The 212,108-nt window shown below is 68.1% G+C and carries 214 protein-coding genes and 1 riboswitch (1 of these 215 only partly in view); of the genes, 93 read left to right on the top strand and 121 right to left on the bottom strand.

Features of this window, described 5'->3' with window-relative positions:
• On the bottom strand, positions 1–127 hold a 127-nt coding region (locus GVY41_RS02535; protein WP_249041114.1), incomplete at its 3' end, for a GTP-binding protein.
• A 120-nt stretch (positions 128–247) separates the two neighbouring features.
• A complete protein-coding gene (locus tag GVY41_RS02530) occupies positions 248–1,084 on the bottom strand; it encodes a hypothetical protein (protein WP_161656853.1) in 837 nt (278 codons plus the stop codon).
• A 118-nt stretch (positions 1,085–1,202) separates the two neighbouring features.
• Between GVY41_RS02530 and GVY41_RS02525 the strand changes: the two genes are divergently transcribed.
• Together GVY41_RS02525 and GVY41_RS02520 are read left to right on the top strand one after the other, a co-directional pair.
• Positions 1,203–2,582, top strand: a complete 1,380-nt coding sequence (locus tag GVY41_RS02525; RefSeq protein ID WP_161343058.1) for a cytochrome P450 — start codon at positions 1,203–1,205, stop codon at positions 2,580–2,582.
• A gap of 41 nt (positions 2,583–2,623) precedes the next feature.
• Positions 2,624–3,370 carry a DUF533 domain-containing protein gene (locus GVY41_RS02520; protein WP_161343057.1) on the top strand — a complete coding sequence of 249 codons (747 nt, stop codon included), beginning with the start codon at positions 2,624–2,626 and terminating at the stop codon, positions 3,368–3,370.
• Here GVY41_RS02520 and parC read toward each other — a convergent pair whose 3' ends face one another.
• Positions 3,371–5,680, bottom strand: coding sequence for a DNA topoisomerase IV subunit A (parC, locus tag GVY41_RS02515; RefSeq protein ID WP_161343055.1), 2,310 nt, complete (start codon positions 5,678–5,680; stop codon positions 3,371–3,373).
• A gap of 53 nt (positions 5,681–5,733) precedes the next feature.
• On the opposite strand from parC, the gene GVY41_RS02510 reads away from it, so the two are divergent.
• The 5 genes from GVY41_RS02510 (at position 5,734) to GVY41_RS02490 (ending at position 9,246) form a co-directional block, all read left to right on the top strand.
• Complete coding sequence (locus GVY41_RS02510; protein ID WP_161343053.1) at positions 5,734–6,564, top strand: SDR family NAD(P)-dependent oxidoreductase; 831 nt, start codon at positions 5,734–5,736, stop codon at positions 6,562–6,564.
• A gap of 77 nt (positions 6,565–6,641) precedes the next feature.
• Entirely contained in the window at positions 6,642–6,851 is a 210-nt protein-coding gene (locus GVY41_RS02505) for a twin transmembrane helix small protein (RefSeq protein WP_161343051.1), read from the top strand.
• Positions 6,851–7,423, top strand: coding sequence for a cob(I)yrinic acid a,c-diamide adenosyltransferase (locus GVY41_RS02500; protein WP_161343048.1), 573 nt, complete (start codon positions 6,851–6,853; stop codon positions 7,421–7,423). Before GVY41_RS02505 ends, GVY41_RS02500 begins: the two co-directional genes overlap by 1 nt.
• Positions 7,424–7,558: 135 nt before the next feature.
• Complete coding sequence (locus GVY41_RS02495) at positions 7,559–8,320, top strand: electron transfer flavoprotein subunit beta/FixA family protein (protein ID WP_161343046.1); 762 nt, start codon at positions 7,559–7,561, stop codon at positions 8,318–8,320.
• Complete coding sequence (locus GVY41_RS02490) at positions 8,320–9,246, top strand: electron transfer flavoprotein subunit alpha/FixB family protein (RefSeq protein ID WP_161343044.1); 927 nt, start codon at positions 8,320–8,322, stop codon at positions 9,244–9,246. Before GVY41_RS02495 ends, GVY41_RS02490 begins: the two co-directional genes overlap by 1 nt.
• Positions 9,247–9,303: 57 nt before the next feature.
• On the opposite strand, the gene GVY41_RS02485 is transcribed toward GVY41_RS02490, so the two are convergent.
• Entirely contained in the window at positions 9,304–9,816 is a 513-nt protein-coding gene (locus tag GVY41_RS02485) for a YybH family protein (protein WP_161343042.1), read from the bottom strand.
• Between the two features lie 67 nt (positions 9,817–9,883).
• Positions 9,884–10,702, bottom strand: coding sequence for a DUF6473 family protein (locus GVY41_RS02480; RefSeq protein ID WP_161343040.1), 819 nt, complete (start codon positions 10,700–10,702; stop codon positions 9,884–9,886).
• Positions 10,703–10,852: 150 nt separating this feature from the next.
• On the opposite strand from GVY41_RS02480, the gene GVY41_RS02475 reads away from it, so the two are divergent.
• On the top strand, positions 10,853–11,728 hold the full coding sequence (locus tag GVY41_RS02475; RefSeq protein ID WP_161343038.1) for a 3-hydroxybutyryl-CoA dehydrogenase: 876 nt from the start codon (positions 10,853–10,855) through the stop codon (positions 11,726–11,728).
• Here the strand turns inward: GVY41_RS02475 and GVY41_RS02470 are convergent.
• From GVY41_RS02470 to GVY41_RS02440, 7 genes are all read right to left on the bottom strand, one after another.
• Entirely contained in the window at positions 11,725–12,555 is an 831-nt protein-coding gene (locus tag GVY41_RS02470; protein ID WP_229725882.1) for a lysophospholipid acyltransferase family protein, read from the bottom strand. The two genes, GVY41_RS02475 and GVY41_RS02470, sit on opposite strands and share 4 nt — an antisense overlap.
• A gap of 88 nt (positions 12,556–12,643) precedes the next feature.
• Positions 12,644–12,910, bottom strand: coding sequence for an HPr family phosphocarrier protein (locus tag GVY41_RS02465; RefSeq protein WP_161343034.1), 267 nt, complete (start codon positions 12,908–12,910; stop codon positions 12,644–12,646).
• 51 nt (positions 12,911–12,961) lie between these two features.
• Positions 12,962–13,369, bottom strand: coding sequence for a PTS sugar transporter subunit IIA (locus GVY41_RS02460; protein ID WP_161343032.1), 408 nt, complete (start codon positions 13,367–13,369; stop codon positions 12,962–12,964).
• Positions 13,366–14,289: an RNase adapter RapZ gene (gene rapZ / locus GVY41_RS02455; RefSeq protein WP_161343030.1), complete on the bottom strand. Its 924-nt coding sequence runs from the start codon at positions 14,287–14,289 to the stop codon at positions 13,366–13,368. The genes GVY41_RS02460 and rapZ overlap by 4 nt, the downstream gene beginning before the upstream one ends.
• Before the next feature lie 60 nt (positions 14,290–14,349).
• Complete coding sequence (locus GVY41_RS02450) at positions 14,350–14,781, bottom strand: HPr kinase/phosphorylase (protein WP_161343028.1); 432 nt, start codon at positions 14,779–14,781, stop codon at positions 14,350–14,352.
• On the bottom strand, positions 14,778–16,481 hold the full coding sequence (locus tag GVY41_RS02445; RefSeq protein WP_229725883.1) for a sensor histidine kinase: 1,704 nt from the start codon (positions 16,479–16,481) through the stop codon (positions 14,778–14,780). Before GVY41_RS02445 ends, GVY41_RS02450 begins: the two co-directional genes overlap by 4 nt.
• Positions 16,482–16,501: 20 nt before the next feature.
• Positions 16,502–17,203, bottom strand: a complete 702-nt coding sequence (locus tag GVY41_RS02440; protein WP_161343024.1) for a response regulator transcription factor — start codon at positions 17,201–17,203, stop codon at positions 16,502–16,504.
• A gap of 332 nt (positions 17,204–17,535) precedes the next feature.
• Here GVY41_RS02440 and GVY41_RS02435 point away from each other — a divergent pair, with 332 nt between their 5' ends.
• Positions 17,536–19,134 carry a phosphoenolpyruvate carboxykinase gene (locus tag GVY41_RS02435; RefSeq protein WP_161343022.1) on the top strand — a complete coding sequence of 533 codons (1,599 nt, stop codon included), beginning with the start codon at positions 17,536–17,538 and terminating at the stop codon, positions 19,132–19,134.
• Positions 19,135–19,200: 66 nt separating this feature from the next.
• Here GVY41_RS02435 and GVY41_RS02430 read toward each other — a convergent pair whose 3' ends face one another.
• Entirely contained in the window at positions 19,201–19,959 is a 759-nt protein-coding gene (locus GVY41_RS02430) for a sulfite exporter TauE/SafE family protein (RefSeq protein WP_229725884.1), read from the bottom strand.
• Positions 19,960–20,134: 175 nt separating this feature from the next.
• Between GVY41_RS02430 and GVY41_RS02425 the strand changes: the two genes are divergently transcribed.
• Positions 20,135–21,805, top strand: coding sequence for an acyl-CoA dehydrogenase family protein (locus tag GVY41_RS02425; protein WP_161343020.1), 1,671 nt, complete (start codon positions 20,135–20,137; stop codon positions 21,803–21,805).
• A gap of 55 nt (positions 21,806–21,860) precedes the next feature.
• Here the strand turns inward: GVY41_RS02425 and GVY41_RS02420 are convergent, their stop codons facing one another.
• The 8 genes from GVY41_RS02420 to GVY41_RS02385 all read right to left on the bottom strand — a co-directional run bounded on the left by GVY41_RS02420 (position 21,861) and on the right by GVY41_RS02385 (position 27,384).
• A complete protein-coding gene (locus GVY41_RS02420) occupies positions 21,861–23,060 on the bottom strand; it encodes an MFS transporter (RefSeq protein ID WP_161343018.1) in 1,200 nt (399 codons plus the stop codon).
• A gap of 85 nt (positions 23,061–23,145) precedes the next feature.
• On the bottom strand, positions 23,146–23,874 hold the full coding sequence (recO, locus tag GVY41_RS02415) for a DNA repair protein RecO (RefSeq protein WP_161343016.1): 729 nt from the start codon (positions 23,872–23,874) through the stop codon (positions 23,146–23,148).
• A 62-nt stretch (positions 23,875–23,936) separates the two neighbouring features.
• Positions 23,937–24,278 carry a DUF1491 family protein gene (locus tag GVY41_RS02410; RefSeq protein ID WP_161343014.1) on the bottom strand — a complete coding sequence of 114 codons (342 nt, stop codon included), beginning with the start codon at positions 24,276–24,278 and terminating at the stop codon, positions 23,937–23,939.
• Positions 24,268–25,212 (bottom strand): GTPase Era, encoded by a 945-nt coding sequence (gene era, locus GVY41_RS02405; RefSeq protein ID WP_161343012.1) that lies wholly within the window; start codon positions 25,210–25,212, stop codon positions 24,268–24,270. Before era ends, GVY41_RS02410 begins: the two co-directional genes overlap by 11 nt.
• On the bottom strand, positions 25,205–25,894 hold the full coding sequence (gene rnc, locus GVY41_RS02400; protein ID WP_161343010.1) for a ribonuclease III: 690 nt from the start codon (positions 25,892–25,894) through the stop codon (positions 25,205–25,207). Before rnc ends, era begins: the two co-directional genes overlap by 8 nt.
• Positions 25,891–26,679, bottom strand: a complete 789-nt coding sequence (gene lepB, locus GVY41_RS02395; protein WP_161343008.1) for a signal peptidase I — start codon at positions 26,677–26,679, stop codon at positions 25,891–25,893. The genes rnc and lepB overlap by 4 nt, the downstream gene beginning before the upstream one ends.
• A gap of 55 nt (positions 26,680–26,734) precedes the next feature.
• A complete protein-coding gene (gene acpS / locus GVY41_RS02390) occupies positions 26,735–27,166 on the bottom strand; it encodes a holo-ACP synthase (protein ID WP_161343006.1) in 432 nt (143 codons plus the stop codon).
• A gap of 77 nt (positions 27,167–27,243) precedes the next feature.
• Positions 27,244–27,384: a hypothetical protein gene (locus GVY41_RS02385; RefSeq protein ID WP_161343004.1), complete on the bottom strand. Its 141-nt coding sequence runs from the start codon at positions 27,382–27,384 to the stop codon at positions 27,244–27,246.
• Positions 27,385–27,474: 90 nt separating this feature from the next.
• Between GVY41_RS02385 and GVY41_RS02380 the strand changes: the two genes are divergently transcribed.
• Positions 27,475–28,368: a LysR substrate-binding domain-containing protein gene (locus GVY41_RS02380; protein ID WP_161343002.1), complete on the top strand. Its 894-nt coding sequence runs from the start codon at positions 27,475–27,477 to the stop codon at positions 28,366–28,368.
• Positions 28,369–28,385: 17 nt separating this feature from the next.
• On the opposite strand, the gene GVY41_RS02375 is transcribed toward GVY41_RS02380, so the two are convergent.
• The 5 genes from GVY41_RS02375 to folK form a co-directional block, all read right to left on the bottom strand.
• Positions 28,386–29,144 (bottom strand): pyridoxine 5'-phosphate synthase, encoded by a 759-nt coding sequence (locus GVY41_RS02375; protein ID WP_161343000.1) that lies wholly within the window; start codon positions 29,142–29,144, stop codon positions 28,386–28,388.
• 79 nt (positions 29,145–29,223) lie between these two features.
• Positions 29,224–29,928 (bottom strand): DUF2062 domain-containing protein, encoded by a 705-nt coding sequence (locus tag GVY41_RS02370; protein ID WP_161342998.1) that lies wholly within the window; start codon positions 29,926–29,928, stop codon positions 29,224–29,226.
• A 52-nt stretch (positions 29,929–29,980) separates the two neighbouring features.
• Positions 29,981–32,098 carry a RelA/SpoT family protein gene (locus tag GVY41_RS02365; protein ID WP_161342996.1) on the bottom strand — a complete coding sequence of 706 codons (2,118 nt, stop codon included), beginning with the start codon at positions 32,096–32,098 and terminating at the stop codon, positions 29,981–29,983.
• Positions 32,099–32,128: 30 nt separating this feature from the next.
• Positions 32,129–32,488 carry a DNA-directed RNA polymerase subunit omega gene (gene rpoZ, locus GVY41_RS02360; RefSeq protein WP_161342994.1) on the bottom strand — a complete coding sequence of 120 codons (360 nt, stop codon included), beginning with the start codon at positions 32,486–32,488 and terminating at the stop codon, positions 32,129–32,131.
• A gap of 77 nt (positions 32,489–32,565) precedes the next feature.
• A complete protein-coding gene (gene folK / locus GVY41_RS02355) occupies positions 32,566–33,195 on the bottom strand; it encodes a 2-amino-4-hydroxy-6-hydroxymethyldihydropteridine diphosphokinase (RefSeq protein WP_161342992.1) in 630 nt (209 codons plus the stop codon).
• 70 nt (positions 33,196–33,265) lie between these two features.
• Between folK and GVY41_RS02350 the strand changes: the two genes are divergently transcribed.
• The 6 genes from GVY41_RS02350 (at position 33,266) to GVY41_RS02325 (ending at position 37,324) form a co-directional block, all read left to right on the top strand.
• Positions 33,266–33,844: a LabA-like NYN domain-containing protein gene (locus GVY41_RS02350; protein WP_161342990.1), complete on the top strand. Its 579-nt coding sequence runs from the start codon at positions 33,266–33,268 to the stop codon at positions 33,842–33,844.
• A gap of 101 nt (positions 33,845–33,945) precedes the next feature.
• A complete protein-coding gene (gene ispH / locus GVY41_RS02345) occupies positions 33,946–34,896 on the top strand; it encodes a 4-hydroxy-3-methylbut-2-enyl diphosphate reductase (RefSeq protein ID WP_161342988.1) in 951 nt (316 codons plus the stop codon).
• The gene (locus tag GVY41_RS02340; protein WP_161342986.1) at positions 34,893–35,540 is read left to right on the top strand and encodes a class I SAM-dependent methyltransferase; all 648 of its coding nucleotides are present in this window, start codon (positions 34,893–34,895) and stop codon (positions 35,538–35,540) included. Before ispH ends, GVY41_RS02340 begins: the two co-directional genes overlap by 4 nt.
• A gap of 33 nt (positions 35,541–35,573) precedes the next feature.
• On the top strand, positions 35,574–36,176 hold the full coding sequence (locus GVY41_RS02335; protein WP_161342984.1) for a LysE family translocator: 603 nt from the start codon (positions 35,574–35,576) through the stop codon (positions 36,174–36,176).
• Between the two features lie 60 nt (positions 36,177–36,236).
• Positions 36,237–36,704, top strand: a complete 468-nt coding sequence (gene rnhA / locus GVY41_RS02330; protein WP_161342982.1) for a ribonuclease HI — start codon at positions 36,237–36,239, stop codon at positions 36,702–36,704.
• Positions 36,701–37,324, top strand: a complete 624-nt coding sequence (locus tag GVY41_RS02325) for a trimeric intracellular cation channel family protein (RefSeq protein ID WP_161342980.1) — start codon at positions 36,701–36,703, stop codon at positions 37,322–37,324. Before rnhA ends, GVY41_RS02325 begins: the two co-directional genes overlap by 4 nt.
• Here GVY41_RS02325 and GVY41_RS02320 read toward each other — a convergent pair whose 3' ends face one another.
• The 5 genes from GVY41_RS02320 to def (GVY41_RS02300) form a co-directional block, all read right to left on the bottom strand.
• Positions 37,325–37,510, bottom strand: a complete 186-nt coding sequence (locus GVY41_RS02320) for a hypothetical protein (protein WP_161342978.1) — start codon at positions 37,508–37,510, stop codon at positions 37,325–37,327. It lies immediately after the preceding gene.
• Positions 37,511–37,955: 445 nt separating this feature from the next.
• Positions 37,956–38,855, bottom strand: a complete 900-nt coding sequence (gene fmt / locus GVY41_RS02315; protein ID WP_161342976.1) for a methionyl-tRNA formyltransferase — start codon at positions 38,853–38,855, stop codon at positions 37,956–37,958.
• Positions 38,856–38,857: 2 nt separating this feature from the next.
• Positions 38,858–39,358, bottom strand: a complete 501-nt coding sequence (gene def, locus GVY41_RS02310) for a peptide deformylase (protein WP_161342974.1) — start codon at positions 39,356–39,358, stop codon at positions 38,858–38,860.
• The gene (def, locus tag GVY41_RS02305) at positions 39,355–39,861 is read right to left on the bottom strand and encodes a peptide deformylase (RefSeq protein WP_161342972.1); all 507 of its coding nucleotides are present in this window, start codon (positions 39,859–39,861) and stop codon (positions 39,355–39,357) included. Before def (GVY41_RS02305) ends, def (GVY41_RS02310) begins: the two co-directional genes overlap by 4 nt.
• 10 nt (positions 39,862–39,871) lie before the next feature.
• Positions 39,872–40,393: a peptide deformylase gene (def, locus tag GVY41_RS02300; RefSeq protein WP_161342970.1), complete on the bottom strand. Its 522-nt coding sequence runs from the start codon at positions 40,391–40,393 to the stop codon at positions 39,872–39,874.
• Between the two features lie 193 nt (positions 40,394–40,586).
• On the opposite strand from def (GVY41_RS02300), the gene GVY41_RS02295 reads away from it, so the two are divergent.
• On the top strand, positions 40,587–41,759 hold the full coding sequence (locus tag GVY41_RS02295; protein WP_161342968.1) for a MalY/PatB family protein: 1,173 nt from the start codon (positions 40,587–40,589) through the stop codon (positions 41,757–41,759).
• Positions 41,760–41,780: 21 nt separating this feature from the next.
• Here the strand turns inward: GVY41_RS02295 and GVY41_RS02290 are convergent, their stop codons facing one another.
• Complete coding sequence (locus tag GVY41_RS02290) at positions 41,781–42,131, bottom strand: hypothetical protein (protein ID WP_161342966.1); 351 nt, start codon at positions 42,129–42,131, stop codon at positions 41,781–41,783.
• A gap of 217 nt (positions 42,132–42,348) precedes the next feature.
• Between GVY41_RS02290 and GVY41_RS02285 the strand changes: the two genes are divergently transcribed.
• Positions 42,349–43,332: a glutathione S-transferase family protein gene (locus GVY41_RS02285; RefSeq protein WP_161342964.1), complete on the top strand. Its 984-nt coding sequence runs from the start codon at positions 42,349–42,351 to the stop codon at positions 43,330–43,332.
• A gap of 14 nt (positions 43,333–43,346) precedes the next feature.
• On the opposite strand, the gene GVY41_RS02280 is transcribed toward GVY41_RS02285, so the two are convergent.
• Positions 43,347–43,709 (bottom strand): helix-turn-helix domain-containing protein, encoded by a 363-nt coding sequence (locus GVY41_RS02280; RefSeq protein ID WP_161342962.1) that lies wholly within the window; start codon positions 43,707–43,709, stop codon positions 43,347–43,349.
• A gap of 199 nt (positions 43,710–43,908) precedes the next feature.
• Here GVY41_RS02280 and GVY41_RS02275 point away from each other — a divergent pair, with 199 nt between their 5' ends.
• Entirely contained in the window at positions 43,909–45,078 is a 1,170-nt protein-coding gene (locus GVY41_RS02275; RefSeq protein WP_161342960.1) for a lytic murein transglycosylase, read from the top strand.
• Positions 45,075–45,638 (top strand): MOSC domain-containing protein, encoded by a 564-nt coding sequence (locus GVY41_RS02270; RefSeq protein WP_229725885.1) that lies wholly within the window; start codon positions 45,075–45,077, stop codon positions 45,636–45,638. The genes GVY41_RS02275 and GVY41_RS02270 overlap by 4 nt, the downstream gene beginning before the upstream one ends.
• Here GVY41_RS02270 and smc read toward each other — a convergent pair whose 3' ends face one another.
• A complete protein-coding gene (gene smc / locus GVY41_RS02265) occupies positions 45,639–49,094 on the bottom strand; it encodes a chromosome segregation protein SMC (protein ID WP_161342958.1) in 3,456 nt (1,151 codons plus the stop codon).
• 123 nt (positions 49,095–49,217) lie between these two features.
• Here smc and GVY41_RS02260 point away from each other — a divergent pair, with 123 nt between their 5' ends.
• From GVY41_RS02260 to GVY41_RS02250, 3 genes are all read left to right on the top strand, one after another.
• A complete protein-coding gene (locus GVY41_RS02260; protein ID WP_161342956.1) occupies positions 49,218–49,670 on the top strand; it encodes a GNAT family N-acetyltransferase in 453 nt (150 codons plus the stop codon).
• A 68-nt stretch (positions 49,671–49,738) separates the two neighbouring features.
• Positions 49,739–50,098: a CidA/LrgA family protein gene (locus GVY41_RS02255; RefSeq protein ID WP_161342954.1), complete on the top strand. Its 360-nt coding sequence runs from the start codon at positions 49,739–49,741 to the stop codon at positions 50,096–50,098.
• The gene (locus tag GVY41_RS02250; RefSeq protein ID WP_161342952.1) at positions 50,095–50,811 is read left to right on the top strand and encodes an LrgB family protein; all 717 of its coding nucleotides are present in this window, start codon (positions 50,095–50,097) and stop codon (positions 50,809–50,811) included. The genes GVY41_RS02255 and GVY41_RS02250 overlap by 4 nt, the downstream gene beginning before the upstream one ends.
• On the opposite strand, the gene GVY41_RS02245 is transcribed toward GVY41_RS02250, so the two are convergent.
• Together GVY41_RS02245 and GVY41_RS02240 are read right to left on the bottom strand one after the other, a co-directional pair.
• Positions 50,808–52,493, bottom strand: a complete 1,686-nt coding sequence (locus GVY41_RS02245; RefSeq protein WP_161343132.1) for a thiamine pyrophosphate-binding protein — start codon at positions 52,491–52,493, stop codon at positions 50,808–50,810. The genes GVY41_RS02250 and GVY41_RS02245 overlap by 4 nt on opposite strands.
• 270 nt (positions 52,494–52,763) lie before the next feature.
• Positions 52,764–53,816 (bottom strand): NAD(P)/FAD-dependent oxidoreductase, encoded by a 1,053-nt coding sequence (locus GVY41_RS02240; RefSeq protein WP_161342950.1) that lies wholly within the window; start codon positions 53,814–53,816, stop codon positions 52,764–52,766.
• Between the two features lie 51 nt (positions 53,817–53,867).
• On the opposite strand from GVY41_RS02240, the gene mnmC2 reads away from it, so the two are divergent.
• Both mnmC2 and GVY41_RS02230 read left to right on the top strand, forming a co-directional pair.
• The gene (gene mnmC2, locus GVY41_RS02235) at positions 53,868–54,581 is read left to right on the top strand and encodes a tRNA (5-methylaminomethyl-2-thiouridine)(34)-methyltransferase MnmC2 (protein WP_161342948.1); all 714 of its coding nucleotides are present in this window, start codon (positions 53,868–53,870) and stop codon (positions 54,579–54,581) included.
• Positions 54,578–55,453 carry a DMT family transporter gene (locus GVY41_RS02230; RefSeq protein ID WP_161342946.1) on the top strand — a complete coding sequence of 292 codons (876 nt, stop codon included), beginning with the start codon at positions 54,578–54,580 and terminating at the stop codon, positions 55,451–55,453. The genes mnmC2 and GVY41_RS02230 overlap by 4 nt, the downstream gene beginning before the upstream one ends.
• Before the next feature lie 3 nt (positions 55,454–55,456).
• Here GVY41_RS02230 and GVY41_RS02225 read toward each other — a convergent pair whose 3' ends face one another.
• On the bottom strand, positions 55,457–57,547 hold the full coding sequence (locus GVY41_RS02225; RefSeq protein WP_229725886.1) for a lytic transglycosylase domain-containing protein: 2,091 nt from the start codon (positions 57,545–57,547) through the stop codon (positions 55,457–55,459).
• Positions 57,548–57,706: 159 nt separating this feature from the next.
• Between GVY41_RS02225 and dapA the strand changes: the two genes are divergently transcribed.
• The 5 genes from dapA to GVY41_RS02200 all read left to right on the top strand — a co-directional run bounded on the left by dapA (position 57,707) and on the right by GVY41_RS02200 (position 61,949).
• The gene (dapA, locus tag GVY41_RS02220; RefSeq protein ID WP_161342944.1) at positions 57,707–58,579 is read left to right on the top strand and encodes a 4-hydroxy-tetrahydrodipicolinate synthase; all 873 of its coding nucleotides are present in this window, start codon (positions 57,707–57,709) and stop codon (positions 58,577–58,579) included.
• A 150-nt stretch (positions 58,580–58,729) separates the two neighbouring features.
• Complete coding sequence (gene smpB, locus GVY41_RS02215; RefSeq protein ID WP_161342942.1) at positions 58,730–59,206, top strand: SsrA-binding protein SmpB; 477 nt, start codon at positions 58,730–58,732, stop codon at positions 59,204–59,206.
• Complete coding sequence (locus GVY41_RS02210; protein ID WP_161342940.1) at positions 59,203–59,832, top strand: glutathione S-transferase family protein; 630 nt, start codon at positions 59,203–59,205, stop codon at positions 59,830–59,832. The genes smpB and GVY41_RS02210 overlap by 4 nt, the downstream gene beginning before the upstream one ends.
• 82 nt (positions 59,833–59,914) lie before the next feature.
• Entirely contained in the window at positions 59,915–60,760 is an 846-nt protein-coding gene (gene sseA, locus GVY41_RS02205) for a 3-mercaptopyruvate sulfurtransferase (protein ID WP_161342938.1), read from the top strand.
• A gap of 4 nt (positions 60,761–60,764) precedes the next feature.
• Entirely contained in the window at positions 60,765–61,949 is a 1,185-nt protein-coding gene (locus tag GVY41_RS02200; RefSeq protein ID WP_161342936.1) for an amino acid aminotransferase, read from the top strand.
• A 301-nt stretch (positions 61,950–62,250) separates the two neighbouring features.
• Here the strand turns inward: GVY41_RS02200 and GVY41_RS02195 are convergent, their stop codons facing one another.
• Positions 62,251–63,621 (bottom strand): ammonium transporter, encoded by a 1,371-nt coding sequence (locus tag GVY41_RS02195; RefSeq protein ID WP_161342934.1) that lies wholly within the window; start codon positions 63,619–63,621, stop codon positions 62,251–62,253.
• 27 nt (positions 63,622–63,648) lie between these two features.
• A complete protein-coding gene (locus GVY41_RS02190; protein ID WP_161342932.1) occupies positions 63,649–63,987 on the bottom strand; it encodes a P-II family nitrogen regulator in 339 nt (112 codons plus the stop codon).
• Positions 63,988–64,325: 338 nt separating this feature from the next.
• Between GVY41_RS02190 and GVY41_RS02185 the strand changes: the two genes are divergently transcribed.
• On the top strand, positions 64,326–66,587 hold the full coding sequence (locus tag GVY41_RS02185) for a transglycosylase domain-containing protein (protein WP_161342923.1): 2,262 nt from the start codon (positions 64,326–64,328) through the stop codon (positions 66,585–66,587).
• 13 nt (positions 66,588–66,600) lie between these two features.
• Here GVY41_RS02185 and GVY41_RS02180 read toward each other — a convergent pair whose 3' ends face one another.
• Positions 66,601–67,380, bottom strand: coding sequence for a GNAT family N-acetyltransferase (locus GVY41_RS02180; protein ID WP_161342921.1), 780 nt, complete (start codon positions 67,378–67,380; stop codon positions 66,601–66,603).
• Positions 67,381–67,516: 136 nt separating this feature from the next.
• Between GVY41_RS02180 and GVY41_RS02175 the strand changes: the two genes are divergently transcribed.
• Entirely contained in the window at positions 67,517–69,094 is a 1,578-nt protein-coding gene (locus tag GVY41_RS02175; protein ID WP_161342919.1) for an FAD-NAD(P)-binding protein, read from the top strand.
• Between the two features lie 21 nt (positions 69,095–69,115).
• Positions 69,116–69,328: a hypothetical protein gene (locus GVY41_RS02170; RefSeq protein ID WP_161342917.1), complete on the top strand. Its 213-nt coding sequence runs from the start codon at positions 69,116–69,118 to the stop codon at positions 69,326–69,328.
• 50 nt (positions 69,329–69,378) lie between these two features.
• Here GVY41_RS02170 and GVY41_RS02165 read toward each other — a convergent pair whose 3' ends face one another.
• Positions 69,379–70,017 (bottom strand): MlaC/ttg2D family ABC transporter substrate-binding protein, encoded by a 639-nt coding sequence (locus GVY41_RS02165; protein ID WP_161342914.1) that lies wholly within the window; start codon positions 70,015–70,017, stop codon positions 69,379–69,381.
• Complete coding sequence (locus GVY41_RS02160) at positions 70,007–70,807, bottom strand: MlaA family lipoprotein (RefSeq protein ID WP_229725908.1); 801 nt, start codon at positions 70,805–70,807, stop codon at positions 70,007–70,009. The genes GVY41_RS02165 and GVY41_RS02160 overlap by 11 nt, the downstream gene beginning before the upstream one ends.
• A 177-nt stretch (positions 70,808–70,984) precedes the next feature.
• On the opposite strand from GVY41_RS02160, the gene GVY41_RS02155 reads away from it, so the two are divergent.
• The 8 genes from GVY41_RS02155 to GVY41_RS02120 all read left to right on the top strand — a co-directional run bounded on the left by GVY41_RS02155 (position 70,985) and on the right by GVY41_RS02120 (position 78,526).
• Positions 70,985–72,694 carry a type I secretion system permease/ATPase gene (locus GVY41_RS02155; protein ID WP_161342911.1) on the top strand — a complete coding sequence of 570 codons (1,710 nt, stop codon included), beginning with the start codon at positions 70,985–70,987 and terminating at the stop codon, positions 72,692–72,694.
• Between the two features lie 28 nt (positions 72,695–72,722).
• Positions 72,723–74,009: an HlyD family type I secretion periplasmic adaptor subunit gene (locus GVY41_RS02150; protein WP_161342909.1), complete on the top strand. Its 1,287-nt coding sequence runs from the start codon at positions 72,723–72,725 to the stop codon at positions 74,007–74,009.
• Between the two features lie 71 nt (positions 74,010–74,080).
• Complete coding sequence (locus GVY41_RS02145) at positions 74,081–74,545, top strand: RidA family protein (RefSeq protein ID WP_161342907.1); 465 nt, start codon at positions 74,081–74,083, stop codon at positions 74,543–74,545.
• Positions 74,545–75,315 carry a glycerophosphodiester phosphodiesterase family protein gene (locus tag GVY41_RS02140; protein ID WP_161342905.1) on the top strand — a complete coding sequence of 257 codons (771 nt, stop codon included), beginning with the start codon at positions 74,545–74,547 and terminating at the stop codon, positions 75,313–75,315. Before GVY41_RS02145 ends, GVY41_RS02140 begins: the two co-directional genes overlap by 1 nt.
• Positions 75,316–75,346: 31 nt before the next feature.
• Positions 75,347–76,537: a GNAT family N-acetyltransferase gene (locus GVY41_RS02135; protein ID WP_161342903.1), complete on the top strand. Its 1,191-nt coding sequence runs from the start codon at positions 75,347–75,349 to the stop codon at positions 76,535–76,537.
• A 60-nt stretch (positions 76,538–76,597) separates the two neighbouring features.
• Positions 76,598–77,224: a glutathione S-transferase family protein gene (locus GVY41_RS02130; protein ID WP_161342901.1), complete on the top strand. Its 627-nt coding sequence runs from the start codon at positions 76,598–76,600 to the stop codon at positions 77,222–77,224.
• Complete coding sequence (locus tag GVY41_RS02125; protein ID WP_161342899.1) at positions 77,221–77,595, top strand: 4a-hydroxytetrahydrobiopterin dehydratase; 375 nt, start codon at positions 77,221–77,223, stop codon at positions 77,593–77,595. Before GVY41_RS02130 ends, GVY41_RS02125 begins: the two co-directional genes overlap by 4 nt.
• A 67-nt stretch (positions 77,596–77,662) precedes the next feature.
• On the top strand, positions 77,663–78,526 hold the full coding sequence (locus GVY41_RS02120; RefSeq protein WP_161342897.1) for a mechanosensitive ion channel family protein: 864 nt from the start codon (positions 77,663–77,665) through the stop codon (positions 78,524–78,526).
• 27 nt (positions 78,527–78,553) lie between these two features.
• Here GVY41_RS02120 and GVY41_RS02115 read toward each other — a convergent pair whose 3' ends face one another.
• Complete coding sequence (locus GVY41_RS02115; RefSeq protein ID WP_161342895.1) at positions 78,554–79,042, bottom strand: peroxiredoxin; 489 nt, start codon at positions 79,040–79,042, stop codon at positions 78,554–78,556.
• Positions 79,043–79,126: 84 nt separating this feature from the next.
• Between GVY41_RS02115 and GVY41_RS02110 the strand changes: the two genes are divergently transcribed.
• Genes GVY41_RS02110 through GVY41_RS02100 form a run of 3 tightly spaced genes read left to right on the top strand, consistent with a single transcriptional unit; the run spans position 79,127 to position 81,575 of the window.
• Positions 79,127–80,341, top strand: a complete 1,215-nt coding sequence (locus GVY41_RS02110) for an NAD(P)/FAD-dependent oxidoreductase (RefSeq protein WP_161342893.1) — start codon at positions 79,127–79,129, stop codon at positions 80,339–80,341.
• Positions 80,338–80,916: a 16S rRNA (guanine(966)-N(2))-methyltransferase RsmD gene (gene rsmD, locus GVY41_RS02105; protein WP_161342891.1), complete on the top strand. Its 579-nt coding sequence runs from the start codon at positions 80,338–80,340 to the stop codon at positions 80,914–80,916. Before GVY41_RS02110 ends, rsmD begins: the two co-directional genes overlap by 4 nt.
• Positions 80,913–81,575 (top strand): HAD family hydrolase, encoded by a 663-nt coding sequence (locus GVY41_RS02100; protein WP_229725887.1) that lies wholly within the window; start codon positions 80,913–80,915, stop codon positions 81,573–81,575. The genes rsmD and GVY41_RS02100 overlap by 4 nt, the downstream gene beginning before the upstream one ends.
• Positions 81,576–81,828: 253 nt before the next feature.
• On the opposite strand, the gene GVY41_RS02095 is transcribed toward GVY41_RS02100, so the two are convergent.
• Positions 81,829–82,287: an Lrp/AsnC family transcriptional regulator gene (locus tag GVY41_RS02095; RefSeq protein WP_161342889.1), complete on the bottom strand. Its 459-nt coding sequence runs from the start codon at positions 82,285–82,287 to the stop codon at positions 81,829–81,831.
• Positions 82,288–82,438: 151 nt separating this feature from the next.
• Here GVY41_RS02095 and ald point away from each other — a divergent pair, with 151 nt between their 5' ends.
• Complete coding sequence (gene ald, locus GVY41_RS02090) at positions 82,439–83,557, top strand: alanine dehydrogenase (protein WP_161342887.1); 1,119 nt, start codon at positions 82,439–82,441, stop codon at positions 83,555–83,557.
• A 32-nt stretch (positions 83,558–83,589) separates the two neighbouring features.
• Here the strand turns inward: ald and mscL are convergent, their stop codons facing one another.
• Positions 83,590–84,027: a large conductance mechanosensitive channel protein MscL gene (mscL, locus tag GVY41_RS02085; RefSeq protein ID WP_161342885.1), complete on the bottom strand. Its 438-nt coding sequence runs from the start codon at positions 84,025–84,027 to the stop codon at positions 83,590–83,592.
• Between the two features lie 167 nt (positions 84,028–84,194).
• On the opposite strand from mscL, the gene GVY41_RS02080 reads away from it, so the two are divergent.
• On the top strand, positions 84,195–84,890 hold the full coding sequence (locus GVY41_RS02080; protein WP_161342883.1) for a glutathione S-transferase N-terminal domain-containing protein: 696 nt from the start codon (positions 84,195–84,197) through the stop codon (positions 84,888–84,890).
• 154 nt (positions 84,891–85,044) lie between these two features.
• Here GVY41_RS02080 and pheT read toward each other — a convergent pair whose 3' ends face one another.
• The 8 genes from pheT to pyk all read right to left on the bottom strand — a co-directional run bounded on the left by pheT (position 85,045) and on the right by pyk (position 93,114).
• Positions 85,045–87,441: a phenylalanine--tRNA ligase subunit beta gene (gene pheT / locus GVY41_RS02075; protein ID WP_161342881.1), complete on the bottom strand. Its 2,397-nt coding sequence runs from the start codon at positions 87,439–87,441 to the stop codon at positions 85,045–85,047.
• Positions 87,438–87,887: a hypothetical protein gene (locus GVY41_RS02070; RefSeq protein ID WP_161342879.1), complete on the bottom strand. Its 450-nt coding sequence runs from the start codon at positions 87,885–87,887 to the stop codon at positions 87,438–87,440. The genes pheT and GVY41_RS02070 overlap by 4 nt, the downstream gene beginning before the upstream one ends.
• Positions 87,888–88,970, bottom strand: coding sequence for a phenylalanine--tRNA ligase subunit alpha (gene pheS, locus GVY41_RS02065; RefSeq protein WP_161342877.1), 1,083 nt, complete (start codon positions 88,968–88,970; stop codon positions 87,888–87,890).
• Between the two features lie 105 nt (positions 88,971–89,075).
• Complete coding sequence (locus GVY41_RS02060) at positions 89,076–90,488, bottom strand: alanine/glycine:cation symporter family protein (RefSeq protein WP_161342875.1); 1,413 nt, start codon at positions 90,486–90,488, stop codon at positions 89,076–89,078.
• A 186-nt stretch (positions 90,489–90,674) separates the two neighbouring features.
• On the bottom strand, positions 90,675–91,040 hold the full coding sequence (rplT, locus tag GVY41_RS02055) for a 50S ribosomal protein L20 (protein WP_066815426.1): 366 nt from the start codon (positions 91,038–91,040) through the stop codon (positions 90,675–90,677).
• 12 nt (positions 91,041–91,052) lie between these two features.
• Complete coding sequence (gene rpmI, locus GVY41_RS02050; protein WP_161342873.1) at positions 91,053–91,253, bottom strand: 50S ribosomal protein L35; 201 nt, start codon at positions 91,251–91,253, stop codon at positions 91,053–91,055.
• A gap of 139 nt (positions 91,254–91,392) precedes the next feature.
• Complete coding sequence (locus GVY41_RS02045; RefSeq protein WP_161342871.1) at positions 91,393–91,617, bottom strand: hypothetical protein; 225 nt, start codon at positions 91,615–91,617, stop codon at positions 91,393–91,395.
• A 51-nt stretch (positions 91,618–91,668) separates the two neighbouring features.
• Complete coding sequence (gene pyk / locus GVY41_RS02040) at positions 91,669–93,114, bottom strand: pyruvate kinase (RefSeq protein WP_161342869.1); 1,446 nt, start codon at positions 93,112–93,114, stop codon at positions 91,669–91,671.
• A gap of 130 nt (positions 93,115–93,244) precedes the next feature.
• Between pyk and GVY41_RS02035 the strand changes: the two genes are divergently transcribed.
• The 3 genes from GVY41_RS02035 (at position 93,245) to GVY41_RS02025 (ending at position 95,548) form a co-directional block, all read left to right on the top strand.
• Positions 93,245–93,985, top strand: a complete 741-nt coding sequence (locus tag GVY41_RS02035; RefSeq protein WP_161342867.1) for an N-formylglutamate amidohydrolase — start codon at positions 93,245–93,247, stop codon at positions 93,983–93,985.
• 26 nt (positions 93,986–94,011) lie between these two features.
• A complete protein-coding gene (locus tag GVY41_RS02030) occupies positions 94,012–94,317 on the top strand; it encodes a DUF1244 domain-containing protein (RefSeq protein ID WP_161342865.1) in 306 nt (101 codons plus the stop codon).
• Between the two features lie 211 nt (positions 94,318–94,528).
• On the top strand, positions 94,529–95,548 hold the full coding sequence (locus tag GVY41_RS02025) for a hypothetical protein (RefSeq protein ID WP_161342863.1): 1,020 nt from the start codon (positions 94,529–94,531) through the stop codon (positions 95,546–95,548).
• A gap of 33 nt (positions 95,549–95,581) precedes the next feature.
• Here GVY41_RS02025 and GVY41_RS02020 read toward each other — a convergent pair whose 3' ends face one another.
• The 3 genes from GVY41_RS02020 to dgcN form a co-directional block, all read right to left on the bottom strand.
• Positions 95,582–96,445, bottom strand: coding sequence for a D-amino-acid transaminase (locus GVY41_RS02020; RefSeq protein WP_161342861.1), 864 nt, complete (start codon positions 96,443–96,445; stop codon positions 95,582–95,584).
• Positions 96,446–96,483: 38 nt separating this feature from the next.
• The gene (dgcA, locus tag GVY41_RS02015; RefSeq protein WP_161342859.1) at positions 96,484–97,449 is read right to left on the bottom strand and encodes an N-acetyl-D-Glu racemase DgcA; all 966 of its coding nucleotides are present in this window, start codon (positions 97,447–97,449) and stop codon (positions 96,484–96,486) included.
• 335 nt (positions 97,450–97,784) lie between these two features.
• On the bottom strand, positions 97,785–98,786 hold the full coding sequence (dgcN, locus tag GVY41_RS02010; RefSeq protein WP_161343126.1) for an N-acetyltransferase DgcN: 1,002 nt from the start codon (positions 98,784–98,786) through the stop codon (positions 97,785–97,787).
• Positions 98,787–99,051: 265 nt separating this feature from the next.
• Here dgcN and GVY41_RS02005 point away from each other — a divergent pair, with 265 nt between their 5' ends.
• The gene (locus tag GVY41_RS02005; RefSeq protein WP_161342857.1) at positions 99,052–100,008 is read left to right on the top strand and encodes an L-malyl-CoA/beta-methylmalyl-CoA lyase; all 957 of its coding nucleotides are present in this window, start codon (positions 99,052–99,054) and stop codon (positions 100,006–100,008) included.
• Positions 100,009–100,051: 43 nt separating this feature from the next.
• Here GVY41_RS02005 and GVY41_RS02000 read toward each other — a convergent pair whose 3' ends face one another.
• Positions 100,052–101,062, bottom strand: a complete 1,011-nt coding sequence (locus tag GVY41_RS02000; protein ID WP_161342855.1) for a hypothetical protein — start codon at positions 101,060–101,062, stop codon at positions 100,052–100,054.
• A gap of 158 nt (positions 101,063–101,220) precedes the next feature.
• On the opposite strand from GVY41_RS02000, the gene GVY41_RS01995 reads away from it, so the two are divergent.
• Together GVY41_RS01995 and GVY41_RS01990 are read left to right on the top strand one after the other, a co-directional pair.
• Positions 101,221–102,180 (top strand): acetyl-CoA carboxylase carboxyltransferase subunit alpha, encoded by a 960-nt coding sequence (locus GVY41_RS01995; RefSeq protein ID WP_161342853.1) that lies wholly within the window; start codon positions 101,221–101,223, stop codon positions 102,178–102,180.
• Positions 102,180–102,500, top strand: a complete 321-nt coding sequence (locus GVY41_RS01990) for a DMT family transporter (RefSeq protein WP_161342851.1) — start codon at positions 102,180–102,182, stop codon at positions 102,498–102,500. The genes GVY41_RS01995 and GVY41_RS01990 overlap by 1 nt, the downstream gene beginning before the upstream one ends.
• Here GVY41_RS01990 and GVY41_RS01985 read toward each other — a convergent pair.
• From GVY41_RS01985 to GVY41_RS20480, 6 genes are all read right to left on the bottom strand, one after another.
• Positions 102,478–102,870, bottom strand: coding sequence for a DUF4112 domain-containing protein (locus tag GVY41_RS01985; protein WP_161342849.1), 393 nt, complete (start codon positions 102,868–102,870; stop codon positions 102,478–102,480). The two genes, GVY41_RS01990 and GVY41_RS01985, sit on opposite strands and share 23 nt — an antisense overlap.
• Before the next feature lie 36 nt (positions 102,871–102,906).
• Positions 102,907–103,512, bottom strand: a complete 606-nt coding sequence (locus GVY41_RS01980; RefSeq protein WP_161342847.1) for a pyridoxamine 5'-phosphate oxidase family protein — start codon at positions 103,510–103,512, stop codon at positions 102,907–102,909.
• 12 nt (positions 103,513–103,524) lie between these two features.
• Positions 103,525–104,253, bottom strand: coding sequence for a lysophospholipid acyltransferase family protein (locus GVY41_RS01975; protein WP_170301077.1), 729 nt, complete (start codon positions 104,251–104,253; stop codon positions 103,525–103,527).
• Positions 104,253–105,158: a cell division protein FtsX gene (locus GVY41_RS01970; RefSeq protein WP_161342843.1), complete on the bottom strand. Its 906-nt coding sequence runs from the start codon at positions 105,156–105,158 to the stop codon at positions 104,253–104,255. Before GVY41_RS01970 ends, GVY41_RS01975 begins: the two co-directional genes overlap by 1 nt.
• Complete coding sequence (locus GVY41_RS01965) at positions 105,155–105,826, bottom strand: cell division ATP-binding protein FtsE (RefSeq protein ID WP_161342841.1); 672 nt, start codon at positions 105,824–105,826, stop codon at positions 105,155–105,157. The genes GVY41_RS01970 and GVY41_RS01965 overlap by 4 nt, the downstream gene beginning before the upstream one ends.
• A 69-nt stretch (positions 105,827–105,895) precedes the next feature.
• A complete protein-coding gene (locus GVY41_RS20480; RefSeq protein ID WP_268234482.1) occupies positions 105,896–106,018 on the bottom strand; it encodes a hypothetical protein in 123 nt (40 codons plus the stop codon).
• 2 nt (positions 106,019–106,020) lie between these two features.
• Here GVY41_RS20480 and GVY41_RS01960 point away from each other — a divergent pair, with 2 nt between their 5' ends.
• On the top strand, positions 106,021–107,115 hold the full coding sequence (locus tag GVY41_RS01960) for a zinc-ribbon domain-containing protein (RefSeq protein ID WP_161342839.1): 1,095 nt from the start codon (positions 106,021–106,023) through the stop codon (positions 107,113–107,115).
• Between the two features lie 8 nt (positions 107,116–107,123).
• Here the strand turns inward: GVY41_RS01960 and GVY41_RS01955 are convergent, their stop codons facing one another.
• The 5 genes from GVY41_RS01955 to argH all read right to left on the bottom strand — a co-directional run bounded on the left by GVY41_RS01955 (position 107,124) and on the right by argH (position 113,137).
• Positions 107,124–109,676 carry a TIGR02302 family protein gene (locus tag GVY41_RS01955; RefSeq protein WP_161342837.1) on the bottom strand — a complete coding sequence of 851 codons (2,553 nt, stop codon included), beginning with the start codon at positions 109,674–109,676 and terminating at the stop codon, positions 107,124–107,126.
• 46 nt (positions 109,677–109,722) lie between these two features.
• Positions 109,723–110,988 carry a diaminopimelate decarboxylase gene (gene lysA / locus GVY41_RS01950; RefSeq protein WP_161342835.1) on the bottom strand — a complete coding sequence of 422 codons (1,266 nt, stop codon included), beginning with the start codon at positions 110,986–110,988 and terminating at the stop codon, positions 109,723–109,725.
• Complete coding sequence (locus tag GVY41_RS01945; protein ID WP_161342833.1) at positions 110,988–111,305, bottom strand: DUF2834 domain-containing protein; 318 nt, start codon at positions 111,303–111,305, stop codon at positions 110,988–110,990. The genes lysA and GVY41_RS01945 overlap by 1 nt, the downstream gene beginning before the upstream one ends.
• A gap of 282 nt (positions 111,306–111,587) precedes the next feature.
• Positions 111,588–111,725 carry a hypothetical protein gene (locus GVY41_RS20065; RefSeq protein WP_163535468.1) on the bottom strand — a complete coding sequence of 46 codons (138 nt, stop codon included), beginning with the start codon at positions 111,723–111,725 and terminating at the stop codon, positions 111,588–111,590.
• On the bottom strand, positions 111,722–113,137 hold the full coding sequence (gene argH, locus GVY41_RS01940; protein WP_161342831.1) for an argininosuccinate lyase: 1,416 nt from the start codon (positions 113,135–113,137) through the stop codon (positions 111,722–111,724). Before argH ends, GVY41_RS20065 begins: the two co-directional genes overlap by 4 nt.
• A 34-nt stretch (positions 113,138–113,171) precedes the next feature.
• On the opposite strand from argH, the gene GVY41_RS01935 reads away from it, so the two are divergent.
• Positions 113,172–113,756, top strand: a complete 585-nt coding sequence (locus GVY41_RS01935; protein ID WP_161342829.1) for a TlpA disulfide reductase family protein — start codon at positions 113,172–113,174, stop codon at positions 113,754–113,756.
• Positions 113,757–113,820: 64 nt separating this feature from the next.
• Here GVY41_RS01935 and GVY41_RS01930 read toward each other — a convergent pair whose 3' ends face one another.
• Positions 113,821–114,411, bottom strand: a complete 591-nt coding sequence (locus GVY41_RS01930; protein ID WP_161342827.1) for a DNA-3-methyladenine glycosylase I — start codon at positions 114,409–114,411, stop codon at positions 113,821–113,823.
• A 72-nt stretch (positions 114,412–114,483) separates the two neighbouring features.
• On the opposite strand from GVY41_RS01930, the gene GVY41_RS01925 reads away from it, so the two are divergent.
• From GVY41_RS01925 to yddG, 4 genes are all read left to right on the top strand, one after another.
• Positions 114,484–115,332, top strand: coding sequence for an EAL domain-containing protein (locus GVY41_RS01925; protein WP_229725888.1), 849 nt, complete (start codon positions 114,484–114,486; stop codon positions 115,330–115,332).
• Between the two features lie 168 nt (positions 115,333–115,500).
• Complete coding sequence (locus tag GVY41_RS01920; protein ID WP_161342826.1) at positions 115,501–116,676, top strand: acetyl-CoA C-acetyltransferase; 1,176 nt, start codon at positions 115,501–115,503, stop codon at positions 116,674–116,676.
• Positions 116,677–116,764: 88 nt separating this feature from the next.
• Positions 116,765–117,487, top strand: coding sequence for a beta-ketoacyl-ACP reductase (gene phbB, locus GVY41_RS01915; protein ID WP_161342824.1), 723 nt, complete (start codon positions 116,765–116,767; stop codon positions 117,485–117,487).
• A gap of 110 nt (positions 117,488–117,597) precedes the next feature.
• A complete protein-coding gene (yddG, locus tag GVY41_RS01910; RefSeq protein WP_161342822.1) occupies positions 117,598–118,476 on the top strand; it encodes an aromatic amino acid exporter YddG in 879 nt (292 codons plus the stop codon).
• Between the two features lie 15 nt (positions 118,477–118,491).
• Here the strand turns inward: yddG and GVY41_RS01905 are convergent, their stop codons facing one another.
• From GVY41_RS01905 to GVY41_RS01895, 3 genes are all read right to left on the bottom strand, one after another.
• Positions 118,492–118,659 (bottom strand): YdcH family protein, encoded by a 168-nt coding sequence (locus GVY41_RS01905; protein ID WP_161342820.1) that lies wholly within the window; start codon positions 118,657–118,659, stop codon positions 118,492–118,494.
• A 119-nt stretch (positions 118,660–118,778) separates the two neighbouring features.
• On the bottom strand, positions 118,779–119,567 hold the full coding sequence (locus GVY41_RS01900; RefSeq protein ID WP_161342818.1) for a tRNA1(Val) (adenine(37)-N6)-methyltransferase: 789 nt from the start codon (positions 119,565–119,567) through the stop codon (positions 118,779–118,781).
• A gap of 1 nt (position 119,568) precedes the next feature.
• The gene (locus GVY41_RS01895) at positions 119,569–119,784 is read right to left on the bottom strand and encodes a putative signal transducing protein (RefSeq protein ID WP_161342817.1); all 216 of its coding nucleotides are present in this window, start codon (positions 119,782–119,784) and stop codon (positions 119,569–119,571) included.
• A gap of 54 nt (positions 119,785–119,838) precedes the next feature.
• Here GVY41_RS01895 and GVY41_RS01890 point away from each other — a divergent pair, with 54 nt between their 5' ends.
• Positions 119,839–120,840, top strand: a complete 1,002-nt coding sequence (locus GVY41_RS01890) for a polyprenyl synthetase family protein (protein ID WP_161342815.1) — start codon at positions 119,839–119,841, stop codon at positions 120,838–120,840.
• Here the strand turns inward: GVY41_RS01890 and GVY41_RS01885 are convergent.
• From GVY41_RS01885 to GVY41_RS01875, 3 genes are all read right to left on the bottom strand, one after another.
• Positions 120,816–121,682 (bottom strand): 4-(cytidine 5'-diphospho)-2-C-methyl-D-erythritol kinase, encoded by an 867-nt coding sequence (locus GVY41_RS01885; RefSeq protein ID WP_161342813.1) that lies wholly within the window; start codon positions 121,680–121,682, stop codon positions 120,816–120,818. The two genes, GVY41_RS01890 and GVY41_RS01885, sit on opposite strands and share 25 nt — an antisense overlap.
• Positions 121,672–123,390: a tetratricopeptide repeat protein gene (locus GVY41_RS01880; protein WP_229725889.1), complete on the bottom strand. Its 1,719-nt coding sequence runs from the start codon at positions 123,388–123,390 to the stop codon at positions 121,672–121,674. Before GVY41_RS01880 ends, GVY41_RS01885 begins: the two co-directional genes overlap by 11 nt.
• Positions 123,391–123,496: 106 nt before the next feature.
• Complete coding sequence (locus GVY41_RS01875) at positions 123,497–125,149, bottom strand: electron transfer flavoprotein-ubiquinone oxidoreductase (RefSeq protein WP_161342811.1); 1,653 nt, start codon at positions 125,147–125,149, stop codon at positions 123,497–123,499.
• A gap of 257 nt (positions 125,150–125,406) precedes the next feature.
• On the opposite strand from GVY41_RS01875, the gene greA reads away from it, so the two are divergent.
• Both greA and GVY41_RS01865 read left to right on the top strand, forming a co-directional pair.
• Positions 125,407–125,877: a transcription elongation factor GreA gene (greA, locus tag GVY41_RS01870; RefSeq protein WP_161342809.1), complete on the top strand. Its 471-nt coding sequence runs from the start codon at positions 125,407–125,409 to the stop codon at positions 125,875–125,877.
• Positions 125,878–125,895: 18 nt separating this feature from the next.
• Positions 125,896–126,924 (top strand): hypothetical protein, encoded by a 1,029-nt coding sequence (locus GVY41_RS01865; protein WP_161342807.1) that lies wholly within the window; start codon positions 125,896–125,898, stop codon positions 126,922–126,924.
• Between the two features lies 1 nt (position 126,925).
• Here the strand turns inward: GVY41_RS01865 and GVY41_RS01860 are convergent, their stop codons facing one another.
• Entirely contained in the window at positions 126,926–127,510 is a 585-nt protein-coding gene (locus tag GVY41_RS01860; protein WP_161342805.1) for a GNAT family N-acetyltransferase, read from the bottom strand.
• Positions 127,507–128,127 carry a molybdenum cofactor guanylyltransferase MobA gene (gene mobA, locus GVY41_RS01855; RefSeq protein ID WP_161343120.1) on the bottom strand — a complete coding sequence of 207 codons (621 nt, stop codon included), beginning with the start codon at positions 128,125–128,127 and terminating at the stop codon, positions 127,507–127,509. The genes GVY41_RS01860 and mobA overlap by 4 nt, the downstream gene beginning before the upstream one ends.
• A gap of 124 nt (positions 128,128–128,251) precedes the next feature.
• Here mobA and GVY41_RS01850 point away from each other — a divergent pair, with 124 nt between their 5' ends.
• Together GVY41_RS01850 and GVY41_RS01845 are read left to right on the top strand one after the other, a co-directional pair.
• Positions 128,252–128,968 carry an AzlC family ABC transporter permease gene (locus tag GVY41_RS01850; protein ID WP_161342803.1) on the top strand — a complete coding sequence of 239 codons (717 nt, stop codon included), beginning with the start codon at positions 128,252–128,254 and terminating at the stop codon, positions 128,966–128,968.
• A complete protein-coding gene (locus GVY41_RS01845) occupies positions 128,965–129,288 on the top strand; it encodes an AzlD domain-containing protein (protein ID WP_161342801.1) in 324 nt (107 codons plus the stop codon). Before GVY41_RS01850 ends, GVY41_RS01845 begins: the two co-directional genes overlap by 4 nt.
• 2 nt (positions 129,289–129,290) lie before the next feature.
• Here GVY41_RS01845 and GVY41_RS01840 read toward each other — a convergent pair whose 3' ends face one another.
• The 4 genes from GVY41_RS01840 to GVY41_RS01825 all read right to left on the bottom strand — a co-directional run bounded on the left by GVY41_RS01840 (position 129,291) and on the right by GVY41_RS01825 (position 132,938).
• Positions 129,291–129,908, bottom strand: a complete 618-nt coding sequence (locus GVY41_RS01840) for a hypothetical protein (protein ID WP_161342799.1) — start codon at positions 129,906–129,908, stop codon at positions 129,291–129,293.
• A 34-nt stretch (positions 129,909–129,942) separates the two neighbouring features.
• Positions 129,943–130,077, bottom strand: a complete 135-nt coding sequence (locus GVY41_RS01835) for an aa3-type cytochrome c oxidase subunit IV (RefSeq protein ID WP_161342797.1) — start codon at positions 130,075–130,077, stop codon at positions 129,943–129,945.
• 123 nt (positions 130,078–130,200) lie between these two features.
• Positions 130,201–131,241: an MBL fold metallo-hydrolase gene (locus GVY41_RS01830; RefSeq protein WP_229725890.1), complete on the bottom strand. Its 1,041-nt coding sequence runs from the start codon at positions 131,239–131,241 to the stop codon at positions 130,201–130,203.
• Entirely contained in the window at positions 131,238–132,938 is a 1,701-nt protein-coding gene (locus GVY41_RS01825; RefSeq protein ID WP_161342795.1) for an acyl-CoA dehydrogenase family protein, read from the bottom strand. The genes GVY41_RS01830 and GVY41_RS01825 overlap by 4 nt, the downstream gene beginning before the upstream one ends.
• Before the next feature lie 128 nt (positions 132,939–133,066).
• Between GVY41_RS01825 and GVY41_RS01820 the strand changes: the two genes are divergently transcribed.
• Positions 133,067–134,023: an L-threonylcarbamoyladenylate synthase gene (locus GVY41_RS01820; RefSeq protein ID WP_161342794.1), complete on the top strand. Its 957-nt coding sequence runs from the start codon at positions 133,067–133,069 to the stop codon at positions 134,021–134,023.
• On the opposite strand, the gene GVY41_RS01815 is transcribed toward GVY41_RS01820, so the two are convergent.
• The 4 genes from GVY41_RS01815 to leuC form a co-directional block, all read right to left on the bottom strand.
• Positions 134,020–135,045 carry an endonuclease/exonuclease/phosphatase family protein gene (locus GVY41_RS01815; protein ID WP_331250888.1) on the bottom strand — a complete coding sequence of 342 codons (1,026 nt, stop codon included), beginning with the start codon at positions 135,043–135,045 and terminating at the stop codon, positions 134,020–134,022. The two genes, GVY41_RS01820 and GVY41_RS01815, sit on opposite strands and share 4 nt — an antisense overlap.
• Positions 135,046–135,095: 50 nt before the next feature.
• Positions 135,096–135,929, bottom strand: a complete 834-nt coding sequence (locus GVY41_RS20255; protein ID WP_161342790.1) for a hypothetical protein — start codon at positions 135,927–135,929, stop codon at positions 135,096–135,098.
• Between the two features lie 266 nt (positions 135,930–136,195).
• On the bottom strand, positions 136,196–136,801 hold the full coding sequence (gene leuD / locus GVY41_RS01805) for a 3-isopropylmalate dehydratase small subunit (protein WP_161342788.1): 606 nt from the start codon (positions 136,799–136,801) through the stop codon (positions 136,196–136,198).
• A gap of 105 nt (positions 136,802–136,906) precedes the next feature.
• The gene (gene leuC / locus GVY41_RS01800; RefSeq protein WP_161342786.1) at positions 136,907–138,346 is read right to left on the bottom strand and encodes a 3-isopropylmalate dehydratase large subunit; all 1,440 of its coding nucleotides are present in this window, start codon (positions 138,344–138,346) and stop codon (positions 136,907–136,909) included.
• A gap of 485 nt (positions 138,347–138,831) precedes the next feature.
• Between leuC and rsfS the strand changes: the two genes are divergently transcribed.
• The 6 genes from rsfS (at position 138,832) to GVY41_RS01765 (ending at position 144,560) form a co-directional block, all read left to right on the top strand.
• Positions 138,832–139,206 carry a ribosome silencing factor gene (rsfS, locus tag GVY41_RS01790; RefSeq protein ID WP_161342784.1) on the top strand — a complete coding sequence of 125 codons (375 nt, stop codon included), beginning with the start codon at positions 138,832–138,834 and terminating at the stop codon, positions 139,204–139,206.
• Position 139,207: 1 nt separating this feature from the next.
• Positions 139,208–139,678, top strand: coding sequence for a 23S rRNA (pseudouridine(1915)-N(3))-methyltransferase RlmH (rlmH, locus tag GVY41_RS01785; RefSeq protein ID WP_161342776.1), 471 nt, complete (start codon positions 139,208–139,210; stop codon positions 139,676–139,678).
• A 283-nt stretch (positions 139,679–139,961) separates the two neighbouring features.
• Positions 139,962–141,482, top strand: a complete 1,521-nt coding sequence (gpmI, locus tag GVY41_RS01780) for a 2,3-bisphosphoglycerate-independent phosphoglycerate mutase (protein ID WP_161342774.1) — start codon at positions 139,962–139,964, stop codon at positions 141,480–141,482.
• 44 nt (positions 141,483–141,526) lie between these two features.
• The gene (locus GVY41_RS01775; protein ID WP_373283231.1) at positions 141,527–142,663 is read left to right on the top strand and encodes a murein hydrolase activator EnvC family protein; all 1,137 of its coding nucleotides are present in this window, start codon (positions 141,527–141,529) and stop codon (positions 142,661–142,663) included.
• Between the two features lie 3 nt (positions 142,664–142,666).
• Entirely contained in the window at positions 142,667–144,010 is a 1,344-nt protein-coding gene (locus GVY41_RS01770; protein WP_161342770.1) for a S41 family peptidase, read from the top strand.
• A gap of 49 nt (positions 144,011–144,059) precedes the next feature.
• Positions 144,060–144,560, top strand: coding sequence for an RNA pyrophosphohydrolase (locus GVY41_RS01765; protein WP_161342768.1), 501 nt, complete (start codon positions 144,060–144,062; stop codon positions 144,558–144,560).
• A gap of 13 nt (positions 144,561–144,573) precedes the next feature.
• Here GVY41_RS01765 and GVY41_RS01760 read toward each other — a convergent pair whose 3' ends face one another.
• From GVY41_RS01760 to GVY41_RS01735, 6 genes are all read right to left on the bottom strand, one after another.
• Complete coding sequence (locus tag GVY41_RS01760) at positions 144,574–145,659, bottom strand: FAD-binding oxidoreductase (RefSeq protein WP_161342766.1); 1,086 nt, start codon at positions 145,657–145,659, stop codon at positions 144,574–144,576.
• Positions 145,656–146,894 (bottom strand): aromatic ring-hydroxylating oxygenase subunit alpha, encoded by a 1,239-nt coding sequence (locus GVY41_RS01755; protein WP_161342764.1) that lies wholly within the window; start codon positions 146,892–146,894, stop codon positions 145,656–145,658. Before GVY41_RS01755 ends, GVY41_RS01760 begins: the two co-directional genes overlap by 4 nt.
• Positions 146,895–147,000: 106 nt before the next feature.
• A riboswitch (cobalamin riboswitch) is annotated at positions 147,001–147,217 on the bottom strand.
• A gap of 64 nt (positions 147,218–147,281) precedes the next feature.
• Positions 147,282–148,457 (bottom strand): acetyl-CoA C-acyltransferase family protein, encoded by a 1,176-nt coding sequence (locus GVY41_RS01750; RefSeq protein ID WP_161342762.1) that lies wholly within the window; start codon positions 148,455–148,457, stop codon positions 147,282–147,284.
• Positions 148,458–148,549: 92 nt separating this feature from the next.
• Positions 148,550–149,014, bottom strand: coding sequence for a CreA family protein (locus GVY41_RS01745; protein ID WP_161342760.1), 465 nt, complete (start codon positions 149,012–149,014; stop codon positions 148,550–148,552).
• The gene (locus tag GVY41_RS01740) at positions 148,996–149,811 is read right to left on the bottom strand and encodes a metallophosphoesterase family protein (protein WP_161342758.1); all 816 of its coding nucleotides are present in this window, start codon (positions 149,809–149,811) and stop codon (positions 148,996–148,998) included. Before GVY41_RS01740 ends, GVY41_RS01745 begins: the two co-directional genes overlap by 19 nt.
• Complete coding sequence (locus tag GVY41_RS01735) at positions 149,811–150,782, bottom strand: diacylglycerol/lipid kinase family protein (protein ID WP_161342756.1); 972 nt, start codon at positions 150,780–150,782, stop codon at positions 149,811–149,813. The genes GVY41_RS01740 and GVY41_RS01735 overlap by 1 nt, the downstream gene beginning before the upstream one ends.
• 159 nt (positions 150,783–150,941) lie before the next feature.
• On the opposite strand from GVY41_RS01735, the gene GVY41_RS01730 reads away from it, so the two are divergent.
• On the top strand, positions 150,942–151,841 hold the full coding sequence (locus GVY41_RS01730) for an MBL fold metallo-hydrolase (RefSeq protein ID WP_161342754.1): 900 nt from the start codon (positions 150,942–150,944) through the stop codon (positions 151,839–151,841).
• A gap of 3 nt (positions 151,842–151,844) precedes the next feature.
• Here GVY41_RS01730 and GVY41_RS01725 read toward each other — a convergent pair whose 3' ends face one another.
• The 4 genes from GVY41_RS01725 to GVY41_RS01710 form a co-directional block, all read right to left on the bottom strand.
• Positions 151,845–152,603 carry a metallophosphoesterase family protein gene (locus tag GVY41_RS01725; RefSeq protein ID WP_161342752.1) on the bottom strand — a complete coding sequence of 253 codons (759 nt, stop codon included), beginning with the start codon at positions 152,601–152,603 and terminating at the stop codon, positions 151,845–151,847.
• A 137-nt stretch (positions 152,604–152,740) separates the two neighbouring features.
• On the bottom strand, positions 152,741–154,336 hold the full coding sequence (gene serA / locus GVY41_RS01720; RefSeq protein ID WP_161342750.1) for a phosphoglycerate dehydrogenase: 1,596 nt from the start codon (positions 154,334–154,336) through the stop codon (positions 152,741–152,743).
• 101 nt (positions 154,337–154,437) lie between these two features.
• On the bottom strand, positions 154,438–155,592 hold the full coding sequence (locus GVY41_RS01715; RefSeq protein WP_161342748.1) for a phosphoserine transaminase: 1,155 nt from the start codon (positions 155,590–155,592) through the stop codon (positions 154,438–154,440).
• Positions 155,593–155,741: 149 nt separating this feature from the next.
• The gene (locus GVY41_RS01710) at positions 155,742–157,463 is read right to left on the bottom strand and encodes a cation:proton antiporter (RefSeq protein WP_202456064.1); all 1,722 of its coding nucleotides are present in this window, start codon (positions 157,461–157,463) and stop codon (positions 155,742–155,744) included.
• Positions 157,464–157,675: 212 nt separating this feature from the next.
• Here GVY41_RS01710 and GVY41_RS01705 point away from each other — a divergent pair, with 212 nt between their 5' ends.
• From GVY41_RS01705 to GVY41_RS01690, 4 genes are all read left to right on the top strand, one after another.
• Positions 157,676–158,539 carry a universal stress protein gene (locus tag GVY41_RS01705; protein WP_161342746.1) on the top strand — a complete coding sequence of 288 codons (864 nt, stop codon included), beginning with the start codon at positions 157,676–157,678 and terminating at the stop codon, positions 158,537–158,539.
• 116 nt (positions 158,540–158,655) lie between these two features.
• The gene (gene serB, locus GVY41_RS01700; RefSeq protein WP_161342744.1) at positions 158,656–159,549 is read left to right on the top strand and encodes a phosphoserine phosphatase SerB; all 894 of its coding nucleotides are present in this window, start codon (positions 158,656–158,658) and stop codon (positions 159,547–159,549) included.
• 27 nt (positions 159,550–159,576) lie between these two features.
• Complete coding sequence (locus GVY41_RS01695; protein WP_161342742.1) at positions 159,577–160,074, top strand: acyl-CoA thioesterase; 498 nt, start codon at positions 159,577–159,579, stop codon at positions 160,072–160,074.
• Positions 160,075–160,468: 394 nt separating this feature from the next.
• Entirely contained in the window at positions 160,469–161,227 is a 759-nt protein-coding gene (locus GVY41_RS01690; protein ID WP_161342740.1) for a TSUP family transporter, read from the top strand.
• 3 nt (positions 161,228–161,230) lie between these two features.
• Here GVY41_RS01690 and GVY41_RS01685 read toward each other — a convergent pair whose 3' ends face one another.
• Positions 161,231–162,220, bottom strand: coding sequence for an asparaginase (locus GVY41_RS01685; RefSeq protein ID WP_161342738.1), 990 nt, complete (start codon positions 162,218–162,220; stop codon positions 161,231–161,233).
• A 194-nt stretch (positions 162,221–162,414) separates the two neighbouring features.
• Here GVY41_RS01685 and GVY41_RS01680 point away from each other — a divergent pair, with 194 nt between their 5' ends.
• Positions 162,415–162,966 (top strand): invasion associated locus B family protein, encoded by a 552-nt coding sequence (locus GVY41_RS01680; protein WP_161342736.1) that lies wholly within the window; start codon positions 162,415–162,417, stop codon positions 162,964–162,966.
• Between the two features lie 121 nt (positions 162,967–163,087).
• Positions 163,088–164,311: a dual-specificity RNA methyltransferase RlmN gene (rlmN, locus tag GVY41_RS01675; protein ID WP_161342734.1), complete on the top strand. Its 1,224-nt coding sequence runs from the start codon at positions 163,088–163,090 to the stop codon at positions 164,309–164,311.
• Here the strand turns inward: rlmN and pbpC are convergent.
• Together pbpC and GVY41_RS01665 are read right to left on the bottom strand one after the other, a co-directional pair.
• Positions 164,308–166,356: a penicillin-binding protein 1C gene (gene pbpC, locus GVY41_RS01670; protein WP_161343114.1), complete on the bottom strand. Its 2,049-nt coding sequence runs from the start codon at positions 166,354–166,356 to the stop codon at positions 164,308–164,310. The genes rlmN and pbpC overlap by 4 nt on opposite strands.
• A 1-nt stretch (position 166,357) precedes the next feature.
• Entirely contained in the window at positions 166,358–171,826 is a 5,469-nt protein-coding gene (locus GVY41_RS01665) for an alpha-2-macroglobulin family protein (protein ID WP_161343112.1), read from the bottom strand.
• 175 nt (positions 171,827–172,001) lie between these two features.
• Between GVY41_RS01665 and GVY41_RS01660 the strand changes: the two genes are divergently transcribed.
• Positions 172,002–174,215, top strand: a complete 2,214-nt coding sequence (locus GVY41_RS01660; protein ID WP_161342732.1) for a response regulator — start codon at positions 172,002–172,004, stop codon at positions 174,213–174,215.
• Between the two features lie 128 nt (positions 174,216–174,343).
• Here GVY41_RS01660 and GVY41_RS01655 read toward each other — a convergent pair whose 3' ends face one another.
• The 11 genes from GVY41_RS01655 to GVY41_RS01610 form a co-directional block, all read right to left on the bottom strand.
• Positions 174,344–175,924 carry a GMC family oxidoreductase gene (locus tag GVY41_RS01655; protein ID WP_161342730.1) on the bottom strand — a complete coding sequence of 527 codons (1,581 nt, stop codon included), beginning with the start codon at positions 175,922–175,924 and terminating at the stop codon, positions 174,344–174,346.
• A gap of 4 nt (positions 175,925–175,928) precedes the next feature.
• Entirely contained in the window at positions 175,929–176,462 is a 534-nt protein-coding gene (locus GVY41_RS20475; RefSeq protein ID WP_268234484.1) for an aldehyde dehydrogenase family protein, read from the bottom strand.
• Positions 176,459–177,340 (bottom strand): aldehyde dehydrogenase family protein, encoded by an 882-nt coding sequence (locus GVY41_RS20470; RefSeq protein ID WP_268234486.1) that lies wholly within the window; start codon positions 177,338–177,340, stop codon positions 176,459–176,461. The genes GVY41_RS20475 and GVY41_RS20470 overlap by 4 nt, the downstream gene beginning before the upstream one ends.
• Positions 177,341–177,581: 241 nt before the next feature.
• Positions 177,582–178,334 carry a Ni/Fe-hydrogenase, b-type cytochrome subunit gene (cybH, locus tag GVY41_RS01645; protein WP_161342728.1) on the bottom strand — a complete coding sequence of 251 codons (753 nt, stop codon included), beginning with the start codon at positions 178,332–178,334 and terminating at the stop codon, positions 177,582–177,584.
• A 4-nt stretch (positions 178,335–178,338) separates the two neighbouring features.
• Positions 178,339–178,911 (bottom strand): HupE/UreJ family protein, encoded by a 573-nt coding sequence (locus GVY41_RS01640; protein WP_161342726.1) that lies wholly within the window; start codon positions 178,909–178,911, stop codon positions 178,339–178,341.
• Positions 178,912–178,924: 13 nt separating this feature from the next.
• Positions 178,925–180,718 (bottom strand): nickel-dependent hydrogenase large subunit, encoded by a 1,794-nt coding sequence (locus GVY41_RS01635; RefSeq protein WP_161342724.1) that lies wholly within the window; start codon positions 180,716–180,718, stop codon positions 178,925–178,927.
• A 3-nt stretch (positions 180,719–180,721) separates the two neighbouring features.
• Positions 180,722–181,807 carry a hydrogenase small subunit gene (locus GVY41_RS01630; protein ID WP_161342722.1) on the bottom strand — a complete coding sequence of 362 codons (1,086 nt, stop codon included), beginning with the start codon at positions 181,805–181,807 and terminating at the stop codon, positions 180,722–180,724.
• A gap of 203 nt (positions 181,808–182,010) precedes the next feature.
• Complete coding sequence (gene hypF, locus GVY41_RS01625; RefSeq protein WP_161342720.1) at positions 182,011–184,248, bottom strand: carbamoyltransferase HypF; 2,238 nt, start codon at positions 184,246–184,248, stop codon at positions 182,011–182,013.
• Between the two features lie 7 nt (positions 184,249–184,255).
• Complete coding sequence (locus tag GVY41_RS01620; protein WP_161342718.1) at positions 184,256–185,680, bottom strand: nickel-dependent hydrogenase large subunit; 1,425 nt, start codon at positions 185,678–185,680, stop codon at positions 184,256–184,258.
• Positions 185,677–186,663, bottom strand: a complete 987-nt coding sequence (locus GVY41_RS01615) for an NADH-quinone oxidoreductase subunit B family protein (RefSeq protein ID WP_161342716.1) — start codon at positions 186,661–186,663, stop codon at positions 185,677–185,679. The genes GVY41_RS01620 and GVY41_RS01615 overlap by 4 nt, the downstream gene beginning before the upstream one ends.
• Entirely contained in the window at positions 186,660–187,988 is a 1,329-nt protein-coding gene (locus GVY41_RS01610) for a sensor histidine kinase (RefSeq protein WP_161342714.1), read from the bottom strand. The genes GVY41_RS01615 and GVY41_RS01610 overlap by 4 nt, the downstream gene beginning before the upstream one ends.
• Before the next feature lie 298 nt (positions 187,989–188,286).
• Between GVY41_RS01610 and GVY41_RS01605 the strand changes: the two genes are divergently transcribed.
• Genes GVY41_RS01605 through hypE form a run of 12 tightly spaced genes read left to right on the top strand, consistent with a single transcriptional unit; the run spans position 188,287 to position 197,212 of the window.
• Positions 188,287–188,895: a HyaD/HybD family hydrogenase maturation endopeptidase gene (locus GVY41_RS01605; protein ID WP_161342712.1), complete on the top strand. Its 609-nt coding sequence runs from the start codon at positions 188,287–188,289 to the stop codon at positions 188,893–188,895.
• On the top strand, positions 188,895–189,215 hold the full coding sequence (locus tag GVY41_RS01600; protein ID WP_161342710.1) for a HypC/HybG/HupF family hydrogenase formation chaperone: 321 nt from the start codon (positions 188,895–188,897) through the stop codon (positions 189,213–189,215). The genes GVY41_RS01605 and GVY41_RS01600 overlap by 1 nt, the downstream gene beginning before the upstream one ends.
• 3 nt (positions 189,216–189,218) lie before the next feature.
• Entirely contained in the window at positions 189,219–189,638 is a 420-nt protein-coding gene (locus tag GVY41_RS01595) for a thioredoxin domain-containing protein (RefSeq protein ID WP_161342708.1), read from the top strand.
• Between the two features lie 9 nt (positions 189,639–189,647).
• Positions 189,648–190,481 (top strand): hydrogenase expression/formation protein, encoded by an 834-nt coding sequence (locus tag GVY41_RS01590; protein ID WP_161342706.1) that lies wholly within the window; start codon positions 189,648–189,650, stop codon positions 190,479–190,481.
• Positions 190,478–191,236 carry a [NiFe]-hydrogenase assembly chaperone HybE gene (gene hybE, locus GVY41_RS01585; RefSeq protein WP_161342704.1) on the top strand — a complete coding sequence of 253 codons (759 nt, stop codon included), beginning with the start codon at positions 190,478–190,480 and terminating at the stop codon, positions 191,234–191,236. Before GVY41_RS01590 ends, hybE begins: the two co-directional genes overlap by 4 nt.
• The gene (locus tag GVY41_RS01580; protein WP_161342702.1) at positions 191,233–192,093 is read left to right on the top strand and encodes a hydrogenase expression/formation protein HupK; all 861 of its coding nucleotides are present in this window, start codon (positions 191,233–191,235) and stop codon (positions 192,091–192,093) included. Before hybE ends, GVY41_RS01580 begins: the two co-directional genes overlap by 4 nt.
• Positions 192,086–192,427: a hydrogenase maturation nickel metallochaperone HypA gene (hypA, locus tag GVY41_RS01575; protein WP_161342700.1), complete on the top strand. Its 342-nt coding sequence runs from the start codon at positions 192,086–192,088 to the stop codon at positions 192,425–192,427. Before GVY41_RS01580 ends, hypA begins: the two co-directional genes overlap by 8 nt.
• Positions 192,427–193,284 (top strand): hydrogenase nickel incorporation protein HypB, encoded by an 858-nt coding sequence (hypB, locus tag GVY41_RS01570; RefSeq protein WP_161342698.1) that lies wholly within the window; start codon positions 192,427–192,429, stop codon positions 193,282–193,284. Before hypA ends, hypB begins: the two co-directional genes overlap by 1 nt.
• Positions 193,281–194,756: a sigma-54-dependent transcriptional regulator gene (locus tag GVY41_RS01565; protein ID WP_161342696.1), complete on the top strand. Its 1,476-nt coding sequence runs from the start codon at positions 193,281–193,283 to the stop codon at positions 194,754–194,756. The genes hypB and GVY41_RS01565 overlap by 4 nt, the downstream gene beginning before the upstream one ends.
• Positions 194,757–194,759: 3 nt before the next feature.
• Complete coding sequence (locus GVY41_RS01560) at positions 194,760–195,041, top strand: HypC/HybG/HupF family hydrogenase formation chaperone (RefSeq protein WP_161342694.1); 282 nt, start codon at positions 194,760–194,762, stop codon at positions 195,039–195,041.
• An 11-nt stretch (positions 195,042–195,052) separates the two neighbouring features.
• The gene (gene hypD / locus GVY41_RS01555; protein ID WP_161343110.1) at positions 195,053–196,189 is read left to right on the top strand and encodes a hydrogenase formation protein HypD; all 1,137 of its coding nucleotides are present in this window, start codon (positions 195,053–195,055) and stop codon (positions 196,187–196,189) included.
• Positions 196,190–197,212: a hydrogenase expression/formation protein HypE gene (gene hypE / locus GVY41_RS01550; RefSeq protein ID WP_161342692.1), complete on the top strand. Its 1,023-nt coding sequence runs from the start codon at positions 196,190–196,192 to the stop codon at positions 197,210–197,212.
• A 4-nt stretch (positions 197,213–197,216) separates the two neighbouring features.
• Here the strand turns inward: hypE and GVY41_RS01545 are convergent, their stop codons facing one another.
• The 6 genes from GVY41_RS01545 to GVY41_RS01520 form a co-directional block, all read right to left on the bottom strand.
• Positions 197,217–198,500 (bottom strand): TRAP transporter large permease, encoded by a 1,284-nt coding sequence (locus GVY41_RS01545; RefSeq protein WP_161342690.1) that lies wholly within the window; start codon positions 198,498–198,500, stop codon positions 197,217–197,219.
• Entirely contained in the window at positions 198,493–199,017 is a 525-nt protein-coding gene (locus GVY41_RS01540) for a TRAP transporter small permease (protein ID WP_161342687.1), read from the bottom strand. Before GVY41_RS01540 ends, GVY41_RS01545 begins: the two co-directional genes overlap by 8 nt.
• 62 nt (positions 199,018–199,079) lie before the next feature.
• The gene (locus GVY41_RS01535) at positions 199,080–200,060 is read right to left on the bottom strand and encodes a TRAP transporter substrate-binding protein (protein WP_161342685.1); all 981 of its coding nucleotides are present in this window, start codon (positions 200,058–200,060) and stop codon (positions 199,080–199,082) included.
• Between the two features lie 75 nt (positions 200,061–200,135).
• Entirely contained in the window at positions 200,136–201,011 is an 876-nt protein-coding gene (locus tag GVY41_RS01530) for an NAD(P)-dependent oxidoreductase (protein WP_161342683.1), read from the bottom strand.
• Positions 201,012–201,052: 41 nt separating this feature from the next.
• Positions 201,053–202,540 carry an aldehyde dehydrogenase family protein gene (locus GVY41_RS01525; protein ID WP_161342682.1) on the bottom strand — a complete coding sequence of 496 codons (1,488 nt, stop codon included), beginning with the start codon at positions 202,538–202,540 and terminating at the stop codon, positions 201,053–201,055.
• An 83-nt stretch (positions 202,541–202,623) separates the two neighbouring features.
• Entirely contained in the window at positions 202,624–203,253 is a 630-nt protein-coding gene (locus GVY41_RS01520; RefSeq protein WP_161342680.1) for a LysE family translocator, read from the bottom strand.
• A gap of 245 nt (positions 203,254–203,498) precedes the next feature.
• Between GVY41_RS01520 and GVY41_RS01515 the strand changes: the two genes are divergently transcribed.
• Both GVY41_RS01515 and GVY41_RS01510 read left to right on the top strand, forming a co-directional pair.
• A complete protein-coding gene (locus GVY41_RS01515; protein ID WP_161342678.1) occupies positions 203,499–204,509 on the top strand; it encodes a TAXI family TRAP transporter solute-binding subunit in 1,011 nt (336 codons plus the stop codon).
• An 86-nt stretch (positions 204,510–204,595) separates the two neighbouring features.
• Positions 204,596–206,656, top strand: a complete 2,061-nt coding sequence (locus GVY41_RS01510; RefSeq protein WP_161342676.1) for a TRAP transporter permease — start codon at positions 204,596–204,598, stop codon at positions 206,654–206,656.
• Between the two features lie 15 nt (positions 206,657–206,671).
• Here GVY41_RS01510 and GVY41_RS01505 read toward each other — a convergent pair whose 3' ends face one another.
• From GVY41_RS01505 to GVY41_RS01480, 6 genes are all read right to left on the bottom strand, one after another.
• Entirely contained in the window at positions 206,672–207,280 is a 609-nt protein-coding gene (locus tag GVY41_RS01505) for an ABC-type transport auxiliary lipoprotein family protein (RefSeq protein WP_229725892.1), read from the bottom strand.
• A 5-nt stretch (positions 207,281–207,285) separates the two neighbouring features.
• Complete coding sequence (locus GVY41_RS01500; protein WP_161342674.1) at positions 207,286–208,191, bottom strand: MlaD family protein; 906 nt, start codon at positions 208,189–208,191, stop codon at positions 207,286–207,288.
• A complete protein-coding gene (locus GVY41_RS01495; RefSeq protein WP_161656850.1) occupies positions 208,191–208,964 on the bottom strand; it encodes an ABC transporter ATP-binding protein in 774 nt (257 codons plus the stop codon). The genes GVY41_RS01500 and GVY41_RS01495 overlap by 1 nt, the downstream gene beginning before the upstream one ends.
• Positions 208,964–210,055, bottom strand: a complete 1,092-nt coding sequence (locus GVY41_RS01490) for an MlaE family ABC transporter permease (protein WP_161342672.1) — start codon at positions 210,053–210,055, stop codon at positions 208,964–208,966. Before GVY41_RS01490 ends, GVY41_RS01495 begins: the two co-directional genes overlap by 1 nt.
• Positions 210,052–210,243 carry a Thivi_2564 family membrane protein gene (locus GVY41_RS01485; RefSeq protein ID WP_161342670.1) on the bottom strand — a complete coding sequence of 64 codons (192 nt, stop codon included), beginning with the start codon at positions 210,241–210,243 and terminating at the stop codon, positions 210,052–210,054. Before GVY41_RS01485 ends, GVY41_RS01490 begins: the two co-directional genes overlap by 4 nt.
• 120 nt (positions 210,244–210,363) lie before the next feature.
• Positions 210,364–212,108 carry the end of a glycoside hydrolase family 94 protein gene (locus GVY41_RS01480; RefSeq protein WP_229725893.1) on the bottom strand. Its footprint extends 6,562 nt past the window's final position, so only the last 1,745 of its 8,307 coding nucleotides appear in the window; its start codon lies beyond the right edge, outside the window — the gene reads right to left on this strand; the stop codon is at positions 210,364–210,366.

Here is a 212,108-nt window from a genome sequence, read left to right as displayed (position 1 = left end):
CATAGGCCTTGAAATCGCCGAAATACTTCGTGATCGCAGCCGTCAGAGTCGTCTTGCCGTGGTCAACGTGGCCGATCGTGCCGATGTTGATATGCGGTTTGTTCCGTTCAAACTTTGCCTTAGCCATCTCGCGGGCGCCTCATGGATTTAGGGGGCCGCATCCGGGCCCGATTCAACACCGCGGGCTGCCTATCTGGCGGCCCGGAAAAAATCAAGCACCACTTGTCTCTGGCCCGTTACGCCGCCGTTACGGCAGTGTCAGCCCGGGCACCGAGGTCGCGGAGTTGCGCACGCCGGTGTCGATGCCCTGGCAGGGCTGGCCAGCGGTGCAGGGCACCGGGGCGGGGCGCGCCTGCACGGCAGGTGCAGGGGGAGCCGCTGCGGCCGGCCGGGCCACCACCACCGGGGCGGGCGGGGCGGCAGGCGCTCCGGCAGGGGCCGGCGCAGCCGTCGCGGTCCGTGCCGCCGCCGGAACCTGCCCGGGCGGCGGAACGCTGGCTGCCGCGCCGCCAGCCGCCGCCGGCAGCAAGGCCCGCGCCGCCGCCGCCTCGGGCGTGAACCAGGCCTTGTTCTCGACCAGCCAGTCGTTGATCTGCCGCGCTGCCGCTTCCGACAGGTTGGTCATCTGGGCTTGCTTGTCCTGCATCAGCCCCGACCCCAGCAGCGTTTCGCCCGAGAAGGGTTCGAACACGGTGATCTGCTTGGGCTCGGCATTGATCCGCCGCTGTGCCGAGTCGTCCCAGACGTTCGCCGAAACCACCAGGATCGACTTCGGGCTGATCACCAGCGGGATGCCCGGATAGGCCAGCGCATAGGCATCGATGTTGATGCCGAGGTGATAGAGCTTGTCGCCTTCATAGCGCCCGGTGCGCTTGAGGATCTCGCCCTGCAGCGCCGCCTGCCACTCTTCATCCGTCACCGTGCGCGACGGGCCGGCGACCTGCGCGTTCTTTGCCACGATGATCGTGTGGCCCAGCTGGAAGTTGCCCAGGGCCTCGGGCGGCGCGCTCAGGTCTTCGCGGGCGCAGGCCGAAACGAGGACGATGGCGGCGATGGCAAGCAGGCGGCGGGGCAATGACGTCATGCGCGGAAACTCTCCCATGTTGCGCCCAGCCATAGCCGCTTGGGGCCCTCGCTGCAATCGCCGGGCTTGGCCATGGGCGCCGCCCCGCTATATCGTGATCAAGCAAGGAGGCTCATGAATGGATGCCCGCACCACCCCCGACACGCCTGTCAAGGTGCCTTTGGCGACGGTTCCGCTGGGGATACTCGGCTCGCTCCGCGTCGCGCAGCGCAACCTGCTGGAGCTGATCCCCGAGATCGCCCTGCATCAACCGATGGTGTCGGGTCGCACCGGCAAGCGCTGGCATATGGTGATGGATCCGGCCGCCCTGCGCCGGGTGCTCAAGGACAAGGTCGAGGATTACCCCAAGTCCGACGTGACCAAGCTGATCCTCGGCCCCGCCATCGGTGACAGCCTGTTCGTGGCCGAGGGCGCGCATTGGCGCTGGCAGCGCCGCGCAGCCGCCCCCGCCTTCTCGGTCCGCAACGTCGAGGCGCTGGCCCCGGTGATGAGCCATGCCGCCGAACGCTCCAGCGCGCGTATCGCCGCCGCCCATGGCCGCGCCGCCAACCTGTTCGACGAGATGGTGACGGCGACCTTCGAGGTGATCGCCGATGTCACCTTCTCGGCCGACGGAGGCAATGGCGGGCTGGAGCGGGATGCCGTCCACCAAGCCATCGACAGCTACATGGCGCAGACGGCCAAGCTGTCGGTGCTGGACATCATCGGTGCGCCGATGTGGGTGCCTCGGCCGTCGCGGATGCGGTCGGGCCCAGTGATGCGCCAGATGAAGCAGATCGCCGACGGCGCCATCGACCGGCGCCGCAGCGATGGCCCGCGCCCGGTGCCGGACCTCCTGGACCTGCTGCTGTCGGGGATGGACCCCGAAACCAGGCGCACGATGGACACTGCCGAACTGCGCGACAACCTGCTGACCTTCATCGTCGCCGGGCATGAGACGACGGCGCTGACCCTGGCCTGGGCGCTTTACCTCTGCGCCTTCGATCAGGGCGTGCAGGAACAGGCGCAGGCCGAAGCACAGGCGGCCTTGGGCAACCGCGCGGCCACCGCCGCCGACCTGCCGCAGCTGCCGCTGATCCGCCGGATCGTCGAGGAAACGCTGCGGCTCTATCCCCCCGCCGCCTTCCTGTCGCGCACCGCTCTTGCGCAGGACGAGCTGTGCGGGCGCGAGATCCGGCCCGGCGATACCGTGATGCTGCCGATCTACGCGCTGCACCGCAATCACGCGCTGTGGAAGGACCCGCACCGCTTCGACCCCTCGCGCTTCGAGGATCGCACCTTCGACCGCTATGCCTTCCTGCCCTTCGGCGACGGACCGCGCATCTGCATCGGCGCCAGCTTTGCCATGCAGGAGGCGGTGATCATTCTGGCCACCCTTCTGGCCCGGCACCGCTTCTCGCTGGTGCCGCACCGCGCGCCAAAGCCGGTGCTGATCCTGACGCTGCGGCCCGAAGGCGGGGTCTGGCTGACGGTGGAACCCGCCGGGAACCAGCCCTGAAGGCCAGCGTTGGGCAGGGCAGCAAATAGGGGAGACCTGTCATGAGCCTTGTGAAGACGCTGGCCCGCGTGGCCTTGGGCGTGGTGGCCTACAAGGGCATCAAGAACGCGATGAAGCCGGGGCCCGATGGCAACCAGAGCGGCTTTGGCGGGATGCTGGACCGCGTCAGCCGGCCGCGCGAAGGCTCGGTGCTCGACAAGGTGATCGGCAATTTCGGCGGTGGCCAGTCCGGTGGCCAGTCGGGCGGCCAGGGCGGTGGCCTCGGCGGGATGCTGGCAGGCGGCGGCATTGGCGGGATGCTCGGCGGGATCCTCAGCGGCGCAGGCCTCGGCAATGCCGATGAACCCCAGCACTCCCCTGCCCCCGGCCAGCCCGGCTTTGTCGACAAGCTGCGCGAGGCGGAAAGCCGGAACGGCGAGCCGGTCGTGCCGCCGACGCCTCAGGAAGAGGCTGCCGCCGCGCTGATGCTGCGCTCGATGATCCAGGCGGCGAAGGCCGATGGCGAGATGGATCCCGAAGAGCGGCGCAAGATCCTTGGCAACATGGAAAACGCCACGCCCTCGGACCTCGACTTCCTGATCGCCGAGATGGCCGCGCCCGTGAACCCCGAGGCGCTGGCCGCCGAAACCCCCGACGGGATGCAGCGCGAGGTCTATGCCGCGGCGCTGATGGCCATCGACCTCGACCATCCGGCACAGCGGGCGCATCTGGCCCGCCTCGGCGCGGCGCTGAACCTGACCGCGGCCGACATGGCCGAGATCGAAGGTCAGGCCCTGCCCATGGCCTGATCAGGTAAAGCGGTTCTCGCGCGGGAAACCGTGCGGCGGCGCCTTGCCTATGGTGCCCCGGCGGCCGATCCACGGGGACATGTCCTTCTCGGTCCGGGTCGAGCCGCCACCCTGCTTCCAGCTCAGCCCCTCGGCCAGCGTGAAGGTCGCGGCATCGGCCAGCCCGCCATCCAGCTCCAGCCCGCCCTGCCGGCCCCGCGCCATGCCGTATTTCTGCAGGCGCACGCCCTTGCCGCGGGCCATTTCCGGTACCTCGGTCAGCGGGAAGGCCAGGAACTTGCGGTTCTGTGAGACGACGGCCAGATGGTCGCCGGTCACCTTGCGGCACAGCTTCGCCTTCACGCCCTCGGCTACGTTCAGCACCTGCTTGCCGGCGCGGGTCTGCGCCACCATCTCGTCCGCCGATACGACAAACCCGTCGCCCTCGGTCGAGGCGACAAGGAACTTCTCGCCCGGCCGGAAGATCAGCATGTCCACCACATCCGCCTCGTTGGGCAGATCCACCATCAGCCGCAGTGGCTCGCCCATGCCGCGCCCGCCCGGCAGGTTGGCGCCGATCAGCGTGTAGAAGCGGCCGTTGCTGCCGAATATCAGGATGCGGTCAGTCGTCTCGGCGTGGAAGACAAAGCGGCCCTCGTCGCCATCCTTGAATTTCGCCTCGGCCTCCAGCGGCTGGTGGCCCTTCAGCGCGCGGATCCAGCCCATCTTGGAGCAGATCACCGTGATCGGCTCGCGCTCGATCATCGCCTCGATCGGCACTTCCTCGACCACGCCCGCCTCGCCAAAACTGGTGCGCCGTGCGCCGCCGGGGGCATCGCGGCCGAAATTCTTCTGCACGGCCTTCAGCTCTGACGAGATGGTCTTCCACTGCAGCCTGTCGCTGGCCAGCAGGTCGATCAGCCCGGCGCGCTCCTTGGTCAGCGCCTCATGCTCACGCTTCAGCTCCATCTCTTCCAGCCGCCGCAAGGACCGCAGCCGCATGTTCAGGATCGCCTCGGCCTGCACATCGGTCAGGTACACACCCACCGGGTCAGACGGCGCCCAGTTCTCGGCCATCATCACGGCCTTGGCCTCATCCTCGGTGCGGATAATCTGGATCACCCGGTCGAGGTTCAGAAAGGCGATGATATAGCCTTCCAGCACCTCCAGCCGCGCGTCGATCTTTTCCACCCGGTGCTGGCTGCGCCGCTGCAGCACGTCGCGCCGGTGGTCCAGGAACGCCCGCAGCACCTCGCGCAGGCTGCATACGCGCGGCACCTTGCCGTCGATCAGCACGTTCATGTTCAGGCTGAAGCGGATTTCCAGGTCGGAGTTGCGGAACAGCATCCCCATCAGCATTTCCGGGTCCACCGTCCGTGCCCGCGGCTCCAGCACGATGCGCACATCCTCGGCGGATTCGTCGCGCACATCGGCCAGCGCCGGCACCTTGCGGGTCTGGATCACCTCGGCCAGCCGCTCGATCAGGCGGGATTTCTGCACCTGATAGGGGATTTCCGTCACCACGATCTGCCAGGTGCCGCGGCCCAGATCCTCGACATGCCAGCGCGCCCGCAGGCGGAAGCTGCCGCGGCCGGTGCGATAAGCCTCCATCACATTGCCCGCAGGCTCCACCAGCACGCCGCCGGTCGGGAAGTCCGGCCCCGGCACCAGATCGACGATATCCTCGTCGGATGCCTCGGGCTTCTGGATCATCAGCTGGCAGGCGTCGATCAGCTCATGCAGGTTGTGCGGCGGGATGTTGGTGGCCATGCCGACCGCGATGCCGCTCGACCCGTTCGCCAGCAGGTTCGGGAAGGCCGCCGGCATCACGATGGGCTCTTCTAGCGTGCCATCGTAATTGGGGCGGAAGTCCACGGCGTTTTCGGCCAGGCCCTCCATCAGCGTTTCCGCAATGGCGGTCAGCCGAGCCTCGGTGTAGCGGCTGGCAGCCGGGTTGTCGCCGTCGATATTGCCGAAGTTGCCCTGCCCGTCGACCAGCGGATAGCGAACGTTGAAATCCTGCGCCAGCCGCGCCATCGCATCATAGATCGCGGCATCGCCATGCGGGTGATAGTTGCCCATCACGTCGCCGGCGATCTTGGCCGACTTGCGGAAGCCCCCCGTTGCCGTCAGCCGCAATTCCCGCATCGCATAGAGGATGCGGCGATGCACCGGCTTCAGCCCGTCGCGCGCATCGGGCAGGGCCCGGTGCATGATCGTCGACAGTGCATAGGTCAGATACCGCTCGCTGATCGCCCGGCTGAGCGGTTCGGACGAGGTGGCGCCTCCGGGCGCTTCGGCGGGGATGTCGTCATCGGTGGTATCGGTCATGCTCCCCGTGTAGATCGGGGCGCAACGCAGGTCCAGATGCAACGAGGGCACAGATGCCAAGGACGATCCTGATTACCGGCTGCTCCTCGGGCATAGGATACGACGCAGCCCACGGGCTGGCCCGCGCCGGCTGGCGCGTCTTCGCCACCTGCCGCCAGCAGAAGGATTGCGAGCGACTCTTGGCTGAAGGGCTGGAGAGCTTCGTGCTCGACTATGCCGATGAGGACAGCATCGCCGCAGGGCTGGCCGAGGCGCTGTCGCGCAGCGGCGGCACGCTCGACGCGCTTTACAACAACGGCGCCTTCGCCTGCCCCGGCGCGGTGGAAGACCTGCCGCGCGGCGCGCTGCGCGAGATCTTCGAGACCAACCTCTTTGGCGTGCACGACCTGACCCGCCGGGTGATCCCGGTGATGCGGGCGCAGGGGCATGGCCGGATCATCAACTGCTCCTCGGTGCTGGGGCTGGTCGGCATCCGCTGGCGCGGCGCCTATGTGGCGACCAAGTTTGCGATGGAAGGGCTGACCGACGTGCTGCGGCTGGAGATGGCGGACACGCCGATCAAGGTGATCCTGATCGAGCCGGGGCCGGTGACATCCGACATCCGCCAGAACTCCGTCCCCCATTTCGAACGCTGGATCGACTGGCGGGGCTCCGCCCGCCGCGGGCAATACGAATCCGGTCTGCTGCAACGGCTGTATAAAGACCGCGGCAAGCCTGACCGGTTCGAGCTGCCGCCCTCCGCCGTCACCGCCAAGCTGCTGCGCGCGCTGACCGCGCCCAACCCGGCCCCGCGCTATTATGTCACGACCCCGACCTTTATGATGGGGCTGGCCCGGCGCATCCTGCCCACAAGGGCGCTGGACTGGGTGGCTGGCAAGGGCTGACGCCGCGCCCCAACGGGTTTTCGGTTCGCTTTTTCCCGAGACACCGCTAGATGCGGGGAAACCCGAAAGGATGCATCATGCTTGCCAAAGACCCGCTGTTCCTTGTCGTCGCTTTCTCTGCGCTGGTGGTTCTGGCGATCCTGATGGTCGGGATCGGCGGCTTCGCCAAGGGCGGCGAGTTCAACCGCAAGCACGCCAACCGCATCATGCGCTACCGCATCGGGGCGCAGGCGGTGGCCATCGCGCTGATCCTGCTGTTCGTCTGGTTCCGGCAGGGGAGCATCTGATGGTCGTCCTCAACCGCATCTACACCCGCACCGGCGATGCCGGCGACACCGCGCTTGGCAATGGCGCCCGCGTCGCCAAGCATTCGATGCGCGTCACCGCCTACGGCACGGTGGACGAGGCAAATTCCACGCTCGGCCTTGCACGGCTGCACGCCGACGGCGAGTTGGACCGGCTGCTGGCGCTGATCCAGAATGACCTCTTCGACCTTGGCGCCGACCTTTGCCGCCCGGAAATGGAGCGCGATGCCGAAGCCCCCTACCCTGTGCTGCGGATGGTCGAGGCCCAGGTGGACCGGCTGGAGCGCGAGATCGACGCGATGAACGCCCGCCTGCAACCGCTGCGCAGCTTCATCCTGCCGGGCGGCAGCCCGCTCGCCGCACACCTGCACCTCTGCCGCACCATCACCCGCCGCGCCGAACGCTGTGTGGTCGAACTCGCCACGATGGAATCGGTGAATGACTCGGCAGTGAAATACCTCAACCGCCTGTCCGACTGGTTCTTCGTCGCCGCCCGGATCGCCAATGACGAGGGCCGCGCCGACGTGCTTTGGGTCCCCGGCGCCAACCGCTGAGCCAAACGTGACGTTGCGGTGCTGCAGCGCGTCGATTTTATTCTGTCCTTGCACAGGCCGGCGGGATAACAAAACTGCGACATGGATGAAGGCTCCCCTTTCCCGGGGGCCGCAGACCTAGGGAGATACACGCCGATGAAGGTATTGGTGCCTGTCAAACGGGTGATCGACTACAACGTGAAGGTTCGCGTCAAGGCGGACGGATCCGGTGTCGATCTGGCCAACGTGAAGATGTCGATGAACCCTTTCGACGAGATCGCTGTCGAAGAGGCGATCCGCCTGAAGGAAAAGGGCGCGGCGACCGAGGTTGTCGTGGTCTCCATCGGCGTCAAGCAGGCGTCGGAAACGCTGCGCACCGCGCTGGCGATGGGCGCGGACCGCGCGATCCTGATCGTGGCCTCCGAGGATGTGAACCAGGATATCGAGCCGCTGGCGGTTGCCAAGCTGCTGGCCGCTGTTGTGGCCGAAGAGCAGCCGGGCCTCGTGCTGGCCGGCAAGCAGGCCATCGACAATGACATGAACGCCACCGGGCAGATGCTGTCGGCCCTGCTGGGCTGGAGCCAGGCGACCTTTGCCAGCGCGCTGGCCATCGAGGGCGACACGGCGACCGTCACCCGCGAGGTCGATGGCGGGTTGCAGACCATCACCGTCAAGCTGCCGACGATTGTCACCGTGGACCTGCGCCTGAACGAGCCGCGCTATGCCAGCCTTCCAAACATCATGAAGGCCAAGAAGAAGCCGCTCGAGGAAAAGACCGCCGCCGATTACGGGGTCGACGTGACCCCGCGCCTGACCGTGCTGAAAACGGTGGAGCCTGCGGGTCGCAAGGCCGGCGTCAAGCTGGGTTCGGTCGATGAGCTGGTGTCGAAGCTGAAGAACGAAGCGGGGGTGATCTGATGGCGGTTCTTCTTCTGGGTGAGGTCACGGATGGCGCGCTGGCGCTGGACGCGACCGCGAAAGCCGTGACGGCCGCGCAGGCACTTGGCGAAGTGACGGTGCTCTGCGCCGGTGCCTCCGCTGCTGCAGCCGGTGCCGAGGCGGCGCAGATCGCCGGCGTGGCGAAGGTGCTGGTCGCCGAGGATGCGACGCTTGGCCATCGCCTGGCCGAACCGACCGCGGCGCTGATCGTCTCGCTGGCCCCCGGCTACAGCCACATCGTTGCCCCGGCGACGACCGATGCCAAGAACATCCTGCCGCGCGTCGCTGCGCTGCTGGACGTGATGGTAATGTCAGACGTGACCGCCGTGATCGATGAGGGCACGTTCGAGCGCCCGGTCTATGCCGGCAACGCGGTGCAGACGGTGAAATCGACCGATGCGACCAAGGTGATGACCGTCCGCACCTCGACCTTCGAGGCTGCCGGCATGGGCAACTCTGCCCCGGTTGAAAGCATCTCGGCCGCGGCCGATCCGGGCCTGTCGTCCTGGGTCGAGGACAAGGTGGCAGCCAGCGATCGGCCGGACCTGACCTCGGCAAAGATCGTCGTCTCGGGCGGGCGCGGGCTTGGGTCGGAAGAGAACTTCAAGATCATCGCCGATCTTGCCGACAAGCTGGGAGCTGCCGTGGGCGCGTCGCGCGCTGCGGTGGACAGTGGCTATGCCCCGAACGACTGGCAGGTCGGCCAGACCGGCAAGGTCGTGGCACCGGATCTGTACATCGCCGTCGGCATCTCGGGTGCGATCCAGCACCTTGCCGGGATGAAAGACAGCAAGATCATCGTCGCCATCAACAAGGACGAAGAGGCGCCGATCTTCCAGGTCGCCGATTACGGCCTGGTGGGCGACCTGTTCACGCTGGTGCCGGAACTGACCGGCAAGCTGTAAGGCCTGCCGCAGAATTGGAAAGGCCCGCCGGTTTGGCGGGCCTTTTCGTTTGCAGCGTCAGTCGAGCGTCATCTGCGCCGCGCCGGTGCCCGGGTCAATCGCGGCCGAGCAATGCTCATGCGTGATCCGCCACTGGCTGTCGCGCCGCCGCAGCCCCAGCGTCCAACGGGCCCAAAGCGCGTGATCCGCATCCTGCCGCGTGCCGGTGAACCGGACCAGCGCGTGGCAATACCCGATGTTTCCGGCGGCATTGACGGTCAGGTCGCGCGTGTCAAAGGTGAAAGGGCCGGTCCAGCCGGCGAACCACTCCGCCAAACCGGCCTCATCCAGCGCATCGCGGCCGGTGGTGACAAGCGGCGCGGCAATGTCGAACCGCACCAAGGCCGGGTCATAGAAGGCGACCACCGCCGGGGCGTCCTGCGCCCGCATCGCATTGGCATAGGCGGCGACGAGGCTGCGGATCTCGTTCTCGGGATCGCGCGGCATATCCTCGCCGTCATCCTCCGCCGTCAGGTCGACGGCGAGTTCGGCAATCTCGTCTTTGTCGGGGGATGTCTCGGTACTGGGCATGGGGTGTCTCCTTTCCGAGCCCCAACGCCGCAATGGCACAATCGTTCACTCTCCGCCGCCACTTCCCTCAGATCAATCGTTGCAGCGCCGGCAGCAGCTCTGCAGCCACCTGCGAATGCACCATCGGCCCCGCCATCTGCCGCGCGGCGGGCTCGTCCAGCGGCGCGAACACCATGCCCGCGGTTCCGGCATTCCGCGCCTCTGGGCCCGGATCGACGCGCACCAGATCGGTGGCGAAGGGCCGGATCGTCATCACCATTTCCTCATCCACCAGATGCGGCAGCGGTCCAAGCAGATCGGGGCCGCCCGCGCGATGGTCCGTCAGCCACAGCAGCACCGTCTTGCCCTCGATCCGGTCCAGCAGCAGCTTCATGCGCGCGACCCAGGCCGCCTTCAGCTCTTGCTCGATCATGTCGAACTTGTCCGGCGACACCGCCTTCAGCGCGGTCAGCATATGGCCGGTGAAGTGGAACTCGGCAAAGTCCACCTCGCGGAACAGGGTCTTCATCAGCGACGAGCCGCGCAGGAATCGGTCATTGCGGCGCGGATGCACGGCATAGAAGCGGTTCGACAGGTTCTGCGCACTGGTCAGTTGCACCACCGTGGCGCGGGCCCGGCCGGCCGCCTCGATCAGCACAGGCTCGTTGATGAAGACATCCGGCCCTGCGTTCAGGTAGCCGAAATTCACCACCGGCAGTCCCAGTTGCGCCTCAAGCTGGGCCGGCCACGGATGCGGGACAAACTTGCCATAGGTTTCCGTCCCGCCAAGCGCCGCAATAAAGCTGCCCTCCAGCTTGCGGCGCGGGCCGCGGAACAGCAGCTTGGACTTGCCATAGCGACACGGTCCATAGTCGAGCGCCCCTGCGCCCGGATTTTCAAAGCTCATGATGCCCACCCAAAGAAACGACTCACCCATCGCCACCTTGCCGCGGTCGCCTTTCGAAATGCCTAAGGCGCGTCGGCTGCGACGGCTTCACCCTTGCCCGGCAGCGGTGCGCCGCCTAAGGTTCGGCCGTGCAGCAAACGAGGGCAGGCGATGGAAATCCAGAGCGTAGGAATTGTCGGTGCGGGGCAGATGGGCAACGGCATTGCCCATGTCTTTGCGCTGGCCGGCTTCGACGTGCTGATGACCGACATCTCGCGCGAAAGCCTGGATGCCGCCGTCGCGCTGATCGACCGCAACCTGGAACGGCAGGTCAGCCGCGGCAAGATCACCGCCGAGACCAAGGCCGCCGCGATGGCGCGGATCGCCACCACGATGACGCTGACCGATCTGGGCCAGACCGACCTGGTGATCGAGGCCGCGACCGAGCGCGAGACGGTCAAGCAGGCGATCTTCGAGGATCTGCAGCCGCATCTGAAGCCGACGACGATCCTGACCTCGAACACCTCCTCGATCTCGATCACGCGGCTGGCGAGCCGCACCGACCGGCCGGAAAAGTTCATGGGCTTCCACTTCATGAACCCGGTGCCGGTGATGCAACTGGTCGAGCTGATCCGCGGCATTGCCACCGATGAGCCGACCTATCGCACCATGCTCGCCGTGGTCGAACGGCTGGGCAAGACCGCCGCCAGCGCCGAGGATTTTCCGGCCTTCATCGTCAACCGCATCCTGATGCCGATGATCAACGAGGCAGTCTATACGCTCTATGAAGGCGTCGGGAACGTCCGGTCCATCGACGAGTCGCTGAAGCTGGGCGCGAACCATCCGATGGGGCCGCTGGAGCTGGCGGATTTCATCGGGCTCGACACCTGCCTTGCGATCATGAACGTGCTGCATGACGGGCTGGCCGATACCAAGTACCGCCCCTGCCCGCTGCTGACCAAATATGTCGAGGCGGGTTGGCTGGGCCGGAAGACCGGGCGCGGCTTCTACGACTACCGCGGCGAGGTGCCAGTTCCGACCCGTTAAGGCTGCAGCGTCAGCGTCCGCTCGCGCAGCCAGGCGAGGAAGCCGCGCGGGTTGCCCGACCAGCCTTCGATCTCGGCCGGCAGGATCGGCGCGCCGATCACCGGACGTTGCGGCTTGTTCAGTGCCGCCCGGATCTCATGCAGCAGCAGCCCCTGGCGCAGTGTCGCCGACAGCTTGTTGGCGATCTGGTAGGTGCGGGTGTTCTGGCCCAGAAACCGGATCGGCAGCACCGTCGCGCCCGACCGCATCACCATCTTGGCGGTGAACGGGTTCCACTCCGCCTCGACAGCCGGCCCGAACCAGGTTTCCGACGAGGCGACCTTGCCGGCCGGGAACAGCACGATCACCCCGCCCGCCTTCAGATGCGCCATCGATTCCGACCGCATCTGCAGCCCCAGTTCGCGCGAGTTGTCTTCATGCGGGAAGGGCACCGGGATCAGGAATTCCGCGATCTCGGGAATGCCTGTCAGCAAGGAGCGGGTCAGGATCTTGTAATCGGTACGCACCCGGCCGATCAGCTCGGCCATGATCATGCCATCGACGAGGCCATGCGGATGGTTCGCCACCACCACCAGCGGCCCGGTCGGCGGGATCTGTGCCACCTCGGCATGGGGCGTGGAAATCTCGATCCCCATCGCCTCCAGCGCCTTGGGCCAGAACGGCTGGCCGACGGGCGCGCCCGCCTGCTCGAAATCACGGATCTTGCGCAGCAGGGTCAGTTTGCCGGTCGCCCATTCGATGGCGCGGATGGTGTTGACCTTGACGGGGTTGCGGAAGGTGCCGGCATAGGACAGGCGGCGCTTGTCATAGGGCTTGGCGGCCGGCACCGGGGCGCTCCTGTCGTCTGTCTCCACCAAGTTCCGGCATTCCTTTGTTGGGCGGGGGTCCCGAACCGGGCCCGGGACCGGGCAGGTGTCAGTAATCTTCGCCAAAGCGATCCGCCACAAGGGCTTCCAGCGCAAGCGCAAGGCCTTCGGCCGCGGCCCCGCTGGTTTCGACTTCAATAGTGGTTCCCTTGGAGGCTGCCAACATCAAAAGCCCCATGATCGAGTCCCCCGAGACGCGCATTCCGTCGCGGGTTACCTCGGCGCGGGCATCGAAGCGTTCGACGACTTCCACGAACTTTGCCGAGGCGCGGGCATGAAGGCCCTTCTCGTTCACGATCTTCAAGGTTTTCTGCACTGATACCGCTGCCCCTGTCTGCCATCCGCCTGCCGCCGCCGGGTTGCGGGCTTACTTGCCGGTCTGTCCGGCTTCGCCGCCATGATAGCAATTTATGTATTTGCGGCCAGCGTCGAGCGCAGAGGCGACGGCCTCCCCGACGGCAAGCTGCCGCGACTTGGCCAGCTTGATCAGCATTGGCAGGTTGGCACCATAGAGGATCTGCCGGTCCTGCGGCGCGCAGGCCAGCAGGCTGAGGTTCGACGGCGAGCCGCCGAACATGTCCGTCACCACCACCACACCGGCGCCATCATCCACCGCATCGGCGGCAGCCGAAATCTCGGCCTGCTTGGCCGCGCGGTCGTGATCTTCCTCGATGGCGATTGCCCGAATGCCGGTCTGTTTGCCCACGACATGCTCGACCGCCGCGAGATACTCGCGCGCCAATCCACCATGTGCGACGATCACGATCCCGATCACGCCCTGCCTACCTCGACGGTTGGTTGTCCCGCGCCGCTAGCTGCGCGGCGCTCCAGTTCCCTGTGACGTTTAGACACCTGCCACCCCGACTGTGCAAGCGCGGCGCTGAGTTTTTCGGCCATGGCCACGGACCTGTGTTGTCCGCCGGTGCAGCCGAGCCCGATGGTCAGATGCGCCTTGCCCTCTTCGACATGCGCCGGAAGCACCAACAGCAGCAGGTCCAGCACCTTCTCGAAGAAGGGCGCAAAGCGCGGGTCGGCGGCAACGAAGGCCTCGACCTCGGGCGCGCGGCCATCCAGCGGGCGCAAGGCCGGCTCCCAATGCGGGTTGTTCAGGAACCGGCAGTCGAACATGATATCGAGCCCGCGCGGCACCCCGCGCTTGTAGCTGAAGGAATGCACACCCACCGTCAGCCGCGCCTGCTGGCCGGTCTCGAACCAGCGGGCAAGCTCGGCCTTCAGGTCATGCGGCGACAGGTCCGAGGTGTCGATCAACACATCGGCCCGGGCGCGGACCGGGGCCAGCAGGTCCACCTCGCGGGCGATACCGGCGCCCGGCTCATCGACCGGGGCCAGCGGGTGGCGACGGCGCGTCTCGCCATAGCGGCGCAGCAATTCCTCGGCCCGGCAGTCGAGATACAGCACCTCGCAGTCGACCTCGGGCATCCGCGTCATCCGGTCGATGCCCTCGATCAGGCTGCCAGCGGTGAAGTCGCGGTTGCGCACGTCGATGCCAAGCGCGATGGGGCGGCCAAGCGCCGGGCCATCCAGCAGCCGCGGCACAAGGCTCAGCGGCAGGTTGTCGATGGCCTCATAGCCCAGATCCTCAAGCACATGGATCGCGGTGGACCGGCCGGCCCCTGACGGGCCGGTGACCAGCACCACGCGCTGTACATCCTGATGGTCTGTCTCGTCGGTCATCCCGATCGTCGTCCCCGCAGCACGCGCGCCCTTGCCGGGGCGCTGGGCCTTCACCTTCGGTCATGCGACCCTGCCATTGGCCAGATAGTGCAGGACCGCAGCAGGAAAATGGGGACTCTGCAGATGGTGAACAAGCGCAATCGGCACACCCAGCCATTCGATGTGGCGGAGGGGGGGCAGGCGTTCGGTTTCGGCAACACCCAGATCAACCGCAAGGCGCACTTCTGCTCCGCCAGTCGCCTCGGCGGCGAGTATGCCGACCCCCCGCGCCTCGATCCGGCCGCGGATCGACGGGGGGCAGGACGCGAACAGCCGGTCTTCGCGGCGGTGCAGAATCGTCTGGTCATCCGCAACCAGCGCCGCTCCCATCGCCATCAGTTGCAAAGCGAGCCCCGACTTGCCCGAGCCCGAGGGCCCAAGGATCACCAGACCGCGCCCTGCGCGCGCCACCGTCGTCGCGTGGATCGTCAGGCTGCCCGGCGCCGCCGTCACACCGGCAGGCCCACCACGAAGCGCGCGCCAAGCGGGTCCGAGGTGATGTCGGCATCTGTGGGGCGGATGTTCTCGGCCCAGATCACACCGCCATGCGCCTCGACGATCTGCTTCGAGATGGCCAGGCCAAGCCCCGAATGCTCGCCGAACTGGCCGGGCGGGCGTTCGGAGTAGAAGCGCTTGAAGATATTGGTCAGCGCCTGCTCCGGGATGCCGGGGCCGGTATCTTCCACCACGATCAGCACCCGGTTCTCGCGCCGCCGGGCCCAGACCCGAACCGCATCACCCTCTTCGCAGAACGAGATGGCGTTGGTGATCAGGTTCACGAACACCTGCGCCAGCCGCGCCTCGAGCCCGTGGATCAGGATCGGCTCTGCCGGAAGGTCGGTGATATAGTCCACACCCTTCTTGCCGGCCTGCTCGCCCAGATACTCGTTGATGTTGCCGAGGGTCTTGAGAAGGTTGAACTCTTCCTCCTCCTCGCGCACCAGCTCGCTGTCCAGCCGGCTGGCATTGGAGATGTCGCTGACCAGCCGGTCCAGCCGGCGCACATCATGCTCGATCACGTCCAGCAGCTTTTCCCGATGATCCTCGCGCTTGACCTCGCGCAGCGTGCCCACGGCCGAGCGCAGGCTGGCCAGCGGGTTCTTGATCTCATGCGCGACATCGGCCGCGAACTGTTCGTTGGCGTCGATCCGGTCATAGAGCGCCGCGACCATGCCGCGCATCGCGCCCGACAGGCGGCCGATCTCATCTGGGCGGCCGGTCAGGTCGGGGATGCGCACCCGCGCCGGGCTCATCTTGCGGGCATGGCGGTCGCGCCCCAGCTCCGCCGCAATGGCAAGGTCGGACAACGGATTGGCAATGGTCGAGGCCAGCACGAGGCTGAGGCCGATCGACACCAGAATGGCGATCACGAACATCTGCAGCACCTGCTCGCGCTCGGCGCGCACCAGCTGGTCGATCTCTCCGGCGACCGAGGTCAGCGCCGCAGCGCCCACGACGACGCCATCGTGGCGGATCGGCGTCACCACGGCAAAGACCGCGCCGCCGCCCGCATCATGGGCGGTCTCAAACCGGGTGGTGCCGGCCAGCGCCTCGGCCAGCAGGGCGCGCACCATCGCCTCGGCATCCTGCCCCGGCATGTCGCGCCCGCGCGGCGCCAGAAGCGACGATATGCCTTCCCAGACCGAGGCAAGAAAATCGGTAATCGCCGTTGACCGCGGATCCGCTTCCAGCCCGGCCACCGGCGCCGCGGGCGGGCGGTCCGCCGCGCGAGTCTCGGCCACCAGCGCCTGCGCCTGATCGAAGACGAACAGATCGACGTCGGCCGGCACATCCAGCCCCTGCAGCGTGCGCGGAATGTCGATCTCGTCTCCGCTGGCCAGATCCACCGGCGCGCCCTGCGGCAGTTGCGCTTCGAACACATTGGCGACCAGCTGCGCCTCGGCCACAAGCCCGCGTTCGCGCTGCGCCACAAGGCTGTCGCGGAACGGGTTCAGGAACAGGACGCCAGCCACCATGACCAGCATCGCCAGCAGGTTGAAGGTGATGATCTTGCGGGCCAGCGGCGAGCGGTTGACCGAGATGAAGCCACGCTTCGCCCGCCCCGCCCGCACCTCGCTGTCGGCGCTGTCGGGGGAAACCCAGTCTTCACCTAGCACGACGCCGGCACCCCGGGCCGGTCTGGCAGCGCGCATGTCGTGTCCTTCGGCGATGGTCATTCTTCGTTGTAACGATAGCCGATGCCGTACAGCGTTTCGATCGCGGTAAACTCGTCATCCGCGGTGCGCATCTTCTTGCGCAGCCGCTTGATGTGGCTATCGATGGTGCGGTCATCGACATAGACCTGATCGTCATAGGCGACATCCATCAGCTGATCGCGGCTTTTCACGAAGCCCGGGCGCTGTGCCAGCGCCTGCAGCAGCAGGAACTCGGTCACCGTCAGGGACACATCCTTGCCCTTCCAGCTGACCGAATGGCGCAGCGGGTCCATCGTCAGCTGGCCGCGCACCATCACCTTGGTCTCTTCGGTCACCGCAACCTCGCCGGTGGCGACAGCCTCCTGCCGGCGCAGCAGCGCCCGGATCCGCTCCACCAGAAGCCGTTGCGAGAAGGGCTTTTTCACGTAATCGTCGGCGCCCATCCGCAGGCCCAGGACCTCGTCGATCTCATCATCCTTGGAGGTGAGGAAGATCACCGGCATCTGGGTTTTCAGGCGCAAACGCTGCAGCAGGTCCATCCCGTCCATGCGGGGCATCTTGATGTCGAGCACTGCCATGTCGGGCAGGCGCTTGGTGAAGGCATCCAGCGCGGATTGGCCGTCATTATAGGTCTCGACCTCGAAGCCCTCGGCCTCGAGCGTCATCGACACCGATGTCAGGATGTTCCTGTCATCGTCCACCAGCGCGATCCTAGACATCGGGGTACCCTCAATTACTGCTCTGTTTGCCTGATTTTTGCCATATTGTCCCTTGTCCGGCTTTGGGAATCAATCTCTAACTGCGAATCGGGCCTTGCGCCGGACTCAGTTCAGGCGAAAAAAACGAAGGTTCGACTAATTTGCCTCACCCCATCGGCGTGGTTGCGCTAAACCCGGACTGGTTGCGCTAACTGATACAAAGTTTCCATTTCTTCACCGGGACGTCATGTTATAGCGGCCAAGTCGGGCATTTTCGGCCCGTCGGCGCCCTTTTGGCCCAGGGCGCCACCTTTGAGGATGGAAAGCCGCTGGACGGCTACGGGAGCTTGCACATGACCATCGGACGCGTGAATCCGGCGCATCGCCTGGAAGATCAGGGTATCATCGGTCTAGGGACCGTCCATTACAACCAGATCGAACCGGCGCTGGTCGAAGCGGCCGTGCAGCGTGGCGAGGGCCGTCTGGGCAAGGGCGGCGCGTTCCTTGTTTCTACCGGCGCCCGCACCGGCCGTTCACCCAAGGACAAGTTCGTCGTGCGCACCCCGGCTGTCGAAGACAGCATCTGGTGGGAAAACAACGCCCCGATGACGCCCGAAGCCTTCGATCTGCTGCATGCCGACATGCTGGCCCACATGAAGGGCGGCGACTATTTCGTGCAGGACCTCTACGCCGGCGCCGATCCCGAGCTGCGGCTTGACGTGCGGGTGGTGACCGAGCTGGCCTGGCATGGCCTGTTCATCCGCCATCTGCTGCGCCGCCCCGCCGCCGATGAGCTGCCGGGCTTCGTGCCGGAATTCACTATCATCAACTGCCCGACCTTCAAGGCCGACCCGGCCCGCCACGGCTGCCGCAGCGACACCGTCATCGCGCTAAACTTCGAAAAGAAGCTGATCCTGATCGGCAACACCGCCTATGCCGGCGAGAACAAGAAGTCGGTCTTCACCCTGCTGAACTACATCCTGCCGGGCAAGGGCGTGATGGCGATGCACTGCTCTGCCAACCACGCCATCGACAATCCCGAAGACACCGCCGTGTTCTTCGGCCTGTCGGGCACCGGCAAGACCACGCTGTCTGCCGACCCGTCGCGCACGCTGATCGGCGATGACGAGCATGGCTGGTCCGACCGCGGCACCTTCAACTTCGAAGGCGGCTGCTATGCCAAGACCATCAACCTGTCGGCCGAGGCCGAGCCGGAAATCTACGCGACCACGTCGAAATTCGGCACCGTCGTCGAGAACATGGTCTTCGATCCCGACACGCTGGAGCTGGACTTCGAGGACAACTCGCTGACCGACAACATGCGCTGCGCCTACCCGCTGGAGTATATCTCCAACGCCTCGCCGAACTCCCTTGGCGGGCATCCCAAGAACATCATCATGCTGACCTGCGACGCGTTCGGCGTGCTGCCCCCCATCGCCCGGCTGACCCCGGCGCAGGCGATGTATCACTTCCTGTCGGGCTTCACGTCGAAGACCCCGGGCACCGAACAGGGCGTGACCGAGCCGACCCCCACCTTCTCCACCTGTTTCGGCGCGCCGTTCATGCCGCGCCGCCCCGAGGCCTATGGCAAGCTGCTGCAGGCCAAGATCGCCGAGCATGGCGCCGATTGCTGGCTGGTGAACACCGGCTGGACCGGCGGCGCCTTCGGCGTGGGCAAGCGGATGCCGATCAAGGCCACCCGTGCCCTGCTGACCGCGGCGCTGGATGGCTCGCTGAACGGCGCCACCTTCCGCAAGGACCCGAATTTCGGCTTCGAAGTGCCGGTCTCGGTGCCGGGTGTCGATGACAAGCTGCTCGACCCGCGCCAGACCTGGGCGGACGGCGCAGCCTATGACTCGCAGGCCCGCAAGCTGGTCGAGATGTTCTCGAAGAACTTCGCGCAATATGTGCCGCATATCGACGATGACGTGAAGGCCGCCGCCATCGGCTGAGGCGCGCTGGACATGTGACGACAAGGGCGCCCCTCGGGCGCCCTTTTTCGTGCGGGCCCCTTTGGCTCAGACCAGCGCCTCGCGCACAAGGTTCAACCCGGTCAGCACCAGCAAGCCCTGGGTGCAGCGGCGGAAGGCCTGCCCAGGCAGCCGGTCATGCACCGCATAGCCAAGCGCCATGCCCGCCACCGCCGGCACCACCAGCGCGCTGGAAAAGACCAGCAGCGGCGGCGTCAGCAGGCCCGAGACAAGGTGCCCCGCCAGCAGCACGATCGAGCCAAGGAAGAAGAACACCCCCTGCACCCGCATCGCCTCGCGCTTCTCGGCATGGATCGACAGCAGATAGACGATCAGCGGCGGCCCCCAGATCCCGGCGATCCCCCCGTAGAAGCCACCGATGACCCCCAGCACCACCTCGGCCCGTCCCCGATGTTCCAGCCGCAGCGCCAGGGGGATCCCCAGCAGTTGCACCAGCGCGAACAGGGTGATCGGCACCCCCAGCAGCAAGGTCATCAGCCGCTGCGGGATCGCATCGACGAACTGGGCCGAGATCAGGATGAACACCAGCATCACCCCGATCATCCTCCGATATTGCCACGCCGTCTCTGCAGCCGCACGCCAGCCGTCGCGAAGGCATTGCGACAGGTTGGTTACCAGCACCGGCAGCATCACCGCGGCCAGCACCATGTCATGCGCCAGGAACGAACTGAGCACCGACACCATGATCAGCGGCATGGCGAACCCCACCGCGCCCTTCACGAAGCCGCCAAAGAACGTCACCCCGAGGGCAAGCACGAATGCCCATGTCTCCAACCCGCCCATCATCCGGTCGCCCTTCCGTTCCTGCGCCGTGCTTGCTTAGCGCAGGGCGCGGCACAGGGGCCATGACAAATCCGTCGCGCAACTTTGTGAAAGATAGCGGCGCAGTTTCCGAATTTTACTTGCTCAACAAACTTGCCCGACCTATGTGATGATGCAACTGCAGAAACGGAGTCGCCCGATGCCTGATGGTGCCGAAATGCCCGCAACCGATCTGTCCGCCAACCTGCTGCCACTGACGGCGGAGACCCTGCCAGAGGTGGAAGCCCTGCTGGCCGAGGCGATGTCGGGCCTGCGCGCCGCCGTCACCCAGAATGGCCGCGTCTCGGGCGCCGCGCTGGAGGCCGAACAGTTTGCGGCCCATTCGCTGTCCTGGCTGGCAACCTATGTGGAAGCGCTGCGCCAGATGAATGCCTGGGCCGCCCGGCTTCAGGCCGAGGGCCGCTTTGGCGAGATGGAACGGCTGCTGCTGCAGATCGGCTTTGGTGAATACCTCTGCCAGATCGCCGGCGGCATCCCGATGAGCCAGGGTGAAACCGCCCGCCTGCAGGATCTGGGCCTCACCTGGACCCCCGGCCCCGCCGCGGCGCAACTGATGGCCGCAGGCAACACCCCCGCCGCCCGCACTCGGCTGGTCGCACTGATGCGCGAGAACCACGGCCGCGCGACCTTCGGCGCGACCGGGCTGGATGATGAGCTGGAGATGATCCGCGACCAGTTCCGCCGCTACGCCGATGAGCGGGTGGTGCCGAACGCCCATGGTTGGCACCTGCGCGATGAGCTGATCCCGATGGAGATCATCGAGGAACTGGCCGAGCTTGGCGTTTTCGGCCTGACCATCCCCGAGGAGTTCGGCGGGCTTGGCCTGTCGAAAGCATCAATGGTGGTGGTGTCCGAGGAGCTGAGCCGCGGCTATATCGGCGTTGGCTCGCTCGCCACCCGGTCCGAGATTGCCGCAGAACTGATCCTCTGCGGCGGCACGCCCGAGCAGAAGGCGCAGTGGCTGCCGAAGCTCGCCAGCGGAGAGATCCTGCCGACAGCGGTCTTCACCGAACCCAACACCGGATCCGACCTTGGCAACCTGCGCACCCGCGCCGTGCGCGAGGGCGAGGGCTGGACCGTCACCGGCAACAAGACCTGGATCACCCATGCCGCGCGCACCCATGTGATGACGCTGCTGGCCCGGACTGATCCCGAGACGACCGATTATCGCGGGTTGTCGATGTTCCTGGCTGAAAAGACCCCCGGCACCGATGCCGACCCCTTCCCCACGCCCGGCATGACCGGCGGCGAGATCGAGGTTCTGGGCTACCGGGGCATGAAGGAATACGAGCTTGGCTTCGACGGCTTCAAGGTCAAGGCCGAGAACCTTCTGGGCGGGGTAGAGGGGCAAGGCTTCAAGCAGCTGATGCAGACCTTCGAATCCGCCCGCATCCAGACCGCCGCCCGTGCCGTGGGCGTGGCGCAGGCGGCGCTCGAGGTCGGGATGCAATATGCGCTGGACCGCAAGCAGTTCGGCAAGGCGCTGATCGAGTTTCCGCGCGTGTCAGGCAAGCTGGCGATGATGGCGGTCGAGATCATGGTGGCGCGGCAGCTGACCTACCACTCGGCCTGGCAGAAGGACCACGACAAGCGCTGCGACCTTGAGGCGGGGATGGCCAAGCTTCTGGGCGCCCGCGTCGCCTGGGCCGCCGCCGACAATGCGCTGCAGATCCACGGGGGCAACGGCTTTGCGCTGGAATACACCATCAGCCGCATCCTCTGTGATGCGCGCATCCTCAACATCTTCGAGGGCGCGGCAGAGATCCAGGCGCAGGTGATCGCCCGCCGCCTGCTTGACGGCGGCAACTGATCAGCCCCGCGCGGGGCCACTGGCGCCGCGGACCAAATCCATATGCGGCGGCGCCTCAGCGCCGCGCACCCAGGCGTGGGTGCAGCCGCCCCGCCAAGGCCGCCGCCCCCAGCAGCCCGGCCCCGCAGGCGGCGAAGACGCCGGCCAGCGGGGCCACCAGCAGCACCGCCCAGGCGATGCCCGGCGTTACGATGCCGGATACATCGCGGAAGCTGGAATAGACTGCCGCCATCTCTGCCCGTTCCGACGGCTTCACCGCCATCAGGAACGGCAGCCCGCCGCACATGTCGAGGAACACCAGGAAGAACGACGCCGCCCACAGTGCCCCCACCGCCAGCGGCGGCCAGCCCTGCCCGAACGTCGCCAGCAGGAACAGCAGCCCCGCGCCGACAAAGCCTGTCTGCACCGCCCGCCGCACGCTGCGCCGTTGCAGCCACCGCAGCATGAGCGGCGAGAGCAGCATCAGCGCGTTCGATGCCGACAGCGCAATGCCCCCCGTCTGCTCCCCCAGCCCCGCCTCGATGCAGAAGATCGGCAGATAGACGACATAGACCCACCAGCCGCAGGACCGGATCACCGCGAACAGCCAGCCCGCGATCAGCCGCGGCTGGCGGGCAAAGCGGCGCAGGTAGGACAGCGGGTTGGGTGCCGGCGCCCGGGCCCGGGCGATCTGCTTGCCATTGCCAAGCCGCATCGTCCAGAACACCGCGCCAAGCGCCAGTGCGAAGGTGGCGGCAAGGATGAAGGGCAGCGGCGCCCACAGATGCATCAGGGTGACGCCCAGCATCGGCCCGATCGTCCAGCTGAGCGCGGAATAGAAGATCTTCAGCGACTCGCCGCGGCCAAGGTCGGCGCGGGCGATGTAATCCATCACATAGGCGTTGAGGCAGATGAAGATCGTCACCGTGCCCGCGCAGGTCAGCAGATAGGCGAAGGGCACCAGCGCCGCCTGCCCGCTCATCGCCAGCGCCGGCCCGATCAGGTAGAGCGTTACGCCGCCGGTATAAAGCCAGCGCCGGGGGATGAAGCGCCCCGCCCAGGGCACCATCAGCCCGGTCAGCAGCGCCGCGATGCCGACCATGAAATACACCTGGCTGACCACCGCGGCATCGCCAAGCGCGCGGTACATCACCAGCGGCCAGACCGACACCAGGATGCCGCGCACGGCAGAATCCATCGCCGCAAGCACGGCGAAGCTAGACACGCCCGGCATCGGGACGTGGCGCAGGACGACGGGGATGTATCGGTTGGCCATGGCGCTCCTTGCCCCGCACAAGACGCGGGGGCGAAGGGAAAGGCTTGGCGATAAGCGACGCTGGGGTGTCGGTTTGGGCGGGCGTCTAGTCGCGGCCGGCGCGGGCCAGCGCCTCCACCAGCCGGCGCCGCGCCTCGGGCAGCGGGCGGTTGCCAAGCGCGGGGGCGACGCGGTGTTCGAGGAAATGGCCGGTGGTGCAGAGCCCGTCAGCCAGCTCCGAGGGGGAGCCACCCCCCTGCCCCATCAGCACCCCCGGAAGCGGCAGCAGCCGCGCCGCCCACTCGCCCGCGCCCTCCCGGCTTACCGCGCGGCCGGTCTTGGGGCTGACGAAGGCCAGATCCTCGCGCCCGCCGGTCACCGCGCAGCGCCCGAGGTCGAGCCCGAAGCCGAGCTCCTCCAGCAGCGCCATTTCCCACCGCAGGTAGCGCGGCACCCAGTCGTCCCCCGCTGCCAGCGCATCCATCAGCGCGAGGCTGCCCACATACAGCGCCGGATGCGGCTCGCGCTCCGGCAGCACGAAATGCAGCAGCGCGCAGACCGCGTTCAGCCCCAGCAGCGCCAGACGGTCGGACAGAACGCCGGTGCGCGATTGCAGGGGCTCCACCGTGAAGGCACCGATATGATCCTCCAGCCGGGCGCGCCATGCGACGTCAAGCTGCGCGCCGGGTTGCAGGATCGGCGCGATCTTGCGCGACACGCCGCCGCGGACCACGCCGGCATGGCGGCCATGCTGCGCCGTGAACACCTCGATGATCGCCGAAGTCTCGCCATGGGTGCGGACCGACAGCAGCATTCCCTGATCGCGCCAGTCCATCCCCGCGCCCTTCGCTAGCCTTGCAATGCAGCCTATGGGCGCGCGCCCGAAACGGCCAGAGGTCAGTCCGCCAGCCCGGGCTGGTCCAGCAGGGTGCGCCCCTCACGGTCCTCGACCTCCAGCACCCACAGGTCGGGATCGCGCGAGCGCTGGCGGGCCAGCGTGGCATCCACCTCCGCCTCTGGCCCCTCGGCCAGCAGCATCCAGGCGCGGGCGCCGGTGGCAAGGTCGTAGCTGCGCTGATACGCGGCCGCGCGCCCGTCTAGCGTGGCGCATTTCACCAGCACCGTGCCCGCCGTCGGGTCGCCCTTGGCGGTGACATAGACGGGGATATCCGCCAGCCGCAGCCGGGTCAGATAGGCGCCGACCCAGACATGGGTGGCAAGGCGGGCGTCAGTTGCCATCCTTGAAGTCGAGCCCCATTTCCGAATAGCGCTCGGATTCCTCCAGCCAGTTCGGCCGCACCTTGACCTGCAGGAACAGATGCACCGGCCGGCCCATGAACTCGGCCAGCTCAACACGTGCCGCGGTAGAGATGCCCTTGATCGTCTCGCCGCCCTTGCCCAGCAAGATGCCCTTGTGGCCCTCGCGCGCGACATAGATGATCTGGTCGATCCGGGCGGACCCGTCCTCACGTTCCGTCCACTGCTCGGTTTCCACCGTCAGCTGGTAGGGGATTTCCTCATGCATCCGCAGCGTCAGCTTCTCGCGGGTGATCTCGGCGGCGATCATCCGCATCGGCAGATCGGCGATCTGGTCCTCGGGGTAGAACCACGGGCCTTCGGGCAGCTGCTCGCCCAGCCAGTCACGCAGGTCATCGACCCCGTGGCCACGCTCGGCCGAGATCATGAAGGTGCGCACGAAGGAATAGCCCTCGTTCATCTGCTCGGCCAGCGCCAGCAGCGTCTCGGCCTTGACCCGGTCGATCTTGTTGATCGCCAGCGCCACCGGCCGCCCCCCGCCGCGCTCGACCAGCGCCTCGAGGATGCGCTTCACGCCCTCGGTCATGCCGCGATGCGCCTCGATCAGCAGCACCACGAGGTCGGCATCCGCAGCCCCGCTCCAGGCGGCGGCGACCATCGCCCGGTCCAGCCGGCGGCGCGGCTTGAACAGGCCCGGCGTGTCCACGAAGACGATCTGGGCCCGGCCCGCCATGCATACGCCGCGGATGCGGGCGCGGGTGGTCTGCACCTTGTGGGTGACGATCGACACCTTGGCGCCGACCATCTTGTTCAGCAGCGTCGATTTGCCCGCATTCGGCTCGCCGATCAGCGCGACAAAGCCCGCCCGGGTCGGGCCCTCGGGGGCAAGCGCCGCCTGGTCCTGGTCATCAGTCATCGCCCGCCTCCATTCGCGCCAGAAGCGCCTGTGCCGCTGCCTGCTCGGCAGCGCGTTTCGATCCGGCCTGCGCCGTTGCGGTCGCGTCATTCTCCAGCCGCGCCTCGATGGTGAACAGCGGCTCGTGATCCGATCCCGCCCGCTCCACCACCGCATAGACCGGCGGTGCCATTCCGCGCGCCTGCGCCCATTCCTGCAAGGCCGATTTTGCGTCGCGGGCCTTTTCCGCCGCCTCGGCGATCCGGTCGCCCCACAGCCGCAGCACCATGTCGCGCGCAGGTTCAAACCCGGCATCCAGATAGACGGCGGCAATCACCGCCTCCATCGCGTCCCCCAGCAGCGCCTCTTTCCGGCGCCCGCCGGTCATCATTTCCGATCGGCCCAGCTTCAGCACATCGCCAAGCCCGACCTCGCGCGCCACATCGGCGCAGGTTTCCTGCCGCACCAGCGCGTTGAACCGCGGCGCCAGCAACCCCTCGGCCGCGACGGCATCGGCCGAGAACAGCGCCTCGGCCATCGTCAGCCCCAGCACCCGGTCGCCCAGAAACTCCAGCCGCTCATTCGAGGGGCGGGTAACCGAGGACAGCGAAGAATGCGTCACCGCCCGCAGCAGCAGTTCGGGCCGTCGGAACTGGTGCCCGATGCGGGCCGCGAAAGCCGCAAGATCGCTTGACAGCTTCACTCGACCGCCTTGAAGAGACGGTCGGCCCGCCAGGTCCAGATGTAGAACAGGCTGCTGCCGGCAGAGGAGAACATGATCCGGTCGGCGCGGCCGATCAGGTATTCGGCGGGAACCATGCCAACGCCGCCGGTGGCCAGCGCGAAGCGGCTGTCCTGGCTGTTGTCGCGGTTGTCGCCCATGAAAAAGTAGTTGCCCTCGGGCACCGAGAAGGCCGGGGTATCGTCCGCCCAGCCATCGCCGATGTTGAGGATGCTGTGGCGGGTGCCTTCCGGCAGCGTCTCGATCTGACGCTCTTTGATGCACACGCCGCCCTCGCCCACCGGATCGTTGGCGCAGCGCGGCGAGATCTGTTGCGGCCCCTGCGGCGCCTTCACTTCCTCGAAGGTGCCTGCATCTTCCACGGCCACCGGCTGGCCGTTGATGTGCAGCCGTCCCGCCTTCATCTGAATGGTGTCGCCGGGCAGGCCGATCAGCCGCTTGATGAAGTCGGACCCGTTGGCCGGATGGCGGAACACTACCACATCGCCGCGGTCAGGTTCCGACGCCAGCAGGCGGCCGCTGATCGGGCAGATCGAGAACGGGCAGGAGTAGCGCGAATAGCCATAGGCCATCTTGTTCACGAACAGGAAGTCGCCGATCAGCAGCGTGTCCTTCATGGAACCGGAGGGAATCCAGAACGGCTGAAAGAACAGGGTGCGGAACACCCCGGCGATCAGCAGCGCGTAAACCACTGTCTTGATCGTCTCGAGGATCCCCTCGCCCGCCGTGCCCGACTTCGATGCCATCTGCTGCCCTTGCCTGCCTGTTGCCCGCGCTTCATGCGTCCCGGGGCGCGGGGAGTCAAGTTTCGGCGGCGTGATCGGGTTGGGCTGCCGCTACGGGCCGCGCCTCGATCACCACGAAAGCCTGCGCCCAGGGATGGTCGTCGGTCAGCGTCACATGCACGATCGCCTCATGCCCGGGCGGGGTCATGGCGCGCAGCCGTTCCGCCGCCCAGCCGGTCAGGTGCATCACCGGCTGGCCACTGCGCAGGTTGCCCACGCCCATGTCGCGCCAGGCGATGCCCATGCGCAGCCCGGTGCCAAGCGCCTTGGAGCAGGCCTCCTTGGCCGCCCACCGCTTGGCATAGGTGCCGGCCACATCGGCCCGGCCCTCGGCCTTGCGCTGTTCGGTTTCGGTGAAGACACGGTTGCGGAAACGGTCGCCAAAGCGCGCCAGCGTGCCGGCGATACGCTCGATATTCGCAAGATCGGTGCCGATGCCAAGGATCACGGGGGCTGGCTCCTGTGCAGCCTTAAGTGCTGGCGATATGGCGGTTTTGCGGCCCCGGTGCAAGCGCGGGGGTAGGGTCAGGAGCAGGCAGGTCGCGGGAAGGGCAGATCCGCCATCTGGTCGGGGGTCATCGCGCGAATGGCCGGGTGGTCCAGCATATCGGGGGCCAGGGCCTTGGTGGGGCGGTCGCGCCCCAGGCGCAGGAATTTGCGCAGCATGTGAGTCTCCTTCATCAATACTGAACAAGATAGCCAGCTGTTCCTCATATTTTCAGTGCAGAATTTGTGAAATGTATTTAGATTATCTCCATGCTTCCGCTGAACCGCATCCATCTGAACGGCCTGCGCGCGGTCGAGACGGTCGCCCGTCTCGGCAGCCTGCGCGCTGCAGCGGCGGAGCTTGGGGTGACCATCGGCGCCGTCAGCCAGCAGGTGTCGCGCACCGAGGCGGCGCTCGGCCAGCACCTGTTCCACCGCAAGGCGGATGGCATGGAGCTGACGCCAAAGGGCGCCGAGATCGCACCGCTGCTGCGCGGCGGGTTCGCGCAACTGGCGGCGGCGGTGGCCCGGGCCGATCCAGCGCGGGGCGACCTGCTGACCATCTCTGTCGCACCGATCCTCGCCTCGCGCTGGCTGATCTGGCAGCTGCCGGACTTTCAGGTGGCGCATCCGGGGGTCAAGGTGCGGCTCGACGCCGATACCGCGCTGGTCGATCCGGGCAGCTCGGACGTGGACCTCTGCATCCGGGTCGGACGCGGCGGCTATGCAGACGTGCGGGCCGAGCGACTGTTCCCGCAGCGGGCGGTGCCGGTCTGCACGCCGGGCCTCGCCGCGCGCATCCACACCCCCGCCGATCTGGCGCATGTGCCGATCATCCGCGAGCCGCGGCCGATGTTCGGTTGGGAGGTCTGGCTGGCGCCGCTGGGGCTGACCCCGGACATCCTTGGCGACGGGCCGGAGTTTTCCGATGCCTCGCTCTGCCTCGATGCCGCGATCTCGGGCGCCGGGGTATTCTTGGCCTTCGAAGTCGTCGCCGAACATGCGCTGGCACGGGGCGCGCTGGTGGCGCTGCCGCCGGGGATGGTCGAGACGGGCCTGTCCTACTGGCTGATCACCGCGAAAGACCGCAGCCCTTCGCCGGCCGAGCAGAGCTTTCGCCGCTGGCTGAAGGCGCGGCTGGCCACCTCGGGCTTCGCACCCTGAGCGTCAGGCCCTGAGGTTCAGGCGCGGGCCGCATCCATCAGCCGGCGCATCTCGCGGATCGCGGGATCAAGGCCCCGGAAGATCGCCTCGCCGATCAGGAAATGGCCGATGTTCAGCTCCATCACCTCGGGGAAGGCGGCGACGGGGGCAACAGTGTCATAAGTCAGCCCGTGGCCGGCATGAACCTCCAGCCCCAGCTCATGGCCATAGGCTGCCATCTCTCCCAGCCGCGCAAGTTCAATGTCGCGCTCCTCGAACCGGCCTTCGGCATGCAGGTCGCAATAGGCGCCGGTGTGCAACTCGATCACCGCGGCGCCGATCCGGGCCGCCGCCTCGATCTGCCGTGCATCGGCGGCAATGAAGATCGACACCCGGCAGCCGGCGTCCCGCAGCGGCGCGATGAAATGCGCCAGCCGGTTTTCCTCGCGCGCAACCTCCAGCCCGCCCTCTGTCGTGCGTTCCTCGCGCTTTTCGGGCACGAGGCAGACGGCGTGGGGCTTGTGGCGCAGGGCAATCGCCTGCATCTCTTCCGTCGCGGCCATCTCGAAGTTCAAGGGCAGCGTCAGCGCCGCCATCAGCCCCTCGATATCGGCGTCCGAGATATGGCGGCGGTCTTCGCGCAGATGCGCGGTTATGCCGTCGGCGCCCGCCGCTTCGGCGATCTGCGCCGCGCGGATCGGGTCCGGATAGGCAGAGCCGCGGGCGTTGCGCACGGTGGCGACGTGGTCGATGTTGACGCCAAGGCGCAACCGGCCAAGCGGTTTCGTCACAGTCATGTCCGGCTCCCTTGCAGCAGTCTCGTCCATGACGCTAGCGCGCGGCGCGGCGCGCCTCCAGCGCCAGATTGTATCCCTGTCAAAGCGGCGGATCGGGCTCGTTCGTCGCCGCAGTGACGGCGGCGACCGCGGCGCTGGCCGCAACCTCGGCCCGTGCCCGGGCCCGCGCGCCGAGGCGCAGTTTCTCGGCACGCTCGCGCAGCTTCTTGGCGCGGCGCTTTTGATAGGCGCGGATCACCGGCAGCGTCAGATAGTGGGAGGCCACCGCCGCGATCAGCCCCGGGATGATGCCGCCCACCAGATAAGGCAGGAAGATCGTGTCGAAGAAATGCTTCAGGTCCAGCCAGCTGGTCGGTTCTGGCCCGAACATCGCCTTGATATTCGCCCAGATCTCGATGGCGGCATGGCTGAAGGCGCCGACGATCTCGTTGAAGCTGAGGCCTCCCTCAACGCCCAGCATCCAGCGGCCGATTTCCACCGACAGGAGGGCAATGAAGGGTGTTGTCGCCGGGTTGCCCACAAAGGTCGCCAGCAGCGCCGCCAGGATATTGCCGCGGATAGCCCAGGCGATTCCTGCGGCGCCGAGGAAGTGGATGCCGAACAGCGGGGTGAAACTGACGAAAACACCCGCCGCCACGCCGCGCCCGATCCGGTGCGGCTCATCCGGCAGGCGGCGCAGGCGATGCATCACATAGGTGACAGCCCGCTTCCAGCCGCCGCGCGGATAGAACAGCTCCGAGGCAATCCGCCAGGTGCTGCGCGGGTTCCGCCGTTTGAAGACCACGCGACCGTTCCTTCTGATGCTCAGCGGGCTATGCCCGCCCGGCTGATGCCCGTCAGGGCCTGCGACCGAGATCCCGATACCGTTCCACCTGCGCCACATCGCTTTCGGCTTCAAGGGCCGTCAGCACCATGTGCAGGTGTTCCACATCCCGCAGATCCACCTCGACGATCAGCCGGTAAAAGTCCGGCTTCCTGTCCGCGAAGTGCAGGTCCGAGATATTGGCCCGCTGCTGGCCGATCAAGGTGCAGATGCGCCCCAAAACACCGGCATCGTTCGCAATCGTGAGATTGAGGCTGACGGTATGCACCGGCGGGTGCCGCCCCGCTTGCCAGTGCAGGTCCACCCAGCGGGAGGGCTCATCCTCGAACTCCGCCACCGCCGCGCAATCGATGGAGTGAACGATGACACCCTGCCCGCGATAGAAGATGCCGACGATACGCTCGCCCGGCAGCGGCTGGCAGCACGAGGCGCGGCGGAACGACTGGTCGGGCGCAAGGCCCACGACCGGGCGCTGCGCATCGACCTCATCCTTCTGCACCGAGGCCAACTCGGGATAGATCGCCTCGACCACCTCGCGCGCCGACAGCTCGGCACTGCCGAGGCGGGCCAGCACCTCGACCTCGTCCTGCAGGCCAAGCGTGCGCGCGGCGGTGCGCAGTGCCTTGTCGGTGGCCTTGCGGCCGACATGCTCGAACGCCACCCGCGCCAGTTCCTGCCCCAGCTTGACGAAACGCTCGCGGTCTTCCTCGCGCAGCGACTTGCGGATCGCGGCCTTGGCCCGGCCCGTCACCACGATGTCGAGCCATGTCGCCTGCGGGCGCTGGCCCGCGGCGGTGATGATCTCGACCGACTGGCCGTTGCGCAGGCGCGTCCACAGCGGCACGCGGATGCCATCCACCTTGGCACCGACACAGCTGTTCCCGATCCGCGTGTGGATCGCATAGGCATAGTCCAGCGGCGTCGCGCCCTTGGGCAGCTGGATCACGTCGCCCTTGGGCGTGAAGCAGAACACCTGATCGGTGTACATTTCCAGCTTCACATTCTCGAGGAACTCGTCGTGATCGCCCTCTTCGAAGCGTTCGGTCAGCGTGGCGATCCACTTGGCCGGATCGACGGCAAAGGGGTTCTTGGAGCGGACCCCCTCGCGGTAGGACCAGTGCGCCGCGACCCCTGCCTCGGCAACCTCATGCATCTGGCGGGTGCGGATCTGCACCTCGACCCGCTTGCCGTCCCGCCCCGACACGGTGGTGTGGATGGACCGGTAGCCGTTCGACTTGGGCTGGCTGATGTAATCCTTGAACCGCCCCGGCACCGCGCGCCAGCGGGTGTGGATCACGCCAAGGATGCGGTAGCAGTCGGCCTCGGTCCGGCAGATGATGCGAAAGCCGTAGATATCGGACAGGCGCGAGAAGGCGAGGCTCTTCTCCTGCATCTTGCGCCAGATCGAATAGGGCTTCTTGGCGCGGCCGAAGACGTCCGCCTCGATCTGTGCCTTGTCCAGCTCGCTCCGGATATCGGCGCTGATCTTGGGGATCGCGTCGCCCGATTCGCGCTGCAGGGTCAGGAAGCGGCGGATGATGGAATTGCGGGCCTCGGCGTTCAGAACCTTGAAGGACAGGTCCTCCAGCTCCTCGCGCATCCACTGCATCCCCATCCGCCCGGCAAGCGGCGCGAAGATGTCCATCGTCTCGCGCGCCTTCTGGATCTGCTTGTCGGGGCGCATGGACTTGATGGTGCGCATGTTGTGCAGACGGTCGGCCAGCTTGACCAGGATCACCCGCAGGTCCTTGGACATCGCCATGAACAGCTTGCGGAAGTTCTCGGCCTGCTTGGTCTCGGTCGAGGACAATTGCAGGTTGGTCAGCTTGGTGACGCCATCGACCAGATCGGCGACGTCATCGCCGAACTTGGCCGAGATGTCCTTCCACGAGGCGCGGGTGTCCTCGATCGTGTCATGCAGAAGGGCGGTGACGATGGTCGCATCATCCAGCCGCATCTCCGTAAGGATGGCGGCGACGGCGACGGGATGGGTGAAGTAGGGCTCGCCGGAATGGCGATTCTGCCCCTCGTGCATCCGCCGGCCATAGTCATAGGCCGCGCGGATGAGCTCTGCGTTGGTGCGGGGGTTATAGTTGCGGACCAGCGCGATCAGGTCTTCGACGTCGATCATTCCGTTCCGCAGACCCCCGGTATTCCGCGATCAGTCCTGACCCTGTGCTTCCATCAGCTGGCGCAGCAGGCGTTCCTCGTCCATGTCGTCGGGCGCAGGGCGGTCCATCTCGCCGGCGCCGCCCATCAGCAGCGACATCGCGTCTTCTTCCGGCTCGTCGACCTCGATCTGGGTCTGGTAGCTGGACACCATCCGCTCGCGCAGGTCTTCGGCGCCCTGCGTCTCGTCCGCGATCTCGCGCAGGCTGACGACGGGGTTCTTGTCATTGTCGCGGTCCACGGTAATGGCCGATCCGGCCGTGATCTCACGGGCGCGGTGCGCTGCGAGCATCACCAGCTCGAAGCGGTTCGGAACCTTGTCAACGCAGTCTTCAACCGTCACGCGGGCCATGGGCAACTCCAATCCGGCTTGGAAGGTGAGATGCGCTATGTATGCGCAGTCATCCCTCTTGACAAGCAAGTTTCCCGTCACAACGGCCGCAGCGCCGCTTTGTCCGCCTCGGGAAGCGCCGCCAGCATCGCGCGGGCCCCCTGCCCCGTGGCCGGATGCACCCAGCCGGGCGCCACCTCTGCCAGCGGAACCAGCACGAAGGCGCGGTCGGCGATCCGCGGATGCGGAAGGATCAGTTGCCCCGGCGTGGCCCTGACCTGGTCCGCCACCGACATCTCGCGCCACGCCGACTCGGTCAACGCGTCGGGCAGCACCGCACTACCATGGCTGAGCAGGTCGAGGTCCACCACCCGCGCCCCCCACCGCGACATCCGCGTCCGGCCGATCTGCGCCTCGATGGTGTGCAGGTGCGCCAGAAGCTCATTGGCGCAAATCCGCACATGCAAAAGAGCCACCGCATTCACGTAGTCCGGCCCCGATCCCGCGGGATAGGCGGGTGAGCGGAAGAACCGGCTAACCGCCTGTATTTGAACCCTTTGATTGGGAAGTGACGCTAGGGCATGCCGAAGGGTCACCTCTGGCGGCTTCCCGTCCTTGGGCAGGTTCGCCCCAAGTGCAACCAGCGCCGCGGTAAAGTTTCCTTGATCCCCGGCTACTTGCGGCAGTGCGGAATTCTCGTATCTTAAATAGCTGTTTCGCTGCGTCATTATTGTATCCCGTGGTTCACTCCCACATGAAAAGGGGTCCGGGCAGTGGGGCGATTTGAAAGGAAAATCCATGTTTTACAAGGACGAACGGCTCGCTCTGTTCATCGATGGCTCCAATCTCTACGCCGCAGCCAAATCCCTCGGCTTCGATATCGACTACAAGCTGCTGCGTCAGGAGTTCATGCGGCGGGGCAAGCTGCTGCGGGCCTTCTACTATACCGCGCTGCTGGAGAATGACGACTATTCGCCGATCCGCCCGCTGGTGGACTGGCTGCACTATAACGGCTTCACGATGGTGACCAAACCAGCGAAGGAGTTCACCGACAGCCAGGGCCGCCGCAAGGTCAAGGGCAACATGGATATCGAGCTTGCCGTCGATGCCATGGAACTGGCCCCCCGGGTCGATCACATCGTGTTGTTCTCGGGCGATGGCGACTTTCGTCCGCTGGTGGAAAGCCTGCAACGGCAGGGCGTGCGCGTCTCTGTCGTGTCCACCATCCGCAGCCAGCCGCCGATGATCGCCGACGAGCTGCGCCGCCAGGCCGACAATTTCATCGAGCTGGACGAGCTGCGCGAAGTCATCGGCCGCCCCCCGCGCGAACCGCGGCTGGAGCGTGAGGACGTCCCGGGCAGCACCGTCGAGACCTGACGGCGCCATCATTGGCCCTGCGCCCCTGCATTTCGGGGCGCGGGGCTGGACGCAGCAGGTGCTTGGCCTTACCTCTGGCCCGTAACTCCACGAGGCCGCGCATGACCCTTCCGCCCCTGACCCTGTATCTGGCCGCCCCGCGCGGGTTCTGCGCGGGCGTCGACCGTGCCATCAAGATCGTGGAGATGGCGCTGGAAAAATGGGGCGCGCCGGTCTTCGTGCGGCATGAGATCGTGCACAACAAGTTCGTGGTGGACGGCCTGCGCGCCAAGGGCGCTGTCTTCGTCGAGGAACTGGACGACTGCCCGGATGACCGCCCGGTAATCTTCTCGGCCCATGGCGTGCCCAAGGCGATCCCGGCCGAGGCGGCGCGGCGGATGATGATCCATGTCGATGCCACCTGCCCGCTGGTGACCAAGGTCCACAGCGAGGCGGCGCGGCACCATGAGGCGGGGTTGCAGATGGTGATGATCGGCCATGCCGGCCATCCCGAGACGCTTGGCACGATGGGCCAGTTGCCCGAGGGCGAGGTGCTGCTGGTCGAAACCGCCGAGGATGTCGCGGGCCTGCAGCCGCGCGATCCCGGCAAGCTGGCTTTCATCACCCAGACCACGCTGTCGGTCGATGACACCGCGGGGATCGTCGCCGCGCTGAAGCAGCGTTTCCCCGCCATCATCGGCCCGGCGCGTGAAGACATCTGCTACGCCACCACCAACCGGCAGGCTGCCGTCAAGGCGGTGGCCCCGAAGATCGACGCGCTGCTGGTGATCGGCGCGCCCAACTCCTCCAACTCCAGGCGGCTGGTCGAGGTCGGGCGCGCGGCGGGCTGCAGCTACGCGCAACTGGTGCAGCGCGCGGGCGATATCGACTGGCGGGCGCTGGACGGCATCCGCGCCGTGGGCGTCACCGCCGGCGCCTCGGCGCCCGAAGTGCTGGTGGATGAGGTGATCGACGCCTTCCGCGCCCGGTTCGACGTGACCGTCGAGATGGTGGAAACTGCCATCGAGACCATCGAATTCAAGGTACCCCGCCTGCTGCGCGAGCCTGCGTGACCGGCGATCCCGCCACGGGCGGTTCCTGTGGCGATCCCGCCACGGGCGGTTCCTGTGGCGATCCCGCCACGCTCGACTTCTACCAGGACAATGCGGGTCGCTATGCCGACTGGTCGCAGGGCCACGCGGTGCCCAAGACCCTCGAGCATTTCGCCGCCAGCCTGCCCGCCGGCGCCGCGGTCGCCGATCTGGGCTGCGGCGCGGGATGGGCCAGCGCCTGGCTGCAGGGCCAGGGCTTTTCCGTCACCGCCTTCGACCCGGTCCCGGCCATGGTGGAACTTACCGCCTCGCGCGGTGTCACGGCCATTCTCGGCGGGGCCGAGGCGCTGCCACGCGCGGCCTTCGACGGCCTCTGGTGCAATGCCGCACTTCAGCACATCCCCCGCGACGGGCTGCCCGCGGCGCTCGCCTGGATCGCCGCCGCGCTGCGCCCGGGCGGGCGGCTGTTCCTCTCGGTCCACGAGGGCGACGGGACCCTGCGCGACGGGCTTGGCCGGCTCTACAACCATCACCGCGAGCCGGACCTGCGCGAGGCGCTGACGGCTTGCGGCCTTGCCACGCTCGCGGTCTCGCGCGGCTCGGGCCAGGGCTTCGACGGGCGTCCGATCACGATGCTGCGGCTGGACGCAAGCCGCGAAGCCTGATCTTCTGGCAGCACCCAAGCTGGAGCACCGCCCATGTCCCCCGAATTCCTGCTGACCGCCTTCATCGTCTGCGTCTCGCCGGGGATCGGCGTGGTCTATACCCTGTCGATGACGCTTGGCGGCGGGCTGCGCGCCGGGATGCTGGCGGCGGTCGGCTGCACCATCGTCACCGCGCTGCACTTGGCCGTGGCGATGGCGGGGCTGGCGGCGGTGCTGCACACCAGCGCGGTGCTGTTCCAGACGGTGAAGTTCGCCGGCGTCGCCTTCCTGCTGTGGATGGCCTGGGCCACGCTGAAGGGCCATGGCGGCATGGACATCCGCGCGGCAGAGCCGGGACCCGACGCCCGCATCGTCTGGCGCGGCATCCTCTTGAACCTCCTCAACCCCAAGCTGCCGCTGTTCTTCGTGGCGTTCCTGCCGCAATTCGTGCCTGCGGGCGGCGGGGCAAGGCTTCTCATCGAGCTTGGCCTCGGCTTCACCGCGATGACCTTCGTGACCTTCGCCGCCTATGCGCTCGCCGCGGGCTTTGCCCGACAGGCGATCCTCGGCAATGCGCGGGTGATGACCTGGCTCCGCCGCGCCTTTGCCGCCTCCTTCGCCGCGCTTGGCGCGAGGCTGGCGATGGAGCGGGCCTGACCCTCGGCATTGACGCCCCCTGCCCCGCTGCCTAGACCGGCGGCAACCGAAGGAGCGCCGATGCCAGACCTGTTCGCCTATACCGATGGAGCCTGTTCCGGCAACCCGGGCCCCGGGGGCTGGGGCGTGCTGATGCTGGCGCGCGAGGGCGAGGCGGTGGTCAAGGAGCGCACGCTGAACGGCGGCGAGCCCGACACCACCAACAACCGGATGGAGCTGCTGGCGGCGATCTCGGCGCTGGAGGCGCTGGCGCGGCCCTCGGCCATCACCATCATCACCGACAGCGCCTATGTGAAGAACGGCGTCACCAGCTGGATCCACGGCTGGAAGCGCAACGGCTGGAAGACCGCCGACCGCAAGCCGGTGAAGAATGTTGACCTGTGGCAGCGGCTGGATGAGGCGCAGGCGCGCCATCAGGTGGTCTGGCGCTGGATCAAGGGCCATGCCGGGCACGCCGAGAACGAGCGCGCCGATGAGCTGGCGCGCGAGGGCATGGCCCCCTTCAAGCCGCAGAAGGTGGCAAGGTGACGCTGGTTTCGCTGCTCGACCACGCCTCGGTGCTGGTCTTCGCGCTGACCGGGGCGCTGGTCGCCAGCCGCTCCCAGCTCGATCTCGTCGGCTTCATCTTCATCGCCGCGCTGACCGCGGTGGGCGGCGGCACTGTGCGCGACCTGATCCTGGGCCGTGACCCGGTGTTCTGGGTCGCCGCGCCGCAATTCGTGCTGCTGGCCGCGGCGGCTGCGGTGGCGGTGTTCTTCACCGCGCATCTGCTGGAAAGCCGATACCGTGCGATCCTGTGGCTGGATGCCTGCGCACTGGCGGTGGCCGTGCCGGCAGGGGTCGGCGTGGCGATGACGCTTGGGCATGGCCCGGTAATCGTGGTGATCGCGGGCGTTGTCACCGGCACGCTCGGCGGGCTGATGCGCGACGTGGTCTGCAACGAGGTGCCGCTGGTTCTGAAACAGGGCGAGCTCTACCTGTCGGCGGCCTTTGGCGGCGCGGTCGCGGCACTGGCCTTCGTCGCGCTTGGCGCGCCGGGGCTGCCGGCGCTGCTCGCCTGCGGCGTGGTCACCTTCGGGTTGCGCGCGGGAAGCCTTGGCTTTGGCTGGCGGCTGCCGGTCTACCGCGCCCGCCCGCCGCGCAAGTAGTCAGGGCACCACGGCCTGCGCCGCGCCGCCATCCATCGCCTTCACCGCGACCAGCACCGCCAGCGCGATCACCACCCATCCCCCCGGCCGCATCAGCGCCCAGATCGTCAGCTTCAGCAGCCGCCAGGCGAGGAAGGCAAGGACAAGGCTGGCCAGCCCCCAGAACAGGGCGCGCAGGAGGGTCATGCCTTGCCCGCCCGCTGGGGCGTAGCGCTTGGGATGTTGGATGTCATGCTCTGCCTGTGCCTGTTCCGGCGTTTCGGGCAGTGTGCCTCATTCGCGCTGGCCGGGAAATCCCCGATGTGCGTGCCTCTCCGCACCGTGAGATTATGGGATCCGTCCTTCCTTGCCCGGAACAAGGCGCCTTGGCGCCGCCGGGCAGCGCCCGCCTCCCGGCCCGGCCACGGGCCGGGCGTTCTTCGCGGAAATCCTCCACTGGAGGATTTCTTGTCGCTCATCACCCCCTCGGGCGGGCGCTTTTGCAACTGTTCCGCCTAGAAATTCGGTGGAGGGGTGTTGAACCATAAAGTGCCTAGAACAAGCGTTGCTCGCCCACCCGGCGGACGAGCGCTGCCCTCTGACTGCGTAAGTTTACGTGCCGCTCGTGCTGCCCTGCGTTGCGCAAGCACCCTCACCCCAACCGTTCCGGCAGCGACAGCCCGCGCAGCATCTCCCCGGCAGGCATCGGCCGCTTGCCCTCGCGCTGCGCCTCCAGCACCTCCACCGCGCCGTCGCCGCACGCGATGGTGAAGCCGCCCAGCACCGCGCCCGGAGCGCCCTGCCCGTCTGCCAACCGCGAGCGAAGCAGCTTGATCCGCTCGCCCGCCACCTCGCACCACGCGCCCGGGAAGGGGGATAGCCCGCGGATCTTGCGGTCCACCTCAACCGCAGGGCTTGACCAGTCGATCCGCGCCTCGGCCTTGGCGATCTTGGCGGCATAGGTCACGCCCTCGGCCGGTTGCGCCTGAGGCGCCAGACCGTCCAGCCGGTCCAGCGCCGTGCAGATCAGCCGCGCGCCCATGCCCGACAGCCTGTCCTGCAGGTCAGCCGTCGTATCCTCCGCCCCGATCGGCGTCGCCTCACGCAGCAGCACCGCGCCGGTATCCAGCCCCGCATCCATCTGCATGATGCAGATGCCGGTCTCCGCATCCCCCGCCAGGATAGCCCGCTGGATCGGCGCCGCCCCGCGCCAGCGCGGCAGCAGCGAGGCGTGGATGTTCAGGCACCCCCGCGCCGGTGCCTCCAGCACCGCCTGCGGCAGGATCAGCCCATAGGCCACCACCACCGCCACATCGGCCTTCAGCGCCGCGAACTCAGCCTGCGCCTCGGCGCTGCGCAGCGACTTCGGATGCCGCACCGGCAGGCCAAGCGCCTCGGCCCGCGCCTGCACCGGGCCGGGCCGGTCCTTCTTGCCGCGGCCCGCGGGGCGCGGCGGCTGGCTGTAGACGGCGGCAATCTCATGCCCCGCCGCGATCAATGCCTCCAGCACCGGCACCGAGAAGTCCGGCGTGCCCATGAACACCACGCGCATTGCTAGCCCCTTTGCTGCTTGCCCAGCTTCGCCACCAGCATCTTGCGGCGCAGCGGGCTGACGTGATCGACGAACACCTTGCCGTTCAGATGGTCGATCTGGTGCTGCACCGAGGTCGCCCAGAGCGCCACGAAATCCCGCTCCTCGATCTCGCCCGCCTCGTTCAGGAACCGCACCGTCACCGCCCGCGGCCGCTCGATGATCGCCGAGATGCCGGGCAGGTTGGGGCTCGCTTCCTCATGCCGCCGCATCTGGACCGAGGCGTGCAGCACCTCGGGGTTGGCCATCCGCACCGCCTGCCCGCGCTTGTCCGACGCATCGACGACGGCCAGCCGCATCATGATCCCGATCTGCGGTGCGGCAAGGCCAACGCCCGGCATCGCGTCCATCGTCTCGACCATGTCGTCCCAGATCATCCGCACGGTCTCGTTGATCACCGCGACCGGCTCTGCCGGGGTGCGCAACCGCTTGTCGGGATAGGGCACGAAGGCACGGACGGTCATTTCTGCGCCTCCAAATCGGCCAGCGCCGGGGCAAGGATGGTGCGGATCTCATCCGTGGTGCGGTCGATATGCAGGATCCCGTCCAGATGGTCGCGCTCATGCTGGATGCAGGTCGCCTCGAACCCCTCGAAATCGCCCATCGTCCAGGTGCCATCCAGCCCCTGCCAGCGCAGGCGCAGCTTCGCGGGCCGCGTCACCGGCACCAGCAGGCCGGGGACCGACAGGCAACCCTCCTCGCGCGTCGCCTCGCCCTCAGAGGTCACGATCTCGGGGTTCACGAACACGCGCGGATCGGCGGTGCCGTCCTTCCAGTGGCAGTCCATGACGAAGATCCGCAGCATCGCCCCGACCTGCGGGCCGGCCAGCCCGCGGCCCGGGGCGGCATACATCGTGTCGAGCATATCCTCGGCCAGATGGCGCAGGCTGGCGTCGAACACCGCGACCGCGCCCGCCGGCTCGCTCAGCCGCCGGTCGGGCCAGATCACGATGGGAAGCACGCTCATGCCGCGCCTTTCATGCGCGGGCCATCTCGCGCTTCAGCTTTTCCATCTTGCGGGTGATCATCTGCCGCTTCAGCGGGCCCAGATAATCGATGAACAGCTTGCCGTTCAGGTGGTCGATCTCATGCTGCACGCAGGTGGACCAGAGCCCGTCAAACCCTTCCTCATGCAGCTTGCCATCCAGCCCCAGCCAGCGCACGCGCACCTCGGCGGGGCGGGTCACATCGGCATATTGCTCGGGGATCGACAGGCAGCCTTCCTCATAGGTGTTCGTCTCCGCCGAGGTCCAGGTGACTTCGGGGTTGATCAGCACCATCGGGCGCGGCTGCGCCTTGAGGTCCTTGACGCAATCCATCACCAGCACGCGGCGCATCACGCCGACCTGTGGCGCAGCAAGGCCGACGCCCGGCGCGTCATACATCGTGGCCAGCATGTCATCGGCCAGGATGCGCAATTCGTCATCGATCTGCGCCACGGGGTCGCAGACCTTCTTGAGGCGAGGATCGGGATGGATCAGGATGTGGCGCAGGGTCATTGCCCGGATTTAGGCGATGGCGCGCCGTTTCGCAACGGGAAGCACGACTGCGCCCAAGAGGTAGTCGCGGAGATCACAAATTCCGCACTACAGCCCATAGCGCGGACAGCGTTTGCCATAATCCTCCAGATCGGGATGACATCCCAAATCCATCGCGTTAACCAGAACGAACAACTTTCCCAAAGGACTTCCCATGAGCTTTGACGAGATCATCGAGCGCCGCGGCACCCATTGCGCGAAATGGGACATGATGCAGCCGATCTACGGCGTGCCCGCGACGGACGGAATCGCCATGTGGGTCGCCGACATGGATTTCCGCCCGCCGCGGGTGGTGCAGGACGCGGTAGAGCGGATGGCTGCGCATGGGGTCTATGGCTATTTCGGCAATGACAGCGCCTACCTTGCCGCGATCCAGTGGTGGATGGCGAACCGGCATGGCTGGGAGGTGGCGCCGGAATGGATCTTCACCACCCATGGCCTCGTCAACGGCACCGGGCTCTGCGTCGATGCCTTCACCGCGCCGGGCGATGCGGTGATGCTGATGACGCCGGTCTATCACGCCTTTGCCCGCGTGATCACCGCCGCCGGACGCACCGTGACCGAATCCCCGCTGACGGTAGTGGACGGCACCCACCAGATGGATTTCGCCGGCTGGGAGGCGCTGCTGACCGGGCGCGAGAAGATGCTGATCCTGTGCTCGCCGCACAATCCGGGCGGGCGGGTCTGGTCGGTGGAGGAGCTGCAGGCGGTCGCCGAGTTCTGCGCGGCGCATGACATGATCCTGGTGTCGGACGAGATCCACCATGATCTCGTCTTCCCCGGTGCCAAGCACACGGTGATGCCGCTGGCAGCGCCGCAGATCCTGGACCGGCTGGTGATGATGACCGCCGCCACCAAGACCTTCAACATCGCTGGCGCCCATGTTGGCAATGTCATCATCCCCGATCCTGCGCTGCGCGCCACCTTCGGCAAGCGCATCGCGGCGCTTGGCATTTCGCCGAACAGCTTCGGGCTGCACATGGTCACCGCCGCCTATTCGCCCGAGGGCGCAGCCTGGGTCGATGAGGTGGTGGCCTATCTCGATGGCAACCGGAAGATCTTTGACGACGCCATCAACACGATCCCGGGCCTGCGCTCGATGCCGCTGGAGTCCACCTATCTGGCCTGGGTGGATTTCGAGGGCACCGGGATGGCGCCTGCCGAGTTTGCCGAACGGGTCGAGAAGGGCGCCAGGATCGCCGTGAACCACGGCGGCAGCTTCGGCAAGGGCGGCGAGAGCTTCCTGCGCTTCAACCTCGCCACCCCGCGCGCGGTGGTGGAAGAGGCTGTGGAGCGGCTGCGCGTGGCCTTCGCCGACCTGCAATAGTCCCGTATCTGCCGCGGCGAGCTACGCCCGCGGCAGATAGCCCACCGGCGCCGACTCGTCCCGCACGAAATCCAGCGGCGCGCGGTCGGTGACGGGGGTGGCGCTTTTCACCAGGCAGATCAGCTCGCCCTCCTCCACCGCCGAGGCGACGATCAGGCATTGCATCAGGTGCCGGGACCCGTCGTAGAGATCGACCAGTCCGCGCAGATGCGAGACCTGCGCGGCATCCAGCGCAAAGCCGCCCGGCCATTGCCGCAGCACCCGCCACAGATCGTCCCCCGCCTGCACCCGCAGCCGGGATGTCCGCTTCTGGCTGCGCCGGCGCGCCTCGTCCAGTCCGGCGCGGATGTCTTGGGGCAGATCTTCGATCATCACGTTTCTCCCTGCCGAGCAGCATGGCGCGATGCTGGCAAATATCAAGTTAACCAAACTGCCCGGCCCGTGCATGTTGCAGCGCCGTCACGCAAAACCCCGCAACCGGCACCAGGGTTCCCGCCCGGGCTGTGCGCTTGCGCAAGGGCGCTGCGCGGTGGCCCGCGTACCGAAAGGCGCCATTTTCCCCTATGTTGGCGGCAACAAGGAGGATCCCATGGGTCAACTCATCGACGGAAAATGGTCTTCGGAATGGTATGACACCGCCAAGACCGGCGGGGCGTTCCAGCGCTCGACATCAGGCTTTCGCAACTGGATCACGCCCGATGGCTCAGCGGGGCCAAGTGGCGAGGGCGGCTTTGCCGCCGAAGCCGGGCGCTATCACCTCTACGTCTCCTATGCCTGCCCCTGGGCGCATCGCACGCTGATCTTCCGCGCCTTGAAGGGGCTGGAGCCGCTGATCGGTGTTTCGGTCGTGCATCCCGACATGCTGGGCGATGGCTGGACCTTCAGCAAAGATTTCCCCGGAGCAACCGGCGACCAGCTTTTCGGCCTGCCGTTCCTGCGCGACCTCTACACCCACGCGGTGCCGGACATCTCGGGCCGCGTCACGGTGCCGGTGCTGTGGGACAAGGCGCAGGGCAAGATCGTGTCCAATGAAAGCGCCGAAATCATCCGCATGTTCAATTCGGCCTTCGACGGGCTGACCGGCAACACCGATGACTACTGGCCCGAACCCCTGCGCGCCGAGATCGAAGAGGTGAATGCCCGGATCTACGACACCGTGAACAACGGCGTCTACAAGGCCGGTTTCGCCACCGCGCAGGAACCCTATGACAAGGCGGTCCATGCCCTGTTCGACAGCCTCGACTGGCTGGAAGAGCGGCTTTCCGGCCAGCGCTACCTGCTGGGCTCCACGTTGACCGAGGCGGACTGGCGGCTGTTCACCACGCTGGTGCGCTTCGATCCGGTCTATCACCTGCACTTCAAGTGCAACCGGCGGCGGCTGATCGACTATCCGAACCTCTGGGCCTATACGCGCGACCTCTACCAGGTGCCGGGCGTGGCCGGAACGGTGCGCCCCGACCATTACGTGCGCCACTACCATTACAGCCACGACACCATCAATCCCAACCGGATCATTCCGATCAACCCGGTGCTGGATTTCGACGCCCCGCATGGACGCGAGCGGCTTGGCTGAGCGAGGGGTGGGGGTCAGGCCGCGCGGCCGTGATGCTCCACCACCGCCGCCAGATCCGAGGGCGGCATCCGCGCCGGCAGGAAGGCGCAGGCATTGGGCATGTGCTGGAAGATGGACCCGTCGGAAAATACCGCGTCCCGGGTGACCGAGACCACCTTGGCACCGGGGCGGCGGTAGCTGGCATAGTCCGCCACCGCCATCGCGCTGCCCTCGGCCAGCCCGAGGTCCAGCACAATCACCCTCACATCATCGCGTTCCAGCACCGCCACGGCCGCATCCTGACCGGCGACCAGATCGACCTTGCGGCAGACCTCCTGCAAATGCTGCTGCCAGACCAGTCCAAGTTGCGGGTCGCTGACGACGATCAGAACATGCATCACGTGCTCCAGCGGGTGCGCGCGATGCACCCGATAAGATTCGCTCTATTTCCGTATAAGGGTGTCATCTTTGATAAACGCAGTTCCGGCAAGCGCGGCCGTGAGGATATCCACAGCAATCTGCGGGGCCGTGCCCTTGCCCGGTTGCCCTGCCCATTCCCGAGGCTAGAGTCATGAGAATTCCCCAAGGAGTGACCTCATGCCCCTGCGCCCCTTCCTCGCGACGCTGGCCCTGCTGGCTGCCAGTCCCGCGGCGGCCAGTTGCGGCGGCCCGTTCCGCGCGTTCGTCACGGGGCTGAAGGCCGAGGCGATGGAGATGGGCCACCCCGCCGCCACGGTGGATGGCTTCTTTGCCTCGGTGCGCGAAGACCCCGCGGTGATCCGCGCCGACCGCGCGCAGGGGGTGTTCCGCAAGGATTTCATCGAGTTTTCCCGCGCCGTCATCAGCCAGGACCGCATGACCCGCGGCACCGCCAATGCCGCGAAATACGACACGCTCTTTACCCGGATCGAGGCAGAGTATGGCGTGCCGCGCGGCGTGCTGCTGGCCTTCTGGGCGCTGGAGACCGACTTTGGCGCGGTGCAGGGCGATTTCAACACCGCCAACGCGCTGGTGACGCTGGCGCATGACTGCCGGCGGCCCGACCTCTTCCGCCCCCATATCTTCGCCGCCATCGAGCTTTACGCCCGCGGCGACTTCGACCCGGCCACCGGCACCGGTGCCTGGGCGGGCGAGATCGGGCAGGTGCAGATGCTGCCCGGCGACATTCTGGAAAACGGCGTCGATGGCGATGGCGATGGCCATGTGCGGCTGAAGACCTCGGCCGCCGATGCGCTGATGTCGGGGGGCAAGATGCTGCAGCATCTGGGCTGGCGACCCGGCGAGCCCTGGCTGCAAGAGGTGGTGGTGCCCGAGGGGCTCGACTGGTCGCGCACGGGCCTGCATACGGAATTGCCGGTGACGGAGTGGGCGGAGCTTGGCGTGCAGGCCCGAAATGGCGATCTGGCCACGGGGCTCACAGGATCGGTGCTGCTGCCGATGGGGCGCAACGGGCCCGCCTTCATGGCCTACCCGAACTTCCGGGTGTATTTCGAATGGAACCAGAGCTTTGTCTATGTCACCACCGCCGCCTACTTCGCCACGCGGCTGGACGGCGCGGCGGTGTATGACCCAGGAACTCCCGATCCGGGCCTCACGCTGGAGCAGATGAAGATGCTGCAAGAACGGCTGGCCGCCCGCGGCCATGATGTCGGCAAGATCGACGGCATCCTTGGCGCCCTGACCCGGGCGGCCACGCAGAAGGAACAGGCCCGGCTCGGCCTGCCCGCCGATGCCTGGCCGACCCCCGCCCTACTGGCCGCGCTGTGACCCCCGTCACCCGTGCCGAGTTGGACGCAGCCCTGCCGCATGTGCTGGCCGCGCCGCAGGACGGCGCCGAGATCCTGCAACTGTGCTTCCGTCCCGGCTATGGCCAGCGCCTGCATCCGCCGATGCTGCGGCTGACCCGGGCGCAGGGCATCCTTGACGCCGTTGGCAATTCCGAACGCTGGACAGTCGCGCCGTGGATGCGGCTGGAGGATGGCAGCCCAGACCCGCGCATCCAGGTCTCGATCCTGCCGGTCCGGGTGATGGACCTTGTCCGGCGCGACCGCGCCGGCACCCCGCATCCCGGCGATACGATGATCGCCGATCTGGACACGGCCGAGGCGAATATCCCCACCGGCAGCCTGCTGCGCGCCGGAACGGCGGTGCTGCGCGTCTCGGATGTGTTCAACGACGCCTGCGTGAAATGGAAGGTCCGCTACGGGACCGAGGCAAAGGACTGGATCACCGCCCCCGGCCACACTCCCCTGCGCCTGCGCGGCCTGCTGTGCGAAGTTGTGGAGGATGGCGAGGTGCGCCCGGGCGACCTGCTGCAAAAAGCGTAGTCACGCCACCAGCGCCTCGGCCCGTTTCAGATCGACGCTGACCAGCTGGCTGACGCCCTGCTCGGCCATCGTCACCCCGAACAGCCGGTCCATCCGGCTCATCGTCACCGCATGGTGGGTGATGATCAGGAACCGGGTTTCGGTACGGCGGGTCATCTCGTCCAGCAGGTCGCAGAAGCGGGTGACGTTGGCATCGTCGAGCGGCGCATCCACCTCGTCCAGCACACAGATCGGCGCGGGGTTGGCCAGGAACACCGCAAAGATCAGCGCCATCGCGGTCAGCGTCTGCTCGCCCCCCGACAGCAGCGACAGGGTGGACAGCTTCTTGCCCGGCGGCTGGCACATGATCTCGAGGCCCGCATCCAGCGGGTCATCGGATTCGACCAGCACCAGCTTGGCCTCGCCGCCGCCGAAGAGGTGCGTGAACAGGGTGCGGAAGCTGTCATTCACCTGTTCGAACGCGGTCAGCAGCCGCTCGCGCCCCTCTCGGTTGAGGCTGGCGATGCCAGCGCGCAGCTTGCGGATCGCCTCTTCGAGGTCGAACTTCTCGCGCGCCAGCGTGTCATGCTCGTCTTGCACCTCGCGGGCATCTTCCTCGGCGCGCAGGTTCACCGCGCCAAGCGCCTCGCGTTGGCGGCGCAGGCGGGCGACATCCGCCTCCAGCACATCGGCGGCGGGCATTGTCTCGGGATCGGCCCCAAGGCTGTCCAGCAGCTCCAGCGGCAGCTGCTCGGTCTCCTCGAAGATGCGGGTGGCGGCGTGGGCGACGGTCTCGCGCGCCGCCTCGGTGCGGGCCTCGGCGCGGGCGCGGCCCTCGCGGGCCTCGCTGCCCAGCCGTTCCGCCTCGCGCTCGGCCCCCTGCACCGTGCGCAGCGCGGCCTCGGCCACGGCCAGCGCTTCGGCAGCGCGGGCCCGGCGCGCCTCGGCGGCTTCGATGGCCTCCGACAGTTCCTCATGCTTGGCCGCGATCTCCTCGGGCGCGGCGCCAGCCTCGTCCAGCTCCTCGGCGGTTTCCGCCCGGCGCGCGGCCAGTTCGGCGCTGCGCTTTTCCGCCGTGTCCAGCCGCAGCCGCCAGCCCGAGATTTCCTTGGTGATCTCCTGCCGGCGCCGGGTCCGGGCCTCACCCTCGCGGCGGGTCTCGTCATGCGCGGCGCGGCGGGCCATCATCATCATCCGCGCCGCTTCCACCGTCTGCTTCACGTCCTCGACCGCCGCCCGCGCCGTCTCCAGCTCCGGCAGATCCTCCATCGCGGCGCCGGCATCCTCCAGCCGGATCTGCGCTTCCTCGGCCTCTTCCTCATGGCGGGCGCGGGCGATGCGGGCGCTTTCCAGCTTTCCCGCAGCGATGGAGCGGTCGGCCTCGGCCCGGCTTTGCGCGCGGCTCGTCTCGGCCACCCGGCGGTCGGCATCGCGGCGGGCCTCGCGCGCCTCCTGATCGGCGCGGGTTGCGGCGGCCAGCCGCGCGGTCAGCACCTCGAACGCCTGCCGCGCGCCTTCGGCCCGGGCCGCCACATCCTCCAGATCGCGCTTCAGCTCCACCAGCCGGTTCAACTGCCGTAGCCGCAGCGCGGCGGCCGAGGGCGCATCTTCGGCCGCCGCGCGGAACCCGTCCCACCGCCACAGATCGCCCTCGAGGCTGACCAGCCGCTGCCCCGGCAACAGCGCGGCCTGCATCGCCGCGCCCGAAGCCCGATCCACCAGCCCGATCTGCCCGATCCGCCGCAGCAGCGCCTCCGGCACCGTCACGAACTCCGCCAGAGCCACCGCGCCTGTGGGCAGCGCCTGCGCCGCATCATAGCCCGGCAGCAGCGCCCAGCCAGAGCCCGCGCCCGCCTCCACCACCGGCGCGCGCAGGTCATCGGCCAGCGCCGCGCCAAGGGCCGCCTCGTATCCCGGCTGCACCCGCACCCGGTCCAGCAGCTGCGTGCCCGCCCGGCTCTCACGGTCCACCAGCCGGGCGAGCCCCGCCACTTCCGCGCGCAGGGCATTCGCCTCGCCCGCCGCCTCGGAATGCTGGGCGCGGGCCGCGGCCTCGCGGGTCTGCACCTCGGCGCGGGCAGTCTCGGCGGCGATCAGCGCCTCCTCCGAGGCCTCGGCGATCTCGGCCGCCTCGGTCTGGGCGGCCTCCGCCTCGGCAAACGCCTCGGCGGCGCGGTCCTGTGCCGCGCTGGCCTCGGCCTCGGAGCGGCGGGCAGCTTCAGCAGAGTCCAGCGCCTTGGCCAGTCCCGCACGCGCATCCGACAGCAGCCGCTGCGCCGACTGGTGCCGCGCCGACAGCCGGGCCACATCCTCGGTCAGCTGCGACAGCGCCTCCTCACGGTCCGCCAGCACCGCGGCGGCCTCCTTCGCGGCGTCCAGCGCCTCGGCCAGCCGCTCATCCTGCCCCTCGGCGGCCTTCAGGATCTGGGCCTGCTCCCAGTCGAGCCGGGCGATCGTCTCGCCAGCATCCCGGTTCAGCCCGGCCTCGCGTTCGGCATCGCGGTCGATCTGCTGGAGCCGCCCCGCCAGCGTCTCGATCAGCGCCCGCGCCCGGTCCTGCTGGTCGCGCAGCGCCTCGCGCTGCACCGTCAGCCGTTGCAGCACCGCCCCCGCGATCGCCTCTTCCTCGCGCAGCGGCGGCAGCGCATCCTCGCGCGCCTGCCGTTCCTTGGCGGCGGCGCGGGCGGCGGCCTCGGCCTGCGCGGCAAGGCGCACCCGCTGCGCCAGATCCTCCTCGGCCGCCGCGCGCGCCTGATCCGCCTCGCGCCAGCGACGATAGAGCAGCGTCCCCTCTGCCTTGCGCAGCTCCTCGCCAATCTCGCGGTAACGCGCCGCCTGCCGCGCCTGCCGGGCCAGCGTCGTCAGCTGCGCCGCCAGCTGCTCCACCACATCGCCGACGCGGCTCAGGTTCTGCTCGGCCCCGCTCAGCCGCAGTTCCGCCTCGTGCCGCCGCTGGTAGAGGCCCGAGATGCCGGCCGCCTCCTCCAGAATCCGCCGCCGGTTCTTGGGGCGCGCGTTGATCAGCTCCGCGATCTGCCCCTGCCGCACCAGCGCGGGCGATTGCGCCCCGGTCGAGGCATCGGCGAACAGCATCTGCACATCGCGGGCGCGCACATCCTTGACGTTGACCTTGTAGGCGCTGCCGGCATCTCGGGTGATCCGCCGCACGATCTCCAGCGTGTCGGCATCGTTGAAGCCCGAGGGGGCCAGCCGTTCGGAATTGTCCAGCGTCAGAACGACTTCCGCGAAGTTCCTCGCGCTGCGGGTGGCGGCGCCGGCGAAGATCACATCCTCCATCCCCTCACCGCGCATCGAGCTGGGACGGGTCTCGCCCATCACCCAGCGCAACGCCTCCAAGAGGTTGGACTTGCCGCAGCCGTTCGGGCCGACGACGCCGGTCAGCCCATCGTGGATGACCAGATCGGTCGGGTCCACGAAGCTTTTGAAGCCATTGAGTCGCAGGCGGGTGAAGCGCAAGGTGGGGTCCGATTCCGGGGGGTGCCGTTGATCGGTCATGGTCGGGCGAAGCGCGGCGGGAGTCAATCGCTGCCACCTGATATGGCGGATCGGCACTGGAGTATCCCAAGATTTGGGGGCGCAATGCGACAACTGGGCAGTGATGACGACTTCCGCGAGGTGCTGGCGCTGATCCGCAGCGCCTTTGCCTATATGCAGGGGCGGATCGACCCGCCCTCCTCGATGAAGCGGCTGACCGTGGCCGATCTGGCCCGCGCCGCGGCGATGGGCGAGGTCTGGGTTGCCGGCGATCCGATCCTCGGCTGCGTGGTGCTGACGCCAGCCGCGGACGCGCTGCACCTTGGCAAGCTCGCGGTGGCCGATGCGGCACGCGGCACCGGCCTCGGGCGTGCGCTGGTGGCGCGCGCCGAAGCCAGCGCCCGGGCGCGCGGCCTGCCCGCGGTGCAGCTGCAATGCCGGGTGGAGCTGACCGCGCTGCACGGCTTCTACCGTGCGCTTGGCTATGTCGAGGTGGGGCGCAGCGCGCATCCGGGCTTCGACCGACCCACAAGCGTGACCTTCCGCAAGCAGGTCTGACCCGCACCGTATTGCCTGCCCCTTGCCGCCACGGCATGAAGGGGCATCACCCACCCGGAGGCCCCGCCATGATCCCCGCCCTCGTCATCCTCCTTGGGTTCCAACTAGCGGGCGAGGTTGCCAGCCGCGCCCTTGGCCTGCCGCTGCCCGGCCCGGTGCTGGGGATGGTGGCGCTGGTCATCGCCTTAAGCCTTTGGCCGGCACTGGTGGAGGTGGTGCGCCCGGTCGCGCAGGGGTTGCTGGCGCATCTGTCGCTGCTGTTCGTGCCCGCCGGCGTCGGCGTCGTCGCCCATCTTCCGGTGCTGGCCGCCGAGGGGCCGGCGATTGCGGTGGCGCTGGTGGGCTCCACGGTGCTGGCCATTGCCGTGGGCGCGCTCGCCTTTGCGGGTGTCGCGCGGCTGACCGGCAACACCGAGGGCGAGCCATGACGGATCCCGCGCTGATCTGGAGCTATCTGGCACAAGGCCCGCTGCTGTGGCTGACAGTGACGCTGCTGGCCTATTGGGCCGGGGATGCCGCCTCGCGCGCGGCGGGGCGGCGACCGCTGGTCAATCCGGTGCTGGTGGCGGTGATCCTGCTGGCGGCGGTGCTGGGGGCGACGGGCACGCCCTATGCCACCTATTTCGAGGGCGCGCAGTTCGTGCATTTCATGCTGGGCCCGGCGACGGTGGCGCTGGCCCTGCCGCTTTATGCCAATCTGGCGCGGGTGCGGCGGGCCATGCTGCCGATGCTGGCGGGGCTGTTGGCCGGGTCGGTCACCGCCGTCCTCTCGGCCCTTGCCATCGCCCGGGCGCTTGGAGTTGACGGTTCCGTCCTGGCCTCGCTGGCACCGAAATCGGCCACCGCTCCCGTCGCCATCGGCATTTCGGAACGGCTTGGCGGGCAGCCGACGCTGACCGCCGTTCTGGTGCTGCTGACCGGCGTCATCGGCGCCATCGTGGCGACGCCCCTCCTCAACGCACTCGGCATCCGCGACTGGCGGGCGCGGGGCTTTGCCACGGGCGTTGCCGCCCATGGCATCGGCACCGCCCGCGCATTTCAGGTGCATGAGACGGCAGGCGCCTTCGCCGGCATCGGCATGGGCCTCAACGCGGTGCTGACCGCGTTGATCGCCCCCGCGATCCTGCGGCTGTTCCTTTAGCGCTTCTCCGCCCGGATCTCAGTCAGCGTCGCCCCGGCCGACAGCGCCTCGGGGTCCATCCTGAGCTCGATCACCGCCAGCGTGCCAGAGGCGCGGGCGCGGGCGAAAGCCTCGGGGAAATCCTCACCCCGCTCCACCACCTCGCCATGCCCGCCATAGGCGCGGGCGAGTGCGGCGAAGTCGGGGTTGGCGAGCACCGTGCCCGAGACACGTTCAGGATAGTGCCGCTCCTGATGCATCCGGATCGTGCCATACTGGCCGTTGTTGGCGACCACCACGATGGGCGCGGATCCGTGCTGCACAGCGGTCGACATCTCGTTCAGCGTCATCTGGAAGCAACCATCCCCGGCCATGCACACCACCGTCCGCCCCGGATAGCGCACCCCGGCGGCGACCGCGGCGGGGAAACCATAGCCCATGCTGCCCGAGGTCGGTGCCAGCTGCGTCCCATGCTGCTTGAAGCGGAAATAGCGATGCAGGAAGGCGGCGTAGTTGCCCGCGCCATTGGTCAGGATCGCGTCCTCGGGCAGGTTGGCCGACAGCCAGCCGACCACAGCCTCCATCTTCACCGCGCCGGGGGTTTCACGCGGCTGCTGCCAGCGGTCGTAGTCCAGCCGGGCAGCCGTCGTCCAGTCGGCCCACCGGGCCGGGGCCCCTTCGGGCGCAGGCGCGGCGGCGAGGGCCGCGACCATGTCGGTGGCGGGGGCAATGATGCCCAGATCCGGGCGATAGACCCGTCCGAGTTCCGAGGCATCGGGATAGACATGCACGATGGTCTTGCCCGGCGCGGCGGGGTCCATCAGCTCATAGCCGCGGGTCAGGCTGTCACCGATGCGCGCGCCCAGAACCAGGATGCAATCGGCCGCCTGCAGACGTGCCCCCAGCCGCGGGTTCATGCCGATGCCGAGGTCGCCCGCATAATGCGCGTCGCGGTTGTCGATATGGCCCTGCCGACGGAACGGCACCGCAACGGGCACGCCCCAGGCGGTGGCAAAGCGGGCCAGATCGGCGGCAGCCTGGGTGCTCCAGGCAGTGCCGCCGGCGATGACCAGCGGCCGTTCGGCCTTCGCCAGCATCTCGGTCACCGCGGCAAGTTCCGCCGAGCTGACACTGGCGGGCACCGGCGCCGGGGCGGCGATGTCCGGCACATCGGCCAGCGCCGTCAGCATGTCCTCGGGCAGCGACAGCACCACCGGGCCGGGGCGGCCCGAGGTGGCAATGTGGAACGCCCGGCTCAGGTATTCGGGGATCCGCGCGGTGCTGTCGATTTCGGCCACCCACTTCGCCAGCGGGCCGAACATCGCGCGGTAATCCACCTCCTGAAACGCCTCGCGATCGCGGTGGCCGCGGTCGATCTGGCCGATGAACAGGATCATCGGCGTCGAATCCTGCCGCGCGACATGCACCCCGGCCGAGGCATTGGTGGCGCCCGGCCCGCGGGTGACAAAGCAGATGCCCGGCAGGCCGCGGCCCCCGCCAGCATTCATGTCTGCGGCATTCATCTTGCCATCGGCCTCGGCCATCATCGCCGCGCCGCCCTCTTGCCGGCAGACAATGTTGCGGATGCCCGAATCGTGCAGCCCGTCCAGCACCGCAAGGAAGCTCTCGCCGGGGACAGAGAATACCCTGGCCACGCCCTGAAGCTTCAGCTGATCCACCAGGATCTGTCCGCCATGCCGCATTGCCATCGCCTGCTCCTTCTTGCGCTTGCCGCAGTTTGGGGCGGACCTTGCCTCTGTCGGTGACGCTGCGCAAGGCCCCGGCAGCCCTCAACCTGCACTGTCAGAGGGCGGCGCCCGTCCGCCGGGTGGGCGAGCTACGTTCGTTCTAGGCACTTTATGGTGCGGCTGACTTCCACCGTTGTTCTGCGCGGAACGGTGGGAGCGCCCGCCCGGGGGGGCGGACGGGCGCTGCCCGGCGGCGCCAAGGCGCCTTGAATCCGGGCAAAAGGTCTAGAGGCTATCTTCCACCCGAAAGCCGTCCGGCACCCCGTCGCGCCCCTCCAGCACCAGATCGGCCATCACCTCCGCCACCTTCGGCGCGATGCCGAAGCCGATCTTGAAGCCGCCATTGGCGACGAAATGCCCCGGCCGCCCCGGCCACTCCCCCAGCATCGGCGCGCGGGTTCGGGTGCGGGGACGGGCACCGGCCCACCGCTCCAGCACCGGCGCCTCTGCCAGCGCCGCGCAGAGCGCGCGGGCCTTGGCGATCAGCGCCTCCAGCTGCGCGTCCACGCTGTCCGCCGCGTCGAACTCGCGCTCCGAGGTCGATCCGATGGCGACGCTGCCATCGGCATGGGGGACGATATGCAGCGATTCAGCGAAGATCTGCGGCAGGGCGCGCACGTCCAGCGCCGGGCGCAGCAGCGCCGACTGGCCCTTGACCGCCCCGCCGACGTTGCGCCCCAGATCGGCAGAGAGCGCCGCCAACCCGGCCGCGCCCGTGGCCCAGACCTGCAGGCCCTCGGGTTCGGCCCCGCCCCCCTCCACGATCTCACCGCCTCGCGCGCGGATTGCCGCCGCCAGCGCCGCCGCCGCCCGCCGCGGTGCCATCCGCGCCGTCAGCGTGTCCTGCACCACGAAGCCCGATCCGGCAGCCGGCGACCAGCCATCGGCCTCGGCCGGGATCACCCGCCATTCCGCCCGGCCCTGCCACAGCGCCTCGGCACCCTTGGCGCGGGCGCGGGCCAGATCCACCGCCGCCGCATCCGCCAGCGGCTGCAGCCGTCCGGTGCGGGCATAGCCGGGATCGCAGCCTCCCGCCGCCGCGACCTCGGCCCAGAAGCGCTCGGCCATCAGCAGCGCCTCCAGCTGGAAGGCCTTCTTCGGGTTCCATTGTTCGGGCACATGCGGGGCCAGCGCGCCGACGAGGCCCCCGGACGATCCCGCCCCGATCCGCGCCGCCTCGATCACCCGCACCTGCGCCCCGCGCCGGGTGCATTCCCAAGCGGTCGCCAGCCCGAAGATCCCCGCGCCATGCACCGTCACATCTGCCTGACCTGCCATTGAACTTCCGCCACCTCTTCGTCAGGATCGCCGCGAACAGGACTAGGGCAGATGACCGTCAAGAACCAGAGCAGCGGCGTGCAATGGCGGGACGGTCTTGTTCCGGTGTCCGAGCGCTTCGACGACCCGTATTTCAGCCTTGGCAACGGGCTGGCGGAAACCCGGCATGTGTTTCTGGCCGGCAACGGGCTGCCCGCCCGCTTCACCCCCGGCTTCCGCATTGCCGAGCTTGGCTTCGGCACCGGGCTGAACCTGATGGCGACGCTGATCGCCCACCAGGGCCAGCACGGCCCGTTGCACTACACCAGCTTCGAGGCCTTCCCCCTGCCCGCCGCCGACATCGCCCGCGCCCTCGATGCCTTCCCCGAGGCGCGGGCAGTGGCGGACCCGTTCCTTGCGGCCTGGGCGTCGGGCCACAGGCGCTTCGACCTCGGCAGCATCTGCGTCACCATCCTCATCGGCGACGCGCGCACCGCCCTGCCCGCGTGGGAAAGCCAGGCCGACGCCTGGTTCCTCGACGGCTTCTCCCCCGCCAAGAACCCCGAGCTGTGGGGCGAGCCGCTGATGGCCGAGGTTGCCCGCCACACTGCGCCGGGCGGCACCTTTGCCACCTATACCGCTGCCGGGTTCGTGCGCCGGGGCCTCGAGGCGGCGGGCTTTGCGGTTGAACGTCGCCCGGGCCACGGCCATAAGCGGCACATGAGCGTGGGCGTGCTGCGCCCCCCGATTTTTGCGCTCCCAGAATCCCCCCGCGAGGCGACATGACCGATCAGAACACCCGCCTTGGCATCTGGCTGATGATCGGCGCCGCCTTCGTGTTTTCGGTGCAGGACGGGATCTCGCGTCACCTTGCCGCCGAATACAACATCTACATGGTGGTGATGATCCGCTACTGGTTCTTCGCCGCCTTCGTGATGGCGGTGGCAGCCCGGGCGCCGGGCGGCCTGCGCGCCGCGGTCCGCACCGCCCATCCCCGCGTGCAGGTCTTCCGCGGGCTTCTGCTGGCGGCCGAGGTCTGCATCATGGTGCAGGCCTTCATCACCCTGGGTCTGGTGGAAAGTCACGCCGTCTTCACCTGCTACCCGCTGCTGGTGGCGGCGCTGTCGGGCCCGGTGCTGGGGGAAAAGGTCGGCTGGCGGCGCTGGACGGCGATCGGCATCGGCTTTGCCGGGATGCTGGTGATCCTGCAGCCCGGGGTGGCGGTGTTCTCGCCGCTCGCGCTGATCCCGTTGCTGGCGGCGTTCATGTTCGCGCTCTACGGCCTTCTGACCCGCTATGTCTCGCGCAACGATGCCGCCTCGGTCAGCTTCTTCTGGACGGGGGTGTCCGGCGCCGTGGTGATGACGCTGGTCGGCGTTTGGTTCTGGGAGCCGATGACGATGGCCGACTGGGTCTGGATGGCCTGCCTGTGCATCATGGGATCAGCCGGGCATTGGCTGCTGATCCGCGCCTATGAGGTGGCCGAGGCCAGCGCGATCCAGCCCTTCGCCTATCTGCAGCTGGTGTTCGTGACCCTGCTGGGGCTGACGCTGTTCGGCGAGACGCTGCGGGCGAACGTCGCCATCGGCGCGGTCATCGTGGTGGGGGCGGGCCTGTTCACCCTGTGGCGCGCCCGCAAGAAGGGCGCGGCAGTCTGACCGCTACTGCCCCGTCAGGTCCTTGGTGATCTGGATCGGCCCCGCCTCGCCCGTCAGCCGCGCGCGGTAGATCGGCAGGCTCTCGGCCACCCGCATCACGTAGTTCTGCGTCTCGGTGAACGGGATCGCCTCGATCCAGTCGATGACATCGACCGCGCCCGTGCGCGGGTCGCCCAGATCACGGACCCACTGCCGCGGGCGGCCCGGCCCGGCATTGTAGCCGGCGGCGACCAGCGCCGTGGCAGGGCCGAACTCCTCGGTCAGTTGCGCGAGGTAAGCCGCCCCCAGCGAGGCGTTGTAGCGCCAGTCCGAGGTCAGCCGCCCGGCCGCATAGGGCTGGCCGGTGGCGGTCGCCATCATCTTCGCCGTGCCCGGCATCACCTGCATCAGGCCAAGCGCCCCGGCATGGCTGATCACGTCGATGTCGAACTCGCTTTCCCGCCGGGCAATCGACAGCGCCAGTTCCGGCGCCACCGGCAGGTCCATCTGTTCCAGCCCGTTCAGCGGGAAGTAGGCGGCGGGCAGCACCAGCCCCTGTGCGGCGGCGGCCTTGGCGACCATCAGCGCCAGGTGCGGCCGCTGCTGGCGCAGGGCGTGACCCGCCAGCCGTTGCAAGTCCTCGGGGGCGAGGCTTTCCGCCAGATGCAGCAAGAACCGCTCGCCCAGATCGCCCTCGCCCGCGGCATAGAGCAGCTCGGCCGCCTCGAAGACAGAGGTGGCGGCGAAGGCGGCGCCGTCCAGCGGCGGATACTCCTCGCGCCCCGCAAGGGCCGGGTCCAGCGGCAGGCCCAGCCGTTCGGCGGCCATCAGCCCGTAGAAGCCGGTCTGGTATTCAGCGGCGAAGGCATAGGCGGCGCGGGCCTCTTCGTCGCGGCCGAGTTCGTCATAGGCGCGGCCCTGCCAGTATCCGGCGCGGCCAAGGCTGATCGGGCTCGCCACCGCATCGCGGAAGCGGGCGAAATGGGTCAGGGCGGTGCCCGGGTCATCCAGCTTGCGCAGCGCGATGTAGCCTGCAAGCCATTCCAGATCGGCGTAGCTGCTGCCGCTCGTCAGATGGTGGGTGGAGGCGATGCGGTAGGCCCGGGCCGGATCGCCCACCCGCATCTCGCGCCGCGCCAGCGTCGCGCGCCAGCTGGCCCAGCCTTGCGGCGCGCCAAGCGCCTCGGCGCTGGTCGAGCGTTCCAGCAGCAGGTCCGACGCCTCGTCATAAAGATCGCGCGAGATGCGCCAGCGGAAGCGGTCCTTCGCCAACCCCGGCGAGGCGGCCATATGCTCTGGCACCGCCGCGATCAGGGTATCCACGCCCGGGGTCCGGGCCTGCAGCGCAATGCGCGCCTCTGCCACGGCGCGGGTGCCGGGGGTGACCAGCGGCAGCATCCGCCGCGCTTCGGCGAGGCGGCCCGCGTCCAGCGCCACCGCCAGCCGCCCGCCATGATGCTCGGCCAGCGCAGGCCCGGCACGGGCCAGCAGCGCCGCCTGCTCGTCTTCGGTGAGCGCCAGATCGCGCCAGGCCCGCACCGCCTCTGCCTCGGCCTCAGATGCGCGGCCCGCCCCGGTCAGCGCCGCCATCAGCGCGAGGCTGCCGGTGCCGGTCTGCGGCGCGCCGGCCGCGAAAAAGGCAAGGACACCCTCGGCCGACTCGCCCTCCAGAATCACCGCCTCGGCGCGCTTGCGCAGCAGCGGCAGGCCGGGCCAGTCGGGGCGGCGCTCCAGAAATGCGACAAACTCCGCGAAGGTGGCATTGCCGCTGACCGCGCGCAGCCGCTGCCATTCGACGATGTCCGACGAGATCGGCCCCGCCAGCCGCGCCTGCCCCATCGCCACCGGCCAATCGCCCCGCGCCGCGGAGATCAGCGCCTGCCCGAGCGCGGCGGGATCCTCGGCAGAACGCGTGACTTCCAGCACCAGCGCCGGGGATGGGGGCGCCGCGGGCGGGGGCGAGGCCGCGCGGGCGGGGGCTTGACTGCCTTCTCGCGGGGCGGCTGGCGGCGCGGCGTCCTGCGCCTGCGCCGCCCCCTGAACTCCGGGCACGGCAAGGCCAAGCGACAGGGTCGCGGCAAGGACATGGCTGCGGGTCAGGGCGGTGCGGATCATCTGGACTTCGGCTGCTGCTTCTTGGTTTGGCACAATCCTACCGGCAGCGCCGCCAGCCACAACACACAAACTTGGCAAGTGCGCGGCAGATCGCTAGGTTCCGCCGCGATCACCCGGCCGAGTCAGCAAGTGCCCCGGCCCAACCATATGGAGCGTGTCATGTTCAAAGGGTCCATCCCTGCCCTGGTCACGCCGTTGAAGAACGGCGCAGTGGACTATGACACGCTGAAGAAGCTGGTCGAATGGCATATCGCCGAAGGCTCCAGCGGCCTTGTGCCGGTGGGCACGACCGGCGAGTCGCCTACCCTGACCCATGAGGAACATGGCGCGGTGATCGAGGCGGTGGTGGAGGCCGCAGCCGGCCGCATTCCGGTGATCGCCGGGGCCGGGTCCAATGCCACGGCCGAGGGCATCGGCCTGATCCGGCACGCCGAGGCGGTGGGCGCCGATGCCGCGCTGGTGGTGACGCCCTATTACAACAAGCCCACGCAGCGCGGGCTGATCGCGCATTTCACCGCGATGCACGATGCCAGCGCGCTGCCGATCATCATCTACAACATCCCCGGCCGGTCGGTGGTGGACATGTCGCCCGAAACGATGGGAGAGCTGGCCAGGCTGCCGCGCATCGTTGGCGTCAAGGACGCGACCGGCAAGCTGGAGCGGGTGAGCCAGCAGCGCATCACCTGCGGGCCGGAGTTCATCCAGCTGTCGGGCGAGGACGCGACGGCGCTTGGCTTCAACGCCCATGGCGGGGTCGGCTGCATCTCCGTCACCGCCAACGTGGCGCCGCGGCTTTGTGCCGAGTTCCAGGCGGCGACGCTGGCCGGGGACTATGCGCTCGCGCTGGAGTATCAGGACCGCCTGATGCCGCTGCATGAGGCGATCTTCCTCGAGCCAGGGCTGGTGGGCGCGAAATACGCGCTGTCGAAGCTGGGCCTGTGCAGCGAGGAGGTTCGGCTGCCGCTGACCGGATTGCTGGACGCGACGCGGGCGCGGATCGATGCTGCGATGCGCCATGCGGGGCTGATCTGACGAACCGAAGGGCGGGGGGCCAGCCCCCCGCACCCCCCGGCCGGGGAGGGGCGCGCCCCTCCCCGGCACCCCTCTGCGGATATTTGGGCCAGCAAGAAGCCGGAAGGGGCACTGGACAGGGAAGCTGCCAGCCCCTATCTCGGGCCGATCATGGCCGTACAGCACGATCCCAATTCCAAAGTCATCGCCGAGAACCGCCGCGCGCGGTTCGATTATGCCATCGAGAGCGATCTCGAGGCCGGGATCATGCTGCTTGGCTCCGAGGTGAAATCGCTGCGCAAGGGCCAGTCGAACATCGCCGAGAGCTATGCCAGCGTCGAGGGCGGCGAGCTGTGGCTGATCAACAGCTATATCGCGCCCTATTCGCAGGCCGGCGTCTTCGGGCATGAGGAGCGGCGGCGGCGCAAGCTGCTGGTCAGCCGCAAGGAGCTGTCGCGGCTGTGGCAGGCCGTCGGGCGCGAGGGGATGACCCTTGTGCCGCTGGTCATGTATTTCAATGACAAGGGCATGGCCAAGCTGAAGATCGGCGTCGCCAAGGGCAAGAAGCTGGCCGACAAGCGCGCCACCGAGGCCAAGCGCGACTGGGACCGGCAGAAATCCCGGATCATGAAGCAGGGGCATCAGTGATCCGGCTGACCGGATATCGCTACAGCATCTACACAAGGATCGCCCGGCTGGCGCTGATCGAAAAGGGCGTGGCGCATGACCTGGCCGAGGCTGATCCCTTCGCCGATCCTCCCCCTGCCGCTCTGCTCGCTCTGAACCCGTTCGGCCGGGTGCCGGTGCTGCAGCATGACGGCTTCACGCTCTACGAGACCGCCGCAATCCTGCGCTATGTCGATGCCGCCTTTCCGGGCCCGGCGCTGGTGCCGGCGGATCCGCGCGCCGCGGCGCGGATGGCGCAGGTGATCGGCATTGCCGATGCCCATGGCTACTGGCCGCTGGTGCGGCAAGTCTATGCGCATCTGGTGTTCCGGCCGTTTGAGGGCCTCGCGCCCGACCCGGCCGAAGTTGCGGCGGGCCTTGCCACTGCCGGGCCGGTGCTGGATGCGCTGGAGGCCATTGCCGCCGAGGCGCTGCAACTGGCGGGCGGGCCGCTGTCGCTGGCCGATCTGCATCTGGCGCCGATGATCGCGGCCTTTGCCTCTGCGCCCGAGGGAGCGGCGCTGCTGGCCGCAAGGCCGGTGCTGGCACTCTGGTGGCAGCAGATGGCACATCGGCCAAGCATGATCGCCACCCGCACCGGGCGCTGACAGCCCCCTCCCCGCTTGCCCGGCAAGGCCTGCCGCGATAGACGGGAACGGATTTCAGACCACCTGACGGGAAGGGCAAGCCATGGACGATCCGAAGACTCTGGTATCCACCGACTGGCTCGACGCGCATCTGCGCGATCCCGATCTGCGCATCCTCGATGCCTCGTGGTATCTGCCGGCAATGGCCCGCGATGCGAAGGCCGAGTTCGACGAAGGCCATATCCCCGGCGCGCGCTTCTTCGACATCGACGAGATCGCAGACCAGCGCTCGGAGCTGCCGCACATGTTCCCCCCGGTGGAGAAGTTCATGAGCCGGATGCGCGCGATGGGCATCGGCGACGGGCATCAGGTGGTGATCTATGACGGCGCCGGCATCTTCTCGGCGCCGCGCGTGTGGTGGACCTTCCGGCTGATGGGCAAGATGGATGTCGCGGTGCTGGATGGCGGGCTGCCGAAATGGCGGGCCGAGGGCCGGATGATCGAGGATCTGCCGCCCTTCGTGCGCGACCGGCACATGACCGTGCAGCGGCAGGCGCAGCTGGTGAAGGATGTGACGCAAGTCGCCGCTTCCTCGAAGCTGGGCGATTGGGAAATCATCGACGCCCGCAGCGAAGGCCGCTTCCGCGGCGAGGAGCCGGAACCGCGGGCCGGGCTGCGGCAGGGGCATATCCCCAATTCGAAGAACCTGCCCTTCGGACGGCTTCTGAATGCCGATGGCACGATGAAGGCGCCCGAGGCGCTGAAGGCGGAGTTCGTGGCGGCGGGCGTCGATCTGCAGAAACCGGCGGTCACCTCTTGCGGATCGGGCATCTCCGCCGCGATCCTCAACCTGGCGCTGGAACGGATCGGGCACCGCGACCACGCGCTTTATGACGGCTCCTGGGCCGAATGGGGCATGTATGGCGACCTTCGGGTGGCGAAAGGATAAGCGGATGCTGGCGAACCTCAAACCGCAGGCAGCGGACAAGATCCTGGCGCTGATGGGCCAGTTCAAGGCCGATGACCGCGCCGGCAAGATCGACCTGGGCGTCGGCGTCTACAAGGATGCGAGCGGCCTGACGCCGGTGATGCGCGCGGTGAAATCGGCCGAACAGCTGCTGTGGCAGGCCGAAACCACCAAGACCTATGTGGCGCTGGCCGGGGACCCCGCCTTTGGCGCGGCGATGGCCGGTCTGATCCTGGGGCCGGACTACCCGGGCGCGCGGCTGGCTGCGGCGGCCACCGTCGGCGGCACCGGCGCGATCCGGCAGGCGCTGGAGCTGATCCGGCTGGCGAACCCGGAGGCCACCGTCTGGCTGTCGGACCCGACCTGGCCGAACCATCCCTCGATCATCTCCTATCTGGGGATGAAGCAGGCCACCTACCGCTATTTCGACGCCGAGACCCGCGGTGTCGCCTTTGCCGCGATGATCGAGGATCTGGGCCGTGTCGCCCCCGGCGATGTGGTGCTGCTGCATGGCTGCTGCCACAACCCGACCGGCGCCAACCTGACCCTGCCGGAATGGGCCGAGGTTGCGGCGGTGCTGGAGCGGACCGGGGCAATCCCGCTGATCGACCTTGCCTATCAGGGCTTTGGCGACGGGCTGGAGGCGGATGCCGCCGGCACGCGGCTGATCGCGGAGGCCCTGCCCGAAGTGCTCATCGCCGCCTCCTGCAGCAAGAACTTCGGCATCTACCGCGAACGCACCGGGGTACTGCTGGCGCTGGCACCGGATACGGGCGTGCGCGACCTGACGCAAGGCACGCTCGCCTTCCTCAACCGGCAGAACTACAGCTTCCCGCCCGACCATGGCGCGCGGCTGGTGACGATGATCCTGGGCGACCCGGCGCTGCGGGCGGAGTGGGAGAGCGAACTGGAAGAGGTGCGCCAGACGATGCTGCGCCTGCGCGAGGATCTGGCGCGGGAATTGCGGGACCGCTCCGGTTCCGACCGCTTCGGGTTCTTGGCGCAGCACAGGGGCATGTTCTCGCGCCTTGGGGCAACGCCCGAACAGGTGGAACGGCTGCGGGCCGAGCATGGCATCTACATGGTCAGCGACAGCCGCCTGAACATCGCCGGGCTGAACGCCAGGACGGTGCCGGTGCTGGCGCAGGCGATTCTGGACTGCGGGATCTGAGTTAGCGAAACCTTCTATGCCCGGAACACGGCGCCTTGGCGCCGCCGGGCAGCGCCCGTCCGCCCCCTCGGGCGGGCGCTTTGCAACGCCAGCCCCTAGAAATTCTGGGGGGTATGCCGCACCATAAAGTGCCTAGAACCGCTGTTGCTCGCCCACCCGGCGGACGGGCGCTGCCCTCTGACATGTCCCCCGACACACGAAAAAAGGCGGGGCCGAAGCCCCGCCTTCAGGAAGCGCGCAGCGGGAGGAGGTGCCGCGCGGGAGTGTCTGGCCGGCCCGGCACAAGGCCGGGCCCGCGCGATCAGCTGTGATAGGCGCTTTCGCCATGCGAGGTCTGGTCCAGACCCCGACGCTCGTCATCCGCGGTGACCCGCAGGCCGCCGGTGAGCATCTTGGTGATGTAGAGCAGGATCAGCGAGCCGACGCCGCTCCAGACGATGGTGATCGCCACGCCCTTGATCTGCGCCATGACCTGCGAGCCCATGGTGCCGGCTTCGGTGATGAAGCCGGTGCCGCCCAGCGATTCCGCCGCCAGGATGCCGGTGCCGATGGCGCCGACGATGCCGCCGATGCCGTGGATGCCGAACACGTCGAGGCTGTCGTCATAGCCGAACTTGTTCTTCACGACCGCCACGAAGAAGTAGCACGCGCCCGAGGCAACGAACCCGAGGACCATCGCGCCCATCGGGCCGGTGGTGCCGCAGGCGGGGGTGATGGCGACGAGGCCAGCCACCAGACCCGAGGCCGCGCCAAGGCCGGAAGCCTTGCCGCGCGACATGACCTCGATCAGGCACCAGGCCAGGATCGCGGCAGCCGTGGCGAGGAAGGTGTTCAGCACGGCCAGCGTCGCGCCGGCAGTCGCTTCCAGGTTGGAGCCGGCGTTGAAGCCGAACCAGCCAACCCACAGCATCCCGGCGCCGACCATGGTCAGCGTCATCGAATGCGGGGCCATCATGTCCTTGCCAAGGCCAAGACGCGGGCCGACGACGATCGCCGCGACCAGCGCCGCGACACCGGCGTTGATGTGAACCACGGTGCCGCCGGCAAAGTCGATGGCGCCCATGTTGAAGATCAGGCCAGCCGCATCCCAGACCATGTGCGCGACCGGGAAGTACACGAAGGTCGCCCAAAGCGCCGAGAACACCAGCACCGCCGAGAACTTGATCCGCTCGGCGAAGGCGCCGATGATCAGCACCGGGGTGATGGCCGCAAAGGTCATCTGGAACGCGATGAAGATGTATTCCGGCAGCACGATGCCGTCCGAGAAGGTGGCGGCCGTGCTGTCCAGCGTCACGCCCGACAGGAACATCTTCGCAGTGCCGCCCCAGAACGGCGAGGTGCCGCCACCGAAGGCGAACGAGTAGCCGTAGATGACCCAGATCACCATCATCAGCGCCGCAACCACCACCGACTGCATCAGCACCGACAGCATGTTCTTGGTGCGCACCAGGCCGCCGTAGAACAGCGCAAGTCCCGGCACCGTCATGAACAGCACCAGCACCGACGAGGTGATCATCCAGGCCACGTCGCCCTTTTCGATGATCGGGGCGGCTTCGGTCACTGCCTCCGCCACGGCTTCCGCGGCGGGGGCCGCGTCCTGCGCGAAGGCAGGCAGGGCCGCCGACAGCGCCATCAGCGCCGCGAGCCCCGAGAGTTTCTTGAAGTTCGACATCTTGTTACTTCCCCTGTTCCCTGGCTCTCAGAGCGCGTCGTCGTTGATTTCGCCGGTGCGGACGCGCACGGCCTGTGCCACGTCGAGCACGAAGATCTTGCCGTCGCCGATCTTGTCGGTCTTGGCGGTCTTCTGGATCGTGTCGACGACCTGATCGGCCAGGGCATCGCTGACCACGATCTCCAGCTTGACCTTCGGCACGAAGTTCACGGCATACTCGGCGCCGCGGTAAATCTCGGTGTGACCGGATTGCGAGCCGAAGCCCTTGACCTCGGTCACCATCATGCCGCGCACGCCGATGGCGGTGAGCGCTTCGCGCACCTCCTCGAGCTTGAACGGCTTGATGGCTGCGATGATGAGTTTCACGTTCGTTATCCCTTCCTTTGGCAGCGCCTCGTCGGGAGGCGCCAAGGCCAACCCACGGCCGCAGAAGGCCGCTTTCACGCCCGCGTTACAAGGAATCGCGCAGCCTGCGCAGGGTGCGACACAGGCGTATTTGCACAAAATTTGCACAATCCATGCGAAGTGATGAAACTTTGCGCGGCACACAAACCGAATCGTGAAGGCAAACCGCTCCACAACCGGGCGCGCTGCCTGTATTGTCCGGGACAAAGAAACGACAGCCGGGCACTGCCCGGACTCGCACCAATGAAGGCCGGGCTCTTGCCCGCGCGTGGCAGCAGTATCGGGCAGGTGGGCGCAAGATGACGGGATCGGGCGGGAAAAAGCCACCATTGGTGGCAGACCGGCGTTATGGCGCGGTGCGCGGCACCGCCAAGAAGCCGGCTGCCAAGCCCGCGGCCAAGGCACCAGCCAAGCCGGCGGCGCAAAGCGCGCGCACCCGCGCCCCGGCGCGGCGGCGGTCCTCGAACCCCATCGTGCGACTCATCGGCGGGCTGTTCCGCGGCATCTGGCGGACGATCTGGGGAATCGGCTGGCGCGTCACCGCCCTGGTGGCGGCGGGCCTCGGCATCGTCACCTGGTACCTCTATACCCAGCTTCCCCCGGTGGACTCGCTGCTCGACGCCCGCGCCCGCGGGTCCGTCACCATGCTCGACAATTCCGATCAGGTGTTTGCCTGGCGGGGCGAGACCTTCGGCGGGCAGGTCACCTCGGATACCGTGTCCGAGCATCTGCGCAACGCGGTGATCGCCACCGAGGACAAGCGCTTCTACCAGCATTTCGGGCTCAGCCCGCGCGGCATCGCCAGCGCCATCCGCATCAACCTGTCCGAAGGACGCGGCGCGCTGGAGGGCAATGGTGGGTCCACCATCACCCAGCAGGTCGCCAAGCTCCTGTGCCTCGGCGTGCCCTACGATGCCAGCCAGTGGGAGTCGGAGGCCGCCTATGAGGCTGACTGCCGCGCCTCATCCGTCTGGCGCAAGCTCAAGGAAGTACCGTTCTCGATGGCGATGGAGGCCAAGTACGGCAAGGCCGACGTCCTGACCATCTACCTCAACCGCGCCTATCTGGGCGCCGGCGCCCGCGGCTTCGAGGCTGCGGCGCAGCGCTATTTCGGCAAGTCGGCCGCGAACGTCACCCCGGCCGAGGCGGCGATGCTGGCGGGCCTTCTGAAGGCGCCCTCGCGCTATGCCCCCACCGCGAACCTGCAACGCTCGCAGGAACGCGCCAACCTGATCATCGGGCTGATGGAGGATCAGGGCTACCTGACCAAGGCCGAGGCCGATGACGCACGCGCCAACCCCGCCCGCCTGTCCGAGGCGGCCGCGCAGCAGGCCGGCGGCTATTTCGCCGACTGGATCATGGAATCGGGCCCCGACTTCCTGACCCGCGACACCACCGAGGACGTGATCATCCGCACCACGCTGGACAAACGCCTGCAGGCCGCGGCCGAAGGTGCGCTGGCCTATGTGTTCGAGACCAAGCTCAAGGAAGGCTCCAAGGCGCAGGCGGCCATCGTGGTGATGTCCGCCGACGGCGCGGTGCGGGCGATGGTCGGCGGGCGCAACACCGCCGCCGCTGGCAGCTTCAACCGCGCGACGCAGGCCAAGCGGCAGACCGGGTCGACCTTCAAGCCCTTCGTCTATGCCGCCGCGCTTGAGATGGGCTACCCGCCAAGCTCGACCGTGATGGACGAGCCGCTGACGATCAACATCCCGGGCTCCGGCCCCTGGTCGCCGCAGAACTACGAAAAGGGCAAGTATCGCGGCCAGATCGACCTGCTGACCGCACTGGCGCAGTCGGTCAACACCTCGACCGTGCGCATTCAGGAAGCCGTGGGCCGCGACCTCGTGCGCAAGATCGCCACCGATCTCGGCTTTGCCCATGACCTTGCCGACGGGCCGGCGCTGGCGCTTGGCGCCTCGGAATCGACGCTGATCGAGATGACCGGCGCCTATGCCGGCTTCCTGAACGGCGGCACCGCGGTCAAGCCCTACGGCATCCTCGAGCTGCGCCTGAAGGGCGACGAGGTGCCGCTGATGGGCCAGGACGGCGGCTTTGGCCAGCGGGTGATCTCGGAAACCGCGGCCCGGCAGCTGGTCTACATGATGAGCCAGGTGATCGACCGCGGCACCGGCGGGCGCGCCAATCTGGGCGACCGTCCGGCAGCGGGCAAGACCGGCACCACCTCGGCCGCGCGCGATGCCTGGTTCATCGGCTTCACCGCCGATTATGTCGCCGGCGTCTGGATGGGCTATGACGACAACACCCCGCTGTCGGGCGTGACCGGCGGCGGCCTGCCGGCCGAGATCTGGCGCGAGGTGATGGTGCGGGTGCATGAGGGCCTGCCGGTCCACGAACTGCCGATGGACCTGCCGACCGAGGCCTATGGCCAGGCCCCCGACACCCCCGCCCCCGACCAGCAACCCGTGCCAGGCGCCGAATGGCAGGCCCAGACAGCCCCGCTGCCGCAGCAGCAACCCCAGCCGCAGCGCCAGCGCGAGCCCGATGTGGCAGAGCAGATCCTGATGGAAGTGCTGGGCGGGATTCTGGGGCGGAACTGAGGGGTAGCGCCGTTCAGGACCGCAGCGCGCCGGCAACGATCCTGTCGAACCGGCTGTCCATGCACACGCCCAGGTCGGTCGTCACGAACCGCCCGTCGAGGAACAGGCTGAAGATCGTGGCCGGTGTCGGTGCCGACTGCGCCGCCTCCACGCTGTCCAGCTTGACGATGGTCGGGGTCAGGCCCCGCTTGGCGCAGGTCTCTGCCAGCGAGGTTCCGATATGGAATTCGGTGAACGGGCAACGGTTGGAGTAATAGACCGTCACCCCCTTCGCCTCTGGCCCAGGGCCGGATCGGGCACTGTCTGCAAACTGCGGCCGCTCGGCGATGCCTGCCCCGTCTGCCGCCAGCGCCAGCAGCGTAAAGCCATTGTCCAGCGAGTCGACCTCGCGGAAGCCCTGCCGCAGCAGCCAGGCCCCGTCGCTCTGGAAATGCATCTTCTTGCGCGCCGCGATCGAGACCAGGCCGGCGCGGCCCAGCTTGCGGGCCTCCTCCAGCGCGGTCTGCAGCAGCGCCCGGCCATGCCCCTGCCCCTTGAACTGGCCCGAGACCCAGAAGCAGCCCATCACCATCCAGCCCGGTGCGATCACCGGCATCCAGGCCTGCTCGCCCGGGCCATACTCGATGAACACCTTGCCGCGGGCATCAAGGCGGCTGAAGCGGTAGCCGTGCGCATGCTGCTCGGCCAGCCAGCGCTTCTTGGCGCCGTAGCCCTGCGCGCATTTCCGGTCCGCGATCGCGCAGCAGATATGCTCGTGCTGCAGGCTCTCGGAGGTCAGGGTAAGGATAGTCATGGCGGCGCCCGTCGCGTGTATCCCTGCGCAGGGTAGCGCCACTGGCGTTGCCCCACCCTGATACAGATCAAGGGCCCCACCGCCCGGAACCTTGCCCCTCCCCGCGCGTTTCGGTGCTGCCAACATCCGGGACATCATGACACAGCGCATCGCAATCGTCGGCACGGGCCCGACCGGCATCTACACGTTGCAACAACTCCTTCAGTCCCCCGCCCCGCTTTCGGTGACGCTGTTCGAGAAGGCCGACAAGGCCGGCATCGGCATGCCCTATTCGCCCGAGACGGTCAGCAAGTCGATGCTCGCCAACATCGCCAGCATCGAGATCCCGCCGGTGACCACCTCCTATCTCGACTGGCTGGAGGATCAGCCCACCGGCAAGCTCGCCTCCTATGGCCTTGACGCGGAGGATCTGCATGACCGCCAGTTCACGCCCCGCCTGCTGCTTGGCGAGTATTTCCGCGACCAGCTGCTGACCCTGACCACCAGCGCCGGGCAGGCCGGCCACCAGATCGACATCTGCGAGCGCACCGAGGTGCTGGACATCCTCCCCACCGAGGACCGCCTCCTTCTGCACACGTCGCAGGGCGAGGCGGGCCCCTTCGACCGGGTGATCCTCGCCACCGGGCATGAGTTCCCGGATGAGGATGAAGCCAGCCGCACGTACTTCCCCAGCCCCTGGTCCGGCCTGATCGAGGCCGAGATCCCCGCCACCAGCGTCGGCATCATGGGTACCTCGCTCAGCGCCATCGACGCGGCGATGGCCGTGGCGGGCCAGCATGGCCGCTTCCGCCGCAAGGACGGGGAACTGAGCTTCCACCCTTCCGGCACCGGCCTGCAGATAACGCTGATGTCCCGCTCCGGGGTCCTGCCGGAGGCGGATTTCTACTGCCCCCTGCCCTACGAGCCGCTGGCGGTGATGACCGAAGCCGCCGTCGCCGCCTGCGCCAAGCAGCCCGAACCGCTGGACGCGCTGTTCGATCTGGTGCGCGCCGAGATCATGCAGGCCGATCCTGCCTATGCAATGCGCATCGGCCTTGGCGGGCTCGATGCCGACAGTTTCGCGGATGCCTATTTCGCCGCGCGCGAGGCGGCGGACCCGTTCCGCTGGGCGCGCAGCAACCTTGAGGAGGTAGAGCGCAACAAGGCCGACAAGGTCACCGTGCCCTGGCGCTATGCCCTGCTGCGGATGCATGAGCGGGTGGAAGAGATCGTGGCCGACCTGCCGGAACACGACCGCGAGCGGCTGGACAAGGGCCTCAAGAAGGTCTTCGTCGACAACTACGCCGCCGTCCCGTCCGAATCCATCCGCCGCCTGCTGGCCCTGCGCGATGCCGGGATCCTGTCGGTCCTGGCCTTGGGCGAGGATTATGACCTGACGCGGGAACAGAGCCGCACGGTCATTGAAACCGCCAGGGACACCCATGTCTTCCACGTGTTCATCGACGCCCGTGGCCAGAAGCCGCTCAGCAGCAAGGACATGCCCTTCCCTACCTTGCGCAGCGCCCTGCTGGACGCGGGGGAGGAGATCCCCGAGGTCGCCGAGGATTACAGCTTGATCGGCGCCAGGGGCTTTGCGGGCCGCGTCTTCCTCGGCTCGATTCCCTACCTGATGCATGACCGGCCCTTCGTGCAGGGCATCACCGCCTGCGCCGACATCGCCGAGGCCATCGCCAGCGGCGTCGCCACCCGCCGCCGCCGACGACTGGTCTCCTGACCCAAAGCAAGGAGCGACCCAATGGCCAAATTCGTGATCGTGATGGGGGCCGCGCCCCATATGAAGCTGCTGGCATCCGGCGAGGACTTCTCGACCTCCGGCGCGCCGATGGCCTTCGACAGCCATGACGCGGCCTATGACTACCTGCTGCGCCATACCGAGGACGCGCCCCTGAAGGGCGTGCGCGGCGAGATCGTCGAAGACCTGTCGCTGGAGGCCCAAGGCCCCGAATAGCAAAGGGCGGAGGTTTTCCCCCGCCCCGCTGCAAATCCTGTCAGGCGCCGTCAGCCCAATGCAGGCAGGTCGGCGATCAACTGGTCAAGGTTGCCGCGCCGCGCATCCAGAAGCGCGCCGATCTCGGTGCGTTCCGAGGCCAGCATGTTCACGCCCTCGATGATGATGTTGAAGAACAGGTCGCGCCCCGACCGGTCCGACACCTGGAAGCGCACCTCGAACGGCGCCTCGCCGCGCAGATAGGCGGTCGAGATGACCTCGTAGAAGCTTTTCACCTGCTGCGCGCCGGTGACCTCGATCTTGCCGCCGATGAACTCGCGGAACCGCCGGCCATACTTGCGCGAGATGTAGGTCTGGAAAGCGCGGGTGAAGGCCGCCATCTGCGCCGGGCTGGCCTGACGGGCCGCAACCCCCAGCGCACTTTGGGCAATGATCGCCACATCGGCATAGCGCGCGAAGATCTGCTCGAACGAGGCGAGCATCGCCGTCTCGCTCTGGCCCGAATTGATCACGCCGTTGATCTCGCCCACCGCGCGGTCGATCAGCGCCCGCGCCTCGGCAGTGTCCATCGCCAGCGCGCCGCGCGGCGCGAGCGCCGCAAAGGCCACGCCGCCGGCCAGCAGCATCATCACCGTGCGACGGGTCAGGCCGCGCGGCGCATCGGTGTCACGGGCAGTCTCACTGGCCATAGGGGTCATCATAGGGGTCATCGCTGTTGCTCTCCGCCTCGGTGCCAAGCTCGAACCGGCGGTTCTGAAGATACAGCAGCCGGGCCTGCGCATAGCTATCCGCACTTTCATAAAGAAGGGAGTCGATGGTGTCCGAATAGCGGTAACGATCACCGACAAGTGACAGCCCGTTCGCGCCCAGAACATAGTTGGATTCAGGCCTGTCGATAGACGAGTTCACCGGGTCGAGGAAGATGTCCACCACCGCCCCGACCGTATCGCGCACCGTCGAGGGCCCGCGCAGCGGCGTTTCCATATAGAAGCCCTCACCCGCGCCCCAGACATGCAACGTCTCGCCGAAATCGGTATCTTCCTCGGTCAGCCCCATGTCGGTGGCGGGGTCGAGGAACCCGCCCAGCCCGAAGGTGGAGTTCACGAGGAATCGGAAGCCGTTCTTGCCCGCAGGCTCGATCCGGCCCTGCAGAAGGTTGTTCACCACCGCCGCCGGCAGGCCGAGGTTGTCCGAGAAGTTGCTGATCCCACCGCGCACCGGCCCCGGCACCACCGTGCCATAGACCTGCGAGGCGGGACGAAGCACCACCCGGTCCACCCCCTTGTTGAACCCGTGAACCCGGCGGTTATGCGCCTCGGCCGGGTCGTTGAAGCCGGCATCACGGCTGACCACCTCGGCGCCTCCGCAGGCAGACAGCGCCAGCGCCGAGGCCAGAACGGCGGCCAGGACAGCCGGCTTGCGTCCACGGCGGGGGGCAGGGACAGCGCAGCGGGGGGCGGCGGCGACAGCAGGGGACAAACGGGTCAAAGGAATTCTCAATGCATTGGAGGGCATGGTTGCAAGATAGTCGCGGATGCGGCGAAGCCCAGCCCCACCTGCCGCATTGCAGCGGCGCTTGTGGCAATCGGGTGACAAACTCGGCGCCTTTCGGCGGATCGCCGCCGCATCGCGCCGCGGCCAGGTAGGGAGACGCGCGTGACGCGACACGACACAGCGGCAGACGGGACCGGCCCGCGCGCGGCCCTGACCGAAAGCCGCAGTGCATTGGCGGCGGTGGTTCTGTTCTCGGCCGCCGGAAACCTCTTGCTGCTGACGGGTCCGATCTTCGTCATGCAGGTCTATGACCGGGTGCTTGGCGCGCAGTCGGTCGAGACCCTGACGGCGCTGGGGCTGATCGCCGTGACCTGCTATGCCGCCATGGTTGCGCTCGATGCCCTGCGCGGACGGATCATCGCCCGCATCGGCGCAAGGCTGCGCGCGCGGCTGGAGCCGCGGGTGCTGGAGGCCGCGCTCGGCCGGGGCGCCGCGCCCGATGCGGTTGCCGATCTTGAGGCGTTGCAGCGGGCGCTGTCGCTGCCGGTGGCCGGCGCGCTGATGGACCTGCCCTGGGTGCTGGTGTTCCTGCTCCCGCTTTTCGCCTTTCACCCGCTGCTGGGGGGGCTTGCACTGGCCGGCGGCGCGCTGCTGGTCGCCATCGCCGCCAGCAACCGCGCCGTCCTCCGCGCCCCGCTCGCCGCCGCGCAGACCGATGCCGAGGCCGAGGCGCGGCTGGCAGCCCGCCTTGCGGCAGAGCCGGAAACGCTGGCCGCCCTCGGCCTGGGCCCGGCGGCGCTCGCGCGCTGGCAAGGCCTGCGCGACACCGCCCTGCGCAGCGCGCTGCGCCTGTCCGATCGCGCCGGTCTGCATGCCGCGCTGGCGCGGGGCGCACGGCAGGCAATGCAATCGGTGCTGCTTGGCGCCGCGGCCTGGCTGGTACTGCGCGGCGAGATCGGCGCCGGCGCGCTGTTCGCAAGCTCGGTGCTGGCGGCTCGGGCGCTGGCCCCGATCGAGCAGGTCATCGCCGGCTGGCCCGCCCTGCAAAATGCCGCCGCAGGCTGGGCTCGGCTCTCTGCTGCCCCGGCCGCGCCCTCCCGCCTTCAGCACGCCCGGCCGACGCACCTGCCCCGCCCTCCGGCCATGCTGGAGGTGCAGCAGCTTGCAGTGGTCCCCCCCGGCGCGGCAGGCCCGGTGCTGCGCGGCCTCTCGTTCCGGCTGGACGCGGGGCAGGTGCTCGGGGTGATCGGCAATTCCGGCGCCGGCAAGACCACGCTTCTGCGCGCGCTGACCGGCGCCTGGCCCATCGCCGCGGGAACGGTGCGGTTTGGCGGCGCCGCCCTTGACCAGTATGGCCCCGGCCTCGCCTCGCTGATCGGCCATGTCCCGCAACGCGTCCCGCTGTTCGAGGCCAGCCTTGCCACCAACATCGCCCGGCTGGACCCCTCGCACGACCCGGCCGCAGTGATCGCCGCCGCCCGCCGCGCCGGCGCGCATGAGATGATCCTGGCCCTGCCCCGCGGCTATGACACCGCAATCGAAGAGAGCGGTGCCCCCCTGTCGGTCGGCCAGATCCAGCGCATCGGCCTCGCCCGCGCGCTGTTCGGCGCCCCGCTGCTGCTGCTGCTCGACGAAGCCGACGCAGGGCTTGATACCGCAGGCGAGGCGGCCCTGGCCGAGGCGATCCGCACCCATCGCGCCGCCGGCGGCATGACCGTGCTCAGCGCCCACCGTCCCGCCGCGGTGCGGGGCTGCGATCTGCTGCTGATGCTCGAAGGCGGCCAACTGCGCGCCTTCGGCCCGCGAGAGGACGTGTTGCGCCAGGCGCTGGCAAAGCCGCCCCCGCCCCGCAAGACCGGATGCGCCGCATGAGCCGGCATCCCGCGCAAAGCGCCCCGGCATGAGGCGCGATGACCCCGCCCTTGCCGTCCGCGGCCCGGCCCTCGCCGGCGCGCTGGTGCTGGTGCTGCTGGCGGCCGGCCTGGCGGCATGGTCGGCGCTGGCACCGCTTTCGGGCGCCATCATCGCCCCCGGCCGGGTCGAGGTGCAGCAGCGTGCCCAGGTGGTGCAGCACCCAGATGGCGGTGTCGTCGCCGAGATTCTGGTGGCAGAGGGCGACAGGGTGGCGGCTGGGACCGTGCTGATCCGTCTCGACGGCGCCGCCCTGCGATCCGAGCTTGCCATCGTCGAAGCGCTCTATGTCGAGCATCTCGCCCGCCGCGGGCGGTTGGAGGCGGAACGCGTCGGCGCCGCCAAGCTGGCCATGCCGGCCGAGCTTGCCCCCCTCTCCCGCGCCGATTTCACCGCGCTGATCGACGGACAGACCCGGTTCTTCGCCGCCCGCGCGGAAACCGCCGCGGCCGAAGCCGCCCTCCTTGACCGCCGCGCAAGCCAGATCGCCGCCCGCAGCGAGGGCATTGCCGCCGAACGTGCCGCCCTCCTCCGCCAGCAGGCGCTGATTGCCGAGGAACTGGCGGGCCAGCGCAGCCTGCTGGACCGCGGCCTTGCGCAATCGGCCCGCGTTCTGGCGCTGGAACGCGAGGCCGCCCGCCTCGATGGCCGCGCCGGAGAGCTTGCCGCCGCCGCCGCCGAGGCCGAGGCCCGCCACAGCGAGACCCTGATCGAGGCGCTACGCCTGCAGGCCAGTCGGCGCGAGGAGGCAGAGGCCGGCCTGCGCGACCTTGCCGCCAGCGAGATGGAACTGGCCGAGCGGCGGGGCGCCCTGCTGCTGCGCCTCGGCCAGCTCGACCTGCGCGCCCCCGCCGCCGGCATCGTCCACGCGCTGCAGGTGACCACCCCCCGCGCCGTGATCCGCCCGGCCGAGCCGGTGCTGCACCTTGTCCCGCAAGACCGGCCGCTGCTGGTGGCGCTGCGGATCCCGGCGGGCAAGATCGGCCACGTCCAGCCCGGCCAGACCGTCAGCCTCCGCCTGCCCGGCCCCGGCGCCGGCATTGGGCAAAACCCCACCGGCCAGATCGCCCGCATCTCACCCGACGCCCTGCAGGACAGCGCCGAGACCCCCGCCTTCTTCCGTGCCGAGGTCGAGGTGACCGCCGGCCCCGGCACCGAAGCGCTGACCCCCGGCCTGCCGGTCGAGGGCTTCATCGCCACCCGCCCGCAGCCCCCGCTGGCGCTGCTGCTGGGTCCGCTCACCCGCTATTTCGCCCGCGCCTTCCCGGCGGGGTGACGGTTCCGGGGTTCCGCCCGGCCCCGCCCGGCGCTAGCCTCCGCCGCAACGCGACTCGCAAAGGACATGCCATGACCGGAACCATCGACGCCAGACTGACCAGCCTTGGCCTGACCCTGCCGGACGCCCCCGCCCCGGCTGCCAACTATGTGCCCTATGTTCAGGTCGGCGATCTGGTCTTCGTCTCGGGACAGATCAGCCAGGGCCCCGATGGGCTCATCATCGGCAAGCTGGGCGATGACCTGACGGTGGCCGACGGGGTGGAGGCTGCCGGCCGCTGCGGCCTGTCGCTGCTGGCCCAGGCCCGCGCGGCCTGCGGCGGCGATCTGGACCGGATCGTACGGGTGGTGAAGCTCACCGGCTTCGTCAACTCCACGCCGGACTTCACCGACCAGCCCGAGGTCATCAACGGCTGCTCGAACCTGATGGTCGAGGTTCTGGGCGATGCCGGCCGCCATGCCCGCGCCGCGGTCTCGGCCCCCTCGCTGCCCCGCGGCGTGGCGGTGGAGATCGAAGCGATTTTCCAGGTCCGCTGATGCCCGCCCCCCTGCACCCGGATTTCCTGCGCCTACCCATCGCCCACCGCGCCCTGCATGACCGGGCGGCGGGCCGCCCCGAAAACAGCCGCGCCGCCATCCGCGCCGCGGTGCAGGCCGGCTACGGGATCGAGATCGACCTGCAGCCCTCGGCCGAGGGCACCCCGATGGTGTTCCATGACTACGACCTCAAGCGCCTCACCGGCCAGTCCGGCCCGATCCGCACCCACAGCGCCGCCGATCTGGGCGCCCTGCCGCTTTTGGGCGGCGACGAGGGGATCCCCACCCTCGCCGAAGTGCTGGCGCTGGTCGCGAGCAAGGTTCCGCTGCTGGTGGAGATCAAGGACCAGGACGGCGCGATGGGGCCAAATACCAACGGGTTCGAGGCAACGGTGGCCGAGGTGCTCAAAGGCTACCAGGGCCCGCTCGCGGTGATGTCCTTCAACCCCCACGCCGTCACCGCCTTCGCCGCCGCCGCCCCCGGTGTCACCGTCGGCCTGACCACCAGCGCCTATGACCCCGCCGACTGGGCGCCCCTGCCCGCGCAAATCTGCGACCGCCTGCGCGAGATCCCCGACTACACCAGCAGCGGCGCCAGCTTCATCTCGCACGAACACGGCGACCTCACCCGCCCCCGCGTGGCCGAACTGCACGCGGCGGGCGCAGCCATCCTGTGCTGGACGATCCGCTCCCCCGAGGCGGAGGCAGCCGCCCGCAGCCTCGCACAGAACATCACCTTCGAAGGTTACGCCGCGCCATTCCCGGCTTGACGCCGCGGCGCGGCACCCCACCTGTGGTGCCATGAGCGGCACAATCGAAATCACCGTCCTGACCGGCATCGACGGTATCCCTGCCGCAGAGTGGGATGCCTGCGCCTGCCCCGAAACCTTAGGCGAAGCGGCAAGCGGCCGCCCCGCCGACCCCTTCACCACCCATCGCTTCCTGCACGCGCTGGAGGCGTCGGGCTCCGTCGTCCCCGGCACCGGCTGGACGCCCCGCCACCTCGTCGCGCGCAGCGGCGGCCGCACCATCGCCGTCATGCCGCTCTACGCCAAATCCCACAGCCAGGGCGAATACATCTTCGACCACGGCTGGGCCGACGCGTGGGAGCGGGCGGGCGGCAGCTACTACCCCAAACTGCAATCGGCGGTGCCCTTCACTCCCGCCACCGGCCGCCGCTTCCTCACCGCGCCGGGCCATGAGGCCACGGGCGCCGGTGCCCTCGTGCAGGCCACCGTCCAATTCGCCGCCGAAAACCGGCTCTCCTCGGCGCATATCACCTTCTGCACCGAGGCCGAGGCGCTGGCCGGCGCCGAAATGGGCCTGCTCCACCGCATCACCCAGCAATTCCACTGGGAGAACCGCGGCTATGAGGGTTTCGCCGCCTTCCTCGCCGACCTCTCCTCGCGCAAGCGCAAGACCATCCGCAAGGAACGCGAGCGCGCGCAGGAGTTCGGCGGCAGCATCACCGCCCTGACCGGCGACGCGCTGCAACCCCACCACTGGGACGCGTTCTGGGAGTTCTACCAGGACACCGGCAGCCGCAAATGGGGCCGCCCCTACCTGACCCGCGCCTTCTTCGACATCGCGCAGGAGACCTTGCGGGGCGACATCCTGCTGGTGCTGGCCGAGCGCGAAGGCCAGCCCGTCGCCGGCGCGCTCAACTTCATCGGCCGCGATACGCTCTATGGCCGCTACTGGGGCGCCATCGAGGATCACCCCTGCCTGCATTTCGAATGCTGCTACTACCGCGCCATCGACTGGGCCATCGCCCAGCGCCTTGCCCGGGTCGAGGCCGGCGCGCAGGGCGAGCACAAGCTGGCGCGCGGCTATCTGCCCAGCCCGGTGCATTCGCTGCACTGGATCGGGGATCCCGGCTTCCGCAAGGCGGTGGCGCAGTATCTGCGCGCCGAACGCGCCGCGGTGGATGAAGAAATCGAGGTGCTGACCGGCTATGGCCCGTTCCGGCGGACCGGCGCCGAAGCCGACTGAAACCCCGCGCCGCCCAGCCGGGTTTGCGCTAGCATCGCCGCGAACCAACGGAGACTCACCATGCAAGGCAAGCTGACGCTCTACACCAACCCGATGTCGCGCGGCCGCATCGCCCGCTGGATGCTGGAGGAGGTGGGCGAGCCCTATGACACGGTGGTGCTGGCTTACGGCGAGGGCATGAAATCCCTTGCCTATCTGGCGATCAACCCGATGGGCAAGGTGCCGGCCCTCACCCATGGCAGCCGCACCGTCACCGAAGGCGCCGCCATCTGTGCCTATCTGGCCGACGCCTTCCCGCAAGCGGGCCTTGCTCCGGCGCTGGATGACCGCGCCGATTATTACCGCTGGCTGTTCTTCACCTCCGGCCCGCTGGAGGCTGCGGTGACGAACCACTCCGTAGGCTGGGATCCCGACACGGAACGCGGCCGCATGTTCGGATATGGCAGCTATGACGCCGCCGTGGATGCGCTGGATGCGCTCCTGTCGGCGCAGACCCATGTCACGGGCGAGACCTTCACCGCCGCCGATGTCTATGTCGGCGCAGCCGTCAGTTGGGGCCTCGGCTTCGGCACCCTGCCGAGGCGCCCGGCCTTCGAGGCCTACGCCGCCCGCGTCACCAGCCGCCCCGCCTACCTGCGCGCCACCGCGCTCGACGATGCGCTGATGCCCCCGAAGGAGCCGAAATGACCGCCCCCCTCACCGAGGCCGAACGGCAAGACCACCTCCCCGCGCTCGGCCAGACCGGCTGGGGCGCGATCCCGGAACGCGACGCGATCCGCAAGATCTGGAAGTTCCGCAGCTTCTCCGAGGCCTGGGGCTTCATGTCCCGCGCCGCGCTGGCGGCAGAAAAGGCCAACCACCACCCCGAATGGTCCAACATCTACAACGTGGTGGATGTGACGCTGACCACCCATTCCGCAGATGGCCTCTCGATGCTCGACATCGACCTCGCCCGGAAGATGGACAAGCTGGCAGGGAGCGAGGCAGAGGTGCAGCGCGACCATTCCGAGCCGGTAGAATGCCTGTGCAAGCTGCATCATGGACAGGCCCCCGGCTGATCGGGAACCCTCCCCGCCGCCCCCGCGTTCGGTCCCCGACTGCCACGCTGCGCGAAACGGGGGACTTATGGACGGCTTCAACCTCAACGGCTTCGTCACCGACGAACGGGTGACCCTCGCCATCGCCATGGCGCTGAACGTCATCTACGCCATCGTCATCTTCGCCGTCGCCCTCACCGTCGCCGGATGGGCCCGCCGCCGGGTGGAAGGATTCGCCCGCCGCCACCCGCGCGTCGATGCCACGCTCTTCGGCTTCCTCGGCAATGTGGTGAAATACACCATCATGGTGATGGCGCTGATCTTCGTGCTCAGCCGCTTCGGCATCCAGACCGCCTCGCTGGTCGCGGTCATTGGCGCCGCCGGCCTCGCCATCGGCCTCGCGCTGCAAGGCACGCTGTCGAACCTCGCCGCCGGGGTGATGCTGGTGATGTTCCGCCCGTTCCGCGTGGGGGATTATATCGAGGCCGGCGGGCAGGCGGGATCGGTCCGCGAAATCTCGCTCTTCTACACCGAGATGGCGAGCTACGATGGCCTCCAGATCATCATGCCCAACAGCGACATCTGGTCCTCGGCGATCAAGAACTACACCACCAACCCGACGCGGATGATGGACCTGACCATCGGCGTCTCCTACGGCAGCGACCTGCAGATCGCGCAGGAGGTGCTGGAGCGGATCGCCCATTCCGACCCCCGCGCCCTGCAAGACCCCGCCCCCTTCGTCAAGGTCAAGGAGCTGGGCGCCAGCTCGGTCGATTTCGTGTTCCGGGTCTGGGCCAACCGCGCCGACTGGTGGGCGCTAAAATGCGACCTGACCCGAAGGATTAAGGAGGAATTCGACGCCGCTGGCGTGGACATCCCCTTCCCCACGCAGACGCTGGTCTACGACCCCGCCAAGCCGGAAGACGGCCCCCGCCCCCTTCTGGTGGACTAAGGGCGCCGCACCCGGCGCCCCCCATTTTCAGATCGCGTCCAGCATTGCCTCGCCGCCCGACACCTCGCACTGGCCCGGGGACGCTTCCCTGTGCAGCACCTTCACCACACCGTCCTCGACCAGCATCGCATAGCGGGCCGAGCGGTTGATGAGGCCGACGGGGGGCGCCGTGAACCCCATCCCGATCGCCGTGGTGAAGTTGCTCTCCGCATCCGCCAGCATGGTGATCCCGGCTTCCGCCGCGCCGGTCACCTCGCCCCAGGCCTTCATCACGAAGGGGTCGTTGACGGAGATGCAGATGATCTCGTCCACGCCCTTCTCGTCGAACTTCGCCTTGCTGCGCACGAAGCTCGGCACATGCGCCGTGGTGCAGACCCCGGTATAGGCCCCCGGCACCGCAAAGATCACTACCTTGCGCCCGGCCAGCTTCGCGGCCAGATCCACCTGTTCCGGCCCATTGTCGCCAACCTGCAGCAGCACCGCCTCCGGCAGCTTGCTTCCCTCGGAAATCGTCATGCAGCACTCCCTCGCGCGTTGTGTTTCCCTGTCCCCCGGTTATAGGCTCGCCCCCGCTTCCGGACCAGCAAAAGGCGTCGCAAAATGGCAGGCATCGTAATCGTGGGGGCCGGGCAGGCCGCAGCCTCGCTGGCCGCCAAGCTGCGCGCGCTTGGCCATAGCGGGGACCTCACCCTCATCGGCGACGAGCCTGTGGCGCCCTACCAGCGCCCGCCCCTCTCCAAGGGCTACCTGCTGGGAGAGATGCCCCTGGACCGCCTCGCCCTCCGCGCCCCCGCCTTCTGGGCCGATCAGGGCGTGACGCTGCAGCTTGGCACCCCCGCTACCGCCATCGACCCGGCCGCGAAGACGGTGACCTACGGGACCCAGACGCTTCCCTACGACCAGCTCGCGCTGACCACCGGCGCCCGCCCCCGCCGCCTGCCGCCCGCGCTTGGCGGCGACCTCGCCGGCGTCTTCGCGGTGCGCAACCTCGCCGATGTCGACGCCATGGCCCCGCTCTTCCGCCCCGGCGCGCGGCTGCTGATCGTCGGCGGCGGCTATATCGGGCTGGAGGCGGCGGCGGTTGCCGCCAAGCTGGGCCTGAGCGCCACCCTGATCGAAGCCGCCCCCCGCATCCTCGGCCGCGTCGCCAGCGCCGAGACCGCGGGTTGGTTCCGCGCCCTGCACCGCAGCCACGGCGTCACCATCCGCGAGGGCACCGGGCTGGACCGCCTGCTGGGCGAGAGCCATGTCACCGGCGCCCTGCTGGCTGATGGCACAGAAATCGCGGCCAATTTCGTCATCCTCGGCATCGGCGTCATGCCCGAAACGGCTCTGGCCGAGGCGGCAGGCCTGACCGTCCTCAACGGCATCGCCACCGACGTATATGGCCGTACCTCCGACCCCGCCATCTGGGCCGCGGGCGATTGCGCCTCCTTCCCGCTGCCCGGCGATGCCACCGGCGCCCGGCTGCGGCTGGAAAGCGTCGGCAATGCCATCGACATGGCCGAGACCGTCGCCGCCAACATGCTGGGCGCCGCGCAGCCCTATATCCCGAAACCGTGGTTCTGGTCCGACCAATACGACGTGAAGCTGCAGATCGCCGGCCTGAACACCGGGCATGACCGGGTCATCACCCGTCCCGGCACCGGCAATGGCATCTCCTTCTGGTACTACGCCGGCGACACCCTTCTGGCCGTCGATGCCGCGAACGATGCCCGCGCCTACATGATCGGCAAGCGCCTGATCGAGGCCGGGCGCTCGCCGGCGCCTGCCGCCATCGCCGACCCCGCCACCGACCTGAAAGCCCTGCTATGAGGATCATCGGCGGCGAAAAGCGCGGGCTGAAGCTGGCCGAGGTCGGCGCAGGGGATGAGGCCGCGCATCTGCGCCCCACCACCGACCGGGTGCGCGAGTCGATCTTCAACCTGCTCATCAACGGCGCCCATGTCGCAGCCTCGGGCGGCAACCCGATCCCCGGCGCGCGGGTGCTCGACCTCTTCGCCGGCACCGGCGCCCTGGGGCTGGAGGCGCTCAGCCGCGGCGCCGCCCATGCCGCCTTCGTCGATGACGGCACCGCCGCCCGCGCGCTCCTGCGCCGCAATATCGAGCTGACACGGGCCATGGGCGTCACCGATGTCTGGCGCCGCGATGCCACCAAGATGGGCCCAAACCGCGGCCCGCGCTTCGACCTGGTATTCCTCGACCCGCCCTATGGCAAACGGCTGGGCGAAGCTGCCCTCGCCTCCTGCATCGCCGGCGGCTGGCTCGTCCCCGGCGCGGTCGTGGTCTGGGAAGACAGCACCCCGCCGCTGCCCCCCGAAGGCTTCACCCTGCTCGACCAGCGCAAATACGGCGAGACCACCATCACCCTGCTGAAAGCCTCCGAATGACTGACGCCGCCATGACCTTTGATGCCATTCTCTTCGACTGCGACGGCGTGCTGGTCGACAGCGAGCCGATGACCTTCACCCTGCTGGGCGAGGATCTGGCCCGCTTCGGCCTGCCCCTGTCGCACAGCGAGATGGAGCATCTGTTCATCGGCGGCACCATCGCCGGCGTCGGCCAGCGCGCCACGGAACTGGGTGCGCGCCTCCCCGAAGGCTGGGTCGCCGATTTCTACGAACGGCTCTATGCGAGGCTCGCCCTTGGCACCGACCTTGTGCCGGGCATCGAGGCCGTGCTGGACCGGCTCGACGCCGCCGGCCTGCCCTATGCCGTCGGCTCCAACGGCACCGGCCACAAGATGCAGGTGACGCTCGGCCAGCACCCCGGCCTCTGGGCGCGGCTGGAAGGGCGGATGTTCTCGGGCCAGGATCTCGGCTGCCCCAAGCCCGCCCCCGGCCTCTACCTCCACGCCGCCGCCGCCCTTGGCGCGGCCCCGTCCCGCTGCGCGGTGATCGAGGACAGTGCGACCGGGGCAAGGGCAGCGAAGGCGGCGGGCATGGCCTGCTTCGGCTACGCCGCCACCGGCAGCGGCGTGGCACTGGCGGCAGAGGGCGCGACGGTGTTCAGCTCGATGGCAGACCTGCCAGCGCTGCTGGGTATCTAAGGGTGCCCCCCCTCTCTTGCCCGGAATCAAGGCGCCTTGGCGCCGCCGGGCAGCGCCCGACCGCCCCCTCGGGCGGGCGCTCCTCAACGCCTGCGCCCAGAACACCGGGGAGAGATGCCGCACCATAAAGCGCCTAGAACTGGCGTCGCAGCGCCCGCCCGGCGGTCAGGCCCTACCCTCTGACAGACCACCGCTCGCTGCATAAACAGCCATATGAAAACCATACAGGTTCCATACGCTTTCCAGACGCTGCCTAAACCGGAATCGCGGTCGTCTGCTGCACCGTGCGCAGCGCAAAGGACGAATGCATCTGCGCCACCCCCGGCAACCGCGCCAGATGCTGCCGGTGGATGCGCGCAAAATCCTCGGTATCCTGCGCCACAACCTTCAACAGGTAATCCGCCGTGCCCGCCATCAGATGGCATTCCAGCACGTCGGGGATTTTTTTCACTTCGCGTTCAAAGGCTTCCAGAACCTCATCCGCCTGCCCCTGCAAGGTGATCTCGACAAACACCGTCGTCGGCCGCCCCAGCCTTCGGGCATTCAGCAGCGCCACATAGCTGCCGATGAACCCTTCCTCCTCCAGCCGCTGCACCCGCCGATGGCAAGCCGAGGGCGACAGGTTCACCCGCTCCGACAGCTCGGCATTGGTGATCCGCCCCTGTTTTTGCAGAACGGTCAAAATCCGCCGGTCCGTCGCGTCAAGATCCATATTCGTGCAACTTTCTGTCGGCTTTTGCCAGTTTCACCGAAGATTACGCGCAAGCGAGCCCCTGCACCACCCCTTCTTTTCAAAGCATCCACCCCTGACCTGCGCCAAACTTAACCTACAGTTAGTCAAGGTTACTCAGGGAGGAGAGACCATGAAGATCGGCTGCCCCAAGGAAATCAAACCCCAGGAATACCGCGTCGGCCTGACCCCGGATGCCGCCCGCGAGGCCAAGGCGCATGGCCATGAAATCGCAGTGCAATCCGGCGCCGGCCTCGGCGCGGGATTCGCCGATGACGACTACACCGCCGCCGGAGCCCGCATTCTGGACACCGCCGAAGAGATCTTCGCCTGGGCCGACCTCATCATAAAAGTTAAGGAACCCCAATCCGCCGAGCGTAAAATGCTCCGCGAAAACCAGGTCCTCTTCACCTATCTCCACCTCGCCCCCGACCCCGACCAGACCCGCGACCTGCTCGCCTCCGGCGTCACCGCCATCGCCTATGAAACCGTCACCGACCGCGCCGGCGGCCTGCCTCTGCTGGCCCCGATGTCCGAAGTCGCCGGCAAACTCGCCCCCCAGGTCGGCGCCTGGACGCTGCAAAAGGCCAATGGCGGCCGCGGCGTCCTGCTCGGCGGCGTCCCCGGCGTCGCCCCCGCCCGCGTCACGGTCATCGGCGGCGGTGTCGTCGGCACCCATGCCGCCCGCGTCGCCGCCGGGATGGGGGCCGCCGTCACCGTGCTCGACCGCTCGCTGCCGCGGCTGCGCTATCTGGATGATGTGTTCGGCGGCCAGTTCCGCACACTCTATGCCAGCGCCGCCGCCACCGCGGCCGAGGTCGCCGCCGCCGATCTGGTCATCGGCGCGGTGCTGGTCCCCGGCGCTGCCGCCCCGAAGCTGGTCACGCGCGAGCAGCTGAAGACCATGAAACCCGGCGCCGCGATCGTCGATGTCGCCATCGACCAAGGCGGCTGCTTCGAGACCTCGCGCGCCACCACCCACCAGGATCCGATCTACGAGGTCGACGGGATCCTGCATTACTGCGTCGCCAACATGCCCGGCGCCGTGGCCCGCACCTCGACCCTCGCGCTTGGCAACGCGACGATGCCGTTCCTGCTGGCGCTGGCGGGCAAAGGCTGGCGCCGCGCCTGCGAGGAGGATGAACACCTGCTCGCAGGGCTCAACACCCATGCCGGCCACCTGACCTATGCGGCGGTGGGCCGGGCGCTGGCCATCGACGTGCTCTCACCCCGGTTGGCGCTGAAGGCCTAAACAGGTCGCTCCCGGTGGGAGCGACCCCCGCCTCAGGCGGCGCGCGACTTCAGCAGGTCGCGGATCTCGGCCAGCAACTGCTCGGACGAGGGCGCGACCGGCTTGTCCTCCGGCGGCGCCTCCTCGGCCTTGCGTGCCGCGGTTTCCTTGACGCGGTTCACCAGCTTGACCAGCAGGAACACCACGAAGGCGACGATCAGGAAGTTGATCACCGCGGTCAGGAAGGCCCCGTAGGCAAAGACCGCCGCCCCCGCCTCGCGTGCGGCGGCAAGGCTGGCGAACTCGCCGTCGCCCAGGTTGACGAACAGGTTCGAGAAGTCGATCCCGCCGGTAATCACGCCGATGATCGGGTTGATCAGATCGGCCACCATCGAGCTGACGATCGCGGTGAACGACGCACCGATGATGATGCCCACCGCCATGTCCATGACATTGCCGCGGGCGATGAAGTCCCTGAACTCTTTCAACATTCTACTGTCCTCTGTTCTTGTCCCACCGGCAGCCGCCTTCCTTCATGTGCAGCTGCGCAGGTGAACGCTATCAGATTGCGCACCAAGAGGCGGGTTCTTTTCGCGCCGCCGCATCACTACGTTTACCGCCGATGCCGAGCCCCCACAGCCCCCGCACAGGAGCGCCCATGACCGACCTTTCCACCTTCCCGATCACCCGAAAATGGCCGCCGCGCGACCCTGCCGCGATCCAGCTTTACTCGCTGCCGACCCCGAACGGCGTGAAGATCTCGATCATGCTGGAGGAGACCGGCCTGCCCTATGACGCGCATCTTGTGTCCTTCGACAGCAAGGACCAGTTCAGCCCCGAATTCCTGTCGCTGAATCCCAACAACAAGATCCCCGCGATTCTCGACCCGATGGGGCCGGACGGCCAGCCGATGCCGCTGTTCGAAAGCGGCGCGATCCTGATCTATCTGGCCGAGAAGTCGGGGATGCTGCTGCCGACCGGCGCCGCGCGCTACGAAGTGCTGCAATGGCTGATGTTCCAGATGGGCGGCGTCGGGCCGATGTTCGGCCAATACGGCTTCTTCCACGCCTTCGCCGGGAAAGAGATCGAAGACCCCCGCCCCCGCCAGCGCTATGCTGATGAGGCCAAGCGGCTTCTGGGCGTGATGGAGCGGCAGCTGGAGAGGCGCGACTGGATCGCGGGTGACTATTCCATCGCCGATATCGCCATCGCCCCCTGGCTCTGGGGCGCGCGGAAATACTACAAGATGGATGCCGAGGTGGAGTGGGGCTCGCTGACCAATGTGCCCGCCTATCTGGACCGCTTCCTTGCTCGTCCGGCCGTTCAGCGGGGGCTGGAGCAGCCGCCGCGCTGACAGGTGGCGGCGCAGGGGCGCTGCCCCCAAGGACCTTGCGGCCCTCCCCCCCGGGATATTTGCGAAAGGCAAAGGGGCAGGATCGCACCTGCCCCTTCTTGCTGGCTAAAATATCCCACGGGGGTGCGGGGGTGTGAAACCCCCGCTGCCGCCCTCAGCCGCGCAGGCTGCCGCCGGTTGCCTTGGCCACCTTCTCGATGATCTTCGCCGACACCGCCGCGATCTCTTCCTCGGTCAGGGTGCGCGCCTGCGGTTGCAGGCGCACGGTGATCGCCAGCGATTTCTTGCCCGCGCCCATCTGCGCCTCGGCCTTCTCGCCCGCGAACTGGTCGAAGACCCGCACACTTTCGATCAGCGCCTTGTCGGCGCCTGCGGCGGCGTTGACGAGGGTCAGCGCCTCCACCCCGGCATCGACCACGAAGGCGAAGTCGCGGTCGACGGATTGCAGGTCCGACAGCACCAGCGCGGGGCGGGTCGGGGTCTTGGCTTTCGGGAAGGGCGCCGCCTCGAGGAACAGGGTGAAGGCCACCGCCGGGCCCTTCACATCCATCGCGCGCAGCACCTTGGGATGCACCTCGCCAAAGGCACACAGCACCTTCGGCCCAAGCGCCATCGCGCCGGACCGGCCGGGATGGCCCCAGCCCGGGCCCTTGCGGGTGATCTGCACCTTGGCGGGCGCGCCGATGGCCGACAGCACCGCCTCGGCATCGGCCTTGGCGTCGTAGATATCCACCGGGCGGCGGCTGGCGAAGGTGTCGCGCGGGGCGCTGGCGCCGATCAGCAGGCCGGCGGCTTGCAGATGCTGCTCTCCCGGTTCGCCGCCGTGGAAGGCGGGGCCGACCTCGAAGAGGGCGAGATCGGCAAAGCCGCGCGCCTGGTTGCGCGCCGCCGCGGCCAGCAGGCCGGGCAGCAGGTCGGGGCGCATATGGGTCATTTCCGACGAGATCGGGTTCTCGATCCGGGCCGCCTCCTCGCCCCCGCCGAACAGCTCGGCGCTGGCGCGGTCGATGAAGCTGTAGGTGACGCATTCGTTGTAGCCAAGCGCCGCCAGCATCCGCCGCGCGGCGCGCTCGCGCACTTGCATCGGCGTCAGGATCGTGCCCGGCACCCCGGCATCGCCGCGCAGCAGCGGCTTGCCGACCAGCTTGGTCAGCGAGGCGATGCGGGCGACTTCCTCGATCAGGTCCGCCTGCCCCAGCACATCGGGGCGCCAGCTTGGCGGGGTCGCCATGTCGCCCTCCAGCGTGAAGCCAAGCGCCTCCAGCGTGGCGCGCTGCTCGGCCTCGGGGATGTCCATCCCCACCAGGCTGACCACGCGGGCCGGGTCGAGCCGGTAGGCGCGGGTGGTATCCGGCGCGGCGCCCGCCACCACCACATCCGAAGCCTCGCCGCCGCACAGATCCAGGATCATCCGTGTCGCCAGCTCGATCCCGTCCGCGGTGAAGGCCGGGTCGATGCCGCGTTCAAAGCGGTAGCGGGCATCGGAGTTGATGCGCAGGGCCCGGCCGGTGGTGGCCGTCAGGATCGGGTCGAAGAACGCCGCTTCGAGGAACACCTCGGTGGTGGCTTCGGAACAGCCCGACGCCTCGCCCCCCATCACGCCGCCAAGGCTTTCCACCCCGGCATCGTCGGCGATCACGGTCATCCCCGGCCGCAGCGCGTAGGTCTTGCCGTCCAGCGCAAGAAGGCTCTCGCCCTCCAGCGCGGACCGCACCACCAGCCCGCCCTGCACCTTGCCCGCGTCGAAGACATGCAGCGGGCGGTTCAGGTCGAAGGTGAACAGGTTGGTGATATCCACCAGCGCCGAAATCGGCCGCAGCCCGATGGCGATCAGCCGGCGTTGCAGCCAGTCGGGGCTGGGGCCGTTGGTCACGCCGCGGATCACCCGGCCGACGAAATGCGGGCAGGCCGTGTCCGCCACTTCGGGCGCCAGCGTCACCGACACCGGGCAGGGGAAGGCCCCCGGCACCGGCACCACCTCCAGCGGCTTCAGCGTGCCAAGGCCGCGCGCCGCCAGATCGCGGGCGATGCCGCGCACGCCAAGCGCGTCGGGGCGGTTCGGGGTGACCTTGATATAGACCATCGGGTCGTTCAGCCCGGCATAGTCGATATAGCGCTGGCCGACCTGCGCATCCTCGGGCAGCTCGATGATGCCCTCATGATCGTCGCTGACCTCCAGCTCGCGGCCCGAGCACATCATGCCCTGGCTCTCGATGCCGCGGATCTTGCCGACCTGGATGGTGGTGTCGATCCCCGGCACATAGTCGCCGGGCTTGGCCACCACGACGCGGATCCCCGCCCGCGCATTCGGCGCGCCGCAGATGATCTGCCGTTCGCCCTCATCCGTCTGCACGGTGCAGACGCGCAGCTTGTCGGCATCGGGGTGCTTTTCGGCGGCGGTGATCAAGCCGATGGTGAAGCGGCCCAGCGTCTCCTCGGGGTTCTGCACCTCCTCGACCTCGAGGCCAAGATCGGTGAGCGCATAGAGGATCTCGTCGAGACTGGCGCTCGTGTCGAGATGGGATTTGAGCCAGGAGAGGGTGAATTTCATGGGTTCGTCCTTTTCAGGGCCTTCGATACCAGCGCATCCCACTCGTTGTCGGAAAAGCGTTCCCAGCCACAAGCCGGTTTATAGCGATCAGCGAATGCTTGAAGATCGCCAGCAGTCCCGCCAAAAGCAGCGCGCGCAGCGCGCTTTCCCTCATATACGCTTGAGTAGAGCATCTTGAGTTGAGAGTTGACTTGGAGCAGCTCTTGGGACTGACGTTCTGTCAGCACTGTGCTCCAACACAGTTCGCCAATGCCATCTTCCACAATTTCTCGGAATGCCAAGAGCGCAGAGATGACGCTCTCGTCAGATGAAATTCCAGCTTCGCGCATAGTTTCAAACTGAGGTAAGAGATCATCAATAGCGTGGAAGTTTTGGTACAAAATCTTGATCTGCGAGAGCCTCAACTTGCGCTCGGACCATCCCTTAAACTTGTCCAGCCATCCCATCTACCTGCTCAACCCCCCGAACACCGACGGCATGTCCAGCGCCGAAAACCCATAGTGCCGCAGCCAGCGCAAATCGCTCTCGAAGAACGCGCGCAGGTCCGGGATGCCGTATTTCAGCATGGCGATCCGGTCGATGCCCATGCCGAAGGCGAAGCCCTGCCACTCGGCCGGGTCCACTCCGGCGGCGGACAGCACCTTGGGGTGGACCATGCCCGATCCCAGGATCTCCATCCAGCTGTCGCCCTGGCCGATCTTCAGCTGGCCACCTTCCCAGGAACAGCGGATATCCACCTCGGCCGAGGGTTCGGTGAAGGGGAAATGGCTGGCGCGGAAGCGCAGCTCGACCTCGGGCACCTCGAAATAGGTGCGGCAGAATTCTTCCAGCACCCATTTGAGGTTGGCCATGCTGATGTCGCGGTCGATGGCGAGGCCCTCGACCTGATGGAACATCGGGGTATGGGTCTGGTCCATGTCCATGCGGTAGACGCGGCCGGGGGCGATCACCCGGATCGGCGCGCCCTGTGCGGCCATGGCGCGGATCTGCACCGGGCTGGTATGGGTGCGCAACACATGCGGCGGCCGGTTGTCACCGGCACCGCGGGCCATGAAGAAGGTGTCATGCTCCTGCCGCGCCGGATGCTCGGGCGGGATGTTCAGCGCGTCGAAGTTGAACCAGTCGCTTTCGATCTGCGGCCCCTCGGCCACGGCAAAGCCCATGTCGGCGAAGATCGCGGTCACTTCCTCGGTCACCTGGCTGACCGGGTGGATGGTGCCCATGCGGCGGGGGCGGCCCGGCAGGGTCACGTCCAGCCATTCGGCGCGCAGGCGCTCGTCCAGCGCGGCATCGGACAGCGCGGCCTTCTTGCCGCGCAGGGCTGCGTCAATCTCGTCCTTCAGCAGGTTCAGCGCGGCGCCGGTGGTCTGGCGCTGCTCGGGCGTCATCTGGCCAAGCTCGCGCATCTTCAGGCTGATCTCGCCCTTCTTGCCAAGGGCGGCAAGGCGCAGATCCTCGAGGGCTGCCTCATCCCCCGCGGCGGCGACGCCTTCGAGATACTTGCGCTTGAGAGCGTCCAACCCGTCCATGTTCCATCTCCGGCACTGTGCGGCGCTTTGCTAGCACAGAGGGGCGGGGATGCAAATGCGGGGAAAGGGGAAAACGCCCCGCCCGCGAAGGGCGGGGCGAAGCGCTCACTTCCAGATTTCGGTATCCACACCGCGCGCGATGGCGGGGTGCTGGCCGACATGGAACTTGGGCATGGAGCCCGCCTTGCGCTGGCGCAGGTAATCCGCGGTCAGCGCCGACACCGTGCCCGACAGTGCCACGATGGCGATCAGGTTGATGGTCGCCATCAGGCCCATCGAGGCATCGGCAAAGTCGAACACCGTCGCCACCGTCTGCAGCGAACCCCAGATCACCATCGCCAGCGCCGCGACCCGCAGCACGGTCAGGCCGGTGGTGTTGCCCTGCCCCAGGAACACCATCGCATTCTCGGCATAGGCATAGTTGCCGATGATCGAGGTGAAGGCGAAGAACAGGATGGCGATCGCCACGAACCAGCCGCCCGCGACGCCGAAGTGATGCACCAGCGCCTGCTGCGTCAGCGCGGTTCCGGTGATACCCGACCCCGGCTCCAGCACGCCCGACAGCAGGATCATCACCGCAGTGGCGGTGCAGACAAGGATGGTGTCGATGAACACCCCTAGCGCCTGCACGAAGCCCTGCGAGGACGGGTGATGCGGGTCCGGCATCGCCACGGCGGCGATGTTGGGGGCCGATCCCATGCCCGCCTCGTTCGAGAACAGGCCGCGCTTGATGCCGTTCAGCGCCGCGGCAGCAACGCCGCCCGCGATGCCGCCCGCGGCCTCGGTCAGGCCAAAGGCGCTGGCGAAGATCTCGGCAATGACGCCCGGCACGGCAGAGAGGTTGGTCAGCATCACCCAGATCGCCAGCAGCAGATAGGCGCCCGCCATGAACGGCACCACCACCTCGGCCACCGAGGCGATCTTGCGGATGCCGCCAAAGATGACCACGCCTGCGACCGTGGCGATGATCAGCCCGGCCAGCCATTTCGGCACCCCGAAGGCGCCCTGGAACGCATCCGCGATGGAGTTCGCCTGCACCGCATTGAACACGAGCCCGAAGGACAGGATCAGGCAGACCGAGAACACCGCCCCCAACCAGGGCAGGCCAAGGCCCTTGGAGATGTAGAAGGCCGGCCCGCCGCGATACATGCCGTTGGGGCCATGGGTCTTGTAGAGCTGCGCAAGACTGCTTTCGGCATAGGCGGTGGCCATCCCGACCAGCGCCACCATCCACATCCAGAAAATCGCCCCGGCCCCGCCAAGGTACAGCGCCACGGCCACCCCGGCGATGTTGCCGGTGCCGACGCGCGAGGCAAGGCTGATGGTCAGCGCCTGGAACGGGGTGATGCCGTTCTTGTCGGCCGAGCTCGATCCGGTCACGCAGCGGAACATCTCGATGAAATGGCGGAACTGCACGAAACCGAGCCGGACGGTGAAATAGGCGCCCACGGCCAGCAGGCCATAGATCAGGATATATCCCCAGAAGATGGTGTTCAGAAAGCCGATGAGTGCCGTCATGTGCTGTCCCTTCGCTGCACTGGCCATCTTTGCCGGTGGCCTGAGGGGAAGCGTGCATGGAAGGGACGACCGGCTCAACAGAATTTACATATCTGTCACACATGTTTTCGGAGCCCGCGCAACAAAAAGCCCCGCAGGCGGGCGCCAGCGGGGCTTTTCGATTCTCGTGACGGCGCAGGGCGCAGATCAGGCCGGGATGGCGGCCTTGGCTTGGGCTGCGATGGCGTTGAACGCCTCGGGCTCATGCACGGCCAGATCGGCGAGCACCTTGCGGTCCACTTCGATCCCGGCCAGAGCCAGACCGTTGATGAAGCGCGAATAGGTGAATTCCGGGTCGAACAGCCGCACGGCGGCGTTGATCCGCTGGATCCACAGCGCGCGGAAGTTGCGCTTGCGCACCTTGCGGTCGCGCGTGGCGTATTGCTGCGCCTTGTCGACGGCCTGGGTGGCGGTCCGGAAGTTGCGGCTGCGCGCGCTGTAATAGCCGGCGGCCTTCTTGATCACCTTGCGGTGACGGGCGTGGGTGACCACACCAGATTTAACGCGGGACATCTCTGTGGCTCCTTACCGGTCGTAGGGCATGTATTTCTTGACGATCTTCGCGTCGGACGCGGACAGGATCATGGTCCCGGTCACGTCACGGATGAATTTCGTCGAGCGTTTGATCATGCCATGCCGCTTGCCGGCCGGGCCTGCCTTCACTTTGCCAGATGCAGTGAAGGAGAACCGCTTTTTCGCAGCGGATTTCGTCTTCATCTTGGGCATTTCCATCTCCTCTTTCGAGTTTGGTTATCCGCGCGACTCGGCATGCCACTTCGGCCGGTCCCGCGTGTAGAGGGCGCCCTATAGACGGGGCCCGGGGCTGTGACAAGGGGAAAGCTGCAAAAATCCGCGGTCTGCCGCGTCAGCGGATCACCCGGGCGATCACATCCATCACCACATCCGGAATATCGCCGACCTCATATCCGCCGGGATTGGTCATCACTGCGTAGGTGATCAGCCCGCCCCCCAGGACGAAGGCCACGGCGGCGGCTCGGGGCGGGCGGCTGTCGGAAAAGGCACTGACCAGTGCCGGAATACCAAAGGCCACCAGCGCAAGCCCCACGACCAGCATAAGGTCACTGTCCATCACCCACCCCTGAACACGGGGCCGCCGCACATCGCGCCGGCCCCGCGCCCATCATTCGGGATCGGTGCGGAAAATCAATCGCTCATCACAGGGGGCGACACGCAGGATGTTGGTGGTGCCCTGCACGTTGAAGGGCACACCGGCAGTCACCAGGATCTGGTCGGTCTCGGTGGCAAAGCCTTCGGCGCGGGCGATGCGGGCGGCGCCGACGACGGCCATCTTGAAGCGGTCCACCGGCTCGCAATAGGCGCAATGCACGCCCCAGGTCAGGCACAGGCGGCGCAGCACCGATTGCACCGGGGTCAGGGCGATGATCGGAACCCGCGGCCGCTCGCGCGCCACAAGGTTCACCGTCTTTCCGCTTTGCGTGTAGCAGCAGATCGCCTTGATGTCGGTGGTCTCGGCCAGTTCGCGCGCCGCGGCGACGATGCCATCGGCCACGGTCTCGCGCACGGCGCGGCGGCTGGCCTCGATCACCTCGCGGTAGGTCGGATCGGTCTCGACCGAGCGGGCGACGTTGTCCATCGTCGCCACCGCCTCGATCGGGTAGCGCCCGGCCGCGGATTCCGCCGACAGCATCACCGCGTCGGCGCCCTCATAGATCGCCGCCGCCACGTCCGATACCTCGGCGCGCGTCGGCATCGGGCTTTCGATCATCGATTCCAGCATCTGCGTCGCGACGATCACCGGCTTGCCGGCCGCGCGGCACTTGCGCACCAGCCGCTTCTGGATCGGCGGCACGGTATAGACCGGAAGCTCCACCCCCAGATCGCCGCGCGCGACCATGATCCCGTCCGAGACCGCCAGGATCTCGTCGAACTTGTTCAGCGCCGCCGGTTTCTCGATCTTTGCAAGGATCGCCGAGCGCCCGCGCGCCAGCTCGCGCGCCTCGATCACATCCTCGGCGCGCTGCACGAAGGACAGCGCCAGCCAGTCGGCCCCAAGGTCGCAGACGAATTCCAGATCGGCGCGGTCCTTGTCCGACAGCGCCGCCAGCGGCAGCACCACGTCGGGCACGTTCACGCCCTTGCGGTTGGAGATGGTGCCGCCGATGGTGACGGTGCAGTTTGCGAAATCGGGCCCGCACTCCAGCACCTTCATCGCGATCTTGCCGTCATTGACCAGCAGCGTCGCGCCGGGCTGCAGCGCCTCGAAGATCTCGCGATGCGGCAGGCACACGCGGTGGCCATCGCCCGGCTCTTCATCGAGGTCAAAGCGGAAGGGCTGCCCCTCTTCCAGCTCGGCCGCGCCGCTGGCAAAGGTGCCAACCCGCAGCTTCGGCCCCTGAAGGTCGGCCAGCACGCCGATCGGACGGCCGGTATCGGCCTCGATCTGGCGGATGATGTCATAGCGCGCCTTTTGCTCGGCATGGGTGCCGTGGCTCATGTTCAGGCGGAACACGTCGGCCCCTGCCTCGAACAATGCGCGGATGGTCTGGTAATCGCTGGAGGCCGGCCCGAGGGTCGCCACGATCTTCACTTTACGAAGGCGTCTCATTCAGCCTCGTCCCCTGTCTTTTCTGCATTTTCCATGTGGGCCATACACCTTATGGCCCAGATTTGCTGCGCTCGCAACTGGCGCATGGCTCCGGGTTGGCCTAAACCGGGCAGAGCACAGGATCACGACGATGACCCATATCCCTTATGAAATCATTGGCGACGCCCGGCCCTCGCGCTGGCTGGTCACCTGTGACCACGCCACCAACACCGTTCCGGCCGAGGTTGGCGGCGGCAGCCTTGGCATTGCCCCGGCCGACATGGCGCGCCACATCGCCTATGACGTGGGCGCTGCGGGACTGAGCCGGCACCTCGCCGAACGGCTGGACGCCCCCGCGATCCTGTCCGATTTCTCGCGGCTGGTGATCGACCCGAACCGCGGCGAGGATGATCCGACGCTGCTGATGCGGCTTTATGACGGCACCATCATTCCTGCCAACCGCCAGGCCGATGCGGCCGAGCTGGAACGGCGGCTGGCGGCCTATCACCGGCCCTATCATGCCGCCTACGCAGCGCTTGCCGCCCGCCGCCCCGATACCGTGATCTGCGCGGTCCACAGCTTTACCCCACGGCTGAACGGCCGGGCGCCGCGGCCCTGGCAGGTCGGTGTCCTGCATTCGCATCTCGATGGCCGGCTGGCACGGCCGCTGATTGCGCGCCTTGCTGCCACCGGGATGTGTGTCGGCGACAACGAACCCTATCTGGGCCATCTCGACGGCGACGCCATCGACCGCCACGCGCTGCAACCCGGGCGGCTCAACGTGCTGATCGAGGTGCGCAACGACCTGATCGCCACCGAAGAGGGCCAGATCATTTGGGCCGATCTTCTGGCCCCGATCCTGCAAGCCAGCCTGGCCGATACCGGACTTTGAAATTTGGGCCTGTAAAGGAGCACACCATGGACGACGCCACCCGCACCGAGCTTGAAGCCGCCGCCTTCCGCGCCCTGCGCGCGCATCTGATGGAGGCTCGCCCCGAGGTTCAGAACATCGACCTGATGAACCTCGCCGGGTTCTGCCGCAACTGCCTGTCGCGCTGGTATCAGGAGGCGGCGAACGAGCGCGGCCTCGAGATGAGCAAGGATCAGGCGCGCGAGGTCTTCTATGGCATGCCGTATGCCGACTGGGTCGCCGCGAACCAGACCGAGGCGGACCCCGCAAAACAGGCCACCTTCGCAGAAGCGATCAAGGCGCATCAAGGCTAAGCGCGGCGGGCGCACCAACGCGCTGCCGCGCTATCGTTGCCCCGCCCGCAACAGTTGCCGCCCCCTGCGCCGACTGTCTGCCGCGCCACCCTTGATCAGGGCGGTCAGGATGTTTCGTCGCTTGACTCCCCGGCCGTCCCTCACAAACCCTTGATACACGGTTAACGGGTAAATGCCCGTCCTGTGCCACTTTTCCCGTCAGGGGGTCTGAATGCTCGGTCTTGAAGTCATGTCGCTGTTCTTGCTGGGCCTTCTGGGCGCGGCGCTTCCGGCTGCCGGGTCGGGGGATAAAGACGACGAGGACAAGTCCACAGACGACGGCGCCGAACCCGATGCCCCCGCGCCTGCGGCGGAGGATCCCGAGACAGAGGGCGAAGGCGCCTCGCTGCTGGACTATGCCGAGGCCGAGCCAGAGATGGCGGCGCCCACGATGGCGGTCGAGGAGGAGGCGCTGGACCCCTGGGAGCTGGAAGCCGAAGACGCCGACATCGAGGATGAGGCGGCAGACTGGGAGGCCGACAGCGAAGAGCCGGACGCCGCAGCCGATCTCGACGTTCTGGCCGCCGTCTCGCGCCTGACCGCGGCAAGCCCGACCGGGACCGACCCCGCCGCCGAAGACGCGGGCGCCGCGCAGACCGCCGAGGCCCCCGTGACCCCCGCCTCTCTTGCAGACATCCTCGGCCTCGACCTGCCGGACGAGACCGGGGCCGACCCCGAAGACGAGACGGGCAACCAGGACCCGCTCGCCGCGCTGGCGCCGTTCCTGGACAAGGTCGATCTGGATCCGCCGACCGACCCTGAAGACGACAGCAAGGACCCCGAGGCGGCACTGGCCGCGCTGGAGCCGATTCTGGCAGAGATCGGCTTTGACATTCCGGACGACACTGCCGACCCGGAGGGCGGCGACACAGCCTCTGATCCGCTCCCCGCGACCAGCGACACCGCGGTCGACACCGACACAGATGACCTTGCCGAGGACGAGGATGCCGCCCCGCAGGCGCCCGATGACCTGTCGGCCACCACCATCGTCGATTATCAGCCCGGCTCCGACCAGATCGAGATCACCATCTTCGCCCCCGCGCCGGATACGGCCGTGGATGTCGTGCTGCAACAGACGGCGGACGGAACCGGGACAGAGGTGCTGATCGACGGCAAGCTGCGCGCGATCCTGGATGGCGTGTTGCCCGGCGATGTGGATGCGAACGACCTCTACATCGAGTTCGCAGGGTAAGGGGCAGCGCCACTGCGCCGCCCCTGCACAATATCAGATCGCCGACTTGCGGCTTTCGTCCATATAGATCTCGCGCAGGCGCACCGCCACCTTGCCGGGCGCACCGGCGCCAATGGTGGCACCGTCGATCTCCACCACCGGCATCACGAAGGCGGAAGCGGAGGTGATGAACGCCTCGTCCGCCTCCTTTGCCTCGTCCACGGTAAAGCTGCGTTCCTCGACCTCCATCTGCGCCTCGCGGGCAAACCGCAGCACGGCGGCGCGGGTGATGCCGTGCAGGATCTCGGTACCCAGATGCCGGGTGATGATCTTGTTGCCCTTGACGATATAGGCGTTGTTCGAGGTGCCCTCGGTCACGAACCCATCCTCGACCATCCAGGCATCATCGACCCCGGCCTTCTTGGCCATCATCTTGCCCATCGACGGATACAGCAGCTGCACGGTCTTGATGTCGCGCCGGCCCCAGCGGATGTCGGGCACGGTGATGACCCTGATCCCCGTGCGCGCCGCCGGAGTGTCGGCCAGCCCGGGCTTGGCCTGCGTGAACAGCACGATGGAGGACGGCACCTTCGCCGGGTCGGGGAAGGCGAAGTCACGGTCGCCGGCTGACCCGCGGGTGATCTGCAGATAGACCATGCCATCGGTGATCGCATTCTTCTCCAGCAGCTCGCGGTGGATCGCCAGCAGTTCCTCCATCGTCACCGGGCAGGCCATGTCCAGCTCGGTCAGCGAGCGTTCCAGCCGCGCGGCATGGCCCGCGAAGTCCAGCAGCTTGCCGTCCAGCACGCTGGTCACCTCATAGACGCCATCCGCCATCAGGAAGCCCCGGTCGAAGATGGAGATCTTGGCGTCTTCCTCGGGCAGATAGCTGCCGTTCACATAGACGATGCGGCTCATTGCTCAGTCCCTCTTGTTGTGCCGAAATGCGGGTGCGGTCAGCCCCACAGCGCCGCGCTGGATGGGTGAACCCCGGCCTCGTCATAGCGCAGCACATTCTCGCGGTCTTCGGCCAGAAGCAGCGGCCCGTCAAGATCGGTGAAGCCCGCGCCCTGCGCCAGCAGCACTGCGGGCGCCATCGCCAGGCTGGAGCCGACCATGCAGCCCACCATCACCCCGTAGCCCTGCACCTGCGCCATGTTGCGCAGCGCCAGCGCCTCGGTCAGACCGCCGGTCTTGTCCAGCTTGATGTTGACGAAATCATACTTGCCCGCGATTTCAGCCAGCGAATGCCGGTCATGGCAGCTTTCGTCGGCGCAGACCGGCAGCGGGCGCTCGATCTCGGCCAGCATCTCGTCGGCGCCGGCGGGCAGCGGCTGTTCGACCAGCTTCACCCCCATGCGGATCAGATGCGGCGCCAGATCCTTGTAGATCTCGGTGGTCCAGCCCTCGTTCGCGTCCACGATGATCGGCGTGTCCGGCGCCCCGGCCCGCACCGCCGCCAGCCGCGCCATATCGTCGGGCGTGCCCAGCTTGATCTTCAGCAGCGGGCGATGCGCATTCTTCGCCGCCTGCGCCCGCATGGTCTCTGGCTCGGCCAGCGACAGGGTATAGGCGGTGGTCATCGGCCCCGGTGCGGGCAGGCCCATCAGGTCCCAGACCCGTTTGCCGGCCCGCTTCGCCTCCAGATCCCACAGCGCGCAATCCACCGCGTTGCGGGCCGCCCCGGCGGGCAGAAGGCCTTGCAGCTCATCGCGGGTGAAGGCCTCGGGCAGGCTGGCAATTTCATCCGCCACGCTCTCAAGGCTCTCGCCATAGCGGGCATAGGGCACGCATTCGCCCCAGCCGGCATGGCCCTCGTCGGTGATCCGCACCGTCAGGACCTTCGCCTCGGTCCGGCTGCCGCGGCTGATGGTGAAGACCTCGGCCAGGCGGAAGGTCTCGGGGGTGACGGTGATCTGCATGATAGCTCCTTGCTCGGCGCATGGGAGGGTTTGCGCCTTTTGCCGCGATCCTTCCGCGAAAGGCCGGGGGCCGCAACCCCCGGTATCGGCGGGGGTGGTTTCAATGGCGAAGGCCATCGCCTTCGCCACGCCGTGACCTCGCCATTTGCACCGGCCGGGCCCCCAAAGGGCCCGGCCAGCGCCCGCCCCGCCTTCGGCGGGCGCTTCTCGCCCGCCAGGTCGGGCGCTGCCCTCAGCCGGTCTCGTGCCGCCAATGGCTCTGGGTGACAGGTCCCGCACGGGCGGGGCGAGGCAGTGCCTCGCCTTTTTCCGCCCGAACCGAACCGGCTCCCCTCTCAGATCGCCGCCAGCGCGTCCACCAGCTTGGCCGCACCGAACCGGAACGGGTCGGTCGCCGGCAGCCCCAGCCGTGCCTCGACATCGGCCAGATAGGCCTTCGCCTCGGCTTCCGGCATGTGCTGGGTGTTGATCGCATAGCCCACCGCCACGCAGGCCGGGTTCGCCACCCGCGCCAGCAGCAGCGCGGCGTCGCGCACCTGTTCCAGCGTCGGCAGCGTATACTCCGGCAGACCCCGCATATGCGCCCGTGTCGGCTCGTGGCAGATCACCAGCGCATCGGGCTGCCCGCCATGGATCAGCGCCAGCGTCACGCCCGAATAGCTGACATGGAACAGGCTGCCCTGCCCCTCGATCAGATCCCAGTGGTCAGGATCGTTCGCCGGCGTCAGGTATTCGACCGACCCGGCCATGAAGTCGGCGATCACCGCATCCAGCGGCACCCCGTCGCCGGTGATCAGGATGCCGGTCTGCCCCGTCGCGCGGAAACTCGCCTTCATCCCGCGCGCGCGCATCTCCTTCTCGACGCACAGCGCGGTATACATCTTGCCGACCGAGCAATCGGTTCCCACGGCCAGCATCCGCTTGCCGGCGCGCTTCTTGCCATTGGCGATGGGGTATTCCACCTCGGGCACCCGCACGTCATGCAGCTTGCGCCCGAACCGCGCCGCAGCCTCGACCAGCACCGGCTCATCCCGCAGCAGGTTGTGCAGACCCGAGGCAAGATCGAAGCCTTCGGCCAGCGCATCGACCAGCACCTTGATCCAGGCACCCGAGATCACCCCGCCGCGGTTGGCAACGCCTACTACCAGCGTCTTGCAGCCGGCGGCCTTTGCCGCGGCAAGGTCCATGTCCGGCAAGCCCAGATCGGCCTTGCAGCCCTCCATCCGGAACTGGCCGATGGCGAATTCCGGGCGCCAGTCCTTGATGCCTTGCGCGACCTTCGCGGCCAGCTGGTCGGCGGCGTCGCCAAGGAACAGCAGATAGGGGGTCTCGATCATGGCCATATGCGCTCTCCATCCGTTCGTTGTGGGAGACACTAGACGTCCCCCCGGAAATGTCTTGGGGTTTTCGCCGCCCCGCAGCGGCCCCTGCGCAAGTTTCTGCGGCAGCGGCCGGCCTTTGCCGAAGATTTCGGCGCCGGGCGCTGCGGCGCCGCATTCCCGTGGCCCTTGCGCCGCAACTGCGAAAGCGGGTTGAATGCCTCCGCGCAACATTATACCCAATGCGCAGCCCGATTTGACACATCCTTGCGAAAGGCCCCGCATGAGCTTCCGCATCCAGCCCGCCGCCCCCGCCCGCCCGAACCGCTGCCAGCTGTTCGGCCCCGGCTCTCGCCCGGCGATCTTCGAGAAGATGGCTAGCGGCGCTGCCGATGTCATCAATCTCGACCTCGAGGATTCGGTTTCCCCGGCCGACAAGCCGCAGGCCCGCGCCAACATCATTCAGGCGATCAACGACATCGACTGGGGCACCAAGTATCTCAGCGTCCGCATCAACGGGCTAGACACCCCGTTCTGGTATCGCGACGTGGTCGAGATCCTGGAACAAGCGGGCGACCGGATCGACCAGATCATGATCCCCAAGGTTGGCTGCGCCGCCGATGTCTATGCGGTGGACGCCCTGGTAACAGCCATCGAGCGCGCCAAGGGCCGCAAGAAGCCGATCAGCTTTGAGGCCATCATCGAATCGGCCGCCGGCATCGCCCATGTCGAAGAGATCGCCGCCTCCAGCCCGCGCCTGCAGGCGATGAGCCTTGGCGCCGCCGATTTCGCCGCCAGCATGGGGATGCAGACCACCGGCATCGGCGGCACCCAGGAAAATTACTACATGCTGCATGAGGGCGCGCGGCACTGGTCCGACCCCTGGCACTGGGCGCAGGCCGCCATCGTCGCAGCCTGCCGCACGCACGGGGTTCTGCCCGTCGATGGCCCCTTCGGCGACTTTTCCGATGATGAGGGTTTCCGGGCACAGGCCCGCCGCTCGGCCACGCTCGGCATGGTCGGAAAATGGGCGATCCACCCCAAGCAGGTCGCCATCGCCAACGAGGTGTTCACCCCCTCGGCCGAAGCCGTCGCCGAGGCGCGCGAGATCCTGGCCGCGATGGAGGCCGCCACCGCCCGCGGCGAAGGCGCAACCGTCTACAAGGGCCGGCTGGTCGATATCGCCAGCATCAAGCAGGCCGAGGTGATCGTGCGGCAATCCGAGATGATCGCCGGCTGAACCCCGAAAGGTGCGGGGCCCCTGCCCCGCACCTTTCCGCGCCTCAGAAGTCGAACCCGACCGAGGCGCTGTAGAGCGGCTCGTTCCCGAACCCGTCCACGGCGCCGCCTTCGACGAACATCCCGGCAAGGTTGTAGCGGGCGTTGAGGCCATACAGCTCTTCATTGCCGCCATCGAAGGCCACGTAGCTGGCCGTCAGGTCCAGCCGCTGGATCGGGCGCCACGTCGCCCACAGCTTGGTCGCATCGACCTCACCCGTCACCGCAAGGCTGCCCACGCCCAACTCGTCCAGCGCCTCGCCGAAATCGTCGGTGATAAGCTCGCCGAAGTCGATGGTGGTTTGCAGCCGCGAATGCTGCGCGCCAAGGTCGAACCACTCGGTCTGCAGGGCGATGCTGGCCGTGTAGAACTCGGCATCCCCGGCGCGGCTGTCGAGATACTCGCCGCCCGCGCCGAACACCATCAGCCCGGCCCGGACATTGCCCGCCGCCTGGATCACCGACGTGCCATCCTCGTCGTCATATTCGTGATAGCTGAGCCCAAGCCCGAAATTCTCGCCCGCCAGATCATAGCTGATCCCGTAGGGAATATCGCTGGAGGTCAGGTAATACAGCCCCGACACCCCGCGCCCGTCGATCAGGCCAAGGTCGATCACCTCGATCAGCCGGAACCCGCCCAGCTTTGGCGTCGAGACATACTTGTCCAGCGCGAAGCGCGGCACGCCGACGCCAACCACCCCCAGCCCGGTATCGAAGGTCGCCGCGCCATAGAAGGCGCTTTCGCCATCCGCCTCGGAAAACCCCTCGGCGCCCAACTCGACCCCGACCGGCAGGCCGAAGACGGTGCCGGTCGCGATGCCGATGTCGAAGTCCAGATAGGCCCCGGTCGCGTCCTCATCGCCAAAGCGCAGATGCTCCACCTCGACCCCGCCACGGGCATAGACACCCTCCTGCAGCGGCGTCAGGGCAGCTGCCGGCAACGCTGCCGCCATCCCGATTGCAAGGCCAAGCGCCAGCGATCGCATGCGCTGGCGCCGTGATGTTTCGGGCTGCATCGCTGCCTCCTTCCGATTTGGGCTTTTGCGGCTAACACACTTGGCAAACGATCAGTTCCATCACTTCCCTGTGCACATGCAGCATCCGGCGTTGCGGTTGCAAAGACAGGGCGGCGCGGGCATATATCGCTCGTCCCCCCGCTACCCGGAGAGCCCGCATGAACTATCTCGAATTCGAAAAGCCGCTGGCCGAGATCGAAGGCAAGGCCGAAGAGCTTCGGGCGCTGGCGCGCAAGAATGAAGAGATGGATGTGGAAAAAGAGGCCGCCGCGCTCGACCGCAAGGCCGACACGCTGTTGCGCGACCTCTACAAGGACCTGTCGCCCTGGCGCAAATGCCAGGTGGCGCGGCATCCCGACCGCCCGCATTGCAAGGACTATATCGAGGCGCTGTTCACCGAATACACGCCACTGGCCGGCGACCGCAACTTCGCTGACGACCATTCGGTGATGGGCGGCCTCGCCCGCTTCAACGACACCCCCGTCATGGTGATCGGCCACGAGAAGGGCAACGACACCAAGAGCCGGATCGAGCGCAATTTCGGCATGGCCCGCCCCGAAGGCTATCGCAAGGCGATCCGGCTGATGGACATGGCACATCGCTTCGGCCTGCCGGTGATCACGCTGGTCGATACCCCCGGCGCCTATCCCGGCAAGGGCGCGGAAGAGCGCGGCCAGTCCGAGGCCATCGCCCGCACCACCCAGAAATGCCTCGAACTCGGCGCCCCGCTGATCGCCGTGATCATCGGCGAGGGTGGATCGGGCGGCGCCGTCGCCTTCGCCACCGCCAACCGCATCGCCATGCTCGAGCATTCGATCTACTCGGTGATCTCGCCCGAGGGCTGTGCCAGCATCCTGTGGAAGGATGCCGAGAAGATGCGTGAGGCCGCCGAGGCGCTGCGCCTGACCGCGCAGGACCTGCTGAAGCTGGGCGTCATCGACCGCATCGTGAAGGAACCCGTCGGCGGCGCACAGCGCGGCGCGCGCGAGGCGATCGACGCGGTGGGCAAGGCGATCGAGGCCATGCTGAAAGAGCTGTCGGGCAAGAAGCCCGAGGCGCTGATCAAGGACCGCCGCCAGAAATTCCTGGATATGGGCAGCAAGGGGCTTGCAGCGTGATGCCGACCAATCCCTGGGCGCTCGTCCTCATTGCCGGCGTGCTGGAGGTTGGCTGGGCGCTTGGCCTCAAATGGTCCGATGGCTTCACCAAGCTGGTTCCAACCGCACTGACCATCATCGGCGCGCTGGCCAGCTTCTTCCTGCTGGCGCAGGCGATGAAGTCGCTGCCCGTCGGCACCGCCTATGCGGTCTGGACGGGCATCGGCGCGCTTGGCACAGCGACACTCGGCATGGCGCTGTTCGGAGAGCCGGCGACGCTGGTACGCATCGCCGGGGTCGCGCTGATCGTGTCAGGCATCATCGCGCTGAAACTGGCCTGACCGCGCCCATCCGCTCCAGATCGGCAGCCAGCAGCGCCGCGTTGCGCTGGTGGCTCTTGAACGCGAAGTCGAACAGGTCACCTGCCACCGGCACGATGCCCACCGCCCAGTCGATGACGGCATTCCCCGCCATCCGCACGATGGTGCGCCGCCGGGCGCCGGCCTGAACCGCCTCGGAGATCATCCAGCCCGACACGGCGAGGCCGACGGTATCGCCCACCCCCGGGATCAAGCCGATGAGGCCGTCTAGCCCGATGCGGTACGACGTACCCGGCAGCCGGTAGCGCGCATCCATCAGCCGCGCGACGCGGTGGATGCGGTCCAGCCGGGCCTGCTGCGGGTGGATCGGGGGGTGCTGAGGACTGTTCATCCCCAGCAGATGGGGATGCGCTCCGGCCGCATCAACCTACCACATCGTCTTGGCGGCGCGCCCCGGCCATTCGGCGTCATACGCCGCCCCGCCGACCGCGCCCGCCGTCATCGCCGCAAGGATCTGCCCCGGCGTCGGCAACCCGGCGCTTTCGTCAACGCCCGCCCACAGGCGCGAGCGCAGCAGGGCCCGGGCGCATTGGAAATACACCTCGTCCAGCGCGATCACCGTCACCGTTCGCGGCGCGCGGCCCTCGCGGCCGAAGCTGCCGCACAGGCCGGCATCCGCCGTCACCCGCGCCCGGCCGTTGACCCGGATCACGTTGACCGAGCCCGGGATCATGAACATCAGGCTCACCCGCCCGTCGCGGACGATGTTGCGCAGGCTGTCGATACGGTCATTCCCGCGCCAGTCGGGCAGCGCCAGCGTGCGGTCATCCAGCACCCGCACCACCGGGCCCTCATCGCCGCGCGGGCTGGCATCGGTACCCTCGGGCCCGACGGTGGACAGGATGCAGAAGCGCGAGCGTTCGATCCAGTCCCGGTATTCGGGGATCAGCCGGCCCGCGACCTTGGTGGTCGAGGATGGCTGCGGCACGCCATACTGCGCGGCCAGATCGTCCAGCGTGTCGATGAACTGCATCCAGGTGCCCTTTCAGCGCGGAAGATATCCCGCCTCGGCCATAAGCCGATCCGATGACGCCTCCACGACAGCCTCCAGCTCGGCCATGAACTCGGGCATCGGCTTGCCGGGCTCGATTGCCGGCAAGAACTCCACCACCGCCAGCCCCGGCTTGCGCAAGATGCCCCTGCGCGGCCAGAACAGGCCGACATTGGTGCCCGCCGGCACGCAGGGTTGCCCCAGCTGGCCGTAGAGGATCCCGGTGCCGGCCTTGTAGGGCATGTCGGCCCCCGGCGCGACGCGGGTGCCTTGCGGGTAGATGATCAGCTGCCCCGGCTCTGCCGCGCCGCTGCGGACATCGGCCAGCATCTGCGAGATCGCCTGCCCGCGCTTGCCGCGGTCCACCGGCACGCAGCCGATCTTCACCGCATACCAACCCAGGATCGGGGCGCGCAGCAGCTCTTTCTTCATGATGAACTTGGGCCGCGGCACCACGCTGACGATGAGGATGATGTCGAAGAAGCTCTGATGCTTCGACGCGATCAGCACCTCGCCGGTCGGCACTTCGCCCCGCACTTCCGAGTGCAGGCCCAGCATCCAGCGCGCGCTCCAGCGCACCCACCGGCACCAGCAATGCACCGCGTCAAAGGCCGCCTCGCGGCGGAACGGTACCTGCGGCGTGAACCACAGCGCCATCAGCGCCATCATCGGATAGATCTGCGCCACGAACAGCAAGGACCGAAGCCACTGCAGCGCAGCCATCACATCAGCCCCTTCAGCGCTCGCAGCGCCGCCGCGCGCGTGGCAGCAAAGGCCACGCCCGCCGCCATCAGCGGCAGCAGCAGCGGCCAGATCCATTCGCCGCCCTCGAAGCTGAGTCCGGTCAGGAAGCCCTCGCCATCATCCCCCGCCGGGATCAGCGCCACCGCGATCATCGCCAGCGCCGCCCCCACCGCCGCACCGCCCGCCGCGCGCAGGGTGAAGCGGCGCACGAAGGCCCGCGCGATATACACATCGCGCGCCCCCACCAGCCGCAGCACCCGGATCACCTGCCCGTTCGCCGCCAGCGCCGCCTGCGCCGCCAGCGTGATCATCGCCGCCATCGCCGCCCCGATCAGCAGCAGCGAACCGGTGGCCAGCAGCTTCATCCGCCCCGCCGCCGCCACCAGCGGCCGGCGCCAGCGGTCATGGTCATCCAGCACCGCGCCCGGCGCCTCGGCCTGCAGCCGCAGCCGCAACCCCTCGGCATCGAAGCCACCGCCGCCCTCGACCAGCTCGATCAGCGCCGGGATCGGCAGCGTCTCTACCGGCAGGTCCGGCCCGAACCACGGCGCCAGCAGCGCCTGTGTCTCCTCGGGCGGCAATTGCCGGGCCGAGGCGATGCCCGGCGTCGTCTCCAGCACGCCCATCACCGCCGTCACCTGCCGGTCGATCTGGTCCTGCGGCGCCGACACCCGGATCGTCGCCGACTGCGCCAGCGCATCCGACCAGCGATCCGACAGCCGCCCCGCGGCAAAGGACAGCGCCAGCGCGAACACCGCCAGAAACGCCATCGCCGCGGCGGCAAACACCGTCAGCCGCGCGGTAAAGCCCGAGGGCGGCACCACCCGGTCCGATTGCAGATCCGAAGCCAGGAAGGCGCGTGCCAGAACCAGATAACGCTTCACAGATCCGCCCCCGCCAGATGCAGCCGCCGGCCCTTGATCCGCAGCACCCGCGCCGCGACCTGCGCCTTGGCGCTGCGGATCAGGTTCATGTCATGGGTGGCGATCACGATGGTCTTGCCCATCCGGTTCAACTCGACCAGCAGCGTCAGCAATTTCAGCGACATCTCCCAATCGACGTTGCCCGTGGGCTCATCCGCCAGGATCACGTCGGGCGCCATGATCACCGCCCGCGCCAGCGCCGCCCGCTGCCGCTCACCGCCCGACAGCGCTGGCGGCAGGCTGTCCATCTGCGCCTTCAGGCCCACCCAGCCCAGCAGCTCCACCAGCTCGCGCGTGTCGATCTCACGGTCTGCTACCGTCAGCGGCAGCGCGACATTCTCGGCCAGCGACAGATGGTCCAGGAACTGGCAATCCTGATGCACCACGCCCACCCGTCGCCGCAGCAGCGCGATATCGTCGCGCGCCATCGAGCGGACATCATTGCCAAATGCCGTGACCTGCCCGGCCGAAGGCATCAGCTCGGCATAGAGCAGCTTCAGGAAGGTGGTCTTGCCCGCGCCCGACGGCCCGGTCAGGAAATGGAAGGAACCCGGCGCCAGCTTCAGCGACATTTCGGTCAGCAGCTCGCCGCTGCCATAGCCATAGCTGACATTCTCAAGCTCGATCACTGGTCTCTCCACCCCTCGGTGCCGTTTGCGGAAGTGCCGACAAATGCTTGGATAACCGCCATTTGCTTGCTACAACACTCCGAAGACGTTGACCAGAACGGCTGATTGCGCCGCGAGGCCCTGCCCGGGGAAACCCGCGAAAAGGCGCCGGCCGGCGGCATTGGCGGCAAACAGGGGCAGGTCGAGGAACATCAATGCGGCTGACATGCCCGAACTGCGCGGCGCAATACGAGGTCGATGACCGGGTGATCCCGGCCGCCGGGCGCGACGTGCAATGCTCCAATTGCGGCCAGGCCTGGTTCCAGCCCCCCGCGGGCGCCGAGTTCGCCGAAGCGCCGGAACCCGAGGCCGATCTGCCCTTCGAGGATGCCGCCTCCACGGCGCAACCCCTGCCCGAAGCCCCCGCCGACGCCGATGACATGCATGAGGCGGAAGACCCGGCCTGGCCCGATCTCGGCTCGGATCTCGACCTCTCCGGCAGCCCCGAGCTGTCGACCGAGGCCGAAGCCGCCCTCGCTGCTGCGCTGGATGACACGCCCGAGGCCACGCTTGCGGACGAGGCCGAGGATTGGCCCGCCGATGAATGGACCGAGGATCAGACATCGGTGCCGGCAGACACGGCGCCAGTTCCCGCCGAGATGCCCGCTGCCGGGCTCGCCGCCGCCGCGATGGCCGCAGCCCCCGCAAATCCCTCCCCCCGCCCCGAAGCCGAGCTGCGCCGGCGCAGCATCGACGAGGCCGTGCTGAGCGTGCTGCGCGAAGAGGCGGAACGCGAGGTCCGCGCCCGCCGCGGCGAAAATCCCGGGCTCGAGACCCAGGCCGAACTGCCGCTGGCACCTGCCGCCCCGCGCCGTGAACGGCCCGCGCCCCTTCCCGAAGCCGTCGAACCCGATGCCACCGAACGCGGCGCCACGCTGCGCGGCGAGGATCCCGAGCTGGAGGCGGAAATCGCCGCCGCCAACCGCCCGCCGCGGCGTGAACTGCTGCCGGATATCGAGGAAATCAACTCCACCCTGCGCGCCACATCCGAACGCGGCCGCGAGGCCGCAGCCGTGGACGCGCCCGAAACCCTGCGCCGCCGCCGTAGCGGCTTCCGCCTCGGCTTCGGCCTGTCGCTGGGGCTGGTGCTGGTGTTGCTCGGCGTCTATCTCAGCGCCCCGCGGATCAGCGCCCAGCTTCCGGGCGCGGCGCCCGCGCTGGCGGGATATGTCGGCGCCGTGGACCGCGGCCGCATCTGGCTGGACCGCACCGTCGCCACCCGGATCGAGGCGCTGTCCACCGCGGACTGACGCGCGCCCTAGAACCTGTCCAGCAGCCTGCGCAGATAGTCCAGCTCCAGCTCGGGCCGCTCCTGCTCGCCCGCGCGGCGGCGGATCTCGTCCAAGAGGTCGCGGGCGCGGCGATAGACATCCTCGCCCTGCAGCATGTTCTCATCCGATCCGCTGCGCCCGGCGCGGCCGATGGTCCGCCCCAGCGGGTCGCGGTCACCGCCGGCGCCCTCCTGTGCCTGCCGCTCTTCGCCGGGCCCGGGCTCACCGGGCTGGCGCTCGCCGCGTTCTTCGGCCAGCGCCTCGCCAAGGCTGCGCATCCCTTCGCGCAGCTCCTCGATCGCCTCGGCCTGCCGGTCGATGGCGCTGCCGGTGTCGCCCTCGCGCAGCGCGCGTTCCGCCTCGTCCATCGCACGGCCCGCCCGGTCCAGCGCGCCGCGGGCGGCATTGCCGCTCTCGGTACCTTGCCCCGGAAGCCCGCCCTGCTGGCGTTCCAGCTCATCGCGCAGCGCCTGCTGGCGGTCGGCAAGGCTGCCCTCGCCTTGGCCCTGCCCCTGCCCTTCGCCCTGCTCGCCCTCACCCGGCTGCTGGCCTTCACCCTGCTGGCCCTCGCCCGGCTGCTGGCCGCCCGGATTGAACTGCTCCTGCAGGTCGCGGAAGGTCTCGTCCGACAGTCCCTGCTGGTCGCGCAGCGTTTCCGCCAGATCCTGCATCGCCTGACCGCCGGGCATGTCGCCCTCGCCGCCCTCGCCTTGGGTCACGCGCATGTTCTGCATCATGCGGTTCAGCTGCTCCAGCAGCTCCTGCGCCTCGGCCATGCGGCCCTCTTCCATCAGGCGCTGGATCTCGTCCATCATCGCCTGCAACTGGTCGCCGGTGATCTGCTGGCCCTCGCCCTGCGCCATCTGATCCCCGGGCTGCTGCTCGCCCTGCTGCGCCAGCTGGCGGATATAGGCATCCGTCGCCTCGCGCAGCTCGTCCATCAGTTCGGCGATCTCCTCGGGCGAGGCGCCGTTGCGCATCGCCTCCGACAGTCGTTCCTGCGCCCGTTCCATCCGCTCCAGCGCATCCGACAGCCCGCCATCCTCGACCAGCACCGCAATTTCCCACAGCGCCTCGGCCAGCTCATCGCGCAAGCTGGGGTCCAGCGGGCCTTCGGCGATCCCTGCCTCCAGCCGCCGCATCGCCACGCGCAGCATCAGATAGGCGCGCTGGTTGCGGAAGAAGCCCTCGGGCCGGTGGCTGATGGTGCGAAGCACCTGCAGGGTCCGCGGCGCGTTCTCGGCCGACCACAGCAGGTCGCGCCGCATCTCGATCACGGCAGCGGCCAGCGGGTCGAAGAACCGCCGCCCCGGCAGCGGCAGCTCGCGGGTCTCGGACTGCCCGGTCTGGCCAAGGCCGTCCTCCACCGTCAGCGACAGCTTGACCGGAAGGTTCGCCCAGGGGTGCTTGGAGGCATTCTCGATCAGCAGCTCGGTGAACTCCGCCCGGTTGCCAGAGATCGGCAGCGGCAGGTCCAGCACATGCGGCTCGCGCGGTTCGGGCTCGGTCGCAAGGCCAAAGCGGCGGTCCACCTTCTCGATGTCCAGCACGAACTCCGCCTGCCCCGCGGCGATCTGGAAATCGTCACGCGCACTGAACGGCTGGGTCATCTCGCCATCCGCCTCGCGCTCGATATCCCCCGCAAAGGTCACGCTTGGCGCGGCATCGGGCAGCACCGTCACCGCAATCTCGCGCCCGCCCGGTCCGTCGATACGCACGGTCCCGGTCTGCGCGGCGGCGAATTCGGCCGATCGGGGGCCGTCCTCGGCCGGCTCCGCCACTGGCGCCTCGCCCGCCGAAATCGTCTCGTCCAGCGCAATGGCCCCGGCAGAGCCGTAGAAGCGGAAGGTAAACAGGCTGCCCTCGGGCACTTCCAGCGTCGCCGCCTCGATGGCGTTGAGGTAGAGGCTCGGCCGTCCGGTATAGGCGGGGGGTTCCACCCAGCCCTCCCAGCTTGGCCCGGCGGCGGCCTGCGCGGGCGTGCCGCCCGCCGCGATGGTGGCAACCTCGCCCACCCGTCCCGGCGCGCCGAAGATCAGCGCCATCACGAATCCGGTCAGCGCGACATAACGCAGGCCAAAGCGGTCCCGCGAGGCCAGCCGCAGATCGGGCGCCGCCGCCCGTGCCGCGGCCGCCCGCGCCGCCATCCGCTGCAGATGCGCGCGCCAGACGGCGGCCGAGGCGGCGTCGCCAGCCCCAAGCGCCTGCGCATCGGTCAGCGCTGCCAGCGGATGCCCGGGCAAGGTGCCGTCCAGCCGCGCCATCGCCTCGGCGCGCGAGGGCCAGCGGAAGCGCCGCAGCCCCAGCACCAGCGCGGCCAGCAGAGCAACGGCCAAGGCCAAGGCCAGCCCCCACAGCGCGCCTTGCGTCAGGTGATCCTGCACGCCGAACGCGAGCGCCGCGGCGACAGCCAGCAGCAGCGTCGAGACCGGCCAGAAGCAGCGCGCCAGCCGTTCTGCAGCCATTGCAGCGCGGGTCAGCCGCAAGGGCCGGGCGATGCGCGCCAGCGCCTGCGCGGTGATCGTGTTTGGGTCGGTCATGCCGGGTGTCGGTCCGCGTCCGGGGCCGAATGCGCAGGATTGCGCGTCACAGCCATTCGGGGATGGTATCGCGGTTGAGGATTTCGTCAAACGTCGGGCGGGCCCTTATGACGGCGAAGTGATCCCCGCGGACCAGAACCTCGGGCACCAGCGGGCGGGTGTTGTATTCGCTGGCCATCACCGCGCCATATGCCCCGGCCGAGCGGAAGGCGACCAGATCCCCCGCCGCCAGCGCTGGCAGGTGGCGCGCCTTGGCGAAGGTATCCCCGGTCTCGCAGACCGGGCCCACCACGTCGAAGGGCTGCGCCGCCGCGCCTGCCGCCGGCTCCACCACCGGCACGATATCATGATGCGCGCCATACATCGACGGGCGCACCAGATCGTTCATCGCCGCATCGAGGATCAGGAAATCCCGCCCCTCCCCCGCCTTCACATAGATCACGCCCGACACCAGCAGCCCGGCATTGCCCGAAATCAGCCGCCCCGGCTCGATCTCGATCTCGCAGCCGAGGTCCCCCACCGTCCGCTTGATCAGCGCGCCATACTCCACCGGCAGCGGCGGCGCCTCGTTCGAGCGGGTGTAGGGAATCCCCAGCCCCCCGCCCAGATCCAGCCGCCGGATGTCATGCCCGTCGGCCCGCAGCGCCCGCGTCAGGTCCGCGACCTTCAGATAGGCCTGCTCGAACGGCGCCAGATCGGTCAGCTGGCTGCCGATATGCACATCGACGGCGCAGACATCTATCCCCGGCAGCCGCGCCGCCAAGGCATAAACCTCGCGCGCCTTGGCAATCGGGATGCCGAACTTGTTCTCGCTCTTGCCGGTCGCGATCTTCTCATGGGTCTTCGCATCGACGTCCGGGTTCACCCGCAGCGCGATCGGCGCGACAACCCCCATCCCCGCCGCGATCTCGGACAGCGCCAGCAACTCCGGCTCCGACTCCACGTTGAACTGCCGGATGCCGCCCTCCAGCGCCAGCCGCATCTCAGCTTTCGTCTTCCCCACGCCCGAGAACACGATCCGCCCGCCCGGCACGCCCGCCGCCTTCGCGCGCAGGTATTCGCCGCCCGAGACGACATCCATCCCCGCGCCCAGATCCCCCAGCACCTTCAGCACCGCGACATTGCTGTTCGACTTGACCGCAAAGCACACGAGATGCGGCAGCGGGTCCAGCGCCTCGGTAAACAGCCGGTAGTGCCGCTCCAGCGTGGCGGTGGAGTACACGTAGAACGGCGTGCCCACCGCCGCGGCGATCTCGGGGATCGCCACATCCTCGGCATGGAGGATGCCGGAACGATACAGGAAATGGTCCATCAGCTCACCCGTCCGCTGCGCAGGAAAAGATAAAGCGGCAAGCCGCAGGACACCCCGATGCAGACCGTCGCCGGCAGTGCCAGAAGCGCGATCCAGTTGCGCCGCACCCAGATCTCGGCCAACGCCCAGACGATCAGCGCAATCGCGGCGATCATCAGGTCCCAGACCATGCCGGTGGTGGCCGCATTCACGAACCAGGCGTCGATCATGCCGCCAAGGCTCCAGCCATTGGCCGACAGCCAGTCGAGGTAATGGCGCATCGGCAGCACCGTGCCGGCGATGGCGAGCGCAAGATAGGTCAGACGCAGCAAGGACATGGCCGGGGCACCTGCAGGGGGTTATGGGTCGGGTCTAAAGCATCGGCCGGTGCAAGGAAAGCGGGGTGCGCGTGGGAAAGCAGTCTGGGCTTGAGAGCCTTCCTTCCTTGCCCGGAACAAGGCGCTTCAGCGCCGCCGGGCAGCGCCCGTCCGCCCCCCTCGGGCGGGCGCTCGGCAACGCCTGCGCCTAGAACGCCGGTGGAGGTGGGCCGCACCATAAAGCGCCTAGAACGAGCGTCGCTGCGCCCACCCGGCGGACGGGCGCAGCCCTCTGACTGCGCCTCACATCCGCCCCGTCACCCCGAACTGCGCCGTTCCGCTCACCGTCACCCCCGGCGCATCGCCCGAAGGCGCCACCGGCGGCCCATCGGCCCCGCATGCCGCCAGCGCCAGCAGCGCCAGAACAACCATCCGTGTCATCGCACCTCTCCCAGCCGCTCGCGCCACCGCGCCACCTGCGCGCGCACCTGATCGGGCGCGGTCCCACCATAGCTTTGCCGGCTGGCGACCGAGTTGTGAACCCCCAGCACCGAATAGACCTGCTGGTCGATCCCGGCATGGGCCGACTGCATCTCGGCCAGCGTCAGCTCCGGCAGGTCACAACCTTTGCCCTCGGCCAGCGCCACCAGCGCGCCGGTGACGTGATGCGCCTCGCGGAACGGCAGGCCCAGCTCGCGCACCAGCCAGTCGGCCAGATCGGTCGCCGTCGAAAAGCCGCTCGCCGCCGCCTTCTCGAGGTTCTCGACCCGCGCCGTCATGTCGCGCACCATCCCCTCCATCGCCGCCAGCGCCAGCATCAGCGTATCGGCGGCGTCGAAGACCTGTTCCTTGTCTTCCTGCATGTCCTTGGAATAGGCCAGCGGCAGCCCCTTCATCACCGTGAACAGCGCCACCGTCGCCCCCAGAATCCGGCCGATCTTGGCGCGGATCAGCTCTGCCGCATCGGGATTCTTCTTCTGCGGCATGATCGACGACCCGGTGGAAAACCTGTCCGACAGCGCCACGAAGCGGAACTGCGCCGAGGACCAGATCACCAGCTCCTCCGCAAACCGGCTCAGGTGCATCGCGCAGATGGAAGACGCCGCCAGAAACTCCAGCGCGAAATCCCGGTCGCTGACCGCATCGAGGCTGTTGGCCATCGGCCGGTCGAAACCAAGCGCCTCGGCCGTCATGTGCCGGTCGATGGGGAACGAGGTGCCGGCCAGCGCCGCCGCCCCCAAGGGGCTCTCGTTCATCCGCGCGCGGGCATCGGCAAAGCGGCTCATGTCTCGCCCGAACATCTCGACATAGGCCATCATGTGATGCCCCCATGTCACCGGCTGCGCTGTCTGCAGATGGGTGAAGCCCGGCATCACCCAGGCGGCGCCAACCTCTGCCTGCCCCAGCAGCGCGCCGATCAGCGCCTGAAGGCCCTGCCCCGCCGCATCGCATTGCTCGCGCACCCACAGCCGGAAATCGGTCGCCACCTGATCGTTGCGGCTGCGCGCCGTGTGCAGCCGCCCGGCAGGCTCGCCGATGATCTCCTTCAGCCGCGCCTCCACGTTCATGTGGATGTCTTCCAGCGCCACCCGGAACGGGAACTCCCCGCCCTCGATCTCTGACAAGACCGTGAGCAGGCCTTCCCGGATCGCCGCCGCATCGCTATCGGTGACGATGCCCGTGGCTGCCAACATGGCGGCATGGGCCCGGCTGCCGCGGATATCCTGCGCGTAAAGCCGCTTGTCGAACGAGATAGAGGCGTTGATCGCCTCCATGATCGCGTCCGGCCCTGCGGCGAAACGCCCGCCCCACATCTGGTTGGAGGGCTGGTTATCCTTGGCGCTGTCGGTCATGTCGGTCCTGTCCCCGGCCCCCGAAGGAGGCAAAATGCGTCTGATCCGTTCCGCCGTCCTCTACACGGCCCTTGTGCTTGGTGCAAATGCCGCAGCCCTTGCGATTGGCGCGAATCCCGCATTCGCCGCGCCCGACCTTGCGCCCTTCCTGCAGGGCGACATGCGCAAGCTGGTGCTGGCGAACGAACCCGCCGCGCCGCTGGACGCCGTGGTGATCGACGAAGCCGATGCCGAGGTGCCGCTGGCCGACTACCGCGGCAAATACGTGCTGCTGAACTTCTGGGCCACATGGTGCGCCCCCTGCCGGGCCGAGATGCCGGCGCTCGACCGGCTGCAGGCAGAGCTTGGCGGGGATCGTTTCGCCGTCGTCACCATCGCCACCGGCCGCAACCCGGTGCCCGCGATCAAGGATTTCTTCGCGGATGAGGAGATCACCCAGCTGCCGATGCTGCGCGACCCCAAGCAGGCGCTCGCCCGGCAGATGGCCGTGCTCGGCCTGCCGGTCACCGTGATCCTCGATCCCGAGGGGCGCGAGATCGCGCGGATGCAGGGCGACGCGCATTGGGACGGGCCAGAGGCCAAGGCGCTGATCGGCGCGCTGATCGCCACTGAGGAGTAAGGGGTCGGGCCCGTCCGGAAAATCGTATGTATGGTTGCCATATGGTTTCCATACGCTTTCCAGATCAGCCCAGCCGGAACCCCGCCCCCATATCTAGGACCCGCTCATGGCAGCGGCAGGTCACGATATGGTCGTTCACCATCCCCGTCGCCTGCATGAAGGCATAGACAATCGTCGGCCCGCAAAAGCGAAACCCAGCCTTTTTCAACGCCTTGGACATCGCTTCTGCCTCGGCTGTCGTCGTCGGAACCTCGCCCATCGTCGCCCGCCGCGGCTGCAGGGGCGCGCCGCCGACAAAGCCCCACAGGAACGGCGCAAACCCCTGTTCCTGCTCGATTTTCAGGTAAGCCCGCGCATTCCCGATCGTCGCCTCGATCTTCCCCCGATGCCGCACGATCCCCGGATTTGCCAGCAGCCGCAGCACATCCTGCTCGCCCCACCCGGCGATGACTTGCGGATCAAACCCCTGAAAAGCATCGCGAAATCCGTCCCGCTTCCGCAGGATGGTGATCCAGGCCAGCCCGGCCTGAAACCCGTCCAGCACCAACTTCTCCCACAGCGCCCGCCCGTCCGGCTCCGGCACGCCCCATTCCTCGTCATGATACGCGACATAGAGCGGATCGCTCCCGCACCAGCTACATCTTGTGTCGTCCATCCGGTCCTCCGCCTCTTCACCCCATCTTAACCCGCCCGGCCCGATAAATCCCGCGTGGTGACGGAGGGTTCGATGCGCAGACCGGATGACATGCAGGCCCTCGATGTGCCAGCCGAGTTGCAAAGCCCGCTGGCCTTCGCCGTGGCCGAGCGCAAGCGCAGCACCATCGAGATGGTGCGCACCGCCATCGACCGTCAAGATGTTGTGCTGGCCTTCCAGCCCGTTGTTCAGGGCGCAAAGCCAGGTACCGTCGCCTTCTACGAAGGGTTGATCCGTGTGCTGGATGAAACCGGCCGGGTGATTCCCGCCGCCGATTTCATCGAAACCGTCGAAACCTCGCCCCTTGGCCGCAAGATCGACTGTCTGGCGCTGGAAATGGGCCTGATCGCGCTGGCGGAAAACCCTGCGCTACGGCTCGCCATCAACCTCTCTGCCCGCTCCATCGGCTATCCGCACTGGATGCAGGTGCTGACCGACGGGCTGCGCACCGACCCCACGGCCGGCGAGCGGCTGATTCTGGAGATCACCGAATCCTCGGCGATGATGCTGCCGGACCTCGTTTGCGCCTTCATGCATGACCAGCAATGCAGGGGCATCTCCTTTGCCCTCGATGACTTCGGCGCCGGTCACACCTCGTTCCGCTATCTGCGCGAGTTCTACTTCGACCTCGTGAAGATCGACGGACAGTTCATCCGTGGCATCGCCGACAACCCGGACAACCAGGTCCTGACCGAGGCGCTGCTGTCGATCTCACGGCATTTCGACATGTTCACCGTCGCCGAGGCCGTCGAAACCGCCGAGGATGCCGCCTATCTTCAGGGCATCGGCTTCGACTGCCTGCAGGGCTATTACTTCGGCGCGCCGACGATCCAGCCGCCCTGGCGCTCTCCGGCACCGCAGAGGCTGCTGCAAGCCGGATGAGGGGCCCGTGCCAACCTGTCGCGGGCTCTGGGCGCATGGCGAGGTTGCAGCGCCGACCCCGCCATTGCGCTTGACCCAAGGTTTCCTTAGGTCATTCTGCGACACAGCGTCGGGAGGGCGCTTCCGGGTCCCTCCTGCACCATTTCCGTGCCAAGGGAGAGGACCCTCATGACCAATGTCGTAATCGTTTCGGCGGCCCGCACGGCCGTTGGCAGTTTCAATGGGGCCTTTGCCGCCACGCCGGCCCATGACCTCGGCGCCGCCGTGCTGGAGGCCGTGGTCGCGCGCGCCGGGATCGAGAAATCCGATGTCTCGGAAACCATCCTCGGCCAGGTGCTGACCGCTGGCCAAGGCCAGAACCCCGCCCGCCAGGCGCATGTCAATGCCGGCCTGCCCAAGGAAAGCGCCGCCTGGTCAATCAACCAGGTCTGCGGCTCGGGCCTGCGCGCCGTCGCGCTCGGCGCGCAGCATGTGATGCTGGGCGATGCCGCCATCGTCGCCGCCGGCGGGCAGGAGAACATGTCGCTCTCGCCCCACGTCGCGCATCTGCGCCAAGGCTACAAGATGGGCGACGTGTCCTTCATCGACTCGATGATCCGCGACGGGCTCTGGGATGCGTTCAACGGCTACCACATGGGCCAGACCGCCGAGAACGTGGCGAACCAGTGGCAGATCAGCCGCGAGATGCAGGACGAATTCGCCGTCGCCAGCCAGAACAAGGCCGAGGCGGCGCAGAAGGCCGGCAAGTTCGCCGATGAGATCATCGCCTTCACCATCAAGACCCGCAAGGGCGAGACGGTGGTGGATGCCGACGAATACATCCGCGCCGGCGCCACGCTCGACTCGATGACCAAGCTGCGCCCGGCCTTCACCAAGGACGGCACCGTCACCGCCGGCAACGCCTCGGGCCTCAACGACGGCGCCGCCGCCGTGATCCTGATGTCCGAGGATGAGGCCGCCAGGCGCGGGCTGACCCCGCTGGCGCGCATCGCCTCCTATGCCACTGCCGGGCTCGATCCGTCGATCATGGGCGTCGGGCCGATCCATGCCAGCCGCAAGGCGCTGGAAAAGGCCGGCTGGAAGGCCACCGACCTCGATCTGGTCGAGGCGAACGAGGCCTTTGCGGCGCAGGCCTGCGCCGTGAACAAGGACATGGGCTGGAACCCCGAGGTGGTGAACGTCAATGGCGGCGCCATCGCCATCGGCCACCCGATCGGCGCCTCGGGCGCGCGGATCCTCAACACGCTGCTCTTCGAGATGAAGCGCCGCGGGGCCAAGAAGGGCCTTGCCACGCTGTGCATCGGCGGCGGCATGGGCGTTGCGATGTGCATCGAAGGTCTGTGAAACTTTGTGATTTCAGCGCGCAATAATATTGCGCGCTGAAATCATTTTAGGTAACAGAGTTTCAATACATTTCCACGAGGGAGGAATCATGTCCAAAGTAGCACTCGTCACCGGCGGCACCCGGGGCATTGGCGCGGCGATCTCGCTGGCGCTTCAGGCGGCCGGTTACAAGGTCGCGGCAAACTATGCCGGCAATGACGAAGCCGCGGCGAAATTCACCGAAGAGACCGGCATCCCGGCCTATAAATGGTCGGTCGCCGATTACGACGCCTGCGCCGAGGGCATCGCACGGGTCGAGGCCGATCTGGGCCCCGTCGATGTGCTGGTTAACAATGCCGGCATCACCCGCGATTCGATGTTCCACAAGATGACCCGCCAGATGTGGCAGGAGGTGATGGACACCAACCTGTCGGGCCTGTTCAACATGACCCACCCGCTCTGGCCGGGGATGCGCGACCGCAAGTTCGGCCGCGTCATCAACATCTCGTCGATCAACGGCCAGAAAGGCCAGGCCGGGCAAGCCAACTACTCGGCGGCGAAGGCAGGCGATCTGGGCTTCACCAAGGCGCTGGCGCAAGAGGGCGCGCGCGCCGGGATTACCGTCAACGCGATCTGCCCGGGCTATATCGGCACGGAAATGGTGATGGCGGTGCCGGAAAAGGTGCGTGAGAGCATCATCGCGCAGATCCCGGTCGGCCGTCTGGGCGCGCCCGAGGAAATCGCGCGCTGCGTGGTGTTCCTTGCGGGCGACGATGCCGGCTTCATCACCGGCGCGACGATCAGCGCCAATGGCGGGCAGTACTTCGTCTGATTGCTTGCGAACGCTATGGGGCCGGCCCTGCGGGGCCGGCCCTTTCGCATTTTGGGGGCTTGCTTGCGGCAACGCAGCGCGGATGATGCGCGGGCATCCAGGAGCCCGCCATGACCCGCACCCGCGCCACCGCCTTCGGTTTCATCGCCATCCTGCTGTGGTCGCTGCTGGCGCTGTTCACCGTCGGCTCGGCCCCTGTGCCACCGCTGCTGCTGAACGCGCTGACCTTTGCTGTGGGCGGGGCGCTCGGGCTGGTCTGGGTGGCGCGCAGCGGCGGGTTCGGGCAGCTGCGGCGGGTGTCCTGGAAGGTCTATGCCTTCGGGACTGCCGGGCTTTTCGGCTATCACCTGTTGTATTTCTCGGCCCTGCGCATGGCACCGGCGGCCGAGGCGGGGCTGATCGCCTATCTCTGGCCGCTGCTGATCGTGCTGTTCTCGGGCCTGCTGCCGGGGGAAAGGCTAACCGGTTTGCACATCCTAGGCGCGACCGTCGCATTCGCCGGGGCGGCGCTGATCGTCGGCGGACGGCTCGTCGAGGGTGGCGTCACGTTGACAGAAACGGCGCTGGCCGGCTATGGCCTCGCTTTCCTCTGCGCCCTGACATGGGCGACCTACTCCGTGCTCTCGCGCCGACTGGGCGAGGTGCCCACCGCATCGGTCGCGGTGTTCTGTCTCGCCACGGCGGTGCTGTCCGCCGTGGCGCATGTGCTTACCGAAGCGACCGTCTGGCCGCAAAGCGGGGTGGGCTGGCTGTCGGTTCTGGCCCTCGGCCTCGGCCCTGTGGGACTCGCCTTCTACGTCTGGGATATTGGCGTGAAGAAAGGCGATATCCAAGTCCTCGGCACCGCATCCTATGCGGCGCCGCTGCTGTCGACGCTGGCCCTCGTGCTGGCGGGACAGGCGCAGGCGGACCTGCGGCTGCTGCTGGCGGCGGGGCTGGTTGCGGGGGGTGCGGCGCTGGCCGCCTGGGCCAGCGCGCGGGCTAAGTGATTGATATCCGTGCGATCAGGCCTGCGACAGGCGGCCGATCTCTTCCTTGATGCGAAGTTTCTTCTTCTTCATCTCGGCGATCATCAGATCATCGGTGGCCGGACTGCGCTGTGCGCTTTCCACCTGATCCGAAAGATGCTGATGCTTCTTGCGAAGTTCCGTCAGGTGCGAACTGAGAGTCATGGTCGTCTCCTTCTCCTGTTGAACCAGTCATAATTCCATCACACAACCTGAGTCGTGTCACGCGCCACGATGACCCACCCGGCGAATTCCAGTGTCGCCTGCCAATTCTTGCCGAAGTGCTAATCGCTGCGCAGCGATGCCCCGCCGCCTGCCCGAATTTCCAGCGCCGCCCCCTTGCGCAGGATCGCCGCCGCCATATCGGAATGGTTCTCGCGGTCGCCATCATGCGCTGCGCCGTCGTGCAGGACCAGCGGCGGTGCGAGCGTGAAGCGCCCGCGTCCGCCCTTGCGCGCCTGCACGATCACCCGCCCCGCCGGCCTCCCGATCCGCGCCACCAAGGGCAGCGCGGTGATGCTGCCGGTCCTGGCAGACAGGGCGACCAGCAGGTCTGGCAAGCGGTGCGCCTCCTGGATGATCGTCAGCCAGCCGCCCGGATGCAGCCGCCGCAACCCGGCCGCAACCCAGTCCGCCAAGGGGGTCGCCTCGCGCTGTGCCGTCTCGCGCCCCGGATCGGCGCAGGCGGTGCCGCCCCCCGCCGGATAGAAGGGCGGGTTGGCGATGACATGGTCGAAGCAGCGCGCCCGCAAAAGGGCGGGCATGGCGGCCAGATCCCCCTCCAGCACCTCCAGCGGCAGGCCATTGCGCGCGGCATTCTGGCGCGCCAGATCGGCATAGGCCGGCTGCAGCTCCAGCCCCGCCTGCACCAGCCCCGGCACCCGCGCCGCAAGGCACAGCGACGCCACCCCGGCCCCGCATCCCAGCTCCAGCACCGCCTGCCCCGGCTGCGCAGCGACGGCGGCGGCCAGAAACACCGGATCGGTCGCGGCGCGGTAGCCACTGCGCGGCTGCAGCACCCGCAGCCGCCCGCCCAGAAACCCGTCATCGGTCAGGTCATCCGCGGCGAACATGCTAAAGCTCGGTCCCGATCCCGTTATCGGCCAGCACGGCGCGCGCCAGGAACAGATCCTGGTCCCGCACCATGATCCGCCGCGGCAAGATGCCGATCGAGCCTTCAAGGACACTCATGTGGACGTCCATCTGAAACGCCGCTATACCCTCGCCCTGAAGCAGGACGGTGGCATAGGCGATCTTCGTGGGATCGTTGGTGCGCAAGAGTTCCTTCATGGTCCGCGACTAAAGGGCAGACGCCGGGAATTGTCGAGCGTCAACGGGGTAACGATGAGCTTGGACGACGCCGCAACCAAACCGCATGACCGCCTGGCCGAACATCTGGCCGCGGATATGGAACGCGTGAACCTGCTGATCCGGGACCGGATGGCCTCGCAGCACGCACCGCGGATCCCCGAGGTGACGGCGCATCTGGTCGAGGCCGGCGGCAAGCGCCTGCGCCCGATGCTGACGCTGGCGGCGGCACGGATGTGCGGCTATGGCGGCCCCTATCACGTGCATCTGGCGGCGACGGTGGAGTTCATCCACACCGCGACCCTGCTGCATGACGATGTGGTCGATGAAAGCACCCAGCGGCGCGGGCGGCCCACGGCCAACCTGCTGTGGGACAACAAATCCTCGGTTCTGGTCGGCGATTACCTGTTCGCGCGCAGCTTCCAGCTGATGACGGAAACCGGGTCGATGCGGGTGATGGGGATCCTGTCCAACGCCTCGGCGGTGATTGCCGAGGGCGAGGTGCTGCAGCTGACCGCCGCGCAGGATCTGGCGACGGATGAGGGCGTCTACCTGCAGGTGATCCGCGGCAAGACCGCCGCGCTGTTTTCCGCGGCAACCGAGGTGGGCGGCGTCATCGCCGGCGCGCCCGAGGATCAGGTGCAGGCCCTGCACGCCTATGGCGACGCGCTTGGCATCGCCTTCCAGATCGTCGATGACCTTTTGGATTACGGCGGGCTGTCCGAGGTGATCGGCAAGAATACCGGCGACGATTTCCGCGAGCGCAAGCTGACGCTGCCGGTGATCAAGGCGGTAGCGCTGGCCGATGCGGAAGAGCGCGCCTTCTGGGTCCGGGTCATCGAGAAGGGCGACCAGCGCGAGGGCGATCTGCAGCAGGCGCTGGCGCTGATGCAAAAGCACGGCACGCTGCAGGCGACGCGGGCCGAGGCACTGGACTGGGCCGCCAAGGCCAAGGCCGCGCTGACGGCGCTACCTCCGCATCCGCTGCGCGAGATGCTGGCCGATCTGGCCGATTACGTGGTGGCGCGCGTCTCCTGATCCGGCGCGGGCAGCATCCGCGCTGCCTGCACCCACCAGCCTGCCGCCGCTGCCGCAAGGGCTGCGGCCGCGCCCCGGGCCGGCGCCTCGGCAGCGAAGAGGCCAAAGCAGGTCGCCCCAGACCCCGACATCCGCGCCAGAAGGCACCCGGTCTGTGCGCCAAGCGCGGCCAGAACCTCGCTCACCTGCGGCTGCAGGGCGCGGGCGGGCGGCTCCAGATCGTTGCGCAGCCCCAGCAGGAACGCGGCGAAGGTGGCGGCATCTGTGCAAGCGGGCACCTCAGGCATCGGCGCGCCATCCTTGCGGTCAAGCGCCCGGAACACGGCAGGCGTTGACACCGGCACCCCCGGATTGACCAGCACCAGCCAGGCGGGCGGCAAGGGCGGCACATCGGACAACTGATCCCCGATCCCGGCCATTCGACGGGGCCGCGCGTCCAGGCAGACCGGCACATCGGCCCCCAGCACCGCCGTCGCCTCGGCCGCGGGCAGCGGCAGTTCCCACAGCCGCGCCAGAACCCGCAGCGCCGCCGCCGCATCCGAAGACCCGCCGCCGATCCCGGCCGCAGCGGGCAGATGCTTGTCGAGCGTCAGGCGCGCGCCGCGCGATGGGTCCAGCAACCGGGCCGCGCGCAACACGAGGTTTTCCGGCCCCGTCGGCACTCCTTCGGCACGTGGCCCTGTGACTTGCAGGGTCAGATCGTCAGCCGCCTCTGCCGTCAGCCGGTCCCCGACATCGGCAAAGACCACCAGGCTGTCCAGCAGGTGATAGCCATCCGCCCGTTGCCCGGTGACATGCAGCGCGAGGTTGACCTTGGCGGGCGCGAAGCCTTCAGTCGGCATTCTGGGAAACGGCGAGCGGGGCTGCACCTTCCGCCGCCAGCACGGCATCGAGCCCGATCTCCAGCTTGCGGCGAATGCGGTCCGCGTCGGCCTCGCTGCTGTCATCGGCGAAAGACAGCGCCCGGCTCCACTGGAACTCGGCCTCGCGCTTGCGGCCCACCGACCAATAGACATCGCCCAGATGGTCGTTGACCACTGCATCGACCGGCATCAGCTCCACCGCGCGTTCCATCGGCGCCACGGCTTCAGCATAACGGCCCAGGCGGTAATAGGCCCAGGCGAGGCTGTCGACGATATAGCCATCCTCCGGCCGGGCGGCGACGGCGCTTTCGATCATCGCCAGCGCCTCGTCGAAATTGCGGCCCTGTTCGAGGAAGGAATAGCCCAGGTAGTTCAGCACCTGCGGCTGATCCGGCTGCAGTTCCAGAGCCTTGCGCATGTCGGCCTCGGCAGAGTCGTGGCGGTTCTGCCGCTCGTGGCAGATGCCGCGGGCGTAATAGACCGGCCATTGGCCCGCGCTTTCCTCGCCGAACAGCGCGATGGCGGCGTCATAGGCGCCGATCGCCTCCTCATACCGCTCGGCCCGGCGCAGCACGTCGCCCAGAGTGGCCGAGATCACTTCCTGATCGGGGTAGGACTTGGCCAGTTGCTGCAGGGCCTCGATCGCGGCATCCATCCGGTCCGCGGCAATCAGCGCCTCGGCCCGGCCCAGTTCCGCGACCGGATAGGCCGGATCGTCGCGCGGGATGCGGTTGTAGGAAACGGTGGCCAGATCATACTGGTCCTGGCTTTCCAGGAGCGCGGCCACCAGCAGGATCGCATCGACATGATCGGGGCGCAGGTATTCGCCAAGCCTTGCATAGACCAGCGTGAACACGTCGGTCGCCTCGCCGCTCAGCGCGCCGGCGAGCGAGTGGAACAGTTCGGCCATCCCGTCGGCGGGGCTGGTCACAACGGTGAAGGGCAGCATCTCGCCCGCCTCCAGCTGCGCACGCATCGCCTCCAGCGTCGGGTCCGGCTCGTTGCCGAAGGCCTTGTCGATCAGCTCGATGGCGGCGGGGTTGCGCTCCAGCTGGCTCAGCACCTCGGCATGGGCGATCACGCCGCGGCGGGTCAGCGACAGCGGTCCGGCGGCTTCCCCCGCAAGGATCGCGTCGGCTCCTTCGAAATCACCGACCGAGGCCAGCGCCAGCGCCTTGTGATAGGCCCCGAACAGCTCCAGCCCCTGAACTTCGGTCACCTCGTCAAAGGCAGTCTGCGCTTCGGACATCTGGCCACGGCCAAGCTCGGCCCAGGCCCGGAACAGCCCCTCGACCAGAGGTCCCACGGTGGTGCCAGCCTCCAGCCGCTCCAGCGCCGCATCGAACTCGCCGCGCTTGGCCAGATCGACCAGCAGCACCAGATCGGCCACCTGGCTTTCGCGACCGCTGCCCAGCATTGCCGTGGCGACCGGAACCGCCCGCTGGATCTCGCCAAGGCCAAGCTGCGCCAGGATCGCGCTTTCCAGCAGCAGCGCGTTCGAAGGATCGCGGGCCAGGGCCTGGGTGTAATACGTGGCTGCCTCGCGATAGTCGCTATGGGCGCTGGCGACGCGGGCAGCAAGGTAGGGGCCCGCGGCGACCTCTGCCTCGGCACGCACGGCCGTGGCAAGGCTCAGCGCGAGCGCAGAAGCAGAGGCAATCAGCGCAAGTCGGCGAAAACGGATCACACGGCAATTCCTTCTGGCAAGTTCACCGAAGGTAGGCCGCAAGGCACCGCTTGGCAATCGGCGGCAGTAGCGCAAGGGGCGCGCTGCCGCCGATCACACGCGATTGTCACATGTTTGGATAGTTCGGCCCGTCGCCCCCCTGCGGCGTGGTCCAGACGATGTTCTGGCTGGGATCCTTGATGTCGCAGGTCTTGCAATGCACACAGTTCTGGAAGTTGATCTGGAAGCGCGCGTTGCCCGCTTCGTCCGTCAACACCTCATAGACCCCGGCCGGGCAATAGCGGGTTGCCGGTTCGGCGTATTTGGGCAGGTTCACCGCAATCGGGATCGACGGGTCGCGCAGCTTCAGGTGGCAGGGCTGGCTTTCCTCGTGATTGGTGGCCGAGAAGGCGACGTTGGTCAGCCGGTCGAAGGACAGCTTGCCATCCGGGCGCGGATATTCGATCGGCTTGAACTTCGCCGCCTCGCCCGTGGCTGCCGCATCGGATTTGCCATGGCGCAGGGTGCCGAAGAGGGTGCCGCCGAAGATCGAGGCGAACCACATGTCGGCCCCGCCCAGCATCAGGCTGGCCGTCAGCCCGTACTTGGACCAGAACGGCTTGACGTTGCGTACCTTCTTGAGGTCCTTGGCCACCGGCCCGCTGCGCAGGTCGCTCTCATAAGCCGTCAGTTCGTCGCCCTGCCGCCCGGCGCCGATGGCTTCATAGGCCGCCTCTGCCGCGGCCTTGCCCGACAGCATGGCGTTGTGGTTACCCTTGATCCGCGGCACGTTGACCAGCCCGGCCGAGCATCCCAGCAGCGCCCCGCCCGGGAACACCACCTTGGGGATCGACTGCCAGCCGCCCTCGGAGATCGCCCGCGCGCCGTAAGCCACGCGCTTGCCGCCCTCCAGCAACTCCGCCACCATCGGATGGTGCTTGAACTGCTGGAATTCCATGTAGGGGTAGAGGTAGGGGTTCTCGTAGTTCAGGTGAACGACAAAGCCGACCAACACCTGGTTGTTGTCCATGTGGTAGATGAACGACCCGCCGCCGGCCTTGCTGCCAAGCGGCCAGCCCATCGTGTGGGTGACGGTGCCGGGCTTATGCTTGGCAGGGTCGATCTCCCAGATTTCCTTCATGCCGAGGCCGAATTTCTGCGGGCATTTGCCCTTGGACAGCTCGAACTTCGCCATAACCTCTTTCGCAAGGCTGCCGCGCACGCCTTCGGACAGGAAGACGTATTTGCCCAGCAGTTCCATCCCGGGCTCATAGCCGTCGCCGATGGTGCCGTCGGGGTTCTTGCCGAACTCGCCCGCGACCACGCCCTTCACGGCGCCGTCCGGCCCATAGACCAGCTCTGACGCGGCCATGCCCGGGAAGATCTCGACCCCCAGTCCTTCGGCCACGCCCGCCATCCAGCGGCAGACATTTCCCATGCTGACGATGTAGTTGCCGTGGTTCGACATCAGCGGCGGCATCGGCCAGTTCGGCACCCGGATCTGCCCGGCCGGCCCCAGCACGTAGAAGTTGTCCTCCTGCACCGGCACGGTGATGGGCGCGCCCATCCCACGCCAATCGGGCAACAGCGCATCAAGGCCCGAAGGATCCAGCACCGCGCCCGACAGGATATGCGCCCCGACCTCGGAGCCCTTTTCCAGCACGACGACCGACAGATCGGCATCGAGTTGCTTCAGGCGGATCGCCGCAGACAGGCCCGCAGGACCCGCCCCCACGATCACCACATCATACTCCATCGATTCCCGTTCGATCCCGGTCATCCCTGTCTCCTCCGGCTCGCGATTGCTGGCAATTTCAAGTCCGGCCAAGGGTTAACTTACCCGGCGGCACGACGCAATCGTGACGCGGCATCACAGCCCCTGACAAGAAAGCTGGATGAAGGTGGGCGGATCGGCCCCCTGCGGCCGCAAGCCCCTTGCATTCGCGGCGCATCCGGGGTCAGTTGCATCAAACGCGACCGAGGAACGGCACCGCGGCCCCTATGGGGCGAGCGGTGTTTTTGACTTACGTGAGTGCCATGGAAAAGATACCGATGACCCGCGCGGGTTTCGACGCGCTAGACTCTGAACTGCGGACCCTGAAGTCGGTGGAACGTCCCGCCGTCATCAAGGCCATTGCCGAGGCGCGCGAGCATGGCGACCTGTCGGAGAATGCCGAATATCACGCCGCGCGCGAGAAGCAGAGCTTCGTCGAAGGCCGCGTGAAAGAGCTGGAATCGATCCTTGGCCGCGCCGAGGTGATCGACCCCACCCGCCTGTCCGGCACCATCAAGTTCGGCGCCACCGTCACCCTGATCGACGAAGACTCCGAGGAAGAGCGCACCTATCAGATCGTGGGCGAACCCGAGGCCGACATCGAACGCGGGATGCTGAACATCCGCTCGCCGCTGGCGCGCGCGCTGATCGGCAAGGACGAAGGCGACAGCGTCGAAGTCCGCACCCCCGGCGGCGAGAAAAGCTACGAGATCGTCAGCATCCGGTTCGTATAGGGCGAGGGGCGGGGTTCCATGACGGACCGACAGGACGACCGCCCGATCGGACAAGGCCTTTCCGGCCAGTCCGAAACCACCCGCATTTCGGCAACCGAAGTGATCGCGGCGGCGCTGACCCTGTGCTGGCTGGGGCTGGTTGCGGCTTTTTTCCTGATGACCGACCGCACGGACGGGGGCGGCAATGCCCTTGGAATGACCATGACGCTGGTGGCGATCTGCCTGCCGGTGGCGATGATCTGGGTGGCTGCCGTCACCGCCCGCACCGCGCGCGAGATGCGGGCCGAGGCGCAGCGGCTGCAGGGCGCCATCGACGCGATGCGCAGCGCCTGGATGCAGCAGGCGCAGACCACCGCGCTTGGCATGAAACCCTCGGTCGAGAAGAAGCTGGACGAGATCGCGGCGGCGCAGCGCCAGACCGAAACCGCCATCGCCACCTTCACCTCGCGCCGCGACACCGCCGCCAGCCAACCCTCGGCCGACCGCAAGGCCGCGCTCGCCGCCCCCCGCGTCGCGGCATCGGGCGAGGATCAGCCGGGGCTGGCGCTTGGCACCCCGGCCGAGGACATGCGCGCGCCGGTCTCGGTGGCCGATTTCATCCAGGCGCTGAACTTCCCCGACTCGCCCGAGGACCGCGACGGCTTCCGCGCCCTACGCCGGGCGCTGGAAGACCGCACCATGGCCAAGCTGATCCGCGCCGCGCAGGACGTGCTGACGCTGCTGGCGCAGGACGGCATCTATATGGACGACCTGAAGCCCGACCGCGCCAAGCCCGAGGTCTGGCGCCGCTTCGCCTCGGGCGAGCGCGGCAAGGGCATCGCCGCGCTTGGCGGGGTGCGGGATCGGTCGAGCCTTGCGCTGACCGCGGGGCGGATGCGGCAGGACACCATCTTCCGCGACGCCGCCCACCATTTCCTGCGCCAGTTCGACCGCACCTTCCAGGAGTTCGAGAAGAACTCCGCCGATCAGGAAGTGGCGGAATTCGCCGAAACCCGCACCGCCCGCGCCTTCATGCTGCTGGGGCGGGTGACGGGGACCTTCGACTGAGCTACAGCGGCCGCACCATCATCGTCACGGTCTGAAAGCCGAACAGCACCCCGGTGATGCGGCTGTGCGACAGCCCGGCGGCGGCAAAACCCGCGCGTTCATAAAGCGCCCGGGCGCGGATATTCTCGCCTACGACATCCAGCCGCATCTGCCCATAGCCGCGGGCCCGACCCTCGGAGCAGAGCGCATCCAGCAGTGCCCGGCCGATCCCCTGTCCGCGACGGTCGGCCCGCACGCAGATGCCGTCGACCAAAAAGCGGTCATTGTCGACGTCGCGAGTCAGCAGCGCCAGCAGACCGGCGCGCAAGGTGCCCCCCGCCCGGCCATAGGCGCCGCGCAGATCGGCAGGCCCGCCACCGACGAAGCTGCCATAGGGCGAGCGGAACCCTGCAATCCCGATGACCGTCCCATCGGCGTCAAGGGCGGCAAAGGCATGGTCGGGCCGCATCACCTGCGCCACATAGGCCAGCGCCCGCGCCTCGGGCCCCATCACCCGCCCCAGCTTGCCGCCGAAGGCCTGCCAGTAGAGCGCCGCCGCCTCGGCCCGGCGGGCGGGATCGAAGCCGTGGCAGACGCTATAGGTCATCCGCGCTCACCGCGCAGCAGCGCCTCGGCATCGGAAAGGTCTTCGGGCGTGTTGAGGTTCACAAAGGGATCAAAACCGGCTTCGGATGCGAACTGGACCGTCACCGCCCCCTGATCCAGCGCCCAACCGGCCACGCGCCGCTGCCCCTGATCCAGCGCCAGCCGCAGATCCTCGCGCAGCCGCACCGGCCAGAGCGCGGCAGCCGGATGCAAGCCACTGTCACTCGCCGCCAGCACCGGCCCGCCGCCCGGCACGGCGGCGGCGGCCAGCCGCGCCACCAGATCGCGCGGCACGAAGGGCGTGTCCACCGGCACCGTCGCCAGCCAGTCCGCGCCCTGCCCCGCCGCCCAGTCCAGCCCCGCCAGCACGCCTGCCAGCGGACCCGGCCGATCCGGCGCTGCATCTGATAGCAGCGGCAGCCCCAGATGCGCCAGCGCCGCAGGCTCTCCGTTCCAGGACACCGCGACGCCGCCCACCTGCGGGGCCAGCCGGTCCAGCACATGTGCGATCAGCGGCCGCCCGGCCAGTGCCAGCAGCGCCTTGTCCTGGCCCATGCGCGAGGATCGCCCCCCCGCCAGCACGAGCCCCGCCACATCCGCCGTCCCCGCGCTGCCCATCACCGCCAGATCGCCCCTTGCAGCCGCCCCTTGCTCATGCCTATGACTTGGCCCACCGCCCGTCCAGACCTTCCCGCATCCGCGGCCACCTCGCGCCCGGATCCTCCCAAGCCCAGAGCTTTCCATGACCTCCTCCCTGTCCCGATCCGCCTTCTGGCGCGGCTTCCGCGAAGGTCTGCCCTTCGTTCTGGTCATCGTGCCCTTCGGCCTGCTGTTCGGCGTCGTCGCCACCGAGGCCGGGTTCAACCTTGCCGAGACGATGGCGATGACGGTGCTGGTGATCGCGGGCGCCTCGCAATTCGCCGCGGTGCAGATGATGGCCGACAACGCGCCCGCGCTGGTGGTGGTGGTGACGGCGCTGGCGGTGAACCTGCGGATGGCGATGTATTCGGCGGCGTTGACCCCGCATCTGGGCCGCGCCCCAGTCTGGCAGCGGGCGCTGATCGCCTACACGCTGGTGGACCAGGCCTATGCGCTGGCGGCGCAGGAATACGAACTCCGGCCCCGGCAGAGCATGGGCGAGAAGGTGGCGTATTTCCTTGGCGTCTCGATGGTCATCTGCCCGCTGTGGTATGGGACAACGCTGATCGGCGCGACGATGGGCGAGGCGATCCCGCCCGGGATGGCGCTGGATTTCGCGGTGCCAATCACCTTTCTGGCGATGGTGGCGCCGATGCTGCGGACGCTGGCGCATGTGGTCGCTGCGCTGGTGTCGGTCCTCGTGGCGCTGCTGCTGGCCTGGATGCCGCACAATACCGGGCTGCTGGTTGCCGGGCTGGTGGCGATGGCGGCGGGGGCACAGACCGAACTTTGGCAGGCACGGCGGAGCGCAGGGCTATGAACACGGTCGAAACCTGGGTGATCATCATCTTGCTGGGGCTCGGCACCTTCGTGCTGCGCTTTTCGTTCCTGGGCATGATCGGCGGCCGGCCGATGCCGGAATGGGTGCTGCGCCATCTGCGCTATACCCCGGTGGCGGTGCTGCCCGCGCTGGTCGCCCCCGCCGTCGTCTGGCCCGCCGCGACGGGCGGCGACCCCGACGCGGCGCGGCTGCTGGCGGCCTTTGCCACCGTGGCGATTGGCCTCGCCACGCGCAATGCGCTGTGGTCGATCGTCGGCGGCGCCGCCACGCTCTACGGCGCGCTCTGGCTGCTTGGCTGACCCTAGTTGGCTGCCACCGCAGCCGCAGCAGTCGCCTGCGCGGCGAGCAGCCCGGTATTGTCATCGGAATCGTCGTCATAGATCTTGCGGGTCTGCACGTTCGGCAGCTTCTCGAAGGCGCGCATGATCTTGGCGGGGTAGAAGGTCTGCGGAATGCTCTCGAACCCCGGCAGATCGTTCAGGATATCGCTGACATTGGCGCCGCACATCGCCTTGGGCACCGCGCCGTTGGCCTGAACCTTGGCCATCGCCAGCGCCGCAACCTCGGGCGAGACATAGATCTTCTGCTCGACCACGTGGTAGGTCTCGCGGGCGTGGTAGTCGATGTAGAAGTCCAGCATCGTCGGCGTCATCCCGAAGATGACATCGTTGCGCTCGGCGGTGTTGGTGTGCCACCAGGTGCCGGCGGGATCGAACATGACCCGCTGCGAGCTGTTGACCAGGATCGCCGAATGCCCGCCCTCGCCGTTGGAGTTGCGGATCGCGGTATAGAGCGTGATCGACGGAGGCTCGGGGCTGACATAGGCAGCGCGCTGCACGTCGGCATCGGGAGCCCATTTGGGTTCTGCGCAGGCGGCAAGAGCCAGCGGAATGGCGAGGGCGGCAAAAGCGCGGCGCATGGGGGATCCCGTCAGATGATGATCGCGGTTGCGATCAGGCGTTGGTGAGGGCGAGGAAGATCAGAAAGCCGATCGACAGACCCGCGCCCCACATCGAGAAGCGGATGAAACCCGCGAAGGTCTTTTCCTGAACCTTGATATCCATGCTTCCGGGCTTGTGTTCGGCCATGTCTGCACTCCCTGAAATCTGTTTCCTGCGGATCAGATACCCGATTCACCGGGGGCTGTCACGCCCTGCAAGCCCCGGGCCCGGTCACCTTTCCGAACTGTGATCTGCCTGCCCCTCGAAGCGTCAGCTGCCCGCGCGCTGCCACATCCAGGCCCCGTCCGCGCCCCGGCTGCGGGTAACGGCGCCCTTGTGAAGCAGGTGGTTCAGATGCGCGACCGCCTCGACCAGCGCCATGCCGTGCTCGGCCCCGCCGATCTCGCGCTTGAACAGCGGCAAGAAGCACCCGGCGGCGGTGCGCGGCACCTCCAGATGCGCCATCAGCCGGTCCAGCGCGCCCTCGTGGTTCTCGACCATCTGGCGCAGTCGCAGCGGCAGCCCGGTGAAGGGCAGCTTGTGGCCGGGCAGCACCAGATGCCGTTCCTCGGCATGGGTGGCAAAGCGCGCGCAAGACGCCATCCAGTCCGCCACCGGATCGGCCAGGGGTTCGGTCGCATAGACGCCGAGATTGGCCGAGATCGAGGGCAGCAGCTGATCGCCCCCCAGCACCAGATCGTCATCGAGGCTCCAGAACGTCGCATGTTCGGGGGCGTGGCCATCGCCGCAGCGGATGATCCAGGTGCGCCCGCCGATGCGGATGGTGCCCCCTTCGCGGATGCGCCGGTAGCCAAGCGGCAGCGGGTGGACCACGTCGCAGAAGTTGAACGGCCTCTCTGCTGACCGGCGCGCCAGCAGCCCCGCCTCCATCCCCGCGCCGCGCCAGAAGGCGACGGTCTCGGGCAAGGGCAGCGGCTGTTCGTCCAGCACCATCATCCGGGCCAGCAGCCAGCTGGTGCGGGTGGTGACCAGCTCTGCCCCCCGCGCCTGAAACCAGCCGGCAAGGCCAATATGGTCGGGGTGGTAATGGGTGGCGATCAGCCGCCGCACCGGACGCCCGGCGAGCGGGCCGGACAGGATCGCTTCCCACTCCGCGCGGCTGCGGGCGGTGTCGAAGCCGGTATCGACCACCGTCCAGCCGTCGTCCTCATCCAGCGCGAAGCAGTTGACGTGGTCGAGCCGCATCGGCAGCGGCAGGCGCATCCACAGCACCCCCTCCGCCACCTGCACCGCCTGCCCGGGCTCGGGCGGGGTATCCCAAGGGTAGCGGATGCCGGGGGCTGCGCTCACGCCGCCAGATCCTCGGCTGACAGGGCATAAAGGCCCGCGGCGCCCTGCTTCGCCTCATCAAGCGCGGCGGCGAATTGCGGCATGAGGCGGGTGACGTAGATACGCGCCAGCGCGGCGCGCGGCCCTGCCTCGGCTTCGGCCATCGCGGCCTTCAGGTGGAAATGCCCGCCAAGCACCCGCGCGAAGGCGCGCAGATAGGGCACCGCCCCCGCGAACCGGTCCTGCACGTCCTGACGGACCAGCCATTCCGTCGCCTCGCGCAGCGTCTCGGCCGCCGTCCAGACGTGCTCGGCCAGATCGGCAAGCTCGGGGCGGGCGGCGCGGGCGGCGTTGGCGGCATCCTCGACCTCTTGCAGCAGGCGGAAGGCAGCCTCGCCGCCATCCATCATCTTGCGGCCGACAAGGTCCATCGCCTGGATGCCGTTGGTGCCCTCATAGATCGCCGTCACCCGCACGTCGCGGTAGAACTGCGCGGCGCCGGTTTCCTCGACAAAGCCCATGCCGCCATGCACCTGCACCCCGGTTTCCGAAACGGCCATGCCGACATCGGTGCCAAAGGCCTTGGCGATCGGGGTCAGCAGCGCGGCGCGGGCCTGCCATTCCGGCTCGCCCGTGGCGCGGCCCATGTCCAGCGCCACGGCGCAGGCCAGCGCGATGGAGCGGGCGGCGAAGATGTCGGCCTTCATGCCGGTCAGCATCCGCCGCACATCGGCATGGTCGATGATCGCACCCATCTGCTTGCGGTCCAGCGCGTAGTCCAGCGCCTTCTGATAGGCCGCCTCGGCCACCCCGATGCCCTGCACGCCCACAGCCAGCCGGGCGTTGTTCATCATCGTGAACATCGCCGCCATGCCCTTCGCCTCGCCGCCGACCATCCAGCCGGTCGCGCCCTCGAAGGCCATCACGCAGGTCGGCGAGCCATGCAGGCCCATCTTGTGCTCCAGGCTGACGACCTTGAGGCTGTTGCGGGCGCCGGGCGCGCCATCCGCATCCGGGATGTATTTCGGCACCATGAACAGGCTGATCCCGCGCGTGCCCGGCGCGGCATCCGGCAGCCGCGCCAGCACCAGATGGCAGACATTCGCGGTCACGTCGCTGTCGCCCCAGCTGATGTAGATCTTGGTGCCCGTCACCGCATAGGTGCCGTCGCCCTTGGGTTCGGCCTTGGTCCTGACCGCCCCCACATCCGACCCGGCCTGCGGCTCGGTCAGGTTCATCGTGCCCGACCACTCACCCGAAATCAGCTTGGGCAGATAGAGGGCCTTCAGCGCGTCGCTGGCATGATGCTCCAGCGCCTCGATCTGGCCCTGCGTCAGCAGCGGGTTCAGCTGCAGCGCAAGGCAGGCACCCGACATCATGTCGTTGACCGCCATGTTCAGCGCCTGCGGCAGGCCCATGCCGCCGAATTCCTGCGGGCCGGCAAGTCCGACCCAGCCACCCTCGGCAATTGCCTGATAGCCCTCGGCGAAACCCGGGGAGGAGCGCAGCACGCCATTTTCCAACCGCGCGGGATGCAGATCGCCCGCGCGTTGCAGCGGGGCCAGAACCTCATCGCACATGCGCCCGGCCTCGGTCAGGATCGCGTCCACCGTGTCGGCCGTCGCCTCGGCGAAGCGTTCGGTCGCGGCGACAGGGGCCAGCGGCACCACCTGATCGAGGATGAAGCGGAATTCGCCGACGGGGGACCGGTAAGGCATGTCTCTCTCCCTGAACAATCGCTCGCCTTGGCAAGACCCGGCGCGGCGCGTATGTGACCCTCTACGCGGCCACACCTAAAGCACGGTCCGGCCGCCTCAACCCTTACGCTACGTCATAACGGATCCGGATGCCGCAGCACACCCGCCTTTTGCCCGCCACGCCCGAGGGGCTGACCGACGCCGCAGCGCTGCTGGCGGCAGGCGAGCTTGTCGCCTTCCCGACAGAGACGGTCTACGGGCTTGGCGGCGATGCCCGGTCGGACATCGCCTGCGCCCGGATCTTTGCGGCGAAGGGGCGGCCGCAATTCAACCCGCTGATCGTGCATGTGCCGGATCTGGCAGCGGCGCGGGTGTTTGCCGAGGTGGGGGACGAGGCAGAGCGGCTGGCGGCGGCATTCTGGCCTGGGCCGCTGACGCTGGTGCTTCCGCTGAGGATGGGCTCGGGCCTGTCGCCGCTGGTGACGGCGGGGCTGGGAACGGTCGCGGTGCGGGTTCCGGCGCATCCGCTGGCGCAGGCGCTGCTGCGGGTGTTCGGCGGGCCGCTGGCGGCGCCCTCGGCCAACCCTTCCGGCAAGGTCAGCCCGACACGGGCGGCGCATGTGATGGCGGGGCTGGCGGGCCGTATCGCGGCGGTGGTCGACGGCGGCGACTGCGCCGTGGGGGTGGAGAGCACGATCCTTGGCCTTGCCGGAGAGCCCGTGCTGCTGCGCCCCGGCGGGCTGCCGGTGGAGGCGCTGGAGGCTTGCCTTGGCATGGCCTTGGCGACGGGCGGCGATGCCGCCAAACCCTCGGCCCCCGGCCAGCTTGCCTCGCATTACGCGCCCGGCGCGGCGCTGCGGCTGGGGGTGACGGAACCGGAGGCCGGCGAGGTCTGGATTGGTTTCGGGCCCTGCGCGGGTGCCACGCTGACCCTGTCAGAGACCGGCGATCTGGTCGAGGCGGCGGCGACCCTGTTCCACCTGCTGCGCGAGGCGGATGCCTTGGCCGGGCCGGGCGGGTGCATCGCCGTGGCGCCAGTGCCTGAGCGCGGGCTCGGCCGCGCGATCAATGACCGGCTTCGGCGGGCGGCAGCGCCCCGGCCCTAGGGCAGATCGACCCGCACCCAGACCAGCCGGTGCCGCGAGGCGGCGCGCGCCTCCTCGGCCAGCGGCGCACCCAGCGGGGGCCAGAGCACCCCAGCCTCCAGCACCCGCAGATCGGCGGAGGGCAGCACCAGATCCACCCGCATGTTGCCCGGCCTGCCCGGCTCATCCGGCCAGTCGGCGGTATCGAGCGCGGGATCGCCCCGGTGCCCGGCATTGACCCCGCCCTGCCCTGCCGCCTCTGCCCCGCCTTCGGAGCGCGGTCCGGAATCTTGCAACCGCGGATCGGCCAGCAGCGCGTGGATTGCCTCGCGCCGCCCCTCGCCATCCGCCGGGTCAAGGTTGCTGTCCCCCAGCAGCACGAAGGGCGGCGAGGGCGGCGCAAAGGACAGCCGGCCGTCCAGCAGCGCCGTCCAGAACGCCGCCTCGTCATGGTTGCGGCGGCCATTGCGGTCTTCGGGCCCATCGAAGACAGGGGGTGTGGCGTGCCAGACCAGCAGCGTCAGCCGCCCGCCGCCCGGCAAGATCACCGGCACTGCCCAATGCCCGGTCGTGGACAGGCGCTGCACAGCCCTCGCTTCGGGGGTCATGTCCGGCGGCAGCAGCGCGCCGGGCAGATCGGCCCAGAGGAAGCGGGAATAGTCCTGCACCGCCCCCGTCTCCAGCGGCAGCCGCGACAGGATCGCCATCCCGCCCTCGCCCGCAAACCGCCCCCAGCCCTGCGCGTCGCCGGGCCCACCAAGCTGGCCGTCGCCGTCCAGATCCAGCGGTGTCATCCAGCCGGTGTTGGGGCGCAGGGCGAAGCGGTGGGGGTAGTCCACGCCCCGCGCCGCAATCCGCGCGGCGAAGGCCGACAGTGCGGCAAGCCCGTGGTCATAGTCGATGCCGGTCAGCACCAGCACATCGGGCGCGGCGGCAGCGATGACCGCAGCGGCAGCCTCGGCCTGCGGATCGTCGCCGCGCAGCAAGTCGCGCAGCAAGAGCCCCGGCCCCTCGCGGCTGAGTTCGACGTTGAAGGTGGCGATGGTCAGCGGCTCGGCGGCAACCGGCGTGGCAAAGACCAGCAGCGCCGCGATCAGGCAGGCTGCAACCCGGCGACCAGCTTGGCGTGGATCTTGCGCCGCTCCACGATCATCGCGGCGACGCGGCCCATGGCGATGCCGCGCATCAGCAGGCTCAGAGGCAGGAAGGACCATGCTGTCATCGTCCAGATCAGGGTGTGCGGGGAGGCCAGCGTCACCGGCTCGAACATCATCGCGGCGGATTTGACCACGGCGGGGATCACGAAGGGAAGCGCGAAGCCAAGCGCCACGTTGGCCATGGCGTCGCGGTTCAGCCGCTCCACGACATCGCCCCCCGTGGTCGGATCGAAGGTCGGCAGGTTGATCCAGACGTTGAACGTGCCCTCGGCCGAGGGCCAGCCAAAGCCGCGGATGGTGACGATGAACACGATCAGGGTGATCAGCGAGATGAAATAGGCCAGCCCGGCGGTGATGCGCACCAGCGCCAGATGCCCGGCCGAGGTGTCTTCGGGCAGCATCAGCGTCATCAGCCGCACAGGGCTGTAGGGGAAATCCAGCACATCGGCGACATGCCCGCCCAGATACGAGATCAGCTTGGCCAGCACCGCCGGATCGTTCTGGCCCATGCAGACCACCGACAGCAGGAATACCGTCAGGAAGAGTGACAAGAAGCGGATGCGGTTGAAGGGCGGCGCGTCGCGGAATTCCACAAGACCGGGATAGGTCGAGGCATATTCGAAGAAGGTCAGCGCCGCGGCGAAAAGCGCAACCAGCGCAATCACTTCGGCAGTGTCCTGGCTTACGGATTGCGTCACGACCGAGGGTGTGGCGATCATCACCACAACCAGCATCGCGCGCACGATGGCGCCTGTCAGACGGGATATCAAAGCCCTGTACCCTCCACCCGGTCGAGAACGGTACGGTGCCGGCCTCTTGTTCCGAATGTATTCCCGCACGATTGTGGCGGCCTGCCTCATTTAAGCCTCAATCCTGCCAAGTTTCAGGGCGCGTGGCAATCCACCGTTCATGAAGACGAAACTCTTTGGGCGAATCGATGGACGAACTGGTGCGAAGTTGCATCAACATCCGGGCAGAAAAATGGCCGCCCCCGCGGGACGGCCATTGATTTCACAGACAATGGACGATTCCGGGGTCAGACCCAGGGGCGCGACTGTGCCGCCTGCCCTTCGAACCTGTCGATGGCGGTGACCTTTTCCAGCGTCAGCCCGATATCGTCCAACCCGTTGAGAAGGCAGTGTTTCTTGAAGGCATCCACCTCGAAGCCATAGGTGGTCCCATCCGTTCCGGTCACTGTCTGGCTCGCCAGATCCACGGTGATGCGGGCATTGGCGCCCTTCTTGGCGTCCTCCATCAGCGCGTCCACCGCCTCTTGCGGCAGAACGACGGGAAGAATCCCGTTCTTGAAGCAGTTGCTGAAGAAGATGTCGGCGAAGGAGGTCGAGATCACGCAGCGGATGCCGAAATCCAGCAGCGCCCAAGGCGCGTGCTCTCGCGAGGAGCCGCAGCCGAAGTTGTCGCCGGCGACGATGATCTCGGCGCTGCGATAGGCGGGCTGGTTCAGGATGAAGTCCGGCTTTTCGGTGCCGTCCTGGTTGTAGCGCATCTCGTCGAACAGGTTCACGCCCAGGCCAGACCGCTTGATGGTCTTCAGGAACTGCTTGGGGATGATCATGTCGGTGTCGATGTTGACAAGCGGCATGGGCGCCGCGATGCCGGTGAGGGTGGTGAACTTGTCCATGGCTTTTGCTGGTCCCACAAGGGCGGCGCGGGCATCTGGAAACCGTATGGAAAGGATATGGCTCCTATACATACGATTTGCCGGATGCCCCGCCGGCGGTTCGGTTCAGATTGCTTCGGCGGGTTCGGCCATCATCTCGCGCACATCGGTCAGGTGGCCGGTGATCGCCGCCGCTGCCGCCATGGCCGGGCTCATCAGATGGGTGCGCCCGCCTCGGCCCTGGCGGCCCTCGAAATTGCGGTTCGAGGTCGCCGCGCAACGCTCGCCGGGGGCAAGCTGGTCTGGGTTCATGGCGAGGCACATCGAGCAGCCGGCCAGACGCCATTCGAACCCGGCATCGAGGAAGATCTTCGCCAGCCCCTCCTCCTCTGCCTGCGCCCGCACGAGGCCGGAGCCGGGGACGACCATCGCGCGCTTCACGGCGATCTTCTTGCCCTTCAGGATGGCGGCGGCGGCGCGCAGATCCTCGATCCGGCCGTTGGTGCAGGAGCCGATGAAGACGGTGTCGATCTGGATGTCGGTCAGCTTCTGGCCGGGGGTCAGGCCCATGTAGTCCAGCGCGCGCTGCACCGCCTCGACCTTGCCGCCGGTGAAGTCGGTCAGCGCGGGCACGTTCGCGGTAATCGGCAGCACATCCTCGGGCGAAGTGCCCCAGGTGACCACGGGGGCGATGTCCTCGCCGCGCAGGGTCACGACCTTGTCGAAATGCGCGCCTTCATCGGTGAAGAGGGTCTTCCACCAGGCCAGCGCGGCCTCCCACTGGGCGCCCTTCGGCGCGTGGGGGCGGCCCATGACATAGGCGAAGGTGGTCTCGTCCGGCGCGATCAGGCCGGCGCGGGCGCCGCCCTCGATGGCCATGTTGCACACGGTCATGCGGCCTTCCATCGACAGTTCGCGGATCGCCTCGCCACAATACTCGATGACATAGCCGGTGCCGCCGGCGGTGCCGGTCTCGCCGATGACCGACAGGGTGATGTCCTTGGCGGTGACCCCGGGGCGCAGGCGGCCAGTGATTTCCACCTTCATGTTCTTCGATTTCTTCTGGATCAGCGTCTGGGTGGCCAGCACATGTTCCACCTCGGACGTGCCGATGCCATGGGCCAGCGCGCCAAAGGCGCCGTGGGTGGCGGTGTGCGAATCGCCGCAGACCACGGTCATCCCCGGCAGCGTCCAGCCCTGTTCGGGGCCGACGATATGCACGATCCCCTGCCGGATGTCGGACACGGGGTAGTAGTTGATCTTGAAGTCGCGGGCGTTCTTGTCGAGCGCATCGACCTGGATCCGCGATTCTTCATTGTCGATGCGGATGTCGCGGCCCTCGGTGGTGGGCACGTTGTGGTCGGGCACCGCAATGGTCTTTTGGGGGGCGCGGACGGTGCGGCCGGTCATGCGCAGACCTTCGAAGGCCTGCGGACTGGTCACCTCATGCACCAGATGCCGGTCGATATACAGAAGGCAGGTGCCGTCTTCCGAGGTGTCGACGACATGGGCGTCCCAGATCTTGTCATAGATGGTCTTGGGCGCGGCTTGGGTGGGTGTGGTCATGGCTGTCTCTTCTCACGAATGGCAAGGCACGGGATGCGTGCGGCTGTTTGCGGAATGCTTGTGGGCAAGGCTCTCGCGGGATCGGCGGGCGTGCGGGCACGCAGATGATCGTGACGCGTGCAGGCACGCGGGGTCGATCAAAGTCGGGCGAGAATCGAATGCGACATGCCGAAAAAGCGGCCCGGAAGCCGCGCGCGGTCGTGGATATCGAAATAGACGAAGCCTCTCATGGGCTGCGTCAATACGCGCGAATCCTCTGCAAGGCAACTGTGAAGCGCGCGCGGCGGAGGGCGGGCCCCGACCAGATCCGCGCTTTTCTGCCCGCTGCGAACCCTGGGCAATGGCTCCATTGAGATTTCGGGTGTGCGATGCTACTTATAACGTATTGCCTTGTGCCGGGGCTGGATCGGCGCGCAACCCAGGAGGACGATGTCCTGTCTATTTCACTACAGGCGGCCACTGCCACGGTCGCAGGATCGGTGCCGATGAGCGCCCTGTCCCAAGATGTGTCGAGCGATGTCGTGCTCGACCGCGTTCTGGCTTCCCTCGACGATGACAAGGCTGAAGAAGTGGTGTCGATCGACCTGCGCGGCCGGTCTTCCGTGGCCGATCACATGGTGATCTGCTCGGGCCGGTCTTCGCGGCAGGTGGGTGCCATCGCCGAAAAGCTGGTCGACCGGATGAAGACCGAGTTCGGGCGCGTGTGCAAGATCGAGGGCAAGGATCAGGGCGATTGGGTGCTGATCGATGTGGGCGATGTCGTCGTCCATGTGTTCCGCCCCGAAGTGCGCGACTTCTACCAGCTGGAAAAGATGTGGCTGCCGTCGAACGCAGCCGAGTTCGGCGTGCGCCAGTCGTAACATGCGGGTGCATCTGTGCGCGGTGGGCCGGATCAGATCCGGCCCCGAGCGCGCGCTTGTTGATGACTATCTGAAGCGTTTCGACCGCAGCGGGCGGGCCCTTGGCCTTGGCCCGGCGGCGGAGCATGAGGTGGAGGACAAGCGCGGCGGCGGGCGCGAGGCGGAGGCCGAGCTGCTGGCGCGGGCGGTACCGACGGGGGCGCTGCTGGTGGTGCTGGATGAACGCGGGCGGGTGATGACCTCGCCGGACTTCGCGGCGGTTCTTGGCGGCTGGCGGGATGCGGGGCGGTCGGACGTGGCCTTTGTCATTGGCGGGGCGGACGGGATCGCGCCGGCCCTGCGCGCCCGGGCGGATTTCGCGCTGTCCTTCGGGCAGATGGTCTGGCCGCATATGCTGGTGCGGGTGATGCTGGCGGAGCAGCTGTATAGGGCGGCGTCTATTCTCGCCGGGGCGCCGTATCACCGGGAGTAGGTCGTTGGGTCGGGCGGACAAAGGCGAGGCACTGCCTCGCCCCGCCCGTGCGGGACGGATGCTCACGGAGCCGCCGGCAACGTGAAACCGAATGAGGACAGCGCCCGCCAGGGGCGGGGCGGGCGCTGGCCGGGCCCTTTGGGGGCCCGGCCAGTGCAAATTGCCCCGGCACCGCGTGGCGAAGGCGATGGCCTTCGCCAAGGCATCTAACCTCCCCACCCGCCGGTTGCCCCTTGCGGCGCTGCGGCGTATCAAGGGCGCGACCCTGGCAGGAGGCTCCGCGATGACCCGTCCCAAACCCGTTGTGCTGTGCATTCTCGACGGCTGGGGCCAGCGGGCCGAGCCCGAGGGCAATGCACCGCTGCTGGCCGACACCCCGACCTTCGACGCGATCATGGCGGGGTGCCCGCATGCCACGCTGATCACCCACGGGCCGGATGTAGGCCTGCCGACCGGGCAGATGGGCAATTCCGAGGTGGGGCACACCAATATCGGCGCGGGCCGGGTGGTGGCGATGGATCTGGGGCAGATCGATCTTGCCATCGAGGATGGCAGCTTCGCCGTCAACCCGGCGCTGCTGGCCTTTGCGGAACGGCTGCACGCCAGCGGCGGCACCGCGCATCTGATGGGCGTGGTGTCGGATGGCGGGGTGCATGGGCATCTCGTGCATGTGCTCGCGGCGGTGCGGGCACTGGCCGCGCTTGGCGTGCCGGTGGCGCTGCACGCGATCACCGACGGGCGCGACGTGGCGCCGTCGTCTGCCGCCGGCTTCATGGCCGATCTGCTGGCCGGGATGCCGAAGGGCGCGCGGGTGGCGACGGTCATCGGCCGCTACTGGGCGATGGACCGCGACAATCGGTGGGAGCGGGTGGAGCGGGCCTATGCGGCGATGGTCCGCGCCGAGGGCGAGGTTGCGCCCGACGCGGCAACCGCGGTGGCCCTGGCTGCCACGCGGGGCGAGACCGACGAGTTCATCGCGCCCACGGTCATCGGCACCTATTCCGGGGCGCGGGATGGCGACGGTTTCTTCTGCCTCAACTTCCGGGCCGACCGTGCACGGGAAATCCTGTCGGCGCTCGGCGCGCCGGAATTTTCCGGGTTCGATACCGGCGCGCGCCCGGTCTGGGCGGGAATGCTGGGGATGGTGGACTACTCTGCCGCGCACAATGCCTTCATGACCGCCTGCTACCCCAAGCAAACCATCGCCAACACGCTTGGCGAATGGGTGGCCAAGCAGGGGCTGACGCAGTTCCGGCTGGCCGAGACCGAGAAATATCCCCATGTCACCTTCTTCCTGAACGGCGGGAAAGAGCTGCCCGAGGCCGGCGAAGGCCGCTACATGGCGAAATCCCCGAAGGTCGCCACCTATGACCTGCAGCCCGAGATGTCGGCCGAAGAGGTGACCGAGCATTTCGTCGGCGCCATCGAACAGGGGTTCGACCTGATCGTGGTGAACTATGCCAACCCGGACATGGTCGGCCATACCGGCAGCCTGCCCGCTGCGATGGCGGCCTGCGAGGCGGTGGACCGGGGGCTGGCCAAGGTCATCGCCGCGCTGAAGGTTGCGGGCGGCGCGATGCTGCTGACCGCCGATCACGGCAATTGCGAGGTGATGATCGACCCGGTGACCGGCGGGCCGCACACGGCCCATACCACCAACCCGGTGCCGGTGGCGCTGATCGGCGGGCCGACGGGCGTGTCGCTGCGGCCGGGGCGGCTGGCGGACCTTGCGCCGACGCTGCTGGACCTGATGGGCCTGCCGCAGCCGCCCGAGATGACCGGCCAGACGTTGATCCTGCGTTGAGCGCCCGGATGCACCCCGCCCGATATGTGATGCTTGCCGCAGCCATGGCGCTGGCGACACCGGCACCCGCCCAGCAAAGCGCCGCCGAGCGCGGCGCCCCGCCGCGGCCGGTGACGGTGGCGCAGGGCGCGGTGACGGCGGCCGAGGAGTTGCGCACCGCCGTCGCCGCCCTGCGCAAGGCCGGCACCGGGCGCGAGCAGGTGGCGGCGCTGAGCCAGACCATCCGCGCCTATGAGGCCGGGCTTGCCTCCTTGCGCGACGGGCTGCGCAAGGCGGCGCTGCGCGAGGCGGAAATCACCGCCGATCTCGATGCAAGGCGGGACCGGCTGTCGCGGCTGCTGGGGGCGATGATGACCATGCAGACCTCGCCCGCGCCGCTGACCCTGCTGCACCCCGAGGGGCCGGAGGCCGCGGTGCGCGCCGGGATGATCCTGTCGGACGTGACCCCGGCGCTGCAGGACGAAGCCTCGATGCTGTCGCGCGACCTGCAGGAGGTGGCGCAGATCCGCGGACTGCAGCAGGGGGCGGTGGAGCTGCTGTCCTCGGGCCTGACGGCAGCGCAGGAGGCGCGCACCTCGCTGAGCCAGGCGATGCAGGATCGCACCGATCTGCCGCGCCGGTTTCTGGAAGACCCCGAGGAGTTGCAGGCGCTGGTCGCCAGCGCCGAGACGCTGGAAGCCTTCACCAGCGGCATCGACGGCATGGAAAAGGATATCGGCGCACCGATGGAGGATTTTGCCGGCGCGCAGGGCAGTCTGGCGCTGCCGGTGCTGGGAACCGTGCTGCGCGGGGCGGGCGAGGCCGACGCCGCCGGCATCCGCCGCCCGGGGCTGCTGATCGCCACGCGGCCCGCCGCGCTGGTGACCACGCCCTGGCCCGCGACCATCCGCTATCGCGGGCCGCTGCTCGACTACGGAAACGTGATGATCCTTGAACCCGCAGAAGACTATCTTCTGGTACTGGCGGGGCTTGGAACGGTCTATGGGTCGACGGGTGACGTGCTGGAGGCGGGGGCACCCGTCGGGCTGATGGGCGGGGCAGAGCCGGGCGGGCAGGAATTCCTGGTGGCGGCCCAAGAAGGCGGTGGCGCCGACCGGACCGAAACGCTTTATATAGAGCTGAGACAGGGCAAGGAGCCCGTGGACCCCGCCGCATGGTTCACCGAAACGAGGGAAGACTAGCGCATGAAGAAGTTCGTGATGGCCGTTCTTGGCGGCACCGTGGCGGGGGCGCTGCTGACGACGCAGATCGCGGGGCCGATCGTCGCGCAAGAGGCGAATACCGACGCCACGGTCTATGAACAGCTGGACCTGTTCGGCGACATCTTCGAGCGGATCCGCGCGCAATATGTCGAACAGGTGGACGCAGGCGAGCTGGTCGAGGCGGCGATCAACGGCATGCTCACCTCGCTCGACCCGCATTCGAGCTATCTGCCGCCCGACGATTTCGACGACATGCGCGAACAGACCCGCGGCGAGTTCGGCGGGCTGGGGATCGAGGTCACACAAGAAGAGGGCTTCGTGAAGGTGGTCTCGCCCATCGACGGCACCCCGGCGGCCGAAGCGGGCATCCAGTCGGGCGACTTCATCACCCATGTGAATGGCGAAAGCCTGCTGGGCCTGACGCTGGACGAGTCGGTCGAGATGATGCGCGGGCCGGTCGGGTCCGAGATCGTGATCACCATCGGCCGCGAGGGAACGGCAGAGCCGTTCGACGTGACGTTGGTGCGCGACATCATCAAGCTGACCGCGGTGCGCAGCCGGGTCGAGGGCAAGACGGTGGTGTTGCGGGTCACCACCTTCAACGACCAGACCTATGCCAACCTTGAGGAGCAGCTTAATGCGATGGTCGAGGAAGCCGGCGGGATCGAGCAGATCAACGGCTTCGTGCTGGACCTGCGCAACAACCCGGGCGGGCTGCTGAGCCAGGCGATCATGGTGTCGGACGCGTTCCTCGATGCGGGCGAGATCGTCTCGACCCGCGGCCGCGATACGGAAGACAGCGAGCGCTTCAATGCCGAGGCCGGCGATCTGGCGCAGGGCAAGCCGGTGGTGGTGCTGATCAATGGCGGATCGGCCTCGGCCTCGGAAATCGTTGCCGGCGCGCTGCAGGACCATCGCCGGGCCATCGTGGTCGGCACCAAGAGCTTCGGCAAGGGTTCGGTCCAGACCGTGATCCCGCTGCGCGGGGATGGCGCCATGCGGCTGACCACCTCGCGCTATTACACGCCGTCGGGCCGGTCCATCCAGGCGCTCGGCGTTGCCCCCGACATCGTGGTGCAGCAGCCCGCGCCAGAGCCCGAGGCGACCGAGGAAGAGGAACAGGCAAGCGCCGCCGCACAGGCCCGTTCGGAAGCGGATCTGCGAGGGGCGATCATCAACGACTCGATGACCGAGGACGAAAAGCGCCTGCTGGAAGAAGAGCAGACCAAGGCGGAAGAGGCCGCCAAGCTGCGGGTCGAGGATTACCAGATGGCCTATGCCCTCGATATCCTGAAGGGCCTGTCGGCCATCGCGCCGGCGCAGTAAGACGAAGGGGCCGGGAAACCGGCCCCATTTTCGTATCAGGACCATCCTCATGACTCCGCCAATCTTGACCGAGGCCGAAGCCGCCGCCCTGCCCTACCGCCCCTGCGTGGGCGTGGTGCTGATCAACCCGCAGGGCCGGATCTTCGCCGGCCGCCGCATCGACAGCGACGCCCCCGCCTGGCAGATGCCGCAAGGCGGGATCGACGAGGGCGAGAAGCCCCGGCAAGCGGCGCTGCGCGAGCTGTGGGAAGAGACCGGGGTGACCGAGGATCTGGTGCAGTTCGTGGCGAAGTCGCCGGACTGGGTGACCTATGACCTGCCGCCGGAATTGCTGGGCCGCGTCTGGGGCGGGCGCTTTCGCGGGCAGAAGCAGCGCTGGTTCCTCTACCGCTTCACCGGGCGCGACGATCAGGTGAACATCGCCACGGGCCATGCCGAGTTTTCCGAATGGCGCTGGATCGGCGCTGACGAGATGATCGAGGCCATCGTGCCGTTCAAGCGCGCGGTCTATGAGCAGGTGGTGGCGGCGTTCCGCGGCCATCTGGCCTGAACGCCGCCGCCTATCAGATCTCGACCGACACCCGCCCGATGGGACGCGAGCAGCAGGCAAGGATATAGCCCGCCTCGATATCCTCATCGGCGATGCCGCCCGAATGCACCATCACCACCTCGCCCTCGGTCTTCCTGACCTTGCAGGTGCCGCAGACGCCGAAGGTGCAGCCCGAGGGGATGTTGAGCCCCGAGGCGCGGGCGACCGTCAGCACGGTATCGGTCTCGCGGCAGGTGGCGGTCACGCCCGAGGCGGTGAAATGCAGCTCGGCGGTTCGGTCGTCGGAGGGGACCACGTCGTCGATTTCCGGCACCTCGGCCTCGGTCGCGGCGGGGGCGTGGAAGCTTTCCTGATGATAGCGTGCCATGTCGTAGCCAAGCGCGTTGAGCATGTCGCGCACCGATTGCATGAAGCTCTCGGGGCCGCAGCAGAACACTTCCCGGTCAAGGTAATCGGGCGCCATCAGGCCCAGCATCAGCTGGTTGAAGCGGCCGCGATAGCCGGTCCAGGTGCGGTAGGGATCATCCTCCTTCACCACCCAGTGCAGCTTGAGCCCCGGGGTGCGGCTGGCCATATGCTCCAGCCGCTGCCGGAAGATCAGGTCCTGCGGACGGCGGGCGCAATGGACGAAGGCGATGTCGGGCTCGAAGCCCGAATCCCATATCCATGTGGTCATCGCCAGCATGGGCGTGATGCCCGACCCGGCCGAGATGAACAGGTATTTGCGCGGCGCGGCATCGGGCAGGGTGAACACCCCGGCGGGGCCAAAGGCGCGCACGCGGGTGCCGGGGGTCAGGTGGTCCAGCATCCAGCGGGTGCCGAGGCTGACCTCCTGCGCCTTGACGGTGATGGTGATCGACAAGGGGCGCGAGGGGCTGGACGAGATGGTGAAGGTCCGGTGGACGGTGCCGGTGGGCAGCGGCAGCTCCAGCGTCAGGAACTGCCCCGGTGCATGGTCGAACCACGCACCCGAGGGCGCGCGGAAGCAGAAGCTGGCAACCCCCGGCGCCTCGGGGATCACCATCGTGCATTCCAGCGGCTCCTCCTCGCGCCAAGGCGCGGAAGGGCGGAAGGCCGAGTGGAAATCGCCCCCGCTCATTCGGCGGCCATGATCGAGCGGCCGGTCAGGCGCTGGCCGAGCGTGTCGCAATACCAGTCGATGAACTGGATCACGCCTTCCTCTTGCAGCGTCGAATAGGGGCCGGGCTCATAGGCGGGCGAGTTGATACCGTACTGGTTTTCCTCGACCACCTGACGGTCTTCGTCATTGGTCGCGAGCCAGACCTCGGTCAGCTTCTGCAGGTCGTAATCCACACCCTCGACCGCGTCCTTGTGGACCAGCCATTTCGTCGTCACCTGCGTTTCGGTGGGCGACAGCGGCAGGATGCGGAACACGATGGCATGATCGGCCAGGAAGTGGTTCCAGCTGTTGGGGTAGTGGTAGAACAGCAGGCTGCCGGCATTGTCGAAGGGCACATCGCCCATGCGCTTGGACACAGCGGGCTTGGTGCTCATGGTGAAGCTTTCGGCATTGTTCAGCAGCGGGATCCGCGCCAGCCGCCACTGCATCGCCGGATGGTTGACGAAGCGCGAGGGCAGGTTCGCCGCCTCGCAGCGCGCCCAATGCGCCATGATCTCGGGGGCGGCGGCGTCGGGACCCTCCATCGCGGTCATGGTCGGGCTGTCGGAATAGGTGCGGCACAGCGACGGGTGGCTGCCCGAGCAGTGATAGCATTCGCGGTTGTTCTCGATCACCAGCTTCCAGTTGGCCTTCTCGATGATCGTCGATTCGAAGGCGACCTTGCTGTCTTGCAGCCGGTGCGGGCCGACATAGGCGTCCAGCTTTTCGGCCAGCGCATCGAAGGCGGGCGGCGTGTCCGAGACACAGACGAAGACCATCCCGCCCGCCTCGCGGCACTGCACCGGCTTCAGCCCGTATTTGCCGGCGTCGAAATCCGGGCCCATGTCGCGGGCGTAAAGCAGGCGGCCGTCAAGCTCATAGGTCCACTGGTGATAGGGGCACACCAGCTTGGGCGCCGAGCCCTTGATGGCCGAGCAGATGCGCTGGCCGCGGTGGCGGCAGGTGTTGTGGAAAGCGCGGATCACGCTATCGGCGCCGCGCACCACCACGACCGGATAGGCGCCGACCTGCATGGTGATGTAATTGCCGGTCTTGGGGATTTCGCACGACGGCAGCGCGAACAGCCAGTCCTGATACCAGAACTTCTCCAGATCCAGCTGGAACATGCCGGGATCGTTGTAGAAGGGCTGCGGCAGGGAGTGGTTCTTCTTGCGGCTGAGCAGCAGGGCAAGGGCATCGGCGTCGCGCATCATCGGTCCTCATCTGCCCTTGGGGGCGGGGCTGGGCGATGGACGAGGGGGCGCACAGGCGGGGCGTGCGAGGAACGCGCCCGGCAAGGCAGCCCCGTGCCGCCCACCGCGGCTTGGCTGGTCCGAGGCTGGTTTCCGGGCTTGGCAGGGGCCTTGGCACACGTGCCGCTGGCGGGGACGCGCCTTCCCGAACCTCCTCCGGTTCAGTGGCCCTCGCGCCCCTTTCCCTGCCCTACCGTTGCGGGGGCAGCGCCGGAGTTTGACCGGCTTCCCAATTCTCTGCCGCCCGGAGACCGGACGGCAGCACCTTGGTGAAACGAATGATGCGGCAAGATGCTGCGGTGCAGTCGCGCAAAAACGACGCACCGCAGCGATTTCGCGGAGTGCGGCTCAGATCCTCTCGATCGCAAGGGCAATGCCCTGTCCGCCGCCGATGCACATGGTGATCAGCGCGCGGCGCCCGCCGGTCCGTTCCAGTTCATACAGCGCCTTCACCGTCAGCAGCGCGCCGGTGGCGCCGACCGGGTGGCCAAGGGCGATGGCGCCGCCATTGGGATTCACACGCGCCGGGTCGAGCCCGAGGCCGGCGTTGACCGCAAGGGCCTGCGCGGCAAAGGCCTCGTTCGATTCGATCACGTCGAAGTCGATGACGGTCAGGCCGATGCGGGCGCAGAGCTGCTGCACGGCGGGCACCGGGCCGATGCCCATCACCTCGGGGCGCACCCCGGCGACAGCATAGCCAAGGATGCGGGCGCGGGGCTTGAGGCCCGCGGCTTCGGCCGCCGAGGCGCGGGCCAGCACCAGTGCCGCCGCGCCGTCATTGATGCCGCTGGCATTGCCGGCGGTGACGGTGCCGTCCTTGAGGAACACCGTCCGCAGCCCCGCCAGCGCCTCGGCGCTGGTCGCCTTGGGATGCTCGTCGGTGTCGAAGATCACCGTGCCCTTTCGCCCGGCAATCTCGACCGGGACGACCTGGCTGGCAAAGCGGCCCTCGGCAATGGCGGCGGCGGCGCGGCGCTGGCTTTCCAACGCGAAGGCATCCTGCGCGGCGCGGCTGATGTCATGCTCGCGCGAGACGTTCTCGGCGGTCACGCCCATATGGCCGGTGCCGAAGGGGCAGGTCAGCGCGCCCGTCATCATGTCGAGCGCGCGCACGTCGCCCATCTTCTGGCCGAAGCGGGCAGCCGGCAGGATATAGGGGGCGCGGCTCATGCTCTCGGCCCCGCCGGCAAGGGCGAAATCGGCATCCCCCAGCATCAGCGCCTGCGTGGCAGACACGATGGCCTGCGCGCCAGAGCCGCAAAGGCGGTTGACGTTCATCGCCGGGGCAGTGTCGGGCACCCCCGCCTCCATCGCGGCAACGCGCGACAGGTACATGTCGCGCGGTTCGGTGTTCAGCACATGGCCAAAGACCACGCTGCCGATCTGGGCGCCCTCGACGCCCGCCCGCTCCAGCGCGGCGCGCGAGGCGATGGTGGCGAGCGTGATGGGCGGCAGCGCGGCGAGGCTGCCGCCGAAGGTGCCGATGGCGGTGCGCGCCCCGGACAGGATGACGATATCGGTCATGGTCTCTCTCCCCTGCAGATTTGCGGGCAGGTTAGACCCGGGCCAGCGCCAATGCCAGCGGCGCGGGCCATGTGACGCAAGGGAAAATTGTCTCAGTCCACCGGGGCGGCTTCCCACAGCGGCACGGTCGAGATCGACATCTTGGCAGAGCCCTCCACCAGCTCGCGGGCATGGGCGAGGTAGATCAGCACGTTGTTCTCGGCATCATAGATCCGCCGCACCCGCAGCGACTTGAGGATCAGGGATCGCCCCTCGCGGAACACCTCCTCGCCATCCTCGCCGCGGTCGATATCGCCCAGGGTGATCGGTCCGGTCTGGCGGCAGGCGATGGAGGCGTTGGAGGGATCTTCGAACCAGTTGCCCTGCGAGACGCGGTCGATCAGGCTGCGCTCGAAGAAGGCCAGATGGCAGGTGACGCCGGGCACCTTGGGATCGGCCAGCGCCTCGATCACGATGTCATTTCCGGTCCAGTCCACGCCGACGCGGCCGACCTCTTCGGCGAGGGTGGGCGTGGCAAGGACCGAGAGGGCAAGGGCGATCAGTCCGCGGGGCGCCATCCGGTGTCTCCTTCGACGAAATCGGCTGTCGCCCCGGGGGCAAAGCCGTCGCCGCCAGTCTTCGCCACATAGCGGGTGACTCGCAAGGCATGAACCGGGGGCTGCGACAGCGTCTCGATCAGGTTGAAGTCGTTGTCCTCGCCGCGGAGCCGGGTCGAGAGGCCGGTGCCGGCCGAGACCTGCAGCATCGCGCGGCGCCCCTCTTGCAGCATGTCGGCGGCCGCGCCCCAGGTGTGCAGATGGCCCGAAAGCACAAGGTCGGCCCCGGCATCCGACAGGGCCCGCGCGGCGGCCTCGCCATTCGGCATCGGCTCTTTCCGGGCGCCGGGCGGATGGACCAGCGGATGATGCAGCATCACCACGCGCAGCACGCCGGGGGGGGCCTCCTGCAGGCGCTGCACGGCGCGGGCAAGGCTGCGGGCACGCACCTTTCCATGCTCGAAGGCGAAGGGCCAGGCGGTGTTGACCGACACGATCCGCACCCCCGGCAGGTCCAGCATCGGCTCCAGATCCGGCGAGATGTCAGCCTTGTAGGCGGAAAAGCTGCGCAGGAAGCGCGAGAGCGGGCGGTCCAGCGGAATGTCATGGTTGCCGGGGACCGTCAGCACCGGCTGCGGCAGATCGGCGATCAGGTTTGCCGCCGCCTCGAACTGCCATTCGCGGGCGCGTTGCGTGAGGTCGCCGGAAATCAGCGTGACATCGGGCTTCAGCGCCCACGCGGCATCGACCAAGGGTTGCAGCAGCCCCGGACGGGTGCGGCCGAAATGCAGGTCCGACAGGTGTAGCAGCCTCGCCATCAGGCCGCGGCGCCGCTGGCGGCATCCGGCCCTTCGGCGGCAATGCGGTTGGCAACGCTGGCCGAGCTTTCCTCGGCCGCGGGCGGGGCGAGCACCTTCAGCGCGCCGGGCAGCATCCGGAAGCGGAACGGTCCGGTCATCTTGCTGCGCTCGCCGTCGCGGGCGATGGTGCGGCGGGGCTTGCGGGTCTCGATCACGATCTCGGTTCCGCAGAGCATCTCGAAATCCGTCTCGGGGCGTGCCTGCTTCAGGGCCAGCCGCGCGGCAAAGCGCACCAGCTGTCCGCGCGTGCAATCGGGGGCGAGGAACACCGCGAACTGGCCCTGGTCGAGGCACTCGGTGCCCGGCAGGCCGTACTGGTCAAGCTGGTAGCCATTGGCCGCGACGAACACCATCGGGGCGCGCGTGCGCCGCGCCTCGCCGTCGATGGTGACCTTCATCACCGAGGGGCGACGGAAATCGGCGATGGTGCGGATCACCGACCAATAGGCGGCCATGCGCGAGCGGCCCCAGCGGCTGTAGATCGCCTCGCGGCTTTCCAGAATGGCGGGATAGAGGCCGAGGCTGGCATTGTTCAGGAAGATCTGGCCGTTCACCTCACCCACCGCGATGCGGCGCGGTTCGGCTTCGGTCAGCGCGGTGACAGCCTCTTGCGGATCTTCTGGAAATCCAAGAGAGCGCGAGAAGAAGTTGAACGTGCCAAGTGGCAGCACCCCCATGGCGATGTCGGTGCCGACGAGTTCGGCGGCGACGGCGCAGATGGTGCCGTCCCCGCCCGCGGCGATGATGGTCGCAAAGCCACCCGCGCGGGCCGATCGCGCCGCGGCGGCTATATCCTCGCCCTCGCGGATCATCCGCACCTCGGGATGGCCGCCGATGCGCTCGATCATCGGGCCCAGCAAGGCGTCCAGCCGCGCGGCCTTCTTCTTCCCTGCGCCGGTATTGGCGATGATACAGACTGGACCTTGCATGTTGCCCCCTTGGCCATGGGCACTCCCCGGCCCCGGTCCCAACGCAGCCCCCTTGCGGCGGTTCCCGCGCTGCGGCATTGCCTGCGCATGTTGCCGCGGCCGGGTTGACACCGGCGCACGCACCCCCACCTTGGGCGGAACGCATTCAGGAGACCGCATATGACTAACCCCGCCCATGGCCCCGCCCACAGCCCCGTCGTCCAGTCTTTTTTCGACCGCCCCACCGGCAGCCTGCAATATGTGTTCCACTGCCCCGCGACGATGCAGGGCGCGGTGGTGGACCCGGTCTGGAACTATGACGCGAAGGCGGTGGCGACCTGGACGGACAGCGCCGATGAAATCGAGGCCTATCTCCGCGACACCGGCATCACGCCTGCCTGGATCCTCGACACCCATCCCCATGCCGATCACCTCAGCTCGGCGCGGATCCTGTCGGAGCGGTTTGGCGGCGTGCCGCGCGGCATCGGCGAGAAGGTGCGCGAAGTGCAGGCGCTGTGGCAGAAGCTCTACAACTGGAGCCCGGAGGAGACCCCGGATGGCGGCTGCTGGGACCGGCTGTTTGCCGAAGGCGACGAATTCATGGTGGGCAATATCCCGGTGCGGGTGATGCTGTCGCCCGGGCACACGCTGGCCTCGATCACCTATGTCGCGGGGGATGCGGCCTTCGTGCATGACACGCTGATGATGCCGGAAAGCGGGTCGAGCCGCGCCGATTTTCCCGGCGGCAGTGCGGCGGTGCTGTGGGACAGCCTGCAGGCCATCCTGGCGCTGCCTGGGGACACGCGGCTGTATATCGGCCATGATTACCCGGCCAAGGAGGCCGCGCCGCGCTGCATGGCGACGGTGGCCGAGCATCTGGCGCGCAACGCCCATGTGAAGGCGGGCACGGTCCGCGAGGAGTATATCGCCCGGCGCGAGGCGCGGGATGCGACGCTGGCGCTGCCCGAGCGGATGATCGCGGCGCTGCAGGTCAACCTGCGCGGCGGGGCGCTGCCCGCGGCCGAAGCAGACGGGCACAGCTACCTGAAGATGCCGGTGAATCGCTTCGCGCCGCGGTAAAGCCTACTCCGCCGCGGCGGCCTGATGCGGCGGGTCGAGCCGCACCCGGCCGGCATCGGTCAGGTGCCAGACCTCGCGCCCTTCGATCACCACGGCCGTCAGCGGCCCGCCATAGGCGGCGCTGCTGTCGAGGTTCAGGCGGTTGCCGTAATGCTTGGCCTCGGACAGCGCGGTGTGGCCGTGGACGATCAGGGCGCCATGGTCGCGGGTATCCTCCAGAAACTCGTGCCGGATCCACAGCAGGTCATCCTCGCGCTGGTCGCGCAGATCGACGCCGGGGCGCACCCCTGCATGGACGAACAGCACATCATCGCGCAGATGCCAGGTCGGCAGCTGGCGCAGATAGTCCGGATGCGCTGCCGGAACCGCCTCCAGCGCCTCGGCATGGACCTGCCCCAGCGGCCGGTCCGCCGGCGCGTGCAGGCCGTAGGATGCAAGCGTCGCGCCCCCGCCGATGCGCGGATGCAGCCAGGCAAGCTCGGACCGCAGGCCGGGGTCGCGGTCGGCTGGATCGTTCATGAACAGCGTGAACAGCCGGTCATGGTTGCCCTTCAGCACCACCCAGGGCGCGCCAAGCGCCTGACCCTGCATCAGAAAGTCGATCACGCCGCGGCTGTCGGGGCCGCGGTCCACCAGATCGCCGATATGCACCACCGGCGCCTCGGTATCGCCGATCGCCGCCCGGTCGGCCGCGATCAGCGCATGGGCGGCCTTCAGCAGGTCGAGATGGCCGTGAATGTCACCGATGGCATAGGTCCGCATGGCGTCTCCGAAACTTGAGGGCAAAGGCCCCCTGCCGATTCGGGACAGGGGGCCTTGCCGTTTGCTATAGCGCGGGTGTGACGATACGTCGAACCACCGGGGAGTGAACCCACGCCTTGCGGGCGGGTTCCGCCGGGTCAGACACCTTCGAATTCCAGCGGCTTCACCTGCTGGAACAGGCCCGTCGCTTCCAGATCGGTCTTCACCTCTTCGGGCAGCGGCTCATCCAGATACAGGATCGCGATGGCATCCTCACCCGCCGCGGCGCGGCCAAGGGTGAAGTTGGCGATGTTGACCCCGTGCTTGCCAAGCGTGCCGCCAAGCGCGCCGATGATCCCGGGCACGTCCTTGTTGGTGGTGTAGAGCATGTGCTGGCCGACTTCGGCGTCGATGTTGATGCCCTTGACCTGGATGAAGCGCGGCTTGCCATCGCTGAACACCGTGCCGCCGATGGAGCGTTCGCGGGTCTCGGTGACCATGGTCAGCTTGATGTAAGCATCGAACACGCCGGACTTTTCCTGCTGCGTGGTCGAGATCTGGATGCCACGTTCCTTGGCGATGACCGGGGCCGAGACCATGTTCACCGCCGGGTTGGTGGCGCGCATGATGCCGGCAATGGCGGCGCAGTTAAGGGCGGCCAGGTTCATCTCGGCGACATGGCCATCGTAGAGGATGTTGATCGCCTTGATCGGCTCGTCGGTCATCTGGCCGACGAAGGCGCCGAGATGCCCCGCAAGCTTGACCCAGGGGCCCATGACCGCGGCTTCCTCGGCGGTGACCGACGGCATGTTGAGCGCGTTCTGCACGGCGCCGGTGAGCAGATAGTCCGACATCTGTTCAGCGACTTGCAGGGCGACATTCTCCTGCGCCTCGGTGGTGGAGGCGCCCAGATGCGGGGTCACCACCACATTCGGCAGGCCGAAGAGCGGGCTTTCGGTGGCGGGCTCCACCTCGAACACGTCGAAGGCGGCACCGGCGACCTGGCCGGATTTCAGGGCTTCGGCAAGGGCGGCCTCATCCACAAGGCCGCCGCGGGCGCAGTTGATGATCCGCACGCCTTTCTTTGTCTTTGCAAGGGCTTCGGCGTTCAGGATGCTGCGGGTCTTGTCGGTCAGCGGCACATGCAGGGTGATGAAATCGGCCTTTGCCAGCAGGTCGTCCAGCTCCACCTTGGTCACGCCCATGGTCTTGGCGCGCTCTTCCGACAGGAAGGGATCATAGGCCAGCACCTTCATGTGCAGGCCAAGGGCGCGGTCGCAGACGATGCCGCCGATATTGCCGGCGCCGATCACGCCGAGGGTCTTGTTGTAGAGCTCGACGCCCATGAAGCGCGACTTTTCCCACTTGCCGGAATGGGTGGAAACCGAGGCTTCGGGCAGCTGCCGGGCGACCGCGAACATCATCGCAATCGCATGTTCGGCGGTAGTGATGGAGTTGCCGAAGGGCGTGTTCATCACGATCACGCCGTTGCGCGAGGCGGCAGGAATGTCAACGTTATCAACGCCGATCCCGGCGCGGCCGATGACCTTGAGGTTGGGCGCGAGCGCCAGCAGCTTGTCGGTCACCTTGGTGGCCGAGCGGATGGCAAGGCCGTCATACTGGCCGATGATCTCGGCCAGCTTTTCCTTGTCCTTGCCGAGTTTGGGCATGTAATCCACCTCGACCCCGCGGTCGCGGAAGATCTGCACGGCGGTTTCGGAGAGTTCGTCGGAAACGAGAACGCGGGGGGCCATGATGGGCTCCTGTGAGGATATGGAATGCGTATGGAAACCGTATGGTTTTCATATGGGTGAATTTCGGGAAGGGTCCGCCGGGACTTGCCCGGCGGGACAGGTCACGCGGCTTTGGCCTGCGCCTCGATCTCGGCCTCGAAGGCGTATTCGATCCAGGGCATCAGCGCGGCGACATCGGCGGCCTCGACCGTCGAGCCGCACCAGATCCGCAGACCAGCGGGCGCATCCCGGTAGGCGCCGGCATCGAGGGCGACGCCCTCCTTCTCCAGCCGCTTGGCGACGGCCTTGGCGAAGGCGGCACCGTCCAGGATGCGCGGATCGGTGAACTTCAGGCAGACCGAGGTGGTGGAGGCGGTGGCCGGATCGACAGCGAGGTTCGCGATCCAGTCCTTCGCCTTGATGAAGTCCGCAATCGCCGCGGCATTGGCCTGCGAGCGGGCGATGAGGCCTTGAAGCCCGCCGACCTGTTGCGCCCATTTCAGGGCGACGAGGTAATCCTCGACACACAGCATCGACGGGGTGTTGATCGTCTCGCCGACGAAGATCCCCTCGATCAGCTTGCCCTTGGCGGTGAGGCGGAAGATCTTCGGCAGCGGCCAGGCGGGGGTGTAGCTTTCCAGCCGTTCGACCGCGCGGGGGCTGAGGATCAGCACGCCATGCCCGCCCTCGCCGCCCAGAACCTTCTGCCAGGAGAAGGTCACCACATCGAGCTTGTCCCAGGGCAGGTCCATCGCAAAGGCGGCGCTGGTCGCGTCGCAGATGGTCAGGCCCGCGCGGTCGGCCGGGATCGCATCCCCGTTCGGGACGCGCACACCCGAGGTGGTGCCGTTCCAGGTGAAGACCACGTCCTTGTCGAAATCGACCTCGGCCAGATCGACGATCTCGCCGTAAGGCGCCTTGCGCACGGTGGCGTCGAGCTTGAGCTGTTTCACCACATCGGTGACCCAGCCTTCGCCGAAGGACTCCCAGGCCAGCATCTCTACCGGGCGGGCGCCGAGCAGCGACCAGAGCGCCATCTCGACGGCGCCGGTGTCGGAGGCGGGGACGATGCCGATGCGGTAGTCCGCGGGCACGCCCAGAATGTCACGGGTGAGGTCGATCGCCTCTTTGAGCTTGGCCTTGCCAACGCTGGCACGGTGCGAACGGCCCAAGGGCGCATCGCCAAGCATATCGAGGGAGAAACCGGGGATCTTCGCGCAAGGGCCCGAAGAGAAACGCGGATTAGCCGGGCGCGCGGCCGGGGCGGTCAGTGCCATGATGGTATCCTTACAGATAATCGCCCTTCGTTGGGGAAGGGTGTCCCGCCGATGGGGATAGTGTCGGGCGGGAAATAAAGCAAGGGGGAAACACAGGGCAGCGCTTCGCCCCACCCGGAGGCGCAGGTGCCCCCCCGGGGGGGCGATACCTAGGACCCCCGTTGTTCCTCGGAATCGATTGCGGGGATCTCGGTCCGCTCCTCTTCCGCGCCGCCGCAGAGCAGGTCGACGGCGCGGTCGGCGGCGTCCTGGAACGGCTCCAGCACCAGATCGGCACCCGAGGCGAACAGCTCTTCGGTGTCGCGCTGGTGATGCGAGGCGACGGCGATTCGGGCGTGGAAGCCAGAGCTGCGGGTCAGCTGGATCAGCGTGCTGCGGGTATCCTCATGGCTGAGCCCAGTGGGATGGATCGGCACGGTGGAGACGATCCACTCTGCCCGCGGCAGCGGCAGTTCGGCGATGAATTCGGGATCGGTCGCATCCCCGAACTCCGTCTCGAGGCCAAGCTCCCGCCAGCGCCGCACGGCGAGCGGGTTGAAGTCCACCCCCAGCACCTTGATGCCGCGCTTGTGCAGGCGCATCCCGATGGCGGTGCCGAAGCGGCCGAGGCCGAAGATGATGATCTTGGGCCCGTCATTGCGGTGGGCTCCCGCCTCGGACGGCTCGCGCGGGGTGCCCCTGCGCTCGAACACGCCCAGAAGCGGCTCGAACAGGGCGTAGAGCTGGTGCGAATAGGTGATCATGTAGGTGGAGGCGGCGATGGTCACGAGGCCGACCATGGTCACGAGGCCAAGCGCATCCTCCTGCACATGACCCAGCGAAACGCCCATGGCGACGAAGATCAGGGAGAACTCGCTGATCTGCGCGACCGTCAGGCCGGCCAGAAAGCCGGTGCGCTTGCGGTAGCCCATCGCCCCCATGATGGCGAGGACGATCAGCGGATTGCCGATCAGCACGAAGAGCGAGAAGACGATGGCCCCGGTGACATGGGTGCCCAGAAGCGACAGGTCCAGCGCCGAGCCGAGCGCGATGAAGAAGAACAGCAGCAGGAAGTCGCGCAGCGGGGCCAGGCGCGCCGCAATGGTCTCGCGGTAGGGTGTCGAGGCGAGGGCGACGCCGGCCAGCAGGCCGCCCACCTCCTTGCCGAGGCCGGCAATGTCGCCGATGGCCGCGAACATCGCCGCCATGGCAATGGCGAAGATCACCAGCAGTTCGGGGGCCCGCGCCAGACGCTCTGTCAGCGGGTTGGCGACATAGCGCACAAACAGGATGACCAGCGCCACCATCGCCACGCCCGAGATCAGGACCACCGTCACCGACCCGCCGCCATGCCCGTCCTCGGCCGACCCGATGCCGATGGCCGAGAGCACGATCATCGCCAGCACAACGACGAGGTCCTGCACGATCAGGAAGCCAAGCGCGATCTGGCCGTGCAGGCTGTCGATCTCGCGTTTGTCCGAGAGCAGTTTGACGATGATGATGGTCGAGGAGAAGGTCAGCGCGACCGCCACATAGAGGCTGGTGACGGTGCCAAGGCCGAGGGCCAGCCCGATCAGGAAGCCGAAGATCGAGGTGAAGGCGACCTGACCAAGCCCGGTCAGCAGCGAGACCGCGCCAAGCGAGCGGATCAGCTTCACGTCGAGCTTGATGCCGACGAGGAACAGCAGCACGGCGATGCCAAGTTCCGACAGCAGGCTGATCTGCTCGTCGGAGCGCACCACGTCCAGCGCCGAGGGGCCGGCGATCAGGCCGACCGCGATGAAGCTGACAATCAGTGGCTGGCGCAGGATGATGCCGAGGAAGCCGATGGCGGCGGCCATGACCAGCAGCGCGGCGATCTCGGTGAAGGGGGATTGGGCGATCAGGTCCATGAGGCTGTGCCCGCCCTGATGCGGGGTGCTCCGGCGCAGTGCGCGGGGGGGCGCGCGGGGGGATACTGCCTCAAGACCATTCCGAATGCCTTTTCATGGGGTTTGGCTGCCTGTAACCTGTCATAGCGCAAGAAAAGTTCTTCGGACAGGTTGCCGGGCGCGTTTTCCCCGGAGCCTGCCGGGCAGGAATGGCGCGGACGGAAGGGAATGCGATGAAGAAGATCCTGCTGGCCACCGATTTTTCAGAGCGTTCCGACCGGGCGCTGCGGCGCGCGACCCTGCTGGCGCGGCAGTTCGGGGCCAGCCTCGCGCTGATCCATGTCGTCGATGACGATCAGCCGCGGCGCATCGTCGAAGCCGAGCAGCAGGAAGCGGGCAGGCTGCTGCGCCAGATGGCCGCAACCCTGCGCGATGTCGATGGGGTGGCGTGCGAGACAAGGGTGATCCTCGCCTCGCCCTTTGCCGGGGTGGCAACCGCCGTGGCGGAGATGGAGCCCGACCTGCTGGTGATCGGGCCGCACCGGCGGCAGATCCTGCGGGATGTGTTCATCGGCACCACGGCAGAGCGGACGATCCGGCTGGTGCATTGCCCGGTGCTGATGGTGAATGCGGCGCCTGCGGGCCCCTATCGGCACGTGTTGCAGACGACCGACCTGTCGGAGGGGTCCCGCGATGCGCTGCGGCGGCTTGCGGCGCTGGAGATCGCGGGAGCGGCGCGCAGTTCGTTGCTGCATGTGTTCGATGCGCCGGCGCTGCGGCTGGCCTTCAGCCATGCGATGCCGAAGGACGGGCAGGAGGGTCACCTTGCGGATGAAACGCGGCAGGCGGCGCTTGCGCTTGCAGGGTTCGTGTCGGCCTCTGGCCTCGGCGATGTCCGGCAGATCGTCCGCCACAAGGTGACGGCGGCGCAGCATGAGATCCTGAAGGCCGCCGAGGAAGAGGCGGCGGACCTGATCGTGCTGTCGACCCACGGGCGGACCGGCCTGACCAAGCTGCTGATCGGCAGCGTTACCGAGCATGTGCTGCGGGCGTCGACGGTGGATATTCTGGCGATCCCGCCGATGGGCGATGCTTGACTGCGGCGCTGGCACATGCCGAAAAACTGGCACATGCCGAAAAATTGTCTTAAGCGGCACCCCGTCGCAGGGATGCGGCGCTGCCCCTGACACCTGCCGGCCGAGGATGCCCTTCGATGAGTGATGCCCCCACAGACGCCGTCGTGACCCTGCTGGCCAGCCCCGCCCGCGCCGATCTGCACCGCGAGACGGTGGAATCGCTGCGCAATGCCTGGGGCGGCGGCGATGCGCGCTGGCTGGCGCCGGGGATTGCCGCGGAATTCGGCGTGCCCGCCCTGCCCGGCAACCGCTGGGAGGTGTGGGAAGGGCTGCAGGCGATGCGCGTCGATCTGGTGGTGCAGCCCGCGGCGGGGCGGCGCAAGCGGATGCTGCTGGCCGACATGGACAGCACGATGATCGGGCAGGAATGCATCGACGAGCTGGCCGACATGGCCGGGGTGGGCCCGCATGTGGCCGGGATCACCGCCCGCGCGATGAATGGCGAGCTGGATTTCGAGGCCGCCTTGCGCGAACGCGTCGGGCTGCTGGCCGGGCTGCCGGAGACCGTGATCGCGCAGGTGCTTGCGGAGCGGATCACCTACACGCCGGGCGGGCGGGAGCTGATTGCCACCATGAAGGCGGCCGGGGGCTATGCCGCGCTGGTGTCGGGCGGGTTCACGGCGTTTACCGCGGCCGTCTCGGCGCATCTGGGCTTTGATGAGAACCGCGCCAATACGCTGCTGGTGGAGGACGGCCTGCTCACGGGGCGCGTGGCCGAGCCGATCCTGGGGCGCGAGGCGAAGATGGCGGCCTTGCGCGAGATTTCGGGGCGGCTCGGGATCGGGCATGACGCGGTGATGGCGGTGGGCGACGGCGCCAACGATCTGGGGATGCTAGGCATGGCCGGGGCCGGGGTCGCGCTGCATGCCAAGCCCGCGGTGGCGGCCCAGTGCGATATCCGCATCAACCACGGCGACCTGACGGCACTGCTGTACATCCAGGGTTACGCCGCGGAAGACTTCGTGCTGTGATTGCTGGGGCTAGCCTTGGGGGATGAGATGAGCGAGCACGAAGCCAGCCGCCGCCAGCTGGAGATGACGGTGCTGATGACGCCGGACATGGCGAACTTTTCGGGCAAGGTGCATGGCGGGGCGCTGCTGAACCTGCTGGACCGGGTGGCGTTCTCCTGCGCCTCGCGCTTCTCGCAGCGCTATGCGGTGACACTGTCGGTGGACCAGGTGTTCTTCCTGCAACCGATCCATGTGGGCGAGCTGGTGACCTTCCGCGCCGCGATCAACCATGCCGGACGCACATCTATGGAGGTGGGGATCCGGGTCGAGGCGGAAGACATCCGCTCGGGCGCGCGGCGGCATACCAACTCGTGCTATTTCACCATGGTCGCGGTGGATGACGAGAGCCGCCCTGCCGAGGTGCCGGCCTATCTGCCAAAGACAGAGACCGAACGCCAGCGCCACCGCGCCGCCGAGATGCGCAAGGCGCTGCGCCGCGAGTTCGGCGCCCGGATGGAGGCGGCGGCGAAGGGGAACGCGGGGTAGCCGCTCGGCCGCACCGAGAAGCGCCCGGCTGGTGTTGCGGGCATCGGGCCGCCCGGCTCGGGCGGGAGAAGGCGAGGCACTGCCTCGCCCCGCCCGTGAGAGACCTTTCCCTCGGTGCCATCCGCAGCATGAGACCGTATGAGGACAGCGCCCGACCTGGCGGGCGAGAAGCGCCCGCCAGAGGCGGGGCGGGCGCTGGCCGGGCCCTTTGGGGGCCCGTCCGGTGCGGAATGATCCGGCACTGCGTGGCGAAGGCGATGGCCTTCGCCAAGGACGGCGGGGCGGGCGCGATGCCACGCGGCGGCTTTGTCCTGCAAAGCCCCCACTGCCCCCACCACGCCTTTACTTCCCCGCCGCCCCGCAGCAGAAGGCGCCGTCCTGCCGGAGCCCTGCCATGTTCGAAGTCACCCTCGACCTTGCCCTGATGCTGATCGCCGCCGCCTTTGCGGCCGGCTTCGTCGATGCGATTGCGGGCGGGGGCGGGCTGATTACCCTGCCCGCCCTGCTGCTGGCCGGGGCCTCGCCGATGCAGGCGATCTCGACCAACAAGGTGCAGGCGGTGTTCGGGGCAGCGACGGCGGCGGTGTCCTATGCCGCGGCGGGACATGTGGATCCGCGGCGGCAGATCGGCTCTGCTGCCATCGCCTTTGCCGCGGGGGTGGGCGGCGCGATGATGGTGGCGCTGGTGCCGACGGACTGGCTGCGGATGGCGCTGCCGGTGATCCTGGTCGGGATCGCGCTGTTCTTCGCCTTCAAGCCGGGGCTGGATGATCTCGACCGGGCGCAGCGGATGCGGCCGGCGGTGTTCGCCAGCACGGTGGTACCGCTGATCGCCGCCTATGACGGGCTGGTCGGGCCCGGCGCCGGGGCGTTCTACATGATCGGCTTCGTCACGCTGGCGGGCTACGGCGTGCTGAAGGCGACGGCCCATACCAAGCTGCTGAACCTTGCCTCGAACCTTGGCGGCCTGCTGGCCTATGCGGTGATGGGCGCGCCCTGGTGGTTCATCGGGCTGGCGATGGGCCTTGCGCAGGTGGCGGGCGCAAGGCTGGGCGCGCGCCTGGCGATGCGGATCGGCGCGGGGGTGATCAAGCCGCTGCTGGTCATCACCTCCTCGGCTCTGGCCGCGCGGCTGATCTGGCAGATGCTGTAGCGCTCAGCCGAAGCCGGGGGCCAGCCGCATTTCGCCGGTGACGATGCCGCGCCAGTTCTTCTGCGGGCCGGTCAGGTATTGCGCCACCACAGGATGTGCCGCAGGCAACGCGCCCAGCTTCACCAGCAGCGCCACGATGGCGGCCTCCGCGCCGCGGGTGCCGCCATCGACGATCTTCAGCGCGATGCCGGTCTGCTGGTCGGGCAGGATCGCCACGAACACCGCCTCGGCCCCGGTCTTGACCGAGACGCGCCCGCCCATCGCGCGCATCAGGTCGGTGCAGGCGCGGCCCTCGCCCGCCACCAGCTCGGGGTAGGCCGCCATCGCGCGGGTCAGGCGGGCGGCGGCGCGGTTCCGGGCATCGCCGTCAGGGTTCGCAGCGGCGAAGAAAGCCATGGAGCGGGCGAGGCCGGCGACGGAGGTGGCGAAGTTGGGGGCAGAGCAGCCGTCGATACCGTAGCCGGGGGAATCCTCGCCCGTCACCTCCTCGAAGGCCAGCTTGATGGCTTTTTGCAGCGGGTGATCGACCTCGACATATTCGGGCCCGGCCTTGGCGTGGCGGGTCCAGGTCAGGAAGCCCGAATGCTTGCCGGAGCAGTTGTTGTGGATCTGGCACGGCGCGGTGTCAGAGCAGATCAGCCCCTTCTTCGCCTCGGGATCGTTCGGCATATGCGAGCCGCAGCGCAGGTCGGCCTCGGTCATCCCCAGATCCGCCAGCCAGTTCGTGACCATATCGGTATGGATCTTCGCGCCCTGATGGCTGGCGCAGGAAAGGGCCAGCTGCGCCTCGGTCAGCCCCGCCGCATCGGCGGCGCCGCTTTCCAGCAAGGGCAGCGCCTGCAGCATCTTGCACGACGAGCGCGGGAAGATCACCGCCCCCGGGTCGCCCCATGCAGCCTGGATGCCGCCCTTCCCCCAGATCACCGCATGTCCGGCATGGACGCTTTCCAGCATCCCGCCCCGCCAAAGCTCGATCATCGGAACCGCTGCCATCACTGCCTCCATCTCACACCTGCGCGATTTTCCGCCCTTGGGGCTTTCGCATATCGGCGGAATTGCGTTATTGACGACATATCGAGTTGAATTGCCCGCCGCCAAGGGAAAAGGTGCGCAAAAGGCCCCCGGGACGGCAAAGCCGGTCGAGGGGTGCGGGGAACAGGCAGAGACGGCTGGAGGCTGAGGAAAACATGACATCACGCATTCTACGCGGGATAGCCGGTCCGGTGGCCTTGGCGGCCGCCGTTGCGGTAACGCTGACGGGCATCCCGGCGATGGGGATCGCCCAGGAATCGACCAACCGGGTCGCGGCTAATACGGACTGGAGCGTCTTCGTCGAAGAAAGCCCCAAGGAATGTTGGGGCGTTTCGGCGCCCAAGGAGACCGTGAACACCCGTGACGGGCAACCGACGCAGGTCCGCCGCGGCGACATCTTGCTGTTCATCACCTTCCGCCCGGGCGGCGCCTCGGGCGAGGTCTCCTTCACCGGCGGCTACCCGTTCGCCGGCGGCTCGACGGTCGAACTGGATGTGGGCGGCACCAAGTACAACCTGTTCACCGATGGGGAATGGGGGTGGTCCGGCTCCAAGGAAGAAGACGCGCGGATCATCGCATCGCTGAAGGCCGGAAGCTCGGCGATCCTGACCGCCCGCTCGGGCCGGGGCACGCAGACGCGGGACACCTTCTCGCTGCTGGGGTTCACCGCGGCAATGGACGAGGCTGCCCGGCGCTGCGCGAGCTGAGACCGGCGACAGGGATATGGAGGGCCCGGGCGACTGTCCGGGCCTTTTTGCATGGGCCTGTTCCGTTTTGCCCGCGAATCCTATATTGAGGCCCATCCTCTCTCCCGGAAGCCCTGCCCCCATGACCGACCAGCACGCCGACCAGTCCTCCGACCACGCCCCTGCCCCGCGCCCCGCGGCGCCGATCACGCAAGACGTGCTGACGATCCCGCGCAAGCTGCCCGAGGGCGGTCTCATTAACCTCGTGGGCCTGACGCGCGATCAGATGCGCGACGCGCTGGTCGCCGCGGGCACGCCCGAGCGGCAGGCGAAGATGCGGGTGGGCCAGGTCTGGCAGTGGATCTACCACTGGGGCGTGCGCGATTTCGCCCAGATGACCAACCTTGCCAAGGATTACCGCGCGCTGCTCGCCGCCCATTTCGAGGTGACGATTCCCGAGCTTGTGTCCAAGCAGGTGTCGGCCGATGGCACCCGCAAATACCTCGTGCGGATCGCCGGGGGCCATGAGGTCGAGGTGGTCTATATCCCCGAGGAATCCCGCGGGACGCTGTGCATTTCCAGCCAGGTCGGCTGCACGCTGACCTGTTCCTTCTGTCATACCGGCACCCAGAAACTGGTGCGCAACCTGACCGCGGGCGAGATTGTCGGCCAGGTGATGCTGGCGCGCGACGATCTGGGCGAATGGCCGGTGCCGGGCGCGCCCAAGGACGAAACGCGGCTGGTGTCGAACGTGGTGCTGATGGGCATGGGCGAGCCGCTTTACAACTTCGACAACGTGCGCGACGCGATGAAGATCGTGATGGATGGCGAGGGGCTGACCATCTCGCGCCGCCGCATCACGCTCTCCACCTCGGGCGTGGTGCCGGAAATTGCCCGCACGGCCGAGGAGATCGGCTGCCTGCTGGCCGTCAGCTTCCATGCCACCACCGATGCGGTGCGTGATGGGCTGGTGCCGATCAACAAGAAATGGAACATCGAGACGCTGCTGGCCGCCCTGCGCGACTATCCGCGCTTGTCGAACAGCGAGCGGATCACCTTTGAATACGTCATGCTCAAGGGCGTGAACGACAGCGACGCAGACGCGCGGCGGCTGGTGAAGCTGATCCAGGGCATCCCGGCGAAGATCAACCTGATCCCGTTCAACGAATGGCCCGGCGCACCTTACCAGCGCTCGGACTGGGAGCGGATCGAGGCGTTTTCCGACATCGTCTACAAGGCCGGCTATGCCAGCCCGATCCGCACCCCGCGCGGCGAGGATATCATGGCGGCCTGCGGCCAGCTGAAATCCGCGACGGAACGCGCCCGGAAGGTCCGCGCCGCCCCGCAGGCCGAAGCCGGGCTCTAACGCAGCGCCACCGTCACCGCGGCGGAGCGGCCCTTTGCGTCGATCACCGACAGCGTCACGAAACCCGGCCCGTCCAGCGGGATCGCCGCCTCGCGCGCGCGGTCGGCCAGCACCACCGGCGCACCGTTGGCCAGCCAGGTGAACGGGGGCTCGCCGCCCCGCACCTTCACCACCAGCGCGCCGCGGGTCAGCGCGAGTTCGGCGCCGTCGGGCGGGAAGGCCACCTCGGGCGCGCCGGGGGTCACCTCTGAGAACAGCGCGCCGCGGGGGCGGAAGCGTTGCAGGGGTTGCGGCAGGCGGGCGTTCGGCAGGATCAACGTGGCGGGCGGGGGTGGTGGCAAGGGCGTCAGCGCGGGGGCCAGGCGCCCGAACACCTCGAACAGCACCGGGGCCGCCAGATCGCCGCCAAAGGCGCCCGGAACCGGCGTGCCATCCGCCCGGCCCATCCAGACGCCGACCACATGCCGCCCGTCAAACCCCACCGCCAGCGCGTCGCGGTGGCCATAGCTGGTGCCGGTCTTGTAGGCGAGCCGCCCGCGCGGGGCATTGGGCGGCGGCGCGAGGCCAGCGAGGATGTCGGCTACCTGCCACGCCGCCTCGGGCGCGAACAGCGGCTGTGGCAGGTCGGCTGCCCCACCCGGCACCGCCGACAGCCGGACCGGCCGCCCCAGCCGCGCCAGCGCCGCATAGGCCTGCACCAGATCCTGCAGGCTGATCCCCACCCCGCCAAGCGCCACCGCCAGCCCCGGCTGCCCGCCCGGCACGACGGGCTCGGCCCCTGCCCGCTCCAGAGAGGCCAGCAGCCGCGCGGGACCGACCGCCTCGGTCAGCGTGACGACGGGGATGTTCAGCGACAGCTGCAGCGCCTCGCGCACCGGAACCGTGCCGCGGAAGGTGCGGTCGAAGTTCTGCGGGGCATAGGTGCCATAGGCGGTCGGGCGATCCTCGATCAGGGTTTCGGGATGCGCAAGGCCATCGTCGAAGGCGAGGCCATAGACGAAGGGCTTCAGCGTCGATCCCGGCGAGCGCAGCGCCTGCGTCATGTCGATGAACCCGGCGCGGGCATCGCTGGTCCAGTCGGCAGCGCCGACCGAGGCGAGGATCTCGCCGGTGCGGTGGTCGGCGACGACGATGGCGACGGACAGCCGGTCACCGGAGAAACGGACGGACCTTGCGGCGAGGGTTTCGAGGCTGGCCTGAAGGCCCGCGTCCAGCGTGGTGGGATGGTCGGTTCGGGTGGGCGCGGCGGCGCGCAGGCGCTGCGAGAGGTGCGGGGCCAGCGCCGGGAAGTCGCGGCGGGCGGTGGGGACGGGTTCGGTTTCGGCGGCGGCGATGCGGTCCTCCGCCAGCAGCCCCGCTCCCGCCATCCGTGCCAGCACCCGGCTGCGGGCAGCGCGGGCGGTTTCCGGGCTTCGGTCGGGGCGGCGGGTCTCGGGCGATTGTGGCAGGGCCACCAGCAGCGCCGCCTCGGCGGGCGTCAGGCGGCGAGGCTCCTTGCCGAAATACGCAAGGCTGGCGGCGCGGATGCCTTCGAGGTTGCCACCATAGGGCGCGATGCGCAGGTAAAGGTCCAGGATCTGCGCCTTGTCCAGCCGCCGCTCCAGCGCCAGCCCCAGCCGGATCTGCCGCAGCTTGCCGGGCAGGCGGCCGGTGCCGCTGTCCTCCAGCAGCCGCGCGACCTGCATGGTCAGGGTGGACCCGCCCGACACCACGCGCCTGTTCAGCGCCGCCTGCCCTACGGCGCGAAGCATCGCCCTCGGGTCGATCCCGGCATGGCGGTAGAAGCGCTTGTCCTCATAGGCGACCAGCATCTGCACCAGCAACGGGTCCACCGCCCCCGGCTCCAGCCGCCAGCGGCCGTCCGACACGGTGAAGGCGCGCAGCAGGCTGCCGTCGCGCGCCCGCACTTCCACCGAGGTCTCTACGGTCAGCGCGGGCAGCACCGTCGCGTCCACCCAAGCGTCCACCCCATCCCGCGCGGCGGCGGCCAGGAATAGCAGCAGCGCCAGCGCCAGCAGGCCGAGGCGCGCCCCGGCCCGGCGCATCCTACTCGGCAATCGTCACCTGCCCGGCCTCGGTGCGCGCCCGGTAGTCGGGGCGGTACATGTCCATCACCGAGGCGGCGGGGTGGTGGAAGCTGCCGGGCGACACCGCCCGCACGATATAGGCCAGCCGGAACGGGTTGCTGCCCGACCAGTCCACCGCGGCCACGAACCGCTCCTGCCGGAACTCGGTCATCCGCGTGTCCTGGAGGCTGTCCACCCAGTCCAGCGCCGAGATGTCGCCGGCGCGGATCAGGTTGGGGTTGTCGATCTCGAACCCGGCGGGCAGCGGGTCATCGACGATCAGCCGCGCCTCGCCCCCGGCATAGGGGGTCACCTCCAGCACCGCGACCATGCGGTCGCCTTGGCTCACTGCAGCGGGATCCACCGGCGCGCCTTCCAGATCGTAATAGCTGCGGGTGATCTGGTAACCGTTGCCGCTGGCAGGTTCCGGCTCTGACGGCACGCCGAAGGTGGTCAGCGTCACCGTTGCCTCGGCGCCAGAGCCATTGGTGATGCGCATCGCCGCGCCGCCCGCGGTCTGATCCTCCAGCATCCGCACCAGCGGGCCGGTGACCGGCGCGCCGTCGATGGTGAAGCCCTCGGCGCCGGGCCGGTCGATCAGCGCATGGGTCGCCAGCAGCGCCCATGTCGCCTCTTGCGTCGACAGGTTGCGGCTGGCCACACCCGCCGCCACCGCATCGCCCAAGGCGTCGGAGGGGATCGCGGTGGACCCCGCTTCGGTCGCCAGCGCCAGCAGCGCCGCGCCGTCGCGCAGATGCGTGCCATAGTCGGCGCGCCAGACCTGCCCTTCCTCCCTGCCAAGGTTCGCCGCGACCATCCGCGCCGCGCGGGTGAACATCGCATCGGCGCGGGTCTGGTCTCCGTAGGAGGCCAGCGCCGCGCCCAGTTGGGCCGCCGCAATCGGCGTGTCGAAGGCGTCGGGCTTCACATCGGCATAGTAGCGCAGATCGCCGATGGCCGCCGCCCCCTCGCGCGCCAGCACCATCAGCGCATAGGCATAGGGGCCGGCGCCCTCGTCGAACTCCGGTGCGTAGTTCAGCTGGTTGCGCAGGTTGTCCATGGCGGAGCGGAAGGCAGTGTCGGGCACGGCGTAGCCCGAAGCCCGCGCCCGGCTGAGGAAGTCGGTCACGAAGGCATCGAGCCACAGGTCGCCCGAATCCGCCTGCCACAGGCCAAAGGCCCCGCTGGCCGACTGGTTCAGCAGCACCTCGGCGATGGATTGCTCGATCCGGGGGCGCAGGTCCTCGGCTGTCGTCACGCCCATCACGTCCGCCACCTCGGCGAAATACAGCAGAGGCAGGGCGCGCGAGGTGATCTGTTCCGTGCAGCCATAGGGATAGGCATCCAGCGTCGCCAGCAGGCCGGGCGCATCGAAACGGGCGATGGGGCCCACCGCCAGCGTGGCTTTGCCGGTGCCGGGGATCAGCCCGGCGAAGACATTGGCGTCGAAGGTGAAGTCCTGCCCGGCCGCAAGGGTGAAGCGGCTTTGGCGCGAGAGCTCGGGATCGTTCACCTGCACCGGGATCACCAGATCCTTGACCAGTTGCTGCCCGTCCGGCGTCGTCAGCGAGACGCGGATCGACGACAGCCCCTCTGCCTCGCCCGCGGTGATCGGCACCGATACGGCGGCCTTGCCCAGATCGGCCAGATCGACGCCCGAGGGCGCGGTGCCAAGGGTCAGCCCGTCGGCGGTGACATCCAGCCCCATCCGCCCCGAAGGGCCGGTGGCATGGACAATCTCCAGCAGCACCCGCGCGCTGTCGCCGGGGGCCAGGAAGCGCGGGACAGAGGCGGTGACGACCACCGGATCGCGCACCAGCACCTCGGCCTCGGCCTGGCCGATGCCGGACTGCGACCACACGACCGCCATCAGCCGCACCGTGCCGTTGAAGGCCGGCATGTCGAATTCCGCCCGCGCATAGCCATCGGCGCCCACCTCGACCGGGCCCTCGAAATAGGCCACCAGCTCTTCCGTCGGGGGCGGCGATTGCAGGCGCATCCCGCCGCCGGCGTCACCGCCAGAGCGGACTGTGCCGGGAGTCCCGGCCTGCCCGTCGATCAGCCGTCCATAGGCGTCGCGGAAACCGACGCCCAGCTTGCGCTGGCCGAAGAAATGCGAGTCCGGGTCTGGCGAGGCAAAGCCGGTGAGGTTCAGGATGCCGACATCGACGGCGGCGATGGTGGCATAAGCCGTCTCACCCGCAGCCACGCCGTCCACCTTCAGCGCCACCGGCAGCGGGGCGCGGGGGGCGGATTCGGGCGGCGTCTCGAAGCTGGCGGCCAGACGGCGCGCACCGGGATCGACGGCGGCATGGGCAAGCCCAAGCGCGCGGGCGGGGGCGCGGCCTTCGGCAGCGTCCGCCAGCGGGCGCAGGACGGACGCTGTGACATAGGCGCCCGCACCCCAATCATCTGTCACGGTCAGCTCGATGGTGTTCTCGCCCGACGTCACCTCCACGGCGCGGCTTTCGATCAGCCGGTTGGATACGACGTTAACCAGCGCCACACCCGCGGCGCGCGGCACGATGCGCAGGGTGGCGGTTTCGCCCGGCGCATAGGCGGGCTTGTCCAGTGCAAGCTCCAGCATGTCGGGCGTGTCGCCCCCCTCGGCCGAGACATACCAGCCGGCGGAAAAGCCCATCGAGGTGGCGGCATAGGCGCCGCCCGTGGTTTCCACCACGATCTCGTACTCGCCCCATTCCGTCGGCGCGGTCACGGTCAGCGGGTCGGCGCCAAGCGTCGCGTCGCCTTCGGCCACCACCGTCCGCGTCGTCACCGGCTCCCAGTTCCACTGGCCATACATCACGTACCATTGGTAGTCGGTCTCGACCCGGTTCACGCGCCAATGCACCTGTTGGCTCACGGGCTGAAGATCGGGACCGAGGGCCAGCAGGTCGAAGCTGGCCTCCTGCCCCTCGCCAAGCGCTTCGCCGTCAAAGCCGGGGCGGATCCCGATCACCGGGGTCGCCGGCATCACCGGGCGCTCCAACCTACGCTCGACCGGGCGGCCGGAACCTTCGGTCAGCCGCACGGCCATGCGCGCCAGCAGCGGGCGGCCGACATCGCCCATTTCGGGGAAGACCACCGGCAGGGTGGCGGTGCCATCCTCGGCCGTGTCGCCCTCCGCATAGAGCGTCTCGAACCACGGCGAGAAGCCATCGTCATGGCGGCCAAAGCGGTAGCCGTCATAGCCCGGCAGGGTATCGGCAGCGGACAGGCGCAAGTCACCCTCGATGCCAAGGCCAGCGCCCGGCGCGCCGAACAGGTAACGCGCATCGATGGCGATTTCCGGCAGGCTGTTCAGCGCGAGAACATCGTCCGGCAGGGTCAGGTCGAAATCGATCCGCTCGGGCAGGAAATCCTCGACCAGCAGCGTCTGGCTGGCCAGCGGGGGCGCGTCGGGGTCGGCAAAGGCCTCCAGCCGCCAGGTGCCGCGGGGGGCGTTGCCGGCGATGGGCAGGCCGGCGACATGGCCGCCAGCCCCGGCATCGGCCGCCAGCACACGGGAATACTCCACGCCGTCAGGCCGCATCAGCCGCAAGGTCAGCGGCAGGCCTTCCAGCGCCGCGGTCCGCGGATCGCGGGCCAGCGCGGTGACGTGGACCGTTTCCCCGGCGCGATAGGCGCCACGGTCGGTGGTCAGGAACACGTCGATGGGCGGCGCCGCCTCGCGGCCCGCAACGCCGCGGTCCGACAGGTCGAACTCGGGGTCGGTCAGCGGCAGGAAGGCGAAGTCCTCCTCCCCCTCCGCCACCGTCACCAGCGCGGGCTGCGCGCCGCCGCGGCCCGCGGTCATCGCGGCCGGGAAGTTGGCATAACCCTCGGCATCCACGGTCGCGGTGCCGATCACCGCATTGGCGCGGGACACCAGCGTCACGGTCGCCCCCGCCTTCGGCCCAGCATCGGCCAGCGAGCGCACGAAGACATGCAGCCCGTCGGTGCCCGACAGCGTGGTCAGGCCCAGATCCGACACGATGAACCATTGCGAGGCGGGCGGAGTGTCATAGGGGTCCTGCCCCGGCACGGCGGCAGTGAGGATGTAGATGCCGGGCTCGGGATCCCCCAAGGCCTCGTCCAGCGGCAGGCGGGTGGTCATGTCGCGGTTGACCTCCATCACCACCTCGGCGGTGCCGGTCCAGACCTCCTCGGTCATCTCGGCGCTCAGGTACTCCGCCTCGTAATACTCCAGCGGGCGGCCGAAATAGTCGTTCTGGATGGCGCGGATCAGGTTGCGGTCGGACAAGCGCGCAAGGCTCAGGTCCAGCTTTTCGGTGTTCACCGTCTGGACCGGCAGGCCGGCGCCCTCGGCCCGCGGCAGCAGGTAGGCGCGGCCCGGGAAGCTGGCGCCGGGGCTGCGGTCGCGGACATATAGGTTCAGCGTCACATCGGCGGCCAGTTCCTCGCCCGATTGCGCCGGCATGCCCTCGCGGAAGGTCACGTCATAGCGCTGGCCGTGGGTGACGCCAGAGATGCAGATCTGTCGGTCCGAGGCCTCGACCGCCAGCCCGGTCTCGGGCAGGCGCAGGAAGGTGGCGTAGTCCACCCCGGCCGGCACGAGGGTCTCGTTGAAGATCGCGCAGATCTGCGGGCGGGCGCTGTCGGCGCGCACCTCGTGGCTCTCGATGCGGAAACCGTATTTGCCGATCGCCTCCTGCAGCCAGGCGGCGGTGTCGTCGCGCGGCTGCAAGGCCTGCGCCAGCCGCAGCGCCGGAATCATCTCACGCCCCCGCTCCACCGCCTCGAACGCCGCCGCCATCTCCAGCAGGGCCGCGGCGCGCACCGCAGGCGCATCCGCCCGCAGATAGCCGTTGATCGCCGCCGAAAGCGCCCGGTTGCGGTAGTCGGAGCGGTCGTTGTCGCTGACCTGGGCCAGCAGCAGCAGGCGCGAATATTCCACCCACTGGTCGGCGGCATCGGTCAGGTTCAGCGCCGCGCCCTGCAGCTCTGCCGCCGAGGTGTAGTTGCCCTCGGCGCGATCACGGGCGGCGACGGCCAGCAGATCCTCGGCCGTCCAGTCGCCGGTGGTGTGGCGCCCGGCAAGGCCCATGGCCTGTTCGTAGGCGACGGTGAAGTCATACTCCTGCAGGAAATCGAGCTCGCCCGCCCGGGTCGCGGCACGGGCGGCCAGCCCCGCCTCCGCCTCGCGCACCCAACCGGAATAGGCGCCGTCATAGGGCTGCATGTCGCTGACGCCGTTCTTGGGAAAGCACGAGCCGGAACGGGAATTGAAGGTGAAGGCCGTGCAGCTGGCATTGGCAAGGCAGGCGGCCTGACACGCCTCCAGCGAAGTGTCGAAGATCGACTGAATGTCGCCGCCCGGGAAATCGACGCCCACGGTCATAACCAGCCGGCGTTCGGGGACCAGCGGGCCGGTCTGCGCCAGGGCTTGCGGGGCTTGCAGGGCAAGCGCCCCGGCGACAAGGGCAACGGCCCTGACCAGACGCAACATCACCTAAGCCCTCCCTCAAGATTTGCCGGGATGCTGGCAGTGGCGCGCCCGCTTTGCAAGGAGTCGCTCACTGCCGGGCGCCCGGCGCCAGTGTCATTAAGCGCATTTTCACCCGGAGCGGCGACGGTCAGCAAAGCCGCACGGAACCTGCGGCGGAACTCGAACCGGGGGCGGCGTGCTGGAGCGGCTGGCAAAGGAGCGTCGGGCGAGGCTCGCAGCCGAACGGCTGCTGGAGCAGAAGAAGCGCGAGCTTCAGGCCGCCAACCAGCAACTGGCCTTTCACGCAAGGTCGCTGTCGGACCAGATCGTGGAACAGCGGCAGGGGCTGGCGCAGGCGCTGTCGGAAGCCGCCAGCCTGAAGGGCCAGAACACCAGGGTTCTGTCGGACCTTGAACACGCGACCTCGCTGGCGCGGATTGCGCAGACCCGGCTGTGGGACGCGCTGGAAACCGTGCGCGACGGCTTTGCGGTCTTCGACGGCGACCTGCGGCTGGTGGCGGCGAACCGTGCCTGGCTGAGCTTTTTCGAGGGCGAGATCGCGCTGAGCCAGGGCGTGACCTATGATGCGGTGCTGAAGATCGCCGCGCAGCACGGGCTGATCGAGCTCGATGGCCGCGACCCGCTGGACTGGCACCACGAGATGACGGCCCGCATCCGGCGCGCGCAGATCGAACCCTGTGTGCTGCGCCTGCCCGGGGGTCGGCACATCAACATGATCGACCGCTGGGGCCGCGACGGCGATCTGGTCTGCCTGACGCAGGACATCACCGCCACCATCCAGCGCGAGGCAGACCTGCAGGAGGCGCGCGACAAGGCGGAGGCGGCGAACCGCGCCAAGTCGGCCTTCCTCGCCAATATGAGCCATGAGATCCGCACGCCCATGAACGGTGTCGTCGGCATGTCCGACCTGCTGTGCGAGACCGAGATGACCGAGGATCAACGGCTCTATGCCGAAACCATCCGGTCCTCGGGCGAGGCGCTGCTGACCATCATCAACGATGTGCTGGACTATTCACGGATCGAGGCGGAGCGGATGCAGCTGTATCCCGAACCCTTCGACCTGGAGCGCTGCCTGCATGAGGTGATGCTGCTGCTGCAACCCGCCGCGCGGGAAAAGGGGCTGAAGCTGCTGGTCGATTTCGACCTGTTCCTGCCCACCCGCTTCATCGCCGATCCGGGGCGGATGCGGCAGGTGCTGACCAACCTCATCGGCAATGCGGTGAAGTTCACCGCCCGCGGCCATGTGCTGGCGCGGGTGGTCGGGATCGAGCTGGCGGATGACAGCTATGAGCTGCATGTGACGGTGGAGGATACCGGGATCGGCATCGCGCCCGAGCATGTCGAGCATATCTTCGGCCAGTTCAATCAGGTGGAGTCCGCCTCGAACCGCAAGTTCGAGGGGACGGGGCTTGGCCTTGCCATCACCCGGCAGCTGATCGAGCTGATGGGCGGCACGGTCTGGGTGGACAGCGTGCTGGGTGAGGGGTCCTGCTTCGGCTTCCGACTGCCGCTGACCCCGGCGGAACCGCGCGAGGAGATCGACAAGCCCTCCACCCCGATCCGGTTGAAATGCGCGATGGTGGTGGATGACCTGCTGATCAACCGGGTGATCCTGGAACGGCAGCTGGAAACCTACGGGCTGGAGGTAACGCTGTGCCGGTCCGCCGCCGAGGCGTTGCACGTGATCGAGGGCGGCGCGCAGTTCGACCTGGTGCTGACCGACCATGAGATGCCGGGGATGAGCGGGCTCGATCTGGCGCAGCGGTTGCGCGAGGGCGGGATGCGGGTCCCGATCCTGCTGCTGACCTCGGACCCCGAGGCGGCGCAGGGGGCTGCGGGAGACGGCGGCGATCTGTCGGGGGTCATGCAAAAGCCGGTGCTGCGCAGCGAGCTGTTCCGCACCTTGCAGGACCTGTCCTGCATTCCGCCCGAGCCCGCGGCCGCGCCGCCACCGCCCGAACGCCCGCCAGAACCGGGGCGGCAGATGCGGGTGCTGGCGGCCGAGGACAACCGCACCAATCAGCTGGTCTTCCGCAAGATGGTGAAGGAGTTCGACATCGCGCTGGACTTCGCCGGCAATGGCCGCGAGGCAGTGGCGCTGTGGCAAGGCTGGCAGCCGGACCTGATCTTCATGGATATCTCCATGCCCGAGATGGACGGGCGCGAGGCGACCCGCGCCATCCGCGCCGCCGAGGCCGGCACCGGCGCGCATGTGCCGATCGTGGCGCTGACGGCACATGCGATGGCGGGGGATGCCGAGTCGATCCTGGCGGCCGGGGTGGACCACTACCTGACCAAGCCGCTGAAGAAGAGCGCCATCGCCGAACGCATCGCCGCGCATTGCCCGCCCGAGGCGCGCCCGCCGCTGCCGGCGGGAATGGAGGCCTGAGGGTTGCGCTTGCGGCAGGCGCCGGGGGTTTTCCACCCCCGGACCCCCGGAGGATATTTCTGCCAGCAAGAAGGGGGACGTGCGCGAGCCAGAGAACCTGGTGGAGGGGGCCGGCGGGGCGCCGTGCGTCACTCCACCCCCAGCATCATGTCGGCCACGTTCTCGGCGATCATCATCGTCGGGGCATTGGTGTTGCCCGCGATGATCGCCGGCATGATCGAGGCATCGACGACCCGCAGCCCCTCTACCCCGCGCACCCGGCCCTGCGGATCGGCGACAGAGGCGGCGTCGGCCCCCATCCGGCAGGTGCCGACCGGGTGATAGATGGTCTCGGCGCGGGCGCGGATATCGGCGATGAGGTCCGCATCCGACTGCACTGCGGGCCCCGGCAGCACCTCGGCCCGGATCCGGCTGGCCAGCGCCGGCGCCGCCATCACCTGCCGGGCGATCTTCAGCCCGTTCAGAAGCACGCCGATATCGTCCGGGTGGCCCAGATAATTCGCCTCGATCCGCGGTGGAGACGTGGGGTCGGCGCTGGTCAGCCCGATGCGGCCGCGGCTTTGCGGCAGCAGGTCGCAGACATGCAGCGTGACGCCGTAGCCCCAGGAAATCTGCCGCCCGTGGTCGCGCAGATAGGCGGGCAGGAAGTGGAATTGCAGGTTGGGCCGGTCGCGCCCGGCATCCGAGCGCACGAAGCCGCCGGCCTCGGCGACGTTCGAGGTCAGCTCGCCCGTGCCCTTGGTGGCGAAGCGCCAGGCGGCGCGCAGGGCGCGCGGCAGGAAGCTGGGGGCGAGGCCGATGGGTTCGCGGCCCGTGGTGCAAGACATCACGGTGATGTCGAGATGGTCGGCCAGGTTCTCGCCGACCTCGGGCGCCTCGTGCAGCAGCGCGATGCCATGCCGCGCCAGCTCTGCCGCCGGGCCGATCCCCGAGAGCATCAGGAGGTGCGGCGACTTCACCGCCCCCGCGGCAAGGATCACCTCGCCGCCCTCCTTCAGCAGCAGGTCCCGCCCCTGCAGCCGCACACCGATGGCGCGGCGGCCCTGGAACAGCACCCGCTCCACCTGCGCGCCGGTCTCGACGGTCAGGTTCGGCCGCTGGCGGACCGGCGCCAGAAACGCCCGCGCCGCGCTGAAGCGCCGGCCATTGCGCTGCGTCACCTGATAGAGGCCGACGCCCTCCTGGCTCTCGCCGTTGAAATCGCGGTTCCGAGGGAACTGGCACTCCACCCCCGCCTGCACGAAGGCGCGGCTCATCGGGTTCACCTCGCGCAGGTCGCTGACAGTCAGCGGGCCATCCGTGCCGTGATGCGCGTCCGCCAGCGCAGTGTTTCCCTCCATCCGCAGGAACAGGGCGCGGGCGCGGTCCCAACCCCACATCGGTCCCGCGGCGGCGGCCCAACCTGCGTAATCGGCCGGGTGGCCCCGCATGTAGATCATCGCGTTGATCGAGCTCGATCCGCCCAGAACCTTGCCGCGCGGCCAATAGAGGCGGCGGCCGTTCAGCGCCGGCTCGGGCGCGGTGTCGAAGGCCCAGTTGATCCTCCGGTTGCGCGCCATCGCGGCAAGGCCAAGGGGCATGTGGATCAGCGGGTTGCGGTCGCGCCCGCCCGCCTCGATCAGGCAGACGCGTGTGCCCGGATCGGCCGACAGCCGGTTCGCCAGCACGCATCCCGCCGACCCCGCCCCGACGATGATATAGTCGAACATGCGCCTACCCCAGCAACCGCTTCACCAGCCCGATCAACCGCCTGACCCGCGCCGTGTAGGGCGGGAAGACCAGCGGCAGCGCCGAGGCGTGGTTGGTCAGGATCGCCCGCTCATGGCTGAAGGCGCGGAAGCCGTATTCGCCATGCGCCGCGCCGATGCCCGAGTAGTTGACGCCGCCGAAGGGCAGCCCGGTATGGGTGAACTGCGCCACGGTCAGGTTGACGCCGACGCTGCCCGAACTGGTGGCGGCGATGATCCGCTCTGTCCCCGCACGGTCCTTGTCGAAGACATAGAGCGCCAGCGGCTTGGGCCCGGCGTTGATCCTGGCGATCACCTCGGCGATGTCGTCATAGGCGATGATCGGCAGGATCGGGCCGAAGATTTCCTCCGCTGAGATCCGCATCTCGGGCGTCAGCGCCTCGATCAGGGTGGGGGCCATGCGGCGGCCCTGCGCCTCGCCGCCGAGCGTCAGTTGCGCCCCTTTGGCAAGGGCATCGCTCAGCAGGCCTGACAGCCGCGCCGCATGCTTGTCACTCACGATCTGCGCCAGATGTGGGCTTGCCCCGGCCTCGCCATAGGACTTGGCGATCCGGGCGCGCAGGCCTCAAGGAAGGCATCCTTGACGGAGCGATGGACGAAGACGTGATCGGGCGCGATGCAGGTCTGGCCGGCATTGGCGAACTTGCCGAAGCTGATCCACTTGGCCGCCTGTGTCAGGTCGGCATTGGCCCCGACGATGGTGGGCGACTTGCCCCCCAGCTCCAGCGTGACCGAGGCGAGGGTCCTGGCCGCGGCGGCCATCACGATCTTGCCCACGGCCGGACTGCCGGTGAAGAAGATATGATCGAAGGGCAGCGCCAGCAGCGCCTCGGACACCTCCACGCCGCCTTCGACAACCGTCACAAGGTCGGGCGAGAACGCCTCGCCGATCAGCCGCGCAATCAGCGCCGAGGTCGCCGGCGTCATCTCCGAAGGTTTCAGGATCGCGCTGTTGCCCGCCGCCAGCGCCGAGACCAGCGGGCCGAGGCACAGGCTGAACGGATAGTTCCACGGCGCGATGATCAGGCATACGCCCCGCGCCTCGGGCCGGATGCGGGCCGAGGTGCCAAGGGTCGCCAGCGTCGGCCATGCCCGGCGCGGCCGCATCCAGCGCCGCAGGTTGCGGCGCGCGTGGCGCAGCTCCTGCATCACCGGCAGCAGTTCGGTCAGGATGACCTCGGCCTCGGGCTTGCAAAAATCCGCGGCCAGCGCGGCGACAACGGCCGCCTCGTTGCGCCGGATCGCCCCCGCCAGCCGGTCCAGCGCCTCGCGCCGTTCGGCAAGGCCAAAGCCCCTGCGCCGCGCCGCTACCCCCGCGGCCTGCACCGCAAAGGCCGCCCCGGCGCGGCTCTCCTCCGTCCCCATCCCGCCCGTCATCGTGCCCCCTCCCCCGGTGGTCACCGCCCGCAGACGCAGGCAGCAGCCCAAGCCTCGCAGACCAAGGTGCCGCGCGCCTAGCGGAACGCTGCGTCAGGTCCAAAGGACAGTCCGGTGAAAGGACAGTTTCAGGGAACACCCCTGCCCGGCAAGTGCGCCGACAGAAGCCGCGCGGTGCCGGACCCTGACGCGTTGACGCACCCACCGTAGAGGGGGCCAGCGCCGGCCCCCTCGCGCGGGATCAATCCTCGCGGTCGTCCTTGAACGTGCGGTGCCCCGAGATCATCGTCGAGACGATGGACTGGCGGCTCATGATATCCTCGCGGATCGCCACATAGATGTGGACGATCATGAAGATCACGATCCACCACATGCCCAGATGGTGCAGCGTGTGCAGCCGCTGGCTGTTCCAGGTCAGACCGTGGACCCAGCCGAAGAGGGTGTCGGTCAGGCTGCCTTGCTGCGCGCCCTCGGCATAAAGCGCCATGCCGGTGACGATCATGAAGCTGACGCCAAGGGTGATGAAGAAGAACATCGCCAGCTGCGCCAAGGGGTTGTGGCCCACGTATTTCTTCGGCGCCTTGGCGATGAACAGGTACCAGCGGATCTCGAAGATGACCTCGCGCCAGAACTCCAGCTTCCAGACCGGCACGTAGAACAGCTGCCTTGCGTGGTGGTTGCCGACGAAGGCCCAGTAGATCCGGCCCAGAAAGCCGATGGTCAGGATCCAGCCGGCCGCGAAATGCGCGAAGCGGATATAGCCGAAGACGAACTGGTCGGTCGCCTCGCCGATCTGCATCGAGGGCAGCGGCGAGCCGATGAAATAGCCGGTGATGCACAGCACCACGATCGCCGCGGCGTTGATCCAGTGCCACATCCGCACCGGCGCCTCGTAGACGTAGATCGAGGTCTGGCGGCTGACGGTGGCAAGGTCTTCGGGGGCCAAGTCGTGTGCTACCTCATGGGCCGCGATGTTGGTGGTGGGGGTTGCCATGACCTCACCCCGCCATCAGCCAGAGGCCCGACAGCGCGATCCCCGCGCCAAGCGCCTGCTGCACCACGGGGCGCTGCGCGACCGCGCGGGCGAGGGCAACGCCCACCAGATGCAGCGCCGCGGTCGAGATCAGGAAGCCCGCCAGATAGGCCGCGGCATTGCCCGCCGCCTCGGTCGCATGGGCATGGCCATGGGCCGAGGCGAACCCGGCAATGGCCACCAGCGAGGCGCCGGTGATCCAGCCGGGTTGGCCGCGGCGGCTGACCAGCGTCAGCAGGCCGAAGGCGATGACGGATAGGACGATGACCCGCTCCACCCCGGCGAAACCGATGCCCGCCCAAGACAGGCCGGCGCCGAGGGCCATGGCCGCCATGAAGGCCGCCGCCCCCGCCCAGAACTGCCGCGGCAGGACAAAGCCCGACCACAGGCCCACCGCCAGCATCGCCAGCAGATGGTCCGCCCCGAAGAGCGGATGTTGCAACCCGTGCAGGAAGCCATTGGCGTCGCCATGGCCGGTATGGGCCAGCGCCGGGCCTGCGATCAGGACCGCGGCGACGGTAAGTGCTGTTTTCCTCATGATCATCCCTCGCTCAGCGGACTTTGACATTGGCCAGCTCCTGGCCCTCGGGCGACATCACATGGGTGGAGCAGGCAAGGCAGGGATCGAAGCTGTGGAGCGTGCGCAAGATCTCCACCGGCTCCTCGGGGCGTTCGACCTTGGTGTTCATCAAGCTGGCCTCGAAGGCGCCGATATTGCCGGCCGCATCGCGCGGGCTGCCGTTCCAGGTGGTCGGCACCACGCATTGATAATTCTCGATGCGCCCGTCCTTGATCTTGACCCAATGCCCCAGCGCGCCGCGGGGGGCTTCGGTCATGCCGACGCCCTTGGCCTCTTTCGGCCAGGTCGAGGGGTCCCATTTCGCAACGTTTGCAGTGCTTTCGTCGCCGTTCTTGATGTTGGCGACCAGCTTGTCGAAGAAGTGCTTCTGCAGCCGCCCGCAATACTCGCTTTCCAGCGCCCGCGCCGCGGTGCGCCCCAGCGTCGAGAACAGGGCCGACACCGGCAGGCCCATGGTGCCCAGAAGCCCGTCGACCTGGTTCCTGATGTCCTCATGTCCCTTGGCATAGCCGACGACATAGCGGGCCAGCGGGCCCACCTCCATCGCGTGGCCCTTCCAGCGCGGGGCCTTGATCCACGAGTATTTCGCCGCCTCGTCAATCTCGATGATATTGGTGCGGCTGCCCTTGGCGTTGGGCCCCAACTCGTATTTCGGCTTGGTCTCGCCATCCCAGGGATGCAGGCCGCGGCCCGGCTCGCCGTATTCGTACCAGCTGTGATCGACGAATTCCTGGATCTGCTCGGGGTCGCGCACATCGACATCCAGCACTTCGTTCATATTGCCGTTGATGATCGCCCCGCGCGGCAGGTGCAACTGCTCGGGGCTGAAATCATTGGCGTTTTCGGGAATGTCGCCATAGGCCAGCACCGACTTGCCCGACAGGCCGCCGCCATAGAGCCAGTTCTTGTAGAAGCCGCCGATGGCGATGACATCGGGGATATAGACGTTGTTGTTGAACTCGATGCACTTGTCGATGATCGAGGAGACAAGGTTCAGCCGCTCGATATTGATCGCGCCGACGGCCCCGGTGGAATGCACGTTGATCGGGCAGGGCACCCCGCCCACCAGCCAGTTCGGATGCGGGTTCTTGCCGCCAAAGACCGTGTGGACCTTCACGATCTCCTTCTGCAGGTCGAGTGCTTCCAGATAATGCGTCGTCGCCATCAGGTCGGCTTCGGGCGGCAGCAGATAGGCAGGGTTGTCCCAATAGCCATTCTTGAAGATGCCAAGCTGGCCGCTTTCCACGAAAGCCTTCAGCCGGTTCTGCACGTCGCGGAAGTACCCGGGGCTGGAGAGCGGGTGATTGGGGCTGACCATCTGCTGCAGTTCAGAGGTTGCTTTAGGATCGGCCCGCAAGGCATTGACCGGATTGACCCAATCCAGCGCGTGCAGGTGGTAGAAATGCACGATATGATCATGGATCTGCAGGTTCAGCTGCATGATGTTGCGGATCGAGTTGGCGTTGTCGGGGATGGTGATCCCCAGCGCATCCTCGACCGCGCGCACGCTCGTCAGCGCATGGGTGCCGGTGCAGACCCCGCAGATCCGTTCGGTGAAGGCCCAGGCGTCGCGCGGGTCGCGGCCCTTCAGGATCACCTCCAGCCCGCGCCACATGGTGCCGGTGCTGACGGCGTTGCGGATGATGCCCTGGTCATCCACGTTCACCTCGCAGCGCATATGGCCTTCGATCCGGGTGACCGGATCGACCACGATGCGCTGGCCCGCGGTATCAAGGGTAAAGCCGTTCGGCGTTGTGATCGTCATGGCTCAGCCCTCCACCTTGTCTTGCGTCTTCTTCTGGGCGCGCTTCAGGGCGCTGACAGCCGCATGGACCGCGACCGCGCCGCCCACCACGCCTGCCGCCGCCATGCCGACCTGGTCGGCATTCGCCTCGACCCCGAACTGCTTGATATTGGTCAGGCGGTTGTAGAAGCCGCCCTGATCCCAGAACCCGTCTTCCGAACAGCCGATGCAGCCGTGGCCGGACTGGATGGGGAAGCTGGTGCCCTCGTTCCAGCCGACGGTGGAGCAGGCGTTGTAGGTGGTCGGCCCCTTGCAGCCCATCTTGTAGAGGCAATAGCCCTTGCGGGCATTGTCATCGTCCCAGGCCTCGACGAACTGGCCGGCGTCGAAATGCGGGCGGCGATAGCATTTGTCATGGATGCGCTGACCGTAGAACATCGCCGGGCGGCCCTGACGGTCCAGCTCCGGCAGGCGGTCGAAGGTCAGCATGTAGGTGATGACGCCGGTCATCACCTCGGCGATCGGCGGGCAGCCGGGCACCTTGATGATCGGCTTGTCGGTGATGACCTTGTGGACCGGCGTGGCGCGGGTCGGGTTCGGGCTGGCGGCCTGCACGCAGCCATAGGAGGCGCAGGCCCCCCAGCTGATGATCGCCTTGGCCCCGGCCGCCACGTGGCGGAGCTGTTCGACGAACGGCTTGCCGCCGACGATGCAGAACATCCCGTCTTCGTTCAGCGGCGGGTTGCCTTCGACGGCAAGGATGTAGTTGCCCTTGTACTTCTCGATGGCCTCTTCCAGCGCCGCCTCTGCCGCATGGCCTGCCGCGGCCATCAGCACATGGCTGTAATCCAGCGAGATCATCGACAGGACCACATCCTTGGCCAAGGGATGCGCGCCGCGGATGAAGCTTTCCGAGCAGCAGGTGCATTCAAGGCCATTGACCCAGATCACCGGGGTGCGCGGTTTCGTTTCCATCGCATGGGCGATCTTGGGCACGAAGGCCGGACCAAGGCCCAGGGCCGAGGCCGTGAGCGAGCAGTATTTCATGAAGCTGCGCCGGGTGATCCCCTGGCGGCGCATGACCTCGTAGAAGGTTTCGATCTGGCTCAACGCTGGCCCTCCCCTTTTTGGTCGACGGCATCCCGATGCGCATGGCGCACCTCTCCATGTGTCAGTGGATCAGGGGCAAGGGGGCGGGACAAAGGAAAATAGGCCGTCGCATACAACGGGGATTTTTGTTCAGTTTCTTATAGATGGGCGGCGCGTACCCCCCGGACACCGGATGCGCGCTGACCGTCTTTCTGCCAGACTGGTCAGTCCCTTTCCGCATGGGCAATATGCCGCGCCGCGGCAATGACCGCCTGACCCAGGGCAAGCCCGCCGTCATTGGCCGGTGTGGTGCGGTGGATCAGGACGGTGACGCCCTGAAGGGCGCGCAGCGTCAGGCCCAGCAGCAGCGCGTTCTGGAAGCAGCCGCCAGACAGGACGACGGCCTTGGCCTCGCCGCTCTCCACCAGCGCGCGGGCCTGGCCCGCGAAGGCGGCGGCGAGCCCGGCGTGGAACTGCCAGGCAATCTGCGCGGCGGGGTCGCCTTGCGACATCTGGCGGCGCATCTCGGCCCACATCGGCGCGGGGTCGATCTGCGGGCCGGTCTGGGCAAACCCGAGTGCCCCACTGTTCGGCGAGAGACCCGCCAGCGCCTCCAGCCGCATCGCGGCCTCGCCCTCATGGCTCTGCGCCGTCGGGCAAATCCCCAGCACCGCCGCCACCGCATCGAACAGCCGCCCGGCGCTGGAGGAGAGCGGGGCGTTGATGCCCCGCGCCGCCGCCTGCCGCAAGACGTCACGCGGGGCCTCGGGGAAGAGGTCATCGGCCCAGTCCGCGTGCCCCGCCTGATCCAGCCGCATTAGCGCGTTCCGCCAGGGCTCGCGCGCGGCCCGGTCGCCGCCGGGCAGCGGCGCGGGCGTCAGTCCGCCGCGCCGGTCAAAGCCGTGGTAATCCCCCAGCAGCAGCTCGCCGCCCCAGAGCGTGCCATCCGGGCCAAGCCCGGAGCCGTCGAGGAGGATCCCCGCGACACGGCCCCCCTTCAGCGGCCAGCCGTTTTCGGCGAGGCAGGCGGCCAGATGGGCATGGTGGTGCCAGACCTCTGTGACCGGCAGGCCCATCGCATGGCCGGCTTGAGTGGCGCGATAGCCGGGATGGGCATCGACGGCCACCAGTGCGGGGCGGTGGTCGAACAGCGCGGTGTAGTCGGCAATGGCCCTGGTGAACTCATCGGCGCAGAGCGCATCGCCCAGATCGCCCAGATGATGCCCCAGCAGCGCCTGACCGGGTTTCAGCAGGCAGATCGCGCCCTTCATCTGCCCGCCAAGCGCCAGCACCTGCGGCGCATCCGCAAAGCCCGGCGGCAGCGGCAGCGTGCCCGGCACCCGCCCCCGCGCGCGGCGCAGCACCATCGGCGGGCTGGCACGCTCCACGCTGTCGTCGAGCCGGCGGGCGATGTCGCGGTCATGCATCACGAAGCCATCGGCGAAGGTGGCCAGCTTGGCCCGCGCCTCGGCATTGCCGATCACCTGCGGCTCACCCGACAGGTTGCCCGAGGTCATCACCAGGGGGCCGGCAATGGCGTCCAGCAGCAAGTGGTGCAAGGGCGTGTAGGGCAGCATCACGCCAAGGCTGGACATGCCCGGAGCCACGGCCTCGGGCAGCGCCCCGCGCGAGGGGACCAGAACCACGGGCGCGGCCGGATCGCGGAGCAGGGCAAGGTCGGCCTCCGTCAGCAGCGCCAGCGCCGGCAGATCGCCCTCGCGCGCCATCAGGGCGAAGGGCTTGGCGGGGCGGCGCTTGCGGGCGCGCAGCAGGGCGAGGGCGGCGGGGTTCGAGGCATCGCAGGCAAGGTGGAAGCCGCCGAGGCCCTTCACAGCAAGGGTGCCGCCTGCCCGCAGGCAAGAGGCGGCGAGGGCGATGGGGTCACCGGGCTGCGCCTGCCCCGCCGCCTCATACCACAGGCGCGGGCCGCAGGCGGGGCAGGCGATGGGTTGGGCGTGAAAGCGACGGTCGGCGGGGGTGTCGTATTCGGCCCGGCAGTCGGGGCACATGAGGAAGGGCGCCATCGTCGTCTGCGCCCGGTCGTAGGGCAGCGCGTGCAGGATGCTGAAGCGGGGGCCGCATTGGGTGCAGTTGGTGAAGGGATAGGCGTGGCGGCGGCCCGGCTGGCGGATCTCCGCGGCGCAATCGGGGCAGGTTGCGGCATCGGGCGTCACGCGCGTCTCGGCGCCGCGGCCGCGGCTGGGGGCGATCTCGAAGCCGTCGGGCAGCGCGCCCGAGAAGGGCGACACCTCCACCGCATCCACCCGGGCCAGCTTCGGCGCGCGGGCGGAGATGGCCGCGACGAAGGCCTCGGTTCGCGCGCCCGCGACCTCGATCAGCACGCCCTCGGGATCATTCAGCACCCGGCCGCGCAGGCCCATCTCTTGCGCAAGCTGCCAGATGAAGGGGCGGAACCCCACCCCCTGCACCTGCCCGCGCACCCGGATGGAAATGCCCCCCATACCCGGCCTAATGTACCGTGCAGACCATGCAGGGATCGAAGCTGCGCACCACATGCTGCACGGCCAGCGGCACCTCGCCCTCCACCGCCACCCCCTCCAGCGCCGCCTCCAGCGGGCCGGGGGCGCCGCCCTCATCGCGGGGGCTGAAGTTCCAGGTGGTCGGCGCGATGATCTGATAGCCGGCGATGCGGCCATTCTCGATGCGGATCCAATGGCCAAGCGCGCCGCGCGCCGCCTCGACCAGCCCCGCGCCGGTGCCGTGCCGGGGCATCGTGCCTTGCGCCATGAAGCTGGCGCCGGGGGTCAGGCCCTCTACGAGCCGCTCCATCACCACCTGCGTGCGCGCCAGTTCCAGCAGCCGCGCGCCGACCCGGGCGAGCACGCCGCCCTCTGCGGCCAAGGACAGCGCCAGCGGATGCCCATCGACCACCTGCCGCGCCAGCGCGCCCACCTCCATCGGCTGGCCCGACAGGCGCGGGGCCTTGCACCAGCTGTAGCCGGGGGCGGCCATCGTCTCATCCGGTTCGGTCACGCCCTGCAGGGGGTGCGCCACCGAGCCCTGCATCCAGGCGTGGCTCAGATCCTCGCGGATCGCCTCGGGCGCGACCGGAGCCAGGACACCCGCCGCCCAGGTGCCGGCGGCGAAGGCGCGGCCGTCTTCGGTGGGATAGGCGCCGAAGGAGAGGTAGCGGCCCGCGCCGCGGCCGAGCGATTGCAGGTCCAGATCGGCGGCAATCTCAAGGAACAGGGCGACATCGCCGCCCGGCCAGCGCATCAGCGCGGCGGTGCTGTCCAGCGCGTCGAAATCTTCCAGCCGCCCGCCGAAGACCACCGTTTCCAGATAACGGCGAAAGGCGCGCAGGGTGGCCGCCAGCCGCGCCTTTTCGCGCGGGCCCGGCGCACGGGTCACGCCGCCGGGCTGGATCGCCAGCGTGTGCGGCCACTTCCCGGCCAGCAGTCCCATGACATGCAAAAGCTCCGCCCGCGCCTTCACCGCCTCGCGCTGCGCGCTGCCCTCCATCGCTGTGAACCGCTCCACCGTGCGACCGTGCCAGGGGCGGGTGGCATAGGCGGGGCGGGCGAAGTCGGGCATGAAGAACAGGTGGAAATGCGTCAGGTGGTCCGCCACATTCTCGGCCGCATGGATCAGCGCCGCCGCCAGCGCGCCCTGCGGAGTGGGCTGCAGCCCCATCGCCGCGCCAAGCGCCCGGGCGGCGGCGGCCGACTGGCTGATCGAGCAGATGCCGCAGATCCGCGGCGTGATGACCAGCGCGTCGCGGGGATCGCGCCCCTCCAGCATCCGTTCGAACCCGCGATAGAGCGGCGCGTTGACCTGCGCCCGCGTCACGCGGCCGTCGGCCACGTCCAGCGTCACCTCCAGATCGCCCTCGACCCGGTTGAAGGGGCCGACCACCAGCCGCGCTTCGGTCATCGCGGCTTCCTCAGCGTCGGTGGCACGATCACCCGGTCGGCATGGGCATTGGCCCCGATGCGCGGCGGTGTCGCGGCCTTCGACAGCGAGGCCAGCGCCATGAACCAGGCCTTGGGCATGTCGGTCGGCAGGCCCACCGGGATGCCGGCAATCTTGGGGGTCTCGACAAAGGCGTGGCTGGGGTCCTCGAACTGGGGCGCGGTGCAGTTGATGCAGGGATAGCCGCCGCGGGTGCAGCTGCCCTCGCCGTTCCAGGGGCGGATGTTGCAATCGCCCACCGCCTGGGTGCCGATGCAGCCGAGATTCTCCATCATGCAGCCGATTTCCGACAGATCGCGCGCGCTGGCCTTGTATTCGTAGAACTCGTTCTTCGGGCAGCCGTGATGCACCAGATGGTCGGCGTAGAAGCGCGGGCGGGCATAGGGATCAAGCGCCAGCGCGTCACCCGCGGCCAGCATCATCAGGGTTTCGGTCACCCAGCCCGGATGCGTCGGGCAACCGGCGACGTTGATCACCGGCCCGCCCGAGCCGCTGCGCCAGTCGGGCGGCAGCAGCCCGCCGGAATGGGCGCCGTCATATTGCAGGCCCACGGCATCGGTGGGGTTGCCCCCCGCCGCCGTGACCCCGCCATAGGCGGCGCAGGTGCCCACGGCCACCACATGCCGCGCGCGCTCGGCAATCAGGCCGACCCAGTGCATCAGGCTGTGCCCGGTGCCGGACAGCATCTGGAACCGCCCGGTGCCGGCGGGGCCGCGGGCGATGGCGCCCTCCACACAGAGGATATCGAGCGGGATGCGCCCCTCGGCCACGTCCTGCAGGATGGCCCGCGCCTCGGCCCCGGTTTCGACCGACAGCGCAGGGTGCCACAGCAGGCGGATGCCGGCATCGGCCAGAAGGTCCAGCACGCCCGGGCTTTCGGCGCAAAGCAGCGACATTGTGCAGCCGCCGCAGCCCGAGGCCTGGAGCCAGAGCAGCGTAGTCATGGCGCGGCCCCCATCGGCAGCGAGAGCTTGAAGCATGCGCCGTCCGCAACCTCGCACAGGGTCAGGCTGCCGCCATGTTCCTCGGCGATCTTGTGGCTGATCGACAGGCCAAGCCCGGTGCCGCGCCCGACCGGCTTGGTGGTGAAGAACGGGTCGAACACCGCGGCGCGCAGGTCGCCGGGGATGCCCGGGCCATTGTCGGCCACCGTCAGCACCGCCTGCCCGGCCAGCGCCTGCACCGACAGGCGGATGCACCCGTCCGCCCGCCCCTCCAGCGCATCGACGGAGTTCTGCACGAGGTTCATCACCACCTGCTGCACATGGCCCGCCCTTCCCAGCACGGGGGCCGGCTCCATCACCCCCATCTCCAGCGTCACCGGCTGCTTCATCCCGCGCATCACCCAGCTGGCGGCGATGCGCACGGTTTCGGCCAGATCGAACACCAGCTTCTCTCCCGACCCGTCCGAGGACAGCCGCCGCAGATCCTCGACAATGTCGCGCACCCGCTCTGCCCCGTCACGGGCGCCCTCGATGGCGTCGCGCAGGTTCGCCACCTCGCGGTCCAGCCGCAGGTCGCGGCGCAGCGCGATCAGCTCCTCGCGGCTGGCGCCGTCCTGCACGCGGGCGAAATAGGTCTCGAACTTGCCGGCATAGCGTTCCAGCGCATGGGTATTGGCATAGACGAAGCTGATCGGGTTGTTCAGCTCATGCGCGACCCCAGCCAGAAGCCGGCCAAGCGAGGCCAGCTTTTCATTGCGCACCAGCTGCGCCTGCGCGGTCTTCAGCGCGTCATGCCCGGCGCTGAGCTTGGCATAGGCGGTGCGCAGCGCCCCCAGCGGCCGGCCGGTCAGCACGAAGCCATCGACCCGGCCCCGGTCATCGAGCCGCGGCGCGATGGAGATGTCCAGCGGCTCCACCCCCGCCGCGGTCAACAGGTTCGCCTCGAAGCTGCTGGTGCGCCGCCGGTCGCGGACCGTTTGCAGCATGGCGGTGACGATGGCCTTTTCATCCGGCGCGAACATCTCGGCCAGGGGCTCGCCCAGGACCTGCGCGGCGGGGCGGCCGGTGAGGTCGGCGCAGGACTGGCTGAAGCGCGCGATCCGCCCCGCCCGGTCGGCCACGATCAGCACATCGGACACCGAGGACAGGATCGCGGTCAGGAAGGTGCGCATCTCCTCCAGCTCGGCATTCTGGCGCTCCAGCCGCTCCTGGTAGCCGACCAGATCGGCATAGGTCCGGTCCATCGCCTGCAGCACATCCAGCCAGGCGTCATCGGAGAAATGCTGGGGCCGCTCGTGGCTGATGGGGGTGTCGAGGGTTGCCATGCGCCGAATGCTAGAAGCCGCCCCCGGTCATGGAAAGGGAAATCCGCGGGGCCGGGATCGGGGCGCTTGGGGCGGCGCTGCTGGTGGGTTTCTTTCCAGATTTCGCGCCGGATGGATAAGCCGCTTTGCAGCCCTTGCCCCTGAAAAGCCTGCGATTTTGGTAGGTTCCTGCGTGATTTCAACGCCCTGCACAAAATGTGCCTGCAATCGCATTTTGCTTCCAGATGCCGGTGAAAACCATACTCTCACTTCTTGCCGGATGTGAAAGCCGTCCGACCAGCCACGAGGGGGGAGACCCGTGACGCAGCGAGTTTTGATTCTGGGCATCGGGAATGTCCTTTGGGCCGATGAGGGCTTTGGCGTGCGCTGCGTCGAGGTGATGGCCGACACGCACGCCCTGCCGGGCAATGTGCGGCTGCTGGATGGCGGGACGCAGGGGCTGTACCTGCTGCCCTTCCTGGAAGAGGCCGATGCGCTGATCGTCTTCGACGCCATCGATTATGGCCTGCCCGCCGGCACCATGAAGATCATTCGCGATGGCGAGGTGCCGGCCTTCATGGGCGCCAAGAAGATGAGCCTGCACCAGACCGGCTTTCAGGACGTGATCGCCACCGCGCAGCTGATGGGCTATTGCCCGGCGCGGATGGTGCTGATCGGCTGCCAGCCGGTGGAGCTGGACGATTTCGGCGGCGGTCTGCGGCCACAGGTTGCGGCGCGCATCCCCGAGGCGCTGGCGATTGCCCGCGAGGTGCTGGCCGAATGGGGCATCCCCTGCAGCGAGGGGCGCACGGAAAGCGACCTGCTGGCCGACCCGTCGATCCGCCGCAGCGCCTATGAGGCGGGCCGCCCGTCCGAGGCAGAGGCCTGCCGGCTTGGCGATGACCGCTTCTTCCCCGGGGCGCGGTGATGTGCGTCGGCATCCCGATGCAGTTGACCGCCATCGACGGCATCGTCGGCCACGGCAGCGACAGGGGCACGCCCCAAATTCTGGACCTGTCGCTGCTGCCAGATGCGCGCGTCGGCGACTGGGTGCTCGGCTTCCTCGGGACCGCGCGTGAGATCCTGCCCGAGGCAGAGGCGCTGCTGATCCTCAAGGCGCTCGACGGCCTGTCGCGGATCATGGCGGGCGGCGATCACGGCGATGCCTTTGCCGATCTGGATGCCCGCACGCCGACGCTGCCCCCCCATCTTCAGGCCGCGCTGGACGCGGGCCAAGCCACAGGGTGACCCATGCATGACCATGCGCACGACCACGACCTGCCGCCCGCCGCCACGATCCACCCGCTGATCGCGCGGCTGGAGGCGGAGTTCCACTATCCCCGCCTGCACTCGGCCCATGATGTCGCCGAGTTTCTGGCCCGGCCCGGTGTGCATTGCCTGTTCGTGCCCGGCGATCCGCGCCGCAATCTGGAAACCGCCGACGCCGCGGTGATCCTGCCGGAACTGCGGCTGGCCTTCCAGAACGCCTTCGACTGCGCGGTGGTGGACGATGCCATCGAGGCGGCGCTGCGCGAGCGATACCGCGCGCTGAAGACCCCGGGCCTGCTGTTCTTCCGTGGGCCCGAGTATCTGGGCGCGGTCGAGAAGGTGCGCGACTGGTCCGACTACCTTGCCCGCATCACCCATTTCCTGTCGCTCAAAGCCGCCTGAGGTCTGATCATGGTTTCGCCCTTCACGCTTCCGCCCACCGGCTTTGGCCCCGGCTCGCAGCCCGACCCGGAGGGAGAGCTGCAATACCTGCCGATGCCGTCCGGGATGCGGACCTATTCGCCGCATATCCCCGATGCGGCTGACATCGCCGCGCTGGCCGAGACGCTGGCGATGCTGGCCGAGATGGCCGTGGCCTGCGAGGTGGTGGCACAGGGGGCACCGGCGGTCAGCTTCGATCTGGCCACGCTCTCGCCCGCGGCGCGCAAGGTGATGGCCGATGCGCTGGGGCAGGGTGAGGTGTCGATGAAGATCCGCGGCCTGCCGGCGGTGATGGTGCAGGAAAGCGTCTTCGCAGGCGTCTGGATGCTGCTGGCCGCCGGGATGGATGTGGTGGAAATCGCGCCCGTGCCGACGCTGTCGCTGAGCCGCGCCCACCTGCCCCACAGCCCGGCCATCGGCGTGCTGGCCAAGCGCATTCCGGGGCTGGCGAACGCCCCTGCCCTGCTGGCCGAGCTGGTGGACAAGTCGCTGTCCCGCCGCGCCGGCGAGATCGCCCATGTCGTGAACCTCTCGCTGCTGCCGCACACGCCCGAGGATCTGGTCTGGCTGTCCGAGGCTTTGGGGGAAGGCGCGGTCACCATCCTGTCGCGCGGCTATGGCAATTGCCGCGTCACCTCCTGCGCGCAGGCGCATGTCTGGAAGGTGCAGTTCTTCAACTCGATGGATGCGCTGATCCTCGATACCTACGAGGTCTGCGAGATGCCCGAGGTGGCGCTGGCCGCCGCCGAAGACCTTGCCGACAGCGCCATCCGCATCCGCGACGTGATCGAGGCGATCCGATGACCCCGGGCTTCGAGGGCAGCTTTCTGGGCGCGGCGGACAAGATCAGTTCGCTGGCGATCATGGAATGCAAGATCTGCTGGACGCCCTATGACCCGGCGATGGGCGATGACACCCGGCAGGTGATGCCCGGCACCGCCTTTCTGGACCTGCCGGACGATTGGTCCTGCCCCGGCTGCTCTGCCCCCCGCGCGCAGTTCCTGGTGCGCGAGGATCCGGGCGCGCCCTCGGCCGCGGTGATGGCAGAGATGGAGGCGCGCACGAAGGCGCTGGTCGCGGATTTCACCGAGGTGTTCCATTCGCGGATGCGCGACCTGCCGATGGTCAACCAGGCGCTGCATGTGCAGGCGGTGGGGTTCCAGCCCTATGAGGGTGGCTTTCTGGGCGTCCTCGTGGCGCCGTGGTTCATGAACCTCGTGCTGCTGCCGGGGCCGGAACGCGCCGTGCTGAAGGTCGGCACGAAGGAGACGGTCACCTTCCCCTCGGGCGCGTATGAATTCATGCACGCCGCGCGCGAGATGGTGGGGCCCTACATGGCCTGCGCGCTGTTCTCGCCCATGGGCGATTTCACCAGCCAGTTGCAGGCGGTGGAGGTGGCCCGCGCGGCGATGGGCGAACTGTTCCGTGTCGAGAACCGCGCCGAGACCGACCGCGCTGCCGACATCCGCGCGCTGCGCGAGGCGGAGCTGGCGCCGGTGGCGGAACCCGACCTGGCGCCCTCGCGCCGCAAGCTGATCACCGGGGGCCTTGGCGAATGACCCTCGGCGCGGCGCAGATCCTTGCGGGCAGAACGGGGTGGCGGATCGACCGCCAGCCGGGCCCGGATCTGGCTGCGCTTGTCATTGGCCGGCCGGTGGAGGAGGTGGCGGCACTTTTGCCGCGGCTGTACAACCTGTGCCGGATGGCGCAGTCCACCGCCGCCTGCCTGGCGCTTGGCCTGCCCTGCGAGGGCGATCCCGGGGCCGAGGTGATCCGCGACCACCTCGCCCGGATCTTCGTGACCCTGCGCAGGGCCTTTGGCATGGCCCCGCTGCGGCCCGATGTGGCGGGGGTCTTCGGCCCGGCGGGCCACCTGCCCCGCAATGTGGGTGAGCTTTCGGGCTGGCTTACCTCCGATCTTCCCGCCGCCGAACTGGCGCGCGCTGTGGTCCAGAGCTTCTCCGCGGGCATGGCGGTCTGCCGCCCCTTGCCTGCGCCGCAGGGCACCCAGACCGGAGCCTTCGAGAACTCCCCGGCGGGGCGGCAGGCGGCGCATCCGCTGCTGCGGGCCATCGAGGCGGATCAGGGCCGCAGCCCGCTCTGGCGCTATCTGGGGATGCTGGCGGACCTTGAGGCCGCGCTGGCGGGCCAGCTGCCCGCGCCCCGCTGCCTGCCGGGTGGCACCGCCATTGTGCAAGCGGCCCGCGGTGCCTATGCGCTGCGGCTGGACCAGTCGGACGGGAGGGTGACAACCATGCTGCGCGTCACCCCGACCGACCACCAGCTTGCCCCCGGCGGCGCGCTGGAGCAGGCGTTGGCAGGCCTTCCCGCGCAGCGCCCCGACTTGGCCCTGCGGCTAATTGCGCTGCACGATCCGTGCATCCCGGTCACGCTGGCGGAGCCCTGCCATGCATGAGATGAGCCTTGCCGAGGGCATCCGCAGCATCGTCGAGGATCAGGCCCGCGCCCATGGCTTCGCCCGCGTCACTGTGCTGCGGCTGGAGATCGGGCGCTTTGCCGGGGCCGAGAAACCGGCGCTGGAGTTTGCCTTCGACGTGGTGATGCGTGGCAGCCCGGCCGAGGGCGCGCGGCTGGAGATGATCGACCTGCCCGGGCAGGCGCTTTGCTATGATTGCGCAACGACCGTGGAGATCGCCCACCGGCTGGACGCCTGCCCGATCTGCGGTGGCGGAAAGCTGATCCCGCAGGGGGGCGACGAGATGCGGATCAAGGATATGGAGGTGGTCTGATGTGCACGGTCTGCGGATGCGGCGATACGGTGACGGCGGATGGCAAGCCGATCAGCCATGACGAGGCGCACCGCCTTGGGCTGGCCCATTCCCATGCGCCCGCGTTCCAGCCAGCAGCCCTGCCCTTCCCGCATGTGCAGGCCGGGCACCACCACTATGGCACCGGCGCGGCGGGCGTGTCGGTCCCCGGCATGACCCAGGCGCGGCTGATCGAGGTGGAAACCTCGATCCTTGCCAAGAACGACGCGCTCGCCGCCTCCAACCGCCGGGTGCTGACGGCGCTTGGGGTGCTGGCGCTGAACCTTGTCTCCTCGCCCGGGTCGGGCAAGACGACGCTGCTGTGCCGGACCATCGAGGCGCTTGGCGAGGCGCCGCTGGCGGTGATCGAGGGCGACCAGCAGACCAGCGCCGACGCAGACCGCATCCGCGCCAGCGGGGCGCGGGCGATCCAGATCAACACCGGCAAGGGCTGCCATCTGGATGCGGCCATGGTCGGGCACGCGGTGGATGCGCTGCGCCCGCGGCCGGGATCGTACCTGTTCATCGAGAATGTCGGCAATCTGGTCTGCCCCGCCGGTTTCGACCTTGGCGAGGATGCCAAGGTGGCGATCCTGTCGGTGACCGAAGGCGAGGACAAGCCGCTGAAATATCCCGACATGTTCACCGCCGCCCGGCTGGCGATCCTGAACAAGACCGACCTCGCCCCGCATTGCGACGTGGATATGGACCTCTACGAGGCGAACCTGCGCCGGGTGAACCCGGATATCGAGATCCTGCGCCTGTCGGCCCGCACCGGCGAGGGGATGGCGGCCTGGCTGGACTGGCTGCGCACAAGGCTGGCGGAGAAGGCGGCATGACCAGCCCGCAGCCCACCATCTTGCTGGTCGATGACGAGCCGCATTCGCTCTCGGCCATGCGCATGGCGCTGGAGGATGAGTTCGACTGCCTCACCGCCGCCGACGCGGCCACCGCGCTGGCGAAGATGGAGGAGGACTGGGTGCAGGTGGTGATCTGCGACCAGCGGATGCCGGGCCGCACCGGCGTGGAGTTCCTGACCGAGCTGCGCGACCGCTGGCCCGATGTGGTGCGGATCATCATCACCGGCTACACCGACCCTGCGGCGATGGCGCAGGCGATCAACGATGCCGGCATCCACCAGTTCATCAACAAGCCCTGGCATCCCGACCAGCTGCTGATGTCGGCCCGCAACGGCGCCAAGCTGTTCCAGCTGGCGCGCGAGAATGAGCGCATGGCGCTGGAGATGCGATTTCTGGCCACGACCAGCCAGAGCAAGCTGGAAAAGCGCCGCGCCGCGCTGCGCGAGGGGATGGGGTTCGAAAGCCTGCTGCGCAGCCCGCAAAGCCCGATGAATGCGCTGATCGACACCGCCCGGCACTTTGCCAGCTTCGACGTGCCGGTGCTGCTTCTGGGCGAGGCCGGCACCGGGCGGGCGCGGCTGGCGCGGGCGATGCATTATGGCTCGTTGCGGTCGGACAAGCCGTTCCACGCGCTGAACCTGGCCGGCCTGCCCGAGGATCTGGCGATGGTCGAGCTGTTCGGCGCCAAGCGCGGCATCCTGCCGGGCGGGGTGAACAAGATCGGGCTGGTGCAGAAGGCCGACCGCGGCACGCTGTTCGTGGAGGGGGTGGAACATGCCTCTCCGGCGCTGCAACTGGCGCTGTGGCGGCTGGTCGAGGAAGGCAGCTTCAGCCCGCTTGGCGGGCAGGAGGTGCTGACAACCAACCTGCGGCTGATTGCCGGGGCGGGCGCCGACCTGCCCGCGCGGGTGGCCGATGGCCGCTTCCGGCTGGACCTCTATTACGCGCTGGCGGTGACGGAGCTGCCGCTGCCGCCGCTGCGGGCCCGGCGCGGCGACATCGCCCTTCTGGCGCAGCATTTCCTGTCGGACCTTGCGGCCGCGCATGGCAAGGCGGCACATGGCTTTTCCCCCGCGGCGCTGGAGTTCCTCGAAGGCTATGACTGGCCCGGCAACCTGCGCGAGCTCTACAACGAGGTGACGCGGATGCTGATCTTCGCGCAATCGCCGGTGCTGGGGGCCGAGCTGATCAGCCGCCCGATCCTGCAGGCGATGCCATCGGAAAACGGCGCCGACCGGGTGGCGCAGTCGGTGCTGGTGGCGGATGGCACGCTGAAAGACCGGGTGGAGCTGATCGAGATGCGCATCCTGCGCGAGACGCTGACGCGGCACCGCTGGAACAAGAGCCGCGCCGCGGTGGAGTTGGGGCTCAGCCGCGTGGGCCTTCGCGCCAAGCTGGACCGTTACGGCATCATGGACCCTTCGGGGCATCTGCACGAAGAGGAGGACTGAGCCATGTGTCTGGGCATTCCCGGCAAGATCATCGCCATCACCGATGCGGCCCGCCTGATGGCGATGGCCGAGGTGTCGGGCGTGCGGCGCGAGGTGAACGTGGCCTGCGTCGCGGGCAATGATCTGGAGGCGCTGGTGGGGGCGTGGACGCTGATCCATGTCGGCTTCGCCATGAGCCTGATCGACGAGGACGAGGCCGCGCGAACGCTGGAGGCGCTGCGCGATCTGGGCGAGGCGCAGGAGGCGCTGGACCAGATGGCCGCCGCTGACGAGGCGCTGGCATGACCGCCCCTGTGCTGAAATTCGCGTCCGAGTTCCGCGACCCGGCCGCGGCGAAAGTGCTGCTCGCCGCGATTGCCCGCAAGGCCGACGAGATCGGCGCGACGCGTGCAAAACCCGTCCACATCATGGAAATCTGCGGCGGCCACACCCATTCGATCTTTCGCTACGGGCTCGACAAGCTGATCCATGACGGGGTCGAATTCATCCACGGCCCCGGCTGCCCGGTCTGCGTGCTGCCGATGGCGCGTGTGGATGAATGCGTGGAGATTGCCGAGACGCCGGGGGTGATCTTCACCACCTTCGGCGATGCGATGCGGGTGCCCGGGCATCGCAAAAGCCTGATCCAGGCGAAGTCGGCCGGGGCCGATATCCGCATGGTCTATAGCCCGCTCGACGCGCTGGAGCTTGCCCGGCGCAACCCGGGGCGCGAGGTGGTGTTCTTCGGGCTCGGGTTCGAGACCACGACGCCCTCCACCGCGCTGTCCATCCAAGCCGCAGCGCGTGAGCGGCTGACCAATTTCAGCGTGTTCTGCAACCACATCACCGTGCCCGAGCCGATCAAGGCGCTGCTGGACGATCCCGACATGCGGCTCGACGGCTTCATCGGCCCCGGCCATGTGTCGATGGTCATCGGCATCCATCCCTATGACTTCATCGCGGCCGACTATGGCAAGCCCATCGTGGTGGCGGGGTTCGAGCCCACCGACCTGCTGCAATCGGTGCTGATGGTGCTGACCCAGATCGCCGAGGGCCGCGCGGCGGTGGAAAACCAGTATGGCCGCGTGGTGCCCGAGCATGGCAACCCCGTCAGCCTGGCCGCCATCGCCGATGTCTATGAGCGCCGCCCCAGTTTCGAGTGGCGGGGGCTGGGAGAGATCGACGCCAGCGGGCTGCGCATCCGCCCGAAATACGCGGCCTTCGATGCCGAGGAGAAGTTCGGCATCGGCTATGCCACCGGCCGCCGCAACGTGCCGGAACTGGAGGGCTGCGCCTGCGGATCGGTGATGATCGGCAAGCTGAAACCCACCCAGTGCCCGCAATTCGGCAAGGGCTGTGTCCCGGAAATGCCGCTGGGGGCGCTGATGGTGTCGTCGGAGGGCGCCTGCGCCGCCTATTGGCAATATGCCGGGGCGCGGGAGGCGGCGGAGTAGATGGCCCTGCGCGATACCCATGTGACCATGGCCCATGGCGGCGGCGGGCGGGCAATGCGCGACCTGATCGAGGAGGTGTTCACCTCGGTCTTCCAGCCGCCGGGCTCCGAGGATCAGGCACGGCTGATGGACGAGGCCCTGCAACAGCCCGGCGCGCGGCTCGCCTTCACCACCGACAGTTTCGTGGTCACGCCGCTGGAGTTTCCGGGCGGCGATATCGGCAAGCTGGCGGTCTGCGGCACGGTGAACGATCTGGCCGTCGGCGGGGCGCGGCCGCTGTGGCTGTCGGCGGCCTTCATCATCGAAGAGGGCTGCGAGATTGCGCTGCTGCGCCGCATTGTGGCTTCGATGGCGGCAGAGGCGGCGTTGGCGGGGGTGAGGATCGTGACCGGCGACACCAAGGTGGTGGACCGCGGCAAGGGCGACGGGGTGTTCATCACCACGGCAGGGGTGGGGGTGATCCCGCCGGGGGTAGAGATCGGCGCGCAGTGCATTCGACCCGGCAACGTGGTCCTCGTCAACGGCGTGCTGGGGGATCATGGCGCCACCATCCTTGCGGCGCGCGGCGATCTGGCGCTGTCGGTAGACCTGTTGTCCGACTGCGCCGGGCTTGGCCATCTGATGCAGGCGGTGCTGGCCGCCGCGCCGGGCCTGCGCGCCGCCCGCGACTGCACGCGGGGCGGGCTTGCCAGCGCGCTGAACGAGATGGCGGCAGAGGCGGGGGTGGCGGTGGAACTGGAGGAGACCTTGCTGCCCCTGCGCCCGGAGGTGGCAGGGGTGTGCGAGCTGCTGGGGCTCGACCCGCTCTATCTGGCGAACGAGGGGCGGCTGGTGCTGTTCTGCCCGGCGGATCAGGCGGAGGCGGCCGTGACCGCCATGCGGGCCCTGCCCGAGGGGCAAGGGGCCTGCATCATCGGGCGGGCGCATCCCGGCACGCCCGGGCGGGTGACCCTGCGCACGGCCTTTGGCGGCGCAAGGCTGGTGGACATGCTGGTGGGCGAGCAGCTTCCCCGGATCTGCTGATCGCTTAGAACCCGCTGACCCTCGGCAGCCATGTGGACAGCACCGGCACGAAGGTGATCAGCATCAGGGCAACCGCCAGCGCCACGAAGAAGGGCGGCATCTCCTTGATCAGCGTCGAAGGGCGCAGGTTCGCCGTGGAGGCGACGACGAAGATCAGGCTGCCGACGGGCGGCGTACAAAGCCCAAAAGTCAGGTTCACGATCACCAGAATGGCGAAGTGGTTGGGGTCGATGCCAAGCGCCAGGCTGATCGGCGCCAGGATCGGGACCAGGATCATCACCCCCGGCAGCGGGTCCATGAACAGGCCGAAGACCAGCAGCAGCAGGTTCACCGCCAGCAGGAAGACGATGGGCGACAGGTCCCAGGCGATGATGGTCTGCGCCAGGAATTGCGGCAGCCCCTCGATGATCAGCACCCAGGCGAAGGCGCGGGCGGCGCCGAGGATCAGCAGCACCGCCCCTGCAACCAGCGCCGCGCGCAGGATGATGGCGGGCAGGTCGCGCAGATGCAGCGAGCGATAGACGAACATGCCCACCAGCAGCGCGTAGAACACCGCGATCACCGAGGCCTCGGTGGGCGTGAAGACTCCAAAGCGGATGCCGCCGAGGATCAGCACGATCAGCAGCAGCGCCGGGATGGCATGGACCGCGATGCGCAGGATCTCGGCGACAGGCGGCATCGGATCGCCGCTGACATAGCCGCGCACATGGCTGACACGGGCATTGGCGATCATCACCAGCAGCGTGATCAGCAGGCCCGGCAGCACCCCGGCCATGAACAGGGATCCGACCGAGACGCTCTGATCCTGCATGGCGTAGATGATCATGGTGATCGACGGCGGGATGATCGGCCCCACCACCGCGCTCGCCATGGTCAGCGCGCCGGCATAGGGTTTGTCGTAGCCGCCCTTCTCCATCATCTTGATCATCATCGAGCCGGGGCCGGCGGCATCGGCCAGCGCGCTGCCCGAGATACCGGCGAACATGGCAGAGCTGAGCACATTGGCATGGCCAAGCCCGCCCTTCAGGTGCCCGACCAGCGACTGTGCAAGGCGCAGGATGGCCAGCGTCACCGCGCCCCCCGTCATGATCTCTGCCGCCAGGATGAAGAACGGCACGGCCAGCAGCGGAAAGCTGTCGAGGCCGGTAAACATCTCCTTCACCACGACGAGGCTGGGATAGGAGGACCCGAAGCTGAGCGCGACGAAGACGGAAATCGCCATGGCGAAGGCCACCGGCACGCCAAGCGCCAGCAGGATGAACAGGGCCGGGAACAGGATTTCAGCCACGGGCGCCTCCGGGCATGGGGGTCGCGCTGTCCGCGCCGTTCATCGGCTTGAAGGCGCCGGCAGTGATGAAGGGTCGGGCGATCAGCAGCAGATGCACGATCAGCAGGCCAAAGCCCACAGGCATGGCGGCATAGACGTAAAGGAACGGGATGCGCAAAGCGGGCGTCACCTGGAACTGCATCCGTTGCGCGTATTGCACGCCCACATGGACCATGAAGCCGAAGAAGATCAGCAAGCCCACCACAAGGCAGGCCCGAAGGATCTTTTGCCCCATCATCGGCAGGGCATCCTGAAGGTTGGTGATGGCGACATGGCCGCCGATGCGCAGGATCAGGCCGGCGCCGGCGAAAGTCATCCAGATCATCAGGTAGCGCGCCGCCTCATCCGCCCAGGACAGCGAATGTGAGGAGGTGTAGCGCAGCGCGATGTTCGCGCCGACGATCAGCGCCATCGCCGTCAGCATCAGGATCAATGCCCAGCTGTTGAGCGTGACGAAGATGGTTTCCAGCTTTTTCAAGGATCGGCCTCTGGAGGGTGGCCGGCGCCGGAGGGGCGCCGGGTTCGGTCTTGCTGTGGTCTTTACTGGAAGTTGACGATCGAGTTGACGAAGTCTTCGCCATAGGTCTCGTAATAGCCGTCATAGGCCGACTGGATCGAGGTCTGGAACGCGGCCTTCTCTTCGGCCGAGAGGGCGTTCACTTCCATGCCGCGCTCTTTCAGCGTCTCGACGCCGTTCGCTTCGACGTCATCCACGTAGCCACGCATCGCGCCCACAGCCTCAGTCGCGGCCGTTTCGAAGGCGGCTTTCTGCGTATCGTCCAGGCCATCCCAGAACGGCTTGGACACCAGCAGCATCGCCGGCGAATAGACGTGGCCCGACAGGGTCAGGTAGGTCTGCACCTCGTTCAGCTTGGCCGAGACGATCACCGAGAGCGGGTTTTCCTGCCCGTCGATCACGCCCTGCTGCAGCGACGAGATCACCTCGGGCCAGGCCATTGGCGTCGGCGCGGCGCCCATGGCGTTGAACGCGGCCAGGTGGACCGGGTTTTCCATGGTGCGGATCTTCAGGCCGGCGACGTCAGCGGGCGTCTGGATCGCGTTGCGGTTGTTGGTGATGTGGCGGAAGCCCTGTTCACCCCAGGCAAGGCCGACGAGGCCGACATTGTCGAACTCGTCCAGGATGTCCTGGCCGATGGGGCCATCCAGAACCGCGCGGGCATGGGCCAGGTCGCGGAACAGGAACGGCACGTCGAACACTCCGGTCGCGGGCACGAAGTTGGCCAGCGTGCCCGAGGACACGATGGTCGCCTCGATGGTGCCAAGCTGCAGGCCTTCGATGACCTCACGCTCGCCGCCCAGACCCGACGAGGGGAAATGGGTGAAGGTGAACTGGTCGCCGGTTTCGGCAGTGACGACCTCTTCGAACTTGTCGGCAGCAACGCCGTAATGGCTGTCGGGCGCCAGGGCGTAGCCGATCTTGACTTCGGTCTGCGCAGAGGCCGGAAGGCCAAGCGCGACGAGGGCACCCGTCGCAGCGAGTGCGCGGAAATGATGTTTCATGGTAGTCCTCCCCTTTGGTGTTAACTTGCTACAGGCGCCCCTTTTGGGTTGCAACCCGTTCCGGGGCGCCGCGGGTCAGTCGCCCTTGCGGAACAGCGTGACCAGCTCCGGCACATAGGCCTGGGCATGGCCGCCCGTCACCGCCGCCCCAAGCGACGCCGACACGCCGTCGGCGATGGTCATTTGCCCGCCCGCGGCTTCGGCCATCGCGCGGTAATAGTCGATGTCCTTCTGCGCATTGCCCACGAAGAAGGGCAGCCCCTCGCGGTCCCCCGCCACGATATAGGGGGCCAGCCTGTCCAGCGCCGCGCTGGCACCGCCGCCCCCCGCCAGCACATCGACGAAGATCTGCGGATCGACACCCGCATCAGCCGCCTGCGCCGCGGCCTCGGCCAGCAGGGACATGAACCCGATGGAGACATAGTTGTGCAGCAGCTTCAGCCGGTGCCCATGCCCCAGCGGGCCCACATGCTGGACCGACGCGGTGAACGAGGCCAGCACCGGGCGGACCCTGTCCAGCACCCCGGCCTCGCCGCCGACCAGCAGGTTCAGCGTGCCGTCATGGGCGTGCTTGGCAGTGCGGGTCATCGGCGCATCCAGATAGGCGCCGCCCGCCGCGGCAATGAGCGTCCCCATGCGCAGGGTCGAGTCCGGCAGGGCGGTGGAGCAATCGACGACCACGGTGCCGGGGGCGATGGCAGACCCCAGCCCGCTCTCGCCGGCCACGATGGCCTCCACCTGTAGCGAGCCAGTGACGCAGAGGATCACCACGTCCGACGCGGCCGCAACCTCGGCCACGCTGGCGGCAGGGCGGCCGCCAAGGCCGGTGATCTCGTCCACCGGCTGGTTGCCGGGATGGTCGAGGAAGGTCAGCTGGAACCCGCCCCGCGCCAGCACATTGCGGGCAATCCCGTGGCCCATCAGGCCAACGCCGATAAGTCCGACACGCATGGTAGTCTCCTTGCAGTTATCCCTCGCCCGCTGGCGCAGCGTCAGTCCGTGTTGATCCAGATCGCCTTGGTGTCGAGGTATTCGTCCAGATGCTCGGTTCCGCCCTCGCGGCCATAGCCCGACATCTTGACCCCGCCAAAGGGCACCGCCGGGTCGATGGCGTGATACATGTTCACCCAGACCGACCCGGCCTTGATCCGGTGCGCCAGCTTGTGCGCGGTGCCCAGATGGGTCGAGAACACGCCCGCCGCCAACCCGTAGGACGTCGCATTGGCGCGTTCCACCACCTCGTCCAGCGTGTCGAAGGGCAGCGCGGATATCACCGGGCCGAAGATTTCCTCGCGGGCAATGGTCATGCCGTCGGTCACGCCGCCGAACACCGTGGGCTGGATGAAGTTGCCGCCGGCAAAGGCGGCGCCCTCGGCGCGGCTGCCGCCCGTCAACACCTCGGCGCCTTCGTTCGGCCCGGCAGCAAGGTAGCCCGCGATCCGGTCCGCCTGCCGGGCCGAGATGATCGGGCCGACATCGGTGCCCTCGTCGATTCCATGCCCGATGCGCAGCTTGGCCGCGAAATCGGCCACACGCCGCACGAACTCGTCATGGATCTCGCGCGCCACGAACAGGCGTGACCCGGCGATGCAGATCTGCCCGGAATTGGCGAAGACCGCCATTGCCGCCACCGGCACAGCCTTGTCGATATCGGCATCGCGGCAGACGATCACCGGCGACTTGCCCCCCAGCTCCAGCGACACGCGCTTGAGGTTGCCGGTCGCCGCGCGGGCAATGGCCTGCCCGGTCGCGGTGGACCCGGTGAACACGATCTTGTCCACGCCCGGATGCGCCGCCAGCGCCGCCCCGGCTTCGGACCCCAGCCCGGTCACGATGTTCAGCACCCCGTCCGGCAGGCCCACCTCCTGCATGATCCGCGCGATCATCAGCACGGTCAGCGAGGCCTCTTCCGACGGCTTCAGGACCACCGTGCAACCCGTCGCCAGCGCCGGTGCGATCTTCCAGACCGACCCGGCAATGGGCGCGTTCCACGGGATAATCGCGCCCACCACCCCCACCGGCTCGCGCACGGTCTGCGAGTAGATCTCGCCGGGGAAGGAGTTCGGGATGGTCTGGCCGTGGATGCTGACGGCCTGCCCTGCATAGAAGCGCAACATCCCCAGCACGCGGCGGCTGTTGGCCAGCGTCCGCTGGATCGGCATCCCCATGTCCAGCGTGTCGGACAGGCAGAGCCGTTCCCACGCCGCCTCGAACCCGTCGGCGATGCGCAGCAGCAGCGCCTGACGCTCAAAGGGGGTAAATTTGGACCAAGGGCCCTCGAAGGCCTTGCGGGCGGCGGCGACGGCCGCGTCGATATCCGCGGCATCGCCTTGCGGGACGGTCGCCAGCAAGGAGCCATCGGCGGGGTTGCGGGCGTCCATCACCTTGCCGGAGCGGGCCTCGCACCACGCGCCATCCACGAACATCGGGCGGAAGCTGCCGTCATACAGCTCTGCCGCCAGCGATTTCCAGTCTGTCATCTTGTCTCCTCCGGCTTGCGGCACGGGTCTCGCCGCGCGGATACCTAAGCCAGTCGGCGGGGGACCCGCAACCTCTTGCCGGATCACCGGTCCGACGTGAGCAGCTTCAGGCCCGCGACGGTGAAGAGGGCGCAGAGCCCGCCCTCGATCCCGCGCCGCAGCCGCGCATAAAGGCTGATCATCGGCGCGGTCGAGAACAGCACCGCATAGCCGCCGAAGACCAGCACCCCCAGCAGGGCGCAGCCGCCGATGATCGCGGGCAGCACCCCGGCCGGGGCCTCTGGCCCCAGCCCCAGCGTCATGATCGCCATCCATCCCAGCACCGCCTTGGGATTGCCGATATGCATCAGCAGGCCCTGCCGATACAGTCGGCGATAGTCCGGCGCCGGGCGGGCGGCCTGCTGGCGGGCGGCGGGCGCATCCGGGCGCATCGCCGACCTGCCGGCGCGGAACGCGAGATAGAGCAGATAGAGACCGCCCAAGATCTTGAGCACGACCAGCGCCTCGGCATAGGCCGCCAGCAGCGCCGACAGGCCCGTCGCCGCCAGCATCGCCCATAACAGCGAGCCGGTCATGACCCCGGCCGCCAGCACCAGCGCCGGGCCACGGCCATCGCGCATGGCTGTCGCCATGATCGCCATGTTGCTTGGCCCGGGGCTGAGGGTTGCGACGAGGTAGGCGCCATAGACGAGGGCGAGCTGGGGGATGATCATGCGCGGGTCTCCGGGCGGCGAGTGATCCCTACATGACGGAAGATTTCTGCAGCGGGCAATCCGAACATTGTATTGGTGGGGGTCAGGCCCGGCGGACAGGCCCTCGCCAAAGGGCCGCGCAAAGGTACATCCGTCCCGAAGGTTGATGGCTTGCCGGATGGACCTCGCCCCGTTAACCTTTTAGGCTGAAGCCCTCCGCATCGCTTGGCGGGATCCAAAAACTCATAACCTTCTGGGAGGCCACCATGAAAATCACTGCCCTGAAAGCCATTGCAGGCGCCGCGCTTGCGGTTGGCATGTTGGCCAACGGTGCCGCAGCGCAAGAGATGCAGTTCTTCCGCATCGGAACCGGCGGCACGGCGGGCACCTACTATCCGATCGGCGGCCTGATCGCCAACGCGATCTCGAGCCCGCCCGGCTCGCGCGCCTGCGAGGATGGCGGCTCGTGCGGCGTGCCCGGGCTGATCGCCACGGCGGTCGCCTCGAACGGGTCGGTCGGCAACGTGAACTCGATCAACGGCGGCACGCTTGAGGCCGGCTTCAGCCAGTCGGACGTGGCCTATTGGGCGCAGACCGGCACCGGCCTGTGGGAAGGCCAGCCGGCGGTCGACAAGCTGCGGCTGATCGCCAACCTCTACCCGGAAAGCATCCACCTCGTCGCCCGCGCCGATGCCGGCATCGCCTCGGTCGCCGACCTTGCGGGCAAGCGGGTCTCGCTGGACGAGCCGGGCTCTGGCACGCTGGTCGATGCCAAGATCATCCTCGAGGCCTTTGGCCTGACCGAAGCCGACATCACGCCGGAATACCTCAAGCCCGACCAGGCCTCGGACCGGATGCGCGACGGCGCGATGGATGCGTTCTTCTTCGTCGGCGGCTATCCGGCCGGCGCGATTGCCGAACTGTCCAGCCAGCATGACGTGGTGATCGTCCCGATCACCGGGCCGGAGATCGACGCCCTGCGCGCCGAATACACCTTCTTCGCCACCGACACCTTCCCGGCCGGCACCTATCAGGGCCAGGACGCCGAAGTGCCGACGATCTCGGTCGGCGCGCAGATGGTGACCTCGGCTGACCTCTCCGAAGAGCTGGTCTATGGCATCACCCAGTCGCTGTTCAACGAGACCACGCAGAAGCTGTTCGCCAACGGCCATGCCAAGGGCAAGTTCATCACGCTGGAAAACGCGGTTCAGGGCGCGGGCATCCCGTTCCACCCGGGCGCGGAGAAGTTCTACCGGGAAGCCGGCGCCATCGAATGATCGGCCCTTGCTGACATGACTTCGGGGACGCAGCCATCTGGCCTGCGTCCCTTTTTGATCTTCCTATCACGGCAAGGATCCCCCAGATGAGCGACGAACAGCGCGCGTTGACCGAAGCGGAACTGCGGGCAATCGAAGAGGAATTCGATCCCGAGGCGCGATACAGGACGGTATCGCGCCCGGTGATGCTGCTGTCCGGGGTGATCCTGTTCGCGCTGTCGGTCTATCACTACTACACAGCCGGCTATGGCATCCCGCGCGCGACCACGCATCGCGGGCTGCACATGGGCATCTCGCTGTTCCTGATCTTCCTCAGTTTCTCGGCGCTGTCGTCCGGGCGGCACAAGTCCAGCCGCTTTGCGATCCTGGGGCTGCCGGTGCTGGACTGGGCGCTTGCCATCGCCGCCCTTGTCAGCTCGCTCTACGTGCCGTGGATCTATGACCAGCTGGCTTTCCGCATCGGCAACCCGCTGCCGCTCGACATCGCCATGGGCACTATCCTGCTGGTTGCGCTGTTCGAGGCTGTGCGCCGCTCGATGGGCTGGCCCTTGCCGGTGATCGCGGGGCTGTTCATCGCCTACGCCTATTTCGGCCGCTCGATGCCCGGGATCTTCGTGCATCCGGGATCGGACTGGGCCGGCATCGTCAACCACCTCTACCTGTCCTCGCAGGGCGTCTACGGCACGGCGCTTGGGGTCATCGCCACCTATGTGTTCCATTTCGTGCTGTTCGGCGTGATGGCGCAGAAGATCGGGCTGGGGCAGCTGTTCATCGACCTTGCGACCGCGCTGACCGGGCGCTTCTCGGGCGGGCCGGCCAAGGTGTCTGTCGTGTCCTCGGCGCTGCTGGGGTCGATCTCGGGCTCGTCCATCGCCAACACCGTCACGACCGGCGCGCTGACCATCCCGACGATGATCAAGATCGGCTTCAAACGTCATTTCGCGGCGGCGGTCGAGGCGGCCTCCTCCACCGGCGGCCAGATCACCCCGCCGGTCATGGGGGCGGTGGCCTTCCTGATGGTGGAGTATCTGGGCATCCCGCTGCGCACGATCCTGATTGCCGCCATCGTGCCCGCCTTCATGCACTTCTTCGGCGTGCTGGTTCAGGTGCATCTGGAGGCCAAGCGCCTTGGCATCCGCGGGCTGCGCAAGGAAGAGTTGCCCAATGCCGTGAAGGTGCTGCGCGAGGGCTGGCTTTCGGTGCTGCCGCTGCTGCTGCTGGTCTGGATGCTGATGTCGGGGCGCACCCCGTTCCTGGCGGCCTTCTGGGCGATCACCGCCTGCATGGCGGTCTATGCCATCCAGCAGGTCATGGCCTCGGGCCTGGCCCAAGGCGTAAAGAACTTCGCCGCAGGGATCTACGAAGGGTTCGTGTCGGGCGCCAAGGGCTCGCTGGCCGTCACCGCCGCCGCCGCGCTGGTGGGTGTGGTGATCGGCGTCGTCACGCTGACCGGCGTCGGCTTCAAGATCGCCTTCATGCTGACCAGCCTCGCGCAGGGATGGGCGGAATCCTCACACGCTTTCCTCGCCTTCCTGCCGTTCGAGCTGTTCACGGTCGCCACGCTGGCGCTGCTGTTCACGCTGATGATGACGGCCGTGGTCTGCATCCTGATGGGCTGCGGGATCCCGACCACGGCGAACTACATCATCATGGTGGCCGTAGCCGCCCCGGTGCTGTCGATGATGAATGTCGAGCCGATCGTGGCGCACTTCTTCGTCTTCTATTATGGCGTGCTGGCCGACGTGACGCCCCCGGTGGCGCTGGCGGCCTATGCCGCCTCTGGCATCGCCGGGGCCAATGCGTTCAAGGCCGGCAACACCGCCTTCCGCCTGTCGATGGGCAAGGCGCTGGTGCCGTTCATGTTCGTGTTCTCGCCCTCGCTGCTGCTGGTGACAGCCGACTTCACCTGGAACGCCTTCGCGCTGGCCTTCACCGGGGCCATACTGGGGATCGTCGCGCTGTCGGCGGCGATCACCGGCTGGCTGAACGGCCCGCTGCTGCGGATCGAACGGGCGATCCTGCCCATCGCTGCGCTGCTGATGATCGCGCCGGAACTGGTCTCGACCGCCATCGGCGCCGCACTATTGGGGGCCGTGGTGCTGCGCCAGTGGCTCGCCGGGCGCAACGAGCCCTCGGCCGCGCTGTGACGGAGGGCCGGATGTCTACCGCGCCTGCGCCTGCGTCCAGACCACCGCTTCGGCCAGCACCTCTCGCAGGGCGCTGTCGAAGCCGCGCACCACATCCGTCGTCTCATCCGTCTGAACCCGTGCCGTCGCCGCAAAGCGGCGGGTAGCGACGATGCGACGGTCTGACTCGCGGATCAACGTCATCATCGCGCTGACGCGGACGTCCAGCGGCTCGGCCGCGGGGCCAGCTGGCTGTGCCTGGAATTCCTGCAATTCGGTCATCAGCGTGTAGTCCGGCATCAGCCCGGCGCCCGTCCGCCCCACCAGCCGAAAGCCGCCAAGGTTCTGGAAGGACGTCACCAGCAGCGTCTGCACCAGCGCCGGGGCGGGTTCGGACCATTGGGCATCGGGCAGGTATTGCGCCTGAAAGGCCTCCGGCTTGATCAGGATCCGGTCCGTGGCCAGCGCCCCGGCCGAGGAGGGAAGCTCCACCACCAGATGCCCGTTGCCCAAGGCGGGCGCCGAGGCGGCGGCGGCGGCGGGGGACAGCGTATATGCGTCCCGCTGCGCGCTCGCCTCTGACACGGCGGTGAAGGCGCCGCAGCCGGAGAGCAGGGTCAGCACAAGGGCAAGCATCAGTTTCATAACCGTCATCTCCTGTACTCCGGCGTCTGGGTTCCCAGCAGGAAGCGGCCGGGGTCGCTGCCGATGCGCGCGGTGACGGCGCTGATATTCGCCACCAGCGCCCGCGCGTCGGTGGCAAGCGCACTGAACTGCGGCAACCCCTCGCGCGAGAAGCTCTCGAAGCCGGTGACCGACCGATCGAGGCTGGCAACGGCGGCGCGAAGCTGGTCCATCACCGCTGGCACGTCATCTTCCAGCACCGCATTGGCGCTGCCGAACGCCGCCTGAATATCGACCAGCGCCGCATCCACCCGCACCAGCGAAGCCTGCGCCGAGGCCATCACCGCTTCCGTCTGCGTCGCCATCGTGTCGATGCGGGCGGTGGCCTTTTCGACATTGCGCAGGATCTCGGTGATCGCCGCGCCATTCTCGGGCGTGGTGAAGCCGCGGATATCGCGCATCAGCAGGATTGCCTCATTCAGCAGGTCGGGCATTCCGGTGATCAGATCTTGCATGACCGAGGGCCGCGACGCGATCAGCGGCACATCCGCGGGCGGCACCCGGGTCAGCCGCTCTGCCGCCATGCTGCCCCCCTCCAGCGCCACATAGGACACACCAGTCACGCCCTGCGACGACAGGGTCGCGACGGTGTCGGTGCGGATCGGCGTGCTGGCGTCGATCTCGATCCGCACCCGCACCAGCGAGGGGTCTGCCCCGTCCAGCGCGATGGTCACCACCTTGCCGACGGTGACGCCGTTATACTGCACCGTGCTGGCAAGACCGAGGCCGGCAACGCTGTCGAAGACGATGTCATATTGCGCATAGGTCCGGTCGATCTGAACCTTGGCGAGCCAGAGCGTGAAGCCGAGGATCGCCAGGACGCTGGCAAGGGTGAAGACCCCGACAAGGATGTATCTCGCGCGCGTTTCCATCAGTTGCCTCCCGCTGGCGGCTGCGCCGCATGGGCGCGGGGCCCGTGGAAATAGGCGTGGACCCAAGGCTGGTCGACGCGCAGCATCTCGGCCATGGTGCCGGTCACCAGCACCTTCTTTTCGGCCAGCACCGCGATCCGGTCGCAGGTGGCGTGCAGGGTGTCGAGGTCATGGGTGACCAGGAACACCGTCAGCCCCAGCGCCTTTTGCAGCGCCGTTATCAGCGCATCGAACTCCGACGCGCCGATGGGGTCGAGCCCGGCGGTGGGCTCGTCCAGAAACAGGATCTCGGGATCCAGCGACAGCGCGCGGGCCAGCCCTGCCCGCTTGCGCATCCCGCCCGACAGGTCCGACGGGGACAGATCCCCGGCCGAGGCCGGAAGGCCCACCATGGCGATCCGCAGATCGGCCAGCGCCCGGCGGGTTTCAGCGTCGATCCCCAGCCGCTCGCGCATCGGGGCGGCCACATTCTCGCGCACGGTCAGCGAGGAGAACAGCGCGCCGTCCTGGAACATCACGCCCCAGCGGTTCTGCACGTTCCGCAGATGGGCGGCATCGGCGGTCAGCACATCGGTGCCCAGAACGTCGATGGTCCCCTCCGCCGGGTGCTGCAGCCCGACGATGGTGCGCAGCAGCACCGACTTACCGCTGCCCGAGGCGCCGACGACGCCCAGAACCTCGCCGCGCATCACATCAAGGTCCAGGCCCTGATGTACCACGGTCTTGCCGAAGCGGTTGGTCAGCCCGCGGATGGTGATGATCGGATCGGTCATCAGATGCCCCACAGCGCGAAGAAGATGGAAAACAGTGCATCCACCACAATCACCAGGAAGATCGCCACCACGACCGAGCGTGAGGTGCGGCTGCCGAGCGATTCCGTATCGCCCTTGACCTGCATCCCCTGATGACAGCCGACGACGCCGATGATCATCGCAAAGACCGGCGCCTTGATCAGGCCGATCAGCAGGTGCGACACGTCGGTGTTGTTCAGAAGCTGGGTGCGGAACATGCCCGGCGAGATGCCAAGTTCGGCCCAGGCCATCAGCCCGCCACCGACAAGGCCGGAGATATTGGCGATGAAGCCAAGCACCGGCAGCATGAGGACCAGCGCAAGCACGCGCGGCAGCACCAACAGCTCGATGGGATCGAGCCCCAGAACCCGCATCGCGTCGATCTCTTCGCGCATCTTCATCGAGCCGATGGCGGCGGTGAAGGCCGAGGCGGAGCGCCCCGCCACGATGATCGCGGTCAGAAGAATGCCAAGCTCGCGCAGGATCGAGATGGCGATGAGGTCGACAACGAAGACCTCTGCCCCGAACTGCTGCAGCTGCGAGGCGCCCTGGAAGGCCAGCACCACCCCGATCAGGAAGCCCATCAGCGCCACGATGGGCACGGCGTTCAGCCCCGCCTGATGCATGTGATGGACAAGCGCCGTCAGCCGCAACCGAGTGGGGTGCAGGATTGTCCAGCCAAGCCGGGCCATGACCAGCCCCAGAAAGCCGAGACTCTCGCCGAGGCCGACCGCAACTTGGCTGACAGCCTTCCCGGTCTCGGCCAGCGTGTCGCCGGCCTGATGATGCACAGGGCGGGGCTTTGGCGCCGGAACCGCCGAGGCCAGTGCTTCGGTCACCGTTTCGAGGAGCAGGGTTTGCGCGGCATTGGCGCCGGTCAGGGTGCCGCCCTTGCCCGCCTGCCATGACGTCAGCAGCCAGGCGCCGGCCGTATCCAGCATCGTCACGCCCGACAGGTCGAGCGCGCGGCCATCGGGATGGCTCTCGAGAAATGCGCGGGTATCGCCCAGGCTTGCCAGTGTGACCGGCCCCTGCAGGGCAAGCGGTTCGGGGGCCACTGCCCCCGCTGTCATCCGCCGACCGTGACCGCGCTCAGCCCGCTCAGCAAGCCGGTCCCCCGCAGGATCCAAAGGATCACCGCGATCACCACGACGATGTTCAGGATGGATTTTATCTTGCGGTCCATCGGGATATAGGTGTTCACCAGCCACAGGAGGACACCGACGACGACAAGGGTGATGATCAGATCGAGAAGCGGCATGGGGGCATCCTTGTTGGGGCGGGCGCGGCAAGCGCGGCCGCCGATTTGACGGGAGGTTACGCCGTCGCCCGGGCCCCGATACTGATCGAGGTTAGCAGTTTCGGCCAAAGTATCGGTGCGTCACGTCCGCAGTTGGACCGTCAGATGGCGCAACTCGCCCTGCGGCAGCGGCAGGGTCAGGCGCCCTTCTGCAACGTCCAGCGGCACCCCATCCAGTTCGGCGGATGCAATCCCGTGGCCGGTGTGGCCCGGATTGGCGATGGTGATCTGCAGGCGCGTCTCGCCGAGGCTCAGCGTGGCCTGCATCTGCGGCCAGTCCTTGGGGAAGCACGGGTCCAGCACCAGGTTGTCCCCCGCCCGCGTCAGGCCCAGCAGGCCCTCGACCCCGGCGCGGTACATCCAGCCGGCGGAGCCGGTATACCAGGTCCACCCCCCGCGCCCGTCATGCGGCGGCATGGAATAGACATCGGCGGCGACCACGTAGGGTTCGACCTTGTAGCGCGCCGCAGCCTCGGGCGTCAGGGCGTGGTTGATGGGGTTGACCAGCGAGAACAGCGCCCCCGCCGCATCGCCGTTGCCCAGCCGGCATTGCGCCAGGATCGCCCACATCGCGGCATGGCTGTATTGCCCGCCATTCTCGCGCAGGCCGGGCGGGTAGCCCTTGATGTAGCCGGGGTCCATCGGGGTCTGGTCGAAGGGCGGGGTGAACAGCAGGGCAAGGCCCGGGTCGGGGCGCACCAGATGCTCGGTCATGCTGGCCATCGCGGTCGCCGCGCGGGCCGGGTCCGCCGCGCCGGACAGTACGGCCCAGGATTGCGCGATGCTGTCGATGCGGCATTCGTCCGATGCCGCCGACCCCAGCGGCGTGCCATCGTCGAAGGTGCCGCGCCGATACCACGCGCCGTCCCAGCCCTCGGCTTCGATAGCGTTTAGCACGGCCTCCCGATGCGTGCGCCAGCGCGCGGCGCGGGCGGGGTCCCGGGCATCGGCAATCGGGGCCAGCCGGTCGATGGTGGCGATCAGCAGCCAGCCCAGCCAGACCGAGGTGCCCTGACCGCCCTCGCCCACCCGGTTCATCCCGTCATTCCAGTCGCCGGTGCCGATCAGCGGCATCCCGTTGGCGCCGGTCAGCTCGATGGCCTGATCTATGCCGCGGGCGCAATGCTCGAACAGGCTGGCATGGATGTCGGAGATCGCGGGCTGGAAGAAGTCGTCATGCGCGCCGGGCGGCACCGGCGGGCCGTCAAGGAACGGGATTTGCTCATCCAGAATCGCCGCATCCCCCGACACCGCGATGTATTGCGCCACGCCATAGCCCAGCCAGACCCGGTCATCCGAGATCCTTGTGCGCACGCCCTGCCCCGAATGCGGCAGCCACCAGTGCTGGACGTCGCCTTCCGGGAACTGGCGGCCAGCCGCACGCAGCAGATGCGCCCGTGTCATCTCGGGCCGCAACGCAGTCAGCGCCATCCCGTCCTGCAACTGGTCGCGGAAGCCATAGGCGCCGCTGGCCTGATAGAACCCCGCGCGCGCCCAGATCCGGCAGGCAAGGGTCTGGTACAGCAGCCAGCCGTTCAGCAGGATGTCCATGGCGCGGTCAGGCGAGGTGACCTGCACGGCACCCAGCAGGTCCGTCCAGTGCTGGCGGACGGTGGCCAGTGTGGCTTCGGGATCGGCAGCGCGGTGACGCTGGATCAGCGCCTGCGCCGCCTCGGCCGTGGTCGCCTGCCCCAGCAGGAAGACAACCGTGGTGCTTTCGCCGGGGGCCAGCGTCAGATGGCGTTGCAGGGCCGCGCAGGGGTCTAGCGCCGGGCCGGTGCGGCCCGACAGTGGCTTGGTCCCGATGCCCGCTGGGGCGGCCATGC

The organism is Frigidibacter albus (genome assembly GCF_009908165.1).
Classification (GTDB): Bacteria; Pseudomonadota; Alphaproteobacteria; order Rhodobacterales; family Rhodobacteraceae; genus Frigidibacter; species Frigidibacter albus.
Note: the sequence above shows the minus strand (reverse complement) of the source record. Positions and strands in the feature narration are given on the sequence as shown.

Coding starts and splice junctions, on each gene's coding strand:
- GVY41_RS02500 (WP_161343048.1), top strand. CDS start 6,851: ATGGTCGTCCTCAACCGCATCTACACCCGCACCGGCGATGCCGGCGAC.
- rpoZ (WP_161342994.1), bottom strand. CDS start 32,488: ATGGCCCGCGTGACGGTTGAAGACTGCGTTGACAAGGTTCCGAACCGC.
- GVY41_RS02320 (WP_161342978.1), bottom strand. CDS start 37,510: ATGACCCTCCTGCGCGCCCTGTTCTGGGGGCTGGCCAGCCTTGTCCTT.
- GVY41_RS01705 (WP_161342746.1), top strand. CDS start 157,676: ATGAAGAAGATCCTGCTGGCCACCGATTTTTCAGAGCGTTCCGACCGG.
- GVY41_RS01755 (WP_161342764.1), bottom strand. CDS start 146,894: ATGATGCGCGACGCCGATGCCCTTGCCCTGCTGCTCAGCCGCAAGAAG.
- hypE (WP_161342692.1), top strand. CDS start 196,190: ATGGCCCTGCGCGATACCCATGTGACCATGGCCCATGGCGGCGGCGGG.
- GVY41_RS02120 (WP_161342897.1), top strand. CDS start 77,663: ATGGACGGCTTCAACCTCAACGGCTTCGTCACCGACGAACGGGTGACC.
- GVY41_RS02045 (WP_161342871.1), bottom strand. CDS start 91,617: ATGGACAGTGACCTTATGCTGGTCGTGGGGCTTGCGCTGGTGGCCTTT.
- GVY41_RS02475 (WP_161343038.1), top strand. CDS start 10,853: ATGGAAATCCAGAGCGTAGGAATTGTCGGTGCGGGGCAGATGGGCAAC.
- GVY41_RS01825 (WP_161342795.1), bottom strand. CDS start 132,938: ATGCCTTACCGGTCCCCCGTCGGCGAATTCCGCTTCATCCTCGATCAG.
- GVY41_RS01740 (WP_161342758.1), bottom strand. CDS start 149,811: ATGGCGAGGCTGCTACACCTGTCGGACCTGCATTTCGGCCGCACCCGT.
- rlmN (WP_161342734.1), top strand. CDS start 163,088: ATGACCGACCAGCACGCCGACCAGTCCTCCGACCACGCCCCTGCCCCG.
- sseA (WP_161342938.1), top strand. CDS start 59,915: ATGGACGATCCGAAGACTCTGGTATCCACCGACTGGCTCGACGCGCAT.
- GVY41_RS02070 (WP_161342879.1), bottom strand. CDS start 87,887: ATGGGATGGCTGGACAAGTTTAAGGGATGGTCCGAGCGCAAGTTGAGG.
- GVY41_RS02020 (WP_161342861.1), bottom strand. CDS start 96,445: ATGAGCCGCATCGTCTATGTGAACGGCAGCTATCTGCCCGAGGAAGAC.
- GVY41_RS02440 (WP_161343024.1), bottom strand. CDS start 17,203: ATGTCTAGGATCGCGCTGGTGGACGATGACAGGAACATCCTGACATCG.
- GVY41_RS02410 (WP_161343014.1), bottom strand. CDS start 24,278: ATGGCAACTGACGCCCGCCTTGCCACCCATGTCTGGGTCGGCGCCTAT.
- GVY41_RS02250 (WP_161342952.1), top strand. CDS start 50,095: ATGACGGATCCCGCGCTGATCTGGAGCTATCTGGCACAAGGCCCGCTG.
- rsmD (WP_161342891.1), top strand. CDS start 80,338: ATGAGGATCATCGGCGGCGAAAAGCGCGGGCTGAAGCTGGCCGAGGTC.
- GVY41_RS02525 (WP_161343058.1), top strand. CDS start 1,203: ATGGATGCCCGCACCACCCCCGACACGCCTGTCAAGGTGCCTTTGGCG.
- rnhA (WP_161342982.1), top strand. CDS start 36,237: ATGCCAGACCTGTTCGCCTATACCGATGGAGCCTGTTCCGGCAACCCG.
- GVY41_RS01875 (WP_161342811.1), bottom strand. CDS start 125,149: ATGACCGGGATCGAACGGGAATCGATGGAGTATGATGTGGTGATCGTG.
- GVY41_RS02000 (WP_161342855.1), bottom strand. CDS start 101,062: ATGCAGCCCGAAACATCACGGCGCCAGCGCATGCGATCGCTGGCGCTT.
- phbB (WP_161342824.1), top strand. CDS start 116,765: ATGTCCAAAGTAGCACTCGTCACCGGCGGCACCCGGGGCATTGGCGCG.
- lysA (WP_161342835.1), bottom strand. CDS start 110,988: ATGGACCATTTCCTGTATCGTTCCGGCATCCTCCATGCCGAGGATGTG.
- ispH (WP_161342988.1), top strand. CDS start 33,946: ATGACCCTTCCGCCCCTGACCCTGTATCTGGCCGCCCCGCGCGGGTTC.
- rplT (WP_066815426.1), bottom strand. CDS start 91,040: ATGTCCCGCGTTAAATCTGGTGTGGTCACCCACGCCCGTCACCGCAAG.
- GVY41_RS01505 (WP_229725892.1), bottom strand. CDS start 207,280: ATGAAACTGATGCTTGCCCTTGTGCTGACCCTGCTCTCCGGCTGCGGC.
- GVY41_RS02030 (WP_161342865.1), top strand. CDS start 94,012: ATGGACGACGCCACCCGCACCGAGCTTGAAGCCGCCGCCTTCCGCGCC.
- GVY41_RS02295 (WP_161342968.1), top strand. CDS start 40,587: ATGAGCTTTGACGAGATCATCGAGCGCCGCGGCACCCATTGCGCGAAA.
- rpmI (WP_161342873.1), bottom strand. CDS start 91,253: ATGCCCAAGATGAAGACGAAATCCGCTGCGAAAAAGCGGTTCTCCTTC.
- GVY41_RS02480 (WP_161343040.1), bottom strand. CDS start 10,702: ATGAGCTTTGAAAATCCGGGCGCAGGGGCGCTCGACTATGGACCGTGT.
- GVY41_RS02115 (WP_161342895.1), bottom strand. CDS start 79,042: ATGACGATTTCCGAGGGAAGCAAGCTGCCGGAGGCGGTGCTGCTGCAG.
- GVY41_RS01510 (WP_161342676.1), top strand. CDS start 204,596: ATGAGCGACGAACAGCGCGCGTTGACCGAAGCGGAACTGCGGGCAATC.
- GVY41_RS02140 (WP_161342905.1), top strand. CDS start 74,545: ATGCCCGCCCCCCTGCACCCGGATTTCCTGCGCCTACCCATCGCCCAC.
- def (WP_161342972.1), bottom strand. CDS start 39,861: ATGAGCGTGCTTCCCATCGTGATCTGGCCCGACCGGCGGCTGAGCGAG.
- GVY41_RS02350 (WP_161342990.1), top strand. CDS start 33,266: ATGTTTTACAAGGACGAACGGCTCGCTCTGTTCATCGATGGCTCCAAT.
- GVY41_RS01730 (WP_161342754.1), top strand. CDS start 150,942: ATGACTAACCCCGCCCATGGCCCCGCCCACAGCCCCGTCGTCCAGTCT.
- GVY41_RS02240 (WP_161342950.1), bottom strand. CDS start 53,816: ATGGCAGGTCAGGCAGATGTGACGGTGCATGGCGCGGGGATCTTCGGG.
- GVY41_RS02430 (WP_229725884.1), bottom strand. CDS start 19,959: ATGATGGGCGGGTTGGAGACATGGGCATTCGTGCTTGCCCTCGGGGTG.
- GVY41_RS01665 (WP_161343112.1), bottom strand. CDS start 171,826: ATGTTGCGTCTGGTCAGGGCCGTTGCCCTTGTCGCCGGGGCGCTTGCC.
- GVY41_RS01655 (WP_161342730.1), bottom strand. CDS start 175,924: ATGTTCGACTATATCATCGTCGGGGCGGGGTCGGCGGGATGCGTGCTG.
- GVY41_RS02170 (WP_161342917.1), top strand. CDS start 69,116: ATGGCCAAATTCGTGATCGTGATGGGGGCCGCGCCCCATATGAAGCTG.
- GVY41_RS02530 (WP_161656853.1), bottom strand. CDS start 1,084: ATGACGTCATTGCCCCGCCGCCTGCTTGCCATCGCCGCCATCGTCCTC.
- GVY41_RS01635 (WP_161342724.1), bottom strand. CDS start 180,718: ATGACGATCACAACGCCGAACGGCTTTACCCTTGATACCGCGGGCCAG.
- GVY41_RS01845 (WP_161342801.1), top strand. CDS start 128,965: ATGAACACGGTCGAAACCTGGGTGATCATCATCTTGCTGGGGCTCGGC.
- GVY41_RS01735 (WP_161342756.1), bottom strand. CDS start 150,782: ATGCAAGGTCCAGTCTGTATCATCGCCAATACCGGCGCAGGGAAGAAG.
- dapA (WP_161342944.1), top strand. CDS start 57,707: ATGTTCAAAGGGTCCATCCCTGCCCTGGTCACGCCGTTGAAGAACGGC.
- mscL (WP_161342885.1), bottom strand. CDS start 84,027: ATGTTGAAAGAGTTCAGGGACTTCATCGCCCGCGGCAATGTCATGGAC.
- gpmI (WP_161342774.1), top strand. CDS start 139,962: ATGACCCGTCCCAAACCCGTTGTGCTGTGCATTCTCGACGGCTGGGGC.
- def (WP_161342970.1), bottom strand. CDS start 40,393: ATGACCCTGCGCCACATCCTGATCCATCCCGATCCTCGCCTCAAGAAG.
- GVY41_RS01945 (WP_161342833.1), bottom strand. CDS start 111,305: ATGTCCTTGCTGCGTCTGACCTATCTTGCGCTCGCCATCGCCGGCACG.
- GVY41_RS01985 (WP_161342849.1), bottom strand. CDS start 102,870: ATGAACAGTCCTCAGCACCCCCCGATCCACCCGCAGCAGGCCCGGCTG.
- yddG (WP_161342822.1), top strand. CDS start 117,598: ATGACCCGCACCCGCGCCACCGCCTTCGGTTTCATCGCCATCCTGCTG.
- GVY41_RS02095 (WP_161342889.1), bottom strand. CDS start 82,287: ATGGATCTTGACGCGACGGACCGGCGGATTTTGACCGTTCTGCAAAAA.
- GVY41_RS02110 (WP_161342893.1), top strand. CDS start 79,127: ATGGCAGGCATCGTAATCGTGGGGGCCGGGCAGGCCGCAGCCTCGCTG.
- rsfS (WP_161342784.1), top strand. CDS start 138,832: ATGAGCGCCCTGTCCCAAGATGTGTCGAGCGATGTCGTGCTCGACCGC.
- GVY41_RS01490 (WP_161342672.1), bottom strand. CDS start 210,055: ATGACAGCGGGGGCAGTGGCCCCCGAACCGCTTGCCCTGCAGGGGCCG.
- GVY41_RS02165 (WP_161342914.1), bottom strand. CDS start 70,017: ATGGCCAGTGAGACTGCCCGTGACACCGATGCGCCGCGCGGCCTGACC.
- pyk (WP_161342869.1), bottom strand. CDS start 93,114: ATGAGACGCCTTCGTAAAGTGAAGATCGTGGCGACCCTCGGGCCGGCC.
- GVY41_RS01595 (WP_161342708.1), top strand. CDS start 189,219: ATGCATGACCATGCGCACGACCACGACCTGCCGCCCGCCGCCACGATC.
- GVY41_RS02130 (WP_161342901.1), top strand. CDS start 76,598: ATGCAAGGCAAGCTGACGCTCTACACCAACCCGATGTCGCGCGGCCGC.
- GVY41_RS02490 (WP_161343044.1), top strand. CDS start 8,320: ATGGCGGTTCTTCTTCTGGGTGAGGTCACGGATGGCGCGCTGGCGCTG.
- GVY41_RS02505 (WP_161343051.1), top strand. CDS start 6,642: ATGCTTGCCAAAGACCCGCTGTTCCTTGTCGTCGCTTTCTCTGCGCTG.
- leuD (WP_161342788.1), bottom strand. CDS start 136,801: ATGGACAAGTTCACCACCCTCACCGGCATCGCGGCGCCCATGCCGCTT.
- GVY41_RS02290 (WP_161342966.1), bottom strand. CDS start 42,131: ATGATCGAAGATCTGCCCCAAGACATCCGCGCCGGACTGGACGAGGCG.
- GVY41_RS01895 (WP_161342817.1), bottom strand. CDS start 119,784: ATGAAGGAACTCTTGCGCACCAACGATCCCACGAAGATCGCCTATGCC.
- GVY41_RS01745 (WP_161342760.1), bottom strand. CDS start 149,014: ATGGCGCCCCGCGGACTGATCGCCCTTGCCCTCTCGGTCCTTGCCACG.
- GVY41_RS01955 (WP_161342837.1), bottom strand. CDS start 109,676: ATGACCGACCCAAACACGATCACCGCGCAGGCGCTGGCGCGCATCGCC.
- GVY41_RS01765 (WP_161342768.1), top strand. CDS start 144,060: ATGACTCCGCCAATCTTGACCGAGGCCGAAGCCGCCGCCCTGCCCTAC.
- GVY41_RS02150 (WP_161342909.1), top strand. CDS start 72,723: ATGAGGCGCGATGACCCCGCCCTTGCCGTCCGCGGCCCGGCCCTCGCC.
- GVY41_RS01610 (WP_161342714.1), bottom strand. CDS start 187,988: ATGGCAACCCTCGACACCCCCATCAGCCACGAGCGGCCCCAGCATTTC.
- hypA (WP_161342700.1), top strand. CDS start 192,086: ATGCATGAGATGAGCCTTGCCGAGGGCATCCGCAGCATCGTCGAGGAT.
- GVY41_RS01750 (WP_161342762.1), bottom strand. CDS start 148,457: ATGACCGATATCGTCATCCTGTCCGGGGCGCGCACCGCCATCGGCACC.
- GVY41_RS01905 (WP_161342820.1), bottom strand. CDS start 118,659: ATGACTCTCAGTTCGCACCTGACGGAACTTCGCAAGAAGCATCAGCAT.
- GVY41_RS02135 (WP_161342903.1), top strand. CDS start 75,347: ATGAGCGGCACAATCGAAATCACCGTCCTGACCGGCATCGACGGTATC.
- GVY41_RS01885 (WP_161342813.1), bottom strand. CDS start 121,682: ATGCCGACTGAAGGCTTCGCGCCCGCCAAGGTCAACCTCGCGCTGCAT.
- GVY41_RS01925 (WP_229725888.1), top strand. CDS start 114,484: ATGCGCAGACCGGATGACATGCAGGCCCTCGATGTGCCAGCCGAGTTG.
- GVY41_RS02280 (WP_161342962.1), bottom strand. CDS start 43,709: ATGCATGTTCTGATCGTCGTCAGCGACCCGCAACTTGGACTGGTCTGG.
- pheT (WP_161342881.1), bottom strand. CDS start 87,441: ATGAAATTCACCCTCTCCTGGCTCAAATCCCATCTCGACACGAGCGCC.
- dgcN (WP_161343126.1), bottom strand. CDS start 98,786: ATGATCGAGACCCCCTATCTGCTGTTCCTTGGCGACGCCGCCGACCAG.
- GVY41_RS02195 (WP_161342934.1), bottom strand. CDS start 63,621: ATGTCGAACTTCAAGAAACTCTCGGGGCTCGCGGCGCTGATGGCGCTG.
- hypF (WP_161342720.1), bottom strand. CDS start 184,248: ATGGGGGGCATTTCCATCCGGGTGCGCGGGCAGGTGCAGGGGGTGGGG.
- GVY41_RS02510 (WP_161343053.1), top strand. CDS start 5,734: ATGCCAAGGACGATCCTGATTACCGGCTGCTCCTCGGGCATAGGATAC.
- argH (WP_161342831.1), bottom strand. CDS start 113,137: ATGACCGACAGCGCCAAGGATAACCAGCCCTCCAACCAGATGTGGGGC.
- GVY41_RS02175 (WP_161342919.1), top strand. CDS start 67,517: ATGACACAGCGCATCGCAATCGTCGGCACGGGCCCGACCGGCATCTAC.
- smpB (WP_161342942.1), top strand. CDS start 58,730: ATGGCCGTACAGCACGATCCCAATTCCAAAGTCATCGCCGAGAACCGC.
- GVY41_RS01935 (WP_161342829.1), top strand. CDS start 113,172: ATGCGTCTGATCCGTTCCGCCGTCCTCTACACGGCCCTTGTGCTTGGT.
- pheS (WP_161342877.1), bottom strand. CDS start 88,970: ATGGACGGGTTGGACGCTCTCAAGCGCAAGTATCTCGAAGGCGTCGCC.
- GVY41_RS01495 (WP_161656850.1), bottom strand. CDS start 208,964: ATGACCGATCCGATCATCACCATCCGCGGGCTGACCAACCGCTTCGGC.
- parC (WP_161343055.1), bottom strand. CDS start 5,680: ATGACCGATACCACCGATGACGACATCCCCGCCGAAGCGCCCGGAGGC.
- GVY41_RS01920 (WP_161342826.1), top strand. CDS start 115,501: ATGACCAATGTCGTAATCGTTTCGGCGGCCCGCACGGCCGTTGGCAGT.
- GVY41_RS01500 (WP_161342674.1), bottom strand. CDS start 208,191: ATGGAAACGCGCGCGAGATACATCCTTGTCGGGGTCTTCACCCTTGCC.
- GVY41_RS01890 (WP_161342815.1), top strand. CDS start 119,839: ATGAGCTTGGACGACGCCGCAACCAAACCGCATGACCGCCTGGCCGAA.
- GVY41_RS02425 (WP_161343020.1), top strand. CDS start 20,135: ATGCCTGATGGTGCCGAAATGCCCGCAACCGATCTGTCCGCCAACCTG.
- GVY41_RS02365 (WP_161342996.1), bottom strand. CDS start 32,098: ATGATCGACGTCGAAGACCTGATCGCGCTGGTCCGCAACTATAACCCC.
- GVY41_RS01590 (WP_161342706.1), top strand. CDS start 189,648: ATGGTTTCGCCCTTCACGCTTCCGCCCACCGGCTTTGGCCCCGGCTCG.
- GVY41_RS01900 (WP_161342818.1), bottom strand. CDS start 119,567: ATGTTCGCCGCGGATGACCTGACCGATGACGGGTTTCTGGGCGGGCGG.
- GVY41_RS02445 (WP_229725883.1), bottom strand. CDS start 16,481: ATGCGCGCTGCCAGACCGGCCCGGGGTGCCGGCGTCGTGCTAGGTGAA.
- GVY41_RS01840 (WP_161342799.1), bottom strand. CDS start 129,908: ATGCGCCGCGCTTTTGCCGCCCTCGCCATTCCGCTGGCTCTTGCCGCC.
- GVY41_RS01775 (WP_373283231.1), top strand. CDS start 141,527: ATGGCGCTGGCGACACCGGCACCCGCCCAGCAAAGCGCCGCCGAGCGC.
- GVY41_RS01990 (WP_161342851.1), top strand. CDS start 102,180: ATGCCGACCAATCCCTGGGCGCTCGTCCTCATTGCCGGCGTGCTGGAG.
- GVY41_RS02255 (WP_161342954.1), top strand. CDS start 49,739: ATGATCCCCGCCCTCGTCATCCTCCTTGGGTTCCAACTAGCGGGCGAG.
- GVY41_RS02185 (WP_161342923.1), top strand. CDS start 64,326: ATGACGGGATCGGGCGGGAAAAAGCCACCATTGGTGGCAGACCGGCGT.
- GVY41_RS20065 (WP_163535468.1), bottom strand. CDS start 111,725: ATGACACGGATGGTTGTTCTGGCGCTGCTGGCGCTGGCGGCATGCGGG.
- GVY41_RS01820 (WP_161342794.1), top strand. CDS start 133,067: ATGCCGCAGCACACCCGCCTTTTGCCCGCCACGCCCGAGGGGCTGACC.
- GVY41_RS02435 (WP_161343022.1), top strand. CDS start 17,536: ATGACCATCGGACGCGTGAATCCGGCGCATCGCCTGGAAGATCAGGGT.
- def (WP_161342974.1), bottom strand. CDS start 39,358: ATGACCGTCCGTGCCTTCGTGCCCTATCCCGACAAGCGGTTGCGCACC.
- GVY41_RS01695 (WP_161342742.1), top strand. CDS start 159,577: ATGAGCGAGCACGAAGCCAGCCGCCGCCAGCTGGAGATGACGGTGCTG.
- GVY41_RS02005 (WP_161342857.1), top strand. CDS start 99,052: ATGAGCTTCCGCATCCAGCCCGCCGCCCCCGCCCGCCCGAACCGCTGC.
- GVY41_RS02180 (WP_161342921.1), bottom strand. CDS start 67,380: ATGACTATCCTTACCCTGACCTCCGAGAGCCTGCAGCACGAGCATATC.
- GVY41_RS01580 (WP_161342702.1), top strand. CDS start 191,233: ATGACCCTCGGCGCGGCGCAGATCCTTGCGGGCAGAACGGGGTGGCGG.
- GVY41_RS01680 (WP_161342736.1), top strand. CDS start 162,415: ATGACATCACGCATTCTACGCGGGATAGCCGGTCCGGTGGCCTTGGCG.
- GVY41_RS01685 (WP_161342738.1), bottom strand. CDS start 162,220: ATGGCAGCGGTTCCGATGATCGAGCTTTGGCGGGGCGGGATGCTGGAA.
- mnmC2 (WP_161342948.1), top strand. CDS start 53,868: ATGACCGTCAAGAACCAGAGCAGCGGCGTGCAATGGCGGGACGGTCTT.
- GVY41_RS02260 (WP_161342956.1), top strand. CDS start 49,218: ATGCGACAACTGGGCAGTGATGACGACTTCCGCGAGGTGCTGGCGCTG.
- GVY41_RS01960 (WP_161342839.1), top strand. CDS start 106,021: ATGCGGCTGACATGCCCGAACTGCGCGGCGCAATACGAGGTCGATGAC.
- serB (WP_161342744.1), top strand. CDS start 158,656: ATGAGTGATGCCCCCACAGACGCCGTCGTGACCCTGCTGGCCAGCCCC.
- GVY41_RS01565 (WP_161342696.1), top strand. CDS start 193,281: ATGACCAGCCCGCAGCCCACCATCTTGCTGGTCGATGACGAGCCGCAT.
- GVY41_RS02100 (WP_229725887.1), top strand. CDS start 80,913: ATGACTGACGCCGCCATGACCTTTGATGCCATTCTCTTCGACTGCGAC.
- GVY41_RS02035 (WP_161342867.1), top strand. CDS start 93,245: ATGACCCATATCCCTTATGAAATCATTGGCGACGCCCGGCCCTCGCGC.
- GVY41_RS02275 (WP_161342960.1), top strand. CDS start 43,909: ATGCCCCTGCGCCCCTTCCTCGCGACGCTGGCCCTGCTGGCTGCCAGT.
- lepB (WP_161343008.1), bottom strand. CDS start 26,679: ATGGCATCGAAGTCGGGCACGGCGGGCGAGGGGATCCTCGAGACGATC.
- GVY41_RS02060 (WP_161342875.1), bottom strand. CDS start 90,488: ATGACGGCACTCATCGGCTTTCTGAACACCATCTTCTGGGGATATATC.
- GVY41_RS02125 (WP_161342899.1), top strand. CDS start 77,221: ATGACCGCCCCCCTCACCGAGGCCGAACGGCAAGACCACCTCCCCGCG.
- pbpC (WP_161343114.1), bottom strand. CDS start 166,356: ATGCGCCGGGCCGGGGCGCGCCTCGGCCTGCTGGCGCTGGCGCTGCTG.
- GVY41_RS01995 (WP_161342853.1), top strand. CDS start 101,221: ATGAACTATCTCGAATTCGAAAAGCCGCTGGCCGAGATCGAAGGCAAG.
- hypB (WP_161342698.1), top strand. CDS start 192,427: ATGTGCACGGTCTGCGGATGCGGCGATACGGTGACGGCGGATGGCAAG.
- GVY41_RS02200 (WP_161342936.1), top strand. CDS start 60,765: ATGCTGGCGAACCTCAAACCGCAGGCAGCGGACAAGATCCTGGCGCTG.
- ald (WP_161342887.1), top strand. CDS start 82,439: ATGAAGATCGGCTGCCCCAAGGAAATCAAACCCCAGGAATACCGCGTC.
- GVY41_RS01715 (WP_161342748.1), bottom strand. CDS start 155,592: ATGGCACTGACCGCCCCGGCCGCGCGCCCGGCTAATCCGCGTTTCTCT.
- GVY41_RS02230 (WP_161342946.1), top strand. CDS start 54,578: ATGACCGATCAGAACACCCGCCTTGGCATCTGGCTGATGATCGGCGCC.
- GVY41_RS01980 (WP_161342847.1), bottom strand. CDS start 103,512: ATGCAGTTCATCGACACGCTGGACGATCTGGCCGCGCAGTATGGCGTG.
- cybH (WP_161342728.1), bottom strand. CDS start 178,334: ATGGCAACCCCCACCACCAACATCGCGGCCCATGAGGTAGCACACGAC.
- GVY41_RS01525 (WP_161342682.1), bottom strand. CDS start 202,540: ATGACAGACTGGAAATCGCTGGCGGCAGAGCTGTATGACGGCAGCTTC.
- GVY41_RS02485 (WP_161343042.1), bottom strand. CDS start 9,816: ATGCCCAGTACCGAGACATCCCCCGACAAAGACGAGATTGCCGAACTC.
- GVY41_RS02225 (WP_229725886.1), bottom strand. CDS start 57,547: ATGATCCGCACCGCCCTGACCCGCAGCCATGTCCTTGCCGCGACCCTG.
- GVY41_RS02145 (WP_161342907.1), top strand. CDS start 74,081: ATGACCGGAACCATCGACGCCAGACTGACCAGCCTTGGCCTGACCCTG.
- GVY41_RS02080 (WP_161342883.1), top strand. CDS start 84,195: ATGACCGACCTTTCCACCTTCCCGATCACCCGAAAATGGCCGCCGCGC.
- era (WP_161343012.1), bottom strand. CDS start 25,212: ATGACTGATGACCAGGACCAGGCGGCGCTTGCCCCCGAGGGCCCGACC.
- GVY41_RS01710 (WP_202456064.1), bottom strand. CDS start 157,463: ATGGACCTGATCGCCCAATCCCCCTTCACCGAGATCGCCGCGCTGCTG.
- GVY41_RS01535 (WP_161342685.1), bottom strand. CDS start 200,060: ATGAAACATCATTTCCGCGCACTCGCTGCGACGGGTGCCCTCGTCGCG.
- GVY41_RS01860 (WP_161342805.1), bottom strand. CDS start 127,510: ATGACCTATAGCGTCTGCCACGGCTTCGATCCCGCCCGCCGGGCCGAG.
- GVY41_RS02520 (WP_161343057.1), top strand. CDS start 2,624: ATGAGCCTTGTGAAGACGCTGGCCCGCGTGGCCTTGGGCGTGGTGGCC.
- fmt (WP_161342976.1), bottom strand. CDS start 38,855: ATGCGCGTGGTGTTCATGGGCACGCCGGACTTCTCGGTGCCGGTGCTG.
- folK (WP_161342992.1), bottom strand. CDS start 33,195: ATGACGCAGCGAAACAGCTATTTAAGATACGAGAATTCCGCACTGCCG.
- GVY41_RS01485 (WP_161342670.1), bottom strand. CDS start 210,243: ATGCCGCTTCTCGATCTGATCATCACCCTTGTCGTCGTCGGTGTCCTC.
- GVY41_RS01530 (WP_161342683.1), bottom strand. CDS start 201,011: ATGCGTGTCGGACTTATCGGCGTTGGCCTGATGGGCCACGGGATTGCC.
- GVY41_RS01620 (WP_161342718.1), bottom strand. CDS start 185,680: ATGACCGAAGCGCGGCTGGTGGTCGGCCCCTTCAACCGGGTCGAGGGC.
- greA (WP_161342809.1), top strand. CDS start 125,407: ATGGAAAAGATACCGATGACCCGCGCGGGTTTCGACGCGCTAGACTCT.
- GVY41_RS02285 (WP_161342964.1), top strand. CDS start 42,349: ATGGGTCAACTCATCGACGGAAAATGGTCTTCGGAATGGTATGACACC.
- mobA (WP_161343120.1), bottom strand. CDS start 128,127: ATGGGCAGCGCGGGGACGGCGGATGTGGCGGGGCTCGTGCTGGCGGGG.
- GVY41_RS01615 (WP_161342716.1), bottom strand. CDS start 186,663: ATGACTACGCTGCTCTGGCTCCAGGCCTCGGGCTGCGGCGGCTGCACA.
- GVY41_RS02420 (WP_161343018.1), bottom strand. CDS start 23,060: ATGGCCAACCGATACATCCCCGTCGTCCTGCGCCACGTCCCGATGCCG.
- GVY41_RS02380 (WP_161343002.1), top strand. CDS start 27,475: ATGCTTCCGCTGAACCGCATCCATCTGAACGGCCTGCGCGCGGTCGAG.
- leuC (WP_161342786.1), bottom strand. CDS start 138,346: ATGACCACACCCACCCAAGCCGCGCCCAAGACCATCTATGACAAGATC.
- GVY41_RS01725 (WP_161342752.1), bottom strand. CDS start 152,603: ATGCGGACCTATGCCATCGGTGACATTCACGGCCATCTCGACCTGCTG.
- GVY41_RS02335 (WP_161342984.1), top strand. CDS start 35,574: ATGTCCCCCGAATTCCTGCTGACCGCCTTCATCGTCTGCGTCTCGCCG.
- GVY41_RS02025 (WP_161342863.1), top strand. CDS start 94,529: ATGCTCGGTCTTGAAGTCATGTCGCTGTTCTTGCTGGGCCTTCTGGGC.
- GVY41_RS02375 (WP_161343000.1), bottom strand. CDS start 29,144: ATGACTGTGACGAAACCGCTTGGCCGGTTGCGCCTTGGCGTCAACATC.
- GVY41_RS01930 (WP_161342827.1), bottom strand. CDS start 114,411: ATGGACGACACAAGATGTAGCTGGTGCGGGAGCGATCCGCTCTATGTC.
- GVY41_RS01850 (WP_161342803.1), top strand. CDS start 128,252: ATGACCTCCTCCCTGTCCCGATCCGCCTTCTGGCGCGGCTTCCGCGAA.
- GVY41_RS02385 (WP_161343004.1), bottom strand. CDS start 27,384: ATGCTGCGCAAATTCCTGCGCCTGGGGCGCGACCGCCCCACCAAGGCC.
- GVY41_RS01520 (WP_161342680.1), bottom strand. CDS start 203,253: ATGATCATCCCCCAGCTCGCCCTCGTCTATGGCGCCTACCTCGTCGCA.
- GVY41_RS20480 (WP_268234482.1), bottom strand. CDS start 106,018: ATGTTCCTCGACCTGCCCCTGTTTGCCGCCAATGCCGCCGGCCGGCGC.
- GVY41_RS20470 (WP_268234486.1), bottom strand. CDS start 177,340: ATGACGGGCGGGATGGGGACGGAGGAGAGCCGCGCCGGGGCGGCCTTT.
- GVY41_RS01760 (WP_161342766.1), bottom strand. CDS start 145,659: ATGAGCGGGGGCGATTTCCACTCGGCCTTCCGCCCTTCCGCGCCTTGG.
- GVY41_RS01835 (WP_161342797.1), bottom strand. CDS start 130,077: ATGGCCGAACACAAGCCCGGAAGCATGGATATCAAGGTTCAGGAAAAG.
- rlmH (WP_161342776.1), top strand. CDS start 139,208: ATGCGGGTGCATCTGTGCGCGGTGGGCCGGATCAGATCCGGCCCCGAG.
- dgcA (WP_161342859.1), bottom strand. CDS start 97,449: ATGCAGATCACCGTCACCCCCGAGACCTTCCGCCTGGCCGAGGTCTTC.
- recO (WP_161343016.1), bottom strand. CDS start 23,874: ATGGACTGGCGCGATCAGGGAATGCTGCTGTCGGTCCGCACCCATGGC.
- GVY41_RS01600 (WP_161342710.1), top strand. CDS start 188,895: ATGTGCGTCGGCATCCCGATGCAGTTGACCGCCATCGACGGCATCGTC.
- hybE (WP_161342704.1), top strand. CDS start 190,478: ATGACCCCGGGCTTCGAGGGCAGCTTTCTGGGCGCGGCGGACAAGATC.
- GVY41_RS01975 (WP_170301077.1), bottom strand. CDS start 104,253: ATGGCTGCGCTGCAGTGGCTTCGGTCCTTGCTGTTCGTGGCGCAGATC.
- GVY41_RS01640 (WP_161342726.1), bottom strand. CDS start 178,911: ATGAGGAAAACAGCACTTACCGTCGCCGCGGTCCTGATCGCAGGCCCG.
- GVY41_RS01770 (WP_161342770.1), top strand. CDS start 142,667: ATGAAGAAGTTCGTGATGGCCGTTCTTGGCGGCACCGTGGCGGGGGCG.
- serA (WP_161342750.1), bottom strand. CDS start 154,336: ATGGCCCCCCGCGTTCTCGTTTCCGACGAACTCTCCGAAACCGCCGTG.
- rapZ (WP_161343030.1), bottom strand. CDS start 14,289: ATGACCGACGAGACAGACCATCAGGATGTACAGCGCGTGGTGCTGGTC.
- GVY41_RS01515 (WP_161342678.1), top strand. CDS start 203,499: ATGAAAATCACTGCCCTGAAAGCCATTGCAGGCGCCGCGCTTGCGGTT.
- GVY41_RS01560 (WP_161342694.1), top strand. CDS start 194,760: ATGTGTCTGGGCATTCCCGGCAAGATCATCGCCATCACCGATGCGGCC.
- GVY41_RS02245 (WP_161343132.1), bottom strand. CDS start 52,493: ATGCGGCATGGCGGACAGATCCTGGTGGATCAGCTGAAGCTTCAGGGC.
- GVY41_RS02495 (WP_161343046.1), top strand. CDS start 7,559: ATGAAGGTATTGGTGCCTGTCAAACGGGTGATCGACTACAACGTGAAG.
- GVY41_RS01865 (WP_161342807.1), top strand. CDS start 125,896: ATGACGGACCGACAGGACGACCGCCCGATCGGACAAGGCCTTTCCGGC.
- GVY41_RS01690 (WP_161342740.1), top strand. CDS start 160,469: ATGTTCGAAGTCACCCTCGACCTTGCCCTGATGCTGATCGCCGCCGCC.